Raw genomic sequence first — 230,686 nt, 5'->3', positions numbered from 1 at the left:
TTTTCTTTTTGCAGGTGCGACATGATGGTTTCCCGAATCTGCACCCTTCGGAAAGCATTTTCATCTTTATTGTTGAGAATATCTCCCGTAAATATATCTTGGCCGCCAACCACAATTTTGTTAAGATAGCCGTTTATTTCTGTTATCGTTTGATTCTTATAAACAGGCATATTGCCTGAAAGCTCGTAAAGATTGGCACCTTCACTTAATTTCTGGCGAACCTTTTTCACACCTTCGCCCGCCCGTTTTTCATACTCAACTATCGCAAAAGGGGGCTTGGTGGTACTCAAGCTAATTTGTTCTAAATAAAGATATCCGGTTGTGCCAGTAGACCCTTTGAGGTTGATCCCTTTTACTTGTATTTTCTTTACAAGTCGTTTGTTATAGGCATCTAAAGCATCTAGCCGGTACACTTTATTGTACTCTACTTTGTGAGTAGCTGAATACCGCAGCGTGAACAAGGGATTAAAATCCTGCATACTTCTCAAGGTCCTCTCTCCATCCACAGACTGTGGTTCGTCAATGACCAGGATAGGATTGGTTTGCGCAATTATATCAATGGGCTTTCTGGTACCAAATTGGTCAAGTTCCTGATAAATTCTTCTGGCATCTGCACCACTGGCATTGAATGCCTGAGTATTGATAATCATAACACTTATGCGACTATCAGAAGCAAAATTCTCTATATCTTGCGGGCGGCCGGAATTGTAGATAAAAGGATTAATTTTATGGGCGTACAGTTCCTGAAAGTGGTCTTGAGTAACTTGAAAAGATTTGTACACTCCTTCCCGAATGGCAATGCTCGGAACAATTACAATAAACTTGCTCCAGCCATAATGTTTGTGCAGTTCGTACATGGTACGGATATAAGTATAAGTTTTACCCGTACCTGTTTCCATCTCTACTGTAAGGTTATAGCCTAGTCTTACTCCTTTAGGACGTTCAATTTGCTGGCTTTCGTGCAGGTCATCTCTTTTCTGTACTTCCTGTATGTTTTTGATTACTTGCGTTTCAAGTATTTGCAGGGGGCTGTTACGATAACCAATTTCTTCTTCCACTTCAAAATCTAAGACACCTGCACCTATAGCAGCTTGTTTGGCCTTTTTGATAAGGGCTTTGCTGCGTTCTAGTGTAAAGCGATTAGTTTTTAAGGGTTGTCCTGCAAAGCAATCCACCACCGCTTTTACTGCTTGAACTTGAAAGTCTTGTTCTTTAAATTGTAATTTCATTCTTAAGTTATCAAATTCAATATTCTTTTCCCCGCATCAGTTATTTGGTACCGCTGCTTAGGACTTGTTTTCTCTTTAGGGTATTCTAATTCTACCCAGCCTAATTCAACTAAAGGATCTAAGTACCTGACTCTATTCTTTGTTTGATTTGTTAATCCCATTCTTCTAAATAGTTCAGCACTTTTTATCCTATTAGTTAGAATATAGAGCATCTCCTTAACCCTATCATGAACTCGGTCATTAAGAATAGCTTTAACTTGATTACTAGCTTCGTTACTAACTCCGTTACTAGCTTGGTTACCAGCGTCAGTACTAAAAGCAACAATATCTTCTAAGCTTCTAAAGGTAATAGCATTAGCTTTACTATGGGTATTAACTTGGTTACTTACATTGTTACTAGCTATGTTACTAGCATTAGCTTGAGGATGTACAGGAAGTGTTACCAGCACATAAGTTTGTTCATCAGTAGCAAAAATAGGCACAGGTGAACCATTAGCTTCCATAGCATCATAGATAGTAGGTAAACCAGTACCACGCCCTTCAGTAAGCCTAAGTTCTTTCAGTACATCTCCAATTCGTCTATTTCGATACTCCCTAGCTACTATTCTTCTATGAGTACTCAATATTGTAGCATTTACTGGGGGTACCGGCCCTGGATGATTGAGTATCTCTATCTTATCCGGCCAAACCTGAACCTCAATGGGAGAGCCTAATTCATAACTCTTATGGTAAACAGCATTAGACAACGCTTCTTCAAGGGCATTATAAGGGAAATTAAAAAATCTGTCAGCTTCTGCTTTATCCGGATATTTAATTACCTGTTCGCCAATAATATTGGTTCTTAAGAAAGAAAGTGTATCTCTAAGCTGCTTTTGCAGCGGGCCTTTAAAATAATGTTCGGTGTAATTTTTTCCTGAACCATCTTTATGCCAAACCAATTCAATCCAGGCTCTGGGAAAGAAGCGGTCAGGCTCTTTTGAAAAGAACAATAAGCCTACATTTACAGGGCGCAAGTCTTCGTAAGGCCCTTTGGCAATAAGCATGCTCCGGCATAAATCTTTAAAAGGTATGGTAGTACTTTCAGCAAACAGATCGCTTTTAACTTCCTGCAAATGCGCCTGAATTAAACCTAAGTCAAGATCCTGAAGCGTTGCCTGGTTATTTACACGGTCGTCAAAAGGAATTCGGGCGGTTAACTCCTGTAACCGTCTTAAGTTCTCATCCCTAGCAATAATACTCCTTGAGCCCACCCGGACATAAGATTGCCGTTGTGCTCCGCTACCTAAAGTAGTTGGAGCAGTATAAGGCCGATTATCACCTGCAGGGCACCAAAGAACTAAAATATGCTTGTCTTGCAATAAGTAGGGCTGGGTTATCGGGAAATAGTTTGGCTGTATTTTATGACCAAGCTGCACAATTTCTCCTTGAATAGCATCTATTTGGTTTTGCTGTAAGCCAGCTGGAGGCAGAACGGGCTGACCATTATTTTCTGCAACTCCGACAATTATATAACCACCATCCCAATGCTGCAAGTCGTTGGCAAAAGCACACAAGGAGTGAATAATATCTTCCGGGTTCCAGCCCTGCTTAAATTCCAGACGTTCCCATTCAATTGTTTTGCCATGTACTAATGCTTCTATGTTTACCGGAAGCGCCATTATTTAAATTACTTTCATTTCAGTCTCCGGACTTAGTTGTTTCAGCAACTGCTTCACATTAGTTTTGGCAGTATCATCTTTAAAGCCGCTATCCCGGAAAACAATGCGTAAAGGAGCCTCTTGAGCAATGGCTTTAGCAAAATCTTCGTCAATGCCTTTATCAAAACACGCATATAAAGAATTAGCGGCTACTTTAAAAACTTGTTTGTCTGCAATAATCACTTTTTCGATTTTTAAAGAAAGGGGCAACCCCCAATCCAGCATCACTTGCGCTAAAAGGTCATCGGCAGTTCTGTCAGGTTTTACGTTATCAGTAAAAAGGTCTAAGGTTGCCTGTGTGTACTCCTGCGGCTTATAATATACATCCTGCATATTACTTTCATCCAGCCGGTAAACACGAAAGCCATAGTCAATATCCGCTCCTGTTTCTTTTTTTATTTTCTTTGCTGCCCGCCGAATGCGTTCTTTCCCTATTTCACAGATGTTCTTATATCCAGCTTTAAAAGATTCACTTTTTTCGTTTGTTGTTTCAGGAAGTTGAACCAAGATAAACCTGCGCTTACCACTATCTTCAGCATTAAGATGCATAACAGCTTGGGCTGTAGCCGAAGACCCTGCAAAAAAATCCATTATAAGAGCATTTTCATTACTATGCAAGGAAACTATCCATTTTACTAATTGAAACGGCTTTGGAGTGTCAAAAACCTTAGAACCAAAAAGATTTATCAACTCCCTAGTCCCATCTGCATTTGATCCAAATTTATCCAACCAAGTACTCCAGCCTGTTGCCTTCTTCGAGTCCCTAATCTTTTCATAAGGAACCCACCTTTCTCTAAAACCATTTACTAAAATTCCTTCATTAAAAGGCCTTAATTCCCAATGAAAAAAGGATTTATCATCAAATGCTTTTAAAATTTCGGGGTTGTTTTTGCCCCACCTCCAATGACCTGCTTTACCATCATTTCTATAGGGCAAAATCATTTCGCCCTCCATATTAGGAAGTTCATAAAATTGGTTTGGTCGATCCTCTCGAAGCGATGTTCCTCCCCATTTCATTAATTCGCGCCCTTTTCTATAGGCTCCTTTCGAATCTCGTAAATTTAATTCACCTGCTGATCTTTCTTCTTGTGAAATATTTTCTGAAGACTTTTTGAAATAGATTAGAAGATATTCATGTCCTGTCCTTAAACCTGTTTTTTCTTTACCTCCACTTGCTTCTGAAAGCCAAGGTGCACAAGCCAGGCGATTAGTCGAACCAAATATTTCATCAAGTATTTTGCCTAATTGGAAAACTTCATTATCATCAATTGATATAACCAATAGTCCATCGTCTGATAGACAATTATATGCTAATTTCAATCGAGGGTACATCATCGTCAACCAATCAGAGTGATAACGACCTGCTGTCTCTGGATTTGCTACTAAGCGTTGATTTAACTCATCTTTTTGACCACTTCCTTCCTTATATACCTCCTTTCCTTGTATATAATTGTCCCAATAAATAAAATCATTTCCTGTATTATAGGGAGGATCAATATAGATTATATTTATTTTACCCAAATAACTTTCTTGCAGTATCTTAAGAATTTCTAAATTATCACCTTCGATATACAAGTTTTCAGTGTTGTTGAAATCAACCGAATCTTCGTGAATTGGACGTATCGTTTTATTGGTTGGTAAATTTGCGGTTACAATAGCTTCACGCTTACCAGGCCATTCCAATCGGTACCGTTCTTTGGTGCCTTCTACTATTTGGTAATTTAATTCCTGTTTCAGTAAATCAAAGTCTATTACTTTGCCTTCAGCAGTTTCAGTAACACAGTTTGGAAATAGTGCGGCAAGCTTTTTAAAATTATTGCTCACAAGATCCAGGCTGGCCATATCCATCCGCTCGATTATGTCAGTATCTATTATATTCATAATTTAAATTGAGGTAGAGAATTTAAAATAGTAATTACTCTCTTTTTTTGTATGACGACATAAGGTTTCGAGTAATTCAAGGTAATTGGATTTAAATAGTAGCTTAATTTTAAGAACATCAATAAATCATCCTAAAACTAGGATTAAAAAAAGACTATTAAAATAGCTAATTTCAAGAATTTTGTATTTTAGATACTATATATTTATCAAAAGGCATATTTATTGTTTTGAGTTGCATAAATTTATTAGTCTGTTCTCGCTATAAAAGCCCAAGCAACAGCCAAATATTATAAATATTAGCTGACAAACTGAATATACCAGTTAGTCCATTGCTCAATTACCTGATTTAACTTTTAATTAAAATAGTTCTCTTTCGTATGATAAAACATATTTCAAACCGAGTTGCGTGGCACGATAACAAATGGAATGGTACTATATGCCAGCACCCGGCCGGAAACACTTTTTGTATTCACCTTCCTCGAATATATCAGGAAAAAAATGAAAATGCGGAAGAAGTACTTGCAAATCGGTCCTGGTCAAACTTAAAGCTTCACGAATTGCCGCCCTGTAAAGCCGAAGGTGGGGCCTTTATGAACGAGTTATCATATAAAAGGCAATTCAATCATCCCTATAATAAACGTGGTGGAAAGGATATTCCGCACTTGAATTTACGACCTACAACAGTCGAAATACCTCCTTTTACAACCTTTACTGTTCCGTTTTGGTGGATGCTCCGAGGAAACCAGGCCCAAATAGATAATCTATATCCAGGAAATCCCAAAGATGCAGACAGTCCTTTTCCTTCGGCATGGGTATATGGCCGGGAAAGACAGGAAACCATTTTGAAGACCTTTTTTGAACCTGTTACAGAAGATAAATCACTAAGCATTTTTTATGTAAAGGGAGCTAATCCAGTTGATGAAGATAGCCGGAGACTAATTGTTGGGATTGGTATTATTAAAAAGAAATCATCCATTATAAAGTACGATTCAGTTGCTGACTATACCTATCCACTTTGGGATAGGTTAATCACCCATGGGATCCGCCCGGATGACCCAACCAGCGAAGGTATTTTGCTGCCATACCACGACTATTTAGCTTTGCCGGAAGATTACGTACTTAAAACCAAAGATGGAAAGAAGACAAAAAATGATTTACTGGATGAAATAAAACTCACTCTACAGGAAACAGCTACCCGGCAGGAAGCCATAGAAGAATTTACCCACGGCACCGAATGGCTAAATAATAGTACCGTTCTAGTGGTTTTGGGTAAGCTGCGCAGCATCGTTGAACGCATAAAGGAACACGGAATTGCCTCTGGTTTTTGGGATAACCACCTGATGTGGATAGATCGGCAGGTTGGCCAGGTAAAAGAAGCTATGGGGCCTTTCCCTTCCTTTGCTAATGCTCTTCAAGCTATTGGTTTTCAGTACGGCCATAGCTTGGAAGAAGACTTACGTGCGCAGGGAATCTTAGGCATAAAAGATAATCCTTGGAATGCCTGGGAAGATGTATTGTCCGGAAGGCTAACCATAAGGCCACGTACTTATTCAAAAGACTTACCTTTTCTTAAGGATACCTGGTTCAGTGAAAGTGGGGAAAGAAAAGAATTATTACAACTTTTATCGCGGCTTGAGTTAACAGAAAAGCAAATAAAAAATTGGTTTGAGCTAACCAGCCGCAGGAAACTAGATTTTACCTGCACCGACTCGGAACTATTAACTAACCCTTACCTAATTGCGGAAAAAGATACTGGTGATCAAGAGCATTACCCGATTGCTGTAGAAACCATAGACAACGGGCTATTTGAAGATAAAGCTATTCAGGGCGAATATGTACCCAAAGAACCGCAACTAGTTAAGTCTCCATTAGACCCTAGAAGATTAAGGGCCATTATAATAGATATTCTAAAAAGGGCCGCCGAAAACGGAGATACATTACTCGCGGTAAATGAAATTACCGAAACTCTTAATACTTTAAACTTAAGAAGACCGGTACAAATCCCAGCAAACTATATTGCCGCAAACATCGAATTCCTTAAAGAACAACTGAATCATCTTTCTACTGATGATATCCAGGCATTGCAATTAAAAATTTATGAAAAAATTGAGAGCTCTTTAAGGAAAATAGTTTTGGCCCGAGCGAAAAGGGAATTAGAGCCATTAGGAGAAGATTGGGAAAAACTGATAGTAAATACTATCCGGAAAAACGGTAAAGATTTTGACCCGGGAAACAACAGACATGTTGCTGCTTTACACGATCAGAGAAGAGCTTTACAACTTATTACTAGCCGGAAATTATCCGTGCTACATGGCCCAGCCGGTACGGGAAAAACTACTGTAATGGGTGCACTATTTAGCTGTAGCGCCTTAAAAAGTGAAGGCATATTATTATTAGCTCCCACCGGTAAGGCCAGGGTAAAATTGGGAAAAATGGCGGGAGGAGAAGCTTATACAATCGCCCAGTTTTTAACCCGTCAGAAACGTTTTGACTGGGATCGGATGAAACCAAAATTTACCGGGGAAAGCCAATATAAAGGGGAACAAAATGTAATCATTGATGAATGTTCCATGTTGACGGAAGATGACCTCTTTGCCATCTTCCAGGCTTTGGATCAGGCACACGTCAAGCGGATTATATTAGTGGGTGACCCTTATCAATTACCACCCATTGGTGCTGGTAGACCATTTGCCGATATTTGTGCTAAACTGGAAACACTGGAAGAAACTGATCCGGATTTTAAGGCAGCCTCTTCCTTGGCCAGAATTAAAGAGATAGTAAGAACAGCACAAGGCGAAGATTCTGATACCTTAATGCTAGCTTCCTGGTTTTCTGGTATGAAACCTTCTAAAAATGCTGATATTATTTTCTCTAAGCTGGGAAACAATACTCAGCTGAATGATTTGCAATTGAGCTGCTGGCAAAATGAAGAAGAACTCATTACTAAATTAAATGAAACCCTGGTAAACGTTCTTAACCTTGACCATGCTAAGGATTATGATAAGCTGAATGCCTTTTTAGGAATTTCCTATATTGAAAAAAAAGGAAAAAGTATTCCGGAAATCGATACCCAACGAATTGAGGCCTTCCAATTATTAAGTCCGGTAAAAGCGCCGTACTGGGGTTCTTTTAATTTAAACAGAAAATTCCAACAGCAATTTAGAAAAGGTATTCAAGGGGGTATCAATATAGGCGAATACCAAATAGGCTTATTTGATAAAGTAATCCAAACCATTAACGAGAAAAAGAATTGTTTTCCAGGGGATAAAGAATTTCAGCTTTCTAATGGACAATTGGGCTTAGTACAAGGTTTAAATTATGGTTTTGCTAATGTGTCTTTTGCAGGTATTGACGAAAAAGTAACATTCGGTTATAAGGGACAGGGACAAGCGGAAAATGAGAGCTCTAATATTGAATTAGCTTATGCTATTACCGTTCATAAAAGCCAAGGCAGCGATTTTGAGTATGTGTTCCTGATTATTCCCAAAACTGGACGAATTATTTCTAGAGAATTAATCTATACAGCCCTAACCCGGGCCAAGAAAAAGTTAATATTATTGGTGGAGGGAACTGACCCTCATTGGCTTATAAATTTATCAAAACCTCAGTTTTCCACTACTGCCAAACGTAATACCCATCTTTTTAAATCAGCTGTTCGGGAAAGTAAATCAGAAATACCATTTGCAGCTGGTCTTATTCATAAAACCAAAAAAGAAGGGCTCTTGGTCCGCAGTAAATCAGAAGTAATTATTGCCAATATGCTGTTGGAAAAAGGGATAAAATTTGAATACGAAAGGGAATTTAAAGGCAAAAATGGGCAAAAGCGTATACCGGATTTTTCATTTATTGATGCCGCCGGAGACCTAGTTATTTTGGAACACTTAGGAATGATGGCTGTGCCTAGTTATCGGGAAGATTGGGAAAAGAAACTAAAGTTCTATCAAGAGAATGGCTTCGCATTAAACGAAAACCTATTTATAACTTCAGAAAGTGAAAACGGTGGCATTGACTCCATAGCCATTGAAAGAATTATAGCTCAAATTGAGGAAGTTTGTGATGTGGGTTTTTAAAGAAATCTATTCAATTAAAATAAATCGAAATGCCACAATAATCATTCCAACCAAATAAAATTAATCAATTACAATCTTAGAAATGATCAATACTGAATTGTATATCGGAGTACTTAAAAAAGTAACTGAGAGAGAGGCTCAAAGCAACAAATATTATACTGGCTGGATTGAAAGCCCTCAAATAGAGCGGACCTTTTTTCATCCAAATGCTTTAGCTAGTAAGGACCAAATTAATTTTATTGGTGAAGATAAATTGGTAACCTTTGGAATAAATTTAAAAAAAACCAAAACAGGTGATAGGCAAGATGCTACTAACTGCAACTTGAATTGTGAAAATTACATAATTAAAGAATTGTTGAATTATGATACACCTGTTTTAGAATTAATTTTTAGGTATGCAAAACCAAGCTTAATTCAAAAAATTTCTCGAAGAATCCGAAATATAGAAAATAGAACACTCGAAGACGAGATAAAAATCAAAATAGCTAACATCAAAAGTAGGCTTCCTAAAGAATGCAATAACGCTAAAGTAATAGAAAATGATGTTTTGGTTCCTTCAATACCATTAGAACCTAATAGCACAACTTTCTCCTTTTTGCAAACTATTTTTCATGCTAACACACCTGAATACAATGTAAATTTATTTAGAATTTTAGTTGAAGGCATTAAAACAATTGAAAATGCAGAAGTTTATGATCAAGCTAAATTTCTATTAGAATATAATAAGAAAGAATCTGTAGTAGGCTATGAAGACCTTACTGCTAGTTTTTACCAAAAATCTACCAACGATTATAAGTTTAAGCTTTGGTTTGATGGTATAACAGATTATTGTGATACTGATATTCTTAAAGATAAATTTGAAACTGGAGATGATGCAGTAAAACATAACATTTTACAGAGGTGCAAAGGAAGTGAAAACGGCTATTTGGTTTTAGACAACCAAGTTAAAAAGACAACAGAGATAGAAGAAGTATACTTTTCAGGTATTAAAAGATTAATCTTACAAGAGCTTGGGAAGGCAAAAAAATCTATCCAGATAGCTGTAGCCTGGTTTACAAATGCTGAATTGTTTGATATGCTTTGTAACAAGTTAGAAGAAGGTGTTAAGGTTGAATTAATAATAATAAACGATTATATAAATAATTGGGAGTATGGCTTGCCGTTCGAGAAGTTCGTTAGTTTGAATGGAAAATTATATTTCAGTGATTATCCAGCATTGATGCATCATAAATTTTGCATTATTGATGAAGATGTAATCTTTAATGGTTCATATAACTGGACATACTATGCTGACAGTATCAATAATGAAAATATAATGCTTTTAAAGGGCAAACATCATCTTGTCAAAGCATTTTTAGGTGAGTTTGACAAATTGAAAAGCAAGTTAGGGGAGGTGCAAATACCTATAGTACCATTTGATGCATCCCAAATTCATCGATTCGAAAGAATGGCATATAGAAATTATCTTTCTAAAGATGTAGAATTTAAAGCAAGAGAGGTTAAGAATTCTAATGTAATTTATTCAGATGAATTAATTTCTCAGGCATTAAAATTATATCCAGAAAATACAGGTGCAGAGAACTATAAATTGCAGATTGCTCCAGAAGTAGCTTTAGACCACTCCATTATTGAAGTACAAAAAATTGTAGCTGAGAACCTAATTACGGAAACAACCGAAATAATAAGTAAAGAAATTAAAGAGCAAGATACTAATAATAAAAGTGAAATAATTAAAAATATTTCTGAAGAAGTTCCAGTTGAGAAAGTAGCATCCATTAACGATTCAGAAGCAAATCTCCAGAGTAATAAATCATCTTTAATATCTGAGAAAAATATTTCTGAATCGAAAGTTTCTAGCCCCTTACTTACTGTTAATGAGACTTCTAAAAAAACCCATGCATCACCCATTATAATTTCTAATAATAAGCCGACTAATGTTGTTGGGGTACCTCCAAATTTTACTCAACATAATTCTGCCAGGATTGAGCTCCCTAAAACATTAAGTCCTATTACTTCCTTTGCGATTCCAAGTTCCGCAGCACAAGGATATATGTTTGAGAACCTTCAACTGGTTTTTGCTTTAGATTATTCAAATTCAATGGAGAACTATGGTAAGAACGAAGGCTATAAACTTTATTCTTCAGGAAAAATCCAAAAAGTCATAAACATGATTTTTGCAATAAGCAAAGGCTTAACATCAGAGCAAAACATTGATTTATTTTTATTCGAGAAAAAGTCCGTTAGATTGCCAATAAAGGTTACTAAACATAATTACCAAAATTTTATAGAAAAAGAAATATTAAATAAGTATGAGATGAATGGAACTGATATTTATGCACCTATTGCGGATATTCATAAAAACTATATTGATGCGAAAATAAATAAAATAGTGTTTGTAATTCTAATTACAGATGGAGAGAATAATAGTACAGCTTCAAATGAACAAATGCTGAAGTATTTCCAGGAAAATGGAGATACTTCGATTTTTTGGCAATTTGTTGGTCTAGGAGCCCAGTTCACCTTTTTGGAAAAATTAGAAGCTGTTTCTAGCAATGTAAGCTTTTTTCAGTTAAATGATGTCCAACAGCTTTCAAATGATGATCTTAAAAATAGACTCTTGCAAAAGTTTCCTAAATGGTATGCGGAAGTTAAATCGAAAGTAGTAGAATAAAGATATAATTTTCCACTTGTTTAAACCAAAAAAGAGGTTATTGATTTTGTCTATAACCTCTTGATAATCAATATAGGGTATACTGGATTTGAACCAGTGTCTCTTGCTTGTAAGTAGGTTGGTCTCCTCAACCGAAAACCAGTTAAGTAAATTAAAGAATATTACCCCTATTGTTACCCCAAAAATAAAAAAAGCCCCAAATCAACTTGATTTAGAGCTTTTGTGCAGAGAGGAAGGGATTCGAACCCTCGATACCCTTTTGAGGTATACACACTTTCCAGGCGTGCTCCTTCAACCACTCGGACACCTCTCTGTTTAACGGATTGCAAAAAAACAGATAAAATTTAACCCAAGCAAATTTAGGTTACACTTTCTACCTAATTTCCAGATTGCATCGGGTTAAACGCAGCTTTATTATAAACAATTAGCTGCAAGAACAGCTCCTATCTAACTACAATTAAATGTTCCGGAAAAAACGCTATCTCTCCTCAATAATTATTTATCAAAGCACCCGAATAAAAATACTGAAAAATCAGTATTTTTATTCGGGTGCTTTCTTTATACCTTTCCAGCAGTAATATATTAAAAACAAACCACTTACCTGTAAACAATATAAACACCTGCTGGTTACCATCTTTTATCAGTCTTTGTTAATTCACATTCCGTTAGCTCTTGCATAAAAGAGCATTTTTTATTGGTTGTTCTTTTTTACTCTTCGGTGGCTGAGTTTTCTCGTCTTTGCTCAGCAGCAAAACTTAACGTCGGCTCCCCGCTTCCTGAAAGCTTGTTACCACCCAAACTGTCCGTAGCTAATTATGGATGAAAGCGCTTTTCTCATTACGTTGGATATGAGCTGCTTTCTTTCCCTTTTTTTATTTCTCTGTTCGCGTGTTATCTAGGGAATTCTTGTTACCGGTTCGCAAAACTCCGATCTTTTTCATTATGATTTATAACAATAAAAATCAAGCACTTATCTTCTAAACCCGTTAAGATATGAAACCAGTTTTACTAATTTTCCCCGCTGCCAAAATTACCCACTCTCAAAAAGTTAATTCTCACCTGAAAGTAAGTTCCACGCTTAGCCAAAATAGTAATCTGGCTTATTTCTTTATTTGTTTAGTATTTACCTTTTTTTTATTATCAACTACTCTACTGTTTGCGCAAGATGAGTTAGTAGGGCTTACCTCCAGTGGTGGTCAGGAAGGAGCCGGTACCGCTTTTAGTATCCGCAGCAATGGCACTAATTTCAAAGTTCAGAAAAATTTTGCCAAATCGGGTTATTCGCCTTATGGCAGTTTAATAAAAGGGCCAGATGGCAACTTTTATGGCATGACTTATCAGGGAGGTGCCAATAACCAAGGCACCATATTTAAAATTGCTCCAAGCGGCACCATTACCACTATTATTAATTTTATTTCTTCAGTTACGGGTAGTAATCCGCAGGGCAGCTTAACATTAGGCAGCGATGGTAATTTTTACGGAATGGCTACTTATGGAGGAGGAACTGGGTATGGTACTATTTTTAAAATAACACCTACTGGTAATTTCACACTATTACGCAATTTAAATAATGCTATCGATGGCAGATACCCGCAAGGTAATTTGGTGCAGGGCAGCGATGGCGGTTTTTACGGCCTGACTTATCAAGGTGGCACTAACAACTATGGCACTATTTTTAAAATTACTCCTTCGGGTACCTTTACCGTTCTCAAACAGTTAGATAATACTACCACCGGAAGATATCCGCAAGGCAGCTTAATCAGAGCAACGGACGGTAATTTCTATGGCATGACTTACCAGGGCGGCGAGAATAATTACGGCACTATTTTCCGGATAACTCCCAGTGGGATTTTTACCGTGCGGCGCCATTTAGATTATAGCCTTTCCGGAGCTAATCCGCGCGGCAGTTTAATACAAGGTACCAACGGAGTTCTATACGGGATGACTTATACCGGAGGTGCCAACAACTACGGCACTATTTTCAGAATGACTTTAAGCGGTACGTTTACTGTGCTGCGTCATCTTGCTTATTCCAGCGATGGCGGTAATGCCCAGGGTAGTCTTACGCAAGGTAGCGATGGCAATTTCTACGGGTTAACTTCGGTAGGTGGTACCAACAGTTCTGGTACCGTTTTCAAAATAACCCCCGCAGGATTGTATACCGTACTCCACAACCTGGATAATATTAACGATGGCCGCAATCCGTTGGGTAGTCTGGTACAAGGCAGCAGTGGTATTTTTTATGGTATGACTTCTAGCGGCGGCCCGGGTGGTTACGGTACTATTTTTAGAACTACGGCAGCCGGTGTTTTTTCTGTACTCGTCCATTTTCCCGAATCGGATAATGGCCATACACCTTTAGGAAGCTTGATTCAGGCGCGTAATGGCAACTTTTACGGCATTACTTCGGTGGGTGGTACGTACGGCTACGGTACTGTTTTTAGATTTTGCGATGGTGCTTCTTCTACTTTACATTCTTTTAACTCGAGTACGAGCGGCAGCAATCCGCAGGGTAGTCTGGTGCAAGGTGCCGATAACAACTTTTACGGCCTCACCCAAAATGGAGGCACAAGTGGTTATGGCACTATTTTTAAAATTACCGCAAGTGGTACTCTTACCGTTTTACGCAGTTTAGCTTATGCCACCGACGGTGGTAACCCGACCGGGGATTTAATTCAAAGTGGGGGAAACTTTTACGGCATGACGTACCGGGGCGGCACTAATAGTTACGGCACTATTTTCCGCATTAGTCCTTCGGGTACCTTCACCGTTCTGAAACATTTAGAAAGTGCTACTACCGGACGAAACCCATCGGGCAGTTTAGTAAAAGGAACCGATGGTAACTTTTACGGTACCATGTCGGAAGGGGGCGCTAATAGTTACGGTACTATTTTTAAAATGACCCCCAGCGGTACTTTTACCGTTTTGCGCCACCTGGATAGCTCCAACGATGGCAGGTACCCGTACGGCAATTTAATACAAGGTAGTAATGGTAATTTGTATGGCTTGACCAACCGTGGAGGTTTATTTGGAGAGGGTACTATTTTTAAAATTAGTATTGGCGGCACTTTTTCGGTGTTGCACCACCTGGATTACTACAATGATGGTGGTCGGCCGCAAGGCAGTTTAGTACAGGGTAGCGATAATAGTTTCTACGGGGTAACTCCGGAAGGCGGCTTTTTCAGCGGCGGCACTATTTTTAAGATTACTGCGAGCGGCACTTTTTCGGTATTACGACAATTAGATCCGGTAACGGATGGAAGTAAGCCCATGGGGGAATTAGTAATACGCAAAGCAAACCCGGTAGCCAATGCCCAAAGTATTACTACCACCGAAGAAACAGGTAAAGCCATCACGCTCACTGGCTCTGCGAGTGGCACTTCTCTTGTTTATACCATTGTTACTCCACCTGCTAATGGTACGTTATCGGGCTCCGGAGCTACCCGCACCTACAAGCCTAAGGCAAATTTTTCCGGAAAAGATTCTTTTAAATTTAAAGTTGTTTGGGGCTGCCAAGAATCTGTGGTTAAAACAGTTTCTATCACGGTTACCAACGTAAACGATGCGCCGGTACTAGCTACCATTGGCGATAAAAATGCGACCACTGGCTCCCCGCTTAAATTTACCGCGACTGCCACCGACCCGGATGCGGGCCAAAGCAAAATTTTTTCTTTAATTGGGGCACCAGCCGGAGCCACTATTAATGCGAATTCTGGAGCCTTCGCCTGGACACCCGCTACCGATGGTAGTTATCTGTTTAAAGTAAGAGTTGCCGATAATGGTACTCCCCCACTCTTCGACGAAGAAGTTATTACCGTAACGGTTTCGGCGGGTATAGTTCAGTTCAATCGTTCCGTACCTACTACCAGTAATTCAGAAATTACTAAATTAATCAGACTCTACCCTAATCCGGTAACCGATCGATTTACCGTAAACTTACCCGAACCTGTCACTCAAATTTCCACTTCTATTGTAAATACCGCCGGAGCCGAAGTAATGCTTAACGGACACCAACAAACTAGCCCAGATCAAATTCAGGTAAACGTGGGGCAACTAAAAGCTGGTATGTATCTATTTCATCTGCAACTAGACCAGAAAAGGCAAGTTCTTAAGTTTATTAAGAGATAAGTAAAGAGATATAAGTAGCAAACTATTAGATGTTAGACTCTTGTGTGTATAAGTAATGAAAAATAATGTCTTTTTATTACGATCTCGATAGCAAGTATTAAAATTAATTTTGAGATGTTATACTTAATCGTAAAAACATCATTCCATAGAGTGTTAAGTAAAGCATGGGCTTAAATTCTTTAAAATTCCTAGCGGCGTTTGCCTTTTTCCATGGAGCCTTTTCAAGTCTCCAGGTTGATGTACTAACTTGTTTGAATCGTACCCAGTTTGCCTCGTGGCCGGCGGGCCTCGTTTGGCTCTTTCGGGCGGTTTAGCGAACCTTGGCTCGTTGCACTGCGCCATGCCTCCTGCGTCGGCACCGGAACGCTAAAAGGCCCTCAATAGCCAAACTGGTATCAGTTGCTAGTAGCTCCGGATATTTCTACTTATTAACTCCTCTAATTATTTTATTAAATACTGCCCCTGCCCCTCCTATTTTAGGAGGGGCAGGGGCAGTATTTAATAAAATAATTAGAGTCATCAGCTTTAGAAAATTAGTAATAACTACAGTGTAAATAGAAAAGTCAGTAAAAACAAGAAAAGCTTTGGCTACTAGGTAATGACACCTGTTTGGCTATGGAGCACCTGCTAGGATTCCGGTGCGTTAGCATTCCGCAGACGGAGCCGAGGAAAGGAAGGCTAGCGAGTGCGAGAGAGCCAAATGAGGCCCGCCGGCCATGAGGCAAACTTAGGCCGTGCCAACACGATAGAACCGGAGCATGGAGACTGGAACAGTCTTCAAGGAAAAGCTTTCCAACTTTTATGGCCTATGGTTTATACTATTTGGTATTACTTAAAAGGGAAAAAGTAAATTTTGGATAAGCTGCATAAAAAGAAACCTCGGTAAGTGGCGTACAGCCCGCTATCGAGGTTTCTTTTTGTGTTATTATCTAGTTCTAAAGCAGGATTTCAGATTTCTTACCTATTCAACTGTCATTTCGCCGCGAAGATCCGTTTGCAGTAATTGGCGGGTTTCTTCGTAGGGTAAGTTCTGGCCCAGAACAAACATTAATTTAGTAACTGCGGCCTCACTGGTAATATCGTTGGCCCCAATAATACCCATATCGTGGAGGTATTTGCTGTTTTGGTATTTTCCCTGGTCAACCCGCCCACCATCGCATTGCGAAACGTTTAAAATAAAAGTACCCCGGTCAATGGCGGTTTGCATGGCATCTAAAAACCAGCGGGCCGTAGGAGCATTTCCGGACCCATAGCTTTCCAATACTACGCCTTGCAGATTTTCGGTAAGTACTAAATTTCGGATAACGTGTTCCGAAAGGCCCGGAAATAACCGGAGCCGCACCACGCGGTTATCCAGCACCTGGTGCGCTTTAAACCGACCAGTGGGCAAAGGCAAAATATTTTTAGCGTGGTATTCAATCTCTACTCCGGCCTGCGCCAATAAAGGATAATTAGTAGACTTAAAAGCATTAAAATGACTACTTTCTACTTTCTTGGACCGGTTACCCCGTAGCAGCAAATCGCCGAAATAAATGCACACTTCGGGCACAATGCAAATGCCCCGGCTGGTAGAAGTAGCAATTTCCAGAGCGGTAATCAGGTTTTCACGGGCATCAGTCCGCATTTTACCAATTGGTACCTGCGCCCCGGTAAATATTACAGGTTTTTGCAGATTTTCGAGCAGGAACGACAAAGCCGAGGCTGTATAGGCCATGGTATCTGTGCCGTGCAAAATCACAAAACCATCAAAATCGTCGTAGTGTTGTTGAATAATATAAGAAAGCACAATCCAGTCGGCATCGGTTACATCCGACGAGTCGATGGGTCGGGCAAAGCTAATCAAGGATAAGTCGATATTCAGTTGCCGTAATTCCGGCATTTTATCCATAATTTCCTCGAACTTGAAAGGAACCAGGTGCCGGCCGGTTTTATCAAACACCATCCCGATGGTACCGCCGGTATAAATCACCAATACGGATCCAACCGGTTCGAGGGTAGCAGCGGTGTTCAGGTGAACTTTTCGCAATTTCATGTTATAAGTTAAATAAATTACGGGTATTCCGGGTAGTAACGGTAGCCACTTCTTCAACGGTTACTTGCTTTATATCCGCTACCCGCTGGGCAATAAGTGGTAAGTAAGCAGGTTCGTTTCGTTTGCCCCGGTAAGGAACAGGTGCCAGATACGGGCAATCCGTCTCAAGCAATATATGTTCCAGCGGAATTTGAGGCAATAACATATCCAGGCCGCCATTTTTAAAAGTGCTTACTCCCCCAATACCCATGTAAAATTTTAAATCGATTACCCGTTGCGCTTGCTCCGGCGTACCGGAAAAACAATGAAATACTCCGGTTAAATTACCATCCTGAGCAGCGGCCACTAACTCGTAAGTTTCTTCAAAAGAGTCGCGGGTATGCAAAACAATAGGTAGCTTGTACTTTTTAGCCCATTCCAACTGCACTAAAAGCGCTTCTTTTTGCTGCCCCAGAAAAGTTTTGTCCCAGTATAAATCAATACCGGTTTCGCCGATGGCCGTAAAAGAACGTTTATTTAACCAATCTTCTACTTGATATAACTCTTTTTGAAAATCTTTTTTAACTGAGCAAGGATGTACTCCCATCATGGGCAGACAAAAACCCGGATAATCCGTTTCAGTTTGTAATAGACTATCAACCGATGTATGATCCACATTTGGCATTAATATCTGAATTAAGCCAGCTTCCTGCGCTTTCCGGATAACGTCGTCCCTATCTGGTTTAAACTCCGTGGCGTAAATATGTGCGTGCGAATCTATTAGCTCCATAGTAAATTGTAGGCGGTGCGTCGTACAGTTTAGGTTATTCGTCCGTCCATTTGCTTAAGTAAGTTGCGACTAGTTTAGCCGGTAACCTTAAGCACGTAGCTTAAAAAAAAGTAAATAAAAGCCTTGGAACTACTTAACTTGTATGCTGCCAAGCTTAAAACGCAAGACTAACAACCTAAATTCCACAACCTAACTAACCCGGCAAATTTACCAAGGTTCAGGCATATTTCCGTTGCTTCCAGGTAATTTTAACGGGTAAGATATAATAGATTATAGAGGCAATGCCCAGGAACATCATAAAAAATTCGTAAACAACGAGTTGCCAAATAGTAAATTTTAAGTTCACGCGTTGGGCGCACAATTTAATAAAAGCTGATTGCCACGCTATCTTAGCCACCAGTATTCCCCAGTAAAACAACGGCGATACTTCCTGAAAAAAAGGAATCCAGATGGGATAAAAGCAAGAATATAAAATAAATACCGCCGCCATATAAAACGGGATATGACTAATCCCTTCCATCCAACGCCGCCGCTGCCACAATAATTGCCGCATATCCTGGGCAGGAGTAGAAAAAGCTAATACCGATCGATCAAAAATATTAACCGTATGAAAATGTCTTTTTACTACTTCCTGGTAAAGCTTGGCATCTTCGGTAATGGAAAACGGAATGTTCTCGTATCCGCCGGTAGCTTCGTAAGCCTCGCGGGTTATAAGCATATTATTGCCCATAGTAAATACCGGCAAATCCAGGTCGGTTACTACCTGAAATAATCCCAAGGCATATACCCAATCGATGGATTGCAATTTATCGAAAAGCCGCGGGCCGGTAACGGTGGTAATACCCGTAACAATACCAATATAAGGCCTTACCTGCGCCAGCATCAACTGAATCCAGGCAGGTGGCACCTGAATATCAGCATCGGTAATAAAAAAGTAATTACTCGTAGCCAGGTGCGCTAAATGAGCTAAAACATTACCTTTTCCCCGGGCTAATCCTAGATTTTGAGTAACTGTAATACACTTGTAATGGGGCTTATCCTGAATAAATTGCCGGACTACCCGGTAGGTGTTATCCGTAGAAGCATCGTCGCCGATGAGTATTTCCAGTTTATCGCGCGGATAATCTAAATTTTCAATAGCTTGCAGGCACCTTAAAATAGTATGTTCTTCGTTGCGGGCGGCAATTAAAATGCTCACCTTCGGAAACACCAGTAACTGGGTCCGGTAACGGCGACGGTTTAAAAGCCATAGGCCCAAAATAACCAAGGATACACTGAATAAAACCGCAAAGTATATTACTTTGAACATCATAAAGTATTAAAGCTGTAACCAATACCAGCAAAATAACGCAGAAACCGCGGCAACAAATACTGCAGGTTAGGGAACGCCTTTACAGAATCGTGAAATACTACCACTGAACCAGCAGTAGTTTGTTTCAGTATGCGTTGTAAACCCACTTCGGCCGGAAGAGTATTATCGAAATCATACGTAAGTATTTCCCACATGATAACGCGGTAAGCCGATTTAATTTCTCTAAATTGTTTGCGCCCGATGCGACCATAAGGCGGCCGGAACAAGTTTGTTGCTTGTTTAGGCTGATATTTTTCAATTTGCTGCTGACATAAAGCAATGTTTTGCACGTAGGTATCGGTTTCGGTGGCCCAGCCCCGCAGGTGATTATAAGTATGATTTCCTAAAAAATGCCCTTGTTCTACTATGCTCCGGGTAATATCCGGATACCGGCTGATGTTTTCGCCGACGCAGAAAAAAGTAGCTTTTGCCTGGTAAATTGCCAATTGTTGTAAGACAAATTCTGTTACTTCCGGCACTGGCCCATCATCGAAGGTTAGATAAATGCACTTCTCTTTACTTGTTTTTCGCCAGACATACTCCGGAAATAAATACCGCAACAAAGCCGGGGTTTTAAAAATTCGCATTTCTTACCTAATCAAAAGATTTTTTTGATTTTACTCCGGCTTCTTGTAGCCCCTGATAAACGAGATTGGTGGTTTGCTGCCAGGTATAACGGCGGCAGTTTTCGCGCCCCCGGCGAATGTAGTAGTCGCGGCGCTCCGGATAATGGTATAATTGCACCAACGCCTGGCAAATAGCATCCGGCGAGTGAGGGTCTACCAGCAACGCACTGTCGGCGGCTACTTCGGGCATAGAACTGGTATTACTTGTAATAACCGGGCAATCACATTTCTGAGCTTCAATAATGGGTAAGCCAAAACCTTCGAACACAGAAGCAAACACCAGTGCCAAGGCTCCGCCGTATAATTGCCGCACTTCGGCATCCGAAACCCTACCGGTAAACACTACTTCGGTCTTATGCGTCATGGCCTGGTAAGCTTTTACAATAGAACCGGCTTTCCAGGCTTTGCGACCTACAATTACTAAGTTCACCTCGCTGCGCGTTAAGTTTTTAAAAGCATCGAAAGCCTTAAAAAGATTAACCAGGTTTTTACGGGGCTGCAAGGCTCCTACAAACACAAAATACATTTCGCCGGCGCAGTACTTTTGCCGGATATCTATTTGCTGCGCAAAAGGCGTAGGTTTAAAAAAATCAGATACGCCACAGGGTGCTACCTTTACCTTATCTGGGGGCAGATTAAAACTTTTAAGTATGTCTTTTCTGGAGAACTCCGAAACCGTTAAAATAAGCCGGGAAGCTGCTGCAAAACGCGGAATAAATTTTTGGTAGTATCGCCGGTCGAAGTATCTTTTTTCTTCCGGAAAATGTTGGTATGCCAGATCATGAATGACCGTTACCCGCGGCACAGTAGTGCGCAACGTGGTAAAGTTATCCGGCGAAAAAAATACATCGGGTTTTAATTGGCGCAATATCCGTGGCAGCATTATCTCGAACCAAAGGTAAAACAGAAACGGATGCCGCGCTGGAGGGTAAATCACGACAGGCTTTACGTTAGGAGCGTAAATAAACTGCTTATCGTAAGGTCGGTCGAAAAAAAAGTAAAATTCGTGTTCGGGATGCTGTACTACCAGACGTTGTAACACCTCGTGCGTAAACTTACCCACTCCCTCCAATTTACCAGCTAACAAAATACGGGTATTTACGGCTATTCTCATGCAACAACTTACGGCTAACCGTTTACAATAATATTTATTTTTTTGGAAACAGATTGGCCTTTAGATCAACGATACGAATAACCCGGGTTAAAAACAATACGCCTAAAAACGCAATGCCTGCCAGAATAGTATTTACCCACCAGATGGTAAAAATAAACGATAATCCGTAAAATATACCACCTAACGCCAAGCCACTTACTAATAATTTAAAAATAAGATCTCCGGGAACCGGAATGTTTAATTTTGGCCGTAGGTAAAGCAAATAACCACCGGAAACCAGCACCGCACTTATAAGGGTATCTACGGCCGCTGCCAAAGAACCATAAACCGGAATAAAAATAAAATTAAGGGTAACATTTACCACAATACTAAGGGCTACCAGTTTGCTTACTGCTAACTCCCAGTTACTGGCAGTGAGTATGTTGGCATAAATGGCAAAGAAGCCGTGTACGCACACGTTGGCAAATAAAATCTGTAAATTCAGGTGCATTAAGCTTAACTCGGTAGCCGAAGAATTACTAAATTGCCAGAACAGTTTTTCGCCGTAAAAAAAAACGAAAACGCACACGAAAATAATGGGTATGCTTACCACCATTTGCCCGAAACGCAGCAGCTTTTGTTGTTCGAGAGGTTGGTGCTGGTGAGCCGCAAATTTAGCGAAGAAAATAGGCAGTACCGTCCATAAATACATCATAACGGCATCTACCCAACGGTAAGCGCCCGCGTAAATGCCTGCTTCCCGACTCGAAGCTAACCGCTCCAGCATCACCATGTCAATTTTTTCGTTAATGCCGTTTACCAGGTTAATAATGGCAAACGGAAAACTGGCTTTTAACAGGAAAATTAATTGCTGCCAGCTCCACTTAGCCGGAAAAGAGCCGAATTTTTTACGGAACAACAGACAAAGAATTCCGAAAGCCAATAGTACCGAAGCCAACCGGGCATACACGTAACTTTCCAGCGTAATTCCCAGGTAAAGCAGCACCACAATTATAAAAATCAGGAAAAACCGTTCCAGCACCGACATTACTGAATCGAGGTTAAAGAACTGGTAGGCTTGTAGGGCTCCGCGTAAAAATTGGGTAAACTGGGTAAACGTAAAAATAAAACCGACTAAAGTAAGATAATATAACTCCTCTTTTTGGTACCCAATGGCCCAGCCGGCCAGCAGCATTATAAAAGGAAATATTAAGGAAATGAGCGTTTTAAATGGCAAAACTACCGGCAAGTGTGTCGCCATAAAAGTAGGTACTGCTGCCATTTGCTTCGTAAAATAATGGTAAATACCCAGATCGGTGAATGAGGTAAAAATAAAAGTAAAAGAAAAAAGCGCCGCAAACGTACCAAAGGCCGCGTGGCCCATTTGGTTTTGCACGTTGTTTTCTAAAACCAACCAAATAGGCTTTACAAGCAAATTTAGCAGTACCACAAAACTGATATTTCCGAGTAGCTTTTTAATAAATTAGAAGGCAGGTTTACGTTTTACTTGTTTTTAATGCAGGATTAAACAGGTTCGCTTAGTTCGGCCAGATTATACTCTAAATTTTTTTTATTTCAATAGCAAAGTTAAAGCTCCTTAATTGGTTAACAAGGATTAATTTTAATCATCGGAAAGTTAGATAGTATTAATTATGGATTATGCATCTGAATGGGGACCAAATAAGAATAAACAGGATTTTAGAAGAAGAAATACGACAAAATCTATTTATACATAAATTACTTAGAAGCTTCGAGTTAAAAGGTATAAAAAAGAATTTTATAACCCTTCTTGTACTTAGCGCCATTCTAACAGCATTTTCTTTTTTCACAGATTTAGATTTCCTAATTGGTTTTTACATTGTGATAACAGGAACGTGGACGCTTTTTCTGGTTAGATATTTTATTAAGGCTAGGGCGTTTAACTTAAAGCAGCAGCAATTGAAACAAAAATGTGCGGAAAAATTCAACTTAAATGACGAGATTTTTTTAGAATTCAATAACGAATGGGTAAAATATACTACTCCTAAAACAAAGTCAGAAATTAAATGGGAATATTTCAGGGCTTATTTAGAAGAAGCGGACACTATTTATCTATTATTGGAACAAGTTAATTCAACTTGGTCATTTTCAAGGAATGAAATAGGACATGATGGCCTTTCGAATTTAAAGCGGATTGCTAAAGCAAAACTTACCTATTTGAAATACTAATAAACTAACATTTTCTACCTTAATAAACACAAACGAATTAGCTCAATTACGGAAGCTAGCTCTTTTTGAAATATACCTCTAACTAAGGATTTTATAAGTTGTGCGAATAATACTGGTTAAGTAAAAGGTAATTTTTCTAATATTTTTGCAAAAGCCTCTTCATCTATTTAATAATTTTTCGAGAACAATTTTCAAGATGAACTATCAACCCGAAAAGTATTGGTCGAAAGTAGCCCAGGAAATTACCAAACGAAATAAGGGAAATGTAATTGCCGGCGATGACGAGCCTTACTACGTCTACAAACGCCAGCAATTTCTAAAGATTTTTGATAAAATAGATTTTAAAGGAAAGTCGGTGTTGGAGTTGGGCAGTGGTCCCGGTGGTAATTTAAAAATAGTGGCCCAGCACCAACCTGCCCGCTTAGTAGGGATAGATATTTCTGAGAACATGCTGCAATTAGCCGCCGAAAATTTAAAAAATTATCCGGTAGAGTTAATTAAAACCGATGGTACCGGCATTCCACTCCCCGACAACTCTATTGATATCGTTTATTCGGTTACAGTTTTGCAGCACAACACCAACTACGAAATGTTTAAACTTTACCTGGAAGAAATGGGTAGAGTATCGCGCGATAAAGTTATATTGTTTGAAAGGACCGAATCTATCGAAAAAGGCGATGAGTTAAACATGGGTCGACCGGTGAGCACTTACGCCAATATTCTTCAAAATAAAGGTTTTAAATTAATAGCTACGCAATACTTGCCTATTCACGCTAGTTATTACGTTTGTGGTGCTATTCGCAAAGTATTTAATCCCAAAAACCGGATCGAAGGCGAACCCTTAACTAAGCTCTCGCTATTTTTAGAAAATATAACTTTACCCATCACTCAGATTATTGATAAATTCTGGATTCAGCAAAGAGAAGTTACTAAAATGGAGTTTCAGAAAATTAAGTAAAGCTAAAAATGCTTTTGTGGGTAGCAGAGCCAAAATAATTTAGTAAATTTTAAATAGATTTGATTTTTAGAAGTAAGTTTTAAATTTTAAATGGCCGCCACCGAACATAATTTAGCAGGTTATTTGCCACTGATGCAAAAATGGCGCTGGCCAATTTTGGGAGTAACCTTAGCCGCCTGTATTATAAGCGCCATTACCGCTTTGTTGCTCCCCAATATTTACCGGTCAACGGCTATTTTTTATCCTACCAACTTACCCGACCTGGAAACAACCTTAAATCCGGAGTTTATTTTAAATGGCGAGAAATTAACGCTAAGCATGAGTTCCGACGATGCGGACCGGCTCATTAGCATTGGTCAATCCGAACCTTTGCTGCGGCATATCATTCAAAAATTTAACTTTGCGCAGCACTACCGTTATCCCGCTAACGATACCTCTGATAAAGTCCGGCAAAAAGTACTGGAAGAATTTTTGTACAACTACTCTATTGCCCAGAATAACCGCTCGGCAGTAGAAGTATCTTTCGACGATGCAGATAAGTATTTTGCGGCCCAGGTAGCTAACACCATTACGCAGCAGATTGATGTGATTAACCAACAGTTAACGCTCACCAATCAGCAAAAAATGGTAAATTCTTACGCCCAGCGGCAGCAATTTTTACAAAAAGAATTACTTAAAACGCAGGATTCATTAGTAGCTGCCCGGCGACAATACGGTATTTTCGGCACCACAACTGCCGAGCACGAAAGTCGCCCCGAAAGCCGCTATTTGGCCGAACGTTTGGTACAAACCGAAACCGATTTGCAGCAAGCCCGTGCTACCTTAAAAAGTTATCAGGCGCAGCTTTCCGGTTCTCATGATAAAATCATTACTTTAAAGGCGGATATAAAAGGTTTAGAGGCCGCTCTAAATGCCTTAAAAAGTGCGACATCGGGTAATAGCATTAACCTGGAATCGTATGTAGCCGGTACCGACGAAGTTACCCGCCTCGAAGCCATTTTTGACAGCCGCCGCGAAGAATACGTAAAAGCCCGGCAAATTTACGAAGACGCCAAGCTGGCTTTACAAAACCAGACCAGTTCTTTGTACGTGGTACAGCCCGCTACTCCGGCTATTAAAAAAGTAAAACCTATCCGTTGGTTAATTGTGATGGGAGCTACGTTTTTAACTTTTTTACTGTCGGTGGTAGTAGTTAGTATTTTAGAGCGTCGGCGTTCAGTTCGCCACGCCCGTTTCTACGCATGATTTTCTCCTGGCCAGTTACCGTTAATCAGCAGCTAAAAATTTATCTGGCTTTTAGTGCCGTTTTATTGGCAACGCTTTCCTTATCTATTTACAAGCAAAATATTCTATTTCTGGTTCCAGTACTAGGGCTGGTAGTTTTGGGCATTGTACTTACTAATTATGCGGTGCTTTATTATGTGTTACTGTTGGCTATTCCTTTTTCTATGGAAGTGGATTTGCCTGGCGGCTTTGGAACAGATTTATTTTCGGAACCGCTCATTATTTTGCTGGCCGCTTGTTACCTGGGTTCGTGGCTACTCGGCAAAAGTCCGGATAGGCGTTTAATCCAGCATCCTTTAATAAAGATATTACTCTTATTTTTTGCCTGGTCAATAGTTACCACTTTGCTTTCAGCCGATTATTTACGCTCGGGGAAGTACCTGGTCGCCAAAACCTGGTATTTACTGGTTTTTGTTTTTCTGGCCGGCGATCTTATCCAGAACCCGACAATCTGGCGGCGGTTTCTTTACTTTTTTATCAGCGCTCTGGGTATTGTAGTTACTGTTACTTTAATCCGGCACGCGGCTGTTGGTTTTACGTTTGCTGCTGCCAATAAAATAGTAGCTCCTTTTCTCCGGAACCACGTCATGTACGGGGTATTATCGGCCGCAGCCCTACCCTATGCGGTGTACCTGACGCTGCATCAAAAAACAAGTCGTGGGAGAATTTTATTAGGCCTGATTAGTTTTTTATTATTGGCTGGAGTACTGGCTTCGTATACCCGGGCTTCCTGGTTAAGTTTACCTTTGACGGTATTGTATGGTTTTGTAATTCGGTTTCGGCTTACGCGTTATTTGCTGGCTTTTATTTTACTTACCAGTGTAGCGGCGGTTATTTACCTGAGCTCGAATTACCGGTACATGCAATATGCCCCGGATTACGAGAAAACTATTTTCAACAAAGACGATATCCGGAAACACTTACAGGCTACGTATACTTTGCGCGATGTATCAGGAATGGAGCGCGTTTACCGTTGGATTGCCGCCACCCGCATGATTGCCGACCGGCCGTTTACCGGTAGCGGACCCAATACTTTTTACCCGGAATATTTAAAATATACTGTCAGCCGGTTTACTACCTACGTAAGCGATAATCTGGAGCAATCTACGGTTCATAATTATTTTTTGCTGCAATTTGCTGAACAAGGTTATTTAGGCGGAATTTTATTTTTAATTTTTATGGGTTATGCTTTACTGCTACCCGAAAAAATTTATCATCGAACTACTCAACCGGAACACAGAAAAACGGTTCTGGCTATTGGCTTGTGCCTGTTTATTATTGCCGTTCATCTTTTCTTAAACGAACTGCTTGAAACCGATAAAATCGGCTCATTATTCTACCTATCCCTGGTAGCACTCATTCGCCTGGATTATTGGACGAAGGAGAGTATTCAGGTTGAGTAATGGTTGTTAACTAGTTTACACCGGGTGCTTTTTTTTCAACCCTAAATCTCACCCTAAAGAAGTTCAAAATGCTAGCTCAACAAATAGCCAAACATCTCCGGGATGTTTATTTTGGAGGAAACTGGACTTCGGTTAATCTTAAAGACACCTTAGCAGATATTAGCTGGCAACAATCGATAACAAAAGTTTATAACTTAAATACCATTGCCGCTTTAGTCTTTCACATCAACTATTATGTGAGCGTTGTTTTAAAAGTATTACAAGGAGAACCGTTAAATGCCAGCGATAAATTTAGCTTTGATCTTTCACCTATAACTTCGAAAGAAGACTGGCAAAATCTTACAAATAAAACCTTGGCTGAAGCTGAATTATTGGCTGCGGAAATCGAGAAATTAGAGGAAGTACAACTATTTGAAGTTTTTACCGAGTCTAAATACGGCAACTATTACCGGAACTTACACGGAATTACAGAGCACACCCATTATCATTTGGGGCAAATTTTTTTAATAAAGAAGATTCTAACCGAAATGGAAGCTACCAACTAAACAGTTCATCGACCAATTGTTAAAATTACTTAAACCGGCAGGAAAGTAAGGTAATATCGTCGTGGAAATTGGTGCTGCCTTGATTATGATTTTTAATTTCCTCGAGCAGTTCTTCGTGTAGTTTAGGGAGTGGCAGGTAACGGTAGTTTTGCAGGAACTTGATGGTATTGTCCAGTCCGTATTCGTCTTCGTCGGTGTTAAAGACTTCGGTTAACCCATCAGTATAACACATTATCAACGATTTATTAGGAATAGGCACCTCTGTTACGGATATAAAAGGCAAGGATTCAAAAATACCCAGCATGGTGCATCCTTCAGTCAGGAGTTGAACGGTACTATTTTCGTGCAGCAGCACCGGGGAGTTATGGCCGGCATTCACGTAGCTTAGTACATTGGTGCGGCGATTGTAAATACCGAAAAAAGCCGTAACAAATTTCTCCGCAATCGCATTGCAGTAAATTAAATGATTAAGCTCGGTTACTACGGTAAGCAAATTAGGCGTTTGGCGCAAAATGGTGCGTAAACCTGCCTGGAAATTAGACATGAGTAAAGAAGCCGGCACTCCTTTGCCCGAAACATCGGCAATACAAAAAAGAAACTGGTCTTCGTCAATGGGAACGTAATCGTAGTAATCGCCGCCAATGGAAGAGTGCGGTAAATAACTGGCATGAATGGCAACTGCGTCGTCATTGGGCAACGACTTCGGGAAGAGCATGGTTTGCACCTCGCGCGCAATTTTAATCTCATTCCGGATAGCTTCTTCAGCTAAACGCAGGCGCGCCATACGGCGGTTCTGCATTGCTACCAGAATAATATTACTTAAGGTTTGCACAAACGACAAAGCCCCTAAAGTAGAATAATACGCCTGCGAATTACCAATTAAAACAAAAGCCAGAATTTTACGATTTTGTAAAATAGGCACAACCGTTTCAAATTCGCCCCAATGCGCATCCAGGTTTAAATCGGTTATGTAGCTTATTTCGGTTAAACAAGTAATAGCCGGCGGCAGGGAGGCAGTATCCAGAAAATTGTGATTGGTTCCAAAATTAACTTTGCACTCCCAGTTATCTTCCAGCACAAACAAGCCTAAGCGCGAAATTTGCAATTGGGCCAATAAAGTAAAATGGTAAATCTTATAAAGCGCCTGATCGGTTAAATTACCGTTAATAGCCTGGGTAACTTCCAGCAACGCCGATAACTCAAGCTTTTTCAGGTCGAGCTCTTTCTTCATAAACTTTACGTTTACTTCAGGCATTGTTGAGGAGTAATTTAGGGTCATATGCATCGCGTAGCCCGTTGCCAAGCAAATTAAAAGATAAAACTAATGAACTGATACAAATACTTGGTAGTAACACTAAATATAATCCGGCTCTGGTACCTATTAACTGAAAACCTTCGTTAACCATCATTCCCCAGGAAGGAGTGGGCGGCTGCACGCCTAACCCTAAAAAACTTAATCCGGCTTCCATTAAAATAGCGGCGGCAAAATTAGCTGTACCTACAACAATTAAAGGGCCAATCAGGTTCGGTAAAATATGACGGAAAATAAGGCGGCTTTGCGGTAAACCTAAAACTTTTCCGGCTTCAATATATGTTTTTTCCTTTATACTTAAAAACTGACCGCGAACCAACCTCGCTACATCTACCCACATGGTTAATCCTACGGCCACAAACGACACCCAAACTCCCCGGCTATTAAAAGCTAAGCTAATGGCAATAACCAACATAATGCCCGGAATAGACCACACCACTGTCATGAGAAACAGCATAACCTTATCTACCCAACCACCAAAGTAACCCGCTATGGAGCCTACCAGAATCCCCAAACTCACCGAAATTAAAACGGCTATTAAACCAATACTGAGCGAAATACGAGTGCCCAATAGCAACCGGCTTAATACATCCCGACCTGCCCTATCGGTCCCTAGCAGATATGTTTTACGAAACAAGGAAGTTTTTTTTACCTTTTCTTGTAACACAGCGGAGCTCGATCGTTGTGTTTCTAAGTTACTTAATTCCAACCCAAAAACCTTATTCAAAGGAAAAATCCGTATTTCATCTGGTAAAGAACGTTTATCTACGTACGGATTTACCCTTATAAATTTATCTATTACCCGGAAACTTTGAACCGGGATTTCCTGATAGGGTAATTCCTGGCCAAATAACCATTTGTGCAGAAAAGTAGGCGCTGGTTGGATAGTTTGTTTTTTTATCCGAAGCATCCAAACCGAAAAACCCGGTGCTTTTTTCTGCAATTGAACGATTGAGTGATTGGCATTCGGGCTGGCATCAGGCATAATAGCGTAACCTAACAAAGCAATTAGTAGTGCTACTACAATAAAAAATAACCCAACCATTGCCGGTGTATTCTGCAGCAAGCGTTTTTTTATGTAATATGCCGGTGAGTGTGCTACTAGGGAGGCAGCCATCATATTTATTACCGCGAGTTATGCACCATTAATCCGGCTTTGGTTGCCAGAAAATAATACTGTTTATAATCCTTACTGAATTTAACTTTATTGTACTCAATTTCTGTATCCGGGTCGGGGTAATAACACTTTACATACCCCCGCACAACCAAGTCTTGCAAGCTATGGCACAATTCCTCATCCGCCAGGAATAAGGCATTCTCTAATTGATGAAAAGATGTTACAAAGTACAGTTCATCGATAATTTCAAATTCAATCTCGGTCATATTACTACCAAGTTTTATGTATATACTTATTTTGTTGTGTTACCTTAAACAGCTTAAAGATAGCTAATTACTCTTTTCAACTGTGTCTCTAAAGCTGTAAACCAGAGCTTTTTCCTTAACTATCAACCCGTTCATTTATTGCGGATGGATTTTGTTTAACCTACCTGCTCCCTAAGTTGTAACCTGTCGGCCTTTCCAATAGTAAGTGCCCCGTAACCCGCGTAAGGCCGTGTACAATACATAAGGAATGTACACCAATTGAAGAGGTAACAAGTAAATAATATACCTTTTCCGATTAAGGAAATGCAACACCGCCAAAAGGAATATCCCATCTACACTTAGTTTACAACTAAATAATGCCGCCACTTGCCAATTACCGAATCCGCCGCCAAGCCAAGCCATAAAAGCCAGAAAAAGTAAAAAATTTACGCCAAACACCAATACAGCCAAAAATTTAACCGACCACTCAGAGTAGTTAGGCCATTTACTTGCCCAACGAATGCGTTGGTTAAAAAACGCGGTTACTGATTTTTGTGCCGCAGTATAAACAATAGCTCTCTTATCTTTTAAAAAACTTACTTTACCAGCATAACGCTTCGCTATTTCGTGCATTAAAAACTCATCGTCGCCGGAGGCCAAATGCGCGTTACCTGTAAAACCCTGCACCTCCAGAAAAGCCTCACGCGCATAGGCCAAATTAGCTCCATTACACATATTTGGTTTCCCTACGGCTATAGATGCGCCCCCTACCCCAATTAGGCTGGCAAACTCTACCACCTGCATTCCCTCAAACCAGGAACCATCCGTTGAAAGGCACACCGGCCCACTTATACAACGGGCATTTGTGCGCTCATAGTGTTGGGCCAAGGTAAAAAGCCAATCCGGAGTAACCCGGCAATCTCCATCGGTTTGCACTATTAACTCGCCTTTAGCTAAGGCTACTCCTTTTGTAATAGCGGCTTTTTTTTGCTGCAAGCCCGGGTAATCCTGCAAACAAATCAGCCGCACCGGCAATTTACTTTTTTCTTTAAATACCCCCACTAATGCCGCTGTTTCATCATCTGAGTTATCATCTATAACCAGTACTTCAAAGTTTTGTTTGGGGTAAGTTTGTTGTTCTAAATCTTGCAACAGAGCTCTAATATGGGCCGCTTCGTTGCGTACCGGAATAAGCACCGATAAAAAAGTCTGGGCAAAATCTAAAGAATTACCTACCGGAGGCAGAGTAAGCCAGGCACGCCACCTACGAAGAATAATCCAGGCGTAAAGGCCTAAAACACTCCAACAGATCAGGAGAAAAAACATAAATTTACTAAAAAAGGGTGCGTTTACGGTTACTTTACTAAAATCAGAAAAAAACTGCCGCCTCAATTATTTTTCCTTAATGAAAGTAGCTTGTTTTCTAAATTAGATGTAATATTATACAATCTATGCAAAAACAAACTCCCGGATTGTAATCTATTTGGGCTATTTATTCTAACTTAAAATCCCTATAATTTTTCAAATGGAAGACCAGCAAAATACTTCAGAACAAAGTAAAAACGCTTTCAACCGTCGTGATTTTATAAAAGGCGCTGCTTTAACCGCTGCCTCTTTTTATATTTTTCCGCGGCACGTATTAGGTGGACCCGGTTTTGTAGCCCCGAGCGACAAATTTAATATTGCCGGCGTTGGAGTAGGCGGCATGGGACGCTCTAATTTACTTAATTTATCGAGCCAGAATATTGTAGCCTTATGTGATGTAGACTGGGATTTTGCGGGGAAAGCTTTTGATAGATTAACCAGCGATGCCGAAAAAGCACAAGCCCGGCTAAAAGATGCTGCTACCGATAAAGATCGGCAAAATATAACCAATCAGATTAACAACTTTAATCAACTAAAAGCTCAGTATCCAAAAGCCAAGCGGTTTAAAGATTACCGCGAAATGCTGGATAAAATGAGTAAGGATATTGATGGGGTAGTGGTGGCTACACCAGATCATACGCATGCCGTTATTGCCATGGAAGCGATGCGCCGGAAGAAACACGTGTACGTGCAAAAGCCTTTAACCTATACCGTACACGAAGCCCGCGCTTTGGCCGAAGCGGCCCGCAAATACAAAGTTATCACGCAAATGGGTAATCAAGGGCATTCCAGCGAAGGTGCCCGTTTAATAAATGAATGGATTTGGGATGGTGCCATTGGTAAAGTAAGTACCGTGTACGCCTGGACGAACCGCCCGATCTGGCCACAGGGCATTCCGCGGCCTACCGAAACCATAGCTACTCCCGAAGGTTTGGACTGGGAAGTATTTTTGGGGCCGGCTCCGTTGCGGCCTTACAACCCGGCTTACCATCCGTTTAAATGGCGGGGTTGGGTAGATTACGGTGCCAGTGCTCTCGGCGATATGGGTGCGCACTTACTCGACCACCCGAACTGGGCCTTAAAACTAGGCGCTCCTGTAAGCGTAGAAGCTACCAGCACGCCTTTTGGTGGTGGTAACAATAAACAAGATTTAGCTACTTACCCGAGCGGCTCTATGGTGACGTATGAATTTGCCGCCCGCGAAAATATGCCTCCGGTAACGCTTACCTGGTTCGATGGGGGTTTAATGCCGCCGAAACCAACTGAAATGGGACCGGATGAAAATATGGATAAAAGCGGCGGGGTACTGATGATTGGTGATAAAGGTAAACTGATGCACGAAACCTATGGTTCTAACCCGCGCTTATTACCTGCCAGCCGCATGGCCGAATACAAGCAACCAGCTAAAACTATTCCCCGGATAGATGTAAGTCACGAAATGGACTGGGTACGTTGCGCGAAAGATGGTAAAAAACAGCCTTCGTCTAACTTCGACTATGCCGGTCCATTAACCGAAACCATGCTGCTGGGTATTATTGCTACCCGGTTTACCGGTAAAAAATTATTGTGGGATTCGGCCAAAATGCAGTTTACCAATGCTCCGGAAGCAAACCCATTTGTAACCCGCGAATACCGCTCTGGCTGGAGTTTAACGGCTTAAAAAATCATTTCTGTTATTTTCAAAAGGTGGTTTGTTTGGCAGACCACCTTTTTTATTGATTTTTTTCTTGGTTATCAAAAGAAAAATACCTCATTAAACCCTATAATTTGAGAGGTTAAATTCTAATTTTAGATTAACCTAGCGGCTAAAAAGTAAATTTTACTAGAAATGTGCGTAATTTAAGCGTTTTATCAGTCTGCGATTCTCATGAGTTCTAAAATTCCGCGGGTTACTTTAGTGGGCGCAGGCCCCGGCGATGTAGATTTACTAACCATTAAAGGGGCGAAAGCGTTAGCCGCCGCTGATTTGGTACTCTACGATGCTCTTGTTAATCCGGCTTTACTTGATCTGGTACCTGCCGATAAACCCCGCATATTTGTGGGCAAACGTTCCGGTAAACACGAGTATCCGCAGGAAGAAATTAACACCTTAATTGTTAAATACGCATTAGAATACGGCCACGTAGTGCGCCTAAAAGGCGGCGACCCATTTGTGTTTGGGCGAGGTTACGAGGAAATTCAGTTTTCGGCTCAACACGGCGTTGCTACCGAGGTAATTCCGGGTATTAGCAGCGCTATTGCTGTACCCGCCTCTCAGAATATTCCGCTCACCAGCCGGGGGGTAAGCGAAAGTTTTTGGGTAATTACCGGCGCTACTAAATATGGACAAATTTCGTCGGATATTGCCTTAGCGGCCCAGTCTTCGGCTACCGTGGTAATATTAATGGGCATGAAAAACCTAGAAGATATTACCCGGGTATTTCAGGTATTAGGTAAAAACACTACCCCGGTAGCAATTATTCAGAACGGAACTTTGCCTAACGAGCGCCTGCTTTGCGGAACCATTGATACTATTTGCCAGTTAGCGCAGGAACAAAATATTACTTCACCGGCCATTATCGTAATTGGGGGGGTAGTAGATCTACGTTTTAATTCGGCCCGGAAACAAGAAATACTCCAACAAGTCAATTTATTTCAAAATCCTGCTTCGGAAGAATAAGTATTTAAGATATGCGGCATCTCTTTTAATTTAATGCCCTTACAATTTACTATTTTTGTGGCGCTATAAATAATTCGCTTCTCTTGTTAAGTAAGCCTGAATTAATTTTCTTTCCCTTCTAAAATTCAAAGCAACATTTTTAGGAAGAGTACCTTAACTGCAAAACAAAAAAAGCAGAAAAGAGTATTATATCTCTATACTAACATTTACCTATACTTTCGTTTGCCGATGACCAGATATTCAAGCTTTATTTGCCCATAATTCTTAAATAAATCATAGTTTTCACTTAACCTTTTAATTATGCGCACCAAAATTACTTTTTTACTATCCTTATTGTTGTTGCTAGGCACTACTGCTTGCGAAGAATTTTATGAAATTGTAGATGAACTAAAACCGAAGCCACCCAAAGTAAAAGATTTTGTGAGCGGTTTAAATTCGCCAATTGGCATAGAAGCCGATGCGGCAGGCCAGTTATGGGTAACAGAAGCAGGTACCGGCAATACTCCCACAGGTACCAGTGACGGACAAGTTTCTTTAATTACTCCCGAAGGTAAAGTGTATCCGGTAGCCAAAGGCTTTAGTTCTTTTAAAAGTTCGGAAGGAGTAGTGAATGGCCTTAATCACCTTATTTTAAAAGATGGCATGTTATGGGTTTTACACGGAATAGAAGGCAGGCTTTACAAATTAGATGTTTCTACATTTCAGCCGGGCGATGCGCCTAAGCAAGCCAAAGATTTAGAATACGAAGATTTAGGTAAGTTTATTTTAGGATATGATTTTAAAGATGAGACCAACGAATCTAATATTTACAATATAACTGTTGGCCCGGATGATGATTTTTACATTGCCGATGCGGCCGCCAACGCCATTATTCGTCGTGATGCCGAATCCGGAGAATTAAGTGTTTTTGCCGAAGTTCCGGCAATTGCGGGCACCGGCAGCGGAGAACTACCTGATGCTCAATCGGTACCAACAGCCATTGCTTATGATGGAGAAAGATTTTTAGTTTCCACCTTCACCGGATTTCCTTTCCCGGCCAAAAAAGCCGTTATCTACGAGCTTGATTTGCAAGGCAACGTTTCGGTGTATCAATCTGGCTTTTCGAACTTAACAGATTTAAAACTAGGTACCGACCGGCATCCGGTAGTGGTAGAATACAGCAACTTTACCGGCCAAGGTTTTGCACCGGATGCCGGCAGTTTTATTTTCGCCAGCCGCCGCAAGAACGTAACGTTGTTAAATAATTTAAATTTCCCTACTTCCATTGAAAGAAGCGGCCTTAAAACGTATTATATCCTTTACAACACCGGCGGTAAAATACAACGAGCGGTATTTTAAAAAATCTTTAATTGTATTAGCAGAAAGTATGAGGTAATATCCTTATTCTTCTGTCTGAATAAAGGTTATTTATTTTATAATCAGCCCACCCCAGGTACTATAAAATAGCACCTGGGGTGGGCTTTATTTTTGAGTCGGTACCTGAATAAAGTTAACTTCTAAAAAGGAATTAACTAAGTAGTTTCTCTCAAACCGGAACGAATGTATTATTTTTGCTGCTGGATATTTTACCCCAGGTGTAAAGCCCGAGTGAATGAGAAAGCAAAATGTACCGAAGGCTGCGGCCAAATCAACTGTACGAAAAAATAAGTTCCGATTTAATAAAGCTAACTTAAAGCGGCAGGTTATCTTGATTTTTATTATTAGTTTCTTTATTTCTACGGCTTTAATATTGTACGTTTTTGGATTCCCGACGGGCTTTTTTGGTCGTTTGTTTAGTTCTACATTTGTTTTTTTCCTGCTGATTAGCGTTACCGTGATGGGTATTATTCCGCTGGTAAACTATGTATTCAATCGTTGGTTACGCTAAGGACCGGCACCAAATTAGTAAATTAAAGGTTTACTAATAAGAAGTACGCCTGCATTTGCTACTCACTGGCAGTAAGTGTATATTTAAATAGTATAAATAAACTTCCGTGGAAACTACTACTTTACATATTAAAAACATGGTATGCCCGCGCTGCATTAGCACGGTTACCCGTGTACTCCAGGAACAAGGTTTAGAGGTAAACAATGTGCAGCTCGGTAGTGCTCAAGTTACCGGTGAACCTGATTTTTCCCGCATTGATGCCGCTCTGCAACCCGAAGGTTTTGCGTTACTTCAAGACCGCGACCGGCAATTGGTAGAGAAAATTAAAAATACCTTAATCGATTATTTACAACACTTTGAAACGGCTTACCAACCGGTTACCACTTCGGTTTATTTATCCGAAAAACTGGGCTTGGATTATTCTTATTTAAGTAAAGTATTCTCGCGCCTGGAGCCACTTACCATCGAAAAGTATTTTATTTTATTAAAAATTGAGCGGGTAAAAGAACTGCTCTCTTATGGCCAGTTAACTCTAAGCGAAATTGCTCACCAGTTACAATACAGCAGCGTGCAGCATTTATCGAATCAGTTTAAAAAAATTACCGGCCAATCGGTGAGCGAGTATAAAAACAGTATTCATCCGGTTCGTACGCCACTCGATGCTATTGGTTAATAGCTGAATTTTGTACATTGTTATTAAAATTATATTAAGTACTTAGATAACTCTGCCTTACCTTTAAGCTTAGAAAGTAAGATTGCTCCGGACACGAAAAGTTGCTGGTTGTAACATTTTCAAAATTTCGTTGCCGATTTTACTATCCTTACCTTTCTTTCACGTTTAATAAAAGTAAAAGTAGTTTTATTTAAATCATGCATTCCCATTCGCACGATCATCAGCATCATTCCGGCCATAGCCACAGCCATAGTGTGCCGAGTAATTTAACCCGGGCTTTTTTGCTAGGCATTGGGTTAAACGTATTGTTCGTGGTTATAGAAGCTACTACTGGTTTCTGGCTGCATTCCCTGGCTTTACTTACCGATGCCGGTCATAATTTAAGCGATGTGGCCAGTCTGGTTTTAGCTTTATTAGCCACTCGTCTGGCCACCAAAAAAGCTACCGACGATTATACTTACGGCTTCAAAAAATCTACTACTTTGGTTTCGCTGTTTAATGCGGTATTACTTTTAGTAGCCGTGGGTGCCATTGGTTGGGAAGCTTTTCAACGCCTCGGGAAACCACAGGCTATAGAGGGCCAGTACATTGCCTTGGTATCTGGCATAGGTATTTTGGTTAATGCCGGTACGGCTTTACTTTTTATACGCGATAAAGATAAAGATTTAAACGTAAAAGGCGCTTACCTGCACATGGCCGCCGATGCGTTGGTGTCGTTGGGTGTGTTAATAGCAGGGGTAATTATTTACTATACCAACTGGTTCTGGATAGATTCGGTAATTAGCTTAATTGTGATTGGGGTTATTTTATGGAGTACCTGGAGCCTGCTAACCGAATCTTTAAAATTGTCTTTAGATGGCGTGCCAACGGGTGTAAATTTACCGGCTATCCGGCAATTACTTACTAATTTTCCGGGCGTACAAAATGTGCACGATTTACATATCTGGGCCATGAGTACCACCGAAAACGCCTTAACTGCCCACCTGGTAGTGCAGGAAAACACTTCTGAATCCCTGCTCACCAGCATCCGGGAGGAATTAGCACATCATCACCAAATCAACCACGCTACCATCCAAATCGAAAAAGTAAATCAAAAAGTTTGCGACCAAACCTGCGAACATGCTTAACGAAGCCTAACGCTTGCCGGTACGCTAAATTTTACGATCCTTTTTTGAAAAAATTTACTTTATTCCGCCAAAGGCAGCAAAGCAAAGATTTTTGTGCAGTACCTCTACTTGTTTAAAACCAACTTTTTTCATTAAATCAAGTTGGTAATTAAGAGAACGAGGCGTGTCTTCTTTTTGAATGTAAGCCAGAACTTTCTCTCGGTAAGCAGTACCCCCTAATTGCTCCAGGTACTCGCCGTATTTTTTCCAGATTAAGTTATTAATAGAAGTCATATCGTGTATAATTAAATCCGAAATCCAGAAACTGCCGCCGGGTTTTAAGGTTTTGTAGAGTTTAGTAAATACGGCTTCCCATTCTTCGTCGGTACGTAAATGATGCAAAACGGCTCCGGCCAGAATGGTACAGTAGTGATTTTCGGGTAAATCCAACTCCCGGATGTCGGCTTGCTTTATTTCTACTGAATTGGAGGTAGCAGCGGCAACTCTTTCCCGGGCTTTTAAAAGCATAGGCTTACTTAAATCTACTAAGGTACAAGCCATATCCGGGATTTTGCTTAGCATTTTTAAGGTATAATTGCCGGCTCCACAACCAATATCCAATAACCGCGAAGCGTTTGGAGTTATGGATTTTACCGCATCCGTTATCAACTCTAAACTTATGGGAGCATCAACCGTTGATTGCTGACCAGTTTCTAAATTAGAAAATCGCGCTACGTCATTATCAAACCGCTCTCTTATTTCGGCTACGGTTGATTTTGTTTCTGTATTTTGACTCATAACTGTTAAAGTTAATTAAGGTTAAACTTGCTCCGGAAATCTTTTTTGGCAAATCTAAACCAGTAAACGATATTTGTAAAGTATCATTTTTATCAAGTATTCATACCTTATAAGTATCAGATAAGATGGAGTTGCGCCATTTACTTTATTTTAAAACAGTAGCCGAAGAACTTCATTTCCGGAAAGCTGCTTCTAAATTACACATCTCGCAACCACCTCTAAGCCGGCAAATTAAAGAGCTGGAAGAAGAGTTAGGCGTAGTTCTGTTTAATCGTAGCAATAAGCAAGTAAGCCTTACTCCGGCAGGTCAGTTTTTCAAAAAGGAAATCGATCAGATTTTCTCGCAACTCGAAGAAAGCAAAAACCTGCTAAAACAAATTCACGGGGCTATAACTACTCAGTTGCGCATTGGCTATATCAGTTCTACCTATCAGGCGCATTTAGTAAATATTTTAAAAAAACTGCACACAGAATTACCCTTCACCAAAACCCGCCTCTACGAAGTACCTACGGTTAAACAAATTAAAGCGCTGGAAGAAGGCAAATTAGATGTAGGCATTATGCGCGCTCCGGTAAGCTCCGAAAAACTAAAAACGATAACCTTGTTTCAGGATCCTTTTACGGTCGTTTTCCGCCAAAATTCAATAGAGTTGCCTGGTCAGGAAGCAGTAAGCCAATATTTAAAACACCAACCATTTATTTTCTTTAACCAGGATTACGCTCCCGATTATTACCGGAAATTAGTAGAAATATGCCAGCGTTTAGGCTTTTACCCCGATGTAGTACACGAAGCCAATAACATCCATTCTATTCTCCAATTAGTAGAAAGTGGTTTGGGCGTTTCTATTGTTCCCGCTTCGGTAAAAGCCCAATGTACTTCGCTAAAACTTTCTTTTTACGATTTAAATTACTTACCCATTACTACAGAAGTAGTATTAGCCTATAAGCCGTCGTCGTCTAATCAGGCGGTAGAATGGTTTATTCAGCAGTACACAGCTAAGTATAAACAGGCCTGATTTACTAAATGGAGGAAACAAAATTTTGAAGAGGAAATAGTAACGATAGATTTAAAAATTTACCTGCTGAATGGATAATTTTGCGCCGGGTAAACTTCTCTTTGTTCTCCTTTGTTCTACTACCTGCATTAAGTTATAAAAATTGTTAACCGCGCCTAAAATACTGCTCATTACTTCGCCGCTTACGCAGCTTAACACACCGTACCCGGCTACAGCCTATTTAAAAGGGTTTTTACAGCAGTACAATTACCAGGTAACCCAAGCTGATTTTGGCCTGGAATTAGTTTTAAAGATTTTTTCCCGTTCTGGTTTAACGCGTGTATTTAACGCCATTGAGCAACAAAACCTTCCGCTTTCGGATAACAGCAAACGTATGGTTCGGCTTAAGCGGTTTTACCTGGCTACTATTGAACCCACTATTCATTTTCTGCAAAATACTGATACCACGCTGGCGCAGCAAATTTGTTATAACGGCTTTCTGCCCGAGGCCTCTCGCTTCGACCAAATAGGTGATTTAGAAGTAGCTTTTGGCGCAATGGGCATTAACGACAAAGCCCGTCATCTGGCTACTCTTTACCTCGAAGACCTCGGTGATTTAATTAAAGAAACTATTTGTCCGCACTTTGGTTTTAGTCGGTATGCCGAAAAACTTGCCTTATCGGCTACTTCTTTCGAGCCATTGCAGCAAGCTTTAACTGATAAGCCAAACCTGGTAGATGCGTTTTTACTGGAATTAGTAGCCGAACGCATGCAGCAGGTTCAACCGGACTTAGTTGGCTTTTCGGTACCTTTCCCGGGAAATTTATACGGAGCTTTACGGTGCGCGCAATACATTAAAGAACAATATCCCGGCGTAAAAACCTTAATGGGCGGCGGTTATCCTAATACCGAATTACGCAGTTTAAACGAGCCCCGCTTTTTCGATTACATAGATTTTGTAACCTTAGACGACGGAGAAGGCCCTTGGTTGAAACTGCTGGAGTATCTGCAAGGAAAGCGAACAGTAGAATTGTTGCAACGCACGTTTTTACGGAAAAATGGCGAGGTTAAGTATTACAACGGCTGCCAGGATGCCAATATTCCGCATACCGAAGTAGGTACCCCAGACTATAGTGATTTACCACTAAATAAATATTTATCGGTAATTGAGGTAATGAACCCCATGCACCGTTTGTGGAGCGATGGCCGCTGGAATAAACTTACGGTGGCGCACGGCTGCTACTGGAAACGCTGTTCTTTCTGCGACGTTACCCTCGATTACATTGCCCGTTACGAAACGGCCCCAGCAACTTTACTCGTAGATCGCATAGAAGCTATTGTTGCGCAAACCGGCCAAACGGGTTTTCATTTTGTAGATGAAGCAGCACCGCCACTGGCTCTGCGCGATTTAGCGATTGAGTTAATCCGGCGAGGAGTAAAAATAACCTGGTGGGGAAATATCCGGTTCGAGAAAACTTTCACCCCAGATATTTGCCGGCTTTTAGCGGCTTCGGGTTGTATTGCGGTGTCGGGTGGTTTAGAAGTAGCCTCAGATCGCTTGCTGGCGAAAATGGAGAAAGGCGTTACGATTGCACAAGTTGCCCGGGTAACCGAAGGTTTTACCCAAGCTGGCATTATGGTACATGCCTACCTCATGTACGGCTTCCCGACACAAACTGCCCAAGAAACCATCGACTCTTTGGAAGTAGTACGACAGCTATTCTGGCATAACGTTATTCAATCCGGGTTCTGGCACCGCTTTTCTATGACAGCCCACAGCCCGGTAGGTAAAAACCCGGAAAAATACGGCGTTCGTAAAATTGGCCCACCCGTAGGCATTTTTGCTAATAACGATCTTTGGCACGACGATCCGCAAGGCTGCGACCACGAGTTGTTTGGAGCAGGTTTAGCAAAAGCTATATATAATTACATGCACGGCATTGGTTTGGAAGAGCCCCTCTCCTTCTGGTTCGACTTTAAGGTAGCGCGTACTACTATCTCGCCGCAACTTATTGCCCAAGCTATTGCCACTCCGAGTAAACCCGACAGTGAAAAACAAAATTTGCGCGTACTTTGGTTGGGAAATTTACCGGAACTGGAAATAATTACGGTAAATAAAAAAGGCAAAAAAACAGAACAAGCTTTACTTACTTTCTACGAAAAAGCTGAAGATTTTCAGATCAGAACAACTCCGGTTATTGGGCAATGGCTAATGGAAATGTTAAGCCAGGTAAGCAGCGAACAACCGAATGGCTCTCGTTTAAAAGAGCTAGATCAACAATTTCCGGAGCAAGCGGGCTTAACTTTTACGCAATTTCTAATTTCTCCTACCTGGCTTACCTTACGCGAAAAAGGGTTACTAATTATTTAAAATTTAACCTATAAGGAAATTTATAATTGCTTTACCAACAAATAATCCAATTGAACATCATCGCCTAAAATAAAGTCTTCGGTGCCAACCTGATAAAATCCCCATTTTTGGTAAAAAGAAACAGCCCGAAGGTTGTGTTCCCAAACCGTGAGCCAAATAGCTTCACAACCTACTAATTTGGCTTTCTCAATACAGAAATGCATTAATTGATCACCTAAACCTAAACCCAGAAATTTGCGAAGCAAATACAGCCGACTAATCTTTAATACGTTTTGAAAAGGCACCTGAGCCTCTGGTGCTGGATATTCCATTTTCACGTAACCAGCAGCTTCGTTTCCTAACTCAGCCAAGTAAAATTCGGTGGTGGGGGTAGCCAATTCATCCGCTACTATTTCGGGAGCAAACACCCTGGATAAAAAAGCAGCCATGTTTTCAGGCGTATTAGCCTCACCAAATGCTTCGGCAAAAGATTGCTCACCTATAATGGTTAATAAATTTGTATCAGCAGCTGTGGCGCGACGAAGAGTAGCAGTTGGTCTCAAGATAATGATTAATTCAGCAGTTAGGGTTGTGGCCGTAAAGGTATTGATTGCCGCTGATTAATAAACCGGTAAAATACCCAGGCACCAAAAATATAAGCCGAAACATCCCAAACGTCGCGGGTATACTTGGCCGAGAATGCTGGCAAAATGCCTTCAAACAAAACACTTACATACAACACCGCAAAAATAATTTGAGCTTTAGAGAGCGTATATTGAGGACTCCGGTAAACCCATTGCCGCTGCACAGCTACTGCCAAAGTTAAAATTACCGGCATAGCCAATAAATCGTCGAGATAATGATGAACAAAGGGCAAGGTAAAAATTTTGAAATGCTCCAGCGTATACGTAACCCAGAAAGTTATTGCTGCTGTTATGAAAACCGGATTACGCAAAATTTTCATTAGCCCGCCAACAAAGTTAAAAACCAGAGTATAAAGGATAAAATCGCAATAAAAGAGATTTGTACGGCTTGTATGAATCGTTTTCCTGTTTTTACCAGGAAGGAATCGGTGGGGTATATTTTGATTAAATCAATATTAATCTGGTAAGACTTTTTTTCTTTAGCTTCGGCTTCGGCTTTGGCTTGCGCCAGAAACGCTTCTTCGTCGAGTAGATGGCCGCAAAAATGGCAGATATCATTTATTTCCTGATTCCACGGCGACCAATTTCCACAATTTTTGCACTTCTTTGTCGACTGAAACGACTGACTCATTCTTAGAAACCTGAATTTTTACGTTGTTAGATGTTAGAACGGTAAAGGTTGGATGGTTTAACCAATTTAACACAAATATCTCTAACGCAACTTATAAAACGGCAATAAACCTTATTTAATTTCTGCATTACCGCTTAACATCCAGGCTTGCGGATGGTGCGTAAATCCAATGTGCGGATAATACTGTTCCGCTGCCGGAGCGGCCAGCAAAATAATCTTGGCGTTTGGTCCGCCAGCCAGTTGAGTTTGTTTTATCAGCTCTTTGCCAATGCCTTGTTTTTGAAAATCGCGGTGTACCGCTAAATCAGATAAATAGGTAACAAAAGCAAAATCGGAGAGTGCCCGCGAAATTCCTACCAACTGCACTCCAGCCCAAGCTGTAATTACTAAATTAGCGTGTTGCAGCATAGCCTGCATTCGGGCCCGATCGTGAATGGGACGGCGTTCGCCCAAGGTAGAGGCTTCGTACAAAGCCAGCATTTCATTTAAATCTATTTCATTTCCAGTGCGGTAAGTAATAAGTGGACTTGGCATTTTGCAAGATAATTTATAAGAAGAATCCGGTTTCTGTATTCAAATAAAGGATATTTTAGATAAACTTACTCACCTTCTGTAAAGGAAATAAAGTAAAGTTAGGATTAAGCGATTTCAATTACATTAAAGATTGATTATGGAAATAGTAAATAGTAGTCACTTATTATTCTCAGATTAAATTTTATTTCTAATCGTACTTCAGATTTACTAATTAAACCGCATAAAAAAGCCTTCTGTTCTTTGCAGAAGGCTTTTTGAATTTAATCACGTTTATTTTTCAACAACTTGCGTAATTCAGCGAGCTCATCGCGGTACTTGGCAGCTTGCAGGAAGTCTAGCTCTTTGGCAGCGCCTTCCATTTGCTTTTCCGTTTTCTTAATGAGCTTTTCGAGCTCTTCGCGCTTCATGTACTGTATTACTGGTTCCGCAGCAATAGATACTTCGGCAGGTCCGGCGTATACTTTCGGAGTTGGTCGGGCATCTGCCACCGCCGTTTGCTCAAATATTTCTTCTTTCGATTTACGTACCGTGGTTGGTGTAATACCATTTGCTTCGTTGTAAGCCATTTGCACTGCCCGTCTACGGTTAGTCTCATCAATGGTACGTTGCATAGAACCTGTCATGCGATCGGCGTACATAATTACTTTACCCTGGCTATTCCGGGCAGCCCGACCAGTAGTTTGAATCAACGAGCGCTGATCGCGGAGGAAGCCTTCTTTATCAGCATCCAGCACGGCCACCAACGATACTTCCGGTAAATCCAAGCCTTCGCGCAGTAAGTTTACCCCGATTAACACATCAATATGCCCCAAACGCAGTTCCCGTAATATCTCTACCCTATCTAAAGACTTAATTTCGGAATGGATGTATTTTACTTTAATGTTCAATTTCTCCATGTACTTGGAAAGCTCTTCGGCCATACGTTTAGTGAGGGTAGTAACCAATATGCGATCGCCCATTTTAATGCGTTCGTCAATTTCATCGAGTAAATCATCTACCTGATTTACGCTAGGTCTTACCTCAATTATGGGATCCAGCAGACCGGTTGGCCGGATAATTTGCTCAACTATTACCCCTCCGGATTTCTGAAGTTCATAATCGCCGGGTGTGGCGCTCACAAATAAGGTCTGCTTCATCATCGACTCGAACTCGTTGAAAGTAAGCGGACGATTATCCATCGCCGACGGCAACCGGAATCCCCACTCTACCAACGCAGTTTTGCGGGAGCGGTCGCCACCCCACATGGCCCGCACCTGGGGTGTAGTAACGTGGCTTTCGTCGATTACCATCAGGTAATCGTTCGGGAAATAATCTAACAAACAGAAAGGCCGCGCTCCCGGGCTACGCCGGTCAAAATACCGCGAATAGTTTTCGATACCCGAACAATAACCCAATTCCCGGATCATTTCCAGGTCAAATTCGGTCCTTTCTTTAATTCTTTTGGCTTCTTCGTCGCGGCTTTCTTTTGAGAAATACTCATGCTGCGCCATTAAATCGAACTGAATTTCGCGGATTGCCTGTTGCATAACGTCTTGCCCGGTTACGAATAAGTTAGCCGGATACAACGCAATCTGCTCTTCTTCGGCGATCATTTTACCTGAAGCCGGATCAATGCGCCGGATAGACTCAATCTCGTCGCCAAAAAAGTAAATTCGGTAAGCATAATCCGCGTATGCCGGGAAAATATCAACGGTATCACCTTTCACCCGGAAATTTCCACGGGAAAATTCGGCCTCGGTGCGGCTATACAAAATCTGGACAAACTGATATAGTAATTGATTGCGGCTTACGCGCCGACCGGGCTGTAAATAAATAACATTCTTTCCAAATTCTTCGGGGTTACCAATACCGTAAATACACGATACCGATGCCACCACAATAATATCGCGCCGCCCCGACAGTAACGATGAAGTACAGTGCAGCCGCAGTTTCTCAATTTCTTCGTTAATGGCTAAGTCTTTCTCAATAAAAGTATTAGAAGAAGCTATGTAAGCCTCGGGTTGGTAGTAATCGTAATACGAAATAAAATACTCCACGGCATTATTCGGGAAGAACTGTTTAAACTCGCCATAAAGCTGAGCGGCCAATGTTTTGTTGTGGCACAATACCAGGGTAGGTTTTTGCACCTGCTGAATAACGTTAGCTACCGTAAAGGTTTTTCCGGTTCCCGTGGCGCCTAATAATACTTGCGCCGGTTCGCCGTTTTGCACGCCTTCCACTAATTGCGCAATAGCTTTAGGTTGGTCGCCGGTGGGTTTATATTCAGAAGTTAAATTAAAATCCATGCAGATTTTTTAAAGATTTGTGAACATATTATAACAATTTACAACCTCTTAGAGTTGCTTGTCTTCTTAATTAAATCCTGATCTACTGCTCAATTAGTAAATTTTTTATAATTGTTTTAAGATAACTAATTTATTTACGCTAAACAGATTTTCTTTTCTCTATTGCGTGGTGCTGTTAATTAGCTTATATTGAAACAGCTACCATACTAATATTATAAAAACAAGGAAAAATATTTGAATAAACTACAAGTATATTACCGGTTACAGTCTGACTTTAAAGTAATTTTTAAAGCCTTCTTCTTTATCATGCCCCTAAATACAATACTCCGAACCAAATCAATCCAACTAAATGAAAACAAATTTACTTTATCTACTAAGCTTTTATTTTATCTCGGGCTGCGCGCCTACTCTCTCCCCTTCCTCCTACGAAGGAAGCAGCAATTATAAGCCAATTAATGAAACTTACACCGCCGGAAGAAGCGGCGTATCCCTGAGAAGAATCCCAAAGATTTTTGCTCCCGTATCTAAAAATATTCAGGTAGGCGATACGGTTTATGTATATGGCCGATTAAACCACGATTGGTACGTTGTGCGCCGAAACGGAAGAAAGTATTTTGCTCCTTTTAGAAATATTTATCAGTTCCGGACAACGGTAACCACCGCTAAAACTTACCAACCCATTCCTGATTCCTCTACCCTGCATCTTATTCATATTCCACTATTGGCTGAATAGGTTAACTTTATCTATACATCGTATTTCAAAACGCACCCGGTATAAGGCTACTTTTGCCATTGCTAAAGCCTGCCCATTTAGCTTGCAATTAGTAATGATAAAAGTAGTGCAATTTGACTCCACATCTATTTTGTGGCACAATATTTACTTATACTAATAAGTAAATATTAATCAATCGCTTATGCTTCTTCAATTACTCATTCTAAGACTAATATGTATAGTAACTTCCCAAAAGAAGACTGATTCTCAGGATCTTTTTATTTGAAGCTAATCGTATTAGAACTACTTTAAGATGAATCATCCCTATTTTTCCTGTATTAGCCGTGAGCAAAAGGCAGCTTTAGTACGAGTAAAAGGTAATTTCCTGGCCGATCGCCTCAACGGCGAACACCTGGTCTATCTTTTCAGTTTAGATACATTCTTTGTCGAAATCTGGTACCGCCGGGACAACTTCGAGATTGATTTGGTATTGAGTTTTAAAAGTGCCACTCTTTTAGAACCTTATCTGGAAAAAGTAAATTTTGATCAATTAATTGGTTAATACCATGAAAGAGTGGCAGTGGACCGTAGCCTTAATTGGGTTAAGTTGGGTAGTTGGGTTAGGCATTCAATGGTTAAGGGAGTACCGGCCATTAAAGCCGAATAAACGGCGTAAATACAAAAACTTATCATAAGTAAAGAAACGCTAGTATCAAGATAGCAGACGCCAGACTTTTCGCGGCTTAATATTTAATTATCAAAATACCGCGCAATAATCTCGCCCTGCAGGATAGTAAATTAATTTTGTACAATTACTTATTACGAAAAAGAAGTCATAAAAAAACCCATGCCAAAAGGATGGGCTTAGTATAATTGTAGTATAGTGTAAGATATTTTTATAATCTACCCGCAAGCGGTTGATTAATACTTGATTTCAATTTCGCGAACTATGCGCGGGTACGACGACTGGCAACTAAACTCCACATCCTGAAAGCTTTTAAACGAAATACTTTTATTTTCTTGCCGGTCGGCAGTTTTCAGGTTATTAACAATCAACACATTACTAAATTGGCCTCGATTTACGCCGCTACTATCAAATACCGGTTGCGATTTACCAATTACATGGTTACTGGTAATTTCTACATAATACGCTTGTATACCACATCCGCCCCGGCAAATAACACGGCCACTAATTAACTCAACTGTTTCGTCTGGAGTGCAGGCAAACAAAAGGCAAGTACATCCAATTAAAAATATTACTTTGCCCACTCTGTTTTACTTTTCTAACTTCCCTTGTTGCTGCAAAACAGCTAGCAATTCGGCATTATTCCGAAAATCATTGGCGGGTTTATTAGTGCTTCCGTAGTCATAACGCACCCAAATAATATTGTTGGTATAAGAAAGAGGATCCATCACAATAACATTTAAACAAGCTAAACTTAAATAACCCGGCATTAAAAATCCGGAGTATACCACTTGCCCATCTACTTTTAAGTAAAAAGGTGTTTGCGTTTTTATATTCTTCAGCCGGTTAATAGCCGCTGCGGTTAAAGTAAAATAATGATCGGCGGCGTGGTACGAGAGCACTTCATCGTTACTTATTATTTTCTCTTTCTCCTTGGCGGTATTTAAATCCAGTTCACAACCTGGCCCGGTTTCGCTTTGATTTTCGAGGGTGTAAAAGGCAATATTATGCTTTACAACGTTCGTATCGGTTTCTCTCTCACAAGAAAAACCGAGTAAGGCCCAAACCACCAGCCATACTAAACGTTGTTGCTTCATAATAAATACCGTTTAAATTTCATTGTAAGCTTACTAACACAGAAAAAATTAATAAGGCACTAATTGTTATCCAGCCTATAGTAGGCACGTAAAAGTCGAATAATTCAGAAAAATAATTGTTTGGTTCAGGTGGCAGTTGCATAGTATTATTAATTTAAGTTTCAGATGTACTAACAGCAAATAAGCCTTTAACTTACTGTTATTATATTTAAATATTAATTTATACTAATATACTAATAAACTACACAATTTGGTTTTACTTAACCTATATTTATTTTAATTATTTTTTACCAATTACATAACTCGAGCTAATACCAAAACCTACATAATAAGATTTACTCTGATTTACATTAGATAACTGGTCGGGGCTTAAGGTTAAAGGAGAAAAGCTACGGGCTACATCTAAGCTGCCTTGTACCTGCCATGCATCTGTAACCTTTAAACCACGGCCTACCGACCCTAAAGCAGTAAGGTACCATTTGCGGAAAGGCGAAGGTTGACCAATTGAATACTCGGCAGCTGGCACTTTAGGTGAGTCGGATAAAACGCTGGTTTGCAGCAATACATTTACAGCCCCACCGGCTTGTACAAAATTAAACCACTTACCCCGGCCTTGCTGATACCGCAATTTTATGGGTAAACTCATCTGCCGGTAACGGTAATACATGGTAAACGGATCTACTTTTTCTACCGAAACATTGGCATTGGTTAGATAATCATCCGTTAATCTGGCTAAAAATATAGTTACCGGAATAGTAACGTTCTGCCCCATTAAGTTGTCGTTATTACCATAATTTACATTTCCTATATTTACTCCCGGAATATTATTTAAAGTTACCGGCCGCTTATAGATAATGTACGAAGTTGTAGTTTGGGCTTTATTTTCGGCAAAACTGAAGCCGGTTTCTATACTCCATTTGTCATTTAAGCGATAAGTAGCGGCAACAGCCGCCCGGTACGAGAAAGCCGATCGGGTATTCTGATTAAATTCTTCGCTGGCCGCTTCTATAGAATTACCTGGCTGATTTTTAGCAACAATAGCATTCGCGTAATTTCCTAATGGCGCTGCTGCAAATGATTGACTACCAGCATCAGCAAATCTAATATTCTGCTCGAAATATTGCGAACCAGTTCCGCCACCCACTGCCCAACGATTTGCTTGAACCCGCTTTTTTGTCTCCGTTGAGTTTGTTGCCGCTAAGTCAAAAGCTGTACTATCCGTCTTAAATAAAGAAGGCTTATCTACGGCAGCAATCTGTACGGAATCAGCTTGCCTATTTAAGGGCGACTCTAATTTAGCTGCTCCAAGTGCAAGAGTGCTGCGAAGAGAATCCGGTTGCAAGTTAGGATTCTTATTAATTGCTATGCCTTTGTCAGGTTGATGATTATTAGTTACATCAGCTTGTCTGGTAAAGCTTACCGAATTATTTACTTCTGCTATCGTTGTTGCTCCTGGTTTTACTCCGCGCCGGGTTATAGTGGCTAATCTTCTTTCTTTTGACATATAAGCCTGCGAAGCAGGCTCAACTTCCGTTGAAGCTATTTTAACAGATTTATCATCCGCAGTATTATTAATAGTAACAGACGATTGATCTGGAGAGGTTAATTTGTTTGATTCTGTTCCTTTAGCAGGTGCTATTGTTTTACTATTTTCTACAGCCAGATTAGGAGAGCTGGCATTCGGGACATTTAGATGGTGGCCAGTCTGGGTATCGTACCAGAAGTACCCCATTGCCAGCATTAATAAGGTAATACTGGCGGCGGCTACACTGCGGTACCAAACCAAGCGTTTTTTATAATACCCAGCTTGCTGAACTTCCAGGTCTTGCTCAATCCGGTGCCAGATACTAGTCCGTGGATTTACCTCTGCCGATTCAAAACCATCCCGAAAAACCTCTTCCAGCTTCCGGGGCCGGTTCGAGTTATCTGATGATTCTTTCATTGTATTTTTTTTCTTTTCTTTCAATCATTTCTTTTAAAATTGCCCGCGCCCGCGAATACTGAGATTTGGAAGTACCTTCCGAAATATCCAATTGAGCCGCAATTTCTTTATGGGAATAACCTTCGATGGCGTATAAGTTAAAAACTAACTGGTAACGGGGCGCTAATTGCTGCACCATATCCAGCAGCTCTTCGAAGGCGTAATTCGAAAATATAAATTCTTCTTCCGGATGTTTTTCTACCTGTTCCACTTCTGCCACTGAGCTCACGTGCATTTTTTGCCGGTGCTGTTTTAAAGCGGTATTCACCATAATCTTGCGAATCCAAAACTCTACCGGACAATCGCGTTTAAAATTTTGAATATTCCCAAACACTTTCACAAACCCTTCCTGCAACACATCTTCCGCTTCAAAACTGGTTTTAGAATACCGCAGACATACCGCCATCATTCGGGCAGCGTATTTGTCGTATAACCGACGCTGCATATCCCGCTTACCGGCAATACACCCTGCGATCAGTTCATCATCTTCAGATAAATGGCGCGTAAAAAGTTTCAAATCAAATAGGATCCTAAAGGCTGCAACACTACCATGACCCAGTGCACCCGCAATTGGTTGCAAGGGGAAAAATATTTTTATAAATAATTAAGTATCAGCCTGAAAGTTAGAAAGGATTAATAAAAAATAACAATTCATTTGACTGAGGTTGATTTCTCAAACTGAATCAGTTACCACTAGTAAGGCCGTTTATGCTTAATTCTTTTTCTAAAATTAAAACAGGAATAGCAAACTTCACTTCTCTCAGTAAAGCTAAGAAAAACTGCAAATTGAAATTCCAGAAGTTTCTTTATAACCTAAACTGAGTACTTATTTCTGCGCCATTAATGCGGCATCCAAAACAACTAACCTCATTTATCTTCACTTAACTATTCCAGATTTGCCAGGCAACTTCGGCTTGCAGGCAAAGCATTTCGTAGCCGTTTTTAGTTTTAGCGCCCGCTTCCTTTCCCCGCTTCAAAAATATGGTTTCGGCAGGATTATAAACTAAATCGTATAAATAATGATTAATAGAAAGGGCTTCGTACAAAATAGGCGGACAGGTATCCACCTTAGGATACGTACCCAGGGGCGTGGTATTAATAATCAGAGGAAAAGCCTGGAGTACATCAGCCGTTAGCTGCTCGTAACTTAACTGCTCCGTTGTGGGATTGCGGGAAACTAGTTTGTAGGTTACTTTTAAGTGGTTGAGGGCGGCCATTACTGCTTTAGCGGCGCCACCATTCCCTAAAACTAACGCCTGGGCTTGCGCATAGTTTGGATAAAAATTCTGCAGCGATTGCAAAAATCCCTGGTAATCAGAGTTAAAGCCTTTTAATTTACCTTTTTCGAATTTAATAACATTAATGGCTCCTATGCTAGCCGCTACTGGTTCCAGTTCATCTAAAAAAGGAATAATGGCTTGTTTATACGGGATAGTAACATTAAGCCCGCACAACTGCCTACTACGAATAAGATCCGGAAATTGCTGAATATTGGTTAATTCAAATAGCTCATAGCGGCTATCCTGAATGTTTTCGGTTAAGAATTTTTCGGTAAAATATTTCTGTGAAAAAGAATGGCTCAAGGGAAAGCCAATAAGTCCGTATTCTTTCATGAGCAAGTTTGCAACTGCCTCGTTCCGGTTTAAAGCTAATTTTTAATCTTTTCTGATTATCTGTTAAGCAACCTTTTTGGTAGCGAGCTTCTGCTTAAGAAATCCGTATAAAGGCGGGATAATGGAAACGACAATAATGGCAAAAACTACTAAAGTAAAATTCTTTTTAACCGCCGGAATATTGCCGAATAAATAACCAGCCAGCAAAAAGCCAACCACCCATAAAAAGCCTCCTATAATATTGTACGCCATAAAACGGGCGTATTTCATGGTACCTACTCCGGCTATAAATGGGGCAAACGTGCGAATAATAGGAATAAAACGGGCAATAATAATGGTTTTAGCCCCATGCTTTTCGTAAAAATTTTGCGTTTTAAGCAAATGCTCCCGTTTTAGTAATTTGTAATCGCGCCGGAATACTTTTGGCCCCAGGTAATCCCCAATATGAAAATTTAGCATGTCGCCGAGAAAGGCAGCAATAAAAAGCAAAACAATCAAATAAAGAATATTAAAAGGACCATCTATTGTTTGGCCATTATTGAGTATTTGCGGAGCAGCAAAGGCACCGGCGGCAAATAACAGCGAATCGCCGGGTAAAAAAGGCATTACAACCAAACCGGTTTCTACGAATATAATCAGAAATAAAATCAGATATGCCCAAACCCCGTAATCGCGGATAATTTCCGACAAATGAACATCCAGGTGTAAAAAGAAGTCAATAAAGTTATGCAACAGTTCCATAAGTACAAAGTAAGGCAACGTGGTTTAAAAACTATAATGAAGTAAGGAGAAAGTTTTGGATTCGTTTATTTTGGATACTGAATGCAAGAATAAGTTTTTAGGTTTACTTTAGGTTCCCATTATTAACTTCATTATCCTAAATGAGGCAATGGCAAGCAGGTATTATATTCTTGATGTTTAGTAAATAATATTAGCTCTTAATAAGTCTGCACTTAAAAAAGATCAATAAAAAAGAGTTACCAGCCAGGTAACTCTTTTATGGTACTTACTTCTTGTTCTGTTCTAAATTTAAAAAGTCCATGAAGGTATCGCCCCGAATACCTAATCGGATGGTCTCTAAAGGTACTACTTCGTTGGGAGCAATATTACCTAAGTTTACGTTGGCTCCTAATAATTTTATAAACCAAACTTGCTGTTCTTTTTGTGGAGCTTCCCAAATAATTTTTTCGAACGGGATCTTAGTCAAAATTTCTTCTACCAAACCGCTACGTACTTCGCCCGTCGACCGGAATAAGCCTACTGTACCACCTTCCCGAGCCTCGCCAATTACTTTCCAGGAACCAGCATCCAGTTCGGCCTGCATTAAGCTAATCCATTTATACGGTGGAATAATCTTTTGATCATCCTTAGATCCTACTTCGGATAAAACAGTAACCTGATCGGATAAAAGCCGGATGTACTCGCATTTCTGCTCGTGATTCAGTTCGATAGAGCCGTCTGATACTTCGGCAATATCCATTTGAAAAGAATCCAACAGCCGGCGGTATTCATCAAACTGATTGCGGATAATAAAAGCTTCGAAAAGGGTACCGCCAAAATAAACCGGCAATCCTGCCGATCGGTACACTTCCAGTTTCCGTTTTAAATTTGGCACTACATAGGAGGTTGCCCAACCTAGTTTTACCAGATCCACGTACTCCCCGGCTACTTCGATAAAATCTTCTACCTCTCGGATACTCAGACCTTTATCCATGGCCATGGTGCAGCCTTTCTCGCGGGGTTTAGCATCCCTCTCGGGCAAATGACTAAGATGATAGTTCATTAAAGTTGAATGGTTGAATGGTCGGATGGTTAGACTGACTTAGTACTGAGTGGTTAAATTGTTTGCCTACCCTAAAAAATGCGGATAAACAAACTTGCTCCTGCAAAACCGTTGTTACACCTTTTAGTAAAAAAAAACAGCCAGCCATCTAATCAAGCAACAATTTAGCAATTCAACACTTCGACAATCTAATACTTTATTTGCGATATTGATCAATTAACCTGGCCAGAGCGCGCTGCGATTCTAACTCAGGAAAATATTCAAAAAGCAAATAATGCTTATCGAAGTCCAAAATTAATGCATTTTCTAAATAATTATATGCTTCTTTATATTTTCCTGCGGAAAGCAAGTACGCGCACAACCGATAATGCAGTTCGGCCGCATCAGGTTGCAGTTCCAGGGCATTATGTATGAGATCGATAGCTCCTTCAAAATTTCCCTGATCGTATAAAATTATAGACCAGTTTAACCAGATATCTTTATTAGAGGGCGCCAGGATGCTCGCTTTTTCGTAACACTCCAGGCTCGAAACAATATTCCCTACATTAAACTCGGCGGCGGCCAAGGCAATCCAATAATCCGCACTATCGGGGTATAAGGTGGCTGCTTTTCTAAAAAAATGCAGTGCTTCAAACCACTTATCCTGGGCATTTAAAATAATTCCTATCCCAAACCAGGCTTCGTCCATTTCAGGATTCAGGTCGATGGCTTTTTGGTAGTAGCGCCGCGATAAGTCCCATTGGCGCAGTTTTTCGTAGCACTCCCCAATGTTGCACATCATTTCGGCAGATTGCGGATTGAGGTTGGCGGCCGTTGTAAAGGCCTCAATAGCTTTTGCAAACTCGCCTAAGCCAACATAGGTATTCCCTAAATGCTCAAAGGCTTCGGTAAACTCGGGTTTGATAATAGTAGCGTACTCAAAAGCCGCCAACGCTTTATCGTAATCGGCAAGTTTGTATTGCAACAAACCCATGTTAAACCAGGCTGTATGCGAATACGGATCTTTATCGATAAACTCCTGCAAAAAAGGCAAACAACTTTCCAGGCTACCGGCAATATCCAGGCAATACAAAATTTCCTGAATCGCCATTTCATTCTCCGGATTAATTTCGAGGCACTTTTTATAATATTTAGCGGCCGATTTAAATTTGCCCCAGGTTTGGTAAGTTAAACCAATATTAAACAATACATCATCACGGTCGGGGTGTAGCTCTACTACTTGCTTAAAATAATCAACTGCGGCCTGGTACTCTCCTTTCTGAGTATGAATAACTCCCCGGGTTACCAGCACATCCGCATTATCCGGATCCAATAGGGCTACCTGTTCAATCATGTCAATGGCTTCGGCAAAATTACCCGACATGGCCAGCAATTGCGATTTATCTATTAATAATTCCGTGGAAAACGGGTATTGGTTTAAAGCGGCTTCACAGGCCTGTAAGGCTTTGGTATAATTAAAGCTGGTGGTATAATGATCAATAATAAATTCAAAATCAGATAAATCGAAAAACACAGTTTCATTACGGGAAACCATGGCTTCAAATTTTTTTATTATACCCAACTCTTCGTTTCTTTCTTCAGAATTTTCGTTCATTTACTAGTATAGGTTTACCTGCATTTTAAATGCATCTTATACGACAATTTATACGCTTAAATAGTTTAAGAATAGTAAAAGTATTATACGGGTAATTGGTATTTTAGCCGCAATTCCCGACAACTCCAATTTAAGGTTTCTTCGAGGGATTTAAAGGAAAAAGCTAGTTGTTTTTTTAACTTTTCGCTGGTAAAAAAGTAATTTCTTTTGGTAATACGAGCCGTATCTTTGGTGATAAGCGGACGCTTGCCGGTAAAAAAAGATCGTAAACTTTCCAGCCGCCAGATAACTTCTGCCAAGGCACTTGGCACTTTAACTCCGGGTGCTTTTCGATTTAAATTAATAGCTATATTAGTAAAAAATTCCTTATACAAAACCTGTCCCGCGTTCAGGATAAATCTCTCCCCGGTAACATCCGAAAAAGTTAAAGCCAGCATACTGCTCACTACATCCCGTACGTCTACAAAATTAAGGTATCCGCCGGTATAAAAAGAATTTTGGTTAAATACATATTTAAAAAGCTGGGTGCTGCTGCGTGTCCAGTCAGAGGGCCCAAGTACTACCGATGGGTTCACAATAACGGCAGCTAAACCTTCGGCTACGCCCCGCCATACTTCTAATTCCCCAAAATATTTAGAACTGGCATATACCGAAACATCGGCCTGCGGGTCCCATTTAGCATTCTCGTTGAGGATATTGGTATTTTTTTGCTGCCCAATAGCTGCTATCGAACTCACGTGACATAATTTCACGTTTTGCCGGGCCAAACACGTATTTACGATATTAGCGGTGCCTTCTACGTTTATCTGTTTTAACAAATCAGCATCCTGTGGGGCATACGACACCAAGCCGGCACAATGGAAGATATAATCGTTATTTTCAATAGCCAGTTGCAATGCACTTACATCTAAAATATCGCCTACAATATATTTTAGGTTCGGGTGCTGAAAATCGTCTGGAGTGGGTTCAGTACGGATTAAAGCTTTTACCTGGTGGCCTTCTGCTAGTAATTGCCTGAGCAGATAAGAACCAATTAACCCTCTACTACCCGTAACAAATACCATTTAAAAGTAATTAGATGAAATTATAAAGCTTGGTTACGCAAAGGTAATTGCCGGAGCTTTTCAAAAGTGGATGAGCCCGCTAATTTTTGCAAAACGCGGACATGTTTTTCGCTGTGGGCATCGGTACCCACAAAATCAATAAATTTATGATGCAGTAGCTTTTCTGCCATTCGTTTGGCTTCGGGTCCATAGTAACCCACCAGCGAATTTAAATTTATCTGAAACAAAACCTCATTTTCGTGCCATTCTACCAGACTATTCCAACGATTGTACAGGTAAGAGTAACGTTCCGGATGCGCCAGTACAGGAGTGTAGCCATTACTTTTAATTTTAAAAATAATTTCCTGAAAACGCATGGGCTCATTAATAAAGGAGGTTTCGAAGAGCACATAGTTATCACCAAAAGTTAGCAAAGGCTCCTTATCTTCCAACCTTTGCACGAACCACTCATCCAGGTAATATTCGGCCGCACACCCTAGCTCTATCAATATCCCTTGTTGCTGTACTACCTGCTTTAACTCGGCCAGCTTTGCCTTAATTCCATCCGGCGTATTTTTATAGAAGTCGCCCATTATATGGGGCGTTAAGATTAGTTTCCGGTAGCCTAACTGCTGCATTTCCTGAACCATCGCCAAAGCCTGCGTCATCGAATCTGCTCCATCATCTAAGCCGGGCAGTACGTGGGCATGCATATCCGTACCTAGAAATTCTAAGAAATTAGTAACCGGTGGTGGCGTTTCCTCTCCAAACCACTTTTTTAGGAAAGAAGCCATAACTTAGGTAAACTTCTTTTTAAGACGGGTAAAAAAGGTATCGGGTTTTTCTTCTTCGTAATAAGAGTTGGCATAACCGTAACCGTATCCATAACTATAGCCGTAACCATATCCGTAAGTCCCTAATCCATCGGCATCATTCAGAATAGTACACATTTTGGTAAAGTTGTTCAGGCGCATAATTTTATTCATGTTTTTCAAAAATGTTTTTTTCGAAAAACCAGCCCGGATAATATAAATCGGAATATCGGCTTTACGCATTACCAAAACCCCATCCGTTACCAGACCCACCGGCGGGGTATCTACAATTATAACATCGTACGAATGATATAATTCTTCTATCATTTCGTCGAAGCTGGGATTTAAAATAAGTTCCGACGGATTAGGTGGAGTAGGTCCGGCGGAAATAAAATCCAGATTGGGTAAGGTAGTATGCCGGATACATTCGGCTACGCTGTGCCGCTCAATTAAAATAGTACTGATTCCTTTGGTATTTTCAGCATCAAACGCCAAGTGAATTTTAGGTTTGCGTAAGTCCATATCTAAAATAATCACGCGTTGATTCGACTGCGAAATAATACCTCCCAAGTTAACGGCCACAAACGTTTTACCTTCGCCGCTTACGGTAGAAGTAATAGAAATTAACCGTTTACTTTTCGAAGAACTAATAAACTCCAGGTTGGTTCTAATAGAACGAATGGATTCGCTTATGGCTGACCGGGGATTTTTATCTATAATTAATTTAGAAACCGGCATTTTTTCTCTTTTGTAGCGGGGAACTACGCCCAATATGGCCGCCTGAGAGCTTCGTTCTAATTCGGGCAGGCTGGTTATAGTATTATGTAATAAATAACGCCCCGCTATTAAACCTAAACCTAAAAATAAACCACCCGCTAAGCCAATACCATACACTAATAATTTGTTCGGATAAATAGGTGCAGTTGGCCGTGAAGCAGGAGCCAGAATTTGAAAATCCGGCACAGTACCGGCCCGGGCAATACCAAATTCCACCTTTTTATCCATTAACCTCAGATAAAATTTCTCGTGCAGGTCGAAAAGCCTTTGCAAACGCGCCCGCTTTGTTTCTTTACCGGGCATTTGTAGTAATTCCTGTTGAATGTCGCGAATGTTCGAGTTTATAATAGATACTTCTTTCTGCAGTAATATTGCATTCTGGGCCAGTAGCTTTCGAACCGATTCTTCTACAAACTTAATTTCTTCTTCCAGTAATTGATACGCTTTAGTAGTAGTTTTATAAGACTGCACCATTAAATTACGGTCGAGTTGCAGATCGCTTAGCTGGGAAATTTGTTTAAGTAGTTGCGCATCGTCTAACTCTTTCAACGACGGAATCATCTGGTCTAAATTCGAATTTTTATTTAGCAGTTGTTCTACTTCGTTTAATAAAGAGATTTGCAAGCGCAAATCAATCCGCCGCTTATTTAATACCTCCAGTTTACTCATCCGGTTACTAACATCCGCCCGCACATCGTACGTTTTGTTTTCTTTCACGAAGTTTTCCATCTGAATTTCGGATTCTCCTAAATTCTCGTTGGTTTCTTTCAATTGTTCATCCAGAAAAGAAAGTGTTTGGCGGGTTGCTAAATCTTTTAAAGCAATTTTTTGCTCTAAATAAACCGAATCAATAGAATTTACTATTTCGTGTGCCTTATAAGGATTATGGTCAGTAAAAGAGATTTCGACGGTACTGGCATCCAGGTTAACAATATTAACGGCTACATTAGAAGTTAAATATTGACGAATGGCCGAATTACTGTTAATAGTAAAAAAATATTGCTGCGAAAGAACATCGGCGCTTAAGGGAACCCGCAAGGTTAAAGTAAAAGAAAAGCCAGGCTTTATTACGGGTTGGCCAATGGTATGTTCTTCGGTTATTTCTTCTTCCCCTTCCAGGTACGATAAATTAAACCGGTTAACATCCAGCAAAGTTATATTGTATTTTCTATCGTAATAAGCTTCGTTGGTTAACTGATAAGTAATTTTAAATGGCGAATTTTTGTACAACTCTTCGTTTAAAACATTGCCAATGGAGTAATAACTTATATCCAGCGGAAGTTTTTCTTGCAGCCTTTCGTAAGTAAAATTAGATTTAATAATTTCAATTTCGCCGGATAAATTAGAAAGGGTTTGCTGATTTTCAATGGTCCCGCCTAAACCTAAACGTCCTGCTTCTGATTGCTCATCAATCTTTAAGGTAGAAGAAGATTTAAACAAAGGTTTGGTATAGCGCAAAAACAAAAAAGCACCAATTAAGCCTACTACAATTAACAGCCCTACCCAGATTAAGCTTTTCCGGATAAGGCTAAGCAGCATAATAAAATCAATATCACTACCGCCGTTATCATCCTCTACTTCTACGGCAGTAGTGTAATTGTTTTCTAGATCCTCCAGCACAATGCTTTCTTTGTTCGCCATTTATTTGTACTCGACTGGGTCGATTTTAATATGTTCTTTAAAATCTTCTAATTAACAAATAAGTAGTAGCTACACTTATAAAAGTGTTTATCACTGGCGTTATATCGCGTAGCAGTGCAAAGAAAGGCCGTTGGTTTGGTTCAATGTATATAACATCGTTAGGTTCAACGTAAAGACTAGCTCTCTTCATTCCCTCAATCGTGCTTAAATCTACCACTTGCACTATAGGATCATGATCCAGATAATCGCGTATAATACGAATATTATGCGCTTTCCCTTCGCGGGTTATCCCACCTGATTGCGCTAATGCTTCAAAAAGATTCATGTTGTCGTTTATCATCTGAATTACGGTTCCCCCGTTTGCACCTAATACAAAAACGCGGTTATTGGTAGTGCGCGTAGATACAAACGGTTCTACATAATACTTAGCATATAACGTTTGTAGTAAAGAGTCGGTTTGCAACAAAGTAAGTCCGGTAACTTTTACATAATCTACCATGGGTAATTTTACCGTACCATCGTATTGTACCAGAAACTCCGTATTATTATAATTTTGATTATTCTGGCCTCCCTGACCTCCTCTTTGTGTTCGGCCAGAACCGCGATTCGCTCCCTGATTATTTAAGCCACCCGGAGCGCCAAAAGGCAATTCTCCGTTAGGGTCAAAAATACGTTCACCTCTATTTGTGTACACGCGTACATCTATATAATCGTTCGGCTGAATGATATAGTTCCTTTCAACGGTGGCTAAAGATTGCTTCAACTTTTCAACATTAATGTCGCCACTGGTTTTAAACATAATGTTTTGATTATAGGTGGTGCGGCACGAATAAAAAGAAAAGGCAAAGACAAAAAGAAGATAAAAACTAAACCGAAACCTGAGGTTAATTAGCATTAATTTATAGATAATGAAAGCTGTACTTTTTCGTTAATTGTAACGGGTAAAAACTTATTTTATTTAACCTAAATCTCACAAAGTAAGTTAAATTTAATAAGGTTTCAAAGAGTAATGATTCCGGGCTGATGCTATATGAATAGTATTTTCCGGTTAAATATACTTCAAAAACCAGGATATTTAGGTAGGCAGCAACTAGTCTAAAAAACTACTTCCAACCTAGTTAGTAGCTGGAACACAGCAGAATTTTAATTTAAATTAAAGAGGCAAAAATACAATGCAGGTAACTTTAACTGAAAACCAGCAATTTATCACGCAAATGATTCGGGAGTTTGGCGCGAAAAACATTAAACCCTTTATGATGGACTGGGACGAAAGCCAGGAGTTTCCAGTAGAAGTTTTTAAGAAATTAGGGGAACTAGGATTAATGGGTGTTTTAGTACCCGAAGCATACGGCGGTTCTGGTTTTGGTTACAAAGAATATGTAACGGCTATTGCCGAACTTTCTAAAATAGATGGTTCTATTGGTTTATCTGTAGCTGCCCATAATTCTTTATGCACCGGTCATATTCTGCAATTTGGCAACGAAGAACAAAAGCAAAAATGGCTCCCTAAATTAGCTACCGGCGAGTGGATTGGTGCCTGGGGTTTAACCGAACCTAATACCGGCTCTGATGCCGGCAATATGCGTACCGTGGCCGTACCCGACGGAGATTACTATATTCTGAATGGAACGAAAAATTTTATAACGCATGGTAAATCAAGCAATATTGCCGTAGTTATTGCCCGAACCGGTGAAGTAGGCGATTCGCATGGCATGACAGCTTTTGTTATTCCTAAACCCCACGAAGGCTTTACCCACGGCCGCAAAGAAAATAAACTAGGCATGCGTGCTTCTGAAACAACGGAACTCATTTTAACCGATTGCCGGGTTCACAAAGATAATATTCTGGGCCAGGTAGGCGATGGTTTTATTCAATCCATGAAAGTGCTGGATGGTGGCCGGATATCTATTGCAGCTCTTAGTTTAGGTATTGCGCAAGGCGCCTACGAAGCCGCTTTAAACTATGCCCAGGAGCGACAACAGTTTAATCAACCGCTCACTGGTTTTCAAGCTATTTCTTTTAAATTAGCCGACATGGCCACTCAAGTTGCGGCTGCGTCTCTGCTTACTTACCGAGCGGCCGATTTAAAAGATAGAGGCGAAAATGTAACTAAAGAATCGGCGATGGCTAAGTATTATGCTTCTGAAATTTGCGTGCAAATTGCAAACGAAGCCGTTCAAATATTCGGCGGTTACGGATTTACTAAAGATTATCCCGCCGAAAAATATTACCGCGATGCTAAATTGTGCACCATTGGCGAAGGAACTTCCGAAATCCAAAAATTAGTTATTTCGCGGGAAGTACTGCGGTAAAACGTCACAAACTATAATAAAGTAGTAAATTAAACGGCTTATAACTTACCCTTAATTTGTAACGCTCCCCGAAGAAAATAGTAAAAGTTAAGAATGAACAAAGGTGCGAGAGGAATATAATATTGAAAAAGCTTTATTAGCTGCTTGATTTTTAATTATTTCGCTGTTTGTTCCTATCTTTTTTATCAATTCACTACATGCAGGAGCTTTAGGTGAAACTTACATTAAAAAAGAAACCTTTTTCTTGATTTTCAGTAATGTTGTATCTAAATTTGCCATTCTTTAAAAATCAGTAATATAAAACATGATCATTGTAAACGTAAAAGATAACGAATCAGTAGACAGAGCTCTTAAAAGATTTAAAAAGAAATTTGAGAAAACCGGAGTATTAAAAGAATTACGGGCTAGAACCTATTTCGAAAAACCTTCTGTTAGCAAAAAGAGACAAAAAGAAAGAGCTGTTTACAAACAACAACTTTTTGTGAACGAAAATTACTAATACATTCGTATCCGATATATTTCTTCCATAAATTAGTACTACCGTTAGTTAGCCAAACTAACCTGGTATTAATTTATGGAATTATTTTTTAAATACCTTGAGTACGAGAAGCGGTACAGCCCGCATACCCTTCTTTCTTATAAAACAGATTTAGGTCAGTTTGCCGATTATTTGCAAGCTACCTACCAAATTACGGATGCCGCTGAGGCAGATTTTCATATTATCCGTTCCTGGTTGGTGAGCTTGGTTCAGAAAGACCTCGACTCCCGCACCATTAACCGTAAAATTGCCTGTTTGCGCTCTTATTACAAATTTCTACTCCGCGAAGAGCGAATTACTAAAAATCCAACCCTACGGATTAAACCGCCTAAAACAGCAAAAAAATTGCCGGCTTTTGTACCAGAAGAAGCTTTTAACGCTTTGTTAGATTCTTTTTCGTTCGAAGATTCTTTTGCCGGCTATCGCGATAAGTTAATTCTGGAGTTTCTGTACGGTACGGGCATGCGCTTGGCCGAATTAATTGGGATTACTCATTCTGATTTAAACCTACCCGCCCGAACTGTAAAAGTTTTGGGTAAAGGCAATAAAGAACGGTTAATACCCCTGAATGATTCTTTGCTAGCTTGCCTGACAACCTACCTGGAAAAGAAAAAAATTGAGTTCCCGGATAACCCTACCAACAGGCTGCTCGTTACTAATAAACTGTTGCCGCTTTATCCAAAATTTGTGTATAGAACCGTAAAAAATTATATTGGCATGATTACAACTTCCGGCCATACGCATCCGCATGTGCTACGACATTCTTTTGCAACGCATTTGCTAAATAAAGGAGCCGATTTAAATGCCATTAAAGATTTATTAGGTCATGCCAGTTTAGCCGCTACGCAGGTGTATACCCATACTAGCATCGAAAAACTGAAATCAATTTTTGATAAGGCTCACCCTAAAGCTTAAGTTTCACTTTAACTATTTATCGACTATGAAATTACAAATCAATGCTGTCAATTTTGATGCACGTACGCAATTACAAGACTTTGTTCAACAGAAAGTAAATAAATTAGAAACATTCTACGACCGCATCATTGAAGGCGAAGTTTTTCTGAAGTTAGATAATAATAACCAGATTGCGAATAAGATTGTAGAGATAAAACTTTTTGTGCCGGGCAGCACTTTATTTACTAAAGAAGAAGCCGATTCTTTTGAAACGGCTACCGATAAAGCATTGGACTCAATGACCCGACAGCTAAAAAAATATAAAGACAAAATAACCACTCATTAAGCTATCACTCATAAACAAAAAAGCGAGGCTGGTACGGTACCAGCTTCGCTTTTTTGTTTATGTAAATAAATTTTAGAGGCTGAAGGCAGCCTTTATTTGATCTACGTAATCAAGCTTTTCCCAGGTAAATGTTTCAAACTCGCGTACTTCTACTTTACCATTAACCTGAACTTCTACTTTTTTAGTACCGGAAGGCCGGCCCATGTGGCCGTAAGCAGCGGTTTCAGAGAAAATAGGGTTTTGCAGACCAAATCGTTTTACAATACCGTAAGGCCGCATATCAAATAATTGGCTCACCTTTTCAGAAATCTCACCGTCACTCATAGTATTCCCCTGGGCGTCTTTTACTTTAGTAGAACCGTAAGTAGTTACATAAACGCCAACGGGTTCGGCTACTCCAATTGCATACGCCACCTGTACCAATACTTGGTCAGCCACACCCGCAGCAACCAAGTTTTTAGCAATATGCCGGGTAGCATAAGCTGCCGAACGATCCACTTTAGACGAATCTTTACCCGAGAAAGCCCCGCCTCCGTGGGCGCCTTTGCCTCCGTACGTATCTACTATAATTTTACGGCCGGTTAGACCGGTATCGCCATGCGGGCCACCAATTACGAATTTACCGGTTGGGTTAATATGGTAGGTAATATCTTCTACGAACAGATCCGCTGTACGAGTTGGTAAAATAGATTTAACCCGAGGAATTAAAATATTCAGCACATCCTTTTTAATAGTCTGCAACATTTCTTCTTCGCTGGCAAAATCGTCGTGCTGCGTTGAAATAACAATAGTGTCAATTTTTTCCGGCGTATGATTATCGCTGTATTTGATAGTTACCTGCGATTTAGCATCTGGCCGAAGGTAAGTCATCTCTTTTCCTTCTTTCCGGATGGCCGATAGTTCTTTTAAAAGTAAATGCGATAGTTCCAGCGCTAACGGCATATAAGTGTCCGTTTCGTTGGTAGCATATCCAAACATCATTCCCTGGTCGCCGGCACCCTGATCTTCCGGGTTAGCCCGTTCTACGCCCTGGTTTATATCTCCGGATTGCTCGTGAATGGCAGAAATAACACCGCAAGCTTCGGAATCAAATTTATATTCAGATTTGGTGTATCCAATGTTCTTGATAACGTCGCGGGCTACTTTTTGCACGTCTACGTACGCCCGGGTTTTCACCTCGCCGCTTAATACTACTAAACCCGTTGTTACCAAAGTTTCGCAAGCTACTTTCGACTGCGGATCTTGTTTTAAGAATTCGTCGAGCAGGGCATCGGAAATTTGATCGGCAACTTTATCAGGATGTCCTTCTGAAACAGACTCCGAAGTAAATAAATAAGCCATATTTTTTACTAATTAGTTATCTTGTTAGAAATAGCTTTTACCGGTTAGCAAAACCGGTGCAAAGCTAAAATAAATTTAACGGAATGGAAAAAATATTATTCTGCTGACAGATAGAGTTAATGCGGTAAGGCATAAATATTTCTGTTTTTGGGGAACTGTACGATCAGAAAATATAAATAACAACCCCCAAATTCGAGTAATTCGGCCCGTTTACCTAAAGGACACAGCGATATAAGAATAAAAACGGTTAAAAAAGCTATTATTTGATAACCGCGGGCTACAGGTATACCCGCCCGGTTAACAAAAGAAGAAACAACAACTGAGCGTTGATAAAGAATGGGAAGCCCTAGTAAATATAAGGCCGCCACTATAATAAGTAACCGGGAAAAAACAAGAATATTAATGCTTTGCCCCCCAATAATTAAGTTATGAATATTGGTTTCATGCTGCGCATTATTTTTTTCAAAAAAAGTAGAGCTTTCCAGATGAAACAGGCGTTGTCCCCAACTTAACTCTTCGCCGGCAGCAAAAAAGGAGAACACCGCTATTCCCAACAAGGTTAAAGAAAACAACCAATTTCGGGTTTTATAAAGTTTTAACAACCTTTTTAAGGATATTATCATAGATGCCAGTAAAGGTAATACGGTCATCCATTCGATAAATCCATCTTCTACGGCATAAGTAAATTCAAACCAGTACGGATCGGTACGTGATAGCACAATACCGAAAATGATTAGACCGAGAATCAGGTATATAACAAAAATTTCTACCTTGGTGAAGGGTGTTTGGCTCATTTAAAATAATTTGCGCGGCTAAAGATACTTACCTCCGGCAGTATTCTATAATACCTAAGCCCAATATTTTAAAAGCAGGCCTAGTTCATACCTTTCAACTATAACAATATAGTACCTCTCTTTTACCATTTTTCTCTTCAGTCTAATGCATTTAATCACCCGGTTCATTCCTGCCAAAGATACCAACCTCCTCATTTAATCTTTACTGCATAAAATAGAAGGGAAAAGTTTAGGAAGCTTTTAGCATCAAATTAAATCAGTTTATAGCCAGGCAAATTTGCCTTTAGTTAAAAACTTAATTGATTTAGAAAAGGCGCCAGATTAATGGCAGAATAACTTTTACTGGAGATTAGCGTTTGAAAACCGTGTTTATTAAGTAAAGTGCTGAGAGGCTATTAGTGGTTATAAATTTAGTATGAAAAATCAATTTTTACTTGTAATTGTATTCTTTCAAATTTCGCTGGCGGGCTTTAGTCAGGCGCAATCGCCGTATAAAACTTCTTTTAAAGTAGATGCGCCCATTGTTGGTGGCGGAGTTGCGATAAGCGGCTTGGGTTTGTATTTAATAAGCAACAAACATGGTTTAGAACCGAATGAGATAGCTAACTTAACCAAAGCCGATGTAAACGCTTTTGATCGATTTACCGCCGGAAATTATTCAGAAAGCGCCAATAATTTCAGTGATGTTCCCCTTTACACTTCTTTTGCATTGCCTTTAGCTTTGATCATCGATAAGAAAGCCTTTCAGAATGGGCCGCAAATACTTTTATTATATACCGAAACAATGGCCGTTACCGGTTCTATTTATGCCATGACGGCTGGTCTGGTTTATCGGAAACGTCCTTTAGTTTATGGCACGGAAGCCCCTTTACGTACCCGAACCACCAAAAACGCGAACAATTCTTTTTTTGCTGGCCACGTCGCCGCTACAGCTAGCGCTACTTTTTTTGTTGCCAAGGTATTTAGCGATTTTAATCCGGATTCTCGTTTACGCCCAGTAGTTTGGGGAGTAGCGGCTGCTTTACCTGCATCGGTAAGTTATTTACGGCTAAAAGCTGGGAAGCATTTTTTAAGTGATGTACTCTTAGGTTATGGGATTGGCACCACGGTGGGCATACTAGTACCTCATCTGCACAAAAAGAACAACCAGTCAGGCTTTTCTATTACGCCTACTTACAATCGCCTGGAGGGGAACGGAGTAGCCCTATCGTATACTTTTAAATAGAACAGATTATTAATTAAAAGTAATTTAACTTTGGTAAGGATTAGAATTCTTAATTTCCATGGCGCGGGTTGGATCAGCAATTTGCTGAAAACCGTAAGTTGCGTATAAAGAATGGGCATCTTTGGTATACAACGAAAAACGCCGCAAGCCCTGTAGTTCCGGGTGTGCTACAATTACACTAACTAACCATTTCGATAAACCTTTACCACGGTAAGCCGGCAAAATAAATACATCGCAAAGCAAGGCAAATGTAGCGTAATCCGTAACTACCCGGGCAAAACCTACTTGCTCTTGGTGATAGTATACGCCGAAATTAAAAGAGTGCTGGATAGATTTTTCCACGAGTGCTCGTGAAATATTCTGTGCCCAGTAAGAATCCTCCGTTAAATACCGATGAATAACTTCTACTTGTAGTTTAGCAGGGTTCGTGGAAATGGTAAAAGCACCCTGAACGTATTCGTCGTGCATTATTTTAGATTTAATTTACTAATTTGTTTTGATAATAAGTACTTTCTTAGAATTGTGGCGGTTAGAAAAATAAAATTTACTAAATCAACCCGCTGCACATGTTTCCCTTATTTTAAATTGGCTTCGAATAGTTTAAAGATGCGTTTGTACTCATCGGTCCAACTGCTAGGTTCGGTAAAGGCATGATCTTCGACGGGGTAAACGGCCAATTCCCAATTTTCTTTTTTAAGCTCAATTAATCGCTGAGTCAGGCGGATTATGTCCTGAAAATGCACATTGGTATCTACTAAACCATGGCACATGAGCAACGCACCTTTTAGACCGGCCGCGTGGTAAATAGGCGAACTTTTAACGTATGCTATAGAATCGGTAAAAGGCTCATTCAGAATATTAGAAGTATACTCATGGTTATAATGCGCCCAATCAGTTACGGAACGGAGAGCCGCTCCGGCTGCAAATACATCGGGTTGCGTAAACAGGGCCATAAGGGTAATAAAACCGCCGTACGAGCCGCCGTAAATTCCTATCTTTTTAGGATTTACCCCGTACTTCTCTATCAGATAACCAGCCCCATCCACCTGGTCAGTAAGATCTTTACCGCCCATAAACTGGTAAATACCCGTGCGCACGTCGCGGCCGTAACCAGCACTACCCCGGTAATCAATGTCCATTACCGTATAACCCTGGTCTGCCAGAAAGTTATGAAACATATACTCCCGAAAATACTGACTCCACCATTTATGCGCATTTTGCAGGTAACCAGCTCCGTGTACAAATACCACGGCTGGTCCGTTTGAAATAGCTGCTGCCGGGCGGTAAATACGGGCAAAAACTTCAGCCCCATCACGGGCCTTAAAACTGGTAACTTCCGGATCACGCCACGGATAAGCCTTAAATTCTTCGGTTAAAGAATGGGTTATTTGAAACGGTTTGGCTCCTTTACGATTGGGCATTACATATAACTCCCAGGGTTTGTTCGTGTAAGAATACCGGATAGCCAAGGTTTTTTCGTCCGGCGAAAGCGTGACCTCGTGGTTACCAACTCCAGAAGTTAGCTGCTCGGGGTCGCCCCCGTTTAAGGGTAATCGATAAAAATGCAATTCGCCCGGATGTACTTTATTTGCCTGGAAATACCAGCTTTTTTTATCTCGGGCAAGCCGAACGGCCGAAACCTCGTATTTACCCTTCGTTAAGGCTTTTTTCTGATTGGTGCGGGTATTAATAGTATATAAGTGCGAGTAACCTGTTTCTTCCGACTGAAACCAGATAGTTTCATTATCCGGTAACCAGCCTAAATCTCCGGCCTCATAGCCGATTCCGGGACCGTTAATCCAGGCTTCGTCGTGCTGGCGTTCCAAAACTTTCAGGTTACGGGTAATTGGGTTAAACTGTACCAACCAGCGATCTTTATTATCCAACGAACGAAGCACCAGTACTGCATTTTTCCCGTTATCCGAACAAAATGGCCCGTAAAATACTACCGGCCGGGGAGGCTGAGATTTATCTGTTTTTTTAAGAAAAGCAGGCTGATCCGTTATACCTTTTATATCTTTAAAATAAATCTGGTAGGTGGTATCTTTTTCTATATCGTACAAACCCATCTCCGAAGCAGCTAATGGTGCTCCCACTTTGGTTCGGGAAGGAATATCTTCGGTAAAGCCGGAACTGGTAACGTAATTAGGAACATTCGTTTTTTCGGCATTGGTTGGGCGAAGCACTAAATTATACGTTACGAATTTTCCATTAGGGCTGAGAACAGCATTATCTACCCATTTTTCGCCGGTAAATATTTCTTTTGGCTGTTTTCTTAGAATCTTTTGTTTTTCCAGCTCTTGACTTTTCTTCTCTTCGGTACGTTTTTTTACAATATCAAATAAAGCCAACTGCTGCTGCTCCAGCCATTTTTCCTGGCTATTTTTATCTTCTGCTTTTTTTGTGCCTTTTATAAAATGAGTTATTTGCGCGAGTTGACCTGTAGTTAGATGCAACGCAAACAAATTTGAATTTTGCGTAAAAATTACCTGCTGTTCATCACCGCTAAAAACCGGATTGGTTTCTAATTCCAGAGTTTTGGTAAGTTGCCGGTTTTTATTGGTTTTACTTTCGTACAGGTAAATATCGCCATCTTTTTCGTACACTTTTCGGGTAAATGCCCGGTTATACTGGCCATTCTGAGTGGATAAGTTTTCTCTTTCCGGGCGGCTAACCTTGCGGATGCCTTTACCCGCTGCATCCACTACATAGAGTGAATCTTTTTTTGCTTTTTCCGGATTCCAGTTGAAATAAATGCGGCTACCATCTTCGGACCATGAAATATTACTTGGCGGGGTGCCAGTAAAACCAGTTCCCTGCATAATTTTTTCAATAGTAAGTTTAGATGTACCATTCTGGGCAAAGCTGTTAATCGGCAAAGCAAAGACTAGTATCAGAACAAAAATTAAACTTACTTTTTGTAACGGGGTACTAACAGTATGGAAGAAAAGCATTTGACGCAGTAAACGGACAGGATAAATAAGTAATACTATTAACTAATAAGAGCTATCAAAGCATAAATAAACTTATGTTAGTTGGCGGCAACAGTACCCAGACCAAGCGCACACTCCACCCACTAAACCGCCGATTAAAGCAGTTATGAGTAACAATAACGTTGGATGCGGTAAACTAAAAAGCTTTATTACTTTTTCCGTTAAAATGCCTTCGGTACGAACATGAATAAAAGTACTTAGTAGCAGCCAGCCTAATCCAACCCCGGCAAAACCTGCCCAAAAAGCATTACTACCTGTACGTCCATGCCAGGCAGCCAAGCCAAAACTCACCGGAGCCACAATCCACCAAGGTAAAAAAAACTGTAAAGCAAAGGAAATTACAAGTATCAGGAAGAGTAGCATAGCTATAAAATAAGGCCTAATTTATAAAATTACTTCTTACCAATTAGCGTGGAAGTATAACTGTTTGTCATAAAACTATAAATATCCCTCTTAACTAAACGAAGATAGTTAAAGGCATCTGATTGTGTTCCATATCCAAATAAACTTTCTTTCTAATTATTACAAGAAGCATTTAATCATTTTCAAAGACTTTGGCTTAGAAATTATATACCACTATTACATAAATTAAAATAAAAGTAAATATTTATATATATTATTTGCTTTATATATAAAATTGACACTAAATTTACGTATTAAGAGATAGAATGTAACTAAGCAAGGAATTAGTTTAAATTCATCTTTAGAACAGGTGTAATAATTAAATGAACAAAGAATAAAATATACTTCCTTAAAAAGGGAAACATAATAATAAGATTTAACAAAATCTTTAATAATAAGAGTATCTCTTAGATGCTCTCACTTTATAAACCCGCTCCAAAAATATCTAATGGTTGATTGTTAATGCCTTTGTAATAAAGGTAAAGGAGATTCTATTGCTTAAACTTAAATAAAATATTAACCATTAAACAAATACTTATATTATTCAGATAAAGACATATACCTCCAATTAGCTAAAAGCTATTCTTATTCAACAAACTACCTAGTAAGCCAAGCTAATTTGGTACTTACCCGAGATCTTTTTGCCTTAATCTTCCAAAACAAAATTCACAATCCTAGTTCTATCTCATATAGCTTCTATTCGAGAAGAAAGAATAATTACTAAAAGCCTTTATAACACCTTAAACCAACCATTAACATCTACCACTAATAAAATTAAAAAATGGAGAAGAAATACAACTCCCCTTATTGGCAAGGTAGCTTACTAGCCCGGTCGTGGCCTATATTAATTCTAATAGGCCTGGCAGTAAGTCTACAAACTTATGCGTTTAATTATTTCCAGGATACCGGATTATCAACCTGGCTCAGGAAAGATCTTTTTAAAAGCGACCTATTTACTTTAACCCCACCGGTCGATATTTTGCCTCCGGTTCTGAAGCAGGTCGAAAAAGATTCGAAGCTACAGGCAAAGCCTGCCCGGAAACGAGGCAGCAACAATCTGATACCTTTGTACGCCCAAGAAACAGCGTTGGCTGATGAAGTGGCCTTGCCTTTTAACCTGACATTCGACGGTACGGAAGGTGGCTTAGCGGATAAAACCGGTATTGCTGGCACGGGTTTCACTATGGTGGATCCTTATTCGGGTACCAGAAATGCAGCTGATGGTACGCCAAGCGATCTTACCCGACCAAGTTATGAGCCTTCTAAATTAACAGTAGCTGATGGCAAGTTGAGCATTGTTACTAATAAAGGGATTGCTTTTATTACCAATAATAATCAGATCAATGCCTTAGGGGTACCTATTCCCTCAATGGGAAAGCTTACTTTAGAAACAACCCTGATTAATCCTTATAATGGAACAAACTCAGAACAAGGAGGTTTGTGGTTCGGGTTGAACGATAAAAACTTCTTTAAACTGGCTGTTACCGGTAACAAAGTAGAAATGCGCCGGGAAGTCGGTGATGTTTCTAATACCTCTGCAACCTCTGATTTATCGAACCCGGATTTACGGGTAACTACTGTTATATCCGGATTTAATACCCAAACTGTACGGTTACGGATGGTAGTGGACTTACTAAATGGTAAGTTAGAAGGATTTTATTCAACGGATGGCATTACTTACCTGAACGCAGGTGCGCGTTATACTACCACTACTTACCCCTCGTACATAAACATTGCCAGCATGGAGTTCTCCGGCAAAGCAACTTATGGGGGAGTTTATAGTACTTACCGGAATGCTACTACTGCCACTCCACCCGTTTTTACTTTCGATAACTTTTCTGTTAGCAGAGAGCCCATTCAGCTTCCATTAGTAACTGCTCCCTACCGGATTAATGCTGGAGGTATTCAGCGGACAGTAGGCACGGATGTTTTCAATGCTGATACCTACTATGCCCTTATACCTGGAGAAGTTAGTGCAGTAAGTTTTGGAATGACTGGTGTTGCTGTTCCTGATTTATATCACGAACGGCGATTTGGCGTTAATTTAGGTTACAAAATTCCGATTACTGCTGGTAAATACACCGTGAAATTACACATGGTAGAAAATTTTCATACAGCAGCCAATAGCCGGATATTTGATGTAGCCTTAGAAGGGAACACTGTTATAGATGATTTGGATTTGTACGTTGCTGGCGGCAATAAGAACAAAGTACTTGTTACCCGCACTTTTGATGTAGACGTATTGGACGATGCGTTAAACATTGATTTTGTGGCTTCAAAGGATAAAGCCATCATTAACGCCATTGAAATTTTACCCACCGCGGTAAACACGGCACCGGTATTTGCCAGCACGAGTTATTCTTTCAATAAAGATGAGAATGCCAGTATTGGGGCTGAGATTGGTAGCGTTTCTGCCACGGATGCGGAAAACAATGCGTTAACTTACAGCATTACTGCCGGCAACCAAGCCGGTAAATTTGCTATTAACCCGGGTACTGGAGTAATTACGTTGGCCGAGGGGTTAGATTATGCAACTACGCCCACTTACACCTTAACTGTACAAGCAACCGATAACGGTTCGCCCGTACAATCGGCTACTACGCAGGTAACCATTTCAGTGAACGATGTAATACCAGCGAATACTGCTCCCATAGTAGCCAATACCATTAGCAGCAAAACCGCTACTGTGGGTTCGGCTTTCTCTTTTGAAGTGCCGGCTAGCACTTTCTCCGATGCGGATCAGGATAACTTAACTTTAACGGCTACTTTAGCGGATGGCAATGCCTTGCCAGCTTGGTTAAGTTTTAACGGTACTACTTTTACCGGTACTCCCGAAAGTGCAGCCAATTACACTATCAAAGTAACGGCTACCGACGGAAAAACTTCCATTGATACTGAATTTAATTTGTCTGTAGACGCTGCTGCTGTGGCAAACCAGATCCCGGTATTTGCAAGTTCCGCTTATTCCTTTAATCAAGATAAGAGCGCACCCATCAATACTATAATCGGATCAGTTAAAGCTGCTGATGCCCTAGATCAAACTATTTCTTATAGCATTGTAGCAGGGAATGAAGCTGCTAAATTTGCGATTGATGCCGTTAGCGGAGAATTAACGCTGGCCGCTAGTTTACAGGACGCTTCTGCGCTTACCTACACCTTAACGGTGCAAGCTACGGATAATGGCTCACCGGTTCTTTCAACTACCACTCAGGTAACTATTAACGTTACTGAGCAAGTACCTGGTAATGCTGCTCCAATCGTTGCTAATAATATAGGCAACAAAACGGCTACCACAGGTACAGCTTTCTCGCTGGAAGTTCCGGGTAACACTTTTACCGATGCCGATCAGGATGACTTAACCTTAACAGCTTCTTTATCTGATGGCAGTGCCTTACCAACTTGGTTAAACTTTAATGGCAATTTATTTAGCGGTACTCCCGAAAGTGCGGCTACATATTCTATTAAAGTAACTGCTACCGATGGCAAAGCATCTGTAAGTACTATATTTAGCCTAGCGGTAGAAGCAGCTACTCCCGTTAATCAGGCACCGGTATTTGCCAGCACGAGTTATTCTTTCAATAAAGATGAGAATGCCAGTATTGGGGCTGAGATTGGTAGCGTATCTGCCACAGATGCGGAAAACAATGCGTTAACCTACAGCATTACTGCCGGCAACCAAGCTGGTAAATTTGCTATTAACGCGGGTACTGGAGTAATTACGCTGGCCGAGGGGTTAGATTATGCAACTACGCCCACTTACACCTTAACCGTACTAGCAACCGATAACGGTTCGCCCGTACAATCGGCTACTACGCAGGTAACCATTTCGGTGAACGATGTAATACCGGCGAATACTGCTCCAATAGTAGCCAATGCCATTAGCAGCAAAACCACTACGGTGGGTTCGGCTTTCGCTTTTGAAGTGCCGGCTACTACTTTCTCCGATGCCGATCAGGATAACTTAACTTTAACGGCTACTTTAGCGGATGGTAATGCGCTACCTGCTTGGTTAGTATTCAATACTACCAATAAAACCTTCAGCGGCACACCCACTAGTGCGGCAAATTACGTAATTAGAGTAACTGCCAATGATGGAAAAGCCTCAGTAAGTACCGAATTTAATTTATCCGTAGAAGCGGTTCCAGCAGTAGGATGCCCGCCAAACAGTACTTTACCGTGTAATCAAATTGCCGCAACCTTGCCTTTCAATTTAAATTTTAACGGCAGCGAAGGTGGATTGCTTGATAAAGACGGAAAAGGAACTGGATTTACAATGGCTGATGCTTATACCAGTTTCCGGGTAACTGCCGATGGCTCTGCAACTTCTGAAATCAGAGGATATGAACCATCCAAATTAACCGTGGCCAATAGCAGACTAGCTATTGTAACCAATAAAGGTATTTCCATTGTAGGCAATAACAACCAGATTAACGGCTTAGGTGTTGAATTTAACGCCAGCAACAGTCGGTTTACTCTGGAAACTACTATTATTAATCCTTTCCGGGGTAGTAACGATGAGCAAGCGGGCTTATGGTACGGTTTAAATGATAAAACTTTTGTTCGGTTAGCAATTAATAATAACCGGGTTGTATTGCGGAAGGAATTAAACGACCAATCGCCAATAACTTCGGACCTTACTGATCCTAGCCGTCGTAATACCTCTGCTATTAGTAGTTTGGACAAACAAACTGTACGTTTACGTTTAATCGTAGATCCAACAGCCAATACTGTAGAAGGATTTTACTCCGTTGACGGAACAACCTACGTGAATGTAGGAGATGGTTATCCACAAAAAGGGTTGAGTATTGCAGGCATGGGGCTTACCGGAAATAAAGTGTACGCTGGTATTTTCGGCACCCACCGCAACGGAACTACCCCAGTTACATATAGCTTCGATAATTTCAGCATTACCCCGCAAACTACACCAGCCAATCAGGCACCGGTTGTGGCTACTCTTATCGGCGATAAAACCATTACTACTGGCACCAACTTCAATTTTGAGGTACCTGCCAATACTTTCTCCGATGCAGATAACAACCCGCTGACTTTAACTGCTAGCTTAACCAATGGCAATGCTTTACCTGCCTGGTTAACTTTCAATGCGGCTACTAAAACGTTTAGTGGTACTCCCACAAGTGCAGCTATTTATCCGATAAAAGTTAGCGCTACCGATGGTCAGGCAACAATAAGTACCGAGTTTACACTTACCGTACAGGCAGTAAACGTAGCACCAATCGTAGTTTCGGCTCCGGAAACCCAAACCATTACGGCGGGTCAAATTTTCTCCTTTATAACCGGCTCTTTCTCAGATCCGAATGCTGGAGATGTGCTGACGTATAGTGCTTCTTTAGCTAACGGCAGCGTTTTACCTACTTGGTTACAGTTTAATGCTAATACGCAAACCTTTAGTGGTACGGCTCCAGCCAGTGCAACAAGTATAGCAGTTAAAATTACAGCTACCGATAAAGCGCTTGCCGCTACCAGTGTTTCCTTTACTGTTAACGTAGAAGCCGCTCCGGTTGTAGTACCTTGCTCGCCTATCAGCACTTTGCCTTGCGAACAAATTAATGTACCATTACCATTTGTACTTAATTTTGACGGCAACGAAGGTGGTTTATCTGATAAGAATAACCTAGCTACCGGCTTTACAATGGTAGATGCGCATACAGGTACCCGCTTAACAGCAGATGGCACCTCCACTACCGCTGTAACAGGTTATGAACCTTCCAGATTAACTATAGCCAATGGTAAATTAAACGTTCTGACCAATAAAGGTATTTCCTTCTTAGCTAATAATAACCAGGTAAATACTTTAGGCGTAGGGGTTTTAGCTAATGGTAAACTTACTCTTGAAACAACCATTATAAATCCTTTCAATGGCACTCTATCTGAACAAGCTGGTTTATGGTTAGGTTTGAACGATAAAACATTTGTAAAACTGGCTGTTTCCGGTAATAAAATAGAGATGCGTCAGGAATTGAATGATGTTTCTTCTACTGATGCTGTAAATAATGGTTTAAATAACCCCGATCAACGGATATTATTGAATGCGATTACCGGGTTGAACAACCAAACAGTACGCCTGCGTTTAGTAGTAGACCTGGTAAACAACAAATTAGAAGGTTTCTATTCTACCGACGGCATTACTTACCTGAACGTAGGTGCCCGTTATGCTACGGCAGCTTTAGATATTGCTAATTTAGCTTTATCTGGCAAAGCAGCATATGCTGGTATTTTTGCCACGCATCGCAATGCTACTAGCCCGGTTACTTTCACCTTCGAAAACTTCTCATTAACTAAAGAGAATACAGGAGGTAAAGTACTAGCTTTTGCGCCAAACGCGCTGGATTTTACGGCTACACAAGGTCAATCAGTTACCTCTAAATTAACCGTTTTATCTGCTAGCCAAGGTACCCCTGCGGTTACTTTCAGCAGTACTCCGGCTAGTTGGCTTACTTTACCAACTGCCAGCTTAGGTAATGTGGCTTTTGGTGCCAATAACTTTAGCTCTGCTCTGGCTCCTGGTATTTACGAAGCAACTGTTACCGCTACTGCCGAAGGATACGAACCGGCTACCTTGTTAATTAACTTAACCATCAATTCTCCGGTTACGGCTCAGGAAATTAAAGTAAACTTCCAGGATCCGGCTACGGTACCACCAACAGGTTGGGTTAAAGATTATGGACAGCCATTTGGTTTAAAAACTGGCCTGAATCAAGGCACTAATCTAGAATATGGCTGGAAAAATCGTTCAACTGGAGCCCTGCTGGATTTATCGGTAGGTGGAACTACTCCGGGTAATGGACGCAAGCGTACTACCCCAGCCGATGTGTTGCAGGCTACCCTCATGCACATGCAGGCCAATACTATTGAAGGCACATTTAACGGTACAAAAACGGAAGGATACTGGGAAATAAAAGTACCTAATGGTTCGTACGATGTTACCGTTTCGGCTGGTGATTCTGATCCAGGAACGGTGCCTGAAAGCCACACTTTGAACATAGAAGGCGTAAATGCGATCTCCAATTTTGTGCCTAGTGGAACAGCTGGAACAGCCACTCGCTTTAAATCAGCAAAAGTGCGGGTAAACGTAACCGATGGCTTCCTGACCATTAATGCCGATGGCGGTATAAATACCAAAATCAATTCGGCGCTTATTACACCGATAAATGTAGCGCCTTATTTGATTTGGTCAGCTAGTGATCATAGCCTGGTAATTGAAAGAGGAACTACGGAGACAAACAAAACCTTCTCCCTGGATTTAGGTAACTCCGCTGACCTGGATAATTTACCAATATCTTTAACTGCTACTTATAGCGCCGGAGCAACTAATTGGTTAAGCTTCGATGCCACTCATAACAGCAGTGAACCTAACGTAACCTTCGATTACACAGCAGCTAAGTCGCTGGCAGTAGGAACCTACACCGCTACTATTACAGCTTCTGCTACGGGATATACAACCGCCAGTACGTTAATTCAAATTACCGTGTTAGCGCCCGGCAGTAATCAGCCTTATGTTATTTCTTCAACTCCTGCTAATGGTGCTACTAATGTAAGTGTAAATACTGCCAGCATTGCTGCAAACAGTTTATACGTACCAGAAGTAACGGGCTTTAAGGGTGGGGTAGATAATTCTACTTTAACTGTAAATACAGTTAAGCTGTTAAAAGTAAGCGGTACTACCACTACCGAAATACAAGGCGTAGTACAAGGAACGGGTGGTGGTGATGCGATTAGCTTCTCCCCAGCTTTTGCCTTGGAACCAAATACCAAGTATCGGTTTGTAATCACAAATCAGGTAAAATCTTACAGTGGTGCAGCCTTCTTGCCTTACGAAGCAAACTTTACTACCGGCAACACCACCACTGGCACTCCGAACCCAGTTGCGGCAGAATTTGCGCCGAAACAGGTAATTCCGGGAACAGTGGGTAAAAAATACACCTGCTTAACGTTTGGTCCGGATGGTAAATTCTATGCTTTACGTTTAGATGGTGTTATTGAGCGCTTTACTGTAGATCATACAACCGGCATGCTGTCCGGAGTTGTAGAAATTAAATCGTTAACCAACAAGTACGGCTTACGTTCTTCAGTAGGTTTAACTTTTGCTCCTAATGCAACAGCTACTAACCTGATTGCTTACGTGTCGCATTGCAGCGCCGGACTTACTAATGCTCCGGAGTTCGATGGTAACATTTCTCGCCTGAGCGGTCCGGATTTAGGAACCGAAGAACTGATTTTAACTAAGTTACCGCGTTCCAAAGCAGATCACCTGGTAAACAGTATTGCTTTTGGTCCAGATGGTGCTTTGTATTTTAATCAAGGCAGCTTAAGCTCTATGGGAAGCTACGACGGTACCTGGCAGCGGGACGAGAGTTTATTAGCGGCTACTGTATTGCGTTTAGACTTAAATAAATTAGCTGGCTTACCATTGCCACTGGATGTACGGACAACTTCTAACCAAGCTTTAATTAATAATGCTCCTACAGATAATATTCGTTTCTCTGATGGCACCTACAACCCATATGCCACTAATTCGCCTTTAACTATTTATGCTTCTGGCGTTCGTAATGCGGTTGACTTAGTATGGCATTCAAATGGCCAGTTATATGTTCCTGCGAACGGTTCGGCCGCTGGTGGTAACTCACCTGCTTCTGTAGCGGGTACTCGCCGGCCAAACGGAACCTTCTATAATGGGCCAATTGTACCAGCCACTACCGGAATTAAAGTACAGAACGACTGGTTATTCCGCATTAACCCACTGAAACCAGTAGGCTTCTATGGCCATCCTAACCCACTTCGGGGCGAGTATGTAGCTAACCGAGGCTATCTGGATAATCCAAAGTATGCTACAACGCAAGTACCGGATGCTAATTACCGCGGTGCGGCGTACAACTTTGAGTTGAACAAATCACCTAACGGAGCCATTGAATACAAGAGCAATGCCTTTAATGGTGCTCTGAAAGGCAGATTACTAGTGTGCCGTTTCAGCGGTGGTAGCGATATCATCGTGTTAGAACCGGGTTCTATGGCGAAAGACCCAGCCGTTAGCTCAGCTGATAGTGACGATAAAATTTATGACATTATCGGTGCGCAAACTGGTTCCGGTACAGACGGTATCACTGGATTATCTGGCTTTACTAACCCGCTGGATATTACCGAAGATGTAGAAACCGGTAACCTGTACGTAATTGAGTATAACTGGAATAACATTAGTGGTAAAACCGCACAAATAGTGTTATTGAAAGCAACTGCTCCTTCAGCTCAGGTAGGAATTGCTAACGTAAGCCCATCTGAAGTAGTAGACAACGACGTAGTTGGTGGTGCGGCTGGTAAAAACCATACCATTACCATTGCCAACACAGGTAACAGCAACTTAACCGTTACGGGAATTACCCTCGACGGCGTAGACAAAGGTCAGTTCCAGTTAATAGGAGCACCAGCCCCAAGTGTTACTTCTCCGGTAACTATTGCTCGTGGCAGCGCTATTACTTTTAACGTAGCCTTTAACCCTACTACTACCGGAGTAAAAACAGCCAGCTTATTAGTAAGCAGCACCAATAACCCGGTAAAAGAGGTAAAACTAAGCGGATTAGGAACAATTGGTTTATCAGGCTCTAATGAACCTTCACTTCAGGCTGTTTTGGATGTACATGGTATTCATGTGAACGTAGGAGACGATAATAAATCTACCAACATCATTCACAGCACCAACTTTAAAGCGCCTTTATTAGGAGAAGAAGTAGCTATTCAGGCCTTCCAACGGGCGGTAGATGGTCCGGTAACTGTAGAACCTTTATCCGTGTTTGGTCCGCAGGATGCAGGTGGTATTGTAGCTGGTTTCGGCTGGTATACTACCGGCGATGCCAATGCAAAGAACGAATTGTTTACCGTTGATAACAATAATTATCAGACAGTAGACGTGCAAACCAACGGTACGCTTTCTTTCGACCCAGGTATTGCCTCCTTTGGATTCTATTCACGCTGGCCTTACTTCGCTAACCGGCACTTGTACAGCGAAGATGCGCTAAACAACTTTACCGGAGCAGTACCACATCACGTTCGGGTTTATCCGTTGAAAGATGACGAAGGAACCGTAATAGAGAATGCCTACATTGTAGCTACCGAAGAACATGTAAGCGGCTTTGATTATCAGGATATTGTAGTAATTGTACGCAACGTGAAACCTCATGGGGCAACCGTGGCAAAACAACTTACTTTCTCCAGCCAATCTTTAGCGTTTACGTATACGCCAGGTTCTACTACTGTTCCGCAAACAGTGACCCTTTCTGCCAGCAACGGTACTCCGGTTTTAACCATAACCAAATCGGCAAACAGCCCTTGGTTAACTTTACCAACCGCTGCTCTAGGTTCCTTAACTTTTGGTATTAACGAAGCTGGGTTATTACCTGGCACGTACAATGCTACTGTTACTGTATCTGCCGAAGGTTATACCAGTGCTACTCTACCCGTTACTTTACAGGTAAATAGCCCGGCTGCCTCCGCTACTATTGCGGTAAGCAACGAAGAACTGGTGTTCGATGCGCTTAAAAATACCACTGTTACAAAACGCCTTACTATTACCAATACCGGCACTAACACCCTTAACCTGGGTACTATTGCTATTGGTGGTGTAAATGCGAGCAATTTTACGGTGCAGACCTTGACAATGGAAAACGAACCAACCGGCAACTCCTTGGCACCGGATGAGACGAAAACCTTGCAAGTAGCATTTGCTCCCGGCAACTTAAGTGTAGTGAGTACTTTTAATGCAGCGTTAACGATTAACAGCAATGCCGTTAACTCTCCGGCCCTTAACGTTGGCTTATATGCCATGTCGTTGAATGGTTACGAAGGCAATAACGAGCCCCCACTACAAACAGTGGTAAATACCTTAGGATACAACATTAACGTTGGCTGGACTAGTTTAGCAGGCGGCATCCAAACTACCTTGAAGGGAGAAGAAGTGGCCGTTCAGCAATTTGAGAAAGCCGGTGAAGGCCAGGTAACGATCACTCCGGTAGCCCGTTATTCGCCAAACCAAGAATTACCGTTTGGGTATTACACTAAGAATAATAATACTCCGGTTCGTTCATCTGTTGGCACCTTATCCGGTATATTTGGGCAGCATAATGCTTTATTCCCACAGATTGTAGCTGGTTCCGATCAGTTCAATCCAGCAACTGCTACCTTCGGTATTTACGTGGTTGGTTTAGAAAACCGCCTTTCTTACACCGAAGATCAGTTAAATGCAGGTGGGCCGGCCTTACACGCTGTACGTACTTATCCTTTGAAAAACCGCCAAGGCGAATTGGTACCTAACAGCTACCTGGTTTGTTTTGAAGATGCCTCGAATGGCGATTATCAAGATTACGTTTTCGTACTGCGGAACGTAATTCCTGCCGGAACTCGTAAATCCTTAGCTTTCAATGCTAGCAATCTTAACTTTACTGCACCGGTAAACGGTACAGTTGGAGCTAAAACGCTTACTTTAGAAGCTAAAAACGGTACTCCAACAGCTCTTACATTTACTAAATCGGCTAACAGCAACTGGTTAGTACTGCCATCAGCAGCTTTAGGAGATGTGTCTTTCGGAGTAAATACAAACGGCTTAACCGCCGGCGTGTACACCGCTACGGTTACTGCTGCCGCTACCGGATTTACAAATGCTGTTTTAACAATTAACCTACGGATAGGCGATCTAAGCCCGAATGCGATTAAGGTAAACTTCCAGCTAGCTACTTCTGCTACACCTACTGGTTACGTGGCAGATGTCGGTTTAGCTTACAATGACACCCGCGGCTATGGTTGGGTAAACCCAACAACGAAAGAACCGAAGGATCATACCGCCAACATGCGCGAACGTACTTCCACCACGGTAGAAGCCCGCTTAAGAACCTTAGCTTTAATGCAAGGAACAGCAACCGGTCAAACTCCAGGTACCTGGGAAATGAAAGTAAACCCAGGTCAGTATAACGTAACAGTTGGCGTAGGTGACCCTGACTTCTTTGATAGCAATCACCAGATTAACGTAGAAGGAGTACCGGTTATCACCAACTTCGTACCTACTGCTCAGGTGCCTAACCGAATTGTTACCACTACCATAAATGTAACCGATGGTAAACTCACCATTGACGCCACTGGAGGCACGAACACAAAAATTGCTTTTGTAATCGTAGATCCTGCAACGGCCGAAGGTGACTTTATGCCACCAGTTGTTGCCGTACAATTAAAAGGCACCTTGCAAACAGCGGGCGTTTACCGGAACCAGGTTATTGCTACTGTAAGTGCCTCCGACGCAGGTGGCTCAGAATTAGCGCAGATACTTTATAGTCTCAACAATGAGCCATTTAAAGAATACTTTGCCCCAATTTTAGTAAATACTGCCGGAACTTACAGCCTGCGGACCAAAGCAATTGATGGTAATAAGAATGAAACCATTACGAATCCGGTTTCCTTTACCATCGTGCAGCCAGAACTGAGCAATGCCAATATGTTAGTAGAGAATTTAGATAAATTCCCGGCTAATGATCGCCTGGTAGCTTCTCTCATCCAATTACCTTGGCGGAGAAGCAATGACGATGGCACGTTTACTCCTTATAACCGGAACCACGATGTAGTTAGAATGAGAATCAGTAACAAAGGAACCGGAGCCCTTACTATTAATAGTATGACTCTTTCTAATCCAACTGGTTGGAAATTAGCTAAAGTAAACAACGTAGACTACGATGCCACCTCCGCCGCTCCGATTACAGTAAATCCGGGCAGCTCCGTGGAAGTAAGTATCCAGTTTATTGCCCAGTTTACCAGCGGCCGGATTAGAATTCTGAATGATACGCTCCAGCTTGCGTCGAATGATGACCTGAACCCGAAAAAGAAAATTGTTTTGCACGGTATGTGGCAAGCAAGAGGTGAAGGCAGCAATGAACCGCACGCTCAGGAAATAATTCAGGCATTTGGTTTCAAAACTAAAGTTGGCTTTAACACCAACGATGGCACCAACGAAGGGAACAGCCTGGTACTGAATACAGATGAGATCTTATCTTCTTTCTTTACCAGAGCCGACGCCAGCAAACCGGTATATGTAGTACAAATGGGTGCTTACCACGGTTGCTGTGCAGCTACCGAAAGCTTCCAGTATTACGTGAAAGGTTCTACTAGTAATTCTACCGTGTTTACGCATAATCCGCTGGATGGACAAAGCTTGCTGCCTTTGAAAAATGGCACCTCCGGTACATTAGCTGAAGGCACCTTTAACCCTACCAGCAGCTTTGGATTTAAAGTAAGCGGTTCTTACTCTGACCGTACCCGGAACTCCGAAGGTAAAATTGGTATGCGTGTATGGAAAGCGGTAGATGCAAACGGTAACATTATCCCGAACACTTACATCATTGGCCATGATTATATTGGACAGCCAACGGTTACCAATTACGATTATCAGGACAATGTTTTCTACGTGAGTAATATTAAACCAGAAGCTGGTTCCTTAAATTACTCTGAGTTAGCAGCTGTAACTTCTGCTGTCGACTTTGGCTCTCGTCAAATTGGTGTAGCCCTTACCCGTACGGTTGATTTGAAAAACCTGGGTCAAACCTATACCAATGGAACTGCTGATCCGGCTATTACCATTAAGAACCTGGAAATAGTAGGTACTAACCTGAATGAATTTAGCGTAGCTACTCCTGCAGTTACTACTATAGCTCCTCAGGCTACTTCTACTGTAACCGTAACCTTCCGGTCAAATAGCCAAGGAATTAAGAATGCTGCCTTGCTGGTACATTATAATAACAGCTTGTCGCCACTCCGGATTCCGCTGTACGGCATTGCCGATGATAACTGTAACGTGATTACTGCGGTAAAACGCATAAAAGGTGGTGCTGATGCCAATGTTACCATAAATGGTAAAGTTTGGGAAGCAGACAAAGCTTACCGCCAAGGTTCGATACAGTTAGACAAACCGGCAGCTACGCCAATTGCTGGCACCGATGAGGACGCCCTGTATCAAACGTACCTGTCAGCAGCGGCAGATTTAGCGGAAACCCGCTACTCTGTACCAGTAGCTAATGGTAACTATATGGTACGGATGCACTTTGTAGAGAACGCATTTACTGCCGAAGGTTCCCGGGTATTTAGTATCAACCTGGAAAACCAAACCCGTCTGTCGAACTTCGATATCTTCCGGGAAGTGGGCTATAAAGCCGCCCTGGTAAAAGATTTCGCAGTAAATATAACCGACGGAAAACTGGATGTTAAGTTTAACCCAGCCGTTAACCGGGTAGCATTAGCTGGTATGGAAATCTTCGCCGCCTCTGCCAACCCGAACGCAGTTACTCTAACGCAACAAGCTGTGTTAGGCTCAGAATGTGGTTTAACGAATGGTTCCATTACCTTCGGAGTGGCTAACTCTACTGCTGGTTCTTACTTGTACAAACTAGGACCAAACGGTAGCTACCAAACCTCGCCGGTATTTGCTAATATGGCTGCAGGCTCTTATACATTCTATGTAAAAGAAAATGTAACAGGTGGATGCGAAACTGCGAAAGTATTTACTATCCCGGAACGCAACAATTTAGCCTTTAATGTTACTGCCCCGGTTATTGCGTGTACCGCAACAACTGGAACTGCCACAGTAAGTAACATCACGGGCGGTACTGGTAATTACACCATTACCTGGAGCACTACTCCGGTACAAACCGGCGCAACGGCTACCAACTTACAGCCTGGTGTTTACACTGTAACTCTATTAGATGCCTCTGGCTGCAGCAAAACGCAACAGGTAACTATTACTAAGGATCAGAACTGTCCGGTGGTTAGTGGTATCCGCATCAACGCGGGTGGAGCAGCTTTCTTAGCATCTAACAACCGTCAGTTCATTGCTGACCAGTATTTCGGAGGCACGGCTGGTACTTCATCTATCGCCAGTGGTGATATTCTGAATACCACCGATGACGTGATGTACCGTACCGAGCGTTCTTCGGCAGCCTTCACGTACAGCATTCCAGTACAGAATGGTCAAGTGAACGTAGTGTTACACTTTGCTGAAATTTGGTTCGGAATTTCTGGTAGAGGAACAGGTGGAGCCGGTAGTCGTCAGTTTAACGTAGATGTAGAAGGTAGCCGCAAGCTGACTAACTACGACATCTTCGCTAAAGCCGGTGGTTCATTACGCGCTATTCAGGAAACCATTCCAGTAACGGTAACAGATGGTGTGTTGAACATCAACTTCACTAGCGGAGCGGCTAACCTGCCGAAAGTATCTGCCATCGAAGTGATTCCACAAACCGTGACCAACGTAGCTCCAGTATTAGCGGCTATTGGCAACAAAACTGTAACGGTGAACCAGGCTCTGACCTTCACTGCTACTGCCACCGATGCGAATACTAACCAGACAAAAGCTTACTCTTTAGTAAGTGCCCCAACCGGAGCGGTAATTAATGCTTCGACGGGGGTATTCACCTGGACACCAACTACGGCGGGCACTTATACCTTCACGGTACGGGTAACAGACAACGGCTCACCAGTAATGATGGATGACGAGCAGATTACGGTAACAGTAAACAATGTGGTTACTGCCAACGCGATTCGCATCAATGCCGGTGGAACTGCTTTCTTAGCATCTAACAACCGTCAGTTCAGCGCTGACCAGTATTTCGGAGGCACGGCTGGTACTTCATCTATCGCCAGTGGTGATATTCTGAATACCACCGATGACGTGATGTACCGTACCGAGCGTTCTTCGGCAGCCTTCACGTACAGCATTCCAGTACAGAATGGTCAAGTGAACGTAGTGTTACACTTTGCTGAAATTTGGTTCGGAATTTCTGGTAGAGGAACAGGTGGAGCCGGTAGTCGTCAGTTTAACGTAGATGTAGAAGGTAGCCGCAAGCTGACTAACTACGACATCTTCGCTAAAGCCGGTGGTTCATTACGCGCTATTCAGGAAACCATTCCAGTAACGGTAACAGATGGTGTGTTGAACATCAACTTCACTAGCGGAGCGGCTAACCTGCCGAAAGTATCTGCCATCGAAGTGATTCCACAAACCGTGACCAACGTAGCTCCAGTATTAGCGGCTATTGGCAACAAAACTGTAACGGTGAACCAGGCTCTGACCTTCACTGCTACTGCCACCGATGCGAATACTAACCAGACAAAAGCTTACTCTTTAGTAAGTGCCCCAACCGGAGCGGTAATTAATGCTTCGACGGGGGTATTCACCTGGACACCAACTACGGCGGGCACTTATACCTTCACGGTACGGGTAACAGACAACGGCTCACCAGTAATGATGGATGACGAGCAGATTACGGTAACAGTAAACAATGTGGTTACTGCCAACGCGATTCGCATCAATGCCGGTGGAACTGCTTTCTTAGCATCTAACAACCGTCAGTTCAGCGCCGATCAATACTTTGGAGGCACGAACCGGACTTACTCGATTGCTAGTGGTGATATTCTAAATACCACTGATGATGTGATGTACCGTACCGAGCGTTCAGCGGCAGCCTTCACGTACAGCATTCCAGTACAGAATGGTCAAGTGAACGTAGTGTTACACTTTGCTGAAGTTTACCATACTGCTGCTGGTCGCCGTCAGTTTAACGTAGATGTAGAAAACGGTCGCAAACTGACCAATTACGACATCTACGCCAGAGCAGGTGGAGCGATGCGTCCAGTGTTGGAAACTATTCCGGTAACTGTAACGGATGGAGTACTGAACATCAACTTCACTTCTGGTGCTGCAGATATGCCGAAAGTATCAGCTATCGAAGTACTACCGCAAATCACTACTGCAGCTAGAATCGGGGTTGGTTCCTTGAGTGAAAATGGTGTGGCCGAAGAGGTTAAAACTACTCTTACCGCTTATCCGAATCCGAACCTTGGTGATAAAGTAACCCTGGAAGCAAGCCAATTCAAAGCAAACGAAGAGGTAACTATTCAAGTGTACGATGCACAAGGAAGCGTTATTCAGTCTGGATTAGCTGTTACGAATACCAACGGTATCCTACATACTAACCTGGCCTTTACCAATAGGTTTAGCTCGGGAGTATATATGATAGTGGTAAGTTCTAAAACCACTAAAGTAACCACCCGACTAATCGTTCGGTAAAATTTATCTGACATTTTAAAAAGAGCTACCAATTGGTAGCTCTTTTTATTACTTCCTAAAAAAGATTAATAAAAACGCATCTAAATCAAAAATAGCAAGCTCTGCTTCCGGAGCCTCCAAAAACCTGGAGTCTTTAGCTAACCCTCCTCATTTTCTCTAAACATTTTATAAATTTTTAACAGCCATTTTCTAGCCGCTATGAACCTACTAATTACTATCCATTGGGTTAGTAGTAATAAACTTTTATTTTTAAGTTTATTACTACTAACCCAATTTATAAGGATTGATCCCGTTTGGGGGCAAAACTTTAATACTAGCAGTTTAAAAGGAGTTTCGATTACAAATCCTACCTCTTTACAATTTGGCCCAGATGGCCGTTTATACATTGCCCAACAAAACGGTCTTATTAAAATTTTCACCATTGTAAGAAATGGCGCTAATAATTATTCAGCTACAGCTACCGAAACTGTAAGCTTGATAAATCAAATTCCAAATCATAATGATAATGGCACCGTTAATACGGGTGTCACTACCCGACAGGTAACTTCATTGCTGCTAAGTGGTACTGCAGCCAACCCGATTATGTACGTAACCTCCAGCGATAGCCGCATTGGTGGCCCATCAGGAGATCTAAACTTAGATACTAATTCGGGGATTCTTTCCAAGCTTACCAAAACAGCCAGTAGTTGGGATAAGGTAGATTTAATCCGTGGATTCCCTCGCTCCGAAGAAAATCATTCAACTAATGGCATGCAGTTGGATCCTAAAACCAATACGCTCTACTTAACTATCGGCGGATTTACAAATGCTGGTTCTCCTTCGGCCAACTTTGCTTATATCTGCGAATATGCCTTATCTGCCTCCATTGTGGCCATAGATTTATCGCAAGTAGAAGCCCTTCCGATGAAGGGCAGTGGTAACACCAAATATAAATATGATTTGCCAACTGTAGACGATCCTACCCGGAGCAATAACCCTGATGGAACAGATGCAGGCGATCCTTTCGGTGGAAACGATGGATTGAACCAGGCCAAAATTGTTATAGGAGGTCCGGTAAAAGTTCATTCTACCGGCTATCGTAATGCTTATGATTTAGTTATTACAAAAACGCCAGGTAAAGCAGGAAGAATGTATACGGTAGATAACGGACCTAACCAAGGATGGGGAGGCGGACCGGCAAATGAAGGAGCGACGGGTAAGGTTACTAATAATTATGTTGTTGGTGAACCGGGCTCCAGTGGTCCGGGTGTAAATGATCCGCAGGTAAATAACCTGGATGGTTTTCATTATATCGGCAATTTAGATACCTACGAACCGGGCAGCTATTATGCAGGTCATCCTAATCCTATCCGGGCAAACCCGGCGGGAGCAGGCTTATACACTCGTTCCGGGTCGACTGGTGTCTGGCGTACAAGCAAAACCGGGAGCGATCCATTACCGGCAGATTGGCCGCCTGTACCCGTAAATCTGGCCCACCCCATAGAAGGCGATTACCAAAGCCCCGGCGAAGCAGATAATTCTTTATTAACTTTTCCCACTTCTACCAATGGATTAACCGAATACACCGCTTCCAATTTTAATAATGCTTTAAAAGGAAGTTTACTGGCCGCCTGCTACAATGGCAACATTTATAAGATTTCCTTAAATAGTACCGGCGACCAAGTCTTAAATAGTAAAGGCGGCAAAAAACTAATAACGGATGCACCTTTTGCCGCTAATTTTGGTTCACAGCCACTTGATATAATTGCTCAGGGCGATAATGATGTTTTTCCGGGTTCAGTATGGGCCGCTACTTATGGAGCAAATGCCATTACTATATTCGAGCCAGGCGATTTTATATCTTGCAGCAGTCAGTATAGTAGCACTTTAGATGAAGATGGAGATGGCTACACGAATGCGGATGAAATAGACAACCAAACCAATCCATGTTCTGCCTCCAGTAAGCCAGCTGATTTTGATGGGGATAAAGTTTCAGATTTAAAGGATACTGATGATGATAACGATCAAATTGCGGACAATGTAGATTATTTTGCCCAAGATGCTCAAAATGGTTTGACCACCTCACTTCCTATTAAGTACGATTTATTTAACAACTATCCGGGCACGGGATTTTTTGGATTAGGTTTTACCGGTTTAATGAGTAATAAAATAGCCACTAATGATTATTCTAAATTATATAATGAAGATAATTTAATTGCTGGCGGAGCAGTAGGTGCTTTTTCGGTAGTAGCGGTTTCGGCAGGCGATGCTTTGGGTGCTTTAAACACTCAGGAAAATGCTTTTCAATTTGGCTTAAATGTAACTTCCAACACAGGTCCTTTTACAATTCAAGCCCGGATTTTAGGTAACTTTTTTGATAACAAACCTCCGCAAGGAAATCAATCTCAAGGTATTTTTATTGGAACCGGCGACCAGGATAATTATTTAAAAATAGTACTGAATGCCAATGGGGGCAAAAGCGGTATAGAAGTAGTTTTTGAAAATGCCGGAACACCTGTTTCTTATCAGTTTGATATAAATGGCGGAATACCAGCCTCTACTCTGGATTTATTTTTAGCTGTAAATCCGGTAACAGGAACCGTACAGCCCAAATATAGTCGTGATGGCGGTACTGTATTTAGTTTAGGAACGCCTATTCAGATAAGCGGCGCCTTATTAACTGCTCTTCAGGGAAGCCCGGCTTTGGCAGTTGGTATTATGGCTACTTCCCGAAATGCTTCGCCTTTTACTGCAACCTGGGATTTTATTAATGTTACCTCCAATCAGGCTACTGCTTTAGGTACTTGGCAAACCCTTACTGCAAATTCCGGCGCTATAATTGGCCGCGAAGAGAATGCGTATGTGCAAGCAGGCAATAAATTTTACTTAATTGGTGGCCGGGGCATTAAAGCCGTACAGGAATACGATCCGATTAATAAAACCTGGGTAAACAAGAGCAATGTACCCATGGAGCTACACCATTTTCAAGCGGTTACTTTAAATGGATTAATTTATGTAGTGGGTGCTTTTACGGGTTCTTACCCCCGCGAAACACCTGTAGCGCAAATTTATATTTATAATCCGGTTACCGATAAATGGATAAACGGACCATCTATACCGCAGGCACGCCGGCGGGGCTCGGCAGGGGTAGTGGTGTACAATAATAAAATATACCTGATAAGTGGAATCTTAGATGGCCATTGGAGTGGTTGGGTAAACTGGTTCGATGAATATGATCCGGCTACCAATACCTGGAAGACTTTGCCAAATGCTCCCCGAGCCCGGGATCATTTTCATGCGGCGATTGTAAATAGTAAATTGTATGTGGCTGGTGGAAGGCGTTCCTCTGCCAGTACCGGGCAAACCTTTACTTTTACGGTACCAGAAGTGGATGTTTATGACTTTACAACCAGTAGTTGGTCAACTTTACCTAGTAGCAGTAATATTCCTACTCAACGGGCTGGAGCCGGCACAGTTGTTTTAGGCAACGAACTATTGGTTATTGGAGGCGAAAGCACGCAACCAGCCGGCCACAAAGAAACGGAAGCCCTGAATGTTACAACCAACACGTGGCGTCGGTTAGCCGATCTGCAACAAGGCCGCCATGGCACCCAAGCTATTGAAAGTAATAACGGTATTTACATTGTTACGGGAGCAGGTAACCAGGGAGGAAGTCCCTTACTTACTTCACAGGAAGCCTATTATGTTTCTGGTTCTACCATTCCTGCTGGAACAGCATTAAGTCAGAGTAAGATAACGGCCCCAGGCACTTTAGATTTCGGGCAGGTTGCTACTGCTTCTACTACGAGTAAAACACTTATTTTAAGCAATACTACAGGCAATCAGGCTATTGTAGTTACAGGCATTACTAAAACCGGCGATGCTGCTTTCTCCCATAATACTTCGTTTTCTCTACCATTTGTCATTCCGGCAGGCGGAAGTGTAACCTTAAGCATTTCCTTTAGCCCTACTACTAGTGGTACTAAAACCGGGAGTGTGCTTATTAATCATTCCGGAACTGGAGGAACAACTACAATTGGATTGAACGGTCAGGCGGGTGGCAGTTCTGTTTCGCCCTTATATCTGATAAACGGTGGTGGGCCGGCCCTTACGCTAGAGAATAAAAGCTGGGAAGCTGATAAATACTTTACGGGTGGTAAAATTTATACCAATAATCAAATTGCGGATATTGCGAACACAAACTCTGATCAGTTATACAAAACCGAACGAAGCTCGGCCACTCCATTTGGTTACGCTTTTCCGGTGGCTGCCGGAACGTACAGAGTAAACTTACATTTCGCGGAAATATACTGGGGAGCTACTGGTGGTGGAGCTGCAGGAGTGGGCAAACGGATATTCGGGGTTAATTTAGAAGGAGGCACAGTAGAATTAGCTAATTTCGACATCTACGCCGAAGCCGGTGCCATGAAAGTTCTAGTAAAAACGTTTGATGTAACAGTAACAGATGGTGTGCTTAATATTGATTTCTCTGTAAAAGTAGATCAGCCTAAAATATCAGCCATTGAGATCCTTCCACTTACTAATCCAGCTAACGGACAAATCACAGCAAACCCGACTTCCCTGCATTTTTTTAGCCAGCAAGCCGGTACTATTTCTCAAGCGCAAACAATAACGCTTACTAATACGAGTTCTACAACTCAACAAATAAATACCGTAACTCTAACAGGAGCTAATAGTGCTGAATTCACGCATAACTTCTCGAATGCAGTAAGCTTGAGCGCCAATGCATCTGCTATTGTGGCGGTATCTTTTAAACCAGCTTCATTGGGTACCAAAGTAGCTCAGTTAAGTGTGACTTACAGTGGCAGTACAACGCCGCTTACAATTAGCTTAACCGGCGAAGGAACCAATAACCCAAATCAGGCACCCATTGCGAATGCCGGAACGGACAAGGCTATTACCTTGCCCACCAATAGTGTTGGGCTAAATGGTTCCGGTACCGACCCAGACGGCACCATTCAAGCTTACAGTTGGAGCCAGGTAAGTGGCCCAAACACAGCTACCTTTAACAATAAAACAGTTGCTAGCCCAACCGTGAGTGGCTTAGTAGCTGGCAGCTATGTATTTAGCTTGGTAGTAAAGGATAATTTTGGTACAAGCAGCGCTGCTGATCAAATTGTTGTTACTGTAAATTCAACAACGGGTACTAATCAACAGGTAACCGGTTTTGTTCTGATAAATGCCACTACTGAACAAGCAATTCAGCCTTTAACGAATGGTAGTGTATTAAATTTAGGTGCTCTACCTACCAAAGCTTTAAATATTCAGGCGATAACTAATCCGGCAAAGATAGGCAGTGTTGTGTTTAGCTTAAGCGGTAAACAAGCGAAGCAAGCAACTGAAACAGCTGTGCCTTATGCCCTTTTTGGAGATAATAACGGTAATTATAACAGTTGGACACCAGCGGCAGGCTCGTACACCTTAAAAGCTACCCCTTATTCAGGTACTAATGGTACCGGAACAGCGGGATCACCGCTCACTATAAACTTTACAGTGGTAAACCAGGTAGCTCGCGTGGCAACTGTTGGTAAAGAGTTTTCTTCTATAGGTTCTTCTTTGCGCGTGTATCCTAACCCAAGCCCTAATGGTCGGGTAAAAGTAGTCCTCAGAGAAGCTGCGTCCGGAGAAGTTTCTTACAAACTTATTTCTGCTACAGGGGCTATGCTGGCCCATGGAAAACGTACTCTTAAACAGGCAAGTACTGTTCTAAGTTTTAATTTTTCGGGTTCCATGCGGCAACCCGGTGTATATTATCTACAGTTGCAAGGCAGCAAGCTACACGAACAAATTAAAATAATGCGCCAGTAAATTTTGCTGGTTGGTAAAAGGGCTTATAACAATAATGTATGTAGCCTAATAAAAAAATTATTTGGCTTATGATTTTATCTTGTTCATGCAAACTTCAATCATAGATACTTAACATTTAAACCAATAAGTTTATTTACTAACTTTTATCTGAAAAAGCTCACCCGAATGAAGTGGGCTTTTTCATTTACCAAAAGAATGTTTTTATTTCTAAATTTATAGTAATACTTTCCCCAACCAGTTCATTTACATACAAAGCTTTTATTAAGCCGGCAGATTAGTAGTATAATTTTACCATATATGAAAAATCGTTTTGCAACTGTTATTAAACAAATTCCAGGAATGTATTACCCTAAACCTTGTCATTCTTTTATTTACCTCCTGCTTTTAACTTTTTTGAGTGTATCGCCTTTTACATTACTTGCTCAAAAAGTAAGTAAAACTAAAAAAGCGGGCACGATTTCCTTTACGAAAGAAGTACTAACAGATGAGTTTATTGCCGAAGGCGTAGCAGTAGGTGATGTAAATAAAGACGGGAAAATAGATGTTTTAGCTGGTGCTTATTGGTTTGAAGCACCCATTTGGAAAAAGCACGAAATAACGCAGCCCGAAAAATTTTATTATGACAAAGGATATAGCAATGCTTTTGTGAGCCACACCATGGATGTAAACCAGGATGGCTGGCTGGATTTTGTACGTGTTGGTTTTCCGGGTAAAGAAGTTATGTGGTTCGAAAATCCCAAGAAAAAAGAAGGCCACTGGACAGCCCACATTATTCATAACACGCTAGGTAATGAGTCGGCTGGTTTCTTCGACGTTGATGGCGATGGGAAACTAGATTTATTAGGCGGGAACTCTACCACGGGCCAGATGACCTGGTTTAAACCTTCGGTTTCTGCTTTAAATGTAACCTGGCAACCAATAGCTATTAGTAAGGAAAAAAGCCCTGGTTCCGAGCCATTCTCGCATGGATTGGGAGTAGGTGATATCAATAAAGATGGTCGTCAGGATGTATTGATAAAAGAAGGCTGGTGGGAAGCACCTGCCAATCCTACGCAAACAGATTGGACCTTCCACCCGGCAAACTTAGGGGAAGCTTGTTCACAGATGTACACGTATGACTTCGATGAAGATGGCGACCAGGATGTTGTTTCTGCTTCGGCACATGCCTTAGGAATTTGGTGGTACGAACAAGTACGCAACGAACAGGGCACTATTCAATGGAACCGCCATTTAATTTCCGATAAATTTACCCAAACGCACGGCCTGTCCTTTACCGATATCAACTCCGATGGGCACCCCGATTTAGTAACAGGCAAACGCTATTTTGCTCATATGGGCAAAGATCCAGGAGAGTTTGAACCGCCCGTATTGTACTGGTTTGAGTTGAAGCCAGGCAAAACCCCCACTTGGATTCCGCACCTGATAGATGATAGCTCCGGTGTAGGCGTACACGTGGTAACCCAAGATATTACCCAAGACAAGCTAACCGATATAATTGTTGCTAATAAAAAAGGGGTATTTGTTTTTAAACAAGTGCGTAAATAATGTGCGTTCGAGAGAAGCATTGATCCATACAACATAGTACTAGCAAGAAAGATAAAATTCTATTTTAAAGTTACTTGCTTTCTATTTCGGTCATCCTGGCAGGAGCTAATACCCAATAGTAAAAAGAATCTTGGATGGTTCAAACCCGACAGATTTTTAAAATAGGATTGTCGAAAATAGAAGTTTAAAACGACTTTTATTCTTACTTCCGTCATCCTGGAAGGATCTAACCAATTTAGAGTGACTGCCATAGTGTTTTCTGTTTTCTAGAAAGTTATAGCAGGTAATCTCCTTTACTTTCAATCATCCGTTCTTCTTTTCTGCCGGTTAGTTCCTTCCAGGATGACGGAAGTGGAATAACTATCATCAGACTACAGCTCCGGCAGGTTTCCGACATTCCTATTTTCAATACCTACCGGATTGACTTCTTTCTAATATACTCTTATGGGAATTAGTAAATACTACCAGGTATTACTAGTAAGTAACTGATTAAATTCTTTCAGAATGACCAAATAAAGAGCAGGAGGTTCCTATTCATTCTATACTAATCTTTATCTCAAACGCACGTTAAATAATAAAAAGAGCCTGCTTGTACTTATACAGCAGGCTCTTTTTTACTAAGGAAATCGTTGTTCTTCTAAATTCTATTTAGCCTCCGGCGCATAATCTACAACAAACACATCTTCCATAATACCCAGTTTCCCGAGCAATTGGCCGAACTTTTTATGTTCCGGATGTGGCAAATACGTATCGCGGGCAGCTGCATTTTCAAAAGTGATTAAATAAACGTGTGTAAAACCTAAGTTTTTCTTTTCCGGGCTATCGTTTACGCCGTGTTCGAAGGAGATAATACCCGGTATTTTACTTTTTAAAGCGCCCAATTCTTGAGTTACTTGGGCAATTTGCGCTGGCGTAGCAGTAGGTTTAAACTTAAAAACTACTACGTGGCGAACTTGTTCTTTTTTAGCGATAAGAGCAGTTGAAAGAAAAAAGAACGCGCTAAACGCTAAAACGGTTAAACCGGTACCAAATAATTTATTCATGTTTAATTTAATTTAATTTAATGGTTTTGCTATGTAACGAGTAAAGCTAGTAAGGTAATCAGAAAGTAACAACTATTTCTTATGCTCTCGTAGTTGCTGGTAATCGGGAACTTAAAACAAACTTTAATAAAACTATACGCCTGACTTCTCCATAAGCATTTAGTGAATTTTTACTGGTTTGCGGACAATGATGTAATGGTAATGAATGAGGCTTATTTTGCAACCGCCACTTGCTCTGCTTTTGTATCTGCTTTCCGAGTTTTAATTTTACTTACCACCAACTCGCCTACTAAACGGCCTTCTGTTTGTCCATTAGTTATTGCGGGCATGTAATGAATTCCCCCGTACAATCGGCTAATAGATGCTTCTTCGGCAGCCTGGTGGAAAGAAGTAAATTTACGGGGCAATAAGCCAAAAACTACTTCCGTTGAATCGGTATAAGCAAAGTTTTCGCCGAATAAAGAGGTAAGCGTAACCGCTGCTGCTGTAGAGATAACACTATGGCCACTCGGGTATTCCGGAAAAGGCGGCGTTTGCAGCAACGGCACCCAATCTTTATCAATGTAGGTATTAATTACCGTTTCGGGCCGGATACGACCGCTCCGATACTTTTCGTCCCAACACGAGATAAATCCATCAGCTACCGCAATAGAAACTAAAGCATACGTTTCTACTGATTTCATAAAGTCGGCATTCGCTTTTTTAGATGCAACGGCAGCAATATTAATCCAGTGACCACCCGGACTTATTTTTTTGGTAGCGTACATTACGTGCCCCGTGTTGTGCATCACAAACGGATTACAATCCCAGAAAGAGGCAATAGTTTTTTGTTCAGTCGTCAGGTTTTTACCGGCATCGTACACCTGCATCGTTTCCTTGTAAAAATCGCTTCCCTTACTTACATCAAATTTGCTAGGCACAGCCGGTTTAAACTGGCTACACGAATCTAAAGCAAACGGCCGTATTTTATACCAATAGGGTTCTATAGCATCCATATAAGCCGGTGGGGTTGGTTGCCATTTTCCGGGTTCGGTAGTTACCACAGTATAACGGTGGCCGCGGATTTCGCGATAACCATCCTGATTGGCCCATTCCAGTATTTTTTTACCAATGGCTTCTCCATAAGCCATCGAGCGGTCATATACTTCTTCGTCTAAGCCGGCATCTTTGTATTTTTGGTAAACTAATGGTTCAAATTCATCTATTTTGTCGCCGGAAAAGGTAAGGGTACGACCTACCGTTAAAAAAGCCCGTAAACTTGCCAATGGATAGCAATATTCCTGCCCTGGAGTAGGCTTAGGTATATCTTTTAAATTTTTTAACTGCCCGGCTAAGGATTGGTAATTAGGATAGCCTGGCAACAAGGCTTCATAAGCCGCAATAGTAGAATAAGCGTATACTCGGCTGGCAACGGGCGGCGAAAATATATCGTGCACCATTACATCGGTTAACTTCCGAACGGAAGTATGCATCACATCCGGATTGGCTAAGGTAGTTTGATCAGCTGTTCTTTTCTGACAACTCACCCCCACCAGCATTACAATAGCAATTAAAAAAGAAAAAAACTCAACCTTCATAAAGAACCAACGCTTTTTTACAGGTAATTACTCCATAACCTGTAAAAGCAACATCGTTATTTTTACTTAAAGATAATAAATAAAATAGCAAAGACTAAACTGACCTAAAATTTAGATAAGTGTTTCGGTTACTGAAAAATTTGCTAAACTTTTAATAAAAAACACTATTATAATCCTATAAAGTGTCATTTTAAGTAAATACGCTTATAGTTTTTTGTTCTCATTAAAACTATTATGCATTTTGTAGCTTACTACCTAATAGCTCTCAATCAATAAAAAGTTCTATCATTAACAGTTAGCACTCTAAAAAGAAAATTTACCATCTAAAACGTACAACTATTTAGTAGCTAAAGCGGTAGCACCGGTCTTCTTGGGCCGGAATACCTGAAGAGGAGCATTGTTGCGGGCAACCAGATAAATAAGACCGGATGCAGTTTTTAGCGGCTTAATATCCCGGATTTCGCCTTCGAGTAAAAAACCACTGGTTGTAGGCAGGATGGGTTTAAAGGCCCCTTTGCCATTACCTTGCAATAATAACCCGTAACTAGCATCGTAGCGCCCCTGGTACATGCTTACGCCATAAAAATTACCGCCCAATAAAACATCTAAATTACCGTCCTGATTAATATCGGTAGGGTAAAAAGTAAATATTTTAGAAATCTGAGCCTCCTTAGGCAAAGGCACTACTTTAAAATGCTTTTTGCCGTCATTTTCTAAATAAATTGATTCAAAGTGGTTTACCTCCAGTACTCTGGCATCTTTTAATTCATTATTATTAAAAATTTCGTCGATGGCTTTACCCGGAAACTCCTTGTAATTAGTAAATTTCTTATTGATAAGGGGCATTTGCTTGCCTAGCTCGTCTTTGGTAGCTACCGGGTACCACTTATTGCCTAAACTGTAAGCTAAAATATGATCAACCGTTTGGTTGCCATCAATATCTTTCACGTATAACTTTAACTTAGTATCTGGATGTTTCCGTAATTTGGTATTAGTGCCGAGGTTCCCAACTACAAAATCCTGGTCACCGTCTTTATCAAAATCCGCGGCTTGAATGGTTTGCCATAATCCTTGAGAAGCAGCTAAACCGCTCGGTTCGGTAGTTTCGATTAAACGATTTTTTTGATTTTCGAAAATCCGGATCGGCATCCAATCGCCTACCACAATTAAATCTAAATCGCCATCCTGGTCATAATCCGCCCAGGAAGCATCAGTAACCATACCCGCTTGCCGCAAAGCCGGAGCCAGTTGAGCCGTTTGATCGCTGTATTTACCTTGCCCATTGTTAATGAGTAAGTAAGAATTAGGCGAATTGCCGTATTGATAGCCTACTACCCGCCCACCGACAAAAAGATCCAAGTCGCCATCTTTATCGTAATCCGCAACTTTTACGCAGCTTTTATTATCGTACATCGGGGGCAGGTTATTGCTTTTCGTAAACGTACCTTGCCCATCGTTCAAGTATAAACGGTCGAACTGCTCGGGCATTTTGCCGTAAAATTCGTTACCGCCGCTTACCACGTATAAATCTAAATCCCCATCCTTATCCGCATCAAACAAAGCGGCATCCACATCTTCGTAAGTAGAATCAGCTTGAAAAAGCGCTTGGTTAGTAGTTAAAAATTTACCGTTTTTCTGTTGTACGAACAATTTACCGGGTTGCCATTTGGCACCACCTACGTAAAAATCATCTAAGCCATCGTTGTTTACATCACCTACTGCCAGTTTTGGGCCTTCGGTAGATACCTGGAACGGCATTAAACTTTCTCGGTAAAAATCGAGGTAACTATTTTCCTGGTGCTTAAAATCTACGTTGGTAGTTTTAGTAATTTCTTCGAATAAAGGCGGCGTTTTAGGAAATAAATGAGCATAATATGCCTTTGCTTCTTCTTGAGCGTCGGCTTGTTTTAAAACCAAAGTACTATTTGCCGGAATGTTGGTTTTTACCTGAGCTTTCTGGTTAGGCCAAATAATAAGTAAAGTATCGGCCTGCGGGGCTTTACCTAAACCAAAATTTAAAACGGGTTCTACCGCCGATAAAAAACCACGGGTAGCCATTAGTTGCTGAAACTGGAGTTTCCCAGCCTGTTTCACAAACACCTTGGCTCCTACTCCATAGGTATTTAGATTTTCGCCTTGCAGTTTAACTTTTAAGTAATGGTGCTTTACTAATTTATTGCTTTGATTTTGGTAGACACCTGCCGGAGCGTTAATATTATTGGTAATCAAATCTAAATCGCCATCATTATCTAAATCGGCGTAAGCAGCTCCATTCGAAATAGTTGGTTCAGCAAATCCCCAATTCGTAGATTCATCCTGAAAGCGCAAACTAGTGGTGCCGCGGTACATATAATTATGTACTTTGCCTTCCGGCATCATACTTATGGCTTTTTGATCCATCTGCTTCGAGATACTTTTAGCAAATTGCATGGAATCGGCCGAAGCAAATTTTATATAATCCAAATTATTGGGCCGGCGCACAATGCCATTGGTAATAAAAATATCTTTGTGCCCATCGTTATCGTAATCAGCCAACAAAGGGCTCCAACTCCAATCAGTAGCGGCTACTCCGGCCATTAAACCAATATCCGAAAATTTTTGCCCTCCTAAATTTAATTGCAAGCAATTGCGGCTGTACTGGTTAAAATAACCGAACTGTAGTTTGTAGAGGTAAATATCCATGGGGTCTTCGCCCATCGATTCTTTCTCAATTTTTTCATCTTCCGGATACATGTCCAGCGTCATTAAATCCGGATAACCGTCGTTGTTCATATCGGCGGCATCATTGCCCATCGAAAAGCGGCTTAAGTGGCGAAAATGGTCTTTCACGCTTTCGGTAAAGGTGCCATTCCCATTGTTCAGGTAATAATAATCATCTTCGTGAAAGTCGTTAGAAACGTAAATATCGACCCAACCATCATTATTAAAATCGGCTACCGCTATTCCTAAGCCGTAGCCCATAGCTGCGCCGTAAATGCCGGCCGCTTGGCTCACGTCTTTAAATTTTACGGCGGTTCCTTTTGGTACCTGGCCTTTAGTGGTAATTAACTGATTCTCGAAGAGGTAATCACCGGCTTCGTTATCGCGCAGGTTTCGGGCAGTTACCCGGTCGTAACTGCGGGCAGTATGCACGGCGTGGTTAAGTAAATACACATCCAGGTCGCCGTCGCGGTCGTAATCAAAAAAAGCAGCCTGCGTGGAAAAACCCGAAAAATCTAAGCCGTAATCCGCTGCTTTTTCTGTAAAGCTTACCTGGCCATCCGGTCCAACTCCATTATTTATGTACAGTTCATTGGCGCCTTCCAAGCCTTTGTAATTGCCTACCGCGCACACGTAAATATCTAGCCAGCCATCGCCGTTTACATCGGCCATAGTTACGCCGGTTTTCCAATCGGCATACCCGCTAATACCGGCATTTTCTGAAATATCCTGGAAGCGGAAATTTCCTTTATTTAAGTAGAGTTTGTTTTTACCCTGATTAGATACGAAAAACAAGTCGGTTAACCCATCCTGGTTTACATCGCCAGCGGCTACTCCGGCTCCGTTGTAATAATACAAGTAACTTAAGATATTGAAATCTTTGGTATCCTGCAGGTTATTACTAAACGTTATGCCGGTTTTACTACTATCTGTTAGTTCAAAAAGTGGATTTTTAACTACCGTCGTAGTTGTTTTTTTGCCCGTGCAGGAAATGAAACAGGTTAGAAGCAGGAAGATGCTGTAACAAAAAGCAGATTTATTTTTTATAACTGATAACTTGTAAAGTGTCATTGTTTTTAGCTAAAATGAATAGCGGCTGGTTAGCAGAACCAATAACTTGTCGGCTTTTGCGTACTTGCCCGTTTACTTGCAAACCCGAATCTTGGGATTTAATAACGGCAAATTTACCCTGGCCTTTCCCTTGCAAAAGTAAACCATAATTGGCGTCGTAACGCCCAATTTCCGGCAAAACATCAAAGAAGTTACCGGTTAGTAGCATATCCAGTTTGCCATCGTGGTTGTAATCGAAGGTTTCAATACCAAAAACGGGGGAAAACTGCGCTTCGAGCGGTAGCGCCTGCAAAGTAAATTTAAAATTACCTTGATTGAGCAAAATAGAAGTATTGGGGTTAGTTACTTTTTTAACTATTGCTGTTTTTAAAACTTCTTCCGGAAATATCTCCTGAATTTGTTTACCCGCGTAATCGGTGTATTTAATAAAATTTTTCTTAATGCTGGGTACTTGTTTTTGTAAATCCTGTTTCAGCACCATGGGGTAGGCTTTACCATCTTCGGTATAACAAGAGATAATTTGTTCTACTGTACCGTTGTCGTCGAAATCGGCGGTGTATAACTCGGCGGGTTGTTTAGTATTGGCCACAATACGTGTGTTTTTACCAAGATTACCCAAAATAAAATCCAGATCGCCATCGCCGTCTACGTCAGCCGGTTTTATGGCATTCCACCAACCTTCTGAATTAGGGATACCCGCTGAATGGCTGCTCACCAACTGACGGCCATTATTATTTTTAAATACCATTATTGGCATCCAATCACCTACAATTATTAATTCGGGATATTTATCGCCATTTACATCCGCCCAGGCGGCATCTGTAATCATGCCTAATTCATTTTTAGGTAAATAGCGCTTGGTATAGTTTTTAAAATTACCCGTGCCATCGTTAACATATAAATAACTCGGTGGATCGTAACCATAGCTGCCAGAAACCATGCGACCCCCGACAAATAAGTCTATGTCGCCATCCTGGTCGAAATCGGCCGCGGCCACGCAGGAACCATTCTCGGCCAAGTTGGGTAAGCGATTATCGCGGGTAAAGTTTCCTTTTCCGTCGTTTAAGTAAAGCCGGTCCAGCAACTCCGGAGCATTAGGCAAAAACTCGTTGCTACCTGTTACAACGTACAAATCTAAATCCTGATCTTTATCGGCATCAAAAAATATGGCATCTACATCTTCTGATTGCAAACCATCCTGGAACGTGGTGGTTGGTTTTTCCAGGAAAGTACCATTTGCCTGTTGCAAGAAAAGTTTTTTAGGGTTACCCACTGCTCCGCCTACGTACACATCTTCGCGGCCATCTCCATTCACATCACCGGTAGCTAAGGCCGGACCTTGAGTGGAAAGCATTTGCTTTAAGAGTGCATCGCGGTTATAGTCCACAAAGTTACTTTCGCGGTGAACATAATTTAATTTTACTTGCTGAGTAGCATCGTAAAAAGGTCCTGTAGCTTTAACTTTTACCGGTTTTAATGTTTTATCGGCATTTTGGTAATTTAAAACTAGTTGTTGATTGACTTTTACTGTTTTTACTACTTGCATTTTGTCGTCCGGCCAGATGATCTTTACCGAATCAATGCGAGTTTCTTTACCTAAGCCAAAAGTTAAGTTTAAGTCGACGGATGATTCAAAACCCCGGTTGGGCATTTGCTGCAGGTACAAAGTCTGGTTTGGTTGATGCACGTATACTTTAGCTCCAATGCCATCGAGGTTTTTTGCGGTACCCTGCAGTTTTACCCGTAAAAAGTTATTCTTAAGTTTTTCAGTAGCTTTATTTTTATAGACTGTAGCGGGAGAATTTTCATTATTAATTACTAAATCTAAATCGCCATCGTTATCCAAATCTCCGTAAGCCGCCCCGTTAGAAAAGCCGGGCTTTCCTAAACCCCAGCTTTCTGCTTTATTCACAAATTGCAGATTACCCTTATTCTGAAAGGCATAATTCGGAATAGGCGTAGAAGTCATTTTAGAGATAAGTTCTTTATTGTAATTATAACCGCCCCCTTCTACGGCCCGCCGCATGGTTTCTTCGTTACCCAAAAAATTAGCAAAATCCTGATCGGTTATATCGTTATAAATACCATTAGCTACAAAAATATCTTTTAGGCCATCGTTATCCATGTCGAATAATAAAGCGCCCCAGCTCCAGTCGGTAGCTTGTACCCCCGCCAACCGCGCTACTTCACTAAACGAATTATTACCGTTATTTAAATGCAGCATATTCTGCATGTATTGGTAATGAAAATCGCGGGAGAGTTTTAGTTGTTCTAAATCGTAACCTTCGAACTGGGAAGTTCTTTTTAGCCGCGTATCGTTACTGGGCAGCATATCGGTTACAAAAATATCCAGGTGGCCATCGTTGTTGATATCGGCAATATCGGCGCCCATGGAAGATAAACTTTCGTGCCGCATCCAGTCTTTAGAAGCTTCGGTAAAAGTACCGTTTTGATTATTGATATACAGATAATCGCGCTCGTAGAAGTCGTTAGAAATAAAAATATCTAACCAATTATCGTTGTTTACATCGCCAACAGTAATGCCTAAGCCAAAACCAATTAAGCTACCATAAATGCCGGCCGTTTCGCTTACATCGGTAAATTTCTGGTTATCGTTCCGGAATAATTTCTGACCGGCTAATTTATCGCGCTGATTTCGGACGTTAGTATAGCCTAGCCTATTGGCCGGGTAAGAACTATTATTTAGTAAATATACATCTAAATCGCCATCGCGGTCGTAATCAAAAAAAGCGGCGTGGGTGCCATACCCTTCATCATCCAGCCCATACTCGCTGGCCTTTTCGGTAAAAGTAGGAATGCCTTGAGAATTTTTACCGTTATTAATAAAAAGTTCGTTTTTACGATTATCGCCGGTTACATCACCGGAATTGCACACGTAAATATCCAGTAAACCATCGCCGTTTACATCGGCCATAGTTACGCCGGTACTCCAGGCTTGTTTACCTGCTACCTGGGCTAAGTCGGTTATATTCTGAAATTGCAGATTACCTTTGTTCAGGTAAAGTTGGTTTTTAGCAGTATTAGCCGAAAAGTAAATATCCGGCAAGCCATCGTTGTTTACATCGCCAATAGCTACTCCACCCCCGTTGTAGAAGTTGCGGTAACTGAAAATGTTCATTTCTGGCGTTACCTCTACTTTATTAATAAAAGTAATATTGGTTTGAGAAGTGGATAGTTCTTCAAATAAAGTATCTGTAGTGAGTTCTTTTTTTTGGCAGGCAAAACAGGTGCAACAAATAACAACGGCCGTTAAGGCCCGAATTAATTTAGATATCATCGGTAAACTACAAAAAGCGCTTTAAAGGCTTCTCTAATATAATAAAAAAAGCAAGTTGAAGCAACTTGCTTTTTTTATTGGTTGGTATTTAGTGGTAATTAGATAAGGCCAAATATTAGTAACCCGGGTTTTGTTTTAAGTTAGGGTTACTGGAAAGTTGCGTTGCCGGAATAGGGAATAATCTTCTATTTACATCGCTGTTGTTCTTAAACTGCCAGGCATCTTCCCATTTGCCAAAACGAATCAAATCGTTGCGGCGCCAGCCTTCCCAGGTTAATTCCCGGCCACGTTCGGCTAAAATATCATCCAGCGTAACCGCACCCAAATTAGCAACACCAGCCCGCTGCCGAACCTGATTTACTAAATCTATGGCATCGCCACTGTTACCTGAACGAACCAAGGCTTCGGCTTTCATTAAAAGTACATCCGAAAAACGGAAAGCTACAAAGTCGTTGTCCTGGTCGGTTCGGTTATTGTTTTTCTGTACCTCGTACTTCACGTTTCGAACCCCTTCGTTACCAAAAGCTTTCTCCAGCGAAGAAATTTCAGGCGTAAATATTAACTGTTTACTTTTGTTATCCACTGCATCGGTAAACTGGATTATATTGCCTTGATTATCTTTTTGCGGCCCTACTAACCATATAGCCCGACGTTTATCGTTTTCCGGAAAGGTATTGTAAAAATCTGCCCGGGTAGCAAATCCGTTCCAGGGGTTACCACTTAATCCATACGCTCCACCTTGCGCATAGTGAAGTGTCCGCATTTGCCAGTTCATACCGGTAGCCAGAATTTTATCATACGGAATAGTAAAAATATTCTCGTTGTAAGTAGCTGGGTTAGCCGCATTATTTACAGCAAAGTTAGATAAGAAATCCGGGTTTAAAGAATATCCCGTTGAGGAATTAATAACGGCATCCGTAGCGGCAATAGCATCTTGCCAACGAGCAGTACCGGTATAAACTTCCGCATTTAAGTACAATTTAGCCAATAAGGTATTGGCTGCCCCTTTCGTGAACCGACCATAAAACTCCGTGCCTTTCCCTTCTGACAAATTTGGTAATGCATCTTTTAAATCTTTTTCAATAAAAGCAAATACCTCGGAGCGAGGACTCTGGCTAGGGTTGCCTGGCGGAGTATCTTCGGTAATAAGGGGAACACTGCCAAACATGTCTATTAGCCAGAAGTACGCATACGCGCGGGCGGTTTTTAGTTCGGCGGCCAAGGTTGCTCTATCGGCATCAGAAATATCTAACTGGGTAGTATTAAGTGCTACCAAGTTAATGTTAGCTTTGGCAATTACCCGATAAGCCCACTCCCAGGACCCATTTATCTGCCCCGGTGAAACGGGGGTCCATTCGTGACGGGCCATTTGCTGCCACGAAGCATTATCGTACCAGTCTGGTCCGCGGGTAGGTACCACCATCTCGTCGGAGGTGGCCTCATTTAATACACTCACCGGGTCATAAAAACCACGCAACTCGGCATAGGTAGACCCGATAATAGATCGCAATTCCTGTACGCTAGTCGGGAATTCATTCGCATCGGCCCGGTCATAAATTTCAGTATCCAGATCGGTACAGGCCGGCGCACCCAGGAGCAAAGAGGTAATAGAGGCTGCAGCAATAATCTTTTTATAAGGATGTATTTTCATATCATATTTAAATTAAAGCACTTATTTAAAAGTGTAAAAGGCAAATAATTAGGATCATCATTATTTAAAAAGTTAATGATACGCCTAAAGAGAACGAACGAGTCTTAGGATAGTATGTAACTGGTTCGATACCGGGAGAAAGATTTAGCGCATTAGCATCGGCTGCTGATATAGTAGTACCGCCCACATTGGTATTTAAGCCACCGTACACATCACGCGATGCACCTAATCTTGGCTCCGGATCAATACCCCGGTATTTGGTAATAACAAAGGTATTATTTCCGGCCACGAATACGGATGCATTCGTTAAATACTTCCAGAAGTTAGGCAAACGGTAAGAGAACCGGAAGTTATCCAGACGAACAAAATCGCCATCTTCTACCCACAAGCTAGAGAAAGCAGGCGACAAACCGGCCGGAATGCCGGTAGAAAAGGCATCGGAAATAACGTTGTTACCAGGGAAGCGGTTAGGGTTAGCGGAGTAGATGTAAGGTCCATTTACAATTTGGTGACCAACAGCTCCGCGCAGCAAGAAGCTTAAATCAAAGTTCTTATAAGTAAACGTGTTCCCCCAGGCAAACACTAAATCAGGGTTAGCATCGCCTAAATAAGTACGGTCTTTACCAAATGGATCAACCGTTCCATCGCCGTCGATATCCTGGAATTTATAAGAGTAAGAGCCATCGCTGTTCTGCGTGAAACCTTGGAAAACAGGACCGTAGAACTGACCAACTGGACGACCTTCTTGTAACACTACTGGCTGGGCAATACCTCCCTGACCGCTACCAAAAGTACCATATGTTCTAGGGCTGGCCGGATTATATTGGAAGATACCAGAGCTTAAGGAAACAATTTTGTTTTTGTTATGCGCTAAGTTAACGTTGGTACGCCACTGGAAATCGCCGTTATCAATAGCAATATAATCCAAAGCTAATTCAATACCTTTATTATTTATTTCACCCACGTTAGCTAATAAGCTACCTGTTACCGCAGTAAGTTGTTCGCCACCGTAGCGGGTACCAATAGCAATAGGGTAATCAAATAATAAATCGCGGGTATCTTTATTGTAAAATTCAATCGAACCAGTCAATCGATTATTAAAGAGAGCAAAGTCTACCCCGAAATTGGTCATGGCCGAAGTTTCCCATTTTAAATCTGGGTTAGAATTCTGGCTGTATTGGTAAGCTGTTTGGAAACCACCATTGGTATAGTAAGAGTTAGCCGGTCCAAATAATAAACGGGAACCGTAATCGTAAATACCTTCCTGGTTACCGGTTACACCGTAACCAAAACGTAGTTTTAAATCATTCAGGAAACCAACACCTTGCATAAAGTTTTCCTGCTTTAAACGCCAGCCCACGGAAAATGCCGGGAACCAACCCCATTGATTGTTTTGCCCGAAACGAGACGAACCATCGCGCCGGATATTACCGGTAAACAGATATTTATCGTTGTAAGAGTAGGTTAAACGACCAATGAAACCAATTAAGACGGCTTCTGATTTGTAAGATCTTACTACTCGGTTGGTAGAACCATCGCTGCCTGGGTTACCAGCTTCTAAGTTATTTGAGTTAAAAATATCGGGGAAGCTGCTGTTTTCAGCACCAAAACCTTCGTTACTTAATTTCTGATAAGTATACCCTACTAAAGCGCTGTAATTGTGCTTACCAGTGGTACGGCTGTAATTAGCAGTAAGCTCGGTTAAGCGGTCTAACACTTCGCGCTGCGAACGGCTACCAAAAGCTAAACTATTACCGCTACCCCGCCAGTTGCTGGGTCGGAAAAAACTATAGCTGGTATTAAAATTATTAATAGAGGTGTTTACACCCAAACGCAAGCCTTCTACCGGAGTTAAGAAAACCTTTAAATTAGCCAGTGTTTGCTTTTCGTTTGATTCGTTGGTACGTTGCTGCATCCGGGCAACTGGGTTTTCAATTTCGAAACCACCCGGAATGCGGTTCCCGTTAAATACATCTACTCCAGATACACCAGGCTGCATGTAAGTACCATTATCGTTATAAACCGGTATTGTAGGATTAATACGACCTGCCAACAGATAAGAAAAATAATCAACGTAGTTTTTCTTACTTCTTTGCTGCGATAATAATAACTGAATTTCTAATTTATCGTCGAGCGCTTTCTGGGTCAAGTTCAGGCGTGAGTTTAAACGATCGAAGCCGGAATTTAAAGCAATACCAGGCTGATCTAAATACACCACTGAACCCCGGTAATTAAATTTATCGGTCCCCCCGGAAACGGCTACACTTTGGTTATGGCTAATAGCGGTACGGGTAATTTCGTCGAACCAATTGGTGCGGGCACCATAATCGTTAGCTGCCACATCTAAGTTAAGTTCTCGTAATTTTGCTACGTACTCATCTGGACCCAGAAAATCCAGCATGTTCGATACTTGCTCCATACCTACATAGCTGTTCAATTCTACGGTAGTTTTACCAGCTTTACCACGTTTGGTGGTAATCTGAATTACCCCGTTCGCTGCCCGGGAACCGTAAATAGCTGCTGCCGACGCGTCTTTCAGTACGTCCACTGCTTCAATATCTTCGGGGGCTACGGAGTTTAAATCGGCTCCGGCTACTCCATCGATTACTACTAAAGGTTCGCTGTTCGCGCTTAAAGAAGAAGTACCCCGCAAACGAATAGCCGGTCGGTTACTCGTAGGGTCACCGCCGCCAGCTACAATATTTAACCCAGCAACTTTACCTTGTACCGATTGCAATGGGTTATTAATTACACCGGCATTTAAATCTTTGGCATTAATTGTAGCAGTAGCTCCGGTAACGTCGGCTTTTTTCTGCACCCCGTAACCAACTACTACAACTTCTTCTAAAGCTTTTGCGTCCTCGGAAATAGTAATGTTTATTGCTCCAGGACCGGTAAAAGCTTTTTCTTGGGTAGTATAGCCAATAAAAGAAATTACTAAAGTTCCGGCCTGTTCCGGCACAGATAAGCTAAAGCTTCCATCGGCTCCCGTGGTAGTACCTACTGAAGCAGAACCTTTTAAAACTACCGTAGCACCCGGCACTGGACCACCTGTGGCATCTGTAACTTTGCCGGTTATTTGCCAATCAATAGTTGTTACGGAAGAATAGAGTGGATTCGGAAGAGGACGGGTAAACCCCGGACTTCCTAAAGCAGTCAACAGTAAAAGTAAGCAACTTTTCCGTTGCCAATGATGGGTAACTTTTTTCATACGAGCAAACTTGTTTTTGTTAAGAAACCGTAAATGTATTATAAATATACGAGGAACAGATTGTTGTGGGGCATAGCGTATTAGATATTTTTTATAAATTATAAGACATCTAATAAAATAATTAATTTGTTGTCAAATTTTCAAACAAATTAATTGATACATCAATAATTTGTAAATAAAGTTAGATTAAATTCAATTTAACTACTTAAAATTTAAAATTAGTAAAAAACCGGTAACGTTTGCAAAACAACTTATTAATTTAATTATAAATACAATGTAACAAAATTCCATTCCAAACTTATTGTACTTTTTACATTTTACCAGCCTAGTAGTGCTTTCATTAATTGGTACTAATACCCTAACTATTGTTTAGCATTGCATTTTAAAGTAGGGATGGCTACAATACGTTGGTGTACAAAAATTATGAGTTGTAATTCCTAAACAACTAACTTAAAGAATTGACAAGCAGGATTAATGTTTTAGAGAGTAAATTTCTCCCAAAAGCTGCCTATAGTTGATTTAGATTTGATTGGAAATTTTATTCTTAACTTTTTAAATGATGTGCCTGAAACCAATTTAAGTATCGGCTTAAGTTTCTAAGTCGGATAATGTCCATTATTAAGCGCGATAAGGAGGATAGGTGTTATATCAACCTAAATAAAATAATTGAAGGCAAATTATAATTCTACTTGCTTCATTCTAGGTGCTAATACGTGCATAACTAACCAAGCTAACAGATAAGCACTACCGCAAACTAAGAACATAATGTAGTAGCCAATCTCGATAGTACCCAATGCTTTGTAATGATCGAATAACAGGCCAGCTAATTTAGCAATCAGCATGCCGCCTAAGCCGCCAAACATGCCACCAATACCCGTAACCGAGCCAATGGCCTTTTTGGGAAACATATCTGAAACTGTAGTAAAAATGTTCGCGCTCCAGGCCTGGTGCGCTGAGGCCGCAAAGCCAATTATAAAAACGGCTAACCACATGTTAAACGACCCTAAATACTGCGAAAACAAAACCGGCAGCGCACAAAAAGCATAAATCAGCATAGAAGTTTTGCGGGCTTTAAATACCGGCATGCCTCCCCGGATAAATTTTAAAGGTAACCAACCGCCGCCAATGCTGCCAAAAGTAGATAAAGTATACACCAAAGCAACCGGCAACGCCATAGCGGTACCTTCTACGCCATATTCGGCTTTTAAAAAAGCGGGTAGCCAGAACAAATAAAACCACCACACCGGGTCGGTTAAAAACTTACCTAAAGCAAAGGCCCAGGTTTGCCGGAACCCCAGCAACTTTACCCAAGAAACCGGTTTTCCGGCATTCTCGGTATCAGTGGTCGTATCAACATCGCTATGAATGTAATCAAATTCAGTGCGGGATAGCTTGGCATGCTTAGCCGGTACTTCGTAAATAAAAAACCAGGCAACCAGCCAGATAAATCCAATAATGCCAGTTAAAATAAATGCCCATTGCCAACCCCATTGTGCCGCAATAAACGGTACCGTTAGAGGTGCAATAATAGCCCCGATGTTCGTACCCGAGTTAAAAATACCGGTGGCTAAAGCCCGCTCTTTTTTGGGGAACCACTCGGCCACAGTTTTAATCGCGGCCGGGAAATTACCGGCTTCGGTAATACCCAAGGCTGAACGGGCAATAACAAAACCAAAAGTACTTTTTACTAAAGCATGACCAATAGCCGCCACACTCCACAAAGTAATGGATAAAGCATAACCCAACTTGGTTCCCAGTTTATCAATTAATCGGCCTACTCCCAGCATACCCAAGGCATACGACAACTGAAAAGCAATTACAATGTTAGAGTAATCCGTTTCGGTCCACCGGAACTCTGTTTCCAGGTTAGATTTTAATAAACTAATTACCGCCCGGTCGAGGTAATTAATGGTAGTAGCAAAGAATACAAGCGAACAAATAGTCCAGCGATAAGAACCAACTCCGGTAGCAACAGTTTTAGTTATAGTTTGCATAGACTATTTATTACATTACACGATGATTTTATTTTTTATTCCGGGCTTGTTTTACTAAATCCATGGTAGTTTTCATGTGGTTCTCGATACCAGCATAATCTTGGCTATTGAGTAATTCGGTGGGTACTAATTGCGAGCCTAAACCTACACAAGTTACTCCTGCCTGAAACCAGGATTTTAAATTATCTGCTTCGGGCTTCACGCCACCGGTAACCATTACCGTAGACCAAGGCATGGGCGCTAACAAGCTTTTTACAAAAGCCGGACCTACCACATCGCCCGGAAAAATCTTTACTACTTCGGCGCCTAATTCTTCGGCCCGGGAAACTTCGCCCATGGTAGCGCACCCCGGAATCCAGCCTACTTTGCGGCGGTTACACGTAATGGCTACATCTTCTTTTAAAACCGGAGATACAATAAAGCAAGCTCCTAATTGCATGTATAAGGCAGCCGTACCAGTATCAAAAATAGTTCCGGCACCCATAATCATTTCGGGACAATGCTGCGCCGCGAACTTGTTGAGTTCACCAAAAATTTCGTGGGCGAAATCGCCCCGGTTGGTAAATTCAAAAACCCGCACGCCGGCCCGGTACGAAGCCGCCAAAACCTGCTGGCATACTTCTATATTTGAATGATAAAATACTGGTACTAAACCAGTTTCCGCCATTTTGGCGTAAGTTTGCAATCGGGTAAAACGAGCCATATTTTTAGTTGATAGTCCATGGTTCATAGTCGATAGACCATAGTCCACATATTATAAAAAAGAAATTTAATTTTTTAATAAACTAGTAATAAACCGGTTAATTACCACTTAGGTTAGTTTTTTCTATTAGACTATAGTCTATGGTCTATTGACTAATTTATCTTTTTAAACGTCCGGAGCTATCTCCTTGCATAACCGGTTCTACTTCGGCAACGGTTACTAAATTTGCATCGCCTTCAATAGTATGTTTTAAAGCCGAAGCGGCTACCGCGAAATCTAAAGCTTGCTGATCATTTTGATAGGTGAGTAAGCCATAAATTAAACCGGCCATAAAAGCATCGCCGCCGCCAATACGATCCACAATAGGCACCATATCGTGGGTAGGCGTTTGTAGTAATTGCTGGCCGTTCCACATCATCCCCGCTAACGTATTATGCGATGCGCTTATGGAACCCCGGTTGGTATTTACAATTTTTTTAATGCGCGGGTACTGCTGCATTATTTGTTGGCCCACCGAAACGAATGGGTCAGCTGCTTCGGCGGCAGGTTTTATTTGCAGAATATCTGCCGCATCGCCAATACTTGATACGATTAAGTCGCAGCCGGCTACCAATTCAGGCATTACTTCGTAGGCTTTTTTGCCGTATTGCCACAAATTTTTACGGTAATTAATATCTGCCGAAACAGTAATTCCTAGTTTATTCGCTACTTGCACTGCTTCCAGGCAACTCTGAGCTGCCCCTTCTGAAATAGCGGGCGTAATACCAGTCCAATGAAACCACCGGGCATTTTGTAAAATTTCTTCCCAGTTAAGCATACCTGGTTCTAACTCGGCAAAAGCCGAATCAGCACGATCGTATATTACTCTACTCGGGCGAGCTGCGGCTCCTGTTTCCAGAAAATACAAACCTAAACGATCGCCGCCATAAATAATATGATCCGTAGTTACCTGATGTTGCCGCAACAGCGCTGTAGCGGCCTGCCCTAAATCGTTAGCCGGGAAACGGGTTACATGAGCTGCTGGTATATTAAAGTAAGCTAAAGAGATAGCTACGTTGGCTTCGCCGCCGCCGTAAGTAATATTTAAATTTGTTGCCTGCGAAAAGCGAGCAAAACCCGGCGTAGAAAGCCGCATCATAATTTCACCAAAAGTAACTACGTGTTGCACCAAAGTAGATTTTTTAATATTTTATGGGGTAATTTAAAGTAAAAACAAAAGCTAAAGTCTTTTCCTAAACACTTTTTTTGCGATAACCTTTCCGGCAACGATACCGCTTTTTATCTAAATAGCAGACTTATCCGGATTAATACACTTAAACAAAGTCCTTTTCTGATTAATATAAAATACTTCGACGAAATTAGTTTAAAGTAAAATATATGATTACTAATTAACCAGCACTGACCTACTACCCTAAGACCTTATAATACCTTTTAATCCATTCTTCTTTTCTAACTAATTCCAATATCACGTAAATGATAAATGGTAACTGGCAGATGGTAGCTGTTATCTAAAAACCAATGGAGTTACCCCCATCAATCGGTAAATTAATACCAGTTACAAAACGGGCTGCTTCAGAAGCCAGGTACACGGCAGCATAACCAATATCGGAAGGTTGCCCAAAGCCTCCTAAAGGAGTACGGCCCGTTACTTTTCGTTTGCGCTCCGGATCTGTTTCCAAGGCTTTTAAAAGCATTGGCGATTGAATAAACCCAGGTGCAATGGCATTAACCCGCACGCCATGCGGCGATAAGTCGCTGGCGAGTACGCGCGTCATACCCAATACGGCCGATTTAGAAGCAGAGTAGGCCGTTACTAAAGGCAAGCCGTACATTGCAGCCATTGAGGTAATCATGATAATAGAACCGGCGCGCCGCTCCACCATGCCTTTGGCTACCTCGCGGGTTAAAGCAAATAAACCTACTAAATTGGTTTGAATTATAGCTTGAAATTCGGCATCGGTAACTTCTAAAGTATGTTTCTTTAAATTGATACCTGCATTATTTACCAGAATATCAATTGGGCCGGATTGCTGTTGCACTGTTTGCACCAAATCCGGAATAGAAGCCAAATCGGCTACATCATTTACCTGACAATTAGCCATTGGCCCTAATTGCTTACAAGCATCTTGTAAAACTTCCAGCCGCCGGCCGGTAATTACTACCCGGGCCCCTGCCTGAATAAACGCTTCGGCTATTCCTAGACCCAAACCGGTACCGCCGCCAGTTACTAAAGCCAGTTTACCTGATAAATCAAAGGGAGATGTTGTCATGCTAGATTGCGATTAAGCTGCCAAAGATGTTGATTTTTGCTTAATACCAAAAATAAATTTCCAAACTTAGCAGAATAGGGTAGAAAAAGAGTAATCCCTAAAAAATAAGTATAACGCTATCGTTAACATTGCTATTTAGCATTCTAGAAAAAGAAATTAGTAAATATTAGTTGAAAACAGGAGGCGAATGGAAGAGAGAATTTGTGAGTTTTCTTATAAAAATATAACTACCACTAAATTCTACGCTTATATATTTTAATTCCGGAGCAAAAGAGAATTTACACGTATAAACTCGGGCCAGGATAAAGTCCGCTTTTTACCCAGCCATACGCCTGATAAGGGTGATCGAAGAATTCAATTTCAAAAGGCAAAACAGAAATACTCAACTTATTTAAATAAACGGCCACCAACTCTTCAAAAGCATCCGAAGGTAAAATTATTGCTATTTTTTGGATGGATAATGTTAATAGCCCCGGAAACCAAGTATCAATTAACCAGGTAAGGTCGTCGGGCATAAGATTGATTATTTGATTAACATTAGCAATGCCATACCTTACGTTTTTGCGGCGGGCCAAATTTAAAGCTAATTCTAAACTTTCGCGGTATTTTTCGCTGCCTGGATAATAATGCCATTCCAGATAAATAATATCATACTCTTCGTCCCAATCAATGTGTAAAAAGTTTTCCGACAGACACCGCATATTCGAGTTAATTCTTCATTTTCCTTTTTAACCCGTACTTTTCTTTATTCTTATTTATCTTATTCAAACTGTAGGTATCTGACTATTTGCCATTTTGCAAGAGCCTTATATTATTTTAATTAACTCTAATTGAAAGAAAATGTTTAAATAAACAGGCTGATTATTAAAAGATTAGTCTTATTTCATTTCTAAATAAAAATGCCCGGTTTAACTATGGCTAAACCGGGCATTTTTAACAAAAATTACTTATTCTATTCAATTAAAAAGCTAACATCAATAGTAGCAGATACTATAATCTGCCCTACTGAAATAGTAGGTCCACCGGCATCAAAAGCAGCCGATTCCATCATTTTATTAGCTTGCCGGCCGTAAGCAATAGGACCAGGATAATTGTTTCCTCCCTCATTTATGGAGTATACCCGGCCAACTTTGGCACCCAATTCGGCAGTTAAGGCAGTGGCTTTCTGGCGAGCCGCCTGAATAGCTAATTTTCGGGCTTGTTCGCGGTATTTTTGTAAATCCGATGTTCTAAAATCAATACCATCCACGCGGTTAGCTCCTGCTTTATAAATACCGGATAATAGCTCGTCGAAGGAGCCGATCTTTTTAACCAGTACATTAATGGTTTTAGTAGCCGTATATACATCCGGCGTAGCCTGGCCGAAATTACCTGAGTAAATGGGTTGCACACTCATGTAGGTTGTCTGTACATTTTTAGCATCTACGCCGCTTTTTTTAAGATAAGCCAAAATAGTAGCTACATTTTTATCATTTTGTCTTTTAGCTTCGTCTAAGGATTTATCCCGCGTTTCTACGGCCACCTGCAGGTTAATTTCATCGGGTTGCACTTTTACTTCGGCGTAGCCCGATACGTTTACTAAAGGAGGCAAGGCTGATGGGGTAGCCGGTACCTGGCCAAAACTTACCTGGCTCATAACAAATAAAGTAAGTAACGAAAAAAAGAAAGATTTCATAAGTTTTATCAATGTGGGTTGAATAATGATACTAATGTAGTATCGTAAGTACAAGTACCGTGCCCGCTCCTGAATTTATATGCGGACATAAAGTAGTACTACCATAAATCGAAGATTCCAATTAATTAAAAATAGTTGCAGGTGGTAAAAGTTTAAAATGCAGGCAGATATTAATCTATTGATATACAAACTCATAAAACAAAGCTATTCGCAAAGTTCCTTTCCACAAACAGGTATTTTGTATCTTTGTGGGCACGTTTTAAATACATAATGACCGATCTTACCCTTTATAACCCCTTCGATAAACTAGCTTTTACTGGAAATAACTGCTTTTTGTGCGGCCAATCTGTTACCCCAAAAGATACTATTCCGGTTTTCCCGGACTGGTTAATGGCTCAATATAATTTTGCTCATCAGGAGCTGTTGCTCTTAGATAAACAAATTGTTACGTACTCTCAATTAACGCTTCCATGCTGCTCGGTTTGTCGGCAAAATTATATCGATCCGCTAGAACAACAAGTGCAAGCTACTGCTGCTCAAGGCTTACCCGGTTGGCAAGAGCTAGACGATCAGGTAATTTTTAAATGGTTGGGTAAAATTTTTTATGGGTTACTAATCCGCGAAATTATAGCCGAACAAAACCCACTTATTACCCCTCAATACCCGCTTACCGAAGATGTGTACATGCTCGATAAGGTGCAATCGTTTTTTAAGGGGCTGCAATCTATTCGGGTACCCATGGTATTTTCAGATTTTATACCTTGCTCAGTTTTTAAAGTACCCCTTAAACCAGATGCACCCGGCGATTTACCTTTTGAATTTCGCGATGATTTGCACAGCATGGTAATTAGCCTGAAACTGGGCGATACTTTACTAATTTGTTGCTTACTGGATAACGGGATTATTAAAGAAGCTCTCGAACGATTGTGGCAACAATTAAAAGGCCATGCCTTATCCGCAAAACAGGCAGCCGAGTTTTCGGCGCAAGTGTATTATGCCGGCTACTTGTTAAACATAATCCCGGAATATTTTGTCCGGCCCGTTAAGCCCAATGATTCAACGCTGGTATTAGATACTTTAATCGACGACATCACGGCTTCGGTATTTAACCCTTGGTCTAGTTCGGCGTATGCCCAAATGTTCGAAGAAATGCTGAAGCGCTGGGGTATAACAGCCGACGAAATTTTGCGTAATCCTAATCAGCCGCTTAGCTTTCTTTTTGATAGCTCTGGCAATTTCCGGCAAGATGCAGATTAACTATCTGGTATCGTTCAAAACCGAAGGTATGCAGTACACCATACCGGTTAAGGCTAAATTTAGCGGTTAAGAAGAAAGTAGCAGGTGTAAAGATAATTTTTAATTAAAGAGCTTATTTGTTCCTTATTTTACAAAAGCTATAAAGATTAAGAAGAAATTTTTTAAAAAAGCCAGAAATAATTTTTGATTATAAAAATTTGTTTCTATCTTTTGTTAACTTACTTGGTAAATACCGTCGCTAACTGGTATAAGGTAATGGCCCGGCTGCAGCGGAACATTTAGGCATTTTTAATAGTTTTAGTTTTATGGTAAATTTAAACATTCCTCCCAAATATGTGGCATTATATGCCCACTGCATCGATGATTCCTTACCTAACTTCGAGCCGGATGAGTGGATTGAGGCGGGCCGGATCTATGCTGTTAAATGTTTTACCGAACCTTTAAATGTAAGCGAAGGGGTAGCTGTTACTATCTTAAACCGCGATGGTCAGGAAATACATCCGTCTGCCTCCCATTGGAGCTTTGCGTCGCATCGGTTTGAATTATTTTCTATCTATCTAAATTAGATGTTACTTTTTAGCTATAAACAAAAAGGCTGCCTCTAAGGCAGCCTTTTTTGTTTATAGCTTTTTAACTTAGCTTATTAATTTCCTGAATTATCATTTTCTTCGAGCTCTGCTTCTACGCGCTTCGCTACGAAAATAACACCTACCGCCAAGGCAGCTACCGCTAAAACCAATTGGGTAGTGCTTAGCTTACGGCTGGCTTTCATTAACAAATTACCGGCATCCTGCAGTAAATCAGGTAACCGTTCGGTGTTTCCTTGCTGAAAAACGTGCATTACGTTTTCAAATGTTTTCGACAAATCTTCCGGCTGTATTTTCAAATGCTCTAATTGTTGATCTTTCATGAGTTTTATGCGTTAATGTTTGTAATTTTTACTACTGTGTTACTTTTTTACAGGACCATTTGGCCATTAGCAAACTTTATACGCAAACCTCTTTAATTGGTGTCCATTCGGGCGCTACTTTCTAAAATAAAAATCCGGCACTAATTAAAGGCAACCGGTTTTCGTCCGAAATCATGTATCCTGCTGTGATTACAATTAAGTTTACCGGAGCAAACCAAAAACCGCCGCCGTAACCCCGGTGCCATTTATTTGATTTTTCTTTATCGTTCCAAACCCGGCCACCATCATGAAAAGCCATAATACCAGCCTCGCCCGGAAATAAATACGTTTGGAAACTGAATAGCCGGATACGTGCTTCCAGGTTATTGTAAAAACTGGTTCGACCAGAATAACGGGAACGCCGGAAGCCTCGCACATTATACAGTCCATCTAAGGTATTGGCCTGAAAAAATTCAAAATCGCCGAGCGTAGTACCTCCCCCAACCCGGCCGGCCAGAACAACTTTAAAGGGCAAATATACCGCCTGAAAAAAAGCCACTTGCGCATTTATGCGCGAATAATTAGTGGAAGTGCTGTTCGTGCCCAAATAGTTGGACATATCTGCCTGAAAATAAGCACCCCGGTTAGGCAAGGTTTTATTATCCCGGCTATCTAACACGTACGAAAGCAGCAAGCCCGCGTAACTCTTACCCGCAAATGGATCATTGGAACTTAAATCTTTCGGATTAAACTCTTCTAACTTACTGCCAGTCTTATGTTGTACTTGCACAAATTCGTAAGCCGGGCCAAACAAAACTTGCTGGTATTTGCCCCACTGGCGACCTAACAAAACATTAAAATGGTAACGCTCCGACCGGTAGCGGTAATAATCAATATCAAATTCTTGGTTGTAAACCGATTCGTTCGAGAGGCCAAAGAAGTTATCGCTAAAATTCCGGGTTTTTACGTCCAGGTTTAATGCTACATCAAAAATTCCTAAAGATTTAGTAAAATAGCCCGCATAATTAAACAAGAACGAATGAGTAGCCAAAGCATAGTTCGCCACAAAACGGTGCGAAGCGGCAAAGGGCTCTTTTCGGAAGCCTTGCTGAATGGCTAAAAAACCACCACCCAGGTAAAAGCCGTCGTCTTTGTTGTACTCAATAGACGCCAGCGGACCGAGGTAATTGTATTTGAAAGATTTACGATCGTACTCATTTATTTCTTCGTCGCGGTCAGAAGTTTCGTTTTTAGCTTCCGAAGCGAGCTGTAAATGGTTGCCGGTAGCTGTATCGTAAACTATGGTTTTTTTGAAGCCTTTTTTTACCTGGGAGTTATCCGTTATGCTATCCTCGCCTTCGCCTCCGATAATCCGGATTAGAATCCCTCTTTTTACCGAACCCATTAGCGTAAATTGATCGTTGTCACCGAGGCCATATAACCGTACTTCGTGCGTTTCCGAAGTTTTAAATACTCTTTCGTATATAACCTGCTCTTTTTGCCCGCTCTTACTTATTTTATGTACTCTTATTAAAGTGTGTTCGTCGTCCTGACGGGTAACTTCAAACAGCTCGGCTTTGTTAGAACCAATTACGTCCACTGCCCGCGCTAAAAATTTATAATAGTCCGTGGCATCTTTTACCAGCCTGGCTCGCCTGGCTTTTAGAATGCTCACAGCCGCTTCGCCGCGGATTTTGTAAATAGGAGCCGGCAATTTATTTAGCGCTGCTTGAATAATTTCGTCGGTGAGGCGTTGCTGCACATCGGCGGCTACGGTTTGCCAGTCTTCTAAAGCAAGTTCCGTTAAAAAAGTACGATCAAAATAACGGGCATTAAAATTAAAAGTAGTTACATCCCGAATGGCTTCGTCGAAACCCTGAATTTTTGGTAAAATCCACTTACGGCTGGCAATCTTCGGAATAATCCCCTGGTTCACGAAAAAAGTCATGTCGCGGTCGCGGGGAATGGGCTGGTAATACTTCCCTTTCCCGTTTTCATTTTCAAAACTGGCCCAGCGCCACTGATCTTCGTGGCGGTCCCAATCGCCAATAAAGAAATCGAACAGGCGGGCCCGTAACACTGCTTTCTGATCTACCTGGTCGTCGTTGTCTTCCAGAGTTTTTTCGAGTACTTTTTCGGTACTGTATACTTTTTTAGATCGGCCAAAATGCGGCGCCTGCGATTCGTCATCATCCGGACGTTCTTCAAACAAAGCAATAGTGTTTGCTAAGCCCGTGCGGAAATTACCCAGTCGTGGATCGTCGGGGATAAATACATATTTAGGATTCGTATGATACACTCCGGCTGCCTGAGCCAGTGTGGGCACTACAAGAGGCGCATAAGGGTGGGAAGCCGATATCTGATCTTTCACGATATCGGCCGCAATGGTTCGGCGCAAAGCTCGTGGAATAGCTTCGATGGGGTATTTTTCTACCGATCTTACTACATACTCTTTGCCATCTGCATCTACCAGGCGCAGCGAACGGGTCTGAAATCCGCCCCCACGTTGTACTACTTTTAGCCCGCCTTTTTCTCTGCTCACGTCAAAAACCGGCAAAGTAACAGGAGTTATCCATTCCGGTCGGTAATTCTTACCTAGTAACCATTGTTTAAATTTGCTCACCTGGTACAAACTGCTGGCATTTGCGGTTACCATACTATCGGCATAATCATGAACCGGCGTTGGTTTAATGTTTGCGTTTAGCTGCGCCAAAGTAGCTTTTTGCATTAATAACCGCCGGAAAGCCATTTTCCCTGCTAAATCAGTGTTAGATGCAGCAGTCCAGAATTCGAGCCAGGCTTCTCCGTTTTCATAAAAAAGAATTTTAGCAAAACCAGGTTGAGGATGAGTAAAAAGAGGGGCTATTTTTTGCTTTATTCTGCGGGTAAGTGATCCCACTCCTGTCCGGATGTAGTTTATACTATCTTGCCAGGCATACTCTAAAGCGGGGCTGCTATCTTCGGCGTAAATTAAGCCTGCATGCTGCCGGAAAATTTCGGCGTAACCTTTCTGAAAAGCCCGGTACGTAAAAGGCTTAATATCCTGGGCAATGTGTGAGGCTATTACAACTTGCTTTTGCGGATTACTTTTTAAAATATCATCTACTTCGGCCAGAGCAGCGGCGGCACTGTTTGCCGAACATCCTAAATCTTCGTTTATTTTAGGGCTACGGGGTAAAAACCATTTTGTATCCAGTAATACGAGTAAGAGATTTTCGTTAATTTCAATTAGCTCCGGCCCCGGGCAACCGCTTTCCGGCAAAAAAATACCTTCGTTTTGCAGGTATTCCCGAATAAATTGCTCCTGATTGCGCGCGTGTCGTTCGGCATTATTTTTATCTTTCTTTGACTCATGATCGCCGGGAATAATATGAACTTGGCCGGGATATCCTTTTAAGCTATTTAGCTGCGCTTTTAAGGCTTGCTCGGCCGCCATCCGTTGCGGATCATTAACCGGTGGTAATAAACGGGGATAAAATGTATTTCCTATAAACACCAGATTACTGGCTTTTCCGGCTGTTTGTAACTGTTTTTTTAGTAACTGAAGCTTTGATCCGGCACCAGTATCCGCTGGAGCACCTGTATTTCCCACTAAAAAAATAGTATGTACTACCTTTGAGTCATTTTGCTTTTCGCTGCTAACAGTTGCAGTATTTTGTGCCCAGCCAATATTCGGCAGAGCTAAAATCAGTATTATCAGTAAATACAACTTTGAAAAATTGGAGATCATAGCGCCGCTAATTTCCGCATAGCCTTTAATTTATTTAGTTGAGGAAGCGAAATAAACTAAAATGGTATTGAATTGAAATATGAGTTATTTAAAGAGATTATACCTAAAACCTTTACATACATTAACAAAATTGGTATGCATTTATTTAGGTAATAACCAGAAGATTTATCGACTAATTATAAGCTTTAAGTTTGAGGAGCATTTTCATTCTTTAATAGATTTTAACTGTAGAAGAATGCTTTTTACGAAATTTTAAAGAAATGTTTTTGCGCTACTGTCTTGTAACTGCTATTTATTACTAATTACTTACGAATAAATGTAAGTAAAATACTCTAAAAGCAAAAGCGCCGTACTTATACGGCGCTTTTTGTAAATTAAGCTACTTTAGAGCCGCCAGCCCCTTGTACCGCTTCTGAGATCATTCCAATAATTTTGTCTGAGCTAAACATCATACTAGCCGGGAAGCTCACATTTACATTATTGATATTTAAGGTTTGAGTAGCCGGATCGAAGGCGTACTGCGCTGAAACTCCTTGTTTTGATACCTTACCGGAATTACCTTCCAGGTCGATGCCAAAACCGGATAACTTTTGTTTTAAATTGTTGTAAACCGATTCGTTAATACCGGTGTATTGCGCGTTATTGGCCATAGTTATCTTAATTTTAAAGTTATACGATATAATATTAAGTATTTACAGTTTTAATTTTACTTCATCCGTAAAAAAACCATCTTTATTCTTTTCATAAGTTTACTTTCTTACATATTATCGGCTGGTGATTTTATCCGTTTTTATTTTTTATTCAATAACAGAACATTCCCAGGTGTTTCCGTTTAAAAAAGCGTCCAGCAACCTGAACGCATGAGTAAGCAAAGACGGTTAATTTTTATAGTACTGATATTAGGCTTGGTAAGTTTCTGGCTTCTGTTCCGGCAATACGCCCCGCCGCCGCTTCCTCCGGCTATTACTGTAAACCGCAGCGCCAACGGGTTACCCGATACTGTATTAGTAAGTGCCGGTCCTCAATACGCGCGTTCAGCATTCGGAAATTTTTTTCTGGGCAAACACAACCGAGCTATTTGGACCGTACCCGTAAAAGCTAAAGTACTGTATTTAGATAAAACGTTCGGCGGCTTAAAAATTGCCGAAGTTGGGGGTGGAATGCAAACGTTAAGCTTCACGCTTCTCGATTCTATCGGCCGTACATACGCGTTGCGTTCAGTAGATAAAGATCCCATATCGGTACTACCACCCTTCTGGCAAAAAACCAGTTTAGGCAATTTTGTTCGCGATCAAATTTCGGGAGCAAACCCATACGGAGCATTAGTAATACCGGTTCTAGCGCAAGCAGCAGGTATCTTCCACGCGCATCCACAACTACGGTACGTTCGTCCGAATGATTCTTTATTTGGCAATTACGCTCCCCGGGCAGGCGGGAAATTATTTTTGCTCGAAGAAAAGTATCAAGGCAATCCCCAGTTTTACCCCGGTTTAGAAGGTGCTACCACTATTATACCAACCCATACTTTGTTGCAAAAAGTAAAGACTACCAATCAGCGTATTGATGCGGATATGTACTTAAAATGCCGGCTTTTTGATTTTTTAATTGGCGATTGGGACCGGCATACTGGACAATGGATGTGGGCGGCTTACCCCACCGGATCAGAAATCCGGTATGTACCTATTCCCAAAGACCGGGACCAGGCTTTCTGTAACTACCGCGATGGCTTATTACCCTGGCTGGTTACGCGCCAATGGGCATTACCTAAATTTGGGCAATACTCCGCGAAACTAGATGATATTTCCAGTTTAATTATTAATTCTGTTCATTTAGATACACTTGTATTAGCTAAAATGCCAAAAGAAAAATTTACTAAAGTTGCAGCAGAGCTAAAGCAGAATTTAACGGATAGTGTAATCAACCAAGCCGTGCGGCAATTACCAGGCAGCGTACAACAATTAAGCGGAAATGAAATCAGGCAAAATCTGAAAGGCCGCCGGGAGCAATTACCTGAAGCGGCTCAGCGTTTTTACCAATTACTAACCCACCGCTAATATAAACTCGTCTCCAAGCATTTAACTTTCTAGGCAAGAACAAAAAAGCTACAATCCCTAAGAATACTTCTTTTTAATTCATTAGTAGTTTATTCTGGGCTTACGTTATTTTAAACGTTTGTAAGCTTTAGTAATAAGTAAAATTAAACAAAGAGGAGCAAGCTATCTCAGACAACTTGCTCCTCTTTTAACCTTTAAAAATTCTAAACAAGAGTTATTACTCTTACTTACCTTTCCGGACGGTAGTATTATTACCGGCTGAAGGACGGAGATAAGCGTTGTATTTGGGCGTATCACTTAGTAAGTTAATAGCCGCTACAATATCCTGATCATCGTCGAAAGTGGACTCAATCATGCCTTTTTGGAAATAATACCGTGATGCAATTTCTTGTTCCAGCAATTCACTAATCTCAGGTTTAAAACGAGTCAAATCATTCGCCTTATTCGTAGATATTTTCTTTTTGATAAGATCAATTTCCGCCTTTATATCTTCGAAGTGCTTATCATCTTTTGATTTTTTTACCAGCTCATCCATTGCCTTCTCCACGCTGGTAGAATACGAGATATCTTTATTGGCCAGAAAAGAAACAAATTTTTGATAATCGGCATCTGATAGATGGAAATCTTTCGCGTTAGCCAGAGTGGGATGTTCTACCCGGTATTTGGTAGCATAATCAAAAAAGTAACCTTTATTTGCCAGTGTTTTAGCAATTTGCGAATACTCTTTTTCAGTCACCTCTACATCGGGGCTTACGCCGCCCCCATCGTATACCACCCTGCCGCTGGTAGTTTTAAAAGCTACACGCAACGAATCCGGTATTTTACCTAAGCTGCCATCTTCATTGCGGTGCGAGTAATCAATAGCCTGAATACACCGGCCGCTTGGAATGTAATATTTAGCTGTGGTTACTTTTAACTGCGAATTGTATGTTAAGGGTCGGGTAGATTGTACCAATCCTTTACCAAAAGTACGCTCCCCTACCAGTACCGCGCGATCGTAATCCTGCAAAACACCCGAAACAATTTCAGCAGCCGAAGCACTACGTGAATTAGTAAGAACAGCTAACGGAATTTGCGTATCCAAAGGCTCATCGAGCGCTTTATACATTTTATTAAATTCCATTACTTTGCCTTTGGTACTTACAATATCGCGGCCACGTTCTACAAATAAGTTAGATATATTAATTGCCTCGTTTAATAACCCACCCGGGTTATCACGCAAGTCGATAATAAGCTTTTTGGCGCCTTGTTCTTTTAATTTAGTAACTGCATTCCGCACTTCGCGGCTTGCCTCCATCGTAAACCCGGAAAGCTGCAAATAACCAATATCGTTACTTACCATACCAAAGTAAGGCACATTATCAATCTGGATTTTAGCGCGGGTAATCTTTAAGGACAGCGGTTTATCGCTGCCATACCGTTTTACCTCCAGTTCTACCACTGAATTAGCTTGTCCTTTTAAAAGCTTGTTTACGTCTGAGGAGTTTTTCTTTTCAATATTAACCCCATCTATCTTTATAATTTCGTCGCCAGCTAATAAACCAGCTTTTTGGGCCGGATAGCCTTCGTAGGGCAATTGTACAATTGTTTTACCATCGCGCTTGCCTACATTGGCCCCAATACCACCGTACTGGCCCGTAGTCATGGTACGAAAATCTTCAATATCATCTTCCGGAATGTAATTGGTGTAGGGGTCTAATGATTTAAGCATGGCGTCGATGCCCGTCTTAACCATTTTAGTCGGCGTCACCTCGTCTACGTAATACGTATTTACCTCTTTAAAAAGAGTTGCAAAAATATCCAGGTTTTTGGCGATTTCGAAGTACCGCCCATTATCATCGGATGTGAAGGAAGCCAGGAAACCAACTGTTGCACATACCAGCAGGCCTGCGGTAAATTTTTTAACCATAATAATTCAGATTTGTAAACGGATGCGCCTATTCGTTTAAGGAACGTTGTAAACCTGAAATTAGTTTTTTTTGAATAACTTTAAAAGGCTTTTTTTCTTTACCAATATACAGAATGCCAAGTAATTGAAGGGGGTTGAGTTCCGTTGGAAACAGAATGGCTTTGTTGAGGCGATAGGCTTCGCGAATTTGCCGCTTAATTCGGTTACGATCTACTGCTTTTTTGAAATTTCGCTTCGGCACCGAAACAAGTATTTGCGGGGCAATAGCAACTGGAGAAGCTGCTTTTATATAGACAAACCGCAAAGGGTACAAATTAAAAGAAGAACCCTCGCGAAAAAGCTGCTCGATCAGCTTTTTACTACGCAAACGTTCTTCTTTTTTTAAATTATAAGAGTTGTTTCTTTCGGCGGGATTCTCAGACGCCGCGTTCATGCACGTATGCCTTTACCAGACGCTAACGTCCAGTAAAATTAAGCTTTGTGTCTTCTTTCGTCTGAAACGGTCAGTTTTTTACGACCTTTTGCTCTTCTGCTAGCAAGCACTCTTCTACCGTTAGCCGTTTCCATTCTGGAACGGAATCCGTGCTTGTTTCTTCTTTTTCTTTGAGAAGGTTGGAATGTTCTTTTCATCTTAAAACAAAGCTTTTTATTTGGCCTGCAAAATTAGGAAGCTTTTCGTAAATTACAAACATTGCCCACAATTATTTACTTTTATTAAAGTCCGAAATCAGGAGAATTGCAAACGCGGAACTACACCGAATTTAGTTATTTATTTAGAATTTACGTATTTCGAATGCTGCAAGTAGTTTTCCTATGATTCACTATTATATTTCCTTTTCTAATCCGCTTACATTTTTCCTGCAAATCCGAATGGTTATTCCTCTCCAGAATACTACCGAAATAGCACTGCAACTACCGGCCTGGCGTCCGGGCCGGTACGAACTGCAAAACTTTGCGCAAAAAATTCAGCAGTTTAAAGTAATGGATAACCTGCAGCAACCAGTAAACTATCGTAAAATAACCAAAGACTGCTGGCGTATCTATCCGGTTAATCTAACCGAGATAGAAGTACAATACAATTTTTACGCGCACCAACTCGATGCAGGTGGTTCCTGGCTCGACGAAACACAACTTTACGTAAATCCAATAAATTGCCTGATGAGCGTAATAGCCCGGGAAGAACAACCTTGCCAACTCCATTTAAGCATACCGAATGATTGGCAAGTGGCCTGTGGTTTAAAACAAGTAGATAAAACAACTTTAGAAGCCGCTAATTACGACGAATTGGTAGATTGTCCCCTAATCGCCAGCCCTAGCCTGCAACACCAGTCGTACCAGGTACATGACATTCCATTTCACATATGGTTTCAGGGCAATTGCCGGCCAGGATGGAACCGGATACTCCCAGATTTTCAACGATTCACGGAAGAGCAACTCGCCTTATTTCAGGATTTTCCGGTAACCGAATACCATTTTCTAAATGAGATTTTACCGTACCGGTTTTACCATGGCGTAGAGCATGGCAACTCCACCACTATTACTTTGGGCCCCGGCGAGTTGCTGATGAGCCGGGACTTGTATAAAGAATTATTGGGAGTAAGCTGTCACGAATTGTTTCATACCTGGAACATTAAACAAATCCGGCCGGCCGAAATGATGCCCTACGATTATAGCCGCGAAAATTACTTCCGGACGGGCTACGTGGCCGAAGGCGTTACTACTTACTACGGCGATTATTTACTGGCTCGTTGCTGTATTTTCTCAGCGGAACAATATTTCGCTGAGCTTAACGAAGTGTTACGCAAGCATTTCGATGATTTTGGGCAATACCATTTATCGGTAGCCGATTCCTCTTTTGAATTATGGCTGGATGGCTACAAACCTGGTATCCCCGACCGGAAAGTATCTATTTACCACAAAGGCTGTATAGCCGCTTTATTATTAGATTTAGAAATCCGGCGAATTACTAGTAATCAGAAATCTTTAGACGATGTAATGCGGCGGTTGTGGCAGGAATTTGGGAAACCAAAAATGGGCTACACGGAACAAGATTATCAACGTTTGACCGAAGAGGTTGCCGGACAATCGCTTCAAAATTATTTTGATGAAATTATTTATGGTACGGTACCCGTACACGAACCTTTAAACGAAGCGTTGAACTATGTAGGTTGCTTTTTGTGGAAAGAATCCAATGCTGGAGTTAACGAAGCGCAATTTGGTTTTAAAACCACTTTAAATAACAGCAGTTTACTGGTAAGTTACATTGAGCCAAATAGCCCCGCCGCCCAGGTACTTTCTACAGAAGATGAATTAATTGCAGTAAACGGCCGCCGGATAGAAGGTAATTTAGCCGTCCTCTTGCAGAATGAACCCGCTTATGAAGTAACCCTGTTCCGCAACAAATTTTTACGTACCGTTACGCTAACTGCTGATGGCCAACAACATTTAGCAAAGTATACCATTCAAAAACTTCCGATTGCTACGCCAGAACAGCAGCATAATTTTAAACTTTGGTTGAAACAGGAGTTCTAGATAATTGATATTAGAAGCTGGAGGTTAGATTAATTTGAACTTTTTAAGACGTAGTTTAAGGTTTTCTTAATTATTTCCATGGAGCCTTTACAAGTCGCCATTTAGTGTTGCTGATGTAATGCAACATTCTAAGTTTACCTCGTGGCCGGCGAACCTTGGCTCACTGCGTTGCGCCATGCTACTTTGCAGCATCGGAAGGCTAAAAGGCCCTCCATAGCCAAACTGGTATCAATTATTCTTTGCTACTAATTTTACCACAGAGAGGAATTAGCAAATTTAAATTCATTTGGCTTATTTTATTCTGGTGTTAGCTAGTAAGTATCTTGGATTAAAAAAAAACGGAGCTGTTTTATCAGCTCCGTTTTTTTTTGATTCTAAAATCTAATGTCTATTGTCTAACATCTAAATTATCTGCCTTGGTTATCGCTTGGGTTGCTGCGAGGGCGGTTTAACTGGTTATGATGATCGTCGTTATCGCCCTGCACGTGATCGCGGTTTTTGTTACCTTCCCGTGACACCTGATTCTGATCGGCATTCATTACCTGAGTATCACCGTTCGATAAGGCACTCTTCTTAGTCATATCTTCGTTATCATCGATAATTTCACCGCTTTTATTTAAAATCTGCTTATTGGGGTCATCAAAAACGTTATCTGGTATATTCGTTAATTTCTGTTTACCTTTCATGATATCCTCCTTATTTTTAATCTGAGTAAATATTTAGAATATGGATATACGGAAGCCCCGCATAAAAGTATATTTATGCACCATTAAAATCTGATTTTATGATTCTGGAAGTTGCGCTACTGGATGTTATTCCCGGACAAACCACCGCGTTTGAAGAAGCTTTTATCCGAGCTCAAAAAATAATAAGTCAAATGCCGGGTTACATTTCCCATGAACTGCAACGCTGCCTGGAAAAAGAAAACCGGTACGTATTGCTCGTAAAATGGCAAACCCTGGAAGATCATACTGTTGGCTTTCGGCAATCAGCAGAATACCAGGAATGGAAAAAATTACTGCATCACTTTTACGACCCCTTCCCAACGGTTGAACATTTTCAAAAAGTAAATTTAGCATGATCAAAAACCTGGCAAACGCCGAACATTATAGCTGGGGCAATAATTGCGAAGGCTGGCACTTAGTAAAAACGCCGCAATTAAGTATTATTCAGGAACGCATGCCGGCTGGTGCCGCGGAGAAAATACATTATCACCGGGTGGCACAGCAGTTTTTTTACATTATCTCGGGTACGGCCACTTTTCTGGTGAATGGCGCAATGTATACCGTTCAAGCGCAAAATGGCCTACATATTTTACCCGGCCAGCACCACCAAATTTTAAACCACACCACTAACGATTTACTTTTCACGGTTACGTCGCAGCCAACAAGTCACGGCGACCGTTTAGAATTAGAATAAATTTATACCTGAATTTTAACAATTTAGCTTCTGAAAAGCTATTAAATTTGTGGCTCTTACCTGTGCTTACAATATGCCAAAAGAAATTTACTACGTCATTGCTTTTATTGCCGGATCTGGAATAGCAGTACAATCGGGGGCTAATGCCCAACTTCGGCTGCTGGTAAATAACCCTTTAGTAACTGCCTTAATTTCTTTTTTAGTGGGAGCGGTTGCTTTAGTTATTTTAGTAATTGCTACTGCCTCTAAGGAGTTACCCTCGGGGCAGGTCTTAACGCACATTGCCTGGTGGAAATGGTTAGGTGGTATTATGGGGGCTTTTTATATTGTGTCGGTGGTTATTACAGCACCCAAAATTGGAGCGGCCAATACTTTGGGCTTTGTGATGGCCGGTCAGTTATTATTTGCCGTTTTGTTTGATCATTTTGGTTGGCTGGGATTTCAAACTCACCCAGTTAGTCCACTGCGGATTTTAGGAGTCGCCTTGCTGTTGCTGGGGATTTATCTTATTCAAAAATATTAAGTTAGTAGTAATTTGCCCGTTATAAGTTCTACGTTTAACTTCAATAACAACTTTATAGCTCATAAACCTATCCAACCCAAGCTAGCATCCAGGGCTAATAAATCATAATGGATTTTACTTTCACCAAATTAAGCTGGAAAAATGCTCTTCTATCCTTAATACCATTCGTACCTATTTGCACAGGTATTTTTGCTGCTTTTTTGCAGGATTCGTTATCTAATCATTTAGGCAACTGCGAAGCAGGTGTATTGATAACCATCCGGGTGCTGTTTTTTCTTATTTTAATTACGGCATCTGTCATATTTTACAAAGTTCATCAGTGGCATGTAGCATTACCTAATCTTTATTTTAAAAACAGGTACCGCATCTTTTCCTTTATTATTTACACTTTCCTGAATGGATTTATTTTCTTTGTAAAGATAGGCCCCGAGACCTCTTGTCGTTCAGACGGCCAAACAGGTTTGTATTTCTATATTTCCGGATTTTTTGCTTCTGTTTTTATTTTAGTTTTAGGATTTCTTATTGATGGCTGCCGTTATATCTTTTTTGAAAAAGACTGACCGTAAAAAATAAAGCCATTGCTTTTAGGTAAAAGCAATGGCTTTAAAATAGATAATGTATTTACTTATTTAGTAAGTTGATTTCTGGACTTACTACTTTACTTAAATTACAAACGAGGCCAGGCTTACAAATTGTTGTACCCGATCCTGTACTTCGGCCTCCGTTAAACCAATAATCCGTTCCGGTCCAAACTTCTCTACGCAAAACGAAGCCAAAGCAGAACCATGAATAACAGCCCGCTTCATGTTTTCGAATGAATAATCATGCGTTTTTGCCAAATAGCCAATAAAACCACCCGCAAAAGTATCACCCGCTCCGGTTGGGTCAAACACTTCTTCTAACGGTAAGGCCGGCGCAAAGAACACCTGATCCTGGTGAAATAATAAGGCGCCATGTTCTCCTTTTTTAATAATCAGAAATTTCGGGCCCATTGCCATAATTTTCTTGGCGGCTTTTCTTAACGAATAATCACCGGATAACTGGCGCGCCTCTTCGTCGTTAATGCTTAGAACATCTACTAAAGCAATGGTTTGCATCAAATCATCCAGGGCAATGTTCATCCAGAAGTTCATGGTATCCAATACAATGAGTTTCGGGCGATTGCGCAAACGTTCGATTACCTGGCGTTGTACCTGGGGAGCCAGATTGCCCAACATTAAATATGAGCAGTCCTGGTAACTTTCGGGAACAACCGGGTCAAAATCGCCGAGTACGTTTAATTCGGTAATCAACGTTTCGCGACTGTTCATGTCGTTAAAGTAGCGGCCTTTCCAAAAAAACGATTTTTCGTTTTCTTTTATCTGCAAACCTTCAGTATTAACGCCATGTTCCTCGAGCATAGCAATATCCGATTTCAAAAAATCGCCCCCTACTACCGACACCAGATTTATTGGCTTCACAAAATTAGAAGCAGCTAAAGCAATAAACATTCCGGCTCCGCCTAATATTTTATCTGTTTTTCCGAAAGGGGTTTCCAGCGCATCAAAAGCAACCGAACCTACAACAAGTAAACTCATCTAGTTAAATTAGAAATTATAGATAAGCCGAAAGCCGGAATATTTTCAGCCAATCGACTTTTTAAGTGCGGCAAATATAAGCGTTTGCTTTTTTAAATCAGGAAAAGGTAAAACAAAAAAGCCTCTGCAAATGCAGAGGCTTTTTAGGGTGGGAGACGGGGCTCGAACCCGCGACCCCCAGAATCACAATCTGGTGCTCTAACCGACTGAGCTACAACCACCGTTTTTTATTGGTTGCAAATGTAAGGCGGTTTCCTTAATTATTCAACGTTTCGGAAAAATTTTTCTTCATAATTTCCCGGTCAAACAATAAACGCTCGCCGAACTTGGTTTCGTTAAACTGCCCATTCGCATAAGCCAAATGCCCCGAAACAAAGCTATGTGTAATTACCGACTTAAATGTTTTCCCTTCAAACGGTGACCATTGGCACTTGTAATAAAGAGTATCTTTACTAACCGTATGCGTTTGGTTTAAATCAACCAACACTAAATCAGCGTAATAACCTTCCCGGATAAAGCCCCGGTGCCGCACCTGAAAACATATAGCCGGCGCATGACACATTTTTTCTACAATCCGCTCTAAACTTATTTTGCCCTCGTGGTAAAATTCGAGCATGGTATGTAAAGAATGCTGCACCAAAGGTACCCCCGAAGGCGATTTTTTGTAAATATTTTGCTTTTCGTCCCAGGTATGCGGCGCGTGGTCAGTAGCAATTATATCCAACCGGTTATCTAGTAAACCTTCCAGTAAAGCTTTTTTGTGGCGTGCTTCTTTTACCGCTGGGTTGCATTTAATTTGCGTACCCAAAGTTTCGTAATCGGCTTTATCAAAATACAAATGATGCACGCACACTTCAGCGGTAATTTTTTTCTCGGCCAAAGGAACATGGTTCTGAAATAAAGCCAGTTCTTCTTCCGTGGAAATATGCAGAATATGCAATCGGGTACCGTATCTCTGAGCCAGTTTAGTAGCTAAGTACGACGATTTAAAACAAGCGGCCTCATTTCTAATCTCCGGATGGCAACTTACCGGAATGTCGTCGCCGTATTTTTCTTCGTACAAAGTCATGTTATCCCGGATGGTTTGCTCGTCTTCGCAGTGTACCGCAATTAACAATTGTGCTTTCTCGAATATTTGCTCCAGAGTACTTGCTTCATCTACCAGCATATTACCCGTAGAAGAACCCATGAATATTTTAATACCGCAAACCGTATTAGGGTTGGTGAGTAGTACTTCGGCCAGGTTATCGTTGGTGGCACCCATGAAAAAAGAATAATTTGCCAGCGATTTCTCAGCCGCCAAGGCATATTTTTCTTCGAGCAATTCCTGAGTAACGGTATTCGGTACGGTATTGGGCATTTCCATGAAAGAAGTAACCCCACCGGCTACAGCCGCCCTTGATTCGGTGTAAATATCGGCTTTATGCGTCAGGCCAGGGTCGCGGAAATGAACCTGGTCGTCGATTATTCCCGGTAATAAATACTGGCCGGAAGCATCGATTACTTCATCCGCTGTTTCATTTAAATCGGGAGCTATGCGGGCTATCCTACCCTCTTGAACCAACACATCGGCCTCAAAAATCTGACCTTCGTTTACAACCTGGGCATTTTTAATCAGAAAGGTTTTCATGCGGCGAAGTTAGCAATTCAAAAATAGTTTTAGACAGGAAAAAATTCCGAAAATAACGCTGTTTTATGATTAATCTAAACAGACATTCGTAAGAAGAAAAATCATTCTACGAGAAAAATTTACCTTTGTGCTAAATATTACTTTGATGGAAGAGAAAGAAGCTGCCCCAACTATAACTTTTGAAGATTTTAAACTAAACCGCCAGTTGCTAAATGCCGTGGCCGATGCGGGTTATACCACCCCTACGCCCGTGCAACAGCAAACCATTCCGCTTATTACCGCCGGGCACGATGTAATGGGCGTGGCGCAAACAGGCACTGGTAAAACTGCCGCGTACCTATTGCCCTTGCTCATGAAAGTAAAGTACGCGCAAGGCCTGCACCCGCGAGCAATTATTTTATCCCCTACCCGCGAGTTGGCCATGCAAATAGAAGAGAGTATCCGGCAGTTGGCTAAATATACCGATTTACGCTTTTTAGCAATTTACGGTGGCATTGGACCTAAAACCCAAATTGAACAGATAAAAAAAGGCTTGGATATTCTGGTAGCTACGCCGGGGCGCTTAATGGAAATTTATTTAAAGGGCGATTTAGTTTTAAAAGAACTAAAAACCCTGGTACTCGACGAAGCTGATAAAATGATGGACATGGGATTTATGCCGCAAATACGGAGCATTCTGGAAGTAATTCCGCGTAAACGCCAGAATTTGCTATTCTCGGCTACCATGCACCCGCGCCTCGAAAATTTAACCGCTGAGTTTCTCGAATTTCCGATGAAAATAGAAGTAACTCCGTCGGCTACCCCCGTAGAAACGGTGTCGCAGGTATTATACCAGATTCCGAATATGCAAACGAAATTAAATATGCTGCGCTATTTATTTAAAGACGAGGAAACCTTTACCCGCGTTATTTTATTTACCCGCAGCAAAACCAACGCCGAAAAAGTAGCCGCATTTGTGGACGATAGCGCCCGCGGTACGGTACGGGTTATTCACGGTAACAAAGGCCAGAACACCCGTATTAACGCTATGGATGCTTTTAGAAGCGGCGAAGTTCGGTTTTTAGTGGCTACTGATGTAGCTTCCCGGGGTATTGATATATCGGGCGTGAGCCACGTGATAAACGTTGATGTGCCTATTATTTACGAAGATTACGTGCACCGTATTGGCCGCACCGGTCGGGCTGAGCAGGAAGGCGCTTCCATTATTTTTGCCACCGAAGCCGAAATGCACCACATCCGCGAAATTGAAAAAATTATTAATATGGCAATTCCGGAAGAACCGTTGCCGACCGAAGTAGAAATAGCGAAAACTAAATTTGCTGAAGGTCAGGAAATGGCCAAGGAAATCGATAAACAAAAGCGGCGGGCCAATCCGGACTTTAAAGGGGCCTTCCACGAGAAAAAGCAACACTTACACGAAGGCGTTATTGATAAGCGTACCGGTAAACCTTTTGAGGAGAAAAAACCTACTAAAATCCGGGGTTTCCGCCGGAATAAATCGTAATTTTTGAATCGCGGATTTACGCAGATTATTTTTTGAATGAAGTAAATGGCTCATTTAAATTATTAAAAGGTATGGAAAAGCTACCCACCTCAGATAAGGTGGGGTTGGGGTAGTAGATTTTAAACCAATTTCGTGCTATTAATTAAAAGTCCACTTACAGCAAAAGGCTATTCACATAAATAAATAACTTAACTTTTTACTTTTTTACCTCATTCCCGTTAATTTTCCAGTTCTCTATACAAAGCAAAGTAATCCTTCATGAATATCGGACAAGGCTACCATTTAACCTATTGCACCAACATCCATCCCGGCGAAACCTGGGCCGAAGTTTTCGAAAGTCTTAAAACCTACGTTTTACCTATTAAAGCCCATTTATCACCGGATAAACCCTTTGGAATTGGTTTGCGCCTTTCAGACCGGGCCAGTAAAGATATAATTACTCAAAACTATCTGGCCGAATTTAAATTCTGGCTCCAACAGAATGGCTTGTATATTTTTACCATGAACGGTTTTCCATTTGGCGGCTTTCACGGGCAAGTGGTAAAAGATGCCGTACATCATCCCGATTGGACGACTGAGGCTCGGCTCGAATACACCCAACGCTTGAGTCGTATACTGGCCGAATTACTTCCCGAAGGTATGGACGGCGGTATCTCCACCTCGCCGCTATCTTATAAACCCTGGCTGGGCAATGATCCGGCGCATACCGAAGAAATTTTAGAGCAAGCCACTACCCATATGGCTAGGCTGGTAGAAAGCTTATACCAACTGCAACAAGAAACCGGCAAAACCATTCATATTGATATAGAACCGGAACCCGACGGTTTACTGGAAAACGCCGCTGAATTTTTAAATTATTACAAAAGCTGGCTTTTACCGGTAACTATTGATTATCTGGGAACTCAACTTGGTTTATCAGCGGATCAGGCCGAAAAAATTACTAAAACGCACATTCAGTTGTGCTACGATGTGTGCCATTTTGCCTTGGCCTACGAAGAACCGCAAACTGTTTTGCAACAACTAGCAGAAGCAGGCATTCAAGTGGGTAAGATACAAATTAGTGCAGCTCTAAAAGCTCAATTTTCGGGCGATAGTGAAGAGCGCGAAGAAATAAAGCAAGCATTTCAGCCTTTCGTAGAATCTACTTACCTGCATCAGGTTTTAGTAAAAAATGCGGATGGTTCAATTGTGCAATACCCCGATTTACCTCCGGCACTGGAGCATATTCAGGATGCAGAGGCTACCGAATGGCGTACTCATTTTCACGTTCCTATTTTTGTAGATAGGTTTAACCGCCTGCAATCTACCCAAGACGAGATAATTAAAACCTTACAATTATTACCTGATAACCCGGTAACCAAACATTTAGAAGTAGAAACTTATACCTGGGGAGTTTTACCCGGTGAGCTAAAACAAGATTTGGGAGCTTCTATTGAGCGCGAACTATCCTGGGTATTAGCACAATGGCCAGAATAAGGTTAGATTAATAATCACGGCTAGTTTTTCTTTTATAACTAAATAGTGCTACTGATTTAGGTAGATAATGCCTGAACCAGTAAATTATAAATAATACACTTAGTTCAGTTAACAAACCGTTGTACTCTTTGATAATTACTTTTATTTAAACACAAGACTTATTGCTTATATAGTTTTGTTATTAGAGCAAGAATAAAATGCGTAAAACAGTAGTTCTGGATGTAGTAGGATTAACTCCTGCCGCCATTGGCGAAAATACTCCTTTTTTAAAAAAATGGTCGGATAATGCCAAGCTAGCGTCCGTTGGCCATGTATTGCCAGCCGTTACCTGTTCCGTACAATCTACTTATCTTACCGGCAAGTGGCCCAGCGAACACGGTATTGTAGCCAATGGTTGGTATTTCCGGGATGTGTGCGAAATCCGCAACTGGCACCAATCTAATAAACTGGTACAAGCGCCTAAAATTTGGGAAGTAGCCCGTGAACAAGATCCTACGTTTACTTGCGCTAACATTAACTGGTGGTATGCCATGAATTCCACCGCCGATTATACAGTTACTCCCCGACCGCAGTATTTAGCCGATGGCCGTAAAATGCCAGATTGCTACACTTACCCCATGGACCTACGCGATAAGCTCACGCAAAAGTTAGGCACTTTCCCGCTGTTTGAATATTGGGGACCCCGTACAACCATTAACGCCAGCCGTTGGTTGGCAAATGCAGCTATAGAAACCGATAGATTGTACGATCCTACGCTTACGCTCGCTTATTTACCGCACTTGGATTATAATACCCAACGGTATGGCCCGCAGGATGCCCGGGTGGCCAAAGACTTACTGGAAATAGACCAGTTGGTAGGCGAGTTAATTACCTATTTCGAAGGCCGGGGTGCCCAGGTAATTATTCTGTCGGAGTATGGTATTGCCAAGGTAAGCCAGCCCGTACATTTAAACCGGGTTTTGCGGCGGCACAATTATATTTCCATTCGCGAAGAACGTGGCTTAGAATTGTTAGACCCAGGCACTTGCAAAGCTTTTGCCGTAGCCGATCATCAAATTGCGCATATTTATGTAAACGATCTATCCAAACTCGCCGAAGTTCGGAAACTAATAGAAAGCGTACCCGGCGTAGAGAAGGTACTGGGTCCGGAAGAAAAAGCAGCTTACCACATCGACCATGAAAGGGCCGGTGAATTAGTAGCTATTGCAGATAAAGATTCGTGGTTTACTTACTATTATTGGTTGGATGATGCCAAAGCTCCGGATTTTGCCCGTGTTATTGATATTCACCGCAAGCCCGGTTTCGACCCGGTAGAAATGTTTACCAATCCGGAAATTAAAATGCTTATGCCTAAAGTAGGGTTTAAAGTATTAAAGAAAAAACTCGGTTTCCGGATGCTTATGGATATTATTCCGCTGGATGCTACTTTGGTAGGTGGCTCACATGGTCGCCAACCAGAATCGCCTGTCAACGGACCTTTGTTTATAACAAAAAATAAAAACCTGCTTCCAACTGATTCTATCGAGCCCACTCAAGTATTTGATATAATGCTGGCACATTTACAACAAGAGCAAGAGGTTTACAGATAATATCAAGTCCCTCAGGAGGAAACTATTGAGCTACCTAGCCAAATAGTTTCCTCCTGAGGGATTCAAAATTTAAATACTACTGATACAATCTAATGGTACCAAGTAGTATTTACTCTAAGAGTATTTTACAAAGAATGAAACCTGGTACTAGGTTTCATTCTTTGTAATCCTTATGGCAGTTAATTAAGAGTTTGGGTATTACTAATTACTATAATCTATCTGAAATAACAGCCAACATTAACGAGGAATGCGCCAAGTTATACCCCCTCCAATATAAAAATCGGGCGCTGCTTCGGATACGCTGGTTCCGCTAAATACATCCAGTTGTAAGTTAGGCAGTACTTTATACATAAAACCACCATTAATACTACTATCTACCGGCTGATTCACAGCTTTGGTGGCTTCGTACTCGGCAAAGGTCTGGAGGTTATCGTTTAGTTTAAAATTAGCATTAACGCTGTATATCATTTCGCCACGATACTCTTCTTGGTCTTTATGCTTCCGGTAACCCACATTGTATTGTAGATTCAACTTTTCAGTAAGTTCGTTTTTAAATAGCAACCGGACTTCTGGCGCGGCATGCGGCGGACGAAGATTCTTACTGCCTACGGGTAAAGTTACATTACCTAAAACGCTTATATAAGGCATAGCCCCTTCTCCTTCTACTAATGCTATTTTAGTACCTACCCGCACGTTATCAAGCCCTTTTAATTTTCCCGGTTGACCTGGCGCAGTATTTCCTTCAATGTATTGGTGCTTTTGTTGCTCAAAATCTACGTTAAACCGTAGTTCAACTTTTTTCAATATTCCTACCCGGATTAAGGTAGTAGGATATATAAAATCTTTTTCCTGCTCTTCTTTTGTTTCATCTTTCCGGTATTCCAGGCCGGTTTCAATCTGAATGGTTTTGTGCGGCACTATGGTGGCTCCTTGGCTAAAAGTAGGCCGATCGGATTCCAGTTCTTGTGGCTCCGAAGTAGTTTGAGCGAGTGTAATACTTGGCAGAACTAAAGGCAAAAAAATTAATAGTAAAGTATACTTCATATGAAAATACGATTGAAAATGTTTTGCCTACGAGTACGCATAAATAATAATAAAGATGTTGCTTAAGCTACCCAATATAGCTACTGGTTAATCAATAAAAAAAGCCGGTGGTTACCGGCTTTTTTTATTGATTTAAATTACAGAAAGAGTTAAGTAATAATGTGCTTGTGCCGGTTTAAGGCCAAAAAGTAAACTACCAAAGTAAAACCAGCAATTGCAAGGCCCAACGATTCGCGGCCTTCTTCAATGTTTATGGTTTTCATGCCATGTTGCAAAGCAACCCCTTCCCAATGGGCAGGCCACATATAATACGTTCCCGCCAGATAAATTAAGGCTAAAATTAAAAGTACTGGTTTCAGGCTGTTGCCGCGCCCAAAGAAAATTAATAGGGATATAACCGCCGGAATAAGATAAATGGGCATCCAATAATAAGGATCCGGATCGTTATACTGCACGGCTGTAGCATACAAGAAGGCTAGGGCCATTACTACACAAAAAATTCTTAAAGGACTCATAATGAAAGAATGTTTTCTATTTTAACGTTAAATATATTTAATGTTATGGTAACTAAAGCTGATTTACATCATCGTCTTACTTGATTTTTAATAACAAGCCTCTAATTTTTAAATTTATTATCTACTCAAGGTATAAAGTAATACACTTTCTTGTATTTTATTATAAAAACAAAACAAGATATCTCTCCGAGGATGTATTGATCCGCTTTACCTCAATGGCTTCGATATTTTCTGCAATTAAAAAGAAAAGGCTGCCAGTGTTCCAGCAGCCTTTTCTTTTTTAATATTAAGATCACATTTGTTACTGATCTTTTTAAAATTAATAATGACCAGCCATTTGCATTTCTTTGGTTTTTTTGGAATTTCTTTGCCAGAAAAACAAAATGGTAAACAGCACAATTAAAATAGCCGGAAAAGAAAGCATTTTAAGCAAGGTAGCCTGACCAGTAGCTAATTCTAAAGCACTTCCGGTAAGTCCCTGAGCGGTATATGCTGCATTGGAACCTTCGATCCAGCCACCAATAATTGGCTGAAAAATACCAGAAGAAAACATTCCTACAGCCCCGATGATGGACATACCAAGCGCACTGCTTAATGGAACTCTTTGGGCTACAGCCCCTACCATTACTGGCCAGAAATAACAATAACCCAAAGCATAAATAACAGCTGCCACATACGCCATAGAACCCGTTACAGTACTAAACATATAAATACCAATAGCGGTAAAGATGGCGCCAAACAGTAATACTCCCGTTTGACCAAGAGTTGCTACCACTGGACCGGCGAAAAATCTGCCTATTGTTACTAATCCCGCAGTTAAAGCTAAAATTAACATTGGGTCGGCACCACTACTGCCCAATATAATTCCTACCCATTGGCCAGGTCCAAATTCAGATATAGCAGTAAGAGCCATACATACAATCAAGAAGATGTATAACGGGCTAAGCATAGCTTTTATATTCTGACCAAGTGAAGTAGCCACTTCTACATGAGGCTTAGGGAAAGTTTTTCCTAAGAACAAAATAAAATAAGCAATAGCTGGTATCATAATTACTCCCATTTGGGCCTGCCAGCCTAAACCGGCATCGCTCATAAACTTGGAAATTAGTGAACCCATAATAATCCCACCTGGAAACCACATGTGAAACCTGTTTAACATTTTGTTCATGGTTACCCCGGAATACATGTCGGCAATCATTGGATTACAAGCTGCTTCTGTACAGCCCGTACCTAAACCTATACACAACATGGAGATAAGTAAACTCACATAACCCGTAGCAAAAACGGTAAGCAACACTCCCAATGTGTGCGCCACAAAAGCTATCCTCATGATGTTTTTGGGCCCTAACGAATGATAAACTAACCCACCTATTACCATGGAAATAGGGAAACCAAAAAACCACATAGAATTAATAAGTCCTAATTGGGTTTCGGTAAGATTAAAATCCGCCTGAAGTTGAGTTAGAATACCGGCCCTGATTGAATAAGATAATCCAGTAGTAATAAGGGCAAAGCAACTCCCATAAAACAATGCATTTTTGTTAATGTTGTCGTTCATTATGATTTAAGTTTAGAGTTTTTTAATGTGGAAGAGTTATGATAGATTAAAGTATCATCTCATTGATTGCGTACTATAATCCTGGCAGCTTACTATAGCTGACGGATTTTGATATTTTTATACCAAACTTTATCGCCGTGATCCTGTAAGGCTATATGGCCTTTCTTAATTTTACCGTATCCTGGCATAGAAGCAAACTTGCTTTCTTTTACTAAAGCTTGCCACTCAGGGCTGCCTAATTGGTATTCTACTACTTTTTTGCCGTTTAACCAATGCTCTACATGGCCTTTATTTACTACTAACTTAACGTGGTTCCATTGGCCAACTGGCTTTACAGCTGGCGCCGACAGAGGAATCATGTCGTAATTAGCGCCGGCCTGGCGGTTACCATTTTTACCTTGTTTCGCATCGGGGTGTTTATCATTATCGAGTACCTGCATTTCCGGGCCGGTATGGTAAGTAGCCTCGTACTGCGGATCTTCGGACACATTATATATAATACCACTGTTACCGCCTTCCGAGATTTTCCAGTCGAGCAACAGTTCGTAATTTTCGTATTGGTTTTTAGTAATCAGATCGCCCGCTCCTTTCCCTACTAACGTAATAGCACCGTCTTCTACGCCCCAGCTGGCTGGCACATTTTCTTTGCGAAAACCGCGAAACTGATTAATGGTTTTTCCATCGAAAAGCAAAGTGTAACCTGCTTTCTTTTCTGCGGCAGTTAACGTATTATCGCTTTTCCCAGTAGTTTGCCGGACCTTTAGGGTACCCGCATACGAGGCAGAAACGGCTAAAGCAAATAAGGCTAACAGTTTTACTTTTTTTAGACTAATCTTCATTAAAGCTTTGTTTAAAGTATGATGTGGTAAACTGAAATTTGTCTAAAAATAAATAATTTAAAACTAATCGGCGCAATATTTTTTATCATTAAAGATTGAATTTTATTTATTTTGTAAATTATACAATATTATGCTTAATTAAGTAAATCATTTAAACTAAAACCCGTTAAACATTGAGTTTTATTTAAAGAATTCCGCCCTCAAAAATTCCACCTATCTGCTTTAAACTAACATTTTGAGCAAAACACCTTATAAGAGTAGGTTTACGCGTTATAGAAAGTAAATTCGGGAAAAGAAAGAGATAACCTTAGGTAAATAAAATCAGTTTTTATAATTATTCTGAAATGAGTTAACTTAGACGAAAATTTAGTTTCGTAAATAGTAGTATGACCTAACACCCTGTTGTCTCCTGTAACAAACCGTAAGAACACGTAAAAACAAACAAATACTAAATAGATTAATAAAAAAAGTAATGAAAATTAAAAATACCTGGCGGCTTGTAGCCGGAAGTACTTTTGCCATTTTGATTCTGGCATTATTTACTTTCAGCAAATTAGTAGTAAAGCCGAAAATCTTAATTTTTAGTAAAACCGCTGGTTATCACCATGCCTCTATTGCCAAAGGCCAGCTTGCTCTCCTTCAATTAGCCCGCGAAAACGATATGGACGCGGATACCACTACCGATTCAACTGCTTTTAACGACTCTAATTTAAAGCAATATGCCGCCGTGGTTTTCTTAAGCACTACTGGTAATGTGTTAAACAATTACCAAGAAGCAGCTTTTGAACGGTATATCCAGGCAGGTGGTGGTTTTATGGGAATTCACGCTGCTGCCGACACCGAATACGATTGGGGCTGGTACGGCCGACTGGTAGGTGCTTACTTTCTGAACCATCCGAAGCAACAGAATGCGGTTGTACAGGTGATTGACCGCAAGAATGGTGCTACTAAACATCTTCCTAAAAAATGGAAGCGCTGGGACGAATGGTACAGCTACAAAAAAATAAACCCGGACATTAAGGTGTTAATGAACCTGGATGAAAGCACCTACGAAGGCGGCAAAAATGGCAAAAACCATCCGATAGCCTGGTACCACGAGTACGATGGCGGGCGCGCATTTTATACCGGTTTAGGCCATACCGATGAATCGTATACGGATCCACAATACCTGAAGCACGTTTTAGGAGGACTTCGTTATGCTATTGGGAAGAACGAACCTTTAGATTATGCCAAAGCTAAAACTCAAAACGTACCGGAAGATGATCGTTTCGTAAAAACCTTACTGGATCAGGGCAACTTCAACGAGCCTACCGAAATGGCCATATTGCCTAACCTGGATGTTTTAGTAGCGCAACGCCGCGGCGAACTCATGCTGTACAGCCAGAAAGAGCAAAAAGTAAAACAAGTAGGCGCGCTAAACGTGTACTTTCGGACGAATACCAAAGGCGTTAATGCCGAAGAAGGAATACTAGGTTTAGCGGCCGATCCGGATTTTAAAACCAATAATTACGTTTATCTCTATTACAGTCCCGCCGATACCTCAGTAAACCGTTTATCCCGGTTTACTTTCCGGGGCGATTCTTTGGATCGTAAATCAGAAAAAATGATTCTGCAGCTTTATTCACAACGTGAAATTTGCTGCCATACTGGTGGTTCTATTGCGTTTGGCCCTGATAAGTTGTTGTATCTTTCTACCGGCGATAATTCTACCCCTTTTAACGAACCTAATGCCCGTTACGTAAGCTCGGGCTTTGCTCCTTTAAACGATATTCCTGGTCATATTCAATACGATGTTCGCCGGTCTTCGGGCAATACCAACGATTTACGCGGTAAAATTCTGCGCATCCGCGTAAAACCTGATGGTACTTACGAAATTCCGGAAGGTAACTTATTCCCGAAAGGTACAGCTAAAACCCGCCCGGAAATTTACACCATGGGTCATCGTAACCCGTATCGTATTTCCGTCGATCAGAAGAATAGCATTTTGTACTGGGGCGAAGTAGGACCCGATGCCCGCGAAGACAGTATGGCTACCCGCGGACCACGCGGGTACGACGAAGTAAACCAGGCCAAAAAAGCCGGGTTCTTTGGCTGGCCATTATTTATCGGTAATAATTACCCTTACCGGGCTTTTGATTACGCTACTGGTAAAAGTGGTGAACTTTTCAATCCGGCCAAGCCGATTAATAACTCCCGCAACAATACAGGTTTAACTGAATTACCTCCAGCTATGCCAGCCTTTATCTGGTATCCATACGCTGAATCGCCAGAATTCCCGCAGGTAGGCACTGGTGGCCGTAATGCCATGGCAGGTCCGGTTTATTACTCCGATATGTATCCGAAAGAAACCCGTTACCCCGATTATTATAACGGCAAGCTCTTTATTTACGAATGGATCCGCGACTGGATAAAAGTAGTAACCTTAAATAAGGATAATAACTACGATAAAATGGAGCCCTTTATGCAAAACGCCAAATTAGCGGCGGTTATTGATATGGAAGTAGGTCCGGATGGCCGGCTTTACTTATTGGAATACGGTAAAGGCTGGTTCTCGAAAAACCCCGATGCTGGTATCTCGCGCGTAGATTACTTAGCTGGTAACCGTCCGCCCAAAGTATCTACTTTAGACATCGACAACCTGAACGGTAACTTGCCATTTACCTTTACTGCCAGCGTAAAAGCTACCGATCCGGAAAAAGATAATTTAACTTACGTGTGGAGTATTGGCGATATTAAAAAAGAAACTAAAGAGCCTAGCCTGAAATACACCCTGAATAAAGCCGGTGATTATAAAGTGCAGGTACAAGTACTGGACGACAAGAAAGCTTTCAGCAGCAGCAACGTGGTAACAGTTTATGCTGGTAATGAACAACCCGTAGTAAACATCGCCATTCAGGGCAATAAATCTTTCTACTTCCCTAATAAACCGGTTAATTATTCGGTAAAGGTAGTAGATGAAGGAGCGAAAGTAGACCCGAAAAACTTGTTTGTTTCTACTGATTATATTCAAGGTCGCGACATGGCGGCGGCTTCTACTGGTCACCAGGTAATTTCAGAAGCTATTTTGGGCAAAAACCTGATGATGAACTCCGATTGTAAAGCTTGCCACAGTATTACTGAAAAATCTATTGGGCCAGCTTTCACCGATGTAGCCAAGCGGTACCAGAAAGATACCCGCGCACATGATTACCTGATTGGTAAAATTATCAAAGGTGGCGGCGGTGTTTGGGGCGAAAACGTAATGCCAGCTCACTTAACCATGAAAGAAGGCGACGTACGACAAATTGTTACCTTTATTTTATCGCTGGCTAATGCGGATAGTAACAAACCTAGTTTACCAGCAGTTGGTAAGATTGTACCTAGCATAAACGAAGAGAAAAAGCAAAATAATGTATTCCGGTTAATGGCGACCTACACCGATGCTGGTGGCGCCGGTATTCAACCTCTTTCCGGTTCCCAGGCTATTTACTTGCGCAATACCACCATGGATGTGTCGGATTTCCGCGAAGTAAAAGGCTTTGCGCCTAAAGACTCCGCTGGTGCTCGTTACTTAACTTTACCCAATACCGAAGGCTACATTAAAGGCGAACAACTGGATTTAACCGGTATTAGCCGCATTGAGTTAGCTGGCTTTGGCAGTGGACGACCGGGCAAATACCAGGTGGAGTTACGTAGTGGCAAAGCAAATGGTACTATCATTGGGCAAACCACGGTTGATTTTGCCGATAACCGGCAAAAAGTAACGGCCAGTGTACCAGTACAGAAAAACGCGACAAACGGTCAATTACAAGACGTGTATTTAGTAATAAAACCTGTGCAACCAGGCGGGCGCGCTTACCTGAAAACAGTTAGCTTTATTCCCGAATCCTAGTACTTTTTATTAAGTAAGTTAAAAACCGCTTTCCGGCAAGGCCCATTCAGCCTACCGGAAAGCGGTTTTTAATTTTATAGACTAGTTATAATTACTGAGATGGTAATACTAATTAATCTTTAGGATTTGCTTTTCAAGTTTTGTTGCCTGGTAAAAAAATTAGTAAATAATTAGAAAATAGATTAAAGCGGCCTGTTCTGGTGAGCAGGCCGCTTTAATTTTCTTCCCTGTTTAAGCAAAAAACTTAAAATCCAGAATTCTCTATCCTACTTTATTCTTTGGCAATCACACTTCTACTTAATCTATTTTAAATTTACTTCTCGTCAGCACCTGACTTCCTTAAAATGTGGTCCTCTTAATTTTTTTTCTTAAAGAAACTTGCAGCAGGATACGCCAATACCAGTTCTTTCCTATATTACTTCTAAATACCCGAAAGAAATGCTACCGCTAAAACTTATCGCCCGAAAAGTTTATCTCCTTATTACATTGGTGCTTCTCGCGGTGCCTGGTTATGCGCAAAACGAAGCAACTATTTGGTATTTGGGGAATGGTTACGGTTTAGATTTTAAGCAAGGTTCACCGGAAATTATTAACGCAGGAACCGAAGAAGGGTTCTCTACTTATACATATTCCAACACGGCTGGTCAGGTACTTTTATCGGCTAACCAGCAGGGTATTTTTAATAAAAACAATATACTTATTTCCAATGGCTCTTGGAATATAAATTCGCAAAGTGAAATTTATATTATTCGAAAACCTACTTCCCGAACGCTATTTTACATTTTTTACGTCGGATACATTAGTGTTTCCAGCGAACAGTATTCCGAAGCCAATAATGCCGTAATGTACACTCTGGTAGATATTACCGGTAACAATGGCTCGGGCGCAATACTCGAAAAAGATAAAGTTATTTACTCTAATTTACACGGTTCCTTTACGGTTTCTGCGCTATGTGCGAATAACACGTACTGGTTAGTTGGGGAAACTAATACCAATGTCCAAACAGAGATTGGCACAGATCTATTTCTGGCATATAAGATTACCCCGGATGGTATAGCAACTACCCCCGTACGCTCCGAGCCAGTATCCATTGGCAACTCAAGTGATTTAAAGTTTTCTCCTCAGGGCGATAAAATCGTGTTTGGCTATGATGGTAACCCTGGATACGAAGGAACCGGCATTGCTGATTTTAATCCGGAAACCGGAAAATTGGCAAAATCTTTCCGGCTGGAGGCTAGAGGCTGGGAAGCAGAATTTTCAACTTCCGGTAAAAAACTATACCTAAACGATTTATATCAAAATACCAGAAAAATGTGGCAGTTCGATCTTAGTTCAACGGATGCATCGGAAATTTTGGCCTCTAAAATCCTCGTTTATTCTGGCTCCATTAATTTAGGCTTTTCGCAACTGGCCCCCGACGGCAAAATCTATCTGACACAACCAGACAACAACACGGCCTTAGCCGTAATAAATTATCCGGAACGCGCAGGTATAGCCTGTGCAGTTATCCCGAACGCCTTGGTACTGCCTAAAGAAATTACCGGCCATTTACCCACTTTTGCCGCTAACTTTTTAGCAGAATATTCCTTTAAACCTAATGCCGGGCCGGACCAGGCAGTTTGCCAAAATCAGTCGGTTACGCTGGGTGGCACTAATAACCAGCAATATACGTACCGCTGGGAACCAACTAATTACCTCAGCGATCCTACTTCTCCTACCCCGGTTTTTCAATACGCCGATACCATTACTAAAAAGCTCGATTTAAACTATATCTTATATGTAAACGATGGTAATTGCGAAAGGGTGGACGAAGTTGTTATTTCAGTACTTCCTGTTCCGGAAAAATCGCTTATCAAAGGCAGTCAATCGGTTTGCCCGGGAGTAGAACTGGTAGATTATACCGTGGTGACACAGCCCGGTTACCGTTATCAATGGTCGGTGGTGGGGGGGCAGTTGGTAAGCGGCCAAGGAAGTGGTGCCATTAAAGTAACCTGGGGACCAACAAATCCCCGGGCGCAAGTTAAAGTAACCGTTTTAAACGAATTTGGCTGCGCGAGTATCGCCACCATCTTACCCGTGCGCATTAATGTAGAACTAAAACCGGAAACACCCCAAGGCCTGGAGTTAATCTGCCTGAATCAATCCGCGAAAAACCAATACACGGTTATCTATACCACTGGTTCGGTGTATACCTGGGGGATTAAAGGCGGCCTTATTACTACCGGACAAGGCACCAATTCTGTGAGTGTTGATTGGCTAGGTTTAGGCGAACATAAAATCTGGATACAAGAAAAAAGTACTACCGTAGACACGGTTTGCTTTGGCGTATCAGATACACTCCGGGTGAATGTTTTTAAAGATAATACGGCTTTAGTAATGCAAAATGTAAGCGTAAGCCTGGCCGATGAAAAGCAAGTAGAAATAACCTGGACCAGCTCAGATGCGGATCGTTTACAAGGTCCGCTTACTTTGCAACGGCGGCCCTTAGGAACTGCCACCTGGACCTTCGTTAGTAACCCCAACAACTTTACTTTTACCGATTCCGGTATAAACACCGATGCTGGCAGCTATGAATATCAAGTTAGTGGCTTTAATGGTTGTAACGAACCGATTACCAGCAACCCGCATCATACTATTCAGCTAAAAGCTGAAGCTTTAGAAAACAAGGCCAAAATTACACTAACCTGGAACGGGTACGATGGTTGGCCGGACGGAGTGGAACGATACGAAATTTGGCGCCAATTAGATGAAGAAGCAGATTTGAAACAGGTTGTTCAGGTTAATCCTAGTAATTTAACTTTCGCCGAACTTTCTTCTACCGCTGGTTTTACGCACCAGTACCGCATTAAAGCGATTGCCCGTAACAGCACCTTTATTTCCTGGTCGAACCCTATAAACCTTTCTTTTTCGCATGTACCTATAATTCCCAATATTATCACTCCCAACGGCGATGGACGGAACGACTTTTTTACTATTCGTTATATCGAGCTTTACCCAGATAATCAGATAACCATTTACAATCGATGGGGGCAGCCTGTATGGCAAAAAGATAGGTATGATAATAGTTGGTCAGCGGCCGACCTAACTATAGGTACTTACTATTACACCCTTTTACTGCGCAAAACAGGAAAACAAATAAAAGGTTGGATTGAAGTAGTCCGCTAAAATCAGGTTAAAATTAAAAAAAGCCTGTCCGGTTGGAACAGGCTTTTTGATTTATGCTGTATGTCGGAACAATTTAATCTAATCCCAGAACCTTACGGTTATAAGCTTCGTCGGAGCCAGTGCCGGCAAAATCATCAAATGCCCGCTCCGTACGACGGATCATGTGCTGCTGAATAAACGGTGCTCCTTCGGCAGCTCCATCTTCGGGGTGTTTAATGGCACACTCCCACTCTAATACCGCCCAGCCTTCGTAGTTGTACTGCGCTAATTTACTAAATATGCCCATAAAGTCTACCTGGCCATCGCCTAATGAACGGAAACGTCCCGGACGGTCAATCCAATCCTGATAGCCGCCATAAACGCCGGAACGGCCCGTTGGGTTAAACTCGGCATCTTTTACGTGGAACATTTTAATATGCTCGTGGTAAATATCAATGTATTGCAGGTAATCTAATTGCTGGAGCACAAAGTGGCTCGGATCATAAAGTAAATTTACCCGCTTGTGGTTACCAGTGGCCGCTAAAAAGCGTTCGAAAGTCACGCCATCGTGCAAGTCTTCGCCCGGGTGAATTTCGTAACATACATCTACTCCTACTTCGTCGAAAGCATTTAAGATAGGCAGCCAACGATCTGCTAGTTCTTTAAAACCAGTTTCTACTAAACCAGCAGGACGCTGTGGCCAAGGGTAAACCGTATGCCATAGCAACGCTCCTGAGAAAGTAGCGTGCGCATTTAAACCTAAATTCTGACTGGCTTTAGCGGCATATTTTAACTGCTGCACAGCCCACTCAGTACGGGCTTTCGGATTGTTCCGGTATTCGGCCGGGGCAAAGCCATCGAACATGGCATCGTAAGCCGGGTGTACCGCTACTAATTGCCCTTGTAAGTGCGTCGATAATTCGGTAATTTCTACTCCCGCGGCTTGCGCCACGCCTTTAAATTCATCGGCGTAAGTTTTGCTTTCCGCTAATTGCTTTAAATCTACAATGCTACCGGCCCAGGTCGGAATCTGCACTCCTTTATAACCTAAACCAGCGGCCCATTTACAAATACTTTCAAAAGAATTAAAAGGGGCTTCGTCGCCTAAGAACTGTGCTAAAAATATTCCGGGTCCTTTCATGTGTTTTAGTCGATAGTCCATGGACGACAGTCCACGGAAGGTTAAAAATAGTTTATTTAGTCGATAGTCCATGGACGACAGTCCACGGAGAAGTTAGTTTATTTGATAATCAACCGACCACAGTCTTCGGCTTTCTTGTTCAAATTTAGAAGCCGTGGCCTGTTGTCTGTGGTCTACTAACTATTAATTGTTTTACGTAAGGCTTGAATCATTTTTATGATTATTTCTAATTCAGAATATAAAACAGTAAAGTTTGCATCAGCAATCAAGTTTCGCTTTTTTGCGATATGCAAACATGCTACTACTTCAATTCCGGATCGCAAAGCATAACTTAAAAATTTATTAAACTCAGGGTTTGTTTGTCCGGTAGAACCTTCCGCAATGTTCAATACAATTGAATCGGCAGCTCGCTTTATCTGACTAGTAAGAACATACAACTCATCTTTCGGAAAATATAAAGTTAGCTCATGAATTTTTACTGAAAAATCAAGTGCACGCTGCCAAACTTTTAACTCCTCAAACTTAAAAGACATAATTTAGTAGATAGTCGATGGTCCACAGTCCACAGAAGGTTTACTATTTAGTTAAAGATATCATAATCAGCATTTAATAGGCTTTGATAAACTTTAAAACTAGTTTTTAATAAATTATTAAGTTATCCTAAAAACTATATCACTTACAATTAATTTTTCTGTGGACTGTGGACCGTCGACTATGGACTATAACCTAAATCACAAACTTCGTCCATTTCTGGTCGGAGTGAGCGGAGGCGATGCAGGTATCAATAAAAGCTAATCCGCGAATACCTGCTTCAATGCCCGGAAAGTCGGTGTAAATTGGATTGGGTTCTTCGCCGTTCATGCGCGCACGCAGGGTAATAGCAAAATTGCGGTATAAATTAGCAAATGCTTCCAGAAATGCTTCCGGGTGACCGGCCGGTACCCGGATATGCGCCTTGGTTGCTTCGGATTGTTGCCCTACTCCCGGACGCAGGCGACGTGCGCCTTCTTCGTTGGTTTTATAGATAAGCGTATTCGGATCCATCTGCCACCACTGCAAACCACCAAACTCTCCGTAAACCCTAATGTTTAAATCATTTTCTTCGCCGTTAGCAATCTGGCTGGCGTGCAATACGCCTTTAGCGCCATTATCGAACCGCAGCAGCACATTACCGTCGTCTTCCAGTTTGCGGCCTTCTACAAAAGTGGTCAGGTCGGCGCATAACTCCGTAATTTTTAATCCGGTTATGTATTCTGCCAGATTTTCGGCGTGCGTACCAATGTCGCCCATACAACCGGCTGCTCCGGAACGGGCGGGGTCAGTGCGCCAATCGGCTTGTTTGTTGCCGGTTGCTTCCAGTAATTGTGCCAGCCAGCCCTGCGGATACTCTACAATTACCTTCCGGATTTTACCCAGTTTACCGCTTTGTACCATAGCTCGGGCTTCTTTCACCATAGGATAACCAGTGTAGTTATGCGTCAGACAGAACAGCAAACCTGTTTGGTTAATAACTTCTCTTAAATCTAAAGCCTCTTGCAAATTTAAAGTAACGGGCTTATCGCACACCACGTGAAAACCGTTTTCCAGAGCCATTTTCGCGGGCGGAAAGTGCATGTGGTTTGGGGTTACAATTGAAACAAAATCCATGCGTTCGCCTTCGGGCAGCTCTTTTTCTTTTTGGATCATCTCCTCAAAATTAGCGTACACCCGCTCGGTTGGCAGCCGCAAAGCTTCCCCAGAAGCTCTTGATTTTTCCGGGTTGCTGCTGAAAGCGCCGCAAACTAACTCAATTTCACCATCCAGAGCGGCAGCCATGCGGTGTACCCCACCAATAAAGGCGTCTTTTCCGCCGCCAATCATGCCCATTCTTAGTTTTCTGTTCATTGTTTACAGTAAGCGTTTATCTAATTTAAACTGGGTTAATATTAAATAATTTTTTGTTGCCTGTAAGGCAAAACTTCACTATTTAAGTAACTGGTAAGATTTTAAATTTATTCTTCCCTACCTTCCAAAAATAATAGTTACTACGGATATTTTCTATTATTAATGGACTTTGTACCAGAAAAGAAATTACAAATTTCCTTCGGTATTTTTTCAGCAGCCTGTTTCTTATTGTGCAATCAACAATAAACAAGCACATTAACTGTACTATCCTTAACAAAATACATTCTTTGTTAAACATATTGTAAAATATACCGCTCAGTGGTTATTCTATTTTAAATAATTTAAATTTAACGCCTAGCTTCATCCTTTTATATTTAAATACTGCATCTTCCATTAAAGAATATCTTATACATACCTTAAACTCATGAACCGTAGAAATTTCTTTCAAAAAGGCTTAGCTGCCAGTGCGGCGGTAGCATTAGGGTCAGCTGCTCTTACCCCCGAAACTTTGGCTTCGCCTTTGATTGCTGCTCCCAAACGTAAATTTAAATTGAATTATGCCCCTCATTTTGGCATGTTCAAAAATAGTTCGGGCGACGACGTGGTAGATCAACTTAAATTTATGGCTGATAATGGCTTTATGGCCTTGGAAGATAACGGCATGATGGGTCGCCCGACTGCTGAGCAAACCAAAATTGGCGAAACCATAACTAAGTTGGGCATGACCATGGGTGTTTTTGTGGTAGATAAAGGCGGTAATGGTCAAAATACTTTAGCCGCTGGAAAAAAGGAGTACGTTGATGTTTTCTTGAATGGCTGCAAAAAAGCAGTAGAAACGGCGAAGCGCGTAAATGCGAAGTGGATGACGGTAGTGCCCGGCGATTTCCACCGGGATATTCCCATCGGCATTCAAACGGGTAATGTTATTGAAGCATTGCGACGCGGCGCTGAAATTCTGGAGCCAAACAATTTAGTAATGGTACTGGAACCACTCAGCGATACGCCTAATTTGTTTTTACGCTACTCCGATCAAACTTACATGATTTGTAAAGGAGTAAACAGCCCTTCCTGCAAAATATTGTACGACATTTACCACATGCAGAAAAACGAAGGCCGGCTTATTTATAATATGGACCAGTGCTGGGATGAAATTGCCTACATCCAAATTGGCGACGAGCCCGGCCGGAAAGAACCTACTACCGGCGAAATTAACTACAAGAAGGTATTTGAACACATTTACAAGAAAGGCTATAAAGGAGTAATGGGCATGGAACACGGAAACTCCCAACCGGGCAAAGAAGGCGAAAAAGCTTTAATTAATGCCTACGTTGCTTCCGATGATTTTAGTATAGCCTAGTTTCGTATTTAAAATTTACTAAATACCAAGCAAAATAAGTTTATTAAAGCTGCCTGAATAGCTGAAAGGTAATTTTAATAAATCTGGAAGTTATTACCACTTATTAAATACTTATTGCCTATGAATAATAAGAAAGGCTCTCCTGCCAAACCGGAAAAAATGCCTCAAAACAGAAATTGGCGTTCATTGACGAAAACCAACGGACGCTTACTTTTAGGTGGCTTGGTTTGCCTGAGTGCCGCCTTCAGCACAAATATTTACAGGATCCGGCCTGCCGACGATGATCTTACTTCTGGTTTTGAGGTAGCCAGTGGTCTGGAGGTAAAAACATTTGCCACCGAACCTTCGCTCCGCAACCCCACCAATATGGATATCGATGCTAAAGGCAGAATATGGGTTTGCGAAGGCGTAAATTACCGCCCCAAACTTAACCCCAACAACAAAGGCCAGGACGAAGGCGACCGTATTTTAATTTTAGAAGATACCGATGGCGACGGGAAAGCCGATAAAGAAAAAGTATTCTATCAAGGCAATGATGTAAATGCCGCTTTGGGTATAGCGGTGCTGGGGAATAAAGCTATTGTTTCGGTCTCACCCAACGTATTTATTTTAACCGATACCGACGGCGATGATAAGGCCGATAAAAAAGAACTTTTGTTTACCGGTTTAGGAGGTGAGCAGCACGACCACGCCGTACACGCTTTTACCTTTGGCCCCGATGGTAAACTGTACTTTAACTTTGGCAACGAAGGCAAGCAAATTAAAGATAAAGACGGCAAGCCATTAGTCGACCGGGAAGGCAACGAAATTGCCGACAATGGCAAACCCTACCGGCAAGGCATGGCTTTCCGCTGCGACATGGATGGCTCTAATATTGAAGTGCTGGCCAATAACTTTAGGAATAATTACGAAATCGCTGTTGATTCGTATGGCACCTTGTGGCAATCGGATAACGACGATGATGGCAACCGGGGCGTCCGGATTAACTACGTAATGCCTTACGGGAACTATGGTTTCCGGGACCAGATGACCGGAGCCAGCTGGCAATCGCCGCGCACCAACATGGAGGAAGAAATACCGCTTCGCCACTGGCATTTAAACGACCCCGGGGTAGTACCTAACTTACTGCAAACCGGTGCGGGTTCACCTACGGGTATGGTTGTGTACGAAGGCAATTTACTTCCGGCTACCTTCCAGGGCCAGATGATTCATTCTGATGCGGGTCCCAATGTAGTACGAGCCTACCCAGTACAAAACGACGGCGCTGGTTATAAAGCCGAAATAGTAAATATTCTGAAAACTAAAGAAGACAAGTGGTTCCGGCCTTCTGATGTAACCATTGCGCCGGACGGTTCGCTTTTTGTGGCCGATTGGTACGATCCAGGAGTAGGTGGCCACCAAGTAGGTGATTTAGCGAAAGGCCGCATCTTCCGGATAGCGCCTCCCGGTTCAGCTTACAGTGTTCCTAAACTGGATTTATCTACTCCGGCTGGTGCTGCCGTAGCCTTAAAAAGTCCGAACCTGGCTACTCGTTACCTGGCTTATGAAAAACTGCTAGGCTGGGGCAAGAAGTCAGAGAAAGTATTGGCTAAAATGTTTAAGTCCGATAACAATCCTCGTTTCCGGGCAAGGGCCTTATGGCTTTTAAGCAAACTAGATAAAAAAGGCAAAAAGTACATTGATGCCGCGGTTAATGATGCCGATGCCAATATCCGGATGGCTGGTTTACGCGCCGCCTTGCAGACTAAAATGGATGTGAACCCCATTCTGGCAAAACTAGCCAAAGACGCCTCACCGCAGGTACGTCGGGAAGTAGCTGTAAATTTACGTTTTAACAAATCACCGGAAGCAGCTCAAATCTGGACAACGCTGGCCAACCAATACGATGGTCAGGACCGCTGGTACCTGGAAGCCTTAGGGATTGGCGCTGATTTACAATGGGATACTTTCTTTACCGCTTGGCAAAAACAAGGTAACCGCGATGTAACGAATAAAGCAAATCGTGATATTATCTGGCGAGCCCGCACTCCGGAAGCTTTAAAAATGCTGCCTACTCTTATTACCCAGGCAACAGTTTCTGAAAAAGAGCGGCCCCGTTACTTCCGGGCTTTCGATTTTTACCCCGAAGATGATGCCAAGCAACAAATACTCATTGGTTTATTAAACAGTAATAATCCGCAACAAGGCCAGATAATTTCTTTAGCCTTAAATCACATCGATGCCCAAAAATATGGGTCCGATTCCAAAGTGCAAAGTGCTTTACGCCGCGGGCTGGATTATGCAAAAGGTAAAAATCAATTTGTGCAATTAGTAAAACGCTTTGAATTAAAAGACCAGAATGCTGAATTAGTACGTTTGGCTACCACGCAACCTGAATCGGAAATAGGTGTAGAAGCTTCCAAAATCCTGTTAAAAACTGGTCCGGACCAGATTATGAAAGTATTAAACAGCAAAGAGGAACCGGCACTGGCCCTGATAACCGCCATGGGCCGCTACGAAGATAAAAAAGCGCAGGAACTGCTGGAAGACGTAGCCTTAAATGGCAACCGCAGTATGGAGGTTCGTAAATTAGCTTTAAAGAAAATTGGCCGGGGTGGTTCGGGAGAAGCCCGTTTGCTAAATATTGTTAAAAACAACAAATTAAACCCCGAAATGCAGCAGGTTGCCGGTAGCGTTTTATTAAATTCTTACCGCCAGAACATCCGTGAAGAAGCAGCTCAATACCTGAAAACCCCATCCCGCGAAGGCAAGCCTCTCCCTCCTATTGAGCAGTTAGCCACCTTAACCGGTGATCCGGTAAATGGTAAAGCGGTATTCTCGCAATCGTGCGTAGCTTGCCACAAAGTAAATGGCGAAGGTACTCCTTTTGGTCCGGAGCTTTCCGAAATCGGTAATAAACTCCCCAAAGTAGCCTTGTATAAATCCATTCTGCATCCCGATGCCGGTATTAGTTTTGGCTACGAAGGCTATCAGCTTAAATTAAAGGATGGTAACCAGGTAACAGGTATTATTGCCAGCCAAACCGAAGATAAATTAGATCTGCGTCAACCCGGTGGTTCGGTTACCAGCTATGCCTTAGCCGATGTTGTGTCCAAAAAGCAAATGGAAACTTCCCTGATGCCATCTAATCTGCAACAAACCATGAGCGAGCAGGAATTAGTAAATTTAGTAGAATACCTGACTACATTAAAGAAAGCATCGGCTTCTAATTAAACCGGATAAATGGTTTTAACGCAAAAAAGCCTTCTGACAAACAGAAGGCTTTTTTGTTAGATTTAAATTTGAAGTTATATAAAAAATTGAGCCAATTACTTAAAAATCTGATACACGATCAACGAACAAACGTAAGCCAGGCCGCTCATGTAAATTAGCTGCATAACCGGCCATTTCCACGATTTTGTTTCGCGGTATACTACGGCTAAGGTACTCATGCACTGCATAGCGAAAACGTAAAAAATAAGTAAAGAGAATGCCCGGGCTGGGGTAAAGAAAGCTTGGCCGTGCTCGTCTTTCTCGGAGAGCAGCTTTTCTTTTATGGTTTTAATATTTTCTTCGTCGCCTACGCTGTAAATGGTAGAGATGGTACCCACAAAAACTTCGCGGGCGGCAAAAGAAGTCAGCAGGGCAATACCAATTTTCCAGTCAAACCCGAGCGGCCTAATTACTGGCTCAATGGCGCGACCAAATAAACCAGCATAAGAAGCTTCCAGCTTTTGCGTAGAAAGATGCAGACTGGTTTCTTCGGGTGTCCAGTTATTTTGCTGTGCCTGTTGCTGCACGGTTTGTTCGGCCTGTGCCATGCGGTTACCAGGACCATAAGACGCCAATACCCACAGAATGATAGAAATGGCAATAATTACTTTACCTGCTTCAAATACAAAAGCTTTTACTTTTTCAATAATCGTCAGGCCAACGTTTTTCCAGCGGGGCATTTTATACACCGGAAACTCCATTATAAAGTAACTGCGTTCGCGGGCTTTTAAAATTAATTTCATTACCCACGCCGATAAAACGGCCGCCGTAAAACCCAGCAAGTACAAGCCCATCAGCACAATACCTTGTAAATTCAAAAAGCCCAGGTAATATTTTTCGGGCACCACCAGCGCAATTAAAACGGTATACACCGGAATGCGGGCGGAGCAGCTCATGAGCGGAGTAACAAAAATGGTGATCATGCGATCTTTCCAATTATCGATGTTGCGGGCGGCCATTACTGCCGGCACAGCGCACGCTACCCCCGAAATAAGCGGTACAATGCTTTTTCCGTTTAGCCCAAACTTTCGCATAATTTTATCCATCATAAAAGTAACCCGGGCCATATAGCCGGTTTCTTCCAGAATGGCAATAAAAGCAAATAAGAGAGCTATTTGCGGAATAAAAATTAAGATCCCGCCCAAACCAGCAATTACCCCTTCGGTGAGCAAATTAATAAGAGGGCCATCAAAGCGGGCCTGAATAAAATTATTGATGGCCGTTATTCCTTCGTCAATCAAGTCCATGGGATAAGTGGCCCAGGCAAAAATAGCCTGAAACATCATAAACAACACCCCGAAAAAGATTAAATATCCCCAAACTTTATGGGTTAAAACCTGGTCCAGGCGGTTACTGAACTTCTCGTTGGTATCGGCTTTTTCGACGCGTACCGAGTCGAGCAGCAACTCGTTGATAAGGGTATAGCGATTAATGGTTTCGCTGGCTTGCAAAGAATTGGAACTGAATTGGTATGGCTCCAGCAAATCCGACAGAAAGTTTTTATCTGTTTCCGATAAAAAAGTTAAATTTTTATACTGGTGGGCATAATGCCAGGCCAGGTAATCGGTCTGTAAATCAAAATATTGCCTAATTTGTTTTATTAACCCGGAAAAATCTGCTGGAATCTGATAAAAAGTACGGTTTGGTACTGGTAACTGCTGCGAAATAACAATTTTTAAGGCTGCAATTCCGCTACCCGTGCGGGCATTAACCGGAATAACAGGTACGCCAAAATCCTGCTGCAATTGCTCCATATTGATTTTGATGCCGTCTTTTTCGGCAACATCCATCATATTCAGCGCTAAAACCGCCGGAATTTGTAAATCTATGAGTTGCGTAAACAACAACAAATTGCGCTTTAAATTAGACGCGTCAGCGGTAACTATAACCAAGTCTGGGTAAAGGTCCGATTGCTGGTTGTAAAGCAAATCAATAATTACCTTCTCGTCGAGCGATTTTGGATAAAGGCTATAAGTACCCGGTAAATCAATAATGCGGGCTTTTTGATGCGAATTAAGGTGACAAATACCCGTTTTTTTATCAACGGTTACACCGGGGAAATTACCAACTTTCTGATTTAAACCAGTTAACTGATTAAATAACGATGATTTTCCGGAGTTGGGATTTCCAATTAAGGCAATCTTGGTAATCGGTTTAGTAACCGTTGTTTTTATTTCTATTTTTTCTTCCGGATGGATCAATTCTGCCATAGACGAAATTATTTAAGCAGGATAGTAGCTGCTTCGTCTAAACGTAAAGAGAGGGTATAATCGTTTACAATTATAGTAATCGGATCGCCAAGTGGGGCTTTGCTGTTTAGTTTTACTGGTGTACCCGGAATACAACCCATTTCCAGGAGTTTCAAAGACATTTCCGGATCGTTGAGGCAGCATATCGTACCACTCTCACCAATTCTCAAATCCCGGACACTTTTACGTTTCTGCACCTGGTTCTATCCTTATTTAGACTTATTATAAACAGACGCAAGATACAATGTGTTCCGGGTTATTCCAAAATATGTAACTAAATCATTCGGTTTTGTTTTTAATTACAATTGCCATCAGATTAGTTTTTGACAAATTATGTATTGATTTTACTAACCTGAGGTAAATACAGCCTGTTCTTTAAAACTTTTTAAATTTCAGGGTACTATACATAATTAAGCCTGGCCTTTTGAATCCTCTTCCCCGGAAGAAAAAACGCTTTTCACGTAGTCGCCGGCCTTATCAATAAGTTCTACATTTTCTTCTAAAGGCTTTAAATTAGCGTCGGCGGTATCTTCAGTTTGTTGCGGATACAGAATTATATAACTATTCCGGATAAAGTATTTGGTCAGGTACTTAGGCAGCTTTTCCGATTCGGCGTTATAAGAAAGATAGCCTTTACGCGAGGCGACAATAATAAATAAATCGTCCTGCCTTACTTCGCGGCTAAAAATGAGAAATTCTTCCCAGTTCTCAAATGCTTCGTAAGATATAGACAGGGGCGATTTAGCATTCCCGTTTAAATTTTGCAGTTCTTTAATAGTAACCGGAGTAGCGTAGATAATAAGTGGCAAACCTGTTTCCCGGGAAATGGTTTTTATCCGGTCGAACCATTGTTGGAAACCTAACTCAAACTCGGCTTTAGGAGGCGCAGCTACTACTATACGTTTTAAGGTATTTACGGGCTGAGCCACTTTATAAATAAAAATAGATTCCCGGGTTTTCTCCAGAAGATTCTCTGTTAATGGCCCGAAAAAGGCTTCTCCTTTGTACGCCAGGTGGTGCAGCCCCATTATTAAATCGGTTATTTTGTGCTCTTTTATAGTGTAAATTATACCGTTGCTAATATTTAAATCGAAACGTGATAAGGGCACAATTTCATTATCGGTAGCGGCTGCATGCTTAATTACTTTTTCCATCATTTTCTTTCCGGCCGCCTGGCTGCTTTCCGAGGAATCCTGTTCTTGTTTTACATGCAAAGCATAAACGGGCGCCTTACTTTTATGAGGCTTAATTAAAAAGGCCAGGTCTACCAGGTCATTCACCGTTTCGGGGTACGCCAGCGAAATCAGGATTCTTTCATCAGGGTCGCCTTCGGTAGTTTCCGGCACTTCATTTTCCTGCAAAGCAATTTTGGCCGATACTTTTTCAACCGTAAAGGAACTTATGGTACAGGTAACTAAAATCATTAAGATAGTACCATTCAGAACATCTTCATTTAATAAACGGATAGGCACCCCCGAGGGCGTTTCTCCCAGGATTACATTATAACCCACTAAAACTACCGCCAAGGTGGCTCCTACCCGGGCATTACTTAAACCAAAGATCATCTGCCTTTCGTCTGCAGATAAACGAAAGGTTTTTTGAGTAGCCCAAGCCGCTAAAAATTTACCAATTACGGCCATTACAATCATAACCGCCGCTACTTTAAGGGCTCCCAAGCCTTTGAACAACACGCTGAAATCAACCAGCATACCCACTCCAATTAAAAAGAAAGGAATAAACAAAGCATTTCCTACAAACTCAATGCGGTTCATTAAAGGCGATGTATGCGGGATAAACCGGTTAATAGCCAAGCCCGAAAGGAAGGCTCCGATAATAGCTTCCAGCCCAGCCACTTCGGCCAAAAAAGAACCCAAAAAAACAATTGCTAATACAAAGATGTATTGTGAGATATTATCATCGAATTTTTTGAAGAACCAGCGGGCAATGAGCGGGAATAAGAAAATAACAATAGCGGCAAAAATTACCGACGAAACGCCTAATCTAATCCAGAAGGCGCTACTAATATCGCCTTTATACATGCCTACAATAGCGGCTAAAACCAATAAGGCCAGAATATCGGTGATAATGGTTCCGCCAATAGTGAGCGTAACAGAGCGGATGCGGTTAATGCCATAGCGGCTGGTAATGGGGTAAGCTAATAAAGTATGCGAAGCAAACATACTTGCCAGTAATATCGCAGAAGGAAGATTAAAATCTAATACATAGAAAGCAGCAATGGTACCTAGAGTAATTGGCACCAGAAAAGTATATATACCAAATACCAGACTTTTTACCTGGTTCTTCTTAAACTCTTCGAGGTCTATTTCTAAACCAGCGGTAAACATGATATACAGCAAACCTACCGTACCAAATAAAACAATGCTGCTATCGCGCAGCAACAAGTTTAGCCCATAAGGACCAATAATAATACCGGCTACAATTAGTCCGATAATGTGCGGTACTTTAATTTTATTAAATAAAATAGGCGCAAAAAGTATAATAAAAAGTACCAGCGAAAATATAATTACCGGATTGCGTAAGGGCAATTCGAAGCTTAGCTCACTTAATAATACCATAACTTTAATTTAAAAGAGTTTCGCTATTATTCTTTTCTAACTGTAAAGAATAAACAATTCTACAGTCGCCGGAACGAATAATCTCTCGTTGCCCTTCCAGGGTGTTTTCATTTAAAAACGATAGCCGTACCACCATTTCGGTAGCCGGAGCATTAGGCGAAATTGCTACATTTTCTCTTAAATGCAGCCAATTATCATTATAAGTACCGGTATATGTTCTAACTAAGGTATTGTCGGCCATTGCTTTGGCCAGAATCTGGTTACCTTGGTAGCTAATATCCCAGGTTTCGGATTTGGTATCGCCAATTGCTGAACCCGGACAAGTTGTTTGGGTACAAACCATTTTCGCGTTCCAGATACCCGTAATGGCCGGATTATAGAAGGCCGAATCCAGGCGGGTACTATCTAACTTTTGCTCTCTTTTGGTTAAGGTTTCTTCTTTCAGGCGCAAGGCTTCTTCCCTTACGGCTAAATCTTGTTCTCGCCGGGCTAGCTCTGCTTCCTTTTGTTGCACCGAAGTCTCCCTTTCCTTGATACCGCAGCTAGTTAATAGAAAAATAGTAAAAAAAGGGAAAAAGAGAATCCATTTCATGAGCAACTATTTGTTTAAGTGATTCTGGTAAAGAAGAAAAACACGGCTTAACAATACATGACCGGGCAAAAATTTAGATTTTAGTTGGCTTAACTTCGCATTCTTTAATAATAAATACCTTTATTAAGCGATAACAGTTACAAACTTACTAATTAAGCTAGCTTTTAGGCCGAAAATTTGAGATTACCATTTATCTGCCGAACCAATTTTAAATATGTACGCAGCTACCATCTGGTAATTTACTATTTGTTATAACACAGAACAGAGGAGCCATCAAACCAAGAACTTGTTGCTGGTTTTTGTAACAGAATCGCCTGATTATAAACTACTACCATCCACCAGCTTATACTATTAAATTCTTGGTTTAATCCAGTTATTTTTCAGCCTAAAGTAAAATTTGTCCGTATAGCATAGAAATTAAAAAGCAACGAAATGCCTACTAAAAAGAAAACTTCGGAAAAGAAAGACCCGTGCTGGAAGGATTATGAACAACAAGGCATGAAGAACAAAGATGGCAAGAAAGTGCCGAATTGTGTTAAAAAAGATTAAAAGATTTACCTGTAATAATTGAAAAAGAGCTGCTTTATAAGCAGCTCTTTTTTTGTAAAATAGTGCCGGCAGGTATAAATTATCGCCATCCAGAAAGGTTAATCGGGGAATACTTGACTTTTAAAAAATTTAATCTTCACTCAGATAAGTAAAGAAACGCTAATATCAGGTTAGTAGATGTTAGACTTTTGCGTAGAATATTAACTCCTTTTTACTACGATCCCGACATCCAGTATAGTAAATTTATTTTGTCTGGTTACTTACAAACTTAAATAATTAATAAAATCTTTCATCCTTCTTACAAACTCAATCCATAACTTAGCTGACCTTTTTTAAATTATCAGTACTTTAGCCGTAGAAGGCGTAAATAAGAAAAATTTACTTTTCAGCGTTACTTTGTTTTACCCGCCCGGAAACGAGTACATGACTCAAAAATTACTTTACTTAAATTTAATTAATTGTTTTTACTTATTGCTCTATATCCAGCAAAGTCAGTTTCCGGTAAATTATATTTTTGTTACTGGATTACTAATTACCATTTGTTATAACGGACAATTGCTTACCTGTTTTGTAACAAGATTTATTAAAACTAAGTGGCTGGTGTACCCGTTGCGTTTATTAACAATTTTATTTGGCAGTGCTGTTTTGTTTTATGCTTTTCCGCCACTTCTTCCTACGGATAAAGTTATTTTCTGTGCTATAGGTTATTATTTAGTAACCGGGGCTATTATACTTTGGTCGGGGTTCCTGCCACTGAAATTTAAATAATATTGACTTATTTATTCTGTAATAAGAAATGCCCCCGGAGCACAATAAACGACAAGCCCAATACATTTAAGGTGGTGGTTGCTAATAATGAAGTAAGTACGGTATCGCTTAAACAAATAAGCCGCTCGTTCATAATTAAAATATAAAGCACAGCTCCTAACCAGCCCGTAACTACAATGGCCGTCCAAACGGCGAGCCATTTCCGGTGCGAGGTATCTTCTTTATACCGCTGATTTTCGAAGCGCCGACGTTGGGCCGTTAAGTCGTCGGCATCAATATCGGTATCTCTGCCAATAGGCGTAGCCCGCGACCGGATAATTTCTTCTAAGCTTTGCAAGTTGTATTCCTAAGCCGTTAAATCTCGATGTTAGAGAAATATTCTTTAATGTATTCGTCGGGAATAGGATAATCCCAGGTAAAAGAGGCCTCTTTGGTAGTTTTATCCCAGGGGCTACCCGGCATGTGCGACCAATCAGATAATTGGCTGGCGCTAAATTTAGAATATTTATCGATAATGCGGTTTAGGGTATCTGATACTATTGGGTCGGATGTTATTTCCTGTAAAGCCGGATCTTCTACTTCAATAATTTTACTATAATTTACCTGCTTACGGGTTTTCGGAAATACAGGACCAAACGGCCAGGCCCGGGGCGGTTCGTTCATGAGGTGTTGGTTATACTTAGCTAGGAAATAACCGTAAGCAATGAAAAGCAGCTTCTGTACCTTGGTTACATTCAGTACAATACCTTTTTTGTAGGCCAAAGCCAACAAATAATTCGCTACCGTACACTATCGTAATTACTCATTTACAATTGGTTCTTCTACAAATTTACATTTAATAAATGCAACTTGCAATTCCTTTAACAACCTGATTATTAATAAATTATTTAAGGTACACCATCCATTAAGCTGCACTATTATTTTAATTCTATTGTAACGTGAGTTCGATATAAGAATATAATAACAAAAAAGCATACCTGTATTAGTTAAAAGAATTAAATAATAGAGTTTCCCATCTATTTTTGTCATTCTGGAAGAATCTAACCAGCAAGTAACCGGTTAGATTCTTCCAGAATGACAGAATTAAAGAAGATTAGCTTACTTCTTATGTGGGTTTTTCTTATCTCGAACTCACGTTATTTTACGAAAGTATGGGTAATAGGTAAGCTTTTTAGTACCGAAAGTTATTAAAGTTTAAAGGACAAGTTGGTGAATTGGAAGTTAGACTTAAAAAGGAGACTAGCTATGATTCATTGATTTTGCTTTGCTAATCTTGAACAAAAACTAAATCAGATACAATACTAATCGACTTGGTTGCAAACCAGTCAATAAACTGTTAGAATCATCACTAGCAATCTTTAACAAAAAATTAAATTTCTGATAAAGTTTTAATGTCTGCTATAAACTTATGGTGGATTTTATTGATTTCATTTATAGCTCCTAATGCACAATCTCTTGCCTCTCTTTTTGCATCAGGAGTAAGACAATATTCAAATGCCTCTAATAAAGCTTTCTCATTCAAAGAATCAGCCCGGAATAATAAAGGCCAACCTATACTTTTTACCTGCAGCGAAATCTTTGCGCCTCCGGCAATGGGGTCAATTGGAATAACAGGAATGCCGTTTTTAATGGCCAATACTGTTCCATGTAAACGCGTAGTAACCACCACATCCATTTTGGATAGTAAGGATTCTATTTCTCCTTCTGTTCTCAGTTTACCAGCATTATCTATTATAACAGTGTCAATAGGAACAATGGCCATTTCTCTACTATTTATAAGTCGTTCAATTGCTTCATTGGCGGCATCGTGTTTTCCATTTTTGCCGTACTCTTTTTGTTTATGCGCCAAGATTATTCCAACAACCGGAACTTTAGGAGGAGGAGCGTAAAAAGTGATATCGGGATGAGCGGCTCTTGAGCTGTCTCTCTCATAAAGCAAAGTGAAAGGGTTCCAGTTTTCCAGTGAATCTAGTAACGATAGATTTAGGCCTATTAATCTTGCCGTAGAAAAATGTTCCAGCATATTTGTTACAGGATAGCCATTACCAAAGGGGCCACAAACAAAAACAATATCTGTGTACCTGTTTTGGTCAGCCTTTTCCCAATCTATTGCATTGGCATAAGGAAAACGGGAATGAACGGCCACTTCATAGTTAATGCCCGCTTCTTCGAGCCATTTACAAACCATGTCTCTGGCTATTAAATCTCCTGCTGTCGTTCCCATGTCTTCCCATGAAAACCATCCTGCTACTAGTACGCGCATTTTCAAAGATTAAGCGTTATTACCTTATTATGTTGCCGGAAAGAAAACTTGTCTTTTTTTTAGCAAGTGTATCCGAATTATTATTTATTATTATTTCTTCTAAACTACCTTTTTCAAGATGTAATATAATGCTACAAGAATTTAAGGTGTCCAGCCGGTGAGTAATCAAAAAGGTGGTACGTCCTTGCATTAAGCGTTCCATTGCTTCCATTATTTGAGCTTCCGTTTTTACATCCAATGAACTGGTAGGTTCATCTAAAATTAGAATAGGCGCATTTTTTATAAAAGCTCTTGCAATAGATATCCTTTGTCTTTCTCCGCCCGACAAGTTCATTCCTCTTTCTCCTACCAAAGTATTGTATCCATCGGAGCATTTAGTAATAAAATCGTGCGCATTGGCCATTTTGGCCGCCGCTATAATTTCTTCTGTACTGGCATTAGGAAGACCATAAGCAATATTTTCTGCTATAGTGGTTGAAAATAACACAGGTTCCTGGAGAACTATCCCAAATTGCTGGCGGTAGTCTGATAACTTATAGTTTTTGATATTTATACCATCTACTAAAATTTGACCGTAAGTAGGATCGTAAAATCTGGTAATTAAATTAATTAATGTTGACTTACCCGCCCCGGTAGATCCCATAACTCCTATCCGGTCTCCTGATTGAACTTTAAAAGAGATGTTATTTAAAGTACTAACTTCTTTATTATAATAAAAACCCACATTTTGAAATTCTATTACTCCCTTGGTACGAGCAAGATGTACTGGATTTGCTGTTTCTTTAACTTCTCTTTGTTCATCTAATAAGGTATAAACCCGCTCTATACTCGTTAAAGAAGATTGCACTTCATTTAAATTTCGGCTGATTTTGTCCAGAGGACCATAGATCTGTCCGAGATAGGCTATTACCATTGTCAGTTCACCCAGTGTCATTTCGCCAGATCGCACATAACTTGCTCCAAAGTAAATAAATAAAGCGGTGCCCGCCGCATAGATCATTCCTATGCAGAAATAGAACAAAGCACCAATCCAGGCAACTTTCAACTGACCCTTCATTGCTATATCGGCTTTAGCCATAAACCGGTTACTTTCTCCCTCCTCCTGTCCGAATGCCTTTACCACGCGTAATGAAGTAAGCACCTCCTGAACTACCGACATCGCATTACTTTCGTATTCCTTCACTTTCTTCCAATCCTTCTTCAGTTTTTTAGTAGAAATCCGGGTAAGAAAAATCATAGGAGGAATGATAGAACATGTTATAAGAGCAAAGCGCGAATTAATAGTAAACATGATAACTATCATTCCCACTAATGTAATACAGGAAGTTAGGATGGGAGATAGATTTCCGATTATTAAAGTACGGATGGCTGAAGTATCGTATTGAATTCTATAAACGGAATCTGCTGTTCCATTACGATCGTGGAAGGCAAGAGAAAGGCGTTGTACCTGATTAAAAAGAAGGTACTTGAAGTTTCTTACAAGCTTTTCACCTGTATAGGTATTTAATATCCATATAATAACGGTGTAAATGTTATCAATTAAAGCAATAAGAAGAACCAACGCAACAGAAATCCATACAATAGAGGTAAAAGAGAACTCATAATTAACTGGAAAAAAGTAAGTAATAAAGCCAGGAAGAGGCCGGGAACCAAAGCCATTATCTATTAAAATTTTTAATGCTAATGGCTTTAATAAAGCAATAGGAGAAGCTAAAAAATTGCAAATAAATATACCTGCTATATAAGCCCAGTAAGGGCGAGCTTGAACAAAAGTTCTTTTTAATAAAGAAAAAGTAGATTCTTTCATTAACTCTCTTTTAACTACCAAATAATTGTAATTGCAAAAATCACAACTTATTAAGTAGGGTATTTAATACTTTTTCACTACTAAAGTATTCCTCTGCAATGTCTCTCGCTGCTTTTGAATGTTTATCGATATCTGCTGTTACTTCTGTTAGTGCTGCAATAGCAGAGTCCGTATCGGTAAAAGCAAATATGCCGGTACCGGAAGGAATATATTTTGACCACTCTGTTTCTTGCGTAATTACGGGCCTGCCCGAAGCCAGATAACATGCTGAACGACAACTGAACCAGCCGCTGTTTGATTTAACATACGTTTCTTTTGCTACAGAGAACTCTCCAAGTGATGCGCTAATAAATGCCTGGTAATCTTCAGTATTATTAATTTTATCTAAGGGATCTACTGTTTGCCAGCCTGATTGCTGCAACTTACCATAATCTAATTTTTTTAAACTGTCTGTTACTACAACCTGAAAGTTAGCTTTATCAAAGAGCATTGGGAGGCTCATAACTTTTTCAAACTCCACATCTTTTTGTCCCCACTCCTCATTCTGGTACTTTAGTTTTTGCCTTACAGACCAATTCATTACAGTTGTGAAAGTATGGCTCCCATTAACAGGTTGGTATTGCCAATAATTTAAGCAAATGGGCTGCCTTGTTACTTCCCATTTTAAATTATAAGTGGGTATCCGACAATTTTGAGCGTTAATGTTTTCGCCGAAGCTAAATAAATAATTATAGTTGCTGAGATTGTTTTTAATATTAATAGAAGATTTATTCGGAAAAGAATCGTCCCAATCCTGCACTTGGGTAAACATCGGGTCAGAATCTATTAATACTCTTTTGGGTATTTTTAAATACTCTTCTCTCAAATAACCGGACAAAGAAACATTGATAAACAAATCGGCCGTTGCGCAAATTTCCAGTAACTTATTTAGCGTAAGCCCAAAACATTCTCCAGATGCTACATCTCTATATGCCCACCTATCTTCCAGTCCGAAATTTTTCATTGTATCCTTTAAATATTGGATACTATCAGACGAGTCATTCCACTCCTTTCCTGCCGATTGGTACTTGGAGTACTGCATAGTATCTTCTATGTAATATACATCATGCCCCATTGAGTAAAATCCTAATGGGTATTGGAGGTAATCCCAGGTAACTCCCCCGGAAGGCAAAAGGCCGATAAATCCGCTTACAACTATTCTCAATTTCTCCATAACAACAAGCAGAGAACTACTTTCAAAAGCTTACTTTTTTGATCGAAATTCTACAATCTAAAGAATTGTTCTAGGCACTCTTATTTAATGGCACTTCCTCTAGATCTTTTTCGTGCGGCGCTATTTCTAAGGCATCTTTGGAAACCGGCACAGCTTCATTTTCAGGTTGTTCTGAACCTTCCATTTGTGCTATACCAATTACTTTTGGATCTATTTTATAGGTATTACTTAATCTGTTAAAAGCCTCATACATATCAGAAATAGTACTTGCCGAATCTTTACAGTAGGCAGCAATAAGCAATATATCTAACATAAAAAGGATTACTGTAACTTGTATAGCATTATCTAAGGCAGCAAGTGCGGCAGTAGCGGTAATTAAAAGCAATGCTAGCGCTAAAGTTTTGGAAGGAATGGGCCAGGCTTTAAAGCGAAGCAACTGTTTACCGGCCCCATGTTCTTCAAAGGTAAATAAACCCTTACTGCTGGAGAATATACTATTCCGTACCCGGATATCCCACTTGTCAAAATTGCCTCCCCTTTGTACCCTGGCTTTCATTTTTATCAGATTTTGTTCGGTTTCTTCCAACCATTCTTCTGCTGATCGCCATTTTTCGGACCATAGTGTAAATTGCTTAGCTTTTAAAACAAATGCATACGGCGAAGTATAAAAATCACCTCTTAAACGCCAGGGAGTTAAGCCATGTTTTAGCCTTCCGTACAAACGGGCTATTGGTTGAATGACGTGCAGCAGGGTAATTAAAAGTTGGTATTTTACATTCTGCTTTTTAGCAATCTGCTGCGAAACGTTTTTAGAAGCACTAATTGCCGCCTGCACCAACATAATTAAAATAGAGGCAAGAAACACTGGCCATACCCACAACAAAGGACTCCATAACCATCCTAAACTTGCTAAAAAGGCCAGAAATCCAGAAAAAAGATACCATTCCGGCATTAAAGGAATTGAATTTAAAAGTCCATCAGCGGGTTGATAAACGGATTGAAACAGAGCCGTTCCCCAGGTACCATGAAAAATTTTATCTTTTTTTGTTTTAATGGGCAAAGTAAAACCGTTACCGTAAATACGACCAGCCCAGGCTAAATGGCCAAATTCATTATACTTCTCTGGCCATTTGGCTTCCAGTAAGGCTTCTGCTTTTCCGTAGCCTTGCTGTTGCTTCCAATAAGCTTTTAAGGAATTACGGCGATGGTGCCACACCACCGCTGAGGGATGAAAACCTATGGTATAACCAGCTTTTTGGATGCGCCAGCAAACATCCACATCGTCTCCCGCTGATCGGTATAGGGGGTCAAAGCCACCAATTTCTAATAACGCACTTCGGCGAAACGACATGTTACAGCCGGGAATATGTTCGGCAGCTTCCTCAGATAACAAAACGTGCACCGGTCCTCCAGGAGCATTAGCCACGCACTTGGCAATAGGGCCATCTTCGTCTGGGGCAATGTTAGGGCCTCCCATACCGGCATGATCCGAAGTAAGGTAAGCGGCGGCTAAATAACGTAACCAATGTTCGTCCGGATAGGCATCATCATCTATATAAGCCACAATTTCACCTTTAGCCGCATGTAACCCTGTATTGCGGGCATTACTCAGGCCGCGGTTTTCGGTAGTAATAAGTTGGTAAGGATATTTCTTTACAATATTTGCCAGGTTATCCGTTGAACCATCATTCACTACAATAACTTCATAGTTCGGGTAATCCAGTTTTCCTAAACCAATCATTGTATCTTCGATGGTAGCGGCCCCATTGTAGCTGCAAACTACTACCGAGATAAACGGCAAGGCAGCATCTGTAGCAAAAGGAATAGCTTTTAAAGTATTGCTAACTGCGTACAAAGCAGGCTTTGGATTTCGTTGCCGGTCTACCATACCAAAATCCCAATCTTCAATTTCAAATCCGCCTCGCCACCATTCATCCGTCCAGGCAAAAACAAACATGCCTGCGCAGCCTTTGGCAAATACGTTTTGAATTTGCCAGGTCAGGGTTTCGGCTTGTTGTTCTTCTCCCTTTCGCAAGCTATCCAAACCGATCTCCGCTAAAACAAGTGGTCGGTCGCCGGAAAGATTATGCAACTTAGCAATATAGGCATTTAGTTTTTCCGGGGTTTCCAGGTACACGTTAAAACAATCGAAGTCAAGAAAGCTTAAGTCGAGGTATTCCGTAGTAGGAAAATTAACGTAGGTTACCAAACTAGCAGGATCAACCGATTTAACGATTCGATACAGCTCTTTCAAAAAACTCTCAACTTTTTTCTTGCCGTACCATCTTACTATGTTAGCTGGTATTTCGTTGCCGATGGCAAAGCATAATATGGCGGGATGCTGTTTACACAGAAGAACACCTTCCTGCACTCTTTTAACGATATCACCTTTTCTCTCTTTGCTGCTTAAGAAGGCAATGTGTTGTTCCCAAGGTAAACCTACCATTACTTTAAGCTTATAGCGTAAGGCAAGGTTAAGCAAATAAGCGGGAGGCACGGTATAAGTCCTGACACAGTTAATACCTTGCTCCGCCATCATGCTAAAGTCTTTCTCTACCACTGATTCCTCAGGAAACTGCATGCCATTTGCCTGCGGTTTGAAGGTTCCATAAGTTACTCCTTTTACAAAGAATTTCTCTTTACCCTTGTACAAGAATTTCCCCTTAACGTAAACTCTATCTTCCGTTAGTACAGGTAAAGCAGTTTTTTTTTCAGAAACTAGTAAGGCACGATCCATCATTTCTTATTTGAAGTAATTGAGAAAAATGTAAAGATTGCTTCAATAAACAACCAAGTAAAAAAAACAACCAAATAAGATTTTTTGTGTAAAAGGAATGGCTAAATATTAGTATTAAACTCTAATTAAAATTAGTTATATACAAACGGAGTTTAAACAATATCTTATATTATTATAGACGAAACAAACAGTAAAGTAATCAACATTCTTCATAGCGCTTCTTCTCTTTACAAATTTATTGCAATATTACTAAAAATACATTATTTACACACATACTTTTAACAATTATTTTAGCAATAATTAAAAAAATCAAATTAAATTTATTCAAGTTTTATCTTACAAAGTTTAACGAACAATCCTCAATCTATATTTAATTAAATTACAACTTTAGCATCTTATAAGAAAAACACAATTTATTAACCAATTATAAAAATAATAAAATAATAATGCTTAATACAAGCACTATTTCAAATTAGCGCTATATAAAATACCATTTTCATAAATATTCCGTAGTAAAAAATAAGATTTCACCTTGTATCTTCTCTGCTTGATTATAGCATGAATCATCATAACCGAATAAAGCTGGCATTTCAGCAATTAGTAAATTTAAACCTGGAACAATGGGCAGAATTTGAACGGCATTTAGAAGAAGTAACTTTTCAGAAAAACGAGTTTTTATGCCAGGCCGGGCAGGTTGAGCAGTATTTATATTTTATTCACGCTGGAGCTGTACGGGTTTACCACCAAACCAACCAACAGGAATTTACGCTTAACTTTCATTTTGCGGACGAATTTGTTAGTGCCTTTTCGTCGTTTCTCACGCAAACTCCTTCCCGGGTTTATCTGCAAGCGCTCGAAAACGTGCAGGCTTCGCGAATACATCGCCAGTACTTATACCAATCTTACGAAAAGCACCATCAGGCAGAACGCATTGGACGTTTGTTTGCTGAAACGCTTTTTATACACAAGACTAACCGCGAAATAGATTTACTTTCCCTTTCGGCCGAAGAACAATATTTAAAACTGCTACAAAAAAATCCCCAAATGGTAAATACCATATCGGTTAAACACTTAGCTTCTTACCTGGGCATTCAGCCCGAAAGCCTGAGCCGGATCCGTCATAAAATTAGTCGCAATTCCTAACATACATCATTTTTCCAGGTAGTCAAGAGAATTACCTTTGTTTAAGTTAATCGTTTCACTTTTAATATCTTAAACAATGGCACCGCTCTTTATTCTACTCGTAGTTTTTCTGGCAACCTTGCTTTATAGCAAAATCCAGAATAAGAAAACAATTTCCGTGGCATTAGCTGGCCGCATGGCTATGTTTGCGATGCTCCTTTTTACCGGCACTTCTCATTTTTACTTTTCAAAAGGTATGATACTCACTATGCCCGATTTTTTACCCGCTAAATTACAGTTGGTTTACGTAACCGGGGTTATAGAAATACTTTTGGGATTTGGACTTTTAATCCAAAATAAGCGGCAAATCAGCAGCTTGCTTTTAATATCATTTCTGATAACTATTTTACCAGCCAATATTGTGGCGGCTATAAAACACGTAAATATTCCTAACGCCGATTTTACCGGGCCTGGTTTATCTTATTTGTGGTTCCGGGTTCCCTTACAAATTTTCTTCATCGGGTGGGTTTATATTTTTGGCTACCGAAGCATTTCCCGTTTTGTTAATCTCCGTGGGATAAATAAATTCCCAGCTTTCTATTATTAATAAAGCTGAACTATAAATCTCAAAAGCCTTCGCTCTGGTAGAACGAAGGCTTTTGAGATTTATACTATTCTAAAAGTTAAAAGCCAGGCTGCCGTAATAGTACCCACCGTTAAAACCAAACTGGGTAGCGGCACGCCCATAAACAAACCGGTCAAACGAGGAATTATCTAAAGAAGTAGGATTAGTAGCGGTTGGATATTGGGTAACCGCCAGTTTATCCGGATAAACATCAAAAATATTGTTTCCTCCTATTGTAAATTGTAACCATTTGGTAAACCGGTAGCTTACGCTTAAATCGGTAATAGTTTTGGGAGAGAAATCTTCGTCGAGCTGCGGAGTATTCGGGTCCAGAGCTTTCACTTCCCCAAAACGGGTTACCCGCAGATTAGAACTAAAGTTATTTAAACGGTAAGTACCGCCTAAAGTAAATTTACTACGCGGCTGTGCCCACTCCAATCGACCCCGCTCCTGCCGGTTAAATAAAACGTTGCCGAATACCTCAGTGGGTAATGTTTCAGATACTTTGGGTTCGCCTTGTACTTCTGTTTTGTTTAAATTTCCGGCCAGAGTTAGATTTATCGTTCCTTGGCCCAGCGGGTAATCGCCGGATAGAACTACATCCAGGCCTTCGGTACGGGTATTTACTGCATTGGTAAAAAATATAGCGGCTTGCACATCGGTTTGGCCCGCGGCATCGAGCAAGGCGGCAGTCTGTTGCCCGGCGGCCGATGTTCCGCGTTGGAACTGCCCGGTTAATACAATGCGGTCTTTAATATCAATGCGGTAAGCATCTATGGTTAACGTCATGTTTGGCAGAAGCTGCGAAGTAATACCCAAACTATAATTAGTAGATTTTTCGGCTTTAAGCGACGGAATTCCAAAAGCCGCCGCTACCGGGCCATCGTTCCGGAAAGTACCTTGCTGCCGCGGTTGCAAGCCTTGGTTAGGTACCGAAATAAAAACAGTAGAAATAGCACTAAAATACCGCTGGTGGATAGATGGTGCCCGGAAACCGTTAGATAAGGTACCTCTTAGGGAGAAAAATTCCGCAAACTTATACCGCGCGCTTAACTTACCGGCCAGGTTACCGCCAAAGTCGCTGTAATCTTCGTAACGGCCGGCTGCATTCAACAATAATTTATCAGTAATATCAGTTTCAATATCTAAGTAGCCGGCAAAAACATTACGATTCTCGTTTACGGCATTAGCTGGCTGATAACCCGGAAATACCTGCGCTCCTCCGGCCCTGCCCGAAGCCGGGTTGAAATTCCGGTAAGAAGCTTCTTCTCCGGCCAAAATCTGATAATTATCGAGGCGGTAAGAAAGACCAGCCGCTACGTTAAAAGATTGTAAGCCAATTGCCTGTCCAAAATCTTTGGAAACACCAAAATCCGAAGTATTCTGATTGAACTTAAGGGTACCGGCATAAAACGTAGTTGGGGCATTTGCTCCTAACTCATACTGCGACGCATTAACCGAATTTTCTACGTCGAAGCGAAAGTAATTACCGCCGATTACGTTAGATAAATCCCAGCGCCAGCCTTTGCCCCATTCGCCGCTAATACCTACCAGACCAGAACGGTCCCAAATGGTAGAATGAATTTCGGGTAAGAACCCGTTTGGAAAAATCTCCGGAATAAGCTGGTTGGTTTGATACGGGTAACGATAAAAACCTGCTCCCATACCTTTCCGGTAATTTAAGATGCCAGTAAAATACACTTCGGTTTTGGGCGCTACTTTTAACCTGCCATTCAGCATGCCGTTAAAATTATCTACAGCCGAATTACCTACCAACAGGTTATTTTCTAAATTAAAATTGTTTTGGTTAATTAAGGCCTGATCCTGATTATAAAGTGTTTGCCGGCGGTTCAGCCAGCCTTCTTGACTCTCATTGGGTAACTGGCTAACATTCCAGTTTTGGTACACTGGCCCGGTATAGCGGCCAGCTCGGTTTGTAGCTTCCCGCAAACGCACATCCGCCGCTATGCCAATCACACCCAAATTACCAGCTTTTATGCCATGATAAACCCCTACCTGAGCATTGCTACCATCGCCTTCGTAAAACTGACCTAAATGTAAATTAGCCGTGGTGCCGGTATCTTTTTTCATCACCACGTTTATAACTCCCGCAATTGCATCGGACCCATATTGCGAGGCCGCACCTTCGCGCAATACTTCAATCCGCTCTATACCAGCCACCGGAATAGTGTTTAAATCCGTTCCTACCGAACCCCGGCCTACGGTACCATTTAAATTTAGTAAAGCCTGGTTGTGCCGCCGCTTGCCATTTAATAACACCAGCACCTGGTCGGGCCCTAAGCCTCTTAAAGTAGCCGGGTCAATGTGGTCGGTACCATCTGCCAGCGTTTGACGCGAAGAATTAAAAGAAGGCGCCACCATGTTCATCATCTGGCCCGGCTCAATCTGGCCGGTTGTCTGGAGTTCCCGTACCGAAATAACATCAATAGGGGCTACTGTTTCTACGTTAGACCGAATTTGAGTAGAGCGGGAACCCACAATTACAACGTCGGTAAGGGTTTGTGTTCCTGGCGCCAGCACAATGTTTAAGGTTATATCGTTGTTGTTAATCGATACTTCCCTAATTTGGTTATTATACCCGACAAAGGAGAATTGAATTTGATGCGTCCCGTTCGTTAAACTTAACGAATAATTTCCTTTGGCATCGGTAGTAGTGCCTGTGGTTGTATTAGCTACGGCTATGGTAACTCCGGGCAACGATTCTCCGGTTTCCAGGTCCGTTACGTGCCCCCGGACATTCTGGGCGTAAGCAGCTACAGTTAATAAATAAAACAAACTTAGCCAACCAAAAAAGTAAATTCTCTTCATAATGCCTTGTAATTAATCTGATAAAAGTATTTAAGCTGGTTTCACTGCATGTTTTAGGCGCTTTTCGGATTAGTAAAGGTATTTTAGATCAGGTTAAACAGATGTACCGTATTTTGCGAGCGTGAGTTTTTCTTTTATACAGTTAAATTCTTAAAAACTTACATTTTAAGAAGCAGAAACCGTTAGCAAAGCTTCGTCCAGTAAAAAATTGGAAATTATGAATTAGAAATGAAGACCAAAAGCTTTTCATTTTACCTTATCCATAAAATTTATTCTAATAATTATTTTGGAGAGCATTACAAAAAGTATGGAAAAGTAACTTAACCAGGAATAATTCTGCTTAAGGCCATACTGGGAAGAAATAAGGAAGATAAATTTACTAAATAAGATACTTTTAAACCAGGTAGCTAAGAATAAACGATACCATTTTAGCTGTTGAGGTTTTTTTAGCGGTCCGGTATGGCGCAGCAGCATGGCGCTACATTGGGAGCCAAGGTTCGCTAAACCAGAATCTTCCTCTTTTTCAAGGAGGAATGCCGTAGGAAGAAGGGTGGGCTAAACGAGTTGCGCCGGCCATGAGGCAAACAGGAACTGTTCAAACAAGATAGCACTGGTCAATTAAGGTTTAAAAATTCTTTACGGAAACAGCTTCTTTTACTTTTAATATCTAAGCTTATGTCTTCCTTATTCTTATTTATTAAAAACTCTTGAATTGACTCAACTATAAATAAAAACGGCCGGATATAAGCACCCGGCCATTTTATTTTGATTTAGAGAAATTTCTAGCTATTCATCGGTTTCTACCAATTGCTGCGCTTTAATCCATTTAAACAGTTCTTCTACGTCGTCGCGCTTGCATAACTCAGAACCCGGCGACATAACGGCAGCGGCACCAGCGGCTACTCCATATTTCACAGAATCGCTCAATGACCAACCTAACGACATTTTGTAAACCAAACCGGCTACCATACTATCGCCGGCACCTACAGTACTACGGGCTTTTACGGAAGGAGCGGGAATTTGCTCTGCCTGGTCTTTAGTAATAAGCATAGCCCCTTGGCTACCCATAGAAACTACCATTACCTCGCACATTCCGTTGGCGAGTAATTGTTTCCCAAATTGCTCTATCTCGGAATCCTGAATATCAGGCTTACCTGCCAGCATAGACAGTTCGCTTAAATTTGGTTTTAAGAGATACACCCCAATACCAGCAGCTTGTTTTAAAGCTTCGCCGGAAGTATCCAGAATTAATTTTGCCCCAATTTTTTTTGCAATTGTAGCTACACGCGCGTAAAAATCGTTGGGAACACCGCGCGGCAAGGAGCCACTAGCAACAATATACTCTGGTTTCGGAAAGGTTTTTTCTAATTTTATTAAAGTGTATTGCCACTCGTATTCCGGAATAATAGAACCTGGCATCCCAAACCGATATTGTCTATCGGTAGAAGTTTCGATTACAGAAAAATTTTCGCGGGTCCATTTTACCGATGGAATAGGCATGTGAGTAATGCCTTCATCGTCGAGTAATTGTTGTAATACCTGGCCGGTGGCACCACCAGATAAGTAATAAGCTAAAGAATCACCACCCAAATTTCGGATACCACGCGACACATTTATCCCTCCCCCACCTGGCTCGAACACAGGAGCATTACACCGTAATTTATGCTCTGGTTCTAACTTTTCTACTTGGGTGCTTTTATCTAAAGCTGGGTTTATAGTTAAGGTAACAATTTTCATATTTTAAACAGCAGCTATATGCCTCTGCCCATTAATTCTACTAATTTATACTATTTATTATACAACGGCATCGTAACTACCAAGTTATATAATGAATTTCAATTTTAAATAAAAAATTAAACTATCTGCTACTTATCAGGATAAAATTTACTGTTTGCCTTAAAATTTTGAAATTTATCAATTCAATAAACTCTTAGAGCACAAAAATTACTATTTTACTAACTACTTTTTATGCCCTGTAAGTTGTTTAAGTCTAATTTTTACAAATATAATTTATTTAAGCCGATAATTTACCGGTCCATCCGAACAAGTTTAGGCGTAAACTTGCCTACAACCTCCACTTGCTGCTGCTGGCTTTCCATTACGTAATGCATATTCTTATAAGCCATGGGCGATTCTTGCAAACTACCGCCGATTAATTCTACCCCAAATGCCTTTACTAAACCGTTCATTTCGGTTTGATATAAAACCTGAGCCGCTTTTTTCGCCGACAAAGCTCTTCCGGCTCCGTGCGAAGAAGAATAAATAGCATCCATGTTGCCTAAACCCCGCACTAAGTAACCCGGCTGGGTCATGGAGCCCGCAATAATGTTCAGGTCTCCGGCAGCTGCCCGGGCCGCCCCTTTCCGGTGCACAATTACTTCCCGGCCCAGGAATTGTTCTTGCCAGGCAAAATTATGCGGGTTATCGAAACAAGCTACCGGCGCTTCCCCGAAGCTGGCACTTAACCGCTCGTGAATTTGTTCGTGGCACGCTTTGGCGTAATCGTTGGCTATTTGCATGGCCAGCCAGTATTCCTGGCCGGCTTGGGTTTGCAAATCCAACCAGGCCAGGTATTTAGCTTCTACTGGCAAACGGCAGCTATCCATAGCAATTTGAGTGTAGTAGGCGGCAATGTTTTTACCTAAACTGCGGGCACCCGAATGCGATAAAATACCCACGTAGTCACCGGCAGGTAAGTTAAAAGCGTTATTGCCCGAATCAAGCGTTACAGCCCCAAACTCCACGAAATGGTTACCTGTACCTGAGCTGCCCAACTGGTACGCTGCCCGGGTTTTTAGCTGTTGCAATATTTTAATCTGGTTAAATTCTGGCCGGTCAAACACTTCGTGTTCCTGCGGTTTTTCAAAGCCAGTATTTACCCCAAAACGGGTTTGATCCTGAAGTTCTTGCTTTAATTGATACTTTTTCTGTTCTAGGATAGTAGCCGGCACATTGTATAAAGTAAAGTGCATCCGGCAGGCAATATCCATCCCCACGGCGTACGGAATAACGACTCCATCCGTAGCCAAAACGCCTCCAATAGGTAAACCATGACCTTTATGCGTATCGGGCATTAAAGCACCCTTTAAAGATATTGGCAAGCGCATGGCTAAATCCATTTGCTCTTTCGCCTCGGCTTCAATTAAATTATCCCCAAAAACAGCGTATGGCAAAGGTTGTTCGTGCAAGTTTATAGCCTCCGATTTATTATTTTGCTTTGCCAGAGCTATCAGAATTTCGCCCAATACTGTATGGGTTACAAACTTATCTGGTGCCAGCATTGCTTGCTTTAATAAGTTTAACTGTTCTGCCGGCGATAGATGGGCATAGTGCTTTTGCATTAAGCTAATGGCTAAGCTAATACTTCTGCCGGCGGGAAAACCTAACTCCATCAGGTCATGTCCCGTTAACTTTTTTCTGGCCATGTTGGGCGCATAAACTTCCGTACTCATTATACGATCAATTTTAAACTACTACCAAATAAAAAAACCCGAACGTTTGTGGTTCGGGTTTTTAGTTATGCTGGGTATAAAAATATCAACACATGCCCCGAACCAGTTGGCCTAGCTTCCAATTTTGGTTAATAATATGTAGGGCGGTTGAATAGTTCATTACTTCTTTTTAAAGAGCTTGCAACAAATATAAGCCTTGTTTTATAATTTCAAAACAAAAAATACAAATCGTTGATTATTTTTAAAGTCTTACCTGTAAATTTACTTTATTTTTTGAATAAACAAGTTAATTTTAACAGGCTTTCCTTTATTCAGGTAATTACGCATAGTAGTTATTCTTTTTAAGGCAAGGCATTATCTAGGAAAAACACCCACCTATTTATTACCTATTTAATCTATACTTTACGATTGTTTCCTGATTTAGGATAGATGTAAATTAACCTGACTGGTTAAATTCTACGTACATGGGGAGCAAGGTTCAGCTTATTTAGTAAATTAAAAATTTTATGGAAGACCACCCGCACCAACCTCAAAACTATTCCCGCCGTGATGCCACCAAGCTTATAGCTGCAGCCGGGGCTTCGGCTTTTTTACATTCGCCAATGGATAGTTTAGCAACACCAAGCACCATGTTGGTTCGTAAAATACCCTCTACCAACGAGCCCTTGCCGGTTATTGGTTTAGGCACGTGGCAAACCTTTGATGTAAGTCCGTCTCCTGCCGTACGGGCGCCTTTAAAAGAAGTATTGCAGCAGTTCGTAGAAATGGGCGGTAAAATAATTGATTCGTCGCCGATGTACGGCGAGTCAGAAGTGGTGGTGGGCGATTTAGCAGCCGAACTAAAAGTAGCTAAGAAATTATTTATGGCCACCAAGGTTTGGACGCAAGGCCGCCAAGAAGGCATTAGTCAAATGGAGACTTCTATGCGCGAAATGCGCAGCAATCCTTTGGATTTAATGCAGATTCATAATTTGGTGGATTGGCAAACGCATTTGACTACCCTCCGCGAGTGGAAAGCTGCTGGCCGGATTCGTTACATTGGTATTACCCACTACCTGGTAAGCGCCTTCGATAAATTAGAAAAAATTATGCGATCCGAGCCAATCGATTTTGTGCAGTTAAATTATAACATTACTACCCGCGAGGCCGCTAACCGATTATTGCCTTTGGCTCAGGAAAAAAATATTGCTGTAATCGTAAACCGGCCATTTGAGAGTGGCGGTTTATTTAGTCTGGTAAAAGATAAACCACTACCCGAGTGGGCCCGCGAGTTTGATTGTGCTAGTTGGGGACAGTTTTTTCTTAAGTATATATTGGGTCATCCGGCTATTACCTGCGTTATTCCGGCCACTTCTAAAATAAAGCACCTTACCGATAACATGGGAGCAGGTTACGGCCGATTGCCCGATGGAGCAGCCCGTAAACGAATGGAGCAGTACATAGAAAAATTGACCTAAGCTACCATACCAAATACTCTACTATCTAAATTAAAATAATCTTTAAAGTCTGACCCATTGAGCCGATACGCTATTTCTGACATGCACGGTTGTGCTAAAACTTTTCGCTACCTGGTGGAAGAAAGCATTAAACTCCAACCTACCGACCAGCTTTTCCTGTTGGGAGATTACATAGACCGGGGGCCCGACACAAAAGGAGTAATTGATTTTATTCTGGAGTTGCGGGCAAAAGGCATTGCCGTTACTACCTTAATGGGCAACCATGAACTAATGCTGCTGGAATCACTAGAAAGTGATAAGTATTTACTTACTTGGTTGCGTAATGGTGGCCAGGCTACTTTAGCTAGCTTTAATGTGCAGCAGGTAACCGATATTCCAGTTACCTACCTTAACTTTTTCAATCAGCTCGATTTTTTTACAGAATTGGATGATTACTTATTAGTACACGCCGGATTTAATTTTCAAGCATCTAATCCGTTTACCGACTATGAATCGATGGTCTGGATCCGAAATTTTAAATTAGACAAGCAATTTACTAATGGGCGCCGCATTGTGCACGGGCATACGCCTACTGGAGCTAACCAAATAAAACACAGTGTTACCCGGCCCATTTTTCCTGTTATTAATATAGATGGAGGTTGCGTTTATAGCCGGCCTTCCGGTTTGGGTAAGCTCGTAGCCCTGAATCTGGATACTTTGGAAATAACTATGGAAGACTATCGCGAAGATGTTTAATAGCAGACTGTTCCAATATTACTTATAAGGAAAAGGCTCATTCTTTATTAATTTAATAAGAAAGAAAACTCTCCTGCAAGCTTTGACATTGCTTTATTAAATCCCAATGAATTAATTTCAAAAATTTCTAATTCATCCGGTTCTAATGTAAATTTCGGTCTCACTACGGTTATTTACATGCGTAAAATTATTTTTACTCTTCTTTTTGCCGCCGGTACTACTTTTTACAGCCAAGCGCAGCAAACATTTCCGCGCAATGGCGTGTACGACGACCGCCCCGGATTAGTCGCTTTTACCAACGCAACCCTTTATGTCGATTATCAAACGAAGCTGGACAAAGCTACGCTGGTTATCCGGAACGGTAAAGTAGAGGCCGCGGGAACTAACGTTAAAATTCCGGCTGGTGCGGTAGTAGTGGATGCGCAGGGTAAGTTTATTTATCCGAGCTTTATTGATCTGTTTTCGGCTTACGGTTTGCCGCCTGTTACTCCCGCTTCGGTAGGTTTTACTTCCCCGCCACAGTCCGAAAGTACCCGCAAAGGCGCTTTCAACTGGAATCAAGCCATTCGGGCCGATGCCAACGCCGTAGAATTATTTAAAGTAGATAATAAAAGCGCCGAAGATTACCGGCAGCAAGGTTTCGGTACGGTATTAACCCAGCACCCGGATGGTATTGCCCGGGGCACGGCTGCTCTGGTAACTTTAGCCCAGAAACGGGAAAATGAAGTTATTTTAAAAGAGAAAGCTGCCGCAGGTATGTCCTTTAACCGGGGCTCTTCCGCACAGGATTATCCGGGTTCCTTAATGGGCGCCATTGCCCTAGTTCGCCAGACTTACCTGGATGCCGACTGGCTGCGTCAACACCCCACTGAAGAGCAAAACTTATCCTTACAAGCTTTTTACGCCAACCGCAATTTGCCGCATATTTTTGAGGTGTCAGATAAATTAAACGTTTTGCGCGCAGATAAAATTGGAGATGAATTCGGGCAGCAATACCTTATAAAAGGCCGGGGCGATGAGTACCAAATGCTCCGCGAGGTAAAAGCCACTAACGCTCCTCTGATCTTACCAGTAAATTTTCCGGATGCCTACAACGTAGAAGATCCGCTCGATGCTGACCTTATTGCCTTGGAAGATTTAAAACACTGGGAAATGGCTCCGGCTAACGCGGCTTTGTTAAATAAGAACAACATTTCGTTTTCCTTTACCGCGGCCGATTTAAAGGATAAGAAAAAGTTTCTGCCCAATATTCGCAAAGCCATTACCTACGGCCTCTCGGAGCAGGAAGCCTTAAAAGCTTTAACCCAAACCCCGGCCCGGTTACTACAAGCCGAAAACCAGGTGGGCGCTTTACGCAAAGGTATGTTAGCAAACTTTATCATAACTTCTCAACCCGTTTTTCAGGAAGATAATGTGGTACTCGAAAATTGGGTTCAGGGCGAACGGTATCCGGTGCGCCAGTTACCCATTGATGTGCGGGGCACGTATTCGCTGAAAGTAGGAGAGCAAGCCCCCATCCGTTTGGAAATTACCGGCCAAGGCGATAAACCTGATGGTCGCGTAATTTTTAAAAATCCTGCCGAAAAAGATACTACTAAAATAAAAGTACGGTTAAATTTAACTAATGACCTAGTTACCATTGCTTATAACGCTGATCCTAAAAACCCGGAAAGCCAGGTACGCTTAAGCGGTTGGTACACTACCGGCAAACCAGGATTTGAAGGTTCCGGACAATTGCCAAATGCTACCCCGGTAAAATGGGTAGCTACTTTAGAAAAAGCTTATCCCGTACCGCCGTCTCTGGTTGTCGTTCGTAAAACGTCCGCTGCTACCCCGGTAGGAACTATGTTATACCCGTTTACCGCATTCGGCCGTACCGCTCTACCTAAACCGGAAACTATTCTGATTAAAAATGCTACGGTCTGGACGAACGAAAAAGAAGGCCGCCTGGAAAATGCCGATGTGTTGTTGCGCAACGGCAAAATTGAAAAGGTAGGCAAAAACTTACCAATTAATGGCGCTACAACCATTGATGGCACCGGCAAACACGTTACGCCCGGTATTATCGATGAGCATTCGCACATTGCCATCAGCCACTCGGTAAACGAAGCCACGCAATCGGTTACCTCCGAAGTACGCATCGGCGATGTAGTAGATCCGGAAGATATTAATATTTACCGGCAATTAGCAGGGGGTGTCGTGGCTTCGCAGTTGCTGCACGGCTCAGCCAATCCCATTGGTGGGCAATCGGCTTTGATAAAACTGCGTTGGGGACTAGGACCAGAAGAACTGAAAATTAAAGGAGCCGATAACTACATTAAATTTGCTTTAGGCGAAAACGTAAAACAATCTAATTGGAGTGCGCAGCATACTATCCGGTTCCCTCAATCCCGCATGGGTGTAGAACAAGTATACATCGATGCTTTTCAGAGAGCCAAAGAATATGACCAGGCCTGGAAAAATTACCGGAAACTTTCCAAAGCAGCACAAGCTAAAACTGGCGCGCCCCGCCGCGACCTGGAACTGGAGGCTCTCGCCGAAATTTTAAATAAACAGCGTTTCATTACCTGTCATTCCTACGTTCAGTCAGAAATTAACATGCTGTTGAAAGTAGCCGACCAAATGGGCTTTCAGGTAAATACGTTTACCCACATTCTGGAAGGATACAAAGTAGCCGATAAAATGAAAAAGCACGGTTCCGGCGCTTCCACGTTTTCGGATTGGTGGGCTTATAAAATGGAAGTAAAAGATGCGATTCCGTATAACGCTGCCCTGATGACCAATGTAGGTTTAGTAACTGCCATTAACTCCGATGATGCCGAAATGGCCCGCCGTTTAAATCAGGAAGCCGCTAAAACGGTAAAATACGGTGGATTATCCGAAGAAGAAGCCTTGAAGCTTGTCACACTCAACCCAGCCAAATTACTGCACCTCGATAACCGCATGGGTAGCTTACAACCCGGTAAAGATGCCGATGTGGTGCTCTGGACCGACCACCCGCTCTCTATCTACGCGAAAGCCGAAAAAACTTTTGTGGATGGCACCCTTTATTACGATCTGGAAATAGATAAGCAACTCCGCCTGGAACGGGACAAAGAACGCCAGCGGCTTATTCAGAAAATGCTAGCTGCTAAACAATCCGGTGAACCTACCCAACCAGCTCCGGTTACCCGTAAAGGCGAAGTAAAACACTGCGAAGACGTAGCAGTGGAGGAATAAAGACTATCGTAGTCATTTTTGGATTACCAGAATTTTAAAATTTTACAAATCTGTGGGCTTTAGCCCACGGACTAGCGACTAAATACATGAAATGTACAATATTACTGTCGGCTCTTTTTTTTACGTTTACCTCCTGGGCGCAAGTGCCAGCTCCGGCACCTAAACAAGCCAAACCCGTGTTACTCACCGGCGCTACGCTGCACGTGGGCAATGGCCTGGTAATTGAGAAAGCCGCCGTTGCTTTTGATAAAGGTAAAATTACCTACGCTGGTCCGGCTAGTGGGGCTCCGACTGCCACCGGCTATGAAGTAATAGAAGTTAGTGGTCAGCATATTTACCCGGGCCTTATTCAACCCAATACCCAGTTAGGTTTAACTGATATTTCGTCGGTGCGAGCTACCCGCGACGAACAGGAAGTAGGCGTATTCAACCCGAATGTACGGTCTTTAATAGCATACAATACTGATTCTGATATTTTGCCAACCATCCGAGCCAACGGGGTTTTACTGGTCCAAGCTACCCCAGTGGGTGGTACCATTTCGGGTTCTTCGTCGGTGATGCAGCTCGATGCCTGGAACTGGGAAGACGCAGCAGTAAAAGCCGATGATGGTTTGCACCTGAACTGGCCTACCATCCCGCGGGCGCCGCAACCGGAATCACGGCCCAACATCAGTGAAGCCATTAACAATCGGGAAAAAGCCTTGCAAGAGTTGCAGCAACTGTTTACGGAAGCAGCGGTTTTTTCGCGGGAAGTAGCTGGTAAAGAAAATTTAAAACTGGTGGCTCTCAAGGGCTTGTTTGATGGCAGTAAAAGATTATACATCCACGCCGACGCAGCGAAAGAAATTATTGAAGGCATTCGGTTCGCGAAAAAGAACAACGTGAAAAATATCGTGTTAGTTGGCGGATACGACAGCTGGAAGATTACGGATTTTTTAAAAGAACAGAACGTGCCGGTGATTATTTCGGGCATTCACATATTACCTAATCGTACCGTAGAAGATGTAGATTTACCATATAAGTTGCCCAATTTACTGCAGCAAGCCGGTATTTTGTACTGTTTGCAATACGATGGAGCCTTACACGGGCACCGCAATTTACCTTTTATTGCCGGTACAGCGGTAGCTTACGGACTTACCAAAGAACAAGCCCTATCGGCAGTTACAGCAAATACCGCTAAAATTCTAGGGGTTGACCAGCAAACAGGCACTATAGCAGCAGGCAAAGATGCGAACTTGGTTATTTCGGCCGGCGACTTACTGGATATGCGCACCAATAATGTTACCGCCGCCTATATTCAAGGCCGTAAAATCAACCTTACGGATAAGCAAAAAGCTTTATACCAGAAATTTAAAGAAAAGTACGAAGCTGAGAAGTAATTCTCTGTCTATTAAGGTAAGCTAAAACAGGGAAGGCGATGCCGCTATTCTGTTCACTATGTCGCGGAAGTTACTTCCGTGCCTTACACAAGCTTCTTAGTAAAAGCGATTGTAACTTTGAACAAAAAGAAAAGGCACGGAAGTAACTTCCGCGCCATAGTGGGTGTATTACCGGATAGAAATAGAATCCGTTAAATCCAATAATTCGTGGTAATCTGCGATTAGCTGCGCTCCAGAACCTTCTCGTTAGGTAACTTCATCAAGTACTTGCCGTAGCCGCTTTTTACCAATGGGGCGGCAATTTTTTGGAGTTGTTCGGCATTAATAAAGCCCATACGATAAGCAATTTCTTCAATACAACCGATTTTTAGGCCTTGGCGTTCTTCAATTACTTGTACAAAAGTAGCGGCCTGCATTAACGAATCAAACGTACCGGTATCGAGCCAGGCCGTTCCGCGGCCCAGAATCCCTACTTTTAACTTACCTCTCCGCAAATATTCCTGGTTAACATCGGTAATTTCGTACTCGCCCCGGGGACTTGGTTTTAGATCGCGGGCAATTTGAATAACGTTGTTGTCATAGAAATACAAGCCGGGAACGGCGTAGTTTGATTTTGGTTGCTTCGGTTTTTCTTCAATAGAAATCACCTTGTTGTTATCATCGAATTCTACCACGCCGTAGCGTTCCGGGTCTCCTACGTGGTAAGCATACACCACGCCCCCGTCCGGGTCGTTGTTACTTTGCAGTAATTCACTCAAGCCAGCGCCGTAAAAAATATTATCTCCCAGCACTAAAGCAACTTTATCATTCCCAATAAAATCGGCACCTATTACAAAAGCTTGAGCTAATCCGTTTGGTTCTTCTTGAATGGCATACTGGAAGTTACAACCTAATTCTTGACCATCGCCCAGTAATTTTTTAAATAAAGGATTATCGTGCGGGGTAGTAATTAGTAAAATATCCCGGATTCCCGCCATCATCAAAATAGAGAGCGGATAATAAATCATCGGCTTGTCGTAAACCGGCATTAATTGCTTGCTTACCGCCAGGGTTAGCGGATGCAGTCGGGTACCGGAACCACCGGCCAGGATAATACCTTTCATAACGTTAGTCTACGGTCCATGGTCGATGAACCATTGGTTTAATTGTTAAATATTTAACTTACTAAATCAAAATTCAAGAGTCCTAACCTCTAACTTAGGAAGAGCAGAGGAGACTGGCTTTTAGGTTAAGTTGCAAAACTTCAATCATCCAGCCATTCAACAATCAAACAATTTAATTATTATAAATAAAGTCTTGGTTGCTTCTGAACCAATCCAGGGTAATCTGCAAACCTTCTTTTATTTTAATTTTTGGATCGTAGCCTAACAACGTGCGGGCTTTCGAAATATCGGCCAAACTATCCCGGATATCACCGGCCCGATCTGGTCCGTAAGAAGGAATGATGTCGGAATGGGCTTCTTCTTTCAGGATGTTGAATAAATCGTTCAGCGAAGTACGATCGCCAACCGCAATGTTATATACCTGGTTAATTGCTTCCTGATTATGCACCAAAGCAGCCCGAATATTAGCCTCCACGCAATTTTCAACGAAGGTAAAGTCGCGGGTTTGATTGCCGTCGCCGTTCATTTTTGGCGAATGACCTTTTAACACTGCATCGATAAACAAAGGGATAACGGCCGCGTAGGCGCCGTTCGGGTCCTGACGCGGGCCAAAAATATTAAAATACCGTAGTCCGATAATTTCCATGCCGTAGGTTTTGCCGAAAACATCGGCGTATAACTCATTGGCGTATTTAGTTACGGCGTACGGCGATAAAGGGCGACCAATTTTATCTTCTACTTTAGGTAAGGTTTTACTGTCGCCGTAAGTAGAAGAAGAAGCCGCATATACAAAGCGTTTTACCTGCTGGTCTTTGGCGGCGGTAAGCATATTCACAAAACCACCAATATTAACGTCGTTGGTAGTAATCGGGTCTTTAATGCTGCGCGGCACCGATCCCAAAGCGGCCTGGTGCAGCACAATATCCATTCCGGCGCAAGCCTGCTGGCAAACTTCCGGGTTGCGAATATCCCCGTCAATCAGCTCAAAACGGGAATCGTCCTGAAAAGCTTTGATGTTTTTTAAAAATCCGTTCGAGAAGTTATCGAGCACCCGAACTTTGCCCACATTATATTTTAGTAAATACTCAACAATATTAGAACCAATAAAGCCGCCGCCACCCGTTACCAAAAACGATAAACTTTCGAGGGCTTGGCTGTGAAAGGGATTTTCGTACACGTTTTTTTGATTAAAAATTAAAAATCAGGAATTAGAAATTAGTTTTTGAAAACGCTCTATAATAAGACATTTCTAATTCATAATTTACTTATCGGGTATATTGCTTGTCGTAATAGTCCTGGTAAGTGCCGGAGGTAACGTGTTCCAGCCATTCGGTGTTTTGCAGATACCAGTCAACGGTTTGGGCCAGACCTTGCTCAAAAGTTACGGAAGGTTTCCAGCCTAGTTCGCGCATAATTTTAGACGAATCAATGGCGTAACGCAAATCGTGGCCAGCCCGGTCGGTGACAAACGTGATTAACTTTTGCGAAGCACCTTGAGGTTTACCGGTTTTCTCGTCCATTACATCGCAGAGCAACCGGATTAAATCAATGTTTTTCCATTCATTTACGCCGCCAATGTTATAGGTATCGCCCACTTTTCCTTGATGAAAAACTGCGTCAATGGCCGTAGCATGATCTTTTACAAATAGCCAGTCACGCACGTTTTCGCCTTTGCCGTAAACCGGTACTGGTTTGCCGTTGCGGATATTATTTATAGCCAGCGGTATTAATTTTTCCGGAAAATGATTAGGGCCGTAATTGTTGGAGCAATTGGATATTTTTACCGGCAACCCATAGGTGTCGTAATAAGCGCGTACAAAATGGTCGGAGCTGGCTTTAGAAGCCGAGTACGGCGAATGCGGATCGTACTTGGTTTCTTCGGTGAACATGCCGGTTTCGCCCAAGGTGCCGTATACCTCATCGGTGGATACGTGGTAAAATACATGTTCTTCCAGGTTGCTTTTCCAGTTGCTGCGGGCCGCATTTAGTAAATTTACCGTGCCAATAACGTTGGTATACACAAACGCCAATGGGTCAGTAATAGACCGGTCCACGTGCGACTCGGCGGCCAGGTGAATGACCGCATCAAACTGCTGCTCCGAGAACAACTGCTGGATAAAGTCTGCATCCACAATGTCGCCTTTTACAAAAGTATAGTTCGGCTGATTTTCTACATCACGCAGGTTCTCCAGATTGCCAGCGTAGGTGAGCTTATCGAGGTTTACGATTTGGTAATTCGGGTATTTGGTAACAAACAACCGCACTACGTGCGAACCAATAAAGCCGGCCCCGCCGGTAATTAATATTTTCATGGGGTTTGATTAAGTACTACAACCAATTATTAGACACAAGTATCAGGATATTAGATGTTGGATTTTCTTATAATTTTAAAATCTATGCCGATTATAGCAATTTAGACATCCAGTATATTCCGCTAATTTGTCCAGCTACTTTTTTATAACTACTTCTGATAAAATTAATTATCGGCAATGATTAAAAAATTAGCTGATTTAACTTGCCGCTTGTTGCTTATTTTTTAAATATACTTCCCAGTCCCAGGCACTTTTTAAAGATTCTTCTAAGCCTAACTCAGTTTTAAAGCCTAGTTCCTGCGTAGATTTGGCAACATCAGCATAAATTTGAGGCACATCGCCGGCTCGCCGTGGGCCAATAACATAGTTCAATTTCTGGCCGGTAACTTTCTCGAAAGTATGAATTACCTCCAAAACCGAATTGCCCCAACCCGTTCCAATATTGAAAAATTCAATCTGCTCGCCTTTATTTTGCACCAGACGGTCAATGGCTACTACGTGGGCTTTAGCCAAATCTACCACGTGAATGTAATCGCGGATATTGCTACCATCTGGGGTATCGTAATCATTCCCAAAAACAGTTAATTTTTCGCGAATGCCCATGGCGGTTTGCGTAATAAATGGTACCAGGTTATTAGGTACCCCAAGCGGTAATTCCCCAATTTTAGCAGAGGGATGGGCGCCAACCGGATTAAAATACCGCAGAGCAATGGAGTAAATATTACTGTCGCTGCTTCGGGCTAAATCTGATAAAATATCTTCGCAAATTTGTTTGGTGTTACCGTAGGGCGAGTTAGCTTTTTTAACCGGCGTAGCCTCCGTAACTGGTAATTGATCGGGAATACCATACACGGTACACGACGACGAGAAAACCAGTTTATTTACGTTAAACTCGGTCATAACCTCTAACAAGGCTACCAAAGAGCCTACATTATTGTGGTAATATTTTAAAGGCTCTTTCACCGATTCGCCTACGGCTTTATAAGCAGCAAAATGGATAACCCCCAGAATAGTACCTTCTTCCTGAAATACCTGGCGCAAGGCTTCTTTATCGGTACAATCAATTTTATGGCATTTTACCGTTGCGTTGATAATTGCTTGAATACCATCTAAGGCCGATTCCTGAGAATTAACAAAATTATCGATAATAATTGGTTCATAACCTGCTGCAAATAACTCGACTACGGCGTGCGAACCAATGTAGCCGGCACCACCGGTTACTACTATTTTCCCTTTTGTTTCCAAAGTTTATATTTCGTTTAAGTAGATAGACAAAGTGATTAGTACATTCTTTTAACAAGCTTTCGGATTAAACTGCCGGAAGGTTGCCATTTTTATTCTGCAAAAAAGAGATGCCGCTAAACGTCGCTATCGTATCATCTCCGTTTAGCAGCAGGTTACTGCTTTTCTTTAGTTCCAACAGCTTAACTTTACACTAGTTATTTCATTAACTAAACCATGGTCAAAGATATAATCAAAACCAAGCGAACGAAATTAAACTTATCAAATTTCTGCTTATCCTTCTGAATTTAAAATCTTTAGTAAGATAGCAAAACTTGCAACCTGCAACTTTTCAACCGATTTAAAGGCTCCAATACTCCAGCGAGTTTATTTTATTCCGGTACAAACCTTTAATGTCTATCAGTACGGCGTTTTCGTTCGTTATTTTTCTAAAATCTGCATCGTCCAGGCTTAGGTAATCCCGGTGGCCTACAGCTACAATTATGGCGTCGTAATCCGTAGCAGGCTTTTCTATTAAGCCGTAGCCATATTCGTGCTGCAACTCTTGCGAATCGGCGTAAGGGTCTACTACATCTACCTGTACGCTAAAACTTTTAAGCTCGTTAATAATATCCGCTACTTTCGAATTCCGGATATCTTCTACGTTTTCTTTAAAAGTAGCACCCATTACCAGTACTTTGGCTTTGGAAATGGATTTACCTTGCTTAATCATGAGTTTTACCAGTTTATTGGCTACGTAAGCGCCCATGCCATCGTTAATGGTTCGGCCGCTCAGAATTACCTTGGCATCGTAACCTAACGCTTTGGCTTTATACGTTAAGTAATACGGATCTACGCCAATGCAGTGGCCACCCACCAAACCTGGGAAAAATTTTAAAAAATTCCACTTGGTACCGGCGGCTTCTAATACTTCAAACGTATTAATGCCTACGCGATCAAAAATTAAGGAAAGTTCGTTCATGAGCGCAATGTTTACGTCGCGCTGGGTATTTTCAATAATTTTGGCGGCTTCGGCTACTTTAATGGAAGAAGCCCGGTGTACGCCCACTTTTACCACCAGTTCGTAGGTCTTCGCAATGTTTTCCAGCGATTCTTCATCGCAACCCGATACTACTTTCACGATAGTAGCCAGGGTATGTTCTTTATCGCCAGGGTTAATCCGTTCCGGTGAGTAACCTACTTTAAAATCTTGCTTAAATTTTAAGCTCGATTCCCGTTCCAGGATAGGAATACAATCTTCTTCGGTACAGCCGGGGTAAACGGTAGATTCAAACACCACGTAATCACCGGGTTTCAATACTTTGCCTACGGAAGTAGAAGCGCCAATAAGCGGTTTTAAATCCGGCAAGGCATGGGCATCAATCGGCGTGGGAACGGCCACAATAAAAAAAGTAGCCTCGCGCAAAATATCCAGCTCGTGGGTAAACGTAATATCACAACCGGCAAAATCCTCGGCTTCGAGTTCACCGCTGGGGTCCACGTGGTTCCGCATCATTTCTACCCGACCCGCGTGAATATCAAATCCAATTACTTTTACTTTTCGGGCAAACTCTAAGGCAATAGGCAAACCCACGTAACCTAAACCAATTACCGCCAAAGTAGCTTCTTTCTTTACTAATTTATCGTACATATTCTAAGATAAAGGAATTCTGATAACTTGGTTTTGGTGTAACTGATACTTTTCCTGACTTTCCGGACAAGTGGCCATACCTTGCTCGTTAAATTGCAGTCGATGACCATAAGCGCTCATCCAGCCGGGTTGCCGGGCCGGGTTGCCGTATACCAGAGCATAAGGCAAAACCGATTTGGTAACTACCGATCCGGCGCCGATAAAAGCATATTCCCCAATGGTAATGCCGCACAATATGGTACTGTTGGCACCTAAGGTAGCGCCTTTTTTAACCAGCGTTTTCTGGTACTGATGGCGGCGGCTTATGGCACTGCGCGGATTTTTGATATTGGTAAAGACCACCGATGGGCCTAAAAAAACATCGTCTTCGCAAATCACGCCACTGTACACCGAAACGTTGTTCTGTACTTTTACATTATTGCCTAGCACCACATCCGGTGATATTACCACATTCTGCCCGATAGTACACTGCTCCCCAATCCGACAACCCGACATAATGTGAGAAAAATGCCAAATCCGGGTATCTTTACCTATTACACAATCTTCATCGATAACAGCGGTTTCGTGAGCCAGATAAGCAGGAGTAAAATCCATATTTACGCTTTAAAGCGAACCAAGTATAAGTTCCAAAGCTAAGCATTTAGGGCTTAAAAAAGTTCTGTTTACCGATATATTTGTTAGTTAAGTACTAGAATTTAAAAATGAATAGATTTAATATTCTTTTATTTATTCAATTTACACCAGAATACTGCGCCGATACAAACCTATCTTTACCAAACAAATCAGTATGAGTCCGGATATTCTGAAAGTGATATTCCTGCAACATTCTTTCTAAAGCAACCGCATACTTTTCGTTTATTTCAAAATAAAGCTTACCAGCAGGTAGCAATAATTGCTTTGCTACTTCGGCTATTCGTTGGTAATAAATAAGCGCATCGGTATCGGGCACAAAAAGGGCTAGGTGCGGTTCAAAATCTAGTACATTCCGGCGCATCTGATCTTTCTCACTTTCAAGTACATATGGTGGGTTACTTACCAGTACCTGCAAGCTTTGCGCAGGTACTGGTAAGGGTGATTTAAAAATATCGTGCTGTAGCCAATGAATGGGCAGTTGATATTGTTCAGCATTATGGCGCGCAACGGCCAAGGCTGGTTCCGATACATCCATCCCGTACACGGTAGCCTGGGGTAAATTCTTGTTTAAGGCGATAGCAATGCAACCACTTCCGGTGCCCACATCCAATATTTGCAGCTTAGCAAAACTTTTATTTTCCTGAATGATAAGTTGTACCAGTTCTTCGGTTTCCGGGCGCGGAATCAGCACGTCGGGGGTTACCTGCAATTCTAGATCGTAAAAGTAAGCCCGACCGGTAATATACTGTAAGGGCTCATGGTTTTGCAGGCGCTTCAGATACGGGGTAAATTTTTGCCAGATTTCCGGACGGATAGGTTCTTGTTTGCGTAAGCTTATTTGCGTGCGGTTCCAGCCTAACTCGTGCTCTACCAATAACCAGGCAATACTATTTGCTTCGGTGAGGTCGTAAACCAAAGTTAGTTCCCGGGTTAAATGTTGTAGCAAATCCTGCAAATTTTTCAAACAAAGTAATTTTTAAGGTGTATGTTCGGGTAGTTTAATTAACAAGTTTTAAGTTGTAGCTCAAAGTGGGTAACTACCGGGTAAAGTGTCCGATAAAGGTAAAATATTTATTTCCATTCGTGTCTAACAACTTACTTTACAAAAATAAGAATTTCTGAAATGAGATTTGCAGATGAATTGTACATGCGGCGGGCGTTGGAACTAGCTGCTCTGGGCCATAATACTACCCGGCCCAATCCGATGGTAGGCTGCGTGGTAACGTATAAAGGTAAAATTATTGGGGAGGGCTGTCACCAACAATACGGTGGGCCGCACGCCGAAGTAAATGCCATTAACAGCTTAGCCGATAAAAGTTTACTGCCGCAATGTAAGGTATATGTTACCCTGGAACCTTGTTCGCATTACGGGAAAACGCCTCCCTGCGCCGATTTTTTAATTGAGCACGGGGTGCGAAGCATTTTTATCTGCAATACCGATCCGAATCCTTTGGTGGCGGGCCGAGGCATCCGGAAGTTATTAGATGCCGGCTGCGAAGTGCATGTGGGCTTATTAGAGGAAGAAGGTTCAGAACTAAACAAGCGTTTTTTTACTTTTCACCGGCACAAGCGACCGTATATTGTTTTAAAGTGGGCCCAAACGGCCGATGGCTTTATTGCCCAATCTAACGGAGAACCAACGGCTATTAGTGGTTCATTGGCTAAAAAGTTAGTACATAAATGGCGCACCGAAGAACAGGCTATTATGGTGGGCACCCGTACGGCTTTATCGGATAATCCACACTTAAATGTACGCGAATGGACGGGCAATGCCCCCATCCGGATTGTGATAGATAAAAATTTACGCTTGCCGCCTACCCTACATGTATTCGATAAAAAGCAACCAACATTCGTTTATAATTACGAACGCCACGAAAACACCCCCAACCTGGAGTATGTTAAGATCACCCCAGCCGTAGATTTACTAGAACAAATACTACCTGATTTGCACCAACGTTCCATACAATCGGTGCTGGTAGAAGGCGGTACCATTTTACTAAATCATTTTCTGGCTTCGGATATTTGGGACGAAATCCGGGTTTTGCGGAGCCCTCAACAATTAGAAAATGGCGTGAAAGCCCCATCCCTACCCCTTACCGGTTTAACTCAAACTGCAACAATCGGGGACGATGAACTGTTTATTTACCGAAAATACCAGTAACGTTCTACGCAGAACGCGAAACATATAACTTGTAACCTATTACTTATTACTTAAAATGGCTGAAAGTGTAGTTGTTGATCAGAATTTAACAAAAACAGAAAAGTACGAAACTTTATTACCCCAGATAGAAGCTTTGGTAACCGGGGAAAGCGATTTAGTGGCCAACCTTGCTAATGTAATGGCGGCTTTAAAATTTGGGTTAAATTTTTTCTGGGTGGGCGCTTACCTGGTAAAAGAACGCGAGTTGGTATTGGGTCCGTTTCAGGGGCCGGTGGCTTGTACGCGCATTGCTTTTAACAAAGGCGTTTGCGGCGCCTGTTACACCCGCCGCGAAACCATGCTGGTACCTGATGTGGAGGCTTTTCCGGGCCACATTGCCTGCAGTTCCGATTCTAAATCTGAGATTGTAGTGCCAGTGTTTAAAAACAACGAAGTAGTGATGGTACTCGATGTAGACAGCGACCAATTAAATGATTTCGACGAAACGGATAAAGTATATCTGGAACGATTAGCTGAGTTAATGAGTACCTGGTTTTAAAATATAAATTATAAGTAAAGCTACTTTTAGGGCTAATTACCCAAAGAAAGAACCGGTAGTTTTTAATTGGGCTATAACGGTTTGGCCACCTTTGGTTTTCTCGCCGAGGTTTACTTTTATATCGGTATCAACCGGTACAAAAATATCTACGCGCGAGCCAAACTTAATAAAACCAAATTCTTCGCCCTGGTTTACTTCGTCGCCTTCGGTTACGTACCACACAATGCGGCGGGCCATGGCGCCGGCAATTTGCCGGAATAAAATATCCGGGCCGGCATCGGAAGTTACCACTACCGTGGTACGTTCGTTTTTAGTACTCGATTTTGGGTGCCAGGCCACAAAATAATTGCCGGGATGGTATTTAAAATACTTTACAATGCCCGATACCGGGTTGCGGGTAATGTGCACATTAATCGGCGACATAAAAATAGAAATCTGCTTGCGGGTATCTTTAAAAAATTCCGGTTCGTGCACATTCTCAATTACTACTACTTTGCCATCGGCGGGTGCAATTACTAAATCTTCGTGAGTAATTAAAGTACGGAAAGGGCTCCGGAAAAACTGCAGCAAAAGCAGAAATGCAATAACAGAAATCGCCAGGAAAATTTTATTGAAGGTTTCGTGGGGTGCATTTAACCGAAATAAAAGCAGGTTCACAATAAGTAATCCCAGAAAGGTAAAAAGTAAAATTTTACGTCCTTCTTTGTGAATTTTCATGTAGGAAGAGTTTAACCAATAATATAAGCTGCAATAATAGTAAAATAAATGCTGACCCGTTTACCCGTTTCCGGATAAAAAGAAAACCTATCAACCCATTCCGGTAAACGTGCCCCCATATTAATGCGATTAGTATACGGCTTTTACCTTTCAGGGATAGCCATAAAATACTCATTTACAGATACAGGTACGTTAAATCTTTGTAGCTCTTAGCGGGTAAAACGCTTAAACCTGCCATTATTCCTATTTTATGAAGGTATAACCGCTAAACTTCTTATCAAAAACCATTAATTTTTAAGCCTGATTGAGGAATTACTGACTAAAATTCTTTTAAAATTAAAAGAAACTATACTTTCACTGGCTTACCTTGTTTAGCGGCTTCGTAAATGGCCATCATGTATTTTACATCGCGCAAACCTTCTTCGCCGGGCGTTTTAGGTGTTTTATTTTCCAGTACACATTCGGATAAGTGATCTATTTCGGCGGCAAAATGGTCTTCTTCTTTCACTTGCACCTCGTGCTTGCCATCTTCCAGTTTCAGTTCCAGGTTATGTTCGTAGTAATCGGTAGCCGGGTCTAAAATGAGCGTACCTTTGGAGCCAAAAGCCTGGAAACGTTTTACGCTATCGTACCCGTAACTGGAACTGCAATTGGCCAATACGCCGCTCGGGAAACGTAACGAAAAAGCTACTGTTTCTTCTACTTCTTTAAATCGGGGATCATTGGGGTCGCTGTGCATCATGGCCGATATTTCTACGGGCTCTTCGCCGGTTAAGTACCGCATGGCATTTAAGCTGTAAACACCAATATCCATTAAAGAGCCGCCACCAGCCAGTTCTTTATCGGCGCGCCATTTATCTTCGGGTTGCTCGGGTTTTAGTAAGCGGCCGTGGTCGGAAGTAAGAAAACGTAATTTGCCAATTTTTCCACTTTTAATTAACTCAATAGATTTTAAGTTAAAAGGTTCGTACTGCGCCCGGTAAGCAATCATAAGTTTTTTGTTGGCTTTTTGGCAGGCATCAATCATTTTCTGACAATCGGCTACGCTGGTAGCCATGGGTTTTTCGCTCATTACGTGTTTACCCGCCTGCGCTGCCCGAATGGTGTACTCGGCGTGCAGGCTGTTGGGTAATACTATGTAAATAATATCTACTTCAGGGTTATCTTTAATAAGGTCAAAGTTTTGATAATTGTAAATATTTTTTGGATTTAGGTTGTTTTCGGCTGCTATCCGCTGGGCTTTCTCCGGCGAACCACTCACCAAAGCCACCAACTTTGATTTTTTACAATTAGGGAATGCTGGTATTAACTGCTCGGTAGCAAACTTACCTAATCCAACGAGTGCCCAGCCTAACTTTTTTTCTGCCATAGTTTTATTTTAGTTTGAAAGTACTGCTTAAGCTATTTCTCTGTTATCGGCACCATTTAACAGCAGCTACCCGTAGCATTACGGCCGCAGGAAATACCAACGCCCTGGTTCTTGCCCAGCTTTAAGCTTGTTTAATACTATTGAAACAAATAGAAAATTGGTTTAGCTAGCACAAACGCATTTAAAGAAAGGTAGTTACACGAAGGGCACCTAATCAGGAATAAGCACTGTAAGGTTGTATTAAAAGAAGAATAAAAAATATACCAAGAAATGTAAGAGCATACACTCTAAACTTTACCGCAAAATTATAACGGTATACAAACTTAAAATACAGGTAAACCAATAACCAAACTAAATTTTAGCTGTTAATGTGTACTAGTACAACTCCGGAAAAAACCGCAGAAGGCGGAACAGGATTTAGTAAATTTGGGAAAGGTAAAGGCATAAAAAAACCTTACCAGATATGCGGTAAGGTTTTTAATAGCGGATCGAGGGCTACAAGCATATACTTTTATTTTATCTGTTTGAAAAAATAAACAGAATTATCGGGAGTTACCCGTACTAAAAGTTCTCTTTCGCCTTTTCTCAATTCTACGAAATACACGGTACTAGTGCTGTTATATTCGATTACTTTGCCCACTTCGTAGCCTTTGTAAGCTTTTGAAATTCTGGATAAAGCTGTTTCGGATAATTGCTCTAATTTACCAGGCTGAGTGGTAGCAATGTGATCGCCGTTTAAATCGTAAAAAGCAGTCATGGTAACTCCATCCAGAGTAAAGAAAGCTTTTTGAAATTTATCTGTTACTGTCCAGCTTACGTTAGTAGCCCGGGAATATAAGTCGTTAAATTGGGCTTGGGCACTGGTAGAAACTTTAGCTTCTTTATTATATCTGTAATCGTCTGCGGCAAAGGTGCTTACTGATAACCCAGTTACCAATAATGCGGTGTAAAGTACTTTTTTCATTTTGTTTTCATTTAAATTATGCAACAAAGTAAAGCACTTATTGATACATTCGCAAGTAAATTACAATTTTATTAGTAAATTCTCAGTAAATTTAACATTATCTTAATATATCAGCAATGCAACTTATTGAATATTAAGAATATCAGTAATATTGTTAATAAACCTTAGCTATTTGTATACTTCATTAAAAATTATGCAATTTAGTTAAAACATAAAGATGTGTTCAACAACTGTTTTTTACTGCTCTGGTACTTACAAAACGAAGTTTTGTCTGGAAACAGGAAAATATAAGCCCAACTATTCGGGGTTTTAGTTATATTTAAGTAGTATTACAAGAGCTACAAACTCAAATGGCTTTAAGAATTAATGTAATAGTAATAGCCTGGTAAATAATAGGTAAGACTATTATAAGTATTGAGCTATAGAACTCCTGCATTGCGCTGACAATATCTGTTAAGTAATAACGTTACCTGGGTACGTCAGAGAGTTGTTATTTTTTGTCTTATTTTATAAAACTACATTCAACTAAAAACCTATGTTACTGAAACAATTTAGAGCAAGCCTGTTACTGTGTTTATTTTTTACTATTTCTACACTGGCCTTTGCCCAACAAGATAAAACTCAACGGGTTAGTCCGCCGGCTACTGCTTCGGGTAAAATCGGAAGTACCCAGGTTACCATTAACTATAGTTCTCCTTCGGTAAAAGGCCGTAAGATATTCGGCGAAAAAGAGCCTTATGGCAAAGTATGGCGCACCGGTGCTAACGAGGCTACCACTATTACTTTTGATAAAGATGTAACCATTGAAGGCCAACCATTAAAAGCTGGTACCTACGCCTTATTTACTATTCCGAACCAAACCGAATGGACTGTTATTTTTAATAAAACTGCCGAACAATGGGGCGCTTTTAAATACGACCAGGCGCAGGATGCTTTACGCGTTAAAGTAAAACCTACTACTACCAAAGAATTAACCGAGCGCCTGAAAATTGACGTTACTCCAAAAGGTAAAAATACAGGTACTGTTACTATGAAATGGGAAAATGCCCAGGTTTCTTTCCGTATTAAAACCAACGACGCATCCGCTTAAGGAACTGACCTTTCGTAATAAAAAACAAAGCCTTGGTTTTAGTAAACCAAGGCTTTGTTTTTTTAGGGAGTCTGATTTATTTGTATTTCAAAAAAGCTATAAATTAAGTCAATCTTATATTTTATACCTGCACTCTTACTAAATCACCTAATTGCAGACTGCCGCCTTGCAGAATACGGGCAGTAATTCCTCCGTGGCCGCGCATAGCATTGTACCCACCTGGCCCCAGGTTCGTTTCCATACGAGAACACGGGTGGCAAAAACCGGTCATCTCGAGCAAAACTTCGCCTACCCAGAATTGGCGGTCTTTTAAAGCCAGTAAATTAATGCCTTGCACTACTAAATTCCGGCGGAGCAAACCTGGCTCTAACTCAGAACGGTGCAGCATAGATGCTACCGCCGTTATATGTTCCGCTTGTATAAGAGTTACTTGCCGCTTACTGCCGGGTTTGCCACTGTAATGGTCGCCGGTTAAACCATGATCGGTTAAGGCTTCTACAACTGCTAAAGTTTGCAACGGGGCAGAACGCGCGGGCCGGATACCAATCCAGGTAAGTTTACCTGCCTGCGGTAAAGTTTGAATTAACTGACCTAATGTAGAACCCTCAGAACTAGAAAAGAGCATATACTTTCTTTTTTATAGGTATAACGGGTCATTCAACCTTTCAGGTACCAGTAAGTTGTTGCAAAGTAGCGACTTTCTTATCCTATACTTACTAAAACTCCCTAATCGAAGAAAATAATTAAACTGCATTAAAACCGTAGGGTAAAGCAATGAAGCGGCTCCTGGTAAGAATAAGAAATATCCAGGTTATTTAAGTAGCATATTTTTTTAACAATGGCCAACCCTAAACCTAAAGAAGAAGAATTGTGGCCGTTGCGACGGAATCGATCAAAAATTTCGCATTCCGCAAAATCAAGTACCGGACCGGTATTGCAAATAGTAAGTTGCTGCGGCTCCAAGCAAATTAAAATTTCGCCTTTTTCGTAGTTGTGGCTCAAGGCATTCTTTATCAGATTACTCAGTAGCACATCTAAAAGGTACGGATCAATAGTAATAAAAACATTGTCGTTGGCCTTAAAATCAATTTTAACTTGCTTTAATTCGGCCAACTCTTTAAAGTTAAAAAGTAAAGGTTCCAGAAAAGTTTTTAAATCCAGCTCCTCGCGATTAGTAAATTCCTGGTTTTCAATTTTGCTAATTAAGCCCAAGGTTCTGCTTAACTTAGATAAATGAGAGGTAGCCCGGTATATGGCACCAATGGTTTTAGCCTGTTCGCCGGATAGCTTTTCCGTTTTTTGCAGCATTTCTATTTTTGCCTTTATAATAGCCAGCGGAGTTTGAATTTCGTGCGAAATATTCTCGGTAAACTCTTTCATATTCCGGAAATCGTGCTCAATGCGGCTGGTCATTTGGGCAAACAAGTTATTTAGTTCTTTAAACTCCTTGGTAGTGGTGGGTACTTCGGCTAAGGCAATGCCTTGATTGAGGGAGTAATGTTTTATTTGCTCCAGCGTATAATTAAAGGGTTGCCATAAATACCGCGACGACAAGTAATTTAGTAATAACATGAGAGCCAGAAGAGCCAGGAAAACGTAAAATAACGACGTTATAATTCCGCCCAATACTAACCGCGATTCTTTTAAGGCCATGTACATAGAGATGCGGTAGCGTTGCCCGTTTACCACTTTATCTAAGGTACGCGCCCGGAAGGGCTGTCTTTCACCTTCTAAATCATTAAAAATAATGGTATCGCGGTCGTAATTCTTAAGTAAGGGAGTTTTTAAATTAGAAAGAGGTTCTACGTGCTGCGATTTAAATGAATTTATCCAATCTAAATCAACCTGGGGTTTAGAAAGATAACCTGTCAGGCGGGTTTCCTTATGCGTAAAATAATCGCGAATCCGCTTCTGAACAAAGTTATTGGTAATGTTATATAATACCAAGCCGCTGCTGGCAATTACTATTGCCGTAATTAACAGGTACAGCAACGTGGTTTTAGTAATCAGCCTCATTCTTATTCTACTACAAATTTATAACCCATGCCGTACACCGATTTTATGTTGTTGCTGCTACCGTAGCTCGCAATTTTTTTGCGTAAGTTTTTGATATGCGTATAAATAAAATCAAAAGAATCGGCCATATCAATATTATCGCCCCACAGGTGCTCGGCAATAGCTTCTTTGTTTAAAATGCGGTTTCGATTACTCAAAAAATACAACAGCAATTCGTACTCTTTACGGGTTAGTATAATCTCGTTATCTTTTATAAATACTTGCGCCGTAGCGGTATTTAAACGCAAATCGCCTACGGTTATCTCATGGCTGCCATTAAAACGTTTCCGCCGCAACAACGATTGAATCCGGGCATTTAATTCGGCCAGGTGAAAAGGCTTGGTAAGGTAATCGTCGGCCCCTAAATTTAAGCCGGTAAGTTTATCGTCTAAAGCGTTCTTGGCCGAAATAATTAATACGCCTTCGTCGGGCCGCTTTTGCTTTAATTGTTTTAATATTTCTAAGCCGCTGCCATCGGGCAAGGTAATATCCAGCACCACTACATCGTAAGCATATATATTTATTTTTTCTTCGGCCGTTTGGTAATTATAGGCAGTTTCGCAGAGGTATCCTTCCTGTTTTAAATAATGTACCAAGGTTTCTGAAAGTTCGCGATTATCTTCTACAATTAGTATTTTCATAATGAATAAGCACTTTCCGGGTAAAATCCGCCTAAAAGTACTTTTGTATTCTGAAGGAAAATTGAAGCGTACCCAAGAGGCTTAATCGCTGAAAAAGATGAACATAACAATTATAAATAAGATAAAGAATAGGTACATCAGCGCGTCTGTCTGGATATAATCTTTGTATCTGTGATAAATTTCTTTTAACTTTTTCAAAAGGTTTACTTGTTAACTCTCGTTAAAATTACATAATACTTTAAAAGTGTGGAAGCAAATAGGGAACTTCTCACCGGAAATCTTTATTAATATCCGTACTTTTGCACTTATTACAAGCACAGCCGCCAGTAGCGATATGGAGAAAAGATGGGTTTATAAACCAGTACCGGATGAAGTTACCGTACAACGAGTTTCGGAAAGTTTAAATATAAGTCCAACGCTGGCGAGTGTTCTTTGTCAACGTAATTTGTGCACTTTTGAAACTGCTAAAGCTTACTTTCGCCCTTCTCTCGACGACCTGCACGATCCGTTTTTAATCCGGGACATGGATAAAGCGGTAAATCGCTTAAACGAAGCCATTCACCGCAACGAAAAAGTACTCATTTACGGCGATTACGACGTAGACGGCACCACGTCAGTAGCTTTGGTATACAGTTACTTGCGGCAACACATTAAAGAACTCGACTTTTATATTCCGGACCGCGAAACCGAAGGCTATGGTGTTTCCAACCAGGGAATTGACTGGGCAAACGAGAACAGCTTTACATTAATCATCAGCCTGGATTGCGGTATTAAATCGGTAGATAAAATTAGTTACGCCAAGACCAAAGGCATTGATTTTATTATTTGCGACCACCATTTACCTGACACAATAATTCCGGATGCGGTAGCAGTACTGGATCCCAAACGGACCGATTGCCCCTATCCGTACAAAGAGCTATCGGGTTGCGGCGTGGGCTTTAAGTTAATGCAGGCTTTTGCTATCCAAAACGATATTGATACGGCCTCTTTGTTTAGCTTACTGGATTTAGTAGTAGTAAGTATTGCCGCCGATATTGTGCCTATTACCGGTGAAAATCGTATTTTGGCTTATTACGGTTTACGCGTTTTTAATTCCGGCGCGCCTCTGCGGCCGGGTTTGCAAGCGTTAAAAGAATTAGCTGGCTTAAAGGAAGAACTGGATATTAACAGCATTGTATTTGGGTTTGCCCCGCGCATTAATGCCGCTGGCCGGATGGGCGACGCCAAGCGTTCGGTACACATGCTACTCGCTGAAACCAAAGAAGAAGCTTTCCAGAAAGCCGATATCATTAACGAATCGAACAAAGAGCGCCGGGGCTACGATACCAGCATTACCAAAGAAGCGCTACTCATGATTGAACAGGATGCCATGCTGCGGAAATCGAATTCTACGGTATTGTACAAAGAATCCTGGCACAAAGGTGTGGTGGGTATTGTGGCTTCGCGGTGCATCGAAAAATATTACCGGCCCACCATTATTTTAACGCAATCGAATGGTAAAGCCATGGGTTCGGCTCGTTCTGTGCCTGGCTTTGATGTGCATAGCGCTATTGTAGAGTGTGCCGATTTATTGGAGCAATATGGGGGCCACATGTACGCAGCCGGCTTAACCATGAAGGTAGAAAACGTGCCGGCTTTCCGCGAGCGCTTCGAAGAAATTGTTTCCCGCACTATTACCGAAGAATTGCTTATTCCGCAGATTGAAATAGACGCCAAAATTAACCTTAGCCAGATTACGCCCAGTTTCTACAATATTATTAAACAAATGAAGCCCTTTGGCCCCGGCAACCACGCACCGGTATTTTGGTCGGAGTGCGTGTTTGATACCGGTTCGTGCCGGGTAGTAGGCGATACTCACTTAAAACTACGATTGGCACAAGATGGCAATACTCCATTAGATGCCATTGCTTTTGGAATGGCCGACCATTGCGAGCGTATTCAGAAAGGTATACCGTTTGATGTGTGTTACTCTATCGAAGAAAACGTTTACCGGGGCATTATTTCGATGCAACTCCGAATAAAAGATATTCGGTTTGCCTATTAAAAAAACAGACACAAGTATCAAGATATTAGATGTTAGACTTTTGCGTGAATAAATTGGGTAGATAGCTCCATTAATCGTAATTATTAATTAGTTTTCTAATTTCATTCCACGATAGATAAGTTGGTAGCTTACCCGTTTTCGGTTCCGCTGTTAATTTGGCTATTGGTGCTTTGTGGGTTTTAGACCGAAAACGGCGCACAAAAGCTTTAGGCCGAACCTTAAAAGCAGCATAATGGGCGTACGATTTCGTAAAAGATGCCCCGTAAAACATGAGCATCGCCGAATAAAACACAAACAGCATTAAAATTAAGATCGAAGCCGAAGGGCCATAAATAGGTCCTAAATTACTGTGCAGCAATAACCGACCTAAAATTAGTTTACCCACTGTAAATAGCAGCCCTGTAAAGAAAGCCCCTACCCAAACGGGCCGCCAGGCAATCCGGATATCAGGTAAATATTTAAACGTAATCGCAAACCAGGCCGTCACGATCAGGTACGAAACCAAGGCATTACCTAAACGGATTATTATTAAACCACGACTAGGCAAAACATAAAACAGCGTATCGCCCAGGTAATTAATCGCCGATTCAGCCAGCAAAGTAATAATAAACAAAATCCCCGTAAATATTATTAAACCCAACGCAATCAGGCGGGTTTTAAAGATTCGACGCCAGGTACCAGTAGGACAAGGGCGTACATCCCAGAGTTGATTAAGCGAACTTTTTACTACTATAAACAAGGTAGTAGCTACAAAAATAAGAAAAAGCATCCCCAGTGCAGCATAATAACCGTTGGGTGGTATATGTTGAATATTATCCAGGATTTTACTTAACTGGCCGGACCCGGTACGATAGCCCAATAAGCTTTGCACTTTACTAATTAACTGAGCGCTAATTATATCGGCGCTGTACAACAAGCCCAGAAAGTTTATTAAAAGTACTAATATGGGCGGAAGGGCAAAAGTGGTAAAAAAAGCGGTAGAAGCACCTAAGCGTAACGGATCGTTTTTCCGATACTCCCGAAAGGCATCCTTAAGCAGGAACTGTATTACCTTTATTTTCCGAAATAGCCGCATCTTAAAGCCGGGTACGTAAGAAAGGGAGTAAAATGTTAAATTTTGTTGCAATAAGTTTACTTTATTTTAATTCTATCTAGCTAAAAAGCAATTTCACTGATTTGTTTAGTACAATATAGCTAAAATTAATGGTTTATACTTTGGTGAATTCCCTTTAATAGGTACAGTTTAAGACATTAGCACCATCAAATGAAGGCTTAAAAAAGCCTTCATTTGATGGTGCTAATGCAGTTCATCAGTATTTGCTTGCCTCATGGCTGGCAGGCCTCATTTGGCTATTCGGGGCTGGTCTATGTTTCCTTTCCATCTATCGTCGGAATTCTGCTTTGCAGAACCGGAACCTTAGAAGGCCCTTCACAGCCAAACTGGTCTTATTTATTCTTAGCTACTATTTTATAACCGGATAAGGATAGTAGAATCCGTAAATAAAGTTTAAAAACAAAAAGAGCGATTAAGGTCGCTCTTTTTGCTTTTAAACTTTAGGCATCTTTTGCCGGTGCTAGCCTCATTTTTGATCGGCGGCCCAGGCATTCATTTTGGTTTCGAGAACCGCTAAGGGCATAACGCCGTCGCGCAGGATTTCGTCGTGGAAGTCACTTAACTTAAACTTGCTACCTAGTTGCTGCTGATAACGGTTGCGCAACTCCCGGATCTTGAGTTCGCCGGTTTTATAAGAAAGTGCTTGCCCCGGAATAGCCATGTAGCGTTCTATTTCGGCAATAATGCCTTGCTCATCCGAAGCTTCGTTTTCTTTGGAGAACTGAATAGCCTGTTCGCGCGTCCAACCTTTACTGTGTAACCCAGCATCTACTACTAATCGAATAGCCCGGTGCATCTCGTTACTCAACCGGCCGAAATATTGATACGGATCGGTATATAAACCCAGTTCTTTGCCTAAGCTTTCGGTATAAAGCGCCCAGCCTTCGCCGTTAGCGCCGTACCAACCAAAGCGCCGGAACTTAGGTAAATCTACGTTTTCGTATTGCAACGATATTTGGTAATGGTGGCCCGGAATGGCTTCGTGCAAAAACAAAGATTCCGTTTCGGTGCTGTTATAATCTTGGGGCTGAAGAATGGGAACGTAAAAAACGCCCGGCCGCGAACCATCTGGAGCCGGCGGATTATATTCTGCACTGGCCGAAGCTTCGCGAAATGCTTCGGTTTGTCTTACCTCGAATTTAGATTTAGGTACCCGGCCAAACAATTGCTTTAATTGCGGCTGCATGCGCTTCTCAATTTCGTGGTAAGCATTCAATACTTGTTGGTCGGTTTTAAAAGGCTTAAAGCGGGCATTGGTTTGTACAAACTTAAAAAAAGCTAGTAAATCGCCTTTAAAACCTACCTGTTCTTTTACTTTTTCCATTTCGGCTCGAATACGTTTTACTTCCTGCTGACCAGTGTTAAATATTTCATCGGGAGTTTTATCCGTAGTGGTCCAGTATCTTACCATATAATTATAATACTTATCACCGTTAGGTATGGCGCTAATGCCGGAAGTGGTGCGGGATTTTGGTAAATATTCCTGCTCCATAAAATCGTGCAGCTTTTTGTAAGTAGGTACTACTTTCTCTTTAATAGCCTGCGTATACGCTTGGGTTAAACGGTCTTTTTCGGTCGCAGGAATATCTTTGGGTATATTCTTAATAGGATCGAAAAAGATACTTTTAGTTGGGTCGTTGGTTACTAACGCTTTCAATTGCGGCAGCACTTTCTGCGTTAATGCTTTGGGTAAAACGTAGCCAGCCACCATCCCGCGGCGCATGTTAGCAACCGCCGTATCGCCCCAAACCTGAAAGCCCGTAATACGGCCTAAAAAGTTATCGTAATCCTTTACGGTTTTAAAAGGTTGGTAACTAGCCCCGGAACCCAGTTGGGCCATGATTAACGGCAAACCCCAAAACTGATTTATAGGCATCAGGTGCTCCGGAAAGGTTAAGCCTTCCAAGGCCAATTCCATATCACGTTTAAAAATAGCGTAGCTAAGTTCTTCCTGAGCTTGCAAGCTAGTGGTATCCAGTTGTTTTAATTGCGTCAGGTATTTAGTAAATAGCGCTTTTGCTTCAGCCCGGTGCGATTCAGAAATATCAATCGGCAATTGGTCATTGTACCGGTTATCGGCTACAGCCGTGGCTTCCAGCGGAAAAAGCTTTAAACGTTCTTCGTAATAGTTCTTGAGAATAGTATCCAGATTTAAGTTACCAGTAGCACGGGCAGTATTTGTTTCGCCGGTTTTTTTATTGCAGCCGAAGGCTAGAGTAAGAAGCAAAATGGGAAATAAAAGCTTTTTCATGAGTAAATAAGAGCTTAGATAAAAAATATACAACACCACAATCGGTGATTGATGAATTAAGTTAAGTGAAAAAGTTATACTAGTAAAAGCCTTAACTTTTATTTTTCATACAATTCCAGCGGCAAGCCATCCGGGTCGGCAAAAAAAGTAAATCGTTTGTTAGTAAGTTCATCTATCCGAACGGGCTCGTAGCTTACCTGGTGTTGCTCCAGATGAGCCAAGCAGGAGTTTAAATCACTTACTTCAAAAGCCAGATGCCGCAATCCCCGTGCTTCCGGCTGACTTACCCGCGCCGGAGGGTTGGGGAAAGAAAATAATTCTATCTGGTATTGATCGCCTACTGCTAAATCCAGTTTATAAGAATCGCGTTCGGCGCGGTACGTTTCCTGCACAATAGTTAAGCCTAAAATTTGCACGTAAAAGTGTTTCGAGCGTTGGTAATCGGAGCAAATAATAGCGACATGATGAATGCGTTGAAGCTGCATATGTAATAGAAAAATTTGTAATTTTAGGAATCTGGCTATTCGTTTAAAATTGCACCTTGCTTTATTTATGTAAAAAGCCCGGCTCTTGCATCAAGCCATTCAGTAAGCAATATAGGCAGAGAAACCTCTATGTTTCTTTAAATTTTAGTGGTAATAATTTACTAAATTGTTTTGGTGTACCCTGTACTTACTCTAACCTATCTATTATGTTTATTAAAATGAAATTTACCCGAATTGCTTTGTTTTGCTTTGTTATGGCAATAATTGCTTTACGTAACCCGGCTAATGCCCAACACACTTCTTCGCAGAGTCTGGATTTGAAAAATGTAAAAACATTACAAGCCGAAATTCAGATTAATGCCGGCACTTTAAAAGTAACTACTCAGACCGCACCCAAAGCCGACTCCCATTTCACGTACACGAAAGAAATCTGGAAACCCCAGATAAAATACAACGGCGAACCAGGTAAAGGACTTCTCTCCATTAAACAACCCGAAGAGAAAAACACCAATATGAAGGATAAAGACCGCAACGACTGGGACATTAAACTGCCCCAAGGAGTAGCTACTACTTTAAACTTGCGCATGGGCGCCGGCGAAGGTAACGTAGATCTGAGCCGGGCAAAAATAAACCGATTGGTAATGGAAGCAGGTGCCGGCGAATTTAACGTAAATTTGGCTAACACGTCGGTCAGTGATGTACAATTAAATGCGGGAGTAGGCGAAGTAAATTTAGATTTATCTGGCAACCGTACTACTAACCTGAAAGCTACTATTAACGGTGGCATTGGCAGTCTAAACTTAGTACTACCGCGCAAAACCGGCGTGCGGGTAAAAGTAAATGGCTTGGGCAGCCTGGACACCGATGCCTTGAAAAAACAAGGGGGTTACTACGTGAACGATGCTTACGGCAAAACACCTCAATCTGTAGAAATAACTATTAACGGTGGTTTAGGAAATGTAGCGTTAGCCCTGCGAGATTAAACTTTATTTTTTGTTAGAAGCCTATTCATCTAAAGTTCTAACTCTAGAACGAAAGTGTTTTATTAACCGGGGAAGTGGCTTGTTTGGATAAACTGCCACTTCCCTTAATTGAATAATTATTTTTTACCGCTGAATATGTCCTATTTTCTGGTAAATCTCACTGTGTCCATTCGCAAAATTTCGGGTAGTAACTAATACCAGGGTTGAATCATCTCTTAAGAACAAAGAACTGTAATAGGCTCCTTCGTTAGGTGGTAAATTAGGCCACGGATAGGTAATATTTGTGAAGTTCTGGGCAATACTATTACCCGCCAACACGAGCATGGTATTCTTTTTCCAGTCCGAGCTAATAGAGCGTCCACCCGCATCCTGGCACGAAAGAATAGTTTCGCCGGTGGGGAGTTGAATGATAAAGGGCGCTCCGCCCCAGATATTTTCGGTGGTAGCAAGCCATCGGCGATTGTTCTGCGTAGTGCCAGCACTGGCATAATTAAAGTTTGCCTCCACCGACGACCATACTACCCACGGCGATTTAGAATTATTTACCGATTCGATTGGGAACACAATACCTTTGTTGTCTTTTAATACCAAAGGTACCGCCATGCCATCGCGCGCACCCGAAGTATACGCCACAGAGCGCGATGCCCCCCAGGTTAAGCCATTGTCTGAGGAAGTAACCAACCGGATTTCCTGTTGCGGATTACTGCTGGGCCACCAGTTGGCTTCGCTGGAATACAATAAATCTATTTCGCCGGAAGGTAATTGAATAAGCGCGGGCTCCCACGCACGACCAGTATTTATAATAACAGGCGTGCCAAAAGTCCAGCCCCGGTCTTTACTGATGCGAACCTGAATGTTGGCGTGCGCATTATCGTCGGGCCGGCCCCGGCCGGTATAAGCCAGCAAAACATCGCCGTTCCGCGCTACAAAAATTTCAGGATTCGAGAAACCATAGTAATTCGGATCGTTATCCGTCATTACAACTTCCGGTTCCGACCAGGTAAGGCCACCATCAATACTTCTTTTTAAAGCAATGTTATCCCATTCGTCTCCTTGTGGTCCAAAATGATAAGTAAGCAGCAAGGTGTCTCCTTTTATCCGCCGGATGCGACCGTATTCGGCAGAATATACCTCATGCGACAGTTTGGTAGCCGTTGTTTCCCATTGAATAATAAGAGTGGGCCGGGTGTTATCTACCGGTGGTTGTTCATCCGGGTGAAACGTATTGGTTGGTGGGTTTACCGGACCGGGGTCTTTTCCGGAGTCGTCTTTACATTGCGTAAAAACCAGCAGACTTAATATATATAGTAGGGCTTTATGCCTTATAAGACGCCTTTTAAATGGTTTACTTATTTTGGTATTAGTAAAATGCATAAATAATTTTTAATATTTTTTAAATTAAGCTATTACTTGGAGCCGGTTCCCGTCTCCAGGCATTGGTGCTATTTAACTTACTAAATTCAAGTTTTGCCTCGTGGCCAGCCGGCCTCGTTTGGCTCTTTCGGGCGGGTCTAAACTCCCTTTCCTCCTATTGTAGGAATTCTGCTGCGCAGAACCAGAACCTTAGAAGGCCCTCAATAGCCAGACTGGTATCATTGCTAGTAGCTACTGCTTTTCTGTTTACCTTAGGTGTTATATGTAACAACTAAAATAAATCAAGGAATAAAGTCGATCTATTATTCTAAGGTGAGCATAAGTTAGATTCATCCTTTTTAGAAGATTAGAGATTAGGAGGGATAATTTCTTCATCGTCAATAGACAAGTATTCACCATTTTTCAGGTAATTTTCTAATACATATGGGATCCTTTCCAAAAAGAATCCAAAAAACATTTGTACAGAAGAAGCTATTAAATTATGGTTAAACGATTCACCATTATAAAAATGCACGGGGTGATATACTTCTTGTGAATTATCCAGATAGCTATAATCACCACTACCCGCGTCACTCATAAATGCTAAATATCGATTACCATTGAGGGTATACATCTCGTCCGGAATAGCTTGATTCAAGTCTAATAAATTGCCCATCTGTTTATTGTTAATACCTACTAAGGCATATTGGAGAAACGAAAGGCCATTACTATACCTATAAATTTCTAAAAGCTGTTCATCTAATTTAATGGATAAAAACTCTTCGACAAATTTAACCATCCGGCTATCTACCGGAGGGAAAGTTCTAATTAACTGCGGGTATTGTTTCTTTAATGCTACTATTCCATTTATAATTTTATCCATCTTCTAATGAAAAGCATACAATAGCTTAAGGTTAATATTTATACAATCAAAATATCCTATGCGCGGATTTACTTCCATGCCTTATGAACTTGTCATACGACTAAACGAAGCCTTATTAACTCTATTCTGAATTAAATAAAAACAATAAAGGGCATTAATAGCCCTTTATTGTTCCTTGCGTGTTTCGTAACCTGATTTATTAATAATTAGGGTTCTGATTTAAATTCGGGTTAATGTCGGTTTCTTGTTGTGGAATAGGCAACAATTCATTTTTACCTTTTACAAAGGTGCTGAATGCCGGATCGCGCTGGGCTAATTCCGGACTTAAATCGCCCCAACGGGCTAAATCGTTCCACCGGTGCCCTTCGCCCGCTAATTCTAGCAACCTTTCCGTTTTTAACTGTGCTAAGAATTGATCCTGACTTAGGTTAGGCATGGCAGTAGATAAAGGAGCTAAACCAGCGCGCTGCCGCACCCGGTCTACGTATGGATACGCCTGCGCGGTACTACCAGTGGCATTTAAGGCTTCAGCGTACATTAATAACACATCGGCGTAACGGATGTAGCGCCAGTTATTAGGCGAGTTGTAGCCTTCCTCGTTTTTCCAATGATCGTTCAAGAATTTACGAAACCAAACCCGCTGGCCATTATCTGTGCCGTACCGTTGTGCAAAAGCCTGTCCATAAATCTGGGTAAATTGCGGTCCACGCACGTCAGTAGAATCAAACAGAAAAGTAGCGGCTAAACGTGGGTCTCTATCCCCACTAACAGTTGGTTCTTTCAAGAACTGATGCACTACCCACCGCTGGGCTTCGCCATCAGACCAGCCAACACCCGGAGGTGCAAAAAATTGCGCAATAGAGGTACCATAATTTAAATTATCTGCCCGGGGATCGGTATCGTCGTCGTGGTTTTCGGTAGGGTTCCGCTGGAATTGCCATTCAAAAACCGACTCGGCGTTGTTTTCAGTGGTAATTAAAAAATTATCGCGGTAATTAGGCATCAGGCTGTAAAGCGAACTACCTTCGCCGGTTACCAGCCATTGCAAGGGCGTGAGGGATTCGTTGTATTTACGTTGTTGCAAGTAAGCTTTGGCTAATAAGGCATACGCTGCGCCTTTGGTCGCACGTCCTAAATCGTCGGGGTTTGCATAGGTAGTGGGTAAAACGGCAACTGCCTCCGTCAAATCTTTTTCAATCTGCGCCCATACCTGAGCTTGCGGTGTTGTAGTGGGTTTATCGGTAGTGGTAGAGGGTTCCAGCATTAAAGGTACATTCCCCCACAAGGTTACCAGGTGAAAGTAAAATAAACCCCGCAGAAACTTGGCTTCGCCGATTAACCGTTGCTTTTGGGCATCATCCATTTGAATGGCGGGCACGTTGGTAATAACCTGGTTGGCCCGAAAAACACCTATGTAGCTGTCGCGCCAGATATCGTACGAACCCCAGAAATTGTAATCGGTTATCCGGAACTGGTCCATGTTATTTACGATATCGGTAGCCGGACTTTGGCTACGGCCTTCATCGGAGCGAATAATGTAATAAAACGGTAGCCAACGCGAAATAGCGCCTCGGTGCAGTGTACTGTAAACCGCGTTTACTCCTTTCTGGGCATCATCGGCGGTTTTCCAGAAAACTTCTACTGTTGGCTGGTTGGGGTTTACAATATCCAATTCTTTCTCGCAACTGCCTAAACCTAAACAGGCAATAAACAGGGAAAATATAAAAATCTTTTTCATATACTATCTAGATGAAGCTTAGCTTAAAAATCGCACTGTACACCAAAGGAAAATACGCGGCTAGCCGGCCAGTTACCTAAATCTACTCCCCGTTCCAGAATGCGGGTGCGGGCAATGTTAGGATCAGGATTTCCCACTACGTCTGGGTCCAGGCCAGAATATTTAGTTATAGTAAATAAATTCTGTCCGCTGATAAAGAAACGGGCATTTTGCAGACCTGCCCGGCCCAATAAGGCAGCCGGCACGTTGTAACCCAGTTCCACGTTCCGTAGCCGCACGTAAGAGCCGTTTTCTAACCAACGATCGCTGTCTCCGCGGTTGTTATCAATAATGCTTTGCTCGGTATTTAAGGCAATGCGGGGATCTTCGGTATTGGTGTTGGTTGGGGACCAGGGACTAATATCGCTCCGGAAATTAGTTTGCTGGTACGAATCTAAGGCTCGCCGGACATCGTTATAAAGCTTATTGCCAAATACGCCTATCAATTGCAAATTGAGGCTAAATTGCTTGTAAGAAGCATTAAACTGAGCACCGGTTTGAAGCTTAGGCCACGGCGATCCTCTAAAAGTGCGGTCATTGGCATTGATGGTACCATCTCCATTCTGGTCAATAAACTTTACATCGCCCGGCTTGGCATTAGGTTGAATTTTTAACCCGGCAGAATTTACGTAATTATTTACTTCTTCCTGAGTCTGAAACAATCCATCGGTTTGAATGACGTACCATTCTCCTAAAGAACGGCCCACCTGGGTGCGGGTATTGCCCGACTGAATGTAGTTAATGCCTTCGCCCTGGTTTCCTACATCTTCTACTACGTTTTTAATGGTAGTAAAATTACCGCTTATATCCCATTTCAGGGCTTGGTTACTGTTGCGATAAGTAGCCGAAAACTCGATACCTTTGTTACGGATAGACCCGGCGTTAATAAACGGATCACCCCGTAAATTTCCCAAATAGCCAGCCACCGGCAATTGCAATAAGTTATCATTCGATAAAGAGTTATATCCTTCCAGCGATACGATTAAGCTATTGTTAAAGAAGCCCGCATCAATACCAATATTGCGTACCACCCGTTCTTCCCATTTCAGATTTTCGTTAACTACCTGGGCTTGGGTGCTGCCAACAAAGGGAGTTTGGTTAGGTCCAAAAATGGCTCTAGGGCTATTATTGATAAAAGCCGTGTAATCATAAGAACCTTGCGTTACAATACCCAACTCACCGTAAGAAGCATTAATTTTTAAATCGGTTACCCAGTCCACATTAAAGAAGCTTTCTTTGCTGATGCGCCACCCGGCGGCAACAGAAGGAAAGTAACCGGTGCGGTAATTGGATCCAAAACGGGAGTCCTGATCGATACGGCCCGTAAGAGTTAACAAGTATTTATCGTTGTAGGAGTAAATAATCCGGCCCAGGTAACCGTATAAACGGTAATCTATAGGCCGTCCGCCACCGGCTACCGAAGTACCGCTGGCCGAACCAATGGTAGTAAAGTAATTATTGTTATAAATTTGTAAGTCGGAGCGGCCGCCGGAAGTATTTTCGCGCGTAACGTGCTGTTGCGTAACCCCCACCACGCCGTTAATACTATGTACGCCAAAAGTTTTATTAAAATTAAGTGTATTTTCGAACAAGAGATTCAAGTAGCGCGAACGGTCTTCGTCGATGGAACTGTTGCGCGGAGCTGCATTAAATTCCCACACGCCCACTTTCCGGATTTCGTTGTAATAATCAAAACTAACCTCGGCACCGGTATTAAAGCGGTAGGTTAACCAATCAGCAATTTTAACATCTACAAAAGCATTCCCTACCAGCTTGGCATAATTAAACTTGCGGGGATTTAAATCGGCGATAGCTACCGGGTTCGACACGTACGTAACCGCATCTACCCGCCCAAAGCCCCAACCAGCCGGGTTAGTAGAATTTATATAACTAGGGTCCCGTACCGGAATAATCGGCAGCATTTGCGGTGCATTGTAAAAAGGATTTATTTCGGTAGTATTGGTACCCGGAATATCTTTGGTATTGGAGTTAGAAAGCACCATGTTTTCGCCGAAGGTTATCCGCCCTTTAGTGCTGCGAGTATTTACCCGCAAAGTAGCCCGTTCAAAAGAATTACCGATCAAAACGCCTTTGTTCGTAAAATAGCTGCCCGAAATAAGGTACGTACCAGTTTTAGAACCTCCTGATAAAGAAAGGTTATAATCCTGTACATTGCCCGTGCGCATTACTTCGTCCTGCCAATCGGTGTTAATATTCGGGTTAAAAGCCGAACCTATGCTGGCGGGCGGAGTTTGGCCCGAATTCTCGTATTGAGTACTCTGCATAGTCGCAAACTCGGTGCTGTTCATTACATCATAGCGTTTCGGAATGCGTTGAATGCCATAACGCGCCGAAAGCGAAACCTTAGCCGGACCTTCTTTTCCTTGTTTAGTGGTAATAATCACTACTCCGTTAGCCGCCCGCGCACCGTAAATAGCTGCCGCCGAAGCATCTTTTAATACCTGAATAGATTCAATGTCATTGTTATTAATAGTGGTATTGGCATCAGCAATCATCCCGTCGATCACGTACAAAGGATCGGTGTTGGCAAAACTAGCTGCACCCCGCACTTCAATACGAGCCATTTGTCCCGGAGCCCCGCTGTTGCGGACGGTAATACCAGGGGCTAAGCCTTGTAAAGATTCGGCCACCGAGTTAGTGGCTACGCGGTTAGCGGCTGCCGGGTTAATCACCGAAACCGCTCCGGTTAGATCTTGCTTCCGCACGGTCTGGTAACCAATTACGACTACTTCCTGCAGGGCTTTGGTATCTTCGGCTAAGGTTATGTTTACCGTAGTGCGGTTATTAATTACCACATCCTGGCTGGTATAACCAATGAAAGAAAAAGTGAGGGTGCCATTTTCCTGACCGGCTGGGATGCCAATACTATAACTGCCGTTGGCATCGGTGGTAGTACCGTTAGTGGTACCTTTTACCAATACCGTTACACCTGGCAAAGCTTCACCACCTGCACCGGAAACAGTTCCGGTTACCGTGGTTTGGGCGTATAAGTTACTGAAACATAAACTTAACCCCAGTATAAGTACTAGCTTAAAAGCAGTATAATTTTGCCGGTATAAGTTTAAACGGGGGGCAACCAAAGTAAAAAGAAGCGGGGGTATCAGGTTTCTCATAAATAAACAGATTTAGTAAATTAATTTATAGGAAAAGTAAACTTAACAGAATTTAAAAATCAGGAACTTTGATTTTTCAACGGAGCCGGAATAAAAGAGTTATTGAACATTTTCTAATTGTACTATAGAAAATAGCAGTTGGATTAGTTTTTTTATAATATTTTAACCGAAATCCTTCTAATAAGTTACGTAATCGGGCAGTTATTTATGCAGAAAACCGGCCGTTAAAACCTCCTGAAATAGTAAATATTCTAAATGCTTCTTTCCCCGAAAGTTTTACTGCTGATGTTCCAATTAATAAGCCTGTAAGAGAAAGCTAAATGCTTGTAATAGTTCTTTGGATCTAAATATTTAAAGGAGAAAGGTGCCTATTTAAATCAATAGTTTAAAATAGAGATTGTTTCTTACATTTCTTCTCACTTAAGCTTGCCTATTTTTTTCTGATTGCTTGTAATGTATTGCAGGTTTAGTCGTCTTTGTTAGTGGAAGTTTTATAATTCTCTGCTATTCTACTAACTAACCTTTCATCAACATGAAAAAATCAGGAATACTCGCCTTTGTTTGCTTTACTATTATGGCCACGAGCGTTGTAACGGCGCACCGGAGTTTAGAATCCAAAAACAGCTTCACTACACCTAAGCCGCTAGAATCAACTGCTAAAGTCAACGCCATAGCTCCACTCACTTACAAAACCAAGCTGAGTAACCGTAAAGACAACCAGGTGCAGATACAGGTGTACCGGAGTTCGGTGGAGGTAGTAGGGCATAATTCTGACGAAGTAATTATAGAAGCTAAAGACTATGAAGTACCGGAACGGGCCGCAGGTTTACATTCACTTTTCAGCGAGGTAGAAGATAATACCAACCTGGGACTGGCAGTAGTAAAAGAAAATAACACACTTAAAATTATGCAAGCTTCCCGGCGGGGCAGCGAGTACACGATTAAAGTGCCAAAAAATGTGGCGGTAATATACCACGAAACTAGTCCGCACGGCGGTAAATTTGAACTCTCCGACACGGCCGGGGAAATAGATTTAGAACTACAGCATGCCAGCGCTACCCTTACCAACATTACCGGCCCGGTACAGGCAAACGCCATTCATGGCCACCTGGATATTAAATTTTCTGAATTGAACCAGGCCAAAGGCAGTTCTATTAAATCTGTACACGGCCCGATTGATATAACCCTGCCCAGCACTACCAAAGCCGATTGGGAACTGGCAGCCAACCACGGCGAAATTTACACCGACTTCGACATTAGCCGCCCCACCGATAGTAAAAATGGTTTAGCTAAAATTGCCGGCAGTAATACTATAAAAGGTAAAACCAACAATGGCGGAGTAGAAATGAATATTTCGGCCGTGCACAGCGATATTTTTATCCGCAAGCAAAAATGAAAAAATAGTAAATTTCAGGTAGTACGGGGTACGTTTACAAAACCAAACTTGTCTAAAATCCAGGTTCAGAACAAGAAAGCTACTGGCAGAGACCGCCATCCGGTAAGGAACTAACCGATAAAAAAGATAAACAGGAGAGAAGACCAATAAATGACCTTATGGAGACTGCCTGGCAATTGCTCTTAACTAGTTAGCTCCTTTCCGGAGGACGGCGAGAAGAGATAAAAAGCAACTTGTTTCAGGCCATCTTGTTTACGAAACGCTACTTTCCAGTATTTACTTTTTGTTTAAACGCATTTGATTTCTCTTTCCATTTAATTCTAATATCTAATTAAAATATGAAAGAAAATATTACCCTGGCCTTGCTTGGCTGTCTTTTTACTTTGCAGGCACTGGCTCAGCCTAAAATAATAGAAAAAACCATGTCGGTGCCTACCGATAAAAAAGTAAATTTAAGATTCGACATTGGAAATAACATTAAAATTACGGCCTGGGACCGCGAAGATGCTTCCATTAAAATGACGTACCAAATTAACGGGGGCCGCCTGAACAACGCGCTGCAACCAACCTTTAACGCCGAAAACGGTATTGCCCGCATTGATGTAAAATTTGACCGGGAATTATTAAAAACCGGTCGCGCCGAAGACTGCCCGGATAACCAACGCAACAATTACTATTATCAGGATGGCGTACAGGCATTTACTTGTCAGCAGATTGACTACGAAGTTTTCGTGCCCCGCGACGCCGCTGTAACAGTAGAAAGTGTGCATTGCAGCATAGAACTCCGGGGTTTAACCGGTCCCGTGCGCGCAAAGTCTATTCATGGGTTTGTGGATTTGAGTTGGCCGCAAAAAAAAGGCGCTGATGTTACCTTAAAAACCGTTCACGGCGATGTGTTTTCGAACTTGGCTATTAAATTCCCCGGCAAAAAAGACGAACGTCGTTTAATGGGCTCCATCAATGGCGGAGGAACTTCCATAGACCTGGAAACTATTCACAATAATGTTTACTTCCGCCAGCAACAATAATGCGCTATACTCCTGAAAGTAAATCTGTTGTGTACTTAGAACTTCTCAAAACAACAGTAAACCCTGGTTTATTTGTTTTAAAATTTACTAAACTCCAATTTGTGCCTTAAGAGCTTCTTTTTACGTTAAAACTTAACGCCGGTATTGGCCCAAGTGCTTTTACCTGAATATGTTCCATTCTTTTGATGTTAACGTTCAGGAGAATTATCTTATCTTCCGTTTCTTTTTGAGAAAGGCCTTTCCTATAAGAATTTGGTTTACAAGTTAGTGGCCGCCTCTTGTTTTTCCAGACCAAGTACCCCCATTTTTATTTTAGCCTCCATAAAGTCTTCTGCTTCGATAGGCTTATTAAAATACCGTCTTAGCAGGGCAAGTTGCCCCACGTGGGTCAGCATATCGGCTAAAGGGCCTTGGATGAGTTGCAAAGCTTTATCTAACTCTACTTTATTCTTAGTTAAAGCATTATCTGTTGCTTGCAGTAAGTTAAAAAAGCGCCCGGTTTCTTGTTCTTCTGGTAAAGCTACGGGTCTTATTACTTCCTTTTCCTCTATTTCTGCCAAACAAAAACTGAGTACCGATGCCATATGATAGAGTATCTCAACGGGCTTGCGCGCGCCGCTACCCGAATTGAACCGCAGAAAATCTGTTTCCACGTTTATTATACATTTTGTTAACCGGTAGGCAATCGTGGCGAGTAAATGCCTCAGTATAGTGTTGGTTTCATTGGTCTGGTCAGATACCATAAGAATGCAGTTTTAAGGCCCGGGGTAGTAATTTAGTAAATAACAGCATCCAGGCAGAACCTATTTCTAAAGAAGATTAAATAATTTAATAAAACGCACGTGCCTGGGGTTTCTTTATTCCTGTAATAAAAGGTAAGAAAAAACTTAATTAGCTCTGCTGAGAGTACGCCTAGGGCTATTATTAGCTGGTATCTGGTTAGTCCAGAAGGTATAACTTCACCAAATCTATCACGAACCAGAGCATTCGTAAAGGTTGCTGTACTTAACTTTTAGATTAGGCTGTTAGTTTTTTCAGCATACAAACGCTGTTTTCTACTCCTACATACTGACCGTAATTCGGGATTAAAGAATAACCGGATTTCTGATACAAACGGATGGCTTCGGGCTGCTTTTTACCAGTTTCCAGGATGCATTCGGCAAAAGCTAATTCTTTTGCCCATTGTTCTAACTCCCGCAAAATTTCACCGGCAATTCCCTGCCCGCGGTATTCCGGCAGCACAAACATTCTTTTTACTTCGGTGGTTTGATCGGTGTATGGTTTTATAGCACCGCAGCCCACCGCCAGGTTATTTTTATAAGCTACTACGGTGTGTTTAATCGCGTTAATTTTATTATACTGCGCATAAAAAGCATGTTCTTCCCCATCTCTAATAGCTAAATCCTTATCCAGCAGAACTACTAATTTTTGAAAATCCGGGTTATCAGAATCGGTGCGAAGAAGAGTAGTATTAGTCATAGTTTTTAGGTAAATGTAATTTAATAATTAGCCCAGGCATTTACAACCAATGTTCATTCCACAGCAAACAACGGGTAAAAGCACTCTGTAAAGATATAATTTTGTTCGACTGGAAGTACTTTTAATCTTACCGGATCGCAGAAAAGAAACGCTACTCCTTACTACTTTCCAGAAGTTTAAAATCGTGGCTATTTTGGTATAATAATTCGGGATTCCATTTTTCTACCAGAGGCGCTTCTAACTGCTTCTCGCGGTACTCATCCGGCGACATAATGGGTATGCCGCAAATAATAGGATAATATCTCTGGCATTGTGTACAGGTTAAAACCCCTTCCATGATATTATTCGACGTATCGCGGGTAATTATTTGTAAATCGAGCTCGGCTTTGTCGAAAGGGCAACAAAGTTTTTGAATGGTTTCCAGTTTCATATTAGCTTATTTTAGTTAATTCGTGAAGGTATTTTTGAGTGGTAAGCCCAATATTATCGGAAGCCATAATACCCGATACAACCGCAATTCCATTTAGTGGAAGTTCCGCCAATTGCGATAGATTATGAAGGTTTATGCCGCCTGCCGCAAAAAAAGGCAAGTGGGTAATGGCGCGCGCTTTTTGAATATTTTCGAAATGAACAATTTCGCAGGAACCAGCCGTTGCTGATGGGAAAAGCGAACAAAAAGACAGGTAATTAAATTGGTTATCGTGCGCCCATTGTACTACCGCTAAATTGTTGGAGCAAGTAATGCCCTTGTAAAACTCTCTCTTAACTGTGTTTTTTATTTCTGCTAAGTTATCAGGTACAGAATCAAAATGAACGCCATCCAGTAGAGTAGTAAGAAGCAAATGCCAGTTATTATTTACTAAAACCGGTACCTGGTAGCTGTGGCATAACGTGCAAATTTTGTTTATAACCGTAACAGAAGCATTCTCGGTATTATACAACTGAACAATGCTCACGCCATTCTGCAGGGCTTCCTCTAATTTCTCCCGCAGAACCAATTCTTCCAAGCCAGCATCGGCAATTAAGTACAGGCCACCGGAAATATTTCTAATTCTTTCCATTACTGCCAGTTGTTTTTGAGGGCCTTAAAGAATGCTTCCCAATACGGATCGTGGTGCTGGTAAATAAGCGGTTGCTTTTCGCCGGTTTCTTCGGTTATATACAACCCTTGGCTACTATCTACCATTTCGCCGATTACGGTACATGGGATATTTTTTTGCGCCAAGCTGGCGATTACTTCCGTTTCGTGTCCTTTTTTTACGCTTAGCAACATGGCTCCGGCCCCAATGCAATAGCGGGGATCTAAAGAAAAAAGCTGGCAAACTTCCTGCTGAACGGAATTGATTGGGAGCTTACTATTATAAACCACTACTCCGTTTTGCGAAGCAACCGCCATTTCGTAAATCGCTCCTAAAACTCCCCCTTCGGTAACATCGTGCATGGCTGAAACAATTGGCTCATTATCGTTATTCTGATTAAACTGAGCGGCAATAAGGGCATCGGGCAAAGAAGAAGTCCGGTAAAATAAACTGCAAGCCTGCTGGTAAATCTCCTGGCCTAATTTGGATATTACTGTTTCCGGAAAGCTCATAGCCAGAATAGCCGTAGAAGAAATGGCGCATTGTTTGGTTACCAGAATTGAATCCCCGACCCGTGCTTTTTTGGAAACCAGTATTTTATTTTTTTCGGCTACGGTAACCATAGTACCGCCACCCGCTACCGTAGAGTTTTGCCCTTCTATGCTGCCGGTATGCCCGCCCGTTATGGCTACGTTTATATCAGAACAAAATTGATGTATGTAATTCCAATAAATCCGGAAATCAGCGGTGGATAACGAGGGTGGCAGATTTAACACAAATTGCCCGTATTGGGGAGCAAAACCGGTAGTAGCCATGTCGTTAGCCATTAAGTGTACCGAAAGCCAGGCCGACTCTTCTAACCCTAATGAAGGAATAAGCGATAACGGATCGCTGGTAAGGGCCATAGCATAATTGTTGGGTAAATCTATTACCGATACATCCACGCCAAAGCCAGGCCCGGTAAGTACTTCTTTTCTGGGGAAACCAAGTTTGCCGGCAAAAATTTCGTCAAAACCAGTTTGGGTTATTTTACCAAGTGCGGCCATGCTATACTCTATCTTTAAATTTTATGTATAATCCAAAAAAATCGCCGTAAGGCAGGTGCCATTGCTGCACCGGGAACCATTTCGGTAAACCCGTACACGTCCATTTAATAGAATAATCCCGGTCGGGCAAAGCCTGCTGAATAATTTCTATTAGTTTGGCGGGAGTATAAAAAGTAGCGGTAACGTAAAATGGATTTTTACCAAAAGCCTCCTGAATGCGCCGCCGGAAAAATTTAGGGGTATTGCGGTTCATCATACCCATAGCAATACCGTATTTACCTACCCGGGCCGCCTCCCGAATTACTTTTACCGGGTCTTTGTAGTATTCAAAAGTGGTAATGAATGCCAGTGCATCGAAGGTATGGTCTTTAAAGGGCATAAAATGCGAATCGGCCATTACTAAATCGCCTTTAAACAAATGCATAGCCTGCCCCAGCATAAACGGCGAAATATCACCACCGGTAGCTTCAATGCCTATTTGGTGCCACCAGCGGGTAAACCGGGTGGTACCGCAGCCAAACTCCAGCAAGGTTTTCACTCTTGGGTCGCCGGATACTAATTGCTCCATTACTTTTTTCTGCCAGATTTCTGCGCGCTTATATCTTCCTTCGTACCAAAGTTCATAAGTATCGGTGTGGTCGCGGTTAAAAAACCACTCCTGGCGATTTTGCCAGTTTCGTAAATCAGGTTTCGTGAGTTGATTCGTCATAAGAGATAAAATAAAAAAACCACAACCCCATAAATAACATGGAGTTGTGGTTACATAGAAATATTCCTGCGGTTGTCGGCATTTCTTACGCTGGTATTATCCAGTTCAAGTTTACGGGTATAATCTCAGCCTCTGGTAAGAAGCACCCCGATGCATTTTATGACTGCAAAGATGGTATTTTTTTATCTACATCAAATTTAAACGGATAATATTTATGCCGCCGGTTTTTTAAATCTCCTTCTAAAAATAGAGTTTAAACGGGCAAATGTCTTATATTTAATAATTTAGATGATTTTAATTAATGCTGAAATGGTATTCCGATAAATCAGGTTAAATAAAGATTGTTTAATAGATTATAAAAAAAGATATACTTAAGGGTTAAAAGTGAACGGCTATGTAATTTCTGGCATAGCAGCCGTTCTTTATCACTACCCGATTATCGTATTTAGGCGGCTCTAGCTAACACCTTTTCATACGCTTTTCTGGGGCTTGCTCTAAAATACACTTCGCCGCAATACGTATAGCCCGATTTTTCAAAAGTTTTCATCATGGCAACGTTATCAAAATTAGTGTCTGCTTTAATGCTGTAAATATTGTTATCAAGGGCAAGCTCTTCTATAAACTCTAAAATCTTTTTGGCCAAACCTTTTCCCGCGTACTTATCTGCAATAGCTACCCGGTGAACAACTACAAAATCCGCATTCGTTAACCACTTTCCTTCAATGGCAGCATAGGCAGGCTCATCGTTCATTATTACGGCACTGTAACCAACAATTTTTTCTTCTGCCGTTAAAACAAATCCTATTCCTTTTTCAATATCTGCCAGAATAACCTCCGGATTGGGGTAGCCGTCTTGCCATTGATTACTGCCGTCCGCTTTTCTGCGTAGTATTGCTTGTTGTAAAATCTCCCATATCGCCGGGATTTCAGAAGTGGTAGCTTTTCTAAAAGAATAATTCATTATTGATATTTATAATCTTGCGGTTCTTTCGGGTAATTATTACTAAGGGGTCGCTTTAATGCAAAGCAGAGGTTTTGCATACTATTGTGTTGTGCTAGGTAATTTTTTAATTATTATACCTGATTGATATAGAACTGAACCCATCTCCGTCTATCACCATTATAGCTAAAGTTAGGCTTTAAGGCTTGCTCCTTCTACTTTACAGATTTACTAAATATAGTTAGAATCCTGATTATCTAATCACGTTCATTTTAACATAACAGATTTCGACTTATACTCGTCATTAAAATTCTTCTTCAATTAAATCCTTGTTCACGAAAGCGCCGGTTGCAGTACCACTGGCAACGGCCAAAGAAACGGCACGACCAAAAGTAGAATTATCGCCGCAAGCATATACCCCAGCCACCGTTGTTCTCTGGAAACCATCTACCTTTAAAAATCCTTGCTCCGTTATTTCGCAGCCTAAATCCTCGGGGATAGTACAATGTTGCACGAACACAGGGCGGGCATAAATAGCATTCACTAAAATTTCTGTTTGGTCTTTTAAAATCACATTTCTAATTTTTCCCTGGTCGTGCTGGAATTCTTTAATTTCGGTTTGAATAATAGAGATGTTGTGCTCTTCCAGCTTGGTGGTTTGCTCGGCGGTTAAAGTAGATTCTCCGTTGGTGAAAAGTATTATTTCTTTGGTCCAGTTCGAAATTAATTTAGCTAACTCAAAGCCCATATCGCCGTTGCCCAGTAAACCGGTTTTTACATTTCTCACTTCGTAGCCGTGGCAATAGGGGCAGTGCAAAATAGAAATTCCCCAACATTCGGCAAATCCGGGCAGGTTAGGCATTATATCTTTTAACCCGGTGGCAAACACTAATTTTTTAGCGGTAAAAGTATCTCCGTTTTGGCTGGTAAGGTTAAATCCCTGTTCTGTTTTACCGGCACTTACGGCTAGCCCTTTGTAAAAAGTAACGGTATTATAAAACGCAACTTGCTCTTTGGCTAAAGCTGAAATATGAGCGGGCGTTTCGCCATCGTGGGTAATAAAGTTATGCGAATGCGGGGTTTGTTGGTTGCAAGGCTGACCGCTATCTATAATTAACACCTTGCGTAAAGCCCGGCCCAAACTCATGGCTGCCGAAAGCCCGGCGTAGCTGCCACCCACAATAATCACATCGAAGTTTTTAGAATTTTCCATAAAATTAATTTTTTAGGTTCTGATTTCCGGAAAAAGTAAAGGGCTTAAGCATTTGGGTAAGTACTCCACTATATTTTCCGGAGAATTACCTGGTTTTTGGTTTGGCAAACCTAAGATTTATTTTTATTATTGCAACTGTGTTGCAATAATAATTTATGAAAAGAAGAAGCACGCCCTCTAAACAGGCTATTTTAGATATTCTGCATTCTGACCAACGGGCATTTAACCAGGAAGATATTGAGCAGCAAGTAAAGGGTTCGATGGATCGGGTTACAGTTTACCGCATTCTGAACAGGTTTTGTGAAGACGGGTATGTGCACAAAATAGTATCCGACGATGGAAAGCAGTATTTCGCGCTTTGCCATAACTGCGAAGAAAAGCACCACCGCCATAATCATTTTCATTTCCGGTGCCTGAAATGCCAGAAAGTAGAGTGCCTGAAAGAAGAAGTAGAAGTAAAAATACCCACCGGCTACCAACTCCAAAATGTAAATTGCCTGCTAACCGGGTATTGCCTAGGTTGCGTGTAGTAAGCAGGAAAAGTAGAGTTGAGGGGTTTGCACTTAAGCTGGGAGTGAAGTTAGAAACAATAATGAAACTATATTCTTCAGCTTTAGAATTAATTTAATATTTGTATGCTAACACCTACGTATACCTATGAGTATCATAAAAACAAAATAAAGTTTCTTAGAAAACGAAGATTTGATTTACCTGAGTAGCCTCTAACGAAATGTGAAGGAGGCATTGTGAATATTCAATGTTATTACAAGTGCCTTAGTTTATTTGATATAGATTATTATTAAAATCCTCTAACAAAAACACTTTATCAAAAACACTTTCAAACAAAAAGTTTAAGTTATCGGGAATTTCATAGGAACTTTCTCCTGTACTTCCGACTACAATTAATAGCCATAATTTATCACATCCAGCTTTTTTATAATCAATAACTTTTTCCTCCTTTTTCATAATGGCCTCTAAAAGGTTTTGCTCACTAAGATTTTGTTGCCACCAAGCTCCTAAGTTTGGACACAAGCTAATTTGTGAATGTGGCATTTTAAAAATCCTATCGATTAACGGATTCTCTACTAATTGATTGGTTAAGACAAATTCAGTAATTACATCCTTTAAAATTGTTCTAATTTCTGGTTTGTGCTTTGGTTGAAAATCTAAATATTTATTCAAATAACAATTTGCTAAAAAGTTTGGAAGTTGTTTCTCACTTCGTAGGTCTTCTTCAACCATCGAAAATATATTGTCATAAAACCCTTCCTTCTCTTTATGGCTTTGGCTTAATAGAACTTCGTGTTCTAAACCAATCAAGATGTCATCTTGAGCTAAGATAAAATCCGGCCGCTCATACAATTTTTGAATTTTTAGATTTTTAAAAAACATCAAAAACTTTCCTGTATGGCAAACTTCTAATATCTTTTTCTTATTGGTGTTTCGATTATTTTGCAATAAGTTGAGACTAGGATTGATTAACTCATTTAATCTTTCGTGGTAATTTTCGTGGTTTATCTGATTGACGATTTTCATGGCATTTCTGGTAACTTGAATATAGATGGAGTAACTCCGGTCATTGGTATTATGCCAGAAGCCACAGCAAAGCCAAAATAATACTCTTTATCTTTACTAAGCCTGGCAAATCTTATATTCCCTAAAATATAGCAAAGTTTCATTTAACCTGGTCGCAAGCTTACTTTTGGTATTTAGTAACAATTAGGCTATCATACTGAGCACGCCTTTTAACCGGGTAAATGGCTGTTCTAAAAGCGAACAAAAAATTGTATCGAAACCGGACGTTTTACACTCCAAAAGCTATATAACACATTGATAATAAGTAGGATAAAATAATGGCATCTTTCTTATTCTATTGTTACTAAATCTTAAATTTTACTAAATAGTAAGGCTCTAAAATCTTTTGTTCATCCTGGTTTAGATAATATGCTCACGAACTACCTGAAAATAGCGTTACGTAATCTGTTCCGGCACAAAGTGTTTTCTTTTATTAATATTTCGGGGTTGGCTTTGGGCATGACCTGCAGTATTTTAATTATGCTTTGGGTGCAGGACGAACGTAGTTTTAATCAATTTCATACCAAGATTGATCGGCTGTACCGGGTGATGGAAGTACAGCATTACGGCGGCAATTCCGATTTTACCTTCGATGCTACTCCCGGACCTTTAGGAGAGAATTTACCTAAAGATTTTCCTGAGATAGCGCAAGCCGTAACCCTTCATCCAGGTTTTAACCTGCTATTTACCAACGCAGATCAAGCTCTGAAACAACCCGGCACATACGCCAGCCCGGATTTTTTCCGAATATTTTCTTTCGATTTTATTCAGGGCAATCCGCAAACGGCCCTTACACATCCCCGCTCAGTAGCTATTTCGGAAACCATGGCCCAGAAGTATTTCCGGACGACGAACGTGGTGGGTAAAACCATTAAAGTAAATAGTAAAGATACCTACCAGATTACCGGCGTATTTAAAAAAGTGCCTAAAAACTCATCGTTGCAGTTCGATTGGGTAATGCCCTTTAGCGATTACGCCAAAGAAAATGATTGGGTAAAAGACTGGGGCAACAACGGCCCTAAAACCTACGTGCTGCTGCAGCCGGGAGCTTCGCTGGCTAGCCTTAACCAAAAAATGGAGCATTACATCCCTACCAAGCAAAAGGATAGCAATATTGATTTGTTTTTGCAACCGGTAAAAGACATGTACCTGCACGGCAGTTTCAAATCGAGCAAGGTACCCGTGGGCGGGCGCATCGAGTACGTGCGCTTGTTTTCGGTAGTAGCTATTTTTATCGTAATTATAGCCTGCATTAATTTCATGAATTTAGCTACGGCGCGATCCGCGCGGCGAGCCAAAGAAGTAGGCGTACGTAAGGTAATCGGGGCGGGTAAACGCGAGCTCATCGGGCAGTTTATCGGTGAGTCCATGCTGGTTACGTTACTGGCTACGGTTTTTGCGTTGGTACTGGTGCAGCTTTTAATGCCGGTTTTTAACCAGCTCACCGGTAAAGTTATCTCTATTCCGTACGGCAGTCCACTGTTTCTGCTGGCAGTAACGGGAATTGCGATTATTACGGGTTTATTAGCAGGTTCTTACCCGGCTTTGTTTTTATCATCGTTCGAGCCAGTAAAAGTTTTAAAAGGCACGCTGCGTTTTAGTAATAGTTCCATCTGGTTCCGCAAAGGTTTGGTGGTATTTCAATTTATTTTGTCGTCGGTGCTTATTGTAAGTGCATTGGTCGTATACAGCCAGGTGCAGTACATTCGGCATAAAAACCTGGGTCTGAACCGCGAAAATGTGGCCTACCTGTACCTGGAAGGTGGCTTGAAAGAACATGCCGCCAGCTTAAAAGCCGATCTGCTGCGTTCATCCGATATTAAAGGAGCAACTCTTTCAAATCAAAATCCGCTTACCGTTGGCTTCTCTACCGGCGGGGTAGAATGGCCCGGCAAAACACCCAAAGCCGACGTGCTGTTTAGCGTGGTAGCTACCGAATATGATTATTTGCGCACTATGGATATTCAGTTAAAGGCTGGCCGCGATTTCTCGCGGGAGTTTGGTACCGATACCTCTAATTTTATTGTAAACGAAGAAGCCGTTCGGCTGATGAATTTGAAAGAACCGGTTGGCCAAAAAATTAAAGTAATGGGAGTAGAAGGCCATATTATTGGCGTAACAAAAGATTTTCATTCTTCTTCCTTGCACAATGCCATGCAGCCCCTCATTATGCTTCTGCAGCCAAAATATGCCGATTATCTGTTTGTACGACTGGCTGCCGGTAAAACCAGCACCGGTTTAACCCAACTCGAAAAACTCGCCAAGCAATATAATCCGGGTTACCCTTTTGAATACCACTTTCTCGACGAGGATTTTGAGCAGATGTACCGGAGCGAAGCCGTAATTGGCCAACTGGCTTACTATTTCGCGTTCTTAGCTATTTTTATTTCTTGCTTAGGTTTGTTTGGGTTAGCTTTATTTACCGCCGAGCAACGCACCAAAGAAATCGGCATTCGGAAAGTACTAGGGGCTTCAGTTTTAAATATTACCGGTATGCTGTCCAAAGATTTTCTAAAACTGGTGTTACTGGCCAATCTAATTGCCTGGCCACTAGCGGCCTACTTTATGAATGGCTGGTTGCAGAATTTCCAATACCGTACCGATTTGGCTTGGTGGATATTTGCATTAGCCGGTGGGGCTACCCTACTCATTGCCTTACTTACTGTGAGTTACCACGCCATCCGGACGGCCATTACCAATCCGGTTGCCTCGTT

The 230,686-nt window shown here is 41.4% G+C and carries 163 protein-coding genes, 2 tRNA genes and 1 riboswitch (2 of these 166 running past the window's edge); of the genes, 57 read left to right on the top strand and 108 right to left on the bottom strand.

Features of this window, described 5'->3' with window-relative positions:
* The 3 genes in view from HUW48_RS27120 to HUW48_RS26515 are tightly spaced (at most 3 nt apart) and all read right to left on the bottom strand, a layout consistent with a single transcriptional unit that may run on beyond the window.
* A protein-coding gene (locus HUW48_RS27120) for a DEAD/DEAH box helicase family protein (RefSeq protein WP_246343635.1) crosses the window boundary here: on the bottom strand, nt 1-1,229 show its 5' portion. Its footprint begins 802 nt before the window's first position; the window shows 1,229 of its 2,031 coding nt (coding positions 1-1,229); it begins with the start codon at nt 1,227-1,229; the stop codon falls past the left edge of the window.
* Nucleotides 1,230-1,231: 2 nt separating this feature from the next.
* The gene (locus HUW48_RS26520) at nt 1,232-2,887 is read right to left on the bottom strand and encodes an RNA-binding domain-containing protein (RefSeq protein ID WP_182413802.1); all 1,656 of its coding nucleotides are present in this window, start codon (nt 2,885-2,887) and stop codon (nt 1,232-1,234) included.
* 3 nt (nt 2,888-2,890) lie between these two features.
* Nucleotides 2,891-4,807, bottom strand: coding sequence for a site-specific DNA-methyltransferase (locus HUW48_RS26515; protein ID WP_182413801.1), 1,917 nt, complete (start codon nt 4,805-4,807; stop codon nt 2,891-2,893).
* Between the two features lie 377 nt (nt 4,808-5,184).
* Between HUW48_RS26515 and HUW48_RS26510 the strand changes: the two genes are divergently transcribed.
* Both HUW48_RS26510 and HUW48_RS26505 read left to right on the top strand, forming a co-directional pair.
* Complete coding sequence (locus HUW48_RS26510; RefSeq protein ID WP_182413800.1) at nt 5,185-8,877, top strand: AAA family ATPase; 3,693 nt, start codon at nt 5,185-5,187, stop codon at nt 8,875-8,877.
* An 82-nt stretch (nt 8,878-8,959) separates the two neighbouring features.
* A complete protein-coding gene (locus HUW48_RS26505) occupies nt 8,960-11,548 on the top strand; it encodes a VWA domain-containing protein (protein ID WP_182413799.1) in 2,589 nt (862 codons plus the stop codon).
* Nucleotides 11,549-11,773: 225 nt separating this feature from the next.
* Here HUW48_RS26505 and HUW48_RS26500 read toward each other — a convergent pair.
* Nucleotides 11,774-11,861 (bottom strand) — tRNA-Ser (locus HUW48_RS26500).
* 680 nt (nt 11,862-12,541) lie between these two features.
* Here HUW48_RS26500 and HUW48_RS26495 point away from each other — a divergent pair.
* Nucleotides 12,542-15,676 (top strand): choice-of-anchor tandem repeat GloVer-containing protein, encoded by a 3,135-nt coding sequence (locus HUW48_RS26495; RefSeq protein WP_182413798.1) that lies wholly within the window; start codon nt 12,542-12,544, stop codon nt 15,674-15,676.
* Between the two features lie 961 nt (nt 15,677-16,637).
* Here the strand turns inward: HUW48_RS26495 and HUW48_RS26490 are convergent.
* The 6 genes from HUW48_RS26490 to HUW48_RS26465 form a co-directional block, all read right to left on the bottom strand.
* Nucleotides 16,638-17,708, bottom strand: coding sequence for an asparaginase (locus HUW48_RS26490; RefSeq protein WP_182413797.1), 1,071 nt, complete (start codon nt 17,706-17,708; stop codon nt 16,638-16,640).
* A 1-nt stretch (nt 17,709) separates the two neighbouring features.
* Entirely contained in the window at nt 17,710-18,477 is a 768-nt protein-coding gene (locus HUW48_RS26485; RefSeq protein WP_182413796.1) for a TatD family hydrolase, read from the bottom strand.
* Between the two features lie 217 nt (nt 18,478-18,694).
* Complete coding sequence (locus HUW48_RS26480; protein ID WP_182413795.1) at nt 18,695-19,789, bottom strand: glycosyltransferase; 1,095 nt, start codon at nt 19,787-19,789, stop codon at nt 18,695-18,697.
* Complete coding sequence (locus tag HUW48_RS26475; protein ID WP_182413794.1) at nt 19,786-20,415, bottom strand: polysaccharide deacetylase family protein; 630 nt, start codon at nt 20,413-20,415, stop codon at nt 19,786-19,788. The genes HUW48_RS26480 and HUW48_RS26475 overlap by 4 nt, the downstream gene beginning before the upstream one ends.
* 7 nt (nt 20,416-20,422) lie before the next feature.
* Nucleotides 20,423-21,568, bottom strand: a complete 1,146-nt coding sequence (locus tag HUW48_RS26470) for a glycosyltransferase family 4 protein (RefSeq protein ID WP_182413793.1) — start codon at nt 21,566-21,568, stop codon at nt 20,423-20,425.
* Between the two features lie 34 nt (nt 21,569-21,602).
* Nucleotides 21,603-23,006 (bottom strand): oligosaccharide flippase family protein, encoded by a 1,404-nt coding sequence (locus tag HUW48_RS26465; protein WP_262891537.1) that lies wholly within the window; start codon nt 23,004-23,006, stop codon nt 21,603-21,605.
* Nucleotides 23,007-23,206: 200 nt separating this feature from the next.
* Between HUW48_RS26465 and HUW48_RS26460 the strand changes: the two genes are divergently transcribed.
* The 5 genes from HUW48_RS26460 to HUW48_RS26440 all read left to right on the top strand — a co-directional run bounded on the left by HUW48_RS26460 (nt 23,207) and on the right by HUW48_RS26440 (nt 27,945).
* Nucleotides 23,207-23,755 (top strand): hypothetical protein, encoded by a 549-nt coding sequence (locus tag HUW48_RS26460; RefSeq protein WP_182413791.1) that lies wholly within the window; start codon nt 23,207-23,209, stop codon nt 23,753-23,755.
* A 196-nt stretch (nt 23,756-23,951) separates the two neighbouring features.
* Nucleotides 23,952-24,713 (top strand): class I SAM-dependent methyltransferase, encoded by a 762-nt coding sequence (locus HUW48_RS26455; RefSeq protein ID WP_182413790.1) that lies wholly within the window; start codon nt 23,952-23,954, stop codon nt 24,711-24,713.
* Between the two features lie 90 nt (nt 24,714-24,803).
* Entirely contained in the window at nt 24,804-25,958 is a 1,155-nt protein-coding gene (locus tag HUW48_RS26450; RefSeq protein WP_182413789.1) for a GumC domain-containing protein, read from the top strand.
* Nucleotides 25,955-27,400: an O-antigen ligase family protein gene (locus tag HUW48_RS26445; protein ID WP_182413788.1), complete on the top strand. Its 1,446-nt coding sequence runs from the start codon at nt 25,955-25,957 to the stop codon at nt 27,398-27,400. Before HUW48_RS26450 ends, HUW48_RS26445 begins: the two co-directional genes overlap by 4 nt.
* 68 nt (nt 27,401-27,468) lie before the next feature.
* Nucleotides 27,469-27,945, top strand: a complete 477-nt coding sequence (locus HUW48_RS26440) for a DUF1572 domain-containing protein (RefSeq protein ID WP_182413787.1) — start codon at nt 27,469-27,471, stop codon at nt 27,943-27,945.
* Nucleotides 27,946-27,970: 25 nt separating this feature from the next.
* On the opposite strand, the gene HUW48_RS26435 is transcribed toward HUW48_RS26440, so the two are convergent.
* From HUW48_RS26435 to HUW48_RS26420, 4 genes are all read right to left on the bottom strand, one after another.
* Nucleotides 27,971-29,200 (bottom strand): PP2C family protein-serine/threonine phosphatase, encoded by a 1,230-nt coding sequence (locus tag HUW48_RS26435; RefSeq protein ID WP_182413786.1) that lies wholly within the window; start codon nt 29,198-29,200, stop codon nt 27,971-27,973.
* Nucleotides 29,193-30,377, bottom strand: a complete 1,185-nt coding sequence (locus HUW48_RS26430; protein ID WP_317173738.1) for an ABC transporter permease — start codon at nt 30,375-30,377, stop codon at nt 29,193-29,195. The genes HUW48_RS26435 and HUW48_RS26430 overlap by 8 nt, the downstream gene beginning before the upstream one ends.
* Before the next feature lie 5 nt (nt 30,378-30,382).
* Entirely contained in the window at nt 30,383-30,640 is a 258-nt protein-coding gene (locus HUW48_RS26425) for a hypothetical protein (protein ID WP_182413785.1), read from the bottom strand.
* A gap of 171 nt (nt 30,641-30,811) precedes the next feature.
* The gene (locus tag HUW48_RS26420) at nt 30,812-31,945 is read right to left on the bottom strand and encodes a glycosyltransferase (protein ID WP_182413784.1); all 1,134 of its coding nucleotides are present in this window, start codon (nt 31,943-31,945) and stop codon (nt 30,812-30,814) included.
* Nucleotides 31,946-32,144: 199 nt separating this feature from the next.
* Between HUW48_RS26420 and HUW48_RS26415 the strand changes: the two genes are divergently transcribed.
* From HUW48_RS26415 to HUW48_RS26390, 6 genes are all read left to right on the top strand, one after another.
* On the top strand, nt 32,145-33,644 hold the full coding sequence (locus tag HUW48_RS26415) for a Gfo/Idh/MocA family oxidoreductase (protein WP_182413783.1): 1,500 nt from the start codon (nt 32,145-32,147) through the stop codon (nt 33,642-33,644).
* 207 nt (nt 33,645-33,851) lie between these two features.
* A complete protein-coding gene (gene cobA, locus HUW48_RS26410; protein WP_182413782.1) occupies nt 33,852-34,643 on the top strand; it encodes a uroporphyrinogen-III C-methyltransferase in 792 nt (263 codons plus the stop codon).
* Nucleotides 34,644-34,943: 300 nt separating this feature from the next.
* Complete coding sequence (locus HUW48_RS26405; RefSeq protein ID WP_182413781.1) at nt 34,944-35,981, top strand: ScyD/ScyE family protein; 1,038 nt, start codon at nt 34,944-34,946, stop codon at nt 35,979-35,981.
* A 253-nt stretch (nt 35,982-36,234) separates the two neighbouring features.
* A complete protein-coding gene (locus tag HUW48_RS26400; RefSeq protein WP_182413780.1) occupies nt 36,235-36,510 on the top strand; it encodes a DUF2798 domain-containing protein in 276 nt (91 codons plus the stop codon).
* Nucleotides 36,511-36,616: 106 nt separating this feature from the next.
* Entirely contained in the window at nt 36,617-37,183 is a 567-nt protein-coding gene (locus HUW48_RS26395) for an AraC family transcriptional regulator (RefSeq protein WP_246343633.1), read from the top strand.
* A gap of 197 nt (nt 37,184-37,380) precedes the next feature.
* Nucleotides 37,381-38,310, top strand: coding sequence for a cation diffusion facilitator family transporter (locus HUW48_RS26390; protein ID WP_182413779.1), 930 nt, complete (start codon nt 37,381-37,383; stop codon nt 38,308-38,310).
* A gap of 54 nt (nt 38,311-38,364) precedes the next feature.
* On the opposite strand, the gene HUW48_RS26385 is transcribed toward HUW48_RS26390, so the two are convergent.
* Nucleotides 38,365-39,087 (bottom strand): class I SAM-dependent methyltransferase, encoded by a 723-nt coding sequence (locus tag HUW48_RS26385; protein WP_182413778.1) that lies wholly within the window; start codon nt 39,085-39,087, stop codon nt 38,365-38,367.
* 125 nt (nt 39,088-39,212) lie between these two features.
* Here HUW48_RS26385 and HUW48_RS26380 point away from each other — a divergent pair, with 125 nt between their 5' ends.
* Together HUW48_RS26380 and HUW48_RS26375 are read left to right on the top strand one after the other, a co-directional pair.
* Nucleotides 39,213-40,103: a LysR family transcriptional regulator gene (locus HUW48_RS26380; protein WP_182413777.1), complete on the top strand. Its 891-nt coding sequence runs from the start codon at nt 39,213-39,215 to the stop codon at nt 40,101-40,103.
* Nucleotides 40,104-40,245: 142 nt separating this feature from the next.
* Entirely contained in the window at nt 40,246-42,453 is a 2,208-nt protein-coding gene (locus HUW48_RS26375) for a B12-binding domain-containing radical SAM protein (RefSeq protein ID WP_182413776.1), read from the top strand.
* Between the two features lie 20 nt (nt 42,454-42,473).
* Here HUW48_RS26375 and HUW48_RS26370 read toward each other — a convergent pair whose 3' ends face one another.
* From HUW48_RS26370 to uvrB, 5 genes are all read right to left on the bottom strand, one after another.
* Nucleotides 42,474-42,995 (bottom strand): GNAT family N-acetyltransferase, encoded by a 522-nt coding sequence (locus HUW48_RS26370; RefSeq protein ID WP_182413775.1) that lies wholly within the window; start codon nt 42,993-42,995, stop codon nt 42,474-42,476.
* Nucleotides 42,996-43,015: 20 nt separating this feature from the next.
* The gene (locus HUW48_RS26365; RefSeq protein ID WP_182413774.1) at nt 43,016-43,396 is read right to left on the bottom strand and encodes a magnesium citrate secondary transporter; all 381 of its coding nucleotides are present in this window, start codon (nt 43,394-43,396) and stop codon (nt 43,016-43,018) included.
* Entirely contained in the window at nt 43,396-43,707 is a 312-nt protein-coding gene (locus HUW48_RS26360; protein ID WP_182413773.1) for a hypothetical protein, read from the bottom strand. Before HUW48_RS26360 ends, HUW48_RS26365 begins: the two co-directional genes overlap by 1 nt.
* Before the next feature lie 111 nt (nt 43,708-43,818).
* The gene (locus HUW48_RS26355) at nt 43,819-44,241 is read right to left on the bottom strand and encodes a GNAT family N-acetyltransferase (RefSeq protein ID WP_182413772.1); all 423 of its coding nucleotides are present in this window, start codon (nt 44,239-44,241) and stop codon (nt 43,819-43,821) included.
* A 260-nt stretch (nt 44,242-44,501) separates the two neighbouring features.
* The gene (gene uvrB, locus HUW48_RS26350; RefSeq protein WP_317173737.1) at nt 44,502-46,526 is read right to left on the bottom strand and encodes an excinuclease ABC subunit UvrB; all 2,025 of its coding nucleotides are present in this window, start codon (nt 46,524-46,526) and stop codon (nt 44,502-44,504) included.
* Nucleotides 46,527-46,875: 349 nt separating this feature from the next.
* Here uvrB and HUW48_RS26345 point away from each other — a divergent pair, with 349 nt between their 5' ends.
* From HUW48_RS26345 to HUW48_RS27420, 3 genes are all read left to right on the top strand, one after another.
* Nucleotides 46,876-47,259 carry an SH3 domain-containing protein gene (locus tag HUW48_RS26345; RefSeq protein ID WP_182413771.1) on the top strand — a complete coding sequence of 128 codons (384 nt, stop codon included), beginning with the start codon at nt 46,876-46,878 and terminating at the stop codon, nt 47,257-47,259.
* Between the two features lie 292 nt (nt 47,260-47,551).
* Complete coding sequence (locus tag HUW48_RS26340; protein WP_182413770.1) at nt 47,552-47,800, top strand: hypothetical protein; 249 nt, start codon at nt 47,552-47,554, stop codon at nt 47,798-47,800.
* Between the two features lie 4 nt (nt 47,801-47,804).
* Nucleotides 47,805-47,933, top strand: coding sequence for a hypothetical protein (locus tag HUW48_RS27420; protein ID WP_262891477.1), 129 nt, complete (start codon nt 47,805-47,807; stop codon nt 47,931-47,933).
* Nucleotides 47,934-48,159: 226 nt separating this feature from the next.
* On the opposite strand, the gene HUW48_RS26335 is transcribed toward HUW48_RS27420, so the two are convergent.
* The 12 genes from HUW48_RS26335 to HUW48_RS26280 all read right to left on the bottom strand — a co-directional run bounded on the left by HUW48_RS26335 (nt 48,160) and on the right by HUW48_RS26280 (nt 61,063).
* Nucleotides 48,160-48,468 carry a hypothetical protein gene (locus HUW48_RS26335; RefSeq protein WP_182413769.1) on the bottom strand — a complete coding sequence of 103 codons (309 nt, stop codon included), beginning with the start codon at nt 48,466-48,468 and terminating at the stop codon, nt 48,160-48,162.
* 45 nt (nt 48,469-48,513) lie between these two features.
* Nucleotides 48,514-49,020 (bottom strand): hypothetical protein, encoded by a 507-nt coding sequence (locus tag HUW48_RS26330; protein WP_182413768.1) that lies wholly within the window; start codon nt 49,018-49,020, stop codon nt 48,514-48,516.
* Between the two features lie 280 nt (nt 49,021-49,300).
* Nucleotides 49,301-50,962, bottom strand: coding sequence for a hypothetical protein (locus HUW48_RS26325; RefSeq protein ID WP_182413767.1), 1,662 nt, complete (start codon nt 50,960-50,962; stop codon nt 49,301-49,303).
* Nucleotides 50,943-51,518, bottom strand: a complete 576-nt coding sequence (locus HUW48_RS26320; protein WP_182413766.1) for an RNA polymerase sigma factor — start codon at nt 51,516-51,518, stop codon at nt 50,943-50,945. The genes HUW48_RS26325 and HUW48_RS26320 overlap by 20 nt, the downstream gene beginning before the upstream one ends.
* 364 nt (nt 51,519-51,882) lie before the next feature.
* Nucleotides 51,883-52,614, bottom strand: coding sequence for a shikimate dehydrogenase family protein (locus HUW48_RS26315; RefSeq protein ID WP_182413765.1), 732 nt, complete (start codon nt 52,612-52,614; stop codon nt 51,883-51,885).
* 63 nt (nt 52,615-52,677) lie between these two features.
* Entirely contained in the window at nt 52,678-53,355 is a 678-nt protein-coding gene (locus HUW48_RS26310) for a DedA family protein (RefSeq protein WP_182413764.1), read from the bottom strand.
* Between the two features lie 265 nt (nt 53,356-53,620).
* The gene (locus tag HUW48_RS26305) at nt 53,621-54,397 is read right to left on the bottom strand and encodes a phosphosulfolactate synthase (protein ID WP_182413763.1); all 777 of its coding nucleotides are present in this window, start codon (nt 54,395-54,397) and stop codon (nt 53,621-53,623) included.
* A 196-nt stretch (nt 54,398-54,593) separates the two neighbouring features.
* Entirely contained in the window at nt 54,594-55,991 is a 1,398-nt protein-coding gene (locus HUW48_RS26300; RefSeq protein ID WP_182413762.1) for a tetratricopeptide repeat protein, read from the bottom strand.
* An 83-nt stretch (nt 55,992-56,074) separates the two neighbouring features.
* Entirely contained in the window at nt 56,075-57,055 is a 981-nt protein-coding gene (locus tag HUW48_RS26295; protein ID WP_182413761.1) for an NAD-dependent epimerase/dehydratase family protein, read from the bottom strand.
* 20 nt (nt 57,056-57,075) lie between these two features.
* A complete protein-coding gene (locus HUW48_RS26290; RefSeq protein ID WP_182413760.1) occupies nt 57,076-57,828 on the bottom strand; it encodes a tyrosine-protein phosphatase in 753 nt (250 codons plus the stop codon).
* A gap of 3 nt (nt 57,829-57,831) precedes the next feature.
* Nucleotides 57,832-60,264 carry a polysaccharide biosynthesis tyrosine autokinase gene (locus HUW48_RS26285; protein ID WP_182413759.1) on the bottom strand — a complete coding sequence of 811 codons (2,433 nt, stop codon included), beginning with the start codon at nt 60,262-60,264 and terminating at the stop codon, nt 57,832-57,834.
* A gap of 37 nt (nt 60,265-60,301) precedes the next feature.
* Nucleotides 60,302-61,063 (bottom strand): polysaccharide biosynthesis/export family protein, encoded by a 762-nt coding sequence (locus HUW48_RS26280; RefSeq protein ID WP_182413758.1) that lies wholly within the window; start codon nt 61,061-61,063, stop codon nt 60,302-60,304.
* Nucleotides 61,064-61,436: 373 nt separating this feature from the next.
* On the opposite strand from HUW48_RS26280, the gene HUW48_RS26275 reads away from it, so the two are divergent.
* The 4 genes from HUW48_RS26275 to hpf all read left to right on the top strand — a co-directional run bounded on the left by HUW48_RS26275 (nt 61,437) and on the right by hpf (nt 64,354).
* The gene (locus HUW48_RS26275; protein ID WP_182413757.1) at nt 61,437-62,576 is read left to right on the top strand and encodes an acyl-CoA dehydrogenase family protein; all 1,140 of its coding nucleotides are present in this window, start codon (nt 61,437-61,439) and stop codon (nt 62,574-62,576) included.
* A gap of 304 nt (nt 62,577-62,880) precedes the next feature.
* Entirely contained in the window at nt 62,881-63,075 is a 195-nt protein-coding gene (gene rpsU, locus HUW48_RS26270) for a 30S ribosomal protein S21 (RefSeq protein WP_182413756.1), read from the top strand.
* A 75-nt stretch (nt 63,076-63,150) separates the two neighbouring features.
* Nucleotides 63,151-64,029: a tyrosine-type recombinase/integrase gene (locus HUW48_RS26265; RefSeq protein ID WP_182413755.1), complete on the top strand. Its 879-nt coding sequence runs from the start codon at nt 63,151-63,153 to the stop codon at nt 64,027-64,029.
* Between the two features lie 25 nt (nt 64,030-64,054).
* On the top strand, nt 64,055-64,354 hold the full coding sequence (hpf, locus tag HUW48_RS26260) for a ribosome hibernation-promoting factor, HPF/YfiA family (protein ID WP_182413754.1): 300 nt from the start codon (nt 64,055-64,057) through the stop codon (nt 64,352-64,354).
* 72 nt (nt 64,355-64,426) lie between these two features.
* Here the strand turns inward: hpf and metK are convergent, their stop codons facing one another.
* Both metK and HUW48_RS26250 read right to left on the bottom strand, forming a co-directional pair.
* Entirely contained in the window at nt 64,427-65,695 is a 1,269-nt protein-coding gene (metK, locus tag HUW48_RS26255) for a methionine adenosyltransferase (RefSeq protein ID WP_182413753.1), read from the bottom strand.
* A gap of 116 nt (nt 65,696-65,811) precedes the next feature.
* Nucleotides 65,812-66,489, bottom strand: coding sequence for a hypothetical protein (locus HUW48_RS26250; protein WP_182413752.1), 678 nt, complete (start codon nt 66,487-66,489; stop codon nt 65,812-65,814).
* 415 nt (nt 66,490-66,904) lie between these two features.
* Here HUW48_RS26250 and HUW48_RS26245 point away from each other — a divergent pair, with 415 nt between their 5' ends.
* Nucleotides 66,905-67,714, top strand: coding sequence for a phosphatase PAP2 family protein (locus HUW48_RS26245; RefSeq protein ID WP_182413751.1), 810 nt, complete (start codon nt 66,905-66,907; stop codon nt 67,712-67,714).
* 24 nt (nt 67,715-67,738) lie between these two features.
* On the opposite strand, the gene HUW48_RS26240 is transcribed toward HUW48_RS26245, so the two are convergent.
* The 3 genes from HUW48_RS26240 to HUW48_RS26230 all read right to left on the bottom strand — a co-directional run bounded on the left by HUW48_RS26240 (nt 67,739) and on the right by HUW48_RS26230 (nt 71,070).
* Nucleotides 67,739-68,182, bottom strand: coding sequence for a GNAT family N-acetyltransferase (locus tag HUW48_RS26240; RefSeq protein ID WP_182413750.1), 444 nt, complete (start codon nt 68,180-68,182; stop codon nt 67,739-67,741).
* A gap of 107 nt (nt 68,183-68,289) precedes the next feature.
* Complete coding sequence (locus tag HUW48_RS26235; protein ID WP_182413749.1) at nt 68,290-70,668, bottom strand: prolyl oligopeptidase family serine peptidase; 2,379 nt, start codon at nt 70,666-70,668, stop codon at nt 68,290-68,292.
* A 72-nt stretch (nt 70,669-70,740) separates the two neighbouring features.
* Nucleotides 70,741-71,070 (bottom strand): hypothetical protein, encoded by a 330-nt coding sequence (locus tag HUW48_RS26230; RefSeq protein WP_182413748.1) that lies wholly within the window; start codon nt 71,068-71,070, stop codon nt 70,741-70,743.
* Between the two features lie 820 nt (nt 71,071-71,890).
* Here HUW48_RS26230 and HUW48_RS26225 point away from each other — a divergent pair.
* The 3 genes from HUW48_RS26225 (at nt 71,891) to HUW48_RS26215 (ending at nt 95,569) form a co-directional block, all read left to right on the top strand.
* Nucleotides 71,891-88,216 carry a malectin domain-containing carbohydrate-binding protein gene (locus tag HUW48_RS26225; protein ID WP_182413747.1) on the top strand — a complete coding sequence of 5,442 codons (16,326 nt, stop codon included), beginning with the start codon at nt 71,891-71,893 and terminating at the stop codon, nt 88,214-88,216.
* Nucleotides 88,217-88,414: 198 nt separating this feature from the next.
* Nucleotides 88,415-94,024 carry a malectin domain-containing carbohydrate-binding protein gene (locus tag HUW48_RS26220; RefSeq protein WP_182413746.1) on the top strand — a complete coding sequence of 1,870 codons (5,610 nt, stop codon included), beginning with the start codon at nt 88,415-88,417 and terminating at the stop codon, nt 94,022-94,024.
* Nucleotides 94,025-94,321: 297 nt separating this feature from the next.
* On the top strand, nt 94,322-95,569 hold the full coding sequence (locus tag HUW48_RS26215) for an FG-GAP repeat domain-containing protein (RefSeq protein WP_246343631.1): 1,248 nt from the start codon (nt 94,322-94,324) through the stop codon (nt 95,567-95,569).
* Nucleotides 95,570-96,213: 644 nt separating this feature from the next.
* Here HUW48_RS26215 and HUW48_RS26210 read toward each other — a convergent pair.
* From HUW48_RS26210 to HUW48_RS26155, 12 genes are all read right to left on the bottom strand, one after another.
* Nucleotides 96,214-96,612 carry a Dabb family protein gene (locus HUW48_RS26210; protein ID WP_182413745.1) on the bottom strand — a complete coding sequence of 133 codons (399 nt, stop codon included), beginning with the start codon at nt 96,610-96,612 and terminating at the stop codon, nt 96,214-96,216.
* A gap of 212 nt (nt 96,613-96,824) precedes the next feature.
* The gene (locus tag HUW48_RS26205) at nt 96,825-98,189 is read right to left on the bottom strand and encodes a vanadium-dependent haloperoxidase (RefSeq protein WP_182413744.1); all 1,365 of its coding nucleotides are present in this window, start codon (nt 98,187-98,189) and stop codon (nt 96,825-96,827) included.
* Between the two features lie 336 nt (nt 98,190-98,525).
* The gene (locus tag HUW48_RS26200; protein WP_182413743.1) at nt 98,526-101,960 is read right to left on the bottom strand and encodes a VCBS repeat-containing protein; all 3,435 of its coding nucleotides are present in this window, start codon (nt 101,958-101,960) and stop codon (nt 98,526-98,528) included.
* A complete protein-coding gene (locus HUW48_RS26195) occupies nt 101,926-105,258 on the bottom strand; it encodes a VCBS repeat-containing protein (RefSeq protein ID WP_182413742.1) in 3,333 nt (1,110 codons plus the stop codon). Before HUW48_RS26195 ends, HUW48_RS26200 begins: the two co-directional genes overlap by 35 nt.
* A gap of 115 nt (nt 105,259-105,373) precedes the next feature.
* Nucleotides 105,374-106,909 carry a RagB/SusD family nutrient uptake outer membrane protein gene (locus HUW48_RS26190; protein WP_182413741.1) on the bottom strand — a complete coding sequence of 512 codons (1,536 nt, stop codon included), beginning with the start codon at nt 106,907-106,909 and terminating at the stop codon, nt 105,374-105,376.
* Nucleotides 106,910-106,973: 64 nt separating this feature from the next.
* Entirely contained in the window at nt 106,974-110,120 is a 3,147-nt protein-coding gene (locus HUW48_RS26185; RefSeq protein WP_182413740.1) for a SusC/RagA family TonB-linked outer membrane protein, read from the bottom strand.
* A 677-nt stretch (nt 110,121-110,797) separates the two neighbouring features.
* Nucleotides 110,798-112,114, bottom strand: coding sequence for an MFS transporter (locus HUW48_RS26180; RefSeq protein WP_182413739.1), 1,317 nt, complete (start codon nt 112,112-112,114; stop codon nt 110,798-110,800).
* Nucleotides 112,115-112,142: 28 nt separating this feature from the next.
* Complete coding sequence (locus HUW48_RS26175; protein ID WP_246343629.1) at nt 112,143-112,844, bottom strand: bifunctional 4-hydroxy-2-oxoglutarate aldolase/2-dehydro-3-deoxy-phosphogluconate aldolase; 702 nt, start codon at nt 112,842-112,844, stop codon at nt 112,143-112,145.
* A 130-nt stretch (nt 112,845-112,974) separates the two neighbouring features.
* Entirely contained in the window at nt 112,975-113,985 is a 1,011-nt protein-coding gene (locus HUW48_RS26170; RefSeq protein WP_220463975.1) for a sugar kinase, read from the bottom strand.
* Nucleotides 113,986-114,325: 340 nt separating this feature from the next.
* Entirely contained in the window at nt 114,326-115,087 is a 762-nt protein-coding gene (locus HUW48_RS26165; protein ID WP_182413737.1) for an SDR family NAD(P)-dependent oxidoreductase, read from the bottom strand.
* 278 nt (nt 115,088-115,365) lie between these two features.
* Nucleotides 115,366-115,788 carry a hypothetical protein gene (locus HUW48_RS26160; protein ID WP_182413736.1) on the bottom strand — a complete coding sequence of 141 codons (423 nt, stop codon included), beginning with the start codon at nt 115,786-115,788 and terminating at the stop codon, nt 115,366-115,368.
* Between the two features lie 251 nt (nt 115,789-116,039).
* Nucleotides 116,040-116,762, bottom strand: a complete 723-nt coding sequence (locus tag HUW48_RS26155) for an SIMPL domain-containing protein (protein ID WP_182413735.1) — start codon at nt 116,760-116,762, stop codon at nt 116,040-116,042.
* Nucleotides 116,763-117,032: 270 nt separating this feature from the next.
* On the opposite strand from HUW48_RS26155, the gene HUW48_RS26150 reads away from it, so the two are divergent.
* Together HUW48_RS26150 and HUW48_RS26145 are read left to right on the top strand one after the other, a co-directional pair.
* Nucleotides 117,033-118,019 carry a hypothetical protein gene (locus HUW48_RS26150; protein WP_182413734.1) on the top strand — a complete coding sequence of 329 codons (987 nt, stop codon included), beginning with the start codon at nt 117,033-117,035 and terminating at the stop codon, nt 118,017-118,019.
* A gap of 305 nt (nt 118,020-118,324) precedes the next feature.
* Complete coding sequence (locus tag HUW48_RS26145; protein WP_182413733.1) at nt 118,325-118,585, top strand: hypothetical protein; 261 nt, start codon at nt 118,325-118,327, stop codon at nt 118,583-118,585.
* A gap of 77 nt (nt 118,586-118,662) precedes the next feature.
* On the opposite strand, the gene HUW48_RS26140 is transcribed toward HUW48_RS26145, so the two are convergent.
* From HUW48_RS26140 to HUW48_RS26130, 3 genes are all read right to left on the bottom strand, one after another.
* The gene (locus HUW48_RS26140) at nt 118,663-118,929 is read right to left on the bottom strand and encodes a hypothetical protein (protein ID WP_182413732.1); all 267 of its coding nucleotides are present in this window, start codon (nt 118,927-118,929) and stop codon (nt 118,663-118,665) included.
* A 121-nt stretch (nt 118,930-119,050) separates the two neighbouring features.
* Complete coding sequence (locus tag HUW48_RS26135) at nt 119,051-122,617, bottom strand: BamA/TamA family outer membrane protein (protein WP_182413731.1); 3,567 nt, start codon at nt 122,615-122,617, stop codon at nt 119,051-119,053.
* A 395-nt stretch (nt 122,618-123,012) separates the two neighbouring features.
* Nucleotides 123,013-123,288: a hypothetical protein gene (locus tag HUW48_RS26130; RefSeq protein WP_182413730.1), complete on the bottom strand. Its 276-nt coding sequence runs from the start codon at nt 123,286-123,288 to the stop codon at nt 123,013-123,015.
* Between the two features lie 210 nt (nt 123,289-123,498).
* Here HUW48_RS26130 and HUW48_RS26125 point away from each other — a divergent pair, with 210 nt between their 5' ends.
* Complete coding sequence (locus HUW48_RS26125) at nt 123,499-124,692, top strand: hypothetical protein (protein ID WP_182413729.1); 1,194 nt, start codon at nt 123,499-123,501, stop codon at nt 124,690-124,692.
* 223 nt (nt 124,693-124,915) lie between these two features.
* Here HUW48_RS26125 and HUW48_RS26120 read toward each other — a convergent pair whose 3' ends face one another.
* The 3 genes from HUW48_RS26120 to rpmH are packed head-to-tail and all read right to left on the bottom strand — an operon-like array spanning nt 124,916 to nt 127,231.
* A complete protein-coding gene (locus HUW48_RS26120; protein WP_182413728.1) occupies nt 124,916-126,601 on the bottom strand; it encodes a S41 family peptidase in 1,686 nt (561 codons plus the stop codon).
* Nucleotides 126,602-126,629: 28 nt separating this feature from the next.
* A complete protein-coding gene (gene rnpA / locus HUW48_RS26115; protein ID WP_182413727.1) occupies nt 126,630-127,034 on the bottom strand; it encodes a ribonuclease P protein component in 405 nt (134 codons plus the stop codon).
* 38 nt (nt 127,035-127,072) lie between these two features.
* The gene (gene rpmH, locus HUW48_RS26110; protein WP_007659000.1) at nt 127,073-127,231 is read right to left on the bottom strand and encodes a 50S ribosomal protein L34; all 159 of its coding nucleotides are present in this window, start codon (nt 127,229-127,231) and stop codon (nt 127,073-127,075) included.
* A gap of 183 nt (nt 127,232-127,414) precedes the next feature.
* Here rpmH and HUW48_RS26105 point away from each other — a divergent pair, with 183 nt between their 5' ends.
* Nucleotides 127,415-129,133, top strand: coding sequence for a M61 family metallopeptidase (locus tag HUW48_RS26105; RefSeq protein ID WP_182413726.1), 1,719 nt, complete (start codon nt 127,415-127,417; stop codon nt 129,131-129,133).
* A 407-nt stretch (nt 129,134-129,540) separates the two neighbouring features.
* On the opposite strand, the gene HUW48_RS26100 is transcribed toward HUW48_RS26105, so the two are convergent.
* Nucleotides 129,541-129,819 carry a hypothetical protein gene (locus tag HUW48_RS26100; protein WP_182413725.1) on the bottom strand — a complete coding sequence of 93 codons (279 nt, stop codon included), beginning with the start codon at nt 129,817-129,819 and terminating at the stop codon, nt 129,541-129,543.
* A 98-nt stretch (nt 129,820-129,917) separates the two neighbouring features.
* Between HUW48_RS26100 and HUW48_RS26095 the strand changes: the two genes are divergently transcribed.
* The 4 genes from HUW48_RS26095 (at nt 129,918) to HUW48_RS26080 (ending at nt 131,635) form a co-directional block, all read left to right on the top strand.
* A complete protein-coding gene (locus tag HUW48_RS26095; protein ID WP_182413724.1) occupies nt 129,918-130,214 on the top strand; it encodes an antibiotic biosynthesis monooxygenase family protein in 297 nt (98 codons plus the stop codon).
* Nucleotides 130,211-130,552: a cupin domain-containing protein gene (locus HUW48_RS26090; RefSeq protein WP_182413723.1), complete on the top strand. Its 342-nt coding sequence runs from the start codon at nt 130,211-130,213 to the stop codon at nt 130,550-130,552. The genes HUW48_RS26095 and HUW48_RS26090 overlap by 4 nt, the downstream gene beginning before the upstream one ends.
* Nucleotides 130,553-130,625: 73 nt before the next feature.
* Nucleotides 130,626-131,075 (top strand): DMT family transporter, encoded by a 450-nt coding sequence (locus tag HUW48_RS26085; RefSeq protein WP_182413722.1) that lies wholly within the window; start codon nt 130,626-130,628, stop codon nt 131,073-131,075.
* A gap of 107 nt (nt 131,076-131,182) precedes the next feature.
* Nucleotides 131,183-131,635 carry a hypothetical protein gene (locus tag HUW48_RS26080; RefSeq protein ID WP_182413721.1) on the top strand — a complete coding sequence of 151 codons (453 nt, stop codon included), beginning with the start codon at nt 131,183-131,185 and terminating at the stop codon, nt 131,633-131,635.
* A 102-nt stretch (nt 131,636-131,737) separates the two neighbouring features.
* Here the strand turns inward: HUW48_RS26080 and HUW48_RS26075 are convergent, their stop codons facing one another.
* The 3 genes from HUW48_RS26075 to HUW48_RS26065 form a co-directional block, all read right to left on the bottom strand.
* Nucleotides 131,738-132,652 (bottom strand): PfkB family carbohydrate kinase, encoded by a 915-nt coding sequence (locus HUW48_RS26075; protein WP_182413720.1) that lies wholly within the window; start codon nt 132,650-132,652, stop codon nt 131,738-131,740.
* Between the two features lie 146 nt (nt 132,653-132,798).
* A tRNA-His gene (locus HUW48_RS26070) sits at nt 132,799-132,874 on the bottom strand.
* A 34-nt stretch (nt 132,875-132,908) separates the two neighbouring features.
* Nucleotides 132,909-134,282, bottom strand: a complete 1,374-nt coding sequence (locus tag HUW48_RS26065) for a dihydroorotase (RefSeq protein ID WP_182413719.1) — start codon at nt 134,280-134,282, stop codon at nt 132,909-132,911.
* Nucleotides 134,283-134,427: 145 nt separating this feature from the next.
* Here HUW48_RS26065 and HUW48_RS26060 point away from each other — a divergent pair, with 145 nt between their 5' ends.
* The 3 genes from HUW48_RS26060 (at nt 134,428) to HUW48_RS26050 (ending at nt 138,851) form a co-directional block, all read left to right on the top strand.
* Entirely contained in the window at nt 134,428-135,786 is a 1,359-nt protein-coding gene (locus HUW48_RS26060; RefSeq protein WP_182413718.1) for a DEAD/DEAH box helicase, read from the top strand.
* A 258-nt stretch (nt 135,787-136,044) separates the two neighbouring features.
* Nucleotides 136,045-137,262 carry a metabolite traffic protein EboE gene (gene eboE, locus HUW48_RS26055; RefSeq protein ID WP_182413717.1) on the top strand — a complete coding sequence of 406 codons (1,218 nt, stop codon included), beginning with the start codon at nt 136,045-136,047 and terminating at the stop codon, nt 137,260-137,262.
* Nucleotides 137,263-137,459: 197 nt separating this feature from the next.
* Nucleotides 137,460-138,851, top strand: coding sequence for an alkaline phosphatase family protein (locus HUW48_RS26050; protein WP_182413716.1), 1,392 nt, complete (start codon nt 137,460-137,462; stop codon nt 138,849-138,851).
* A gap of 237 nt (nt 138,852-139,088) precedes the next feature.
* On the opposite strand, the gene HUW48_RS26045 is transcribed toward HUW48_RS26050, so the two are convergent.
* The 4 genes from HUW48_RS26045 to HUW48_RS26030 form a co-directional block, all read right to left on the bottom strand.
* Nucleotides 139,089-139,895: a transporter gene (locus HUW48_RS26045; RefSeq protein WP_182413715.1), complete on the bottom strand. Its 807-nt coding sequence runs from the start codon at nt 139,893-139,895 to the stop codon at nt 139,089-139,091.
* Nucleotides 139,896-140,044: 149 nt separating this feature from the next.
* Nucleotides 140,045-140,410 (bottom strand): transmembrane 220 family protein, encoded by a 366-nt coding sequence (locus HUW48_RS26040; RefSeq protein ID WP_246343628.1) that lies wholly within the window; start codon nt 140,408-140,410, stop codon nt 140,045-140,047.
* Between the two features lie 319 nt (nt 140,411-140,729).
* Nucleotides 140,730-141,968 (bottom strand): MFS transporter, encoded by a 1,239-nt coding sequence (locus tag HUW48_RS26035; RefSeq protein WP_182413714.1) that lies wholly within the window; start codon nt 141,966-141,968, stop codon nt 140,730-140,732.
* Between the two features lie 92 nt (nt 141,969-142,060).
* Nucleotides 142,061-142,807, bottom strand: a complete 747-nt coding sequence (locus tag HUW48_RS26030) for a 3-keto-disaccharide hydrolase (RefSeq protein ID WP_182413713.1) — start codon at nt 142,805-142,807, stop codon at nt 142,061-142,063.
* A 472-nt stretch (nt 142,808-143,279) separates the two neighbouring features.
* On the opposite strand from HUW48_RS26030, the gene HUW48_RS26025 reads away from it, so the two are divergent.
* Both HUW48_RS26025 and HUW48_RS26020 read left to right on the top strand, forming a co-directional pair.
* Nucleotides 143,280-146,678, top strand: coding sequence for a ThuA domain-containing protein (locus HUW48_RS26025; protein ID WP_182413712.1), 3,399 nt, complete (start codon nt 143,280-143,282; stop codon nt 146,676-146,678).
* A gap of 438 nt (nt 146,679-147,116) precedes the next feature.
* The gene (locus tag HUW48_RS26020) at nt 147,117-149,843 is read left to right on the top strand and encodes a T9SS type B sorting domain-containing protein (protein ID WP_182413711.1); all 2,727 of its coding nucleotides are present in this window, start codon (nt 147,117-147,119) and stop codon (nt 149,841-149,843) included.
* Nucleotides 149,844-149,916: 73 nt separating this feature from the next.
* Here HUW48_RS26020 and HUW48_RS26015 read toward each other — a convergent pair whose 3' ends face one another.
* The 3 genes from HUW48_RS26015 to HUW48_RS26005 all read right to left on the bottom strand — a co-directional run bounded on the left by HUW48_RS26015 (nt 149,917) and on the right by HUW48_RS26005 (nt 152,829).
* Complete coding sequence (locus HUW48_RS26015; protein ID WP_182413710.1) at nt 149,917-150,984, bottom strand: sugar phosphate isomerase/epimerase family protein; 1,068 nt, start codon at nt 150,982-150,984, stop codon at nt 149,917-149,919.
* A 155-nt stretch (nt 150,985-151,139) separates the two neighbouring features.
* On the bottom strand, nt 151,140-151,496 hold the full coding sequence (locus HUW48_RS26010; RefSeq protein WP_182413709.1) for a four helix bundle protein: 357 nt from the start codon (nt 151,494-151,496) through the stop codon (nt 151,140-151,142).
* A 193-nt stretch (nt 151,497-151,689) separates the two neighbouring features.
* Complete coding sequence (locus HUW48_RS26005; RefSeq protein WP_182416529.1) at nt 151,690-152,829, bottom strand: Gfo/Idh/MocA family protein; 1,140 nt, start codon at nt 152,827-152,829, stop codon at nt 151,690-151,692.
* 442 nt (nt 152,830-153,271) lie between these two features.
* On the opposite strand from HUW48_RS26005, the gene HUW48_RS26000 reads away from it, so the two are divergent.
* Together HUW48_RS26000 and HUW48_RS25995 are read left to right on the top strand one after the other, a co-directional pair.
* The gene (locus tag HUW48_RS26000; protein WP_182413708.1) at nt 153,272-154,204 is read left to right on the top strand and encodes a TIM barrel protein; all 933 of its coding nucleotides are present in this window, start codon (nt 153,272-153,274) and stop codon (nt 154,202-154,204) included.
* A 120-nt stretch (nt 154,205-154,324) separates the two neighbouring features.
* Nucleotides 154,325-157,417 carry a PVC-type heme-binding CxxCH protein gene (locus HUW48_RS25995; RefSeq protein ID WP_182413707.1) on the top strand — a complete coding sequence of 1,031 codons (3,093 nt, stop codon included), beginning with the start codon at nt 154,325-154,327 and terminating at the stop codon, nt 157,415-157,417.
* A gap of 95 nt (nt 157,418-157,512) precedes the next feature.
* Here HUW48_RS25995 and feoB read toward each other — a convergent pair whose 3' ends face one another.
* The 10 genes from feoB to HUW48_RS25945 form a co-directional block, all read right to left on the bottom strand.
* Nucleotides 157,513-159,666, bottom strand: coding sequence for a ferrous iron transport protein B (gene feoB / locus HUW48_RS25990; protein WP_182413706.1), 2,154 nt, complete (start codon nt 159,664-159,666; stop codon nt 157,513-157,515).
* 8 nt (nt 159,667-159,674) lie between these two features.
* A complete protein-coding gene (locus HUW48_RS25985; protein ID WP_182413705.1) occupies nt 159,675-159,902 on the bottom strand; it encodes a FeoA family protein in 228 nt (75 codons plus the stop codon).
* A 213-nt stretch (nt 159,903-160,115) separates the two neighbouring features.
* Entirely contained in the window at nt 160,116-162,281 is a 2,166-nt protein-coding gene (locus tag HUW48_RS25980; protein ID WP_182413704.1) for a cation:proton antiporter, read from the bottom strand.
* Nucleotides 162,282-162,285: 4 nt separating this feature from the next.
* The gene (locus HUW48_RS25975) at nt 162,286-162,873 is read right to left on the bottom strand and encodes a hypothetical protein (RefSeq protein ID WP_182413703.1); all 588 of its coding nucleotides are present in this window, start codon (nt 162,871-162,873) and stop codon (nt 162,286-162,288) included.
* Between the two features lie 1,324 nt (nt 162,874-164,197).
* Nucleotides 164,198-164,527, bottom strand: a complete 330-nt coding sequence (locus tag HUW48_RS25970; RefSeq protein WP_182413702.1) for a hypothetical protein — start codon at nt 164,525-164,527, stop codon at nt 164,198-164,200.
* Between the two features lie 17 nt (nt 164,528-164,544).
* Nucleotides 164,545-164,952 carry a Panacea domain-containing protein gene (locus HUW48_RS25965; RefSeq protein ID WP_182413701.1) on the bottom strand — a complete coding sequence of 136 codons (408 nt, stop codon included), beginning with the start codon at nt 164,950-164,952 and terminating at the stop codon, nt 164,545-164,547.
* Between the two features lie 607 nt (nt 164,953-165,559).
* On the bottom strand, nt 165,560-166,453 hold the full coding sequence (locus HUW48_RS25960; RefSeq protein ID WP_182413700.1) for a polysaccharide pyruvyl transferase family protein: 894 nt from the start codon (nt 166,451-166,453) through the stop codon (nt 165,560-165,562).
* Nucleotides 166,454-166,472: 19 nt separating this feature from the next.
* Nucleotides 166,473-168,260, bottom strand: coding sequence for an ABC transporter ATP-binding protein (locus HUW48_RS25955; protein ID WP_182413699.1), 1,788 nt, complete (start codon nt 168,258-168,260; stop codon nt 166,473-166,475).
* A gap of 40 nt (nt 168,261-168,300) precedes the next feature.
* Nucleotides 168,301-169,473, bottom strand: coding sequence for a glycosyltransferase (locus HUW48_RS25950; protein ID WP_182413698.1), 1,173 nt, complete (start codon nt 169,471-169,473; stop codon nt 168,301-168,303).
* A gap of 70 nt (nt 169,474-169,543) precedes the next feature.
* Complete coding sequence (locus HUW48_RS25945; protein WP_220463974.1) at nt 169,544-172,213, bottom strand: glycosyltransferase; 2,670 nt, start codon at nt 172,211-172,213, stop codon at nt 169,544-169,546.
* Between the two features lie 555 nt (nt 172,214-172,768).
* On the opposite strand from HUW48_RS25945, the gene HUW48_RS25940 reads away from it, so the two are divergent.
* Nucleotides 172,769-173,353, top strand: coding sequence for a Crp/Fnr family transcriptional regulator (locus tag HUW48_RS25940; RefSeq protein ID WP_182413697.1), 585 nt, complete (start codon nt 172,769-172,771; stop codon nt 173,351-173,353).
* 76 nt (nt 173,354-173,429) lie between these two features.
* A complete protein-coding gene (locus HUW48_RS25935; protein ID WP_182413696.1) occupies nt 173,430-173,939 on the top strand; it encodes a DoxX family protein in 510 nt (169 codons plus the stop codon).
* Nucleotides 173,940-174,008: 69 nt separating this feature from the next.
* Here the strand turns inward: HUW48_RS25935 and HUW48_RS25930 are convergent, their stop codons facing one another.
* From HUW48_RS25930 to HUW48_RS25920, 3 genes are all read right to left on the bottom strand, one after another.
* A complete protein-coding gene (locus HUW48_RS25930; protein ID WP_182413695.1) occupies nt 174,009-176,786 on the bottom strand; it encodes a TonB-dependent receptor in 2,778 nt (925 codons plus the stop codon).
* Nucleotides 176,787-177,572: 786 nt separating this feature from the next.
* The gene (locus tag HUW48_RS25925; RefSeq protein WP_182413694.1) at nt 177,573-178,523 is read right to left on the bottom strand and encodes a 1-phosphofructokinase family hexose kinase; all 951 of its coding nucleotides are present in this window, start codon (nt 178,521-178,523) and stop codon (nt 177,573-177,575) included.
* Between the two features lie 290 nt (nt 178,524-178,813).
* Nucleotides 178,814-180,238: an RtcB family protein gene (locus HUW48_RS25920; protein WP_246343624.1), complete on the bottom strand. Its 1,425-nt coding sequence runs from the start codon at nt 180,236-180,238 to the stop codon at nt 178,814-178,816.
* A gap of 506 nt (nt 180,239-180,744) precedes the next feature.
* On the opposite strand from HUW48_RS25920, the gene HUW48_RS25915 reads away from it, so the two are divergent.
* The 4 genes from HUW48_RS25915 to HUW48_RS25900 all read left to right on the top strand — a co-directional run bounded on the left by HUW48_RS25915 (nt 180,745) and on the right by HUW48_RS25900 (nt 187,028).
* Entirely contained in the window at nt 180,745-181,695 is a 951-nt protein-coding gene (locus tag HUW48_RS25915) for an aldo/keto reductase (RefSeq protein WP_182413693.1), read from the top strand.
* 57 nt (nt 181,696-181,752) lie between these two features.
* Complete coding sequence (locus HUW48_RS25910) at nt 181,753-182,430, top strand: metallophosphoesterase family protein (RefSeq protein WP_182413692.1); 678 nt, start codon at nt 181,753-181,755, stop codon at nt 182,428-182,430.
* 177 nt (nt 182,431-182,607) lie between these two features.
* The gene (locus tag HUW48_RS25905; RefSeq protein ID WP_182413691.1) at nt 182,608-185,649 is read left to right on the top strand and encodes an amidohydrolase family protein; all 3,042 of its coding nucleotides are present in this window, start codon (nt 182,608-182,610) and stop codon (nt 185,647-185,649) included.
* An 86-nt stretch (nt 185,650-185,735) separates the two neighbouring features.
* Complete coding sequence (locus tag HUW48_RS25900; RefSeq protein WP_182413690.1) at nt 185,736-187,028, top strand: amidohydrolase family protein; 1,293 nt, start codon at nt 185,736-185,738, stop codon at nt 187,026-187,028.
* A gap of 221 nt (nt 187,029-187,249) precedes the next feature.
* On the opposite strand, the gene rfbA is transcribed toward HUW48_RS25900, so the two are convergent.
* From rfbA to prmC, 7 genes are all read right to left on the bottom strand, one after another.
* The gene (gene rfbA / locus HUW48_RS25895; protein WP_182413689.1) at nt 187,250-188,131 is read right to left on the bottom strand and encodes a glucose-1-phosphate thymidylyltransferase RfbA; all 882 of its coding nucleotides are present in this window, start codon (nt 188,129-188,131) and stop codon (nt 187,250-187,252) included.
* A gap of 172 nt (nt 188,132-188,303) precedes the next feature.
* Nucleotides 188,304-189,308, bottom strand: a complete 1,005-nt coding sequence (locus tag HUW48_RS25890; RefSeq protein WP_182413688.1) for an SDR family oxidoreductase — start codon at nt 189,306-189,308, stop codon at nt 188,304-188,306.
* 88 nt (nt 189,309-189,396) lie between these two features.
* On the bottom strand, nt 189,397-190,443 hold the full coding sequence (gene rfbB / locus HUW48_RS25885) for a dTDP-glucose 4,6-dehydratase (protein WP_182413687.1): 1,047 nt from the start codon (nt 190,441-190,443) through the stop codon (nt 189,397-189,399).
* 198 nt (nt 190,444-190,641) lie between these two features.
* Nucleotides 190,642-191,688: a UDP-glucose 4-epimerase GalE gene (gene galE / locus HUW48_RS25880; protein WP_182413686.1), complete on the bottom strand. Its 1,047-nt coding sequence runs from the start codon at nt 191,686-191,688 to the stop codon at nt 190,642-190,644.
* Nucleotides 191,689-192,025: 337 nt separating this feature from the next.
* Nucleotides 192,026-193,315: a nucleotide sugar dehydrogenase gene (locus tag HUW48_RS25875; RefSeq protein ID WP_182413685.1), complete on the bottom strand. Its 1,290-nt coding sequence runs from the start codon at nt 193,313-193,315 to the stop codon at nt 192,026-192,028.
* Nucleotides 193,316-193,318: 3 nt separating this feature from the next.
* On the bottom strand, nt 193,319-193,909 hold the full coding sequence (locus HUW48_RS25870; protein WP_182413684.1) for an acyltransferase: 591 nt from the start codon (nt 193,907-193,909) through the stop codon (nt 193,319-193,321).
* 136 nt (nt 193,910-194,045) lie between these two features.
* On the bottom strand, nt 194,046-194,912 hold the full coding sequence (prmC, locus tag HUW48_RS25865; protein WP_182413683.1) for a peptide chain release factor N(5)-glutamine methyltransferase: 867 nt from the start codon (nt 194,910-194,912) through the stop codon (nt 194,046-194,048).
* A 159-nt stretch (nt 194,913-195,071) separates the two neighbouring features.
* Between prmC and ribD the strand changes: the two genes are divergently transcribed.
* A complete protein-coding gene (gene ribD, locus HUW48_RS25860) occupies nt 195,072-196,109 on the top strand; it encodes a bifunctional diaminohydroxyphosphoribosylaminopyrimidine deaminase/5-amino-6-(5-phosphoribosylamino)uracil reductase RibD (protein ID WP_182413682.1) in 1,038 nt (345 codons plus the stop codon).
* Between the two features lie 55 nt (nt 196,110-196,164).
* A complete protein-coding gene (locus HUW48_RS25855) occupies nt 196,165-196,647 on the top strand; it encodes a GAF domain-containing protein (RefSeq protein WP_182413681.1) in 483 nt (160 codons plus the stop codon).
* Nucleotides 196,648-196,683: 36 nt separating this feature from the next.
* On the opposite strand, the gene HUW48_RS25850 is transcribed toward HUW48_RS25855, so the two are convergent.
* From HUW48_RS25850 to HUW48_RS25840, 3 genes are all read right to left on the bottom strand, one after another.
* The gene (locus HUW48_RS25850; RefSeq protein ID WP_182413680.1) at nt 196,684-197,364 is read right to left on the bottom strand and encodes a phosphatidylserine decarboxylase family protein; all 681 of its coding nucleotides are present in this window, start codon (nt 197,362-197,364) and stop codon (nt 196,684-196,686) included.
* 346 nt (nt 197,365-197,710) lie between these two features.
* Nucleotides 197,711-198,733: a Gfo/Idh/MocA family protein gene (locus HUW48_RS25845; RefSeq protein ID WP_182413679.1), complete on the bottom strand. Its 1,023-nt coding sequence runs from the start codon at nt 198,731-198,733 to the stop codon at nt 197,711-197,713.
* 511 nt (nt 198,734-199,244) lie between these two features.
* Nucleotides 199,245-199,697: a hypothetical protein gene (locus tag HUW48_RS25840; protein WP_182413678.1), complete on the bottom strand. Its 453-nt coding sequence runs from the start codon at nt 199,695-199,697 to the stop codon at nt 199,245-199,247.
* A gap of 535 nt (nt 199,698-200,232) precedes the next feature.
* Here HUW48_RS25840 and HUW48_RS25835 point away from each other — a divergent pair.
* Nucleotides 200,233-200,787, top strand: a complete 555-nt coding sequence (locus tag HUW48_RS25835) for a DUF2911 domain-containing protein (protein ID WP_182413677.1) — start codon at nt 200,233-200,235, stop codon at nt 200,785-200,787.
* A 121-nt stretch (nt 200,788-200,908) separates the two neighbouring features.
* On the opposite strand, the gene HUW48_RS25830 is transcribed toward HUW48_RS25835, so the two are convergent.
* The 3 genes from HUW48_RS25830 to HUW48_RS25820 all read right to left on the bottom strand — a co-directional run bounded on the left by HUW48_RS25830 (nt 200,909) and on the right by HUW48_RS25820 (nt 203,483).
* Entirely contained in the window at nt 200,909-201,412 is a 504-nt protein-coding gene (locus HUW48_RS25830) for an MOSC domain-containing protein (protein WP_182413676.1), read from the bottom strand.
* Between the two features lie 128 nt (nt 201,413-201,540).
* On the bottom strand, nt 201,541-202,803 hold the full coding sequence (locus tag HUW48_RS25825; protein ID WP_182413675.1) for a sensor histidine kinase: 1,263 nt from the start codon (nt 202,801-202,803) through the stop codon (nt 201,541-201,543).
* Between the two features lie 2 nt (nt 202,804-202,805).
* Nucleotides 202,806-203,483: a response regulator transcription factor gene (locus HUW48_RS25820; protein WP_182413674.1), complete on the bottom strand. Its 678-nt coding sequence runs from the start codon at nt 203,481-203,483 to the stop codon at nt 202,806-202,808.
* 334 nt (nt 203,484-203,817) lie between these two features.
* Here HUW48_RS25820 and recJ point away from each other — a divergent pair, with 334 nt between their 5' ends.
* Nucleotides 203,818-205,527 (top strand): single-stranded-DNA-specific exonuclease RecJ, encoded by a 1,710-nt coding sequence (gene recJ, locus HUW48_RS25815; RefSeq protein ID WP_182413673.1) that lies wholly within the window; start codon nt 203,818-203,820, stop codon nt 205,525-205,527.
* 70 nt (nt 205,528-205,597) lie between these two features.
* On the opposite strand, the gene HUW48_RS25810 is transcribed toward recJ, so the two are convergent.
* The 3 genes from HUW48_RS25810 to gloA2 all read right to left on the bottom strand — a co-directional run bounded on the left by HUW48_RS25810 (nt 205,598) and on the right by gloA2 (nt 209,377).
* Nucleotides 205,598-206,602 carry a YihY/virulence factor BrkB family protein gene (locus tag HUW48_RS25810; RefSeq protein WP_182413672.1) on the bottom strand — a complete coding sequence of 335 codons (1,005 nt, stop codon included), beginning with the start codon at nt 206,600-206,602 and terminating at the stop codon, nt 205,598-205,600.
* Between the two features lie 505 nt (nt 206,603-207,107).
* On the bottom strand, nt 207,108-208,892 hold the full coding sequence (locus HUW48_RS25805; RefSeq protein WP_182413671.1) for a DUF885 domain-containing protein: 1,785 nt from the start codon (nt 208,890-208,892) through the stop codon (nt 207,108-207,110).
* Nucleotides 208,893-208,990: 98 nt separating this feature from the next.
* Nucleotides 208,991-209,377 (bottom strand): SMU1112c/YaeR family gloxylase I-like metalloprotein, encoded by a 387-nt coding sequence (gene gloA2, locus HUW48_RS25800; protein ID WP_182413670.1) that lies wholly within the window; start codon nt 209,375-209,377, stop codon nt 208,991-208,993.
* A 218-nt stretch (nt 209,378-209,595) separates the two neighbouring features.
* On the opposite strand from gloA2, the gene HUW48_RS25795 reads away from it, so the two are divergent.
* Nucleotides 209,596-210,360 carry a toast rack family protein gene (locus HUW48_RS25795; protein WP_182413669.1) on the top strand — a complete coding sequence of 255 codons (765 nt, stop codon included), beginning with the start codon at nt 209,596-209,598 and terminating at the stop codon, nt 210,358-210,360.
* Between the two features lie 123 nt (nt 210,361-210,483).
* On the opposite strand, the gene HUW48_RS25790 is transcribed toward HUW48_RS25795, so the two are convergent.
* From HUW48_RS25790 to HUW48_RS25775, 4 genes are all read right to left on the bottom strand, one after another.
* Nucleotides 210,484-211,734, bottom strand: a complete 1,251-nt coding sequence (locus tag HUW48_RS25790) for a sialidase family protein (protein ID WP_182413668.1) — start codon at nt 211,732-211,734, stop codon at nt 210,484-210,486.
* 346 nt (nt 211,735-212,080) lie between these two features.
* Complete coding sequence (locus HUW48_RS25785; protein ID WP_182413667.1) at nt 212,081-212,596, bottom strand: SMI1/KNR4 family protein; 516 nt, start codon at nt 212,594-212,596, stop codon at nt 212,081-212,083.
* Between the two features lie 199 nt (nt 212,597-212,795).
* Nucleotides 212,796-214,334: a RagB/SusD family nutrient uptake outer membrane protein gene (locus tag HUW48_RS25780; protein ID WP_182413666.1), complete on the bottom strand. Its 1,539-nt coding sequence runs from the start codon at nt 214,332-214,334 to the stop codon at nt 212,796-212,798.
* A gap of 23 nt (nt 214,335-214,357) precedes the next feature.
* Nucleotides 214,358-217,507 carry a SusC/RagA family TonB-linked outer membrane protein gene (locus HUW48_RS25775; RefSeq protein ID WP_182413665.1) on the bottom strand — a complete coding sequence of 1,050 codons (3,150 nt, stop codon included), beginning with the start codon at nt 217,505-217,507 and terminating at the stop codon, nt 214,358-214,360.
* 532 nt (nt 217,508-218,039) lie between these two features.
* Between HUW48_RS25775 and HUW48_RS25770 the strand changes: the two genes are divergently transcribed.
* Together HUW48_RS25770 and HUW48_RS25765 are read left to right on the top strand one after the other, a co-directional pair.
* Nucleotides 218,040-218,903 (top strand): DUF4097 family beta strand repeat-containing protein, encoded by an 864-nt coding sequence (locus HUW48_RS25770; protein WP_246343622.1) that lies wholly within the window; start codon nt 218,040-218,042, stop codon nt 218,901-218,903.
* A gap of 338 nt (nt 218,904-219,241) precedes the next feature.
* Nucleotides 219,242-219,931, top strand: a complete 690-nt coding sequence (locus HUW48_RS25765) for a DUF4097 family beta strand repeat-containing protein (RefSeq protein ID WP_182413664.1) — start codon at nt 219,242-219,244, stop codon at nt 219,929-219,931.
* 257 nt (nt 219,932-220,188) lie between these two features.
* Here HUW48_RS25765 and HUW48_RS25760 read toward each other — a convergent pair whose 3' ends face one another.
* The 8 genes from HUW48_RS25760 to HUW48_RS25725 all read right to left on the bottom strand — a co-directional run bounded on the left by HUW48_RS25760 (nt 220,189) and on the right by HUW48_RS25725 (nt 226,397).
* Nucleotides 220,189-220,674, bottom strand: a complete 486-nt coding sequence (locus tag HUW48_RS25760) for a hypothetical protein (protein WP_182413663.1) — start codon at nt 220,672-220,674, stop codon at nt 220,189-220,191.
* 274 nt (nt 220,675-220,948) lie between these two features.
* Nucleotides 220,949-221,410 (bottom strand): GNAT family N-acetyltransferase, encoded by a 462-nt coding sequence (locus HUW48_RS25755; protein ID WP_182413662.1) that lies wholly within the window; start codon nt 221,408-221,410, stop codon nt 220,949-220,951.
* A 151-nt stretch (nt 221,411-221,561) separates the two neighbouring features.
* Complete coding sequence (locus HUW48_RS25750; protein WP_182413661.1) at nt 221,562-221,840, bottom strand: Trm112 family protein; 279 nt, start codon at nt 221,838-221,840, stop codon at nt 221,562-221,564.
* Nucleotide 221,841: 1 nt separating this feature from the next.
* Complete coding sequence (locus HUW48_RS25745; protein WP_182413660.1) at nt 221,842-222,471, bottom strand: thiamine phosphate synthase; 630 nt, start codon at nt 222,469-222,471, stop codon at nt 221,842-221,844.
* Nucleotides 222,471-223,535: an AIR synthase family protein gene (locus HUW48_RS25740; protein ID WP_182413659.1), complete on the bottom strand. Its 1,065-nt coding sequence runs from the start codon at nt 223,533-223,535 to the stop codon at nt 222,471-222,473. The genes HUW48_RS25745 and HUW48_RS25740 overlap by 1 nt, the downstream gene beginning before the upstream one ends.
* Nucleotide 223,536: 1 nt before the next feature.
* Complete coding sequence (locus HUW48_RS25735) at nt 223,537-224,244, bottom strand: class I SAM-dependent methyltransferase (protein ID WP_182413658.1); 708 nt, start codon at nt 224,242-224,244, stop codon at nt 223,537-223,539.
* A 65-nt stretch (nt 224,245-224,309) separates the two neighbouring features.
* Nucleotides 224,310-224,404: riboswitch (TPP riboswitch) on the bottom strand.
* A gap of 285 nt (nt 224,405-224,689) precedes the next feature.
* Nucleotides 224,690-225,205, bottom strand: coding sequence for a GNAT family N-acetyltransferase (locus HUW48_RS25730; RefSeq protein WP_182413657.1), 516 nt, complete (start codon nt 225,203-225,205; stop codon nt 224,690-224,692).
* Nucleotides 225,206-225,488: 283 nt separating this feature from the next.
* On the bottom strand, nt 225,489-226,397 hold the full coding sequence (locus HUW48_RS25725) for an NAD(P)/FAD-dependent oxidoreductase (RefSeq protein WP_182413656.1): 909 nt from the start codon (nt 226,395-226,397) through the stop codon (nt 225,489-225,491).
* A gap of 155 nt (nt 226,398-226,552) precedes the next feature.
* Between HUW48_RS25725 and HUW48_RS25720 the strand changes: the two genes are divergently transcribed.
* The gene (locus tag HUW48_RS25720) at nt 226,553-226,927 is read left to right on the top strand and encodes a Fur family transcriptional regulator (protein ID WP_182413655.1); all 375 of its coding nucleotides are present in this window, start codon (nt 226,553-226,555) and stop codon (nt 226,925-226,927) included.
* 244 nt (nt 226,928-227,171) lie between these two features.
* On the opposite strand, the gene HUW48_RS25715 is transcribed toward HUW48_RS25720, so the two are convergent.
* Nucleotides 227,172-227,933 carry a hypothetical protein gene (locus HUW48_RS25715; protein WP_182413654.1) on the bottom strand — a complete coding sequence of 254 codons (762 nt, stop codon included), beginning with the start codon at nt 227,931-227,933 and terminating at the stop codon, nt 227,172-227,174.
* A gap of 408 nt (nt 227,934-228,341) precedes the next feature.
* On the opposite strand from HUW48_RS25715, the gene HUW48_RS25710 reads away from it, so the two are divergent.
* Nucleotides 228,342-230,686: the 5' portion of an ABC transporter permease gene (locus HUW48_RS25710; RefSeq protein ID WP_182413653.1), read on the top strand. It continues 13 nt past the right edge of the window; only the first 2,345 of its 2,358 coding nucleotides appear in the window; the start codon lies at nt 228,342-228,344; its stop codon lies beyond the right edge, outside the window.

Origin of the sequence: Adhaeribacter radiodurans (assembly GCF_014075995.1) — a bacterium.
In the GTDB taxonomy this organism is placed as follows: domain Bacteria; phylum Bacteroidota; class Bacteroidia; order Cytophagales; family Hymenobacteraceae; genus Adhaeribacter; species Adhaeribacter radiodurans.
The sequence above is the reverse complement of the archived record's forward strand: the minus strand, read 5'-3'. Positions and strand labels throughout refer to the sequence as shown.

Excerpts from the sequence above, each read along its gene's own strand:
- HUW48_RS26520 (WP_182413802.1), bottom strand. The coding sequence starts at position 2,887 with ATGGCGCTTCCGGTAAACATAGAAGCATTAGTACATGGCAAAACAATT.
- HUW48_RS26515 (WP_182413801.1), bottom strand. The coding sequence starts at position 4,807 with ATGAATATAATAGATACTGACATAATCGAGCGGATGGATATGGCCAGC.
- HUW48_RS26510 (WP_182413800.1), top strand. The coding sequence starts at position 5,185 with ATGATAAAACATATTTCAAACCGAGTTGCGTGGCACGATAACAAATGG.
- HUW48_RS26505 (WP_182413799.1), top strand. The coding sequence starts at position 8,960 with ATGATCAATACTGAATTGTATATCGGAGTACTTAAAAAAGTAACTGAG.
- HUW48_RS26495 (WP_182413798.1), top strand. The coding sequence starts at position 12,542 with ATGAAACCAGTTTTACTAATTTTCCCCGCTGCCAAAATTACCCACTCT.
- HUW48_RS26490 (WP_182413797.1), bottom strand. The coding sequence starts at position 17,708 with ATGAAATTGCGAAAAGTTCACCTGAACACCGCTGCTACCCTCGAACCG.
- HUW48_RS26485 (WP_182413796.1), bottom strand. The coding sequence starts at position 18,477 with ATGGAGCTAATAGATTCGCACGCACATATTTACGCCACGGAGTTTAAA.
- HUW48_RS26480 (WP_182413795.1), bottom strand. The coding sequence starts at position 19,789 with ATGATGTTCAAAGTAATATACTTTGCGGTTTTATTCAGTGTATCCTTG.
- HUW48_RS26475 (WP_182413794.1), bottom strand. The coding sequence starts at position 20,415 with ATGCGAATTTTTAAAACCCCGGCTTTGTTGCGGTATTTATTTCCGGAG.
- HUW48_RS26470 (WP_182413793.1), bottom strand. The coding sequence starts at position 21,568 with ATGAGAATAGCCGTAAATACCCGTATTTTGTTAGCTGGTAAATTGGAG.
- HUW48_RS26460 (WP_182413791.1), top strand. The coding sequence starts at position 23,207 with ATGCATCTGAATGGGGACCAAATAAGAATAAACAGGATTTTAGAAGAA.
- HUW48_RS26455 (WP_182413790.1), top strand. The coding sequence starts at position 23,952 with ATGAACTATCAACCCGAAAAGTATTGGTCGAAAGTAGCCCAGGAAATT.
- HUW48_RS26450 (WP_182413789.1), top strand. The coding sequence starts at position 24,804 with ATGGCCGCCACCGAACATAATTTAGCAGGTTATTTGCCACTGATGCAA.
- HUW48_RS26445 (WP_182413788.1), top strand. The coding sequence starts at position 25,955 with ATGATTTTCTCCTGGCCAGTTACCGTTAATCAGCAGCTAAAAATTTAT.
- HUW48_RS26440 (WP_182413787.1), top strand. The coding sequence starts at position 27,469 with ATGCTAGCTCAACAAATAGCCAAACATCTCCGGGATGTTTATTTTGGA.
- HUW48_RS26435 (WP_182413786.1), bottom strand. The coding sequence starts at position 29,200 with ATGCCTGAAGTAAACGTAAAGTTTATGAAGAAAGAGCTCGACCTGAAA.
- HUW48_RS26430 (WP_317173738.1), bottom strand. The coding sequence starts at position 30,377 with ATGATGGCTGCCTCCCTAGTAGCACACTCACCGGCATATTACATAAAA.
- HUW48_RS26425 (WP_182413785.1), bottom strand. The coding sequence starts at position 30,640 with ATGACCGAGATTGAATTTGAAATTATCGATGAACTGTACTTTGTAACA.
- HUW48_RS26420 (WP_182413784.1), bottom strand. The coding sequence starts at position 31,945 with ATGTTTTTTCTCCTGATCTGTTGGAGTGTTTTAGGCCTTTACGCCTGG.
- HUW48_RS26415 (WP_182413783.1), top strand. The coding sequence starts at position 32,145 with ATGGAAGACCAGCAAAATACTTCAGAACAAAGTAAAAACGCTTTCAAC.
- cobA (WP_182413782.1), top strand. The coding sequence starts at position 33,852 with ATGAGTTCTAAAATTCCGCGGGTTACTTTAGTGGGCGCAGGCCCCGGC.
- HUW48_RS26405 (WP_182413781.1), top strand. The coding sequence starts at position 34,944 with ATGCGCACCAAAATTACTTTTTTACTATCCTTATTGTTGTTGCTAGGC.
- HUW48_RS26400 (WP_182413780.1), top strand. The coding sequence starts at position 36,235 with ATGAGAAAGCAAAATGTACCGAAGGCTGCGGCCAAATCAACTGTACGA.
- HUW48_RS26390 (WP_182413779.1), top strand. The coding sequence starts at position 37,381 with ATGCATTCCCATTCGCACGATCATCAGCATCATTCCGGCCATAGCCAC.
- HUW48_RS26385 (WP_182413778.1), bottom strand. The coding sequence starts at position 39,087 with ATGAGTCAAAATACAGAAACAAAATCAACCGTAGCCGAAATAAGAGAG.
- HUW48_RS26380 (WP_182413777.1), top strand. The coding sequence starts at position 39,213 with ATGGAGTTGCGCCATTTACTTTATTTTAAAACAGTAGCCGAAGAACTT.
- HUW48_RS26365 (WP_182413774.1), bottom strand. The coding sequence starts at position 43,396 with ATGAAAATTTTGCGTAATCCGGTTTTCATAACAGCAGCAATAACTTTC.
- HUW48_RS26360 (WP_182413773.1), bottom strand. The coding sequence starts at position 43,707 with ATGAGTCAGTCGTTTCAGTCGACAAAGAAGTGCAAAAATTGTGGAAAT.
- HUW48_RS26355 (WP_182413772.1), bottom strand. The coding sequence starts at position 44,241 with ATGCCAAGTCCACTTATTACTTACCGCACTGGAAATGAAATAGATTTA.
- uvrB (WP_317173737.1), bottom strand. The coding sequence starts at position 46,526 with ATGGATTTTAATTTAACTTCTGAATATAAACCCACCGGCGACCAACCT.
- HUW48_RS26345 (WP_182413771.1), top strand. The coding sequence starts at position 46,876 with ATGAAAACAAATTTACTTTATCTACTAAGCTTTTATTTTATCTCGGGC.
- HUW48_RS26340 (WP_182413770.1), top strand. The coding sequence starts at position 47,552 with ATGAATCATCCCTATTTTTCCTGTATTAGCCGTGAGCAAAAGGCAGCT.
- HUW48_RS27420 (WP_262891477.1), top strand. The coding sequence starts at position 47,805 with ATGAAAGAGTGGCAGTGGACCGTAGCCTTAATTGGGTTAAGTTGGGTA.
- HUW48_RS26330 (WP_182413768.1), bottom strand. The coding sequence starts at position 49,020 with ATGAAGCAACAACGTTTAGTATGGCTGGTGGTTTGGGCCTTACTCGGT.
- HUW48_RS26325 (WP_182413767.1), bottom strand. The coding sequence starts at position 50,962 with ATGAAAGAATCATCAGATAACTCGAACCGGCCCCGGAAGCTGGAAGAG.
- HUW48_RS26315 (WP_182413765.1), bottom strand. The coding sequence starts at position 52,614 with ATGAAAGAATACGGACTTATTGGCTTTCCCTTGAGCCATTCTTTTTCA.
- HUW48_RS26310 (WP_182413764.1), bottom strand. The coding sequence starts at position 53,355 with ATGGAACTGTTGCATAACTTTATTGACTTCTTTTTACACCTGGATGTT.
- HUW48_RS26305 (WP_182413763.1), bottom strand. The coding sequence starts at position 54,397 with ATGAACTATCATCTTAGTCATTTGCCCGAGAGGGATGCTAAACCCCGC.
- HUW48_RS26300 (WP_182413762.1), bottom strand. The coding sequence starts at position 55,991 with ATGAACGAAAATTCTGAAGAAAGAAACGAAGAGTTGGGTATAATAAAA.
- HUW48_RS26295 (WP_182413761.1), bottom strand. The coding sequence starts at position 57,055 with ATGGTATTTGTTACGGGTAGTAGAGGGTTAATTGGTTCTTATCTGCTC.
- HUW48_RS26290 (WP_182413760.1), bottom strand. The coding sequence starts at position 57,828 with ATGGCTTCTTTCCTAAAAAAGTGGTTTGGAGAGGAAACGCCACCACCG.
- HUW48_RS26285 (WP_182413759.1), bottom strand. The coding sequence starts at position 60,264 with ATGGCGAACAAAGAAAGCATTGTGCTGGAGGATCTAGAAAACAATTAC.
- HUW48_RS26280 (WP_182413758.1), bottom strand. The coding sequence starts at position 61,063 with ATGTTTAAAACCAGTGGCGACATTAATGTTGAAAAGTTGAAGCAATCT.
- HUW48_RS26275 (WP_182413757.1), top strand. The coding sequence starts at position 61,437 with ATGCAGGTAACTTTAACTGAAAACCAGCAATTTATCACGCAAATGATT.
- rpsU (WP_182413756.1), top strand. The coding sequence starts at position 62,881 with ATGATCATTGTAAACGTAAAAGATAACGAATCAGTAGACAGAGCTCTT.
- HUW48_RS26265 (WP_182413755.1), top strand. The coding sequence starts at position 63,151 with ATGGAATTATTTTTTAAATACCTTGAGTACGAGAAGCGGTACAGCCCG.
- hpf (WP_182413754.1), top strand. The coding sequence starts at position 64,055 with ATGAAATTACAAATCAATGCTGTCAATTTTGATGCACGTACGCAATTA.
- metK (WP_182413753.1), bottom strand. The coding sequence starts at position 65,695 with ATGGCTTATTTATTTACTTCGGAGTCTGTTTCAGAAGGACATCCTGAT.
- HUW48_RS26250 (WP_182413752.1), bottom strand. The coding sequence starts at position 66,489 with ATGAGCCAAACACCCTTCACCAAGGTAGAAATTTTTGTTATATACCTG.
- HUW48_RS26245 (WP_182413751.1), top strand. The coding sequence starts at position 66,905 with ATGAAAAATCAATTTTTACTTGTAATTGTATTCTTTCAAATTTCGCTG.
- HUW48_RS26240 (WP_182413750.1), bottom strand. The coding sequence starts at position 68,182 with ATGCACGACGAATACGTTCAGGGTGCTTTTACCATTTCCACGAACCCT.
- HUW48_RS26235 (WP_182413749.1), bottom strand. The coding sequence starts at position 70,668 with ATGCTTTTCTTCCATACTGTTAGTACCCCGTTACAAAAAGTAAGTTTA.
- HUW48_RS26230 (WP_182413748.1), bottom strand. The coding sequence starts at position 71,070 with ATGCTACTCTTCCTGATACTTGTAATTTCCTTTGCTTTACAGTTTTTT.
- HUW48_RS26225 (WP_182413747.1), top strand. The coding sequence starts at position 71,891 with ATGGAGAAGAAATACAACTCCCCTTATTGGCAAGGTAGCTTACTAGCC.
- HUW48_RS26220 (WP_182413746.1), top strand. The coding sequence starts at position 88,415 with ATGAACCTACTAATTACTATCCATTGGGTTAGTAGTAATAAACTTTTA.
- HUW48_RS26215 (WP_246343631.1), top strand. The coding sequence starts at position 94,322 with ATGAAAAATCGTTTTGCAACTGTTATTAAACAAATTCCAGGAATGTAT.
- HUW48_RS26210 (WP_182413745.1), bottom strand. The coding sequence starts at position 96,612 with ATGAATAAATTATTTGGTACCGGTTTAACCGTTTTAGCGTTTAGCGCG.
- HUW48_RS26205 (WP_182413744.1), bottom strand. The coding sequence starts at position 98,189 with ATGAAGGTTGAGTTTTTTTCTTTTTTAATTGCTATTGTAATGCTGGTG.
- HUW48_RS26200 (WP_182413743.1), bottom strand. The coding sequence starts at position 101,960 with ATGACACTTTACAAGTTATCAGTTATAAAAAATAAATCTGCTTTTTGT.
- HUW48_RS26195 (WP_182413742.1), bottom strand. The coding sequence starts at position 105,258 with ATGATATCTAAATTAATTCGGGCCTTAACGGCCGTTGTTATTTGTTGC.
- HUW48_RS26190 (WP_182413741.1), bottom strand. The coding sequence starts at position 106,909 with ATGAAAATACATCCTTATAAAAAGATTATTGCTGCAGCCTCTATTACC.
- HUW48_RS26185 (WP_182413740.1), bottom strand. The coding sequence starts at position 110,120 with ATGAAAAAAGTTACCCATCATTGGCAACGGAAAAGTTGCTTACTTTTA.
- HUW48_RS26180 (WP_182413739.1), bottom strand. The coding sequence starts at position 112,114 with ATGCAAACTATAACTAAAACTGTTGCTACCGGAGTTGGTTCTTATCGC.
- HUW48_RS26175 (WP_246343629.1), bottom strand. The coding sequence starts at position 112,844 with ATGAACCATGGACTATCAACTAAAAATATGGCTCGTTTTACCCGATTG.
- HUW48_RS26165 (WP_182413737.1), bottom strand. The coding sequence starts at position 115,087 with ATGACAACATCTCCCTTTGATTTATCAGGTAAACTGGCTTTAGTAACT.
- HUW48_RS26160 (WP_182413736.1), bottom strand. The coding sequence starts at position 115,788 with ATGCGGTGTCTGTCGGAAAACTTTTTACACATTGATTGGGACGAAGAG.
- HUW48_RS26155 (WP_182413735.1), bottom strand. The coding sequence starts at position 116,762 with ATGAAATCTTTCTTTTTTTCGTTACTTACTTTATTTGTTATGAGCCAG.
- HUW48_RS26150 (WP_182413734.1), top strand. The coding sequence starts at position 117,033 with ATGACCGATCTTACCCTTTATAACCCCTTCGATAAACTAGCTTTTACT.
- HUW48_RS26145 (WP_182413733.1), top strand. The coding sequence starts at position 118,325 with ATGGTAAATTTAAACATTCCTCCCAAATATGTGGCATTATATGCCCAC.
- HUW48_RS26140 (WP_182413732.1), bottom strand. The coding sequence starts at position 118,929 with ATGAAAGATCAACAATTAGAGCATTTGAAAATACAGCCGGAAGATTTG.
- HUW48_RS26130 (WP_182413730.1), bottom strand. The coding sequence starts at position 123,288 with ATGGCCAATAACGCGCAATACACCGGTATTAACGAATCGGTTTACAAC.
- HUW48_RS26125 (WP_182413729.1), top strand. The coding sequence starts at position 123,499 with ATGAGTAAGCAAAGACGGTTAATTTTTATAGTACTGATATTAGGCTTG.
- HUW48_RS26120 (WP_182413728.1), bottom strand. The coding sequence starts at position 126,601 with ATGGTTAAAAAATTTACCGCAGGCCTGCTGGTATGTGCAACAGTTGGT.
- rnpA (WP_182413727.1), bottom strand. The coding sequence starts at position 127,034 with ATGAACGCGGCGTCTGAGAATCCCGCCGAAAGAAACAACTCTTATAAT.
- rpmH (WP_007659000.1), bottom strand. The coding sequence starts at position 127,231 with ATGAAAAGAACATTCCAACCTTCTCAAAGAAAAAGAAGAAACAAGCAC.
- HUW48_RS26105 (WP_182413726.1), top strand. The coding sequence starts at position 127,415 with ATGATTCACTATTATATTTCCTTTTCTAATCCGCTTACATTTTTCCTG.
- HUW48_RS26100 (WP_182413725.1), bottom strand. The coding sequence starts at position 129,819 with ATGAAAGGTAAACAGAAATTAACGAATATACCAGATAACGTTTTTGAT.
- HUW48_RS26095 (WP_182413724.1), top strand. The coding sequence starts at position 129,918 with ATGATTCTGGAAGTTGCGCTACTGGATGTTATTCCCGGACAAACCACC.
- HUW48_RS26090 (WP_182413723.1), top strand. The coding sequence starts at position 130,211 with ATGATCAAAAACCTGGCAAACGCCGAACATTATAGCTGGGGCAATAAT.
- HUW48_RS26085 (WP_182413722.1), top strand. The coding sequence starts at position 130,626 with ATGCCAAAAGAAATTTACTACGTCATTGCTTTTATTGCCGGATCTGGA.
- HUW48_RS26080 (WP_182413721.1), top strand. The coding sequence starts at position 131,183 with ATGGATTTTACTTTCACCAAATTAAGCTGGAAAAATGCTCTTCTATCC.
- HUW48_RS26075 (WP_182413720.1), bottom strand. The coding sequence starts at position 132,652 with ATGAGTTTACTTGTTGTAGGTTCGGTTGCTTTTGATGCGCTGGAAACC.
- HUW48_RS26065 (WP_182413719.1), bottom strand. The coding sequence starts at position 134,282 with ATGAAAACCTTTCTGATTAAAAATGCCCAGGTTGTAAACGAAGGTCAG.
- HUW48_RS26060 (WP_182413718.1), top strand. The coding sequence starts at position 134,428 with ATGGAAGAGAAAGAAGCTGCCCCAACTATAACTTTTGAAGATTTTAAA.
- eboE (WP_182413717.1), top strand. The coding sequence starts at position 136,045 with ATGAATATCGGACAAGGCTACCATTTAACCTATTGCACCAACATCCAT.
- HUW48_RS26050 (WP_182413716.1), top strand. The coding sequence starts at position 137,460 with ATGCGTAAAACAGTAGTTCTGGATGTAGTAGGATTAACTCCTGCCGCC.
- HUW48_RS26045 (WP_182413715.1), bottom strand. The coding sequence starts at position 139,895 with ATGAAGTATACTTTACTATTAATTTTTTTGCCTTTAGTTCTGCCAAGT.
- HUW48_RS26040 (WP_246343628.1), bottom strand. The coding sequence starts at position 140,410 with ATGAGTCCTTTAAGAATTTTTTGTGTAGTAATGGCCCTAGCCTTCTTG.
- HUW48_RS26035 (WP_182413714.1), bottom strand. The coding sequence starts at position 141,968 with ATGAACGACAACATTAACAAAAATGCATTGTTTTATGGGAGTTGCTTT.
- HUW48_RS26030 (WP_182413713.1), bottom strand. The coding sequence starts at position 142,807 with ATGAAGATTAGTCTAAAAAAAGTAAAACTGTTAGCCTTATTTGCTTTA.
- HUW48_RS26025 (WP_182413712.1), top strand. The coding sequence starts at position 143,280 with ATGAAAATTAAAAATACCTGGCGGCTTGTAGCCGGAAGTACTTTTGCC.
- HUW48_RS26020 (WP_182413711.1), top strand. The coding sequence starts at position 147,117 with ATGCTACCGCTAAAACTTATCGCCCGAAAAGTTTATCTCCTTATTACA.
- HUW48_RS26015 (WP_182413710.1), bottom strand. The coding sequence starts at position 150,984 with ATGGACTATCGACTAAAACACATGAAAGGACCCGGAATATTTTTAGCA.
- HUW48_RS26010 (WP_182413709.1), bottom strand. The coding sequence starts at position 151,496 with ATGTCTTTTAAGTTTGAGGAGTTAAAAGTTTGGCAGCGTGCACTTGAT.
- HUW48_RS26005 (WP_182416529.1), bottom strand. The coding sequence starts at position 152,829 with ATGGGCATGATTGGCGGCGGAAAAGACGCCTTTATTGGTGGGGTACAC.
- HUW48_RS26000 (WP_182413708.1), top strand. The coding sequence starts at position 153,272 with ATGAACCGTAGAAATTTCTTTCAAAAAGGCTTAGCTGCCAGTGCGGCG.
- HUW48_RS25995 (WP_182413707.1), top strand. The coding sequence starts at position 154,325 with ATGAATAATAAGAAAGGCTCTCCTGCCAAACCGGAAAAAATGCCTCAA.
- feoB (WP_182413706.1), bottom strand. The coding sequence starts at position 159,666 with ATGGCAGAATTGATCCATCCGGAAGAAAAAATAGAAATAAAAACAACG.
- HUW48_RS25980 (WP_182413704.1), bottom strand. The coding sequence starts at position 162,281 with ATGGTATTATTAAGTGAGCTAAGCTTCGAATTGCCCTTACGCAATCCG.
- HUW48_RS25975 (WP_182413703.1), bottom strand. The coding sequence starts at position 162,873 with ATGAAATGGATTCTCTTTTTCCCTTTTTTTACTATTTTTCTATTAACT.
- HUW48_RS25960 (WP_182413700.1), bottom strand. The coding sequence starts at position 166,453 with ATGCGCGTACTAGTAGCAGGATGGTTTTCATGGGAAGACATGGGAACG.
- HUW48_RS25955 (WP_182413699.1), bottom strand. The coding sequence starts at position 168,260 with ATGAAAGAATCTACTTTTTCTTTATTAAAAAGAACTTTTGTTCAAGCT.
- HUW48_RS25950 (WP_182413698.1), bottom strand. The coding sequence starts at position 169,473 with ATGGAGAAATTGAGAATAGTTGTAAGCGGATTTATCGGCCTTTTGCCT.
- HUW48_RS25945 (WP_220463974.1), bottom strand. The coding sequence starts at position 172,213 with ATGATGGATCGTGCCTTACTAGTTTCTGAAAAAAAAACTGCTTTACCT.
- HUW48_RS25940 (WP_182413697.1), top strand. The coding sequence starts at position 172,769 with ATGAATCATCATAACCGAATAAAGCTGGCATTTCAGCAATTAGTAAAT.
- HUW48_RS25935 (WP_182413696.1), top strand. The coding sequence starts at position 173,430 with ATGGCACCGCTCTTTATTCTACTCGTAGTTTTTCTGGCAACCTTGCTT.
- HUW48_RS25930 (WP_182413695.1), bottom strand. The coding sequence starts at position 176,786 with ATGAAGAGAATTTACTTTTTTGGTTGGCTAAGTTTGTTTTATTTATTA.
- HUW48_RS25925 (WP_182413694.1), bottom strand. The coding sequence starts at position 178,523 with ATGAAAATTGTTACCTTAACTATAAACCCAGCTTTAGATAAAAGCACC.
- HUW48_RS25920 (WP_246343624.1), bottom strand. The coding sequence starts at position 180,238 with ATGAGTACGGAAGTTTATGCGCCCAACATGGCCAGAAAAAAGTTAACG.
- HUW48_RS25915 (WP_182413693.1), top strand. The coding sequence starts at position 180,745 with ATGGAAGACCACCCGCACCAACCTCAAAACTATTCCCGCCGTGATGCC.
- HUW48_RS25905 (WP_182413691.1), top strand. The coding sequence starts at position 182,608 with ATGCGTAAAATTATTTTTACTCTTCTTTTTGCCGCCGGTACTACTTTT.
- HUW48_RS25900 (WP_182413690.1), top strand. The coding sequence starts at position 185,736 with ATGAAATGTACAATATTACTGTCGGCTCTTTTTTTTACGTTTACCTCC.
- rfbA (WP_182413689.1), bottom strand. The coding sequence starts at position 188,131 with ATGAAAGGTATTATCCTGGCCGGTGGTTCCGGTACCCGACTGCATCCG.
- rfbB (WP_182413687.1), bottom strand. The coding sequence starts at position 190,443 with ATGAAAATATTAATTACCGGCGGGGCCGGCTTTATTGGTTCGCACGTA.
- HUW48_RS25875 (WP_182413685.1), bottom strand. The coding sequence starts at position 193,315 with ATGTACGATAAATTAGTAAAGAAAGAAGCTACTTTGGCGGTAATTGGT.
- HUW48_RS25870 (WP_182413684.1), bottom strand. The coding sequence starts at position 193,909 with ATGGATTTTACTCCTGCTTATCTGGCTCACGAAACCGCTGTTATCGAT.
- ribD (WP_182413682.1), top strand. The coding sequence starts at position 195,072 with ATGAGATTTGCAGATGAATTGTACATGCGGCGGGCGTTGGAACTAGCT.
- HUW48_RS25855 (WP_182413681.1), top strand. The coding sequence starts at position 196,165 with ATGGCTGAAAGTGTAGTTGTTGATCAGAATTTAACAAAAACAGAAAAG.
- HUW48_RS25850 (WP_182413680.1), bottom strand. The coding sequence starts at position 197,364 with ATGAAAATTCACAAAGAAGGACGTAAAATTTTACTTTTTACCTTTCTG.
- HUW48_RS25845 (WP_182413679.1), bottom strand. The coding sequence starts at position 198,733 with ATGGCAGAAAAAAAGTTAGGCTGGGCACTCGTTGGATTAGGTAAGTTT.
- HUW48_RS25840 (WP_182413678.1), bottom strand. The coding sequence starts at position 199,697 with ATGAAAAAAGTACTTTACACCGCATTATTGGTAACTGGGTTATCAGTA.
- HUW48_RS25835 (WP_182413677.1), top strand. The coding sequence starts at position 200,233 with ATGTTACTGAAACAATTTAGAGCAAGCCTGTTACTGTGTTTATTTTTT.
- HUW48_RS25830 (WP_182413676.1), bottom strand. The coding sequence starts at position 201,412 with ATGCTCTTTTCTAGTTCTGAGGGTTCTACATTAGGTCAGTTAATTCAA.
- HUW48_RS25825 (WP_182413675.1), bottom strand. The coding sequence starts at position 202,803 with ATGAGGCTGATTACTAAAACCACGTTGCTGTACCTGTTAATTACGGCA.
- HUW48_RS25820 (WP_182413674.1), bottom strand. The coding sequence starts at position 203,483 with ATGAAAATACTAATTGTAGAAGATAATCGCGAACTTTCAGAAACCTTG.
- recJ (WP_182413673.1), top strand. The coding sequence starts at position 203,818 with ATGGAGAAAAGATGGGTTTATAAACCAGTACCGGATGAAGTTACCGTA.
- HUW48_RS25810 (WP_182413672.1), bottom strand. The coding sequence starts at position 206,602 with ATGCGGCTATTTCGGAAAATAAAGGTAATACAGTTCCTGCTTAAGGAT.
- HUW48_RS25805 (WP_182413671.1), bottom strand. The coding sequence starts at position 208,892 with ATGAAAAAGCTTTTATTTCCCATTTTGCTTCTTACTCTAGCCTTCGGC.
- gloA2 (WP_182413670.1), bottom strand. The coding sequence starts at position 209,377 with ATGCAGCTTCAACGCATTCATCATGTCGCTATTATTTGCTCCGATTAC.
- HUW48_RS25795 (WP_182413669.1), top strand. The coding sequence starts at position 209,596 with ATGAAATTTACCCGAATTGCTTTGTTTTGCTTTGTTATGGCAATAATT.
- HUW48_RS25790 (WP_182413668.1), bottom strand. The coding sequence starts at position 211,734 with ATGCATTTTACTAATACCAAAATAAGTAAACCATTTAAAAGGCGTCTT.
- HUW48_RS25785 (WP_182413667.1), bottom strand. The coding sequence starts at position 212,596 with ATGGATAAAATTATAAATGGAATAGTAGCATTAAAGAAACAATACCCG.
- HUW48_RS25780 (WP_182413666.1), bottom strand. The coding sequence starts at position 214,334 with ATGAAAAAGATTTTTATATTTTCCCTGTTTATTGCCTGTTTAGGTTTA.
- HUW48_RS25775 (WP_182413665.1), bottom strand. The coding sequence starts at position 217,507 with ATGAGAAACCTGATACCCCCGCTTCTTTTTACTTTGGTTGCCCCCCGT.
- HUW48_RS25770 (WP_246343622.1), top strand. The coding sequence starts at position 218,040 with ATGAAAAAATCAGGAATACTCGCCTTTGTTTGCTTTACTATTATGGCC.
- HUW48_RS25765 (WP_182413664.1), top strand. The coding sequence starts at position 219,242 with ATGAAAGAAAATATTACCCTGGCCTTGCTTGGCTGTCTTTTTACTTTG.
- HUW48_RS25760 (WP_182413663.1), bottom strand. The coding sequence starts at position 220,674 with ATGGTATCTGACCAGACCAATGAAACCAACACTATACTGAGGCATTTA.
- HUW48_RS25755 (WP_182413662.1), bottom strand. The coding sequence starts at position 221,410 with ATGACTAATACTACTCTTCTTCGCACCGATTCTGATAACCCGGATTTT.
- HUW48_RS25750 (WP_182413661.1), bottom strand. The coding sequence starts at position 221,840 with ATGAAACTGGAAACCATTCAAAAACTTTGTTGCCCTTTCGACAAAGCC.
- HUW48_RS25745 (WP_182413660.1), bottom strand. The coding sequence starts at position 222,471 with ATGGAAAGAATTAGAAATATTTCCGGTGGCCTGTACTTAATTGCCGAT.
- HUW48_RS25740 (WP_182413659.1), bottom strand. The coding sequence starts at position 223,535 with ATGGCCGCACTTGGTAAAATAACCCAAACTGGTTTTGACGAAATTTTT.
- HUW48_RS25735 (WP_182413658.1), bottom strand. The coding sequence starts at position 224,244 with ATGACGAATCAACTCACGAAACCTGATTTACGAAACTGGCAAAATCGC.
- HUW48_RS25730 (WP_182413657.1), bottom strand. The coding sequence starts at position 225,205 with ATGAATTATTCTTTTAGAAAAGCTACCACTTCTGAAATCCCGGCGATA.
- HUW48_RS25725 (WP_182413656.1), bottom strand. The coding sequence starts at position 226,397 with ATGGAAAATTCTAAAAACTTCGATGTGATTATTGTGGGTGGCAGCTAC.
- HUW48_RS25720 (WP_182413655.1), top strand. The coding sequence starts at position 226,553 with ATGAAAAGAAGAAGCACGCCCTCTAAACAGGCTATTTTAGATATTCTG.
- HUW48_RS25715 (WP_182413654.1), bottom strand. The coding sequence starts at position 227,933 with ATGAAAATCGTCAATCAGATAAACCACGAAAATTACCACGAAAGATTA.